Raw genomic sequence first — 230686 nt, forward strand, 5'->3', positions numbered from 1 at the left:
AAACTTTCTCTTAAACCATCTCTAATCAAATAATGTCTGTGAATGGTATTGTTAAATCCTTCTTTTTTAATAAGTGCAGCATAAGCGTTAACCGCTCTAAATAATCCAACATTTGGTGTGAATGGAGTAGAATTTTGTTCAATAGAATCAAAGTACTTATTTAAATTTAAATAAAAACGTGGTGTTTTAACTACTTTAAATCGCTCTTGTGCACGATGATTATAAGCAACAAAAGATAGACCAGGCGGTAACATTAAAGCTTTCTGGCTACCTGACACGAGTACATCAATATTGTCTCTTTCTAAATCGACATCAACGGCACCAATACAACTTACGCCATCGACAACGAAGTAAATGTCTTGATTGAATGCTTTAATTACTTTTCCTAATTCGTGTATAGGGTGAAGTACAGCAGTAGAAGTTTCGCAAAATTGAGTGAATACAGCAGTAATATCATGATTAAGTGAATGTAAATATGTTTCAAATGCTTCAATGTCGACAGCTTTTCCCCATTCAACATCATAAACATGTACATTCTTATAATATGTTTCCGCGATTTGTTTAAAACGATTACCAAATGCACCTGATACAATGACTACAAAATGGTCCTCAGGATTGACTATATTTAACATACTAGCTTCTAAAACACTAGTACCGCTTGAAGTAAGGATCATTACTTTGTTTTTAGTTCCAAACATAGGTTTTAAATGATTAAATGCTTCTTCTGCGACAGCTTCAAAATCTGAAGAACGATGACCTATCATTGATAAATTAAGTGCATGTGTGATTTCATCAGGTACAGGGGTTGGTCCAGGTGTTAATAATAAAGGTTCGTAATAATACATCGTAAATCTTCCTCCTGATATAAGATTTTTTAATTTTACCAAATATTCTGAAATTTTAAAAGTCTAAAATAAAAAGCGGCAGTTTAATTGACCGCTTTTAGTTCTCATCTTGAATGGTTGCTTGAATTTCTATTTTAACGTTGTTTCGAATTGAGTTAGATATCATACAATGATGATCAGCAATATCTAATAGTTTAGGAAGTCGTTTATTAAGACGCGTTTTTTCTTCTTCTGTAAGAGATATTGTTGGATAATGAGTGATTTTTTCCATTTTAAATTTTCCATTTTCAAAAACTGCACTCCCAATTGACTTAATTTCTAAATGAATATGAGTAAATTTAGCTCGTTCAAGTGTAGCAGCTAAAGAGATAATATAACATGAGGAGGCTGCTGCAACTAACATTTCATCGGGATTTGTCCCAGTTCCATTACCCCCAAGTGAAGAGGGAATAGAAATTTGCTCAGAAATTACATCGCCTTTAACTTTACCGATTTCTTCACGACCCCCACGCCATGACGTATGAACTACAAAATCGTGTTTAACCATTATTATTGACCTCCTATATCATTATGGTAATTTAAGTGTAGTTGAACATATAACTAATTTAAAGGATGGTGTTTAAAAATGAAAATACAAAAGCCTAATACATCATTTCAAATCGTTGCACACCGTGGATTATCGCAGAAATATCCTGAAAATACGTTGGAAGGTTTTAAAGCAGCCCTTATGCAACATATTGATATGTTAGAAATTGATGTACATTTTACAAAAGATAAACAATTAGTAGTCATTCATGACGACTCCATTGATCGCACATCGAATCAAAAGGGTAAAGTAAAAGATTTTACTTTAGAAGAATTAAAACAATTTGATTTTGGAATCAAACATGGTGAATCTTTTAAAAATACCTGTATTTCTACTTTTAGCGAAGTACTTTCTTTATTTAAAAAGTATTCTAAAACATTACTTATTGAAATAAAAAAACCAGAACAGTATCCTGGCATTGAAAAAGCGTTACTTGAGGAACTAGATAAATTTCAAATTCCCTCTCATAGAGTCGTTATTCAGTCATTTGATGTGGAAAGTGTTAAAAAAATGTCTGAATACACAAAGAAATATGCACTAGGTGTTTTAATAAGTAAAAAGCAATACTGGTACAAACAACCTGATTATGAAAATATAGCTTCTTTTGCACAATTTATAAATCCTAATTATAAATTAATAAATAAAAAATTTATCAAGCGTGCTCATGAACATCATCTTAAAGTAATACCTTATACAGTAAATAACGTGAAAGATGTGAAGAAATTGATTCATTTAGGAGTAGATGGGATTATTTCAGATATACCAGATGATATATTTAAACTATAAATAAAAAACCACCCTGACCAAAATGGAAAGGGTGGTAAAATATTAATCAACTTATCTTGAGTAGTACTCAACGATTAATTGTTCATTAATTTCAGCTGGTAATTCACTACGTTCTGGTAAGCGAACGAAAGTACCTTTTAAGCTGTCAGCATCGAAATCTAAATATTCTGGTACGAAATTGTTAATTTCAACAGATTCTTTAATGATATCAAAGTTTTGTGATTTTTCACGAACTGAGATAACTTGACCAGGTTTTAAAGCGTATGATGGGATGTCAACACGTTTACCATCAACTTCAATATGACCATGACCAACTAATTGACGAGCTTGACGACGTGTACGTGCTAAACCTAATGAGTAAACTACTGCATCTAAACGGCTAGCTAATAAAATCATGAAGTTTTCACCGTGTACACCGTGTTGTTTACCAGCAATATCAAATGTGTTACGGAATTGTCTTTCAGTTATTCCATATAAATAACGTAATTTTTGTTTTTCACGTAATTGTAAACCATATTCTGATAATTTTTTACGTTGGTTTGGACCATGTTGTCCTGGTGCGTAAGGACGTTTTTCTAATTCTTTACCAGTACCACTTAATGAGATACCTAAACGACGAGATTTTTTCCAGTTAGAACCTCTGAATCGAGCCATAATAAGACTCCTCCTTTTTCTTTTTTGTTGGAATGAATAAACAAAAAAGAGTGTTATATGCTCATTAAGATATATTGTTTTATGTGTCTTCACCTTATAGCTACAGTTACGCGACACGTCCACATCGGGAACAACATAGAGCTTAATAATATACAACTGCTATTTTCGTTAATTCACACAAAATTCATTGTACCATTATTTTTTAAAGTGTCAAGGAATCATTTAAATTTATTATTTTGATAATTGGTGTTCTAAGATAGAAACGATTTCTTCAAGTCCTTGTTGATCGTCTTTACTAAATCGTTGCGTAATAGGTGCATCTATATCTAACACGCCGATGATTTCATTATTAACATGAATTGGAACGACAATTTCAGATTTACTATTAGCATCGCAAGCGATGTGACCAGGAAATGTATTTACATCATCTACAAGTTGTGTTTGGTTATTTGCAACAGCAGTTCCACATACACCTTTTCCTATAGAGATATGTATACAAGCAGGATGGCCTTGGAAAGGACCTAAAATAAGTTCATTATTTTCAATTAAATAAAATCCTAACCAATTGATTTGATCTAAATTGTCATTGAGTAAAGCTGAAGTATTACTTAAAATTGCGATTAGATTTGTTTCATCTTCAATAAGACTTGCAAGTTGTTTACCTAATAAGTTGTAATTTGTTTCTTTAATTGTCGGCATATAAAAACCTCTCTATCAATATTTTGATTATTAGTATAAATGTAAAAAATTTTTCAATCAATTCTTTGAATTTTATTTTAATGACGAGATAAGATACGTTATAATAATGATAATATAGGAGGAGAATGAGATGGTTTTATACATTATATTAGCAATTATTATTATTATATTGATTGCTGTCGGTATTATGTTTTATTTACGTTCTAACAAACGTAAAATAGTTGAGCAAGCAGAAGAACGTAAATTAAAAGTTCAACAGTTACCTTTTGAAGATAATTTAGAAAAGTTATCAGCTTTAAATCTTAAAGGTGAAACGAGAACAAAATATGACGCGTTAAAACAAAACACATTAGATCACACTAATAACTATTTAGCACCAGTAGAAGAAAAAATTCATGACGCTGAGCTTCAACTTGATAAATTCCAATTTGCAGGAGCTCAAACTGAAATTGATGATGCTCATGAATTAATGGATAGATATGAAGCTGGTTATCAGTCACAAGTAGATGAAGTAAATGAAATTCTTTCTCTACATAAAGATAACGAAGCAATCTATGAAAAATGTAAAACAGATTATCGTGAAATGAAAAGAGATGTTTTAGCAAATAGACATCAATTTGGAGAAGCGGCAGCTCCTCTTGAAAAACGTATTGAGGCTTTTGAACCAGAACTTGATCAGTATGACATGCTGAAAGAAGAAGGTAACTATGTACAAGCTCATAATCATATTAATGGATTAAATGAATCTATTAATGAAACAAAAGAATACATGGATGAAATTCCAGATTTAATTAGAGAAACTCAAAAAGAGTTACCCGGACAATTCCAAGATTTAAAATATGGTTGTAGAGATTTAAAAGTAAATGGTTATGACTTGGATCATGTAAAAATTGATGGTACATTACAAAGCTTAAAAACTGAATTAAATTTTGTAGAACCTATGATTAGTCGTCTTGAATTACAGGAAGCTAATGATAAATTGCAACAAATTAATGATAAGCTTGATGAAATGTATGATTTAATTGAGCATGAAGTAAAAGCTAAAAATGAAGTTGAAGAAACAAAAGAAGATATTACAAATGAATTATTCAAAGCGAGAGAAATGAATTATACGCTTAGAACAGAAATCGACTATATTCGAGAAAACTATTTCATTAATGAAAGTGATGTTCATAGTATTAGACAACATGAAAATGAAATTCAAAATCTAGTTGTAGTATATGATGATATTCTAAAAGAAATGTCTAAATCTGCTGTGAGATATAGTGAAGTAAAAGATAATTTAGAATACTTAGATGAACATGTAAAAGTGATTAATGAAGAACAAGAAAAATTACAAAATCATCTGATTCAACTTAGAGAAGATGAAGCTGAGGCTGAAGATAATCTATTAAAAATTCAATCGAAAAAAGAAGAGATTTATCGTCGACTTCTTGCTTCAAACTTAACAAGTGTTCCAGAGCGATTTGTTATTATGAAAAATGAAATCGACCATGAAGTAAGAGCGGTCAGCGAACAATTTAACGAACGTCCGCTTCATGTTAAACAACTTAAAGATAAAGTTTCAAAAATCGTAATTCAAATGAATACGTTTGAAGATGAAGCGAATGATATATTAGTCAATGCAGTCTATGCAGAACGATTAATTCAATATGGAAATAGATATCGTAAAGATCATCATACTGTAGATAAAAGCTTAAACGAAGCAGAACGTTTATTTAAAAATAACCGTTATAAACGCTCAATTGAAGTATCAGAGCAAGCACTTGAAAGTGTAGAACCTGGTATAACAAAACATATTGAAAATGAAGTAATTAAAGGATAATACATTTTTATAGTTAGAGAATGACCTAGACATCCACATATTTCTAGGTTATTCTCTTTTATTTTTAAAAAAAAATAGTATAATGCTTGAGTGTCTATTTTTAAGTCGAGAAAGTTAAAATATGTTTTAGATATGTTATTGATGAAAGTGAGTGTTCTATATATATGATTTATTTAGACAATGCTGCCACAACAAAACCGAACCAAGCGGTTTTAGATTCATTTCTAAAAGTAAGTGAGAAAGCTTATTATAATGTTAATAGTCCTCATCAAATGGGTTTACAATCAGAAAAAATATTATTACAGGCTAAGTCGCGTGTAAAAGAGATGTTAAACCTCAATAAAAATGCTGATATCATTTTCACAAGTGGTGCTACTGAGTCTAATAATATTGCACTCAAAGGTATTGCATTAAGAAAAAAACAGTTTGCGAATGTAATCATTACCTCAGTCTTAGAACATCCATCAGTATTAGAAGTGATGCGTTATTTAGAAACACAAGGATTTATATTGAAATATGTGAATGTGACTCCAAATGGTCAAATAGATATTAATCATTTAGAACAATTAATGACGGATAATGTGGGCTTAGTTACATGTATGTATGTCAATAATGTTATGGGACAAATACAACCGATAAAAGAAATAGGATCATTATTAAAACAATATCCTAAGGCACATTTTCACGTAGATGGCGTACAGGCTTTAGGGAAAATTCCAATGCAATTAGAGGATGTAAATAGTATTAGTTTTAGTGGTCATAAATTTAATGGTTTAAAAGGTCAAGGCATATTAATTATCGATAATAAGGAAAAAATTGAACCGACAATATTTGGCGGTGGCCAAGAATATGGAATTAGAAGTGGCACTGTAAATTTAGCAATGAATGTTTCACTTGTGAAAGCAATGGAAATTGCAATTCAAAATTTAAATGAGCTTAATCATCGTCTATCACGCTATAATAAAGTAATTAGAGAATGTTTAGGTCAATATAAGGGAATGTATATTAATTCTCCAGAAAATAGTGCTCCGCATATTTTAAATATCGCTTTTCCAGGAGTAAAAGGAGAAGTGCTTGTTAATGCATTCTCAAAATTGGATATTATGGTATCGACTACAAGTGCATGTTCGTCTAAAAGAGAAAAATTAAATGAAGTTTTGTTAGCAATGGGTATTAAGGATAACAGAATAGAGGGAAGTGTTCGCTTATCCATGGGTGAAACGACAACAGAAAAAGATATCGAACAATTTAAAGATAAACTTGAATTAATCTATGCTCAAATAAAGGAGTTGTTGAAATAAATGAAATATGATCATATTTTGGTTAGATATGGAGAACTTACGTTAAAAGGAACAAATAGAAGAAGATTCACAAATGTATTAAAAGAAAATGTTATTCAATCATTACGTTCATTAGAAGGTACACAGGTTAAATGTGAGAGAGATCGCATGTTTATCTCGCTTTTTGAGGACGTAAATGTTAATGAAGTCATAAATCGTTTAACAAAGATATTTGGCATAAAATCTATTAGTCCAGTATTTAAAACAACACAAAATCTTGAAGATATGAAACAACTTTGTATTTCGTTAGCTAAAGACTTTGCAAATGGAGATACTTTTAAAGTTGATGTAAAACGTGTAGATAAATCATTTTCATTAGATACGTATCAACTACAAAGAGAACTAGGTGGCGCCATTTTAAAAGCAGTTGATCATTTAAAAGTAGATGTTAAACGTCCGACACATAATATTAAAGTAGAAGTACGTAAAAAAGGCGTGTATATCTATACTAAAGTTATCAATGGTGCTGGCGGATTACCTACCGGTACAGGTGGTAAAACACTTCTTCAGTTGTCAGGTGGAATTGATTCACCAGTAGCTGGTATGGAAATTATGAAACGTGGAGTAAAAATAGAAGCTATTCATTTTCACAGTCCACCATTTACAAGTGAAAAAGCGAAAGACAAAGTGATTGAATTGACACGCATACTATCTGAACGTGTAGGACCAATTAAATTACACATTGTTCCTTTCACAGCACTTCAAAAACAAATCAATAAGTCTGTGCATCCACGATATACCATGACATCTACTAGACGCATGATGTTACGAGTGACAGATATTATCTTAGAACGTATTGGAGCGAATGCTATCGTAAATGGTGAAAATTTAGGTCAAGTAGCTAGTCAAACATTAAAGAGTATGTACGCAATCAATGATGTTACATCTACTCCTATTTTAAGACCACTTATTTCTTTAGATAAAGAAGATATTATTAAAAAAGCAAAAGAAATAGGAACATTTGAAGTTTCAATACAACCTTATGAGGATTGCTGTACGATTTTCACGCCTGAAAACCCTGTAACTGAACCAGATTTTGATAAAGTTGTTAAATATGAAAGTGTGTTTAATTTTGATGATCTTGTCCAAGAAGCAGCAGACAATGTAGAAACAATAGAGATTAATAAAGATTATAAAACTGAAAAAGATAAACATACTGATGCACTCATTGATGAATTATTTTAATATGAAAGTAGTAAAGTCATTTAATAAGAGGTGGGCGTTATTGAACTAAGTTTTCATATTATTTTCATTATTATTAGTTTTGGTTTCTTGGCAGCATTTATAGATGCTGTTGTGGGTGGCGGTGGCTTAATATCAATTCCTGCACTCTTAGCTATAGGAATGCCGCCATCATTAGCATTAGGTACAAATAAATTAGCGAGTGCGTTTGGCTCATTAACGAGTGCAATCAAATTTTTAAAATCTGGAAATGTGGATAAAAAAATAGCATTTAGACTATTTCCGTTTGTATTTATATTTGCAGTTGGTGGAGCAAGTTTAGCAACTTTCTTACCATCAGAAGTTTTGAAACCACTCGTTATAGTCATATTGACACTTGTTTTAATTTACACCATTTTTAAGAAAGAATGGGGTAATGTCAGAACGTTTTCTAAACTTACTATTAGTAAAGCGATTGCCTTTATATCACTCCTGCTTTTAATTGGATTTTATGACGGATTCTTAGGCGGTGGTACTGGATCATTTATGTTATTTGTATTATTAATGTTTGGATTTGATTTTTTAAGTGCAGCTGGAAATGCAAAAGTATTAAACTTTGCTTCAAACGTTGGTGCATTAACATTATTTATTATTCTTGGCCAAGTAAATATAACATATGGATTAATTATGGCAGTTAGTATGGTGATTGGGTCGTATACTGGTGCACATTTTGCAATCAAAAAAGGTGTAGGATATGTCAAAATTGTATTTATAATAGTCACCATTTTACTCATTTTAAAAAATACCTTTGATTATATTATGCAAATCATTTCAAATTAAAATAATAGTTAGCGTTTTAAATGATTGAAATAAGTTTAAATACTATCGTATCATTAAACTATAATTTAAATAACTAATGGGAGGTCATATAATATGACAGAAATTACTTTTAAAAATAACCCTATACATTTAGAAGGAACTGAGGTTTCAAAAGGAGATGTGGCTCCTAATTTTAAAGTTTTGGATAATAGTTTAAATGAAGTTACTTTAGATAATTTTAAAGGGCAAAAGAAATTGATTAGTGTCGTTCCTTCTATTGATACTGGTGTATGTGATCAACAAACTCGCAAATTTAATGAAGAGGCTTCTCAAGAAAATGGTGTAGTACTTACAATTTCAGCGGATTTACCTTTCGCTCAAAAAAGATGGTGTGCATCAAATGGTCTAGAAAATGTAATTACGTTAAGTGACCATAAAGATTTATCATTTGGTGAACATTATGGTGTTGTTATGAAAGAAATGAGATTATTAGCTCGTTCTGTTTTCGTATTAGATGAAAACAATCATGTAGTTTATAAAGAGTTAGTTCAAGAAGGTACTGATTTTCCAAATTTTGAGGCTGCTTTAGAAGCATATCGTAATATTTAAGTCACTACTAAACGATTAAATTAAAGATATAATACTAATATTGTCCATATGTATTTTAAAATGAATGATTTCGTTTTAAGACATTTGCATTATGGACATTTTTTTATTGGAAAGGAATTGAATATGGCAGAAGAACAAACTATTATGGAAAGATTATTCCGAACTTTAGATGATAAAGCTAAGTCGTTAAATGAAGAAAATGGTCAAAGCTTTATAGAAAATTTAGGTTTAGCAATGGAAGATGTATATCGTAATCAACGTACACTGTTAGAACAAGCAACGTTCCAAGATCGTCGAAAAGCATTTCAATTTGCTTACTTGAGCTTATTACAAGAAGAAAATATTCAAGCAAATCATCAAATTACACCAGATTCTATTGGTTTGATTTTAGGTTTTTTAGTACAAAAATTTACAGAAAATAATAAAGAATTACAGATTGTTGATATTGCAAGTGGAGCAGGTCATTTAAGCGCTACAGTGAATGAAGTATTAAAAGATAGCGAAGTTATGCATCACTTAATTGAAGTAGATCCTGTTTTATCGAGAGTTAGTGTGCATCTAGCGAATTTTTTAGAAATACCATTCGATGTGTATCCTCAAGATGCAATTATGCCATTACCATTGGAAGAAGCTGATGTTGTTATTGGAGATTTTCCTATTGGATATTATCCTTTAGATGGGCGTAGTAAAGAAATGAAACTTGGATTTGAAGAAGGTCATAGTTATTCACACTTTTTACTTATCGAACAAGCTGTCTATGCTTTAAAACAAAGTGGCTATGCTTTTTTAGTAGTACCTAGTAATATTTTTGAAGATGAACATGTGAAACAGCTACAAAATTTTATTACTACAGAAACTGAAATGCAAGCATTTTTAAACCTTCCTAAAACATTGTTTAAAAATGAAAATGCACGTAAATCAATTTTAATACTACAAAAGAAAAAAGCAAATGAAACTAAGCCTGTAGAAGTGTTATTAGCTAATATTCCGGATTTTAAAAATCCTAATCAATTCCATGGTTTTATTAACGAATTAAATGAATGGATGGACGCAAATCATTCACAAAAATAAACTGTGATATTCTTGAATTACTTCTGTATTAGTGGTTAAATAGATATGGATATTTAATATATAAATTGGAGGACAATGAATCATGTCTAAATTAGTTTTAGCGATTAATGCGGGAAGTTCTTCTTTAAAGTTCCAACTTATCAGAATGCCTGAAGAAGAATTAGTTACAAAGGGCTTAATTGAGCGTATTGGTATTAAAGATTCAATATTTACTATTGAAGTAAATGGTGAAAAAATAAAAAGAGTTAAAGATATTAAAGATCATGAAGAAGCAATTAATATCATGTTAGATAGCTTCAAAAAACATGGTATTATTAATGATATTAATGATATTGCTGGTACAGGGCATCGCGTTGTTCATGGTGGAGAATTATTCCCTAAATCTGCTTTAGTCACTGATGAAGTAGAAGAAAAAATTGAGTCATTAAGTGAATTAGCGCCATTACATAATCCTGCAAACTTAATGGGAGTTCGTGCCTTTAGAAAGTTATTACCTAATATTCCACATGTTGTAGTTTTTGATACTTCATTCCATCAAACTATGCCAGAAAGTTCTTATTTGTATAGTTTACCATATAACTATTACGAAGATTTTGGTATTCGTAAATATGGTTTCCATGGTACAAGCCATAAATATGTATCACGACGTGCGGCTGATATTTTAGAAAAACCTATTGAAGAATTACGTATTATTTCTTGTCATATTGGTAATGGTGCGTCAATTGCTGCAATTGATGGTGGGAAATCTATCGATACATCAATGGGCTTCACTCCATTAGCAGGTGTAACAATGGGTACACGCTCAGGAGATATTGATCCAGCTTTAATTCCATTTATTATGGAAAAAACAGGTAAAACTGCTGATGAAGTTTTAACAGTTTTAAACAAAGAATCTGGATTATTAGGTATCTCTGGTACTTCAAGTGATTTACGTGATTTATTAGGTGAAGCTGCAAATGGCGATGAACGAGCTGAACTTGCTTTAGATATTTTTGCTTCTAGAATTCACAAATATATTGGTTCTTATGCTGCTAGAATGCATGGCGTTGATGTTATTGTCTTCACAGCAGGTGTCGGTGAAAATTCATCACCAATACGTGCTAAAATTTTAGAAGGCTTAGAGTTTATGGGTGTTTATTGGGATCCTAAGAAAAATGAATCTACTCACGGTGAAGAAGCTTTCATAAATTATCCCCACTCTCCAGTTAAAGTAATTGTTGTTCCAACTAATGAAGAAGTCATGATTGCAAGAGACACAGTAAAATTCGGTGAATTATAAGATATATTAAAAAACGATGAGATTAAACTTATCTCATCGTTTTTTTAGAACATAGCAGGGAAATAGGACAAAAGTCATGTTGAATTTGTTGTCCTACCCTGATGATGTATCTCTAACATATTAAAGAGACCTGAGACAATTCCTTATGTCTTAGGCCTCTTTATTTAAATACATTACTTTATTAAGAAAATTGTTTTCTAAATTCAGGAGTTGCAACTTCAGGTTGGAAATCATCTGGAATTTCTTCAGTACGCACGACAAGTACGTCACACGGTGCATGACGAACGATTGCTTCTGAAACAGAACCAACGATAAATCGTTCTACTGCATTTAATCCTGAAGTACCACACATTATTAAGTCGACACCTAATTCATTTGCTAATTTTTTAGGTATAATTGCTTTAGGTGAGCCAAATTCTAGACGAGTTTCTACATTTGTAACACCAGCACGTGAAGCAACTTCTTTATAGCCTTTTAAAAGTTCATCAGAAAAACCTTTAGATTTTTCTGTGAATTGAGCATCGTACACTTCATAAGAAGAGTAAGTTCTTGAATCGATAATATTAACAATAGTTAATTGAGCATCATTACGTTTAGCAACGTCTAAAGCTTTGTTGAAAGCCCATTCTGCTTCATGTGAACCATCAACTGCGATTAAAATATTTTTATAAGTTAACATCTTAAGTCCCCCTTAACTTTTCTTAATTCAATTTTAACATAAATTTCTGAATATTTAATATTTATAATTCAACAATTATGTGGACGTTGTGCACCTTTGATGATTGCGCTTTCATTAATTTAGCGTTACTATAAGGAGTGGAGGTGAATGGAATGAAAATCGGTATTCCAAAAGAAATAAAAAATAATGAGAACAGAGTAGGTTTATCACCAAGTGGTATACATGCATTAGTTGAACAAGGACATACAGTACTTGTAGAAACAAACGCAGGTTCTGGTTCATATTTTGAAGACGAAGATTATAAACAAGCTGGTGCAGAAATAGTTAACGATGCAAAAACAACTTGGGATGTAGACATAGTGATTAAAGTAAAAGAACCATTAGAGGAAGAATATAAATATTTCAGAGAAGGTCTTATCTTATTCACATACTTGCATCTTGCTAATGAGGAAAAACTTACTCAAGCATTAGTTGATAATAAAGTAGTAAGTATTGCCTACGAAACAGTTCAATTACCAGATCGTTCTTTACCTTTATTAACACCAATGAGTGAAGTTGCAGGACGTATGTCAGCTCAAATTGGTGCAGAATTCTTACAAAAAATTAACGGTGGAATGGGTATTCTACTTGGTGGCGTGCCAGGTGTACCAAAAGGCAAAGTTACCATTATTGGTGGCGGACAAGCAGGTACAAATGCTGCTAAAATTGCTTTAGGATTAGGTGCAGATGTAACTATTTTAGATGTAAATCCTAAACGTTTAGCGGAATTAGAAGATTTGTTTGACGGTCGTGTTAATACAATAATGTCTAACCCACTTAATATTGAAAATGCAGTTAAAGAAAGTGACTTAGTTATTGGTGCAGTATTAATTCCTGGAGCGAAAGCACCAAGTTTAGTTACTGAAGATATGATTAAACAAATGAAAGACGGTTCAGTAGTAGTCGACATTGCTATTGACCAAGGTGGTATCTTTGAAACTACTGATAAAATCACGACACATGATGATCCAACTTATGTTAAACATGGTGTTGTACATTATGCAGTAGCGAATATGCCTGGCGCAGTTCCACGTACTTCTACTATTGCTCTTAATAATGCTACTTTACCTTATGCACAGTTACTTGCTAATAAAGGTTATAAAGAGGCATTTAAAGCAAATGAGCCTCTTTCATTAGGTTTAAATACGTATAAAGGTTATGTAACTAATAAAGGTGTTGCAGAATCCTTTGATTTAACTTATACATCTATTGAAGATGCATTAAAAGAATAATCTAAATTAATTCAATAAAAAGCGGAATAGCATTCTTTATGAGTGTCTATTCCGCTTTTTTGATATAAAAGAGAGATTTAACTTTTAAATTACTTATTATAATGTGTAAGTACTTCAAACCCAGTATCAGTGACTAAAATATCATCTTCAATTCGGACGCCAGCGACATTAGGCACATAAATGCCAGGTTCAATTGTAATCACCATACCTGCTTCAAGTAAATTTGTATTTGTACTTGATACATCTTGATATTCATGTTCTTCTAAGCCGAGTCCATGTCCCAATCGATGAGGGAAGAAATCACCGTAACCCGCTTCTGAAATAATGTCTCTAGCAATTTTATCAATATTTTGTAAAGGGATACCTGGTTTAATTGCTTCAATAGCACTTTGTTCAGCTTTTAATACAATATCATAAATTGTTCTTGCTTCTTTACTTGGTTCACCAAATTTTACAGTTCTTGTCATGTCACTACAATAATGATTATAGACTACACCTAAATCAAATAGTACATATTCATTCTTAACTAATGCTCGATCTCCAGGTGTACCATGTGGAGATGCAGCATGGTCACCAAATAGTACCATTGTATCGAAACTCATTTCACTGACACCATATTTTTTAATTTCATTTTCAATATGATTTACAACTTCTCTTTCAGTTACGCCTTCAGATAAAAATGAAACACCAATATCTATACATTTATCTGCAAGTTCAGCTGCTTTTTTTATATTTTTAACTTCATTTTCATCTTTAATATTTCTTAGCTTTGTAATAGTTAAATCGATATCTTCATACGCTTTAACGTTAAAGTTATTCGTAAGTTCTCTTTGACGTTTAACAGTGAGGTGTTCACTTTCAATTAATAAAGTATTAAATGTATGGGGTGCTAAATCGAAAGGACTCTCAGTATCTAAATAGCCAACAATATTTCCATTAAAAGGTGAATGCTTAACTTCTTCAACTTCCATTTTAGGACAATATAATGTGCATTCACCATTTGAAGTTATAAGTAACGCAAACAATCTTTCATGAGGTTCACTTCTATAACCTGTAAAGTAGAATATATTAAGTGGAGTAGTAATCCATGCTGCATCAGCATTTTTTTCTTTTAATGTTGCAATAATTTCATCTGTTTTAATCATAATACGTATCCTCCTATAGTTTAATCAATTTAATTTTACGTCTAAATAGAAATGAATTCAAAGTGTTTCAAGTTATAAATATAATTATCAGGGTATAATAATAATATTAAAATATAGGAGGTTCTATATATGAAACTTTCATTTCATGGACAGTCAACGATTTATTTTGAAAGTAATGGTAAAAAAGTAATTGTTGATCCATTTATTTCTGGTAATGATAAAAGTGATTTAGATGAGCAGACATTAGATGTGGATTATATTATTTTAACGCATGGACATGGTGATCATTTTGGTGATGTAGTTGAATTAGCTAATCGTAATCATGCTACAGTGATTGGTTCTGCAGAAGTCCAAGGCTATTTAACAACGTATCATGGAATTGAACACGCACATGGTATGAATATTGGAGGTAAATACAAATTTGATTTCGGTACAGTAAAATTTGTTCAAGCCTTCCACAGTTCAAGTTATACTAATGAAGATGGAATACCTATTTATTTGGGTATGCCAATGGGTGTTATCATTGAAGCAGAAGGTAAAACGATTTACCATGCAGGAGATACTGGTTTATTTAGCGATATGAAATTAATTGCTGAACGTCATCCGGTAGATGTATGTTTTATTCCTATTGGTGATAATTTTACTATGGGTATTGAAGATGCAAGTTATGCAATAAATGAATTCATTAAACCTAAAATTTCAGTGCCTATTCATTACAATACATTCCCATTAATTGAACAAGATCCAGAGAAATTTAAAGAAGCAGTATCTCAAGGAGAAGTACAAATTTTACAACCTGGTGATGAAGTGACATTTTAATGATATATAGAAAAGACGGCAAATATAGCATTTACCGTCTTTTTTTATAAGATTAAAATTATTTAACTATTAAAACAGGGATAGTAGCACGTTTAGCAACTTTATGACTAACACTACCTAAAACAAATTTCTTTTGTTGTTCAGCTTTACGGTTACTTAATACGACAATGTCATATTTACCACTATTTGCATGTTTCACTAATTCCTCTTTTGGATTTCCACGAACGATAATTTGATCATAATTAATACCATAATCATCTAAAGTATGACGTGTGTGTTCAAGACCTTGATCACGACGATGTGTCAATTGTTCGATGTGAGTACCTCCTTTAATAGAGGCTTGGATGTCTTGTTCACCAATCGCATTCATGATTGTAACAACGGTATCTGGGCCAGCTAATTTTGAAATTTCTTTCAATGCTTTGTCATTTTTTAATTGAGTATCTACACCTAGTAATATGTTTTTATACATAGGTCATCCCTCCTTATATTTAATTATATAATTAGTGATTTAATATTTCCATCAAATTTATATTTTTATTATTTAAATTAACTTCATTTATATATATTAAAAACAAAATGATACCGATATATCAGTTTTTGATACTTTTGTCACATTCAAATCGATTTTTATAAATAAAAAAGTTATAATATATTAGACATTGTCTAAAAATGAAGAGGGTTGAAAATGACTAAACATGAACAAATTGTATCCTATATAGAATCATTAAATATAGGACAAAAAATTTCAGTTAGAAAAATAGCCAAAGTAATGAATGTTTCTGAAGGGACTGCTTATAGAGCAATTAAAGATGCTAGTCAACTTGGCTTTGTAACTACCATCGATAGAGTAGGTACGGTTCGGATAGATAAAAAGAGTCGTGAACAAATTGAACATCTTACTTTTCAAGAAATTGTGAATATTATTGAAGGTGACATCATAAGTGGCAAAAGTGGTTTAAATAAAACTGTTAGTAAATTTGCAATAGGAGCTATGGAACTAAAAGATGTAGTAAAGTATATTGGAAATCAAACGTTATTAATTGTAGGTAACCGTCCTGAAGTTCAGATGGAAGCATTAAAAAGAGGAAGCGGTATACTTATTACCGGTGGATTTAGTACAGCTCAAAATATTATTGATTATACAAATAAACAAGAACTACCTATTATTTCTTCAAATTATGATACATTTTTAGTAGCTAATATCATTAATAGAGCCATGTATAATCAAATGATAAGAAAAGAAATACTTATTGTTGAAGATATCGTAAAACCTATCAATGATATGACGGTAGTGTTCGATGAAATGGGTTTAGACGACTATATTTCTCGTGCAAAAGTCACAGGACATTCTCGTTTTCCAGTAGTAAATAAAGATTGGAAACTTGTGGGAATTGTAACGAGTAAAGAAGTTATTCACATGAACGAAGATGATAGGATGAATAAAGTCATGACAAGACGACCTATCAATGTTGAATTAACAACTACAGTAGCGAGTTGTGCTCATATAATGATTTGGGAAGGAATTGAAATTTTACCTGTCACAACAAGAAATAAAAAAGCAATAGGTGTTATTACACGAAATGATGTGTTAAAAGCAATGCAATTAATTGGAAGACAACCTCAAATTGGAGAAACCATTATCGATCAAATTGCCAAACACATCTCAATAAATCATAATGAGACGTCTGTTAAAATTTCACCAGTTTTAACCAACCAATATGGTACGTTGAGTAAAGCAATATGTGTCGCAATTATTGAAGAAACAATTAAACATGAATTGCGTAAGTATAAAAAAGTAGATGTTATGATTGAAAGCTTGAATATTATTTATATTAAAAATGTCGCAATTGAAAGTACGCTTGATGTAAAGTATAACATGTTAGATGTAGGAAGAAATTTTGCTAAATTAGAGGTCACTATGACTTGCAAAAATGAGAAAGTTGCAAATGCAATGATCATATGTCAAATGTTTGAAGATATTTAAAATAGTTTTTGAAATTAAAGGAGAAAAGAAATGGTAGAAATTTTTAATAAAATAATGAATGAAATTGATAAATATGAAACTGTTATTATTCATAGACACGTTCGACCTGATCCAGATGCATATGGTTCACAGTTAGGCTTAAAATATTATTTGCAACGTAAATTTCCAGAAAAGTCTATTTATGCAGTTGGACAACCAGAATCTTCTTTAGCATTTATAGGGGACTTAGACAGAGTTAGAGATGATATATATCAAAACGCTCTAGTGATTGTTTGTGACACAGCAAATGCACCTCGTATTGATGATCAGAGATTTAATCAAGGCAAAGATTTAATTAAAATTGATCACCATCCTGCTACTGATCAATATGGCAGAATAAATTATGTCGATACCAATGCAAGTTCAACCAGTGAAATTATTTTGGATTTTATTACACATTTTAATGATATTAATATTATCGATGAATCTGTCGCACGTGTTCTATATTTAGGAATTGTCGGAGACACAGGTCGTTTTTTATTTAGTAATACCACACCACATACTATGAATGTTGCTAGTCGTTTGCTAGAATTTCCATTTAATCATAATGATGTATTAAATCAATTGGGTGAGAAAGATCCAAAACTTATGCCATTTCAAGGATATATTTTGCAAAATTTCCAATTAAGTGAAAATCATCAATATTGTCAAATAAAGATTACTAAAGATGTCCTAAACAGATTTCAAATTGCACCTAACGAAGCATCTCAGTTTGTTAACACTGTAGCGGATATCAAAGGTCTAAAAATATGGATGTTTGGTGTTGATGAAGGTGATCAAATTAGATGTCGATTACGTTCTAAAGGAATTACTATCAATGATATAGCTAATCAATTTGGCGGTGGAGGACATCCAAATGCATCTGGAGTCTCTGTTGAAAATTGGGAACAATTTGAGATTTTAGGTGAAGCCTTGCGCCAAAAACTATAAATTACGAAAGGAAGTCATACATGTTTGTACATTTGAATATTCATTCAACATATGATTTATTATATTCAAGTTTAAAAATTAACGATGTCGTATCAAAGGCAAAAGCAAATGGATATCAAGCACTTGCAATTACGGATACGAACGTATTATATGGCTTCCCTAAGTTTTATGACGCATGTGTTAATGAGGGAATTAAGCCAATATTTGGAATGACTGTAATGGTTTCTGATGAAATTAGCACAATTGAAACCATATTATTCGCAAAGAATAATGAAGGTCTCCATGCTCTGTATCAACTTTCTTCTGCAATTAATATGAAACAAAAGACTACGATACCCCTAAAATGGCTACAAAAATATAGTTACCATCTTGCTATTGTTTTTAAAGATGCTAATGCGTCTCATCAATCGTTAATTCAAACACTAAAGAATAATGAGTCAGTATTTATAAATCATACAAGTCAATTAGATTTTTCAGACGATAAAATTGTCTTTCTTAATAATGCAAGATATTTAAATCCTGAAGATGCAGATACAATACTTGCATTAAAAGCAATAAAAAACAATACAAAATTGGATTTAGTAAATGATATCAAGGATGCTCATGAATATTTTCCAACTAGTGAAAATATTAAAGAACTTCAGTTGTCTGAAAAAATAATAGCTAATACAAAGGCTTTAGCTGATGAGTGTAACGCAGAAATTCAATACCATCAAAATCTATTGCCTAACTTTAAAACGCCCAATCAACAAAGTGCTAAATCCTATCTTTTAGAAAAGTTAAAATATAATCTTAAAGAATTTAAATTAGATAAAGATCAGCGATATATTGACCGATTACATCATGAATATTCAATAATAACGAATATGGGATTCGAAGATTATTTTTTGATAGTGAGCGACTTAATACATTTTGCTAAAACGCATGATGTGATGGTTGGACCTGGACGTGGTTCATCTGCAGGATCTTTAGTTAGTTACTTATTAGGTATCACGACTATTGATCCAATTAAATTTGATTTATTATTCGAGCGCTTTTTAAATCCAGAACGTGTCACTATGCCAGATATTGATATTGATTTTGAGGATACGAGAAGAGAAAAAGTGATTCAGTACGTACAAGAAAAGTATGGTCAATATCACGTATCGGGCATCGTCACTTTTGGTCACTTATTAGCAAGGGCTGTAGCGAGAGATGTAGGCCGTATTATTGGTTTTGACGAAAAAACGTTAAATGAAATATCGAATTTAATCCCACATCAATTAGGTATTACACTAGAAGAAGCCTATCAAAATGAAAAATTTAAAGCATTTGTTCATAAAAGTTATCGTCATGAAAAATGGTTTGAAATTAGTAAAAAACTAGAGGGCTTACCACGTCATACATCTACCCATGCTGCAGGAATAATTATTAATGATAAACCATTGTATCATTTTGCTCCTTTAACAATGGGGGATACAGGTATATTGACTCAATGGACAATGACTGAAGCAGAACGATTAGGTTTATTAAAAATTGATTTTCTTGGTCTTAGAAATTTATCAATTATTCATCAAATTATCACTCAAGTAAAAAAAGATTTAAATATTGATATCGATATAGAACGACTCCCTTTTAATGATCAAAAAGTATTTAAATTATTGTCTCTAGGAAACACTACAGGTATATTTCAATTAGAATCAGAAGGTGTTAGAAAAGTATTGATGGAATTACAGCCTGAACACTTTGAAGATATTGTTGCTGTAACATCATTGTATAGACCCGGTCCAATGCAAGAAATACCTACATACATATCAAGAAGACATCGTCAAAGTGACATTAAATACTTACATCCTGATTTGGAGCCTATTTTAAAGAAGACATATGGCGTCATTATTTATCAAGAACAAATCATGCAAATTGCTAGTCAATTCGCTAATTTTAGTTATGGTCAAGCAGATATATTAAGACGTGCAATGAGTAAAAAAAATAGAGCTATCCTAGAAAGTGAACGTCAACACTTTATTGAAGGGGCTGTAAGTAATAATTATGATGCATCAATTAGTGAACGTATTTTCGAACTAATATTAAAATTTGCGGATTATGGTTTTCCTAGAGCTCATGCGGTGAGTTATTCTAAAATTGCATATATCATGGCTTATTTAAAAGTGCATTATCCTAATTATTTCTACGCGAATATTCTTAGTAATGTTATAGGTAATGAAACAAAAACGGCAATAATAATAGAAGAAGCTAAAACTCAAAGTTTAAATATTTTACCTCCAGATATTAATAAAAGTCATTGGTTTTACAAAGCGACAGAAAAAAATATTTATTTATCGTTGGGCGCAATAAAAGGTGTCGGATATCAAAGCGTCAAATCTATAGTAGACGAACGAATTGAAAATGGATTGTATAAAGACTTTTTTGATTTCACCAGAAGAATTCCTAAAAGAATTAAAACTAGAAAATTGTTAGAAGCATTAATATGTGTGGGCGCATTTGATTCATTTGGTAAAACTAGATCAACACTATTATCTACAATTGACGAAGTTATCGATCAAGTTTCGAATGTTGAACAAGATGAATTTTTATTTAATATGTTAACACCAAAGCAATCCTATGAAGATAAAGAAGAATTCAGTGATCAAATCATTAGTGCTTATGAAAAAGAATACTTAGGATTTTATATTTCTAACCATCCAGTTGAAAAACTATTTTATATCAAACAATATTTAGGTATTTTTACGATTAAGAATAGTTTAGATTATCAACCTATACTTGTTCAGGTTAATCAATTTAAGCAAATAAGAACAAAAACTGGACAACATATGGCGTTCTTAGTTCTAGATGATGGTAGAACCACTATTGATGGTGTTTTGTTTCCAGATAAGTACAAACAATATGAGACAATGATTCAACAACAAAATGATATTCTAGTCGTTCATGGCAAATTTGAAGAACGAAATCAAAAGAGACAAATTATCATTCAAAATATGGATACAATTAACGACTTTGAAAATAACAAATTATCTCAAGCCAAACAAATAGTGATTAGAAACGTCAATCAATTAGAAGATATTAAATCATTTTTAATAGATCAGACTACACATAACGATTTAGAAGTAGTTTTATTTAATGAAATGCAACAACAAACTCAATCTTTAGGATTTTTACAAAAAGAAATGGAACAAGTCGAAAGGTTTATAAAGATGTTCAAGCCAAGTGACATCAGAATTATATAACTTTTATATGCAAAAAAATTATGATATAGTTAGTTGATGGTTATAAAGAAGAATTAATAATTTTATTGATTTTTTTATCTCTTGATTTAATAACATGTAGCATATAAAAAGATTTTTAAAATTGAACTTAATTGTTACAAAAATCCCTCTTTTCAAAAGTAATTTAATTATAAATCAATTAGAAGTTGATTGAATGTCTTTAAGAGACGATGCATTATAAATGCATAAAGAGAATCAAGGTAAATTAGAAATCAAACCTGATGATGCGAAAGAAGTAGTGCTAAAGTAGTAGGAACGAGACGACCTTATTTTTCAAATCAAGTTAATAAGATATTAGCTTTTCTAGGTATTTTTAAAGATATCTTAGATATTGAAACTACTCCTTTCGATTAAAGAGTGGCACCATCAGTGACACGAGATTTAACACGATCTGTTATAGAATTAGGTGTTGCATGTATTGAAGTAGATTTCCAATAAGTATATGATAAAACAATGAAGTTAATAGATTTAAAATAAAGTAAGCGAATTTAAAAGTAACTATTTAAAATAACGAAATTATTGAGTGAGTTATGCGGAGGTTTACGCATGTTTAAAGATTTTTTTAATAGAAGTAGTAAAAAAAAGAAATATTTAACGGTACCGGATTCTAAACAAAATGACGTACCAGCAGGCATCATGACTAAATGTCCTAATTGTAAAAAAATAATGTATACAAAAGAACTAACTGAAAATTTAAATGTATGCTTTAATTGTGATCATCATATTGCACTTCCTGCGTACAAAAGAATAGAAGCTATTTCAGATGAAAATTCGTTCAAAGAATTCGATAAAGAAATGGTTTCTTCTAATCCTTTGGATTTTCCTGGCTATCAAGAAAAAGTCGAAAAAGATCAAAAGAAAACGGGTTTAAATGAAGCCATCGTAACTGGTACAGCAGAATTAGATGGCGTGAAATATGGTATTGCAGTCATGGACTCACGATTTAGAATGGGAAGTATGGGTTCAGTCGTAGGGGAAAAAATCTGTAGAATCGTTGATTATTGTACTGAACATCGGTTACCATTTGTATTATTTTCTGCAAGTGGTGGTGCCAGAATGCAAGAAGGTATTATTTCATTAATGCAAATGGGAAAAACAAGTGTATCATTAAAACGACATTCTGATGCTGGATTATTATATGTTTCATATTTAACACATCCTACTACTGGTGGTGTATCAGCTAGTTTTGCTTCTGTGGGTGATATTAACCTAAGCGAACCTAAAGCTTTAATCGGTTTTGCTGGACGTAGAGTGATAGAACAAACAATTAACGAAAAATTGCCGGAAGATTTTCAAACTGCTGAGTTTTTATTAGAACATGGTCAATTAGATAAAGTTGTGCATAGAAAAGACATGAAAGCAACACTTTCTGAAATTTTAAAACTACATCAAGAGGTGAAGACGAATGCTTGATTTCGAGAAATCTTTATATGAGATTAAAGAAAAGATTAATTCATTGAAGGAATCTCAAGAAAAAAATGACGTCGACTTACAAGATGAAATTGACTTGTTAGAAGCCTCTTTGGAAAGAGAAAGAAAAAAAATATATACCAATTTAAAACCTTGGGATCGAGTACAAATTGCAAGACTTCAAGAAAGACCTACAACACTTGATTATATTCCATATATCTTCGACTCATTCATTGAATTACATGGAGATCGTAATTTTAGAGATGATCCTGCGATGATTGGTGGAATAGGATATCTCAACAATCAACCGGTAACTATCATAGGTCAGCAACGAGGGAAAGATACTAAAGATAATATTTATCGTAATTTTGGAATGGCTCATCCTGAAGGTTACCGTAAAGCTTTACGCTTAATGAAACAAGCTGAAAAATTTAAGCGTCCTATTTTTACGTTTATTGATACGAAAGGTGCATATCCGGGAAAAGCCGCTGAAGAACGAGGGCAAAGTGAATCAATTGCGAAAAATTTAATTGAGATGGCTTCGCTTAAAGTACCTGTGATTGGTGTTGTCATCGGTGAAGGTGGAAGTGGTGGTGCGCTTGGTATTGGTATAACTAATAAATTATTAATGCTTGAAAATAGTACTTATTCTGTTATTTCTCCAGAAGGGGCGGCAGCATTACTTTGGAAAGATAGCTCTTTAGCAAAAATGGCTGCTGAAACGATGAAAATTACTGCAAAAGATTTACTGGAATTAAACGTGATAGATGAAGTTATTACTGAACCACAAGGTGGCGCTCATAAAGACATCGTTTTTCAAGCAAAACAAATTAAACAATCTTTTATTCATCAGCTTAATGAATTAAATAAATTAGATGGACAAGCTTTAGCGAATCATCGATTTAATAAGTTTAGAAATATTGGTACTTTTATTAATTAACACAGAATGACTAGAAATTTTAATTAAATTTCTAGTCATTTTTTTATATAAATTAAATTAAAAATTTAAAACGTTTACATATATATAATCTATTAATATTAATGGAATAGATAATAAAATTATGGTAATTTATACATGAAGATTATTATAGTTAGGAAAGGGTATGTCGCTATGAAGAGAATTGCGGTATTAACAAGTGGTGGAGATTCACCAGGCATGAATGCTGCTGTTAGAGCAGTCGTACGAAAAGCAATTTATAATAATATCGAAGTTTTTGGTGTTTATCAGGGTTATCAAGGTTTACTTGATGATAATATCCACAAACTTGAATTAGGAAGTGTTGGAGATACGATTCAACGAGGAGGAACTTTTCTATATTCTGCTAGATGTCCTCAGTTTAAAGATGAGAGTGTAAGACAAAAAGGGATTGAGAACTTACACAAGCATGGTATTGAAGGACTTGTAGTAGTCGGTGGAGATGGCAGTTATAGAGGTGCTCAACGTATTAGCGAAGAAACAACCGATATAAAAACAATTGGTATCCCTGGAACAATTGATAATGATATTAATGGTACTGATTTCACGATTGGTTTCGATACAGCATTAAATACGATTATTGACTGTGTCGATAAAATCAGAGATACTGCTTCAAGTCATGCGAGAACTTTTGTTGTAGAAGTAATGGGACGTGATTGTGGTGATTTAGCACTGTGGGCTGGATTGTCAGTAGGTGCTGAAACAATCTTAGTTCCAGAAGTGCACACAGATATTAAAGATGTTGCTGAAAAAATTGAAAGTGGTATTAAACGTGGAAAAAAACATTCTATCGTTATGGTAGCAGAAGGTTGTATGAGTGGCCATGAATGTGCAGAACAATTAACTAAATATATCAATGTTGATGCACGTGTATCTGTTCTTGGTCACATCCAACGTGGTGGTAGTCCATCTGGTGTAGATCGAGTGCTTGCTTCAAGATTAGGCGGTTATGCTGTTGAATTGTTAATGCAAGGTCAAACAGGATTCGGTGTAGGTATACAAAATAACCAACTTACAGCAACACCATTTGATGAAATTTTCAATAATGAAAGCCATAAATTCAACACTCGTATTTATGACTTAGCAAAAGAATTATCTATTTAATTTAGGAGGCTTTTATAATGAGAAAGACTAAAATTGTATGTACTATAGGACCTGCTTCAGAGTCTGAGGAAATGTTAGAAAAATTAATGAATGCTGGAATGAACGTTGCGCGTTTAAATTTCTCTCATGGTAGTCATGAAGAACATAAAGCACGTATTGATTCAATTCGTAAAGTATCTAAAAAATTAGGTAAAACTATTGGTATTTTATTAGATACTAAAGGACCTGAAATTCGTACACATGATATGAAAGACGGCTTAATTGTACTTGAAAAAGGTAAAGAAGTTATTGTGAGTATGTCTCAAGTTGAAGGTACACCTGAGAAATTCTCAGTCACATATGAAGATTTAATTAATGATGTTCAAATTGGATCATACATTTTATTAGATGATGGTTTAGTAGAATTACAAGTTAAAGATATTGATAAAGATAAAGGCGAAGTTAAATGTGATATCTTAAACACTGGTGAATTAAAAAATAAAAAAGGTGTAAACTTACCTGGTGTTAAAGTAAACTTACCTGGTATCACTGATAAAGATGCTGCAGATATTAAATTTGGTATTAAAGAAGATATTGATTACATTGCAGCAAGCTTTGTACGTCGTCCTAGTGATGTATTAGATATTCACGAAATTTTAGAACAAGAAAATAATGATAATATTACTATCTTCCCTAAAATTGAAAACCAAGAAGGTATTGATAATATCGAAGAAATTTTAGAAGTATCTGATGGTTTAATGGTTGCTCGTGGTGACATGGGTGTTGAAATTCCACCTGAATCTGTGCCAATCGTTCAAAAAGATTTAATTAGAAAATGTAATAAATTAGGAAAACCTGTTATTACTGCAACTCAAATGCTTGATTCAATGCAACGTAATCCACGTGCAACAAGAGCTGAAGCAAGTGACGTTGCTAATGCAATCTATGATGGTACAGATGCAGTTATGTTATCTGGTGAAACAGCTGCAGGACAATATCCTGAAGAAGCAGTTAAAACAATGAGAAATATTGCAATTTCAGCTGAAGCTGCTCAAGATTACAAAAAATTATTATCTGATCGTACTAAATTAGTAGAAACATCATTAGTAAATGCGATTGGTGTGTCTGTAGCACATACTGCTCTAAATTTAAATGTTAAAGCAATTGTAGCTGCAACTGAAAGTGGTTCAACAGCGATTACAATTTCTAAATATCGTCCACATTCAGATATTATTGCAGTAACACCTAGTGAACATACTGCAAGACAATTAGCACTAGTATGGGGTGCATATCCAGTTGTTAAAAAAGGACGTAAAACAACAGATGATTTATTAAATAATGCAGTAGCAACAGCTGTTGCTACTGAAAAAGTTGGTAATGGTGATTTAATTATCATTACTGCTGGCGTTCCAACTGGTGAAAAAGGTACGACTAATATGATGAAATTACATTTAGTAGGTGATGAAATTGCTAAAGGTCAAGGTGTTGGTCGTGGATCAACAACTGGGAAAACAGTAATTTCTAAAACTGCTAGTGATTTAGAAGGAAAAGACCTAAGTCAATCAATTATTGTGACTAATTCAATAGACGAAAGCTATGTTCCATATGTTGAAAAAGCTGCAGGTTTAATTACTGAAGAAAACGGTATAACATCACCAAGTGCAATCGTTGGGCTTGAACAAGGTATCCCAACTATTATTGGTGTTGAAAATGCAACGAAAGAATTGAAAAATGACTTATTAGTTACTGTTGATGCAAATCAAGGTAGAATTTTTGAAGGGTATGCAAATGTCCTTTAATTAAACAATTGTATAAGTATGTTTAAATAGAAAGCTAGAAGAGCGGGAATAACCACGTTACATGTTAATGGATAAAATTCTCGCTCTTTTTTATGTTATTTAAACATATTAGAAAAAAGTGGGAGAGAGCCGTATTCGTCGTCCCAACTTGCATTGAACGTAGATTTTCATTAAGAAAATCTCTATGTTGGGGATAGTAGTGTTGAAAAAGCTTGTTACAAGAGTATTTCAATTCAGACATCGACTGCATTAACATAAAAATGACTGGGACATTATTAATTGTTCCAGTCATTTTTCATATTGATATTTTAATGTTATTTTGCTACTTTTTTATATCTTAAATACATAATACCTAAAATAATAAACCAAATAGGTGTTAAGAAAATAGCGTTTCTTGTTGTTGCATTTACAAATAGTAAACAAAACACAAATAAGAAGAATGCTAAAATAATATAGGCCATATATTTTCCACCAGGAAGTTTGAATTTTGCTTTTTTATGTAATTCAGGATTTTTTCTATGATAATTAATATAAGCCCAAATAATTAAAGCCCACACGATAATAAATAATACTGTTGAAATTGTTGTAACATATGTAAATACTAGCGTTGCATTTGGAAAAATATAGTTTAATAATGCTGTCACCAATAATAACGCAGATGATACAATAATTGCGATATGTGGTACACCTTGCTTGTTAGTACTTTTAAATATAGAAGGCGCTTGTTTTTGTTCAGATAATCCAAATAACATACGACTATTTGAGAAGATACCACTATTACAAGATGAAGCAGCAGCAGTTAAAACTACAAAGTTAATTAATCCAGCTGCAAATGGAATACCAATTAATGAGAACAATCTAACAAATGGGCTCTCATTTGGATCCACTTTGTCCCAAGGAATAATAGACATAATGACTGCTAAAGCACCTACATAGAAAATTAAAATTCTAATCGGTACTGCATCTATAGCTTTAGGTATTGTTTTTTCTGGATTTTTAGTTTCACCAGCAGTTACCCCAATCATTTCAATACCAACAAATGAGAATAAAGCCATTTGGAATGACATAAAGAAACCAGAAGTTCCATTGGTAAAAATACCATGTTTATAAAGATTAGTTAAACTTGCATGTCCAAATTGAGTTTTATAAGCAAATAAAATCATTATTGCACCAATGACGATTAAAGCTATAATAGTTATAATTTTAATAATAGCAAACCAGAATTCTAATTCTCCAAATAATTTTGCACTTAATAAGTTAAAAACCATTAATATTAATACGCAAAATAAAGCAGTAATCCAGTTTGGTATAGTTGGAAACCAGAAACTAACATATTTGGCAACTGCAGTTACTTCTGCCATTCCCGTTATAATCCAGCATAACCAATATGTCCATCCAGTAACGAATCCTGCAAATGGTCCAATATACTCGTTTGTTACATCAGCAAATGATTTAAAACGAGTATTTTGAATAATGATTTCTCCAAGGCCTCTCATAAACATAAATAGCATGAATCCAATAATGATATAGGTTAATAGAATAGAAGGTCCAGTCATAGCTATAGTTTGACCTGCACCTAAGAATAATCCAGTTCCGATAGCGCCACCAAGAGCAATCAATTGTACATGACGATTACTTAATCCTCTTTGTAATTTTTCTTCTGCCATAAGACAACTCCCTTACATTTAATTAATATTAATTATGCACTTATATATTAAATTCGACAATTATTTTTCTAAATTTTTTCTAAAAATTTTATTAACATTGAGTTAATAAAAGATAATCATTATTGATAAATAATTAAAATATTCATTATTTTCACATAAGTCAACCTTGTCTTAATTCTTATAAATAGCTTTATAACAATTTTTATAATCATTATAATTAAAATTAATATATAAATAATTTACCAATGAAAATTTAAACCACATATATCATGATTCACAAAACTTATAATTTTAGATATACTATTTATGAAAGCCATTACATTATGTAAAAGAAAAGGGGAATTACTTATGGAAGAATTACAAAAAGGTTTAGAAGGGGTTATCGCAGCAGAAACTAAAATCAGTTCAATTATTGATAGTCAATTAACTTATTCAGGATATGATATTGATGATTTAGCTGAAAATGCTCAATTTGAAGAAATCATGTTCTTATTATGGAATTATAGATTACCAACACAAGAAGAACTTGAAGAATTAAAAGAGAAACTAAAACAATATATGACATTAAATCCAAGGGTATATAAGCATTTTGAAGAATATGCTACAGATGATGTACATCCAATGACTGCATTACGTACCTCTGTTTCTTATATTGCACACTTTGATCCAGATGCTGAAGAGGAAACAGATGAAAGTCGAAAAGATCGAGCTATTCGTATCCAAGCAAAGATTGCATCATTAGTTACAGCGTTTTCACGCGTACGAGAAGGAAAGGAACCTGTTAAGCCTAACTCTGATTTAAGCTATGCAGCAAACTTCTTGTATATGTTAAAAGGGGAATTGCCATCTGATACTGAAGTTGAAGCTTTTAATAAAGCTTTAATATTACATGCCGATCATGAACTCAATGCTTCAGCATTTACAGCAAGATGTGCAGTATCATCTCTATCTGATATGTATTCAGGTATTGTAGCAGCAATTGGTTCATTAAAAGGGCCTTTACATGGTGGAGCAAATGAACAAGTAATGAAAATGTTATCAGAAGTTAAATCACTTGATGAAGTAGATAATTATTTAGATAAGAAACTTGCTAACAAAGAAAAAATCATGGGATTCGGTCATCGAGTATATAAAGAGGGAGATCCACGTGCTAAGTACTTAAAAGAAATGAGTCGAAAAATAACTTCTGAAACCGGACATAACGAATTATATGAAATTTCTCTTGCAATTGAAAAGCGTATGCACGATGAAAAAGGCTTAATTCCAAATGTAGACTTCTTTAGTGCAACTGTTTATCATAGTATGGAAATTCCACACGATATTTTTACACCTATCTTTGCTGTGAGTCGTACTGCAGGATGGACCGCGCATATTTTAGAACAATATCGTGATAATCGAATTATTCGTCCGCGTGCAAAATATGTTGGAGAAACAAATCGTAAATATGTACCAGTTGAAGAAAGATAAAATATTTTAAAATTTAATTTATGGAGGCTTTTATAATGGCAGCTGAAAAAATTACTAGAGCAAATGATGAATTATTAAATGTACCTAATGAACCAATTATTCCATTTATTATTGGGGATGGTATCGGTCCTGATATTTGGAAAGCAGCTAGTCGTGTTGTTGATGCGGCGGTTGAAAAAGCATATAACGGTGAAAAGCGTATTGAGTGGAAAGAGGTATTAGCTGGTCAAAAAGCGTACGATGAAACTGGTGAATGGTTACCACAAGAAACTTTAGATACTATCAAAGAATACTTAATCGCAATTAAAGGACCATTAACTACACCAATTGGCGGAGGCATTCGTTCTTTAAATGTAGCATTAAGACAAGAACTAGATTTATTTACTTGTCTTCGTCCAGTACGTTGGTTTAAAGGTGTACCTTCACCAGTTAAACGTCCTCAAGATGTTGATATGGTTATCTTCCGTGAAAATACTGAGGATATTTATGCAGGAATTGAATTTAAAGAAGGAACAGAAGAAGTTAAAAAAGTTATTGACTTCTTACAAAATGAAATGGGTGCTACAAATATTCGTTTTCCCGAAACTTCTGGTATTGGTATTAAACCAGTTTCTAAAGAAGGGACTGAACGTTTAGTAAGATCTGCTATTCAATATGCAATTGATAATAATCGTAAATCAGTAACATTAGTTCACAAAGGTAATATTATGAAGTTTACAGAAGGATCATTTAAACAATGGGGTTATGATTTAGCTCATAATGAATTTTCTGATAAAGTATTTACTTGGCAACAATATGATGAAATTGCTGAAAAAGATGGTAAAGATGCTGCAAATGACGCACAACAAAAAGCTGAAAAAGATGGTAAAATTATTATTAAAGATTCAATAGCAGATATTTTCTTACAACAAATTTTAACACGTCCAGCAGAACATGATGTAGTAGCTACAATGAACTTAAATGGCGACTATATCTCAGATGCACTTGCTGCACAAGTAGGAGGAATCGGTATTGCTCCTGGTGCTAATATTAACTATGAGACAGGGCATGCTATTTTTGAAGCAACACATGGTACAGCACCAAAGTATGCTAACTTAAATAAAGTGAATCCATCATCTGAATTATTAAGTTCTGTATTAATGTTAGAACATTTAGGATGGCAAGAAGCGGCTGATAAAATTACTGATGCTATTGAAGCTACAATTGCTTCTAAAATTGTAACATATGATTTTGCTCGTTTAATGGACGGGGCTACTGAAGTATCAACTTCAGAATTTGCCGATGAACTTATTAAAAACTTAAAATAAATATAATATTTATTTTGATAAAACAGTCTAAGATGGATTTTGATGTCTTAGACTGTTTTTTTGTTCATTATTAATAAATATCATAGCAAGATTAACAAAAATATCCTTAACAAATAGAAAATATTAAGTAAATGTTAAGTTTATGTAAATTCAATATGTTGTATGTTATTTTTATTTAAATTTCAGTTATAATAAAATTGAAATTGTTAATTCTATTTAGGGAGGCAAATCATGTCACAAAAAGTATTAGTGGTTGATGACGAGCAATCAATAGTAACGTTACTAAAATATAACTTAGAAACAGCAGGTTATATTGTAGATGTAGCGTATGATGGTGAAGAAGCACTCAAAAAAGTTAAAGAGGTTAAACCTGAACTGATTGTATTAGATGTCATGTTACCCAAAAAAGATGGAATAGAAGTATGTAAAACGATTCGATCTGATAAAAATCTTGTACCTATTTTAATGTTAACAGCTAAAGATGATGAGTTTGATCGTGTGTTAGGCTTAGAATTAGGTGCTGATGATTACATGACTAAACCATTCTCTCCAAGAGAAGTTGTAGCGAGAGTAAAAGCTATTTTAAGACGCTCTCAAATTGCTAATGAAGTCGTAAAAGATGACGTGGATGATGAAGATATTGTAATTGATAATATTAGAATTCGTCCTGAATTCTTTGAAGTCTATAGAGATGATACCTTGCTTGAACTTACACCTAAAGAATTTGAGTTACTACTTTATCTTATTGAACGTCAAGGACGCGTAATTACTAGAGAACATATGTTAAATTCAGTGTGGAATTACGAGTTTGCAGGAGATTCAAGAATTGTAGATGTTCATATTAGTCATTTAAGAGATAAATTAGAAGAAAATCCTAAACAACCTAAGTTGATAAAAACAGTGCGTGGATTGGGTTATAAATTAGAAAGACCTAAAGCTTAATGATTAAATTTCATCATAGATTATTACTTCTACTATGTACAATAACAATTATTAGTTTTATAGGTTTAGGTGCAATTCTTCATCATACGATTTATCAAATATTATCAGATACTCAAACTAGAGAATTAAATCATCTATCAGAAAATATCGTAAATTTAAATAATCGAAATAAACAAGCAGACATTCAGCGTATAGCACAAAATCAAAACTTGGTTGTTGAAATTTCTGAAAATGGACATGTGTTATATCAAACTGGTAATCAACATCAAATTAATCATACTATTGATAATGCAGCTAATCCTTCGAATATTATATATCATAAAAATAAGGATAAAGTGGATTACACATTTAAAAATACTGTAAGTAATAAAACAATATACATAAGTGGTATTAATACTGAAATTTTAGATTTACAAAAAAATATGTGGAAGTACTTATCATTAATTGGAATCATCGTGTTAATTGCTATTTATTTAGCTGTAAGAAGCATTAATCGCACCTATATAAGACCAATCAACGAAGTTACTTATGCGACATCTTTAATTGCAGATGGATATTATCATGTTAGAGTACCTGAAAGTAATGTGAAAGAAACAAAAGCATTATTTGTCACTACCAATGATTTAGCAAGACGATTGCAAAAATTAAATAATAAACAAAAAATGCAATCTAATCGTCTTAAAACAACATTAGAAAATATTCCTAGCTCGGTATTAATGATAGATAAGCAAGGTGAAATTGTTATTGCAAACCATGCTTATTACGAGGTATTCAAACCAGATAGTAAAGTCGAAAATAAAGATTATACTGTACATTTAGATAAAGAAATTCAACATCTTGTTATTGAAAGCTTTAAAACTGAAAAACCGTTGCATGAACAAATTGAGTTATACATTAATGATGTTCATCAAAAATATTTTGATGTTTCTTGTATTCCCATCTTAAGTAAAGCAAAAAAGAAACTTCAAGGTATGGTTGTAGTATTACATGATATCACTAATTTAAAAAAATTAGAAAATTTGAGACGTGAGTTTGTTGCAAATGTTTCACATGAACTTAAAACTCCAATTACTTCAATTAAAGGATTTGCAGAAACCTTAATTGAAGGTGCAAAGAATGATGAACAATCTCTTGAGGTGTTTTTAAATATTATTTTAAAAGAATCAAATCGTATAGAATCACTTGTCATGGATTTATTAGATTTATCTCATATTGAACAACAAACTGAGATTGAGACTACTTATGTTAATCTTTCAGATTTAGCACATAATACAATCCATAATCTACAAACTCAAGCTAAGTATAAAAACATCGCTATTAAATCTGAAATAGAAAATGATGTTATTATTGAAGCGCATGAAGGAAAGTTGTCTCAAGTTATCACAAATTTACTTTCAAATGCCATTAACTATTCGTACGAAAATAATAAAGTTATTGTTAGAGTTTACAGAGAAGATATAAAAGTTAATCTAGAAATCCAAGATTATGGCATTGGGATAGACAAAAAAGATCAAAAGCATATTTTTGAGAGATTTTATAGAGTAGATAAAGCAAGAAGTCGTGACTCTGGTGGAACAGGTTTAGGATTATCGATTACAAAACATATTGTAGAAGCACTTCACGGTACAATTATGGTCGAAAGTGAACTGAATAAAGGATCGCTATTTAGAGTCTCATTTATAGATAAAATCGAATAACTATTTTGTCCTACAATTTTAGGTCATCCACACTTTAAAATACTTTTTTATGTTTTTAGAATTTTAAAAGGACCTAAACTTGTAGGACTTTATTTTTTGAAATTCGTAAAATATCGTTCAGTCGTTATGACCAAAGGTTTATGCTAAAATATAATTAAACTCATTCTGGAGGTTTAAAATTTGAATAAATTAGTATTGATAGATGGCAATAGTTTAAGTTTTAGAGCTTTTTACGCATTGCCACTTTTATCTAATAAAGCAGGGATTCATACAAATGCGATTCTTGGGTTCGCCAAATTACTCGAAAAAATTATCAGAGAAGAACAACCTACACATTTCTTAGTAGCCTTTGACGCAGGTAAGACTACTTTTAGACATTCTAAATATAGTGAATACAAAGGTGGACGTCAAAAAACACCACCCGAATTAAGCGAACAATTTCCCTATATTCGACAATTGTTAGATGCTTATCATATTAAACATTATGAATTAGAAAACTACGAAGCAGATGACATTATTGGTACGCTAAGTAAAGAAGCAGATCAAAATGATTTTGAAACTATTATTGTAACTGGAGATAGAGACTTAACACAGTTAGCAACTCAAAATGTGACTATTTATTATACTAAAAAAGGGGTCACAGACGTTGATCACTATACTCCAGAATTTATAGCAGAAAAATATAATGGTTTAAAACCAATACAAATTATTGATATGAAAGGTTTAATGGGAGATAGTTCAGACAATATACCCGGTGTAGCTGGAGTAGGAGAAAAAACAGCAATTAAACTTTTAAATCAATTTGATTCTGTAGAAGGTGTCTATGAGAATATTGATAAAGTATCTGGTAAAAAATTAAAAGAAAAGCTCGAACTTAGTCATGAAGATGCATTAATGAGTAAAGAGCTTGCTACAATTAATCGCTATAGTCCAATAGAAGTCACTTTAAATGATACTAAATTAAGTGATATCAACGATAATCATGAAAAAATTGAACTTTTTAAGAAATTAGAATTTAAACAATTATTAGCAGATATAGATAATAAAGCATCTGAGTTTGAGCAAGAACAAAAACAAGTTTCTTTTGATATTTTGCCTACTTTTGAATATGTTGATTTTAATCATCTTGATGAAGCAGTGATTCATTTCGAAATAGATGGTTCTAATTATTTAAAAGATGATATTTTAAAGTTTGGATTTTATGATAAAGAACGTTATATCGTAGTTGATGCAGATAATATTAAAGATTATCCAGAACTTATTAAATGGTTAGAAAATGAAAATTCTAAAAAGGTAGTTTATGATGCAAAGAAAACATTTGTTATAGCACACAGATTAAATATCAACATTCAAAATATCGTTTTTGATGCGATGTTAGCAAGCTACATTATTGATCCATCACGAACGATTGATGATGTCTATTCGGTTGTAACAAATTATCATCAAACGTATGTTAAAGAAGATGTCTCTATTTATGGGAAAGGTAAAAAGCGACATGTTCCTGATACTGAAATTTTAAATACGCATATTGCATCTATTACTAAATCTATTGATGCTGTTAAACCGTTAATGGAAAAAGAACTAGAATCACATCAACAAATGAATTTACTAAAAGATTTAGAACTTCCGCTAGCACGTATTTTAAGTAAAATGGAAGAAATTGGTATTTATACAGATGTAAATGATTTACAACACATGCAACAAGAATTACAAGAGAAGTTAGAATTGTTAGTTCAACGTATTCATGACGCAGCAGGTGAAGAATTTAACATTAATTCACCTAAACAACTCGGTGTGGTTTTATTTGAAACATTAAAACTACCTGTCATTAAAAAAACAAAAACTGGTTATTCTACAGCAGTCGATGTTTTAGAACAGTTACAGAATGAACATCCTATCATTAATGATATTTTGGAATATCGTCAATTAGCTAAATTACAATCTACTTATGTGGAAGGTTTACAAAAAGTTATTAGTAATGATAAGCGTATACACACTCGTTTTAATCAAACATTAGCACAAACTGGACGATTATCTTCAGTTGATCCTAATTTACAAAATATACCTATTCGACTTGAAGAAGGGCGTAAAATACGTAAAGCATTTAAACCTTCATCTGAAGACAGTGTTATTTTATCTGCAGATTATTCTCAAATTGAATTACGTGTCTTAGCGCATATTACACAAGATGACAGTTTAAAAGAAGCATTCATTCATGGACAGGACATTCATACTGCTACAGCACGAAAAGTATTTGGTGTTGAAGCGGAGGAAGTCACTGATTTAATGCGTAGACAAGCCAAAGCTGTAAATTTTGGAATCGTTTATGGTATTAGTGATTATGGCTTAAGTCAAAGCTTAAATATAACACGTAAAGAGGCAAAAATATTTATTGATGATTATTTAGCAAGTTTCCCTGGAGTTAAGCAATATATGAGTGACATTGTAAAGGATGCTAAAGCAAATGGCTATGTTGAAACATTATTGCATCGTAGACGTTATATTCCTGACATCACTAGTCGTAATTTTAATTTAAGAGGTTTTGCGGAACGTACAGCAATGAACACTCCAATTCAAGGAAGTGCAGCCGATATTATTAAACTTGCTATGGTGGAATTTGATAAGCAAGTTCAACATACGTCTTACAAAGCTAAATTACTTTTACAAGTACACGATGAATTAATATTTGAAGTGCCTAAGTCTGAAGTTGAAGAATTTAGTTTATTTGTTGAAGATATAATGGAGCATGCATTAGACTTAGATGTTCCATTAAAAGTAGACTCTAATTATGGTCCTACTTGGTATGATGCGAAATAGAAAGAGGAATGAATAATGCCAGAATTACCAGAAGTTGAACATGTTAAAAGGGGAATAGAACCTTTTATTGTAAATGCTACAATTAAAAGTATTTCATTTTCTAAAAAAGTAATTGAAGGTAAAAGTCAGAATAAAGAAACGATTATCAAAGGAATGAATTTAGATGGTTTTCGTTTGAATTGCGAAGGCTATAAGATAATTAAAGTCGAACGAAGAAGTAAATATATTGTTTTTCATATTGAAAAACATAATCGTAAACGTGTGTTACTTAGTCATTTAGGTATGGCTGGTGGATTTTTCATTGTCAATCACCTATCTGAGATAGCAATTCCCAACTATCGTAAACATTGGCACGTGATTTTCCATTTAAATAATGGAAAAAAATTAGTGTTTTCAGATATACGTCGATTTGGTGAGATTAGAAACCTAAATTCATTTGAAGATTATCCTTCATTTTTAGAAATAGCGCCTGAGCCTTTTGACGAAGAAGCGTTACAACATTTTAATCACTATTTATCTCAAAAAAAAGTAGCCAATAAACCTATTAAACAGATGTTACTGGATCATAAAATCATAGCAGGATGTGGAAATATCTATGCTTGTGAAGCATTGTTTAGAGCAGGTATCCATCCTGCGAGAAAAGTAAAAGATACGTCTCATCAAGAAAGACAATTGCTCTTTTATTATGTACAAGAAGTTTTAAAAGAGGGTATTGATAATGGTGGAACAAGTATTTCAGATTATCGTCATGCTGACGGAAAAACTGGAAAAATGCAATTACATTTAAATGTATACAAACAAAAGACATGTAAAGTATGTGGCCATGATATTGAACAAAAAGTTATAGCATCTAGAAACAGTCATTTTTGTCCATATTGTCAGAAATAAATAAAGTGAGCGGTGATACAAATGCCTAAAGTAATTGGATTAACAGGTGGAATAGCTACCGGAAAGTCAACAGTTTCTAAATTATTATCAGAATATGGATTTAAAATTGTCGATGCAGATATAGCTTCAAGAAAAGCAGTAGAGAAAGGATCAACTGCTTTGGAACAAATAAAAGAAACGTTTGGTGACGAAGCAATCACAAGTGACGGAGAAATGAATCGACAATACATTGGAGAATTAGTATTTAATCATCCAGAAAAACGATTAGAACTTAATGAAATTATTCATCCTATTGTAAGAACGATTATGGAACAAGAAAAGCAACAGTATTTACAACAAGGGTATGATGTGATTATGGATATTCCGCTTCTGTTTGAGAATGATTTACAAGATACTGTGGATGAAGTCTGGCTGGTCTACACATCTGAAAGTGTACAAATTGAACGTTTAATGAAACGTAACAATTTAGACTTGGATCAAGCAAAAGCGAGAGTTCATAGTCAAATATCAATTGATAAAAAAAGCAGAATGGCTGATCATGTTATAGATAATTTAGGAAGTAAATCTGAATTAGAAACCCTTCTTAAACAACTATTGATTGAAAAAGGATACATTCATGAATAATATGAGAAAAAGAGTTTAGGACTTTATTTTTAGTCTTAAACTCTTTTTATTTATATAATAAATATATTAGTTATATAAACTTAAAATGTAAAAAATATTACATTATTTTTGGTAAACGCTTTCAATCGGAATCTATTATGTTATACTAATTTTATAAAGTATAACATATAAAACAAGGGGTGCTTTAAATGTCAACAAATATTGCAATTAATGGAATGGGTAGAATAGGAAGAATGGTTTTAAGAATTGCATTACATAATGAAAATTTTAATGTGGTTGCGATTAATGCAAGCTATCCACCTGAAACAATTGCACATCTAATTAACTATGATACAACGCATGGACGTTATGATAAAAAGGTAGAACCAATTGAGGATGGTATACGTGTTGATAACCATAACATTAAGTTAGTGTCAGATAGAAATCCTGAAAATTTACCATGGAAAGATTTAAATATAGATATCGTAATTGAAGCAACTGGAAAATTTAATCATGGTGATAAAGCAGTTGGACATATTCATGCTGGAGCTAAAAAAGTATTACTAACTGGCCCATCTAAAGGTGGAGAAGTCCAAATGATTGTTAAAGGGGTAAATGATGACAAATTAGATGTTGAAAGGTATGACATTTTCAGTAATGCTTCATGTACGACAAATTGTATAGGACCAGTTGCTAAAGTTTTAAATGATCAATTTGGTATTGTAAATGGATTAATGACTACTGTTCATGCAATTACTAATGATCAAAAAAATATTGATAATCCCCATAAAGATTTACGTAGAGCACGTTCATGTAATGAAAGTATTATTCCAACTTCTACTGGAGCAGCAAAAGCATTGAAAGAAGTTTTACCAGAACTAGAAGGTAAACTTCATGGGTTAGCTTTACGTGTGCCTACAAAAAATGTTTCTTTAGTTGATTTAGTTGTAGATTTAGAAAAACCGGTAACTGTTGACGAAATTAATAATGCATTTCGTCATTCAGATTTAGATGGTGTTTTAGAAGTAGAAAATGCACCTTTAGTATCTGTCGATTTCAATACAAATCCACATTCAGCTATTATCGATGCTGAGAATACAATTGTAATGGATGATCATAAGGTGAAAGTGATTGCTTGGTATGATAATGAATGGGGTTATTCTAATAGAGTAGTAGAAGTAGCTGAAATGATTGGTGAACAACTAGTAGAAAAGTCTACCGTGACTGCAGTTTAAGCTTTTAATAAGTAAAAGATTGTTAATTTTAGAGTTGATATTCTAATATAATGTCATTGATTTTATAGATTAAAAAATTATAAAACATTAAATAATTTTTTTAATGAGTCATATGTAGGAAAGTGAAAAAAGAATTTATATTGAATTCTATTTCACTTTCCTTTTTATATTTTATTATAGGTTTAGACAGCTAAGTTGTATCAATTTATTATCAATACATATGAGTTCTTTTGTCATAAATCGTTTTTATAGTATAATGAAGCATAATCTATTCAAGAGGGTGACAGATATGAAATGCCCAAAATGTAGTGCCACACATTCACGCGTGGTAGATTCAAGACATGCTGATGAAGCTAACGCAATACGTAGAAGACGTGAATGTGAGAATTGTGGGACAAGATTTACAACATTTGAACATATTGAAGTGAGTCCACTTATTGTGGTCAAAAAAGATGGCACACGTGAACAATTTTTAAGAGAAAAAATATTAAATGGTCTTGTAAGATCTTGTGAAAAAAGACCAGTTAGATATCAACAATTGGAAGACATTACTAATAAAGTAGAATGGCAATTACGCGATAAAGGTCATACAGAAATTTCATCTAGAGATATAGGTGAATATGTAATGAATTTGCTCATGCATGTAGATCAAGTCTCTTATGTACGATTTGCGTCAGTATATAAAGAGTTTAAAGATGTGGATCAATTACTAGCATCGATGCAAGGTATTTTGGATGATAACAAACGGAGTGATTCATAAATGAGTTTTAAATCTTATGAGTATGGTTTAAGTCCACACGATGGATTTAAAGTATATCGACATTTTTTCTTTAATCATCAACAATTAGAGATATTAAATCGATTGTACATACCGTTAATTGGCTTTAAAGCTATTGGTGTATATCATTTCATGAACCAATTTATCGATGAAGTTGAAGATACTATTCTCACACATTACACTATCATGAATGAGCTTAAAATAAATTTATTAGAATTCCGTGAATATATGGATTTACTTGAAGGCATTGGGTTAATTAAAACATTTGTAAAACATGATAGTAATCAGTCATTGTTTATATATGAATTGATTCAACCTCCAACGGCATACCAATTTTTTAATGATCCAATGTTATCTATATACCTATACAATGAAGTTGATAATCGAAGATATAAAGATTTAAAAGCGTATTTTGAAAAAGATGAACCAGATTTAAAAGAATTTCAGCAAGTAACGCGCAAATTTACTGATGTATTCAAAGTTCCACATAAAAATATATCTATTGATGCTTCAACAATTCAAAAGGAAAATCATTCAGCTACTATAGATTTAGATAATGAATCATTTGACTTTGATATGTTGAGAGATATGTTACAACATCATTTTATAAGTGGAGAAATTATTACTAAAGAGGCAAAACAATTAATTTTACAATTGGCTACTTTATATGGGTTAACGCCTACTTCTATGAAACGAATCATTCTTAACTCTATCACACAAAATCAAACGTTATCATTTGAAGAGATGAGAAAACAAGCAAGGTCTCATTACTTAATTGAGCATCAACAACAGCTTCCTAAGTTACAAACTAAAGCTAATCCTTCTAATCATTTAGAACAATCACAGCGTCCAAATGAGACTACTGATGATATAAAGGAAAGTGATAGTTGGTTTAAGTTATTAGAAAACACAAGTCCTATTGATATGTTAGCGTCTTGGTCTGAATCAGAACCAACTTTACAACAAAAAAGAATGGTAGAAGAGTTAATAGAGCGTGAAAAATTGTCATTTGGTGTAATTAATATTTTATTACAATTTGTAATGCTTAAGAATGAAATGAAACTTCCTAAATCCTATATATTTGAAATCGCTTCAAATTGGAAAAAGTTAGGTATTAAAACTGTACAACAAGCATATGATTATGCGCTGAAAACAAATCAACAAATCAATGATAGTATAACTAAAAAAACAAAACGTCAATATAAACAACGTGACGTTGCATCAATAGAAAAAACACCAAAATGGTTAAAAGATAAAAACCAACAAGATGAAAAACCAAACAATAATGATGCGCAATTTGAAAAAGATAGAGAAGCGTTTCGTGCTCAATTAGAACAAGATTGGGAGGATTAGATGAAATCATTTAGTAAACTTATAAAAAATCAAGATAATTTAAACAAAAGAATTGCTAAAATAAAACATCAAGTCATTAATGATTCTGATGTTAAACAATTTTTAAATCAACACCAGTCAGAACTTACTAATGAAATGATTGATAAAGATTTAAATGTACTTCAAGAATATAAAGATCAACAAAAACACTACGATGGTCACGATTATGCACACTGTCCAAACTTTGTTAAAGGTCATATTCCAGAATTATATATAGAAAATGAGCGTATTAAAGTTCGTTATCGATTATGTCCTTGCAAAATTAAATACGATGAAGAACGTTTAAGTTCACAACTCATTACTGCTCATCACATGCAACGAGATACGTTAAATGCAAAAGTTAAAGATATCTATACTAACGATAGAAGTCGACTTGAAATAGCTATGGAAGTTAACGATATTTGTAAAAAGTTAGTTAACGGTGAACGCGTTAAGGGTCTTTATATACATGGCCCTTTTGGAACAGGCAAATCTTTTATTTTAGGAGCTATCGCAAACCAGCTTAAGTCAAAACATGTGCCATCTACAATAGTATATTTACCTGAATACATTCGTATACTAAAAGGTGGTTTTAAAGATGGGAGTTATAATGAAAAGTTAGAGCGTATACGAGAAGCAAATATATTAATGTTAGATGATATCGGAGCTGAGGATGTCACAACATGGGTAAGGGATGAGGTGATAGGTCCCTTATTACATTATCGTATGGTTCATGAATTACCAACATTCTTTAGTTCAAATCTAAATTTGGAAGAATTAGAACATCATTTATCTATATCAAACAAAGGGGCAGAAATAACGAAAGCTGCTCGAATTATCGAACGTATCAAAAGTTTAGCAAATGAATTTTATTTAGATGGAAAAAATTTACGAAATAATTGAAATTTACAATGTGTGATGTATAATAAAGATAAATCTAAATCGTTGAAATAAATGAAGATATGATAATTTAATCTCTATCATACAGCAAGCCAACAATTGATGAGAATTTGGTTGATATATTAAATTATTACTCCTTCATATTTAGATGCTGGTAATCAGTATCCGGCTCAAGACCGTTATCTTATGAAGAGATATCTAGAATACATCTAGATAACTAGGGTGGTACCGCGACGAACTCGTCCCTTTTATAGGGAGGAGTTTTTTTATTTTCTTCAGCGATCATAGAATAAAATTTATGGAGGGTTTCGATATGGAACAAATTAATATTAAGTTTCCAGATGGCAATTCAAAATCATTTGATAAAGGAACTACTACAGAAGACATTGCACAATCAATTAGTCCTGGACTTCGAAAAAAAGCAGTAGCAGGAAAATTTAATAATCAACTCGTTGATTTAACTCGTCCACTTGAAGAAGATGGGGCAATTGAAATTGTTACACCTGGTAGTGATGAAGCTCTAGAGGTATTACGTCATTCAACTGCTCATTTAATGGCTCAAGCATTAAAACGAATTTATGGAGATGTTAAATTCGGTGTTGGTCCAGTGATTGAAGGCGGTTTTTACTACGACTTTGACATGGATGAAAAAGTATCATCAGATGACTTTGAAAAAATCGAAAAAACAATGAAACAAATTGTTAACGAAAATTATAAAATTGAACGTAAAGTGGTTTCTCGTGAAGAAGCAAAAGATTTCTTTAAAGATGATCCATATAAATTAGAATTAATAGATGCAATTCCTGAAGATGAGAATGTAACATTATATACTCAAGGTGAATTTACAGATTTATGCCGTGGTGTTCATGTGCCATCAACTTCAAAAATTAAAGAATTTAAACTTCTTTCTACTGCAGGTGCATATTGGCGTGGGGATAGCGACAATAAAATGTTACAACGTATATATGGTACTGCTTTCTTTGATAAAAAAGATTTAAAAGCACATTTAGACATGTTAGAGGAACGTCGTGAACGTGATCATCGTCGTATTGGTAAAGATTTAGAATTATTTACAAATAATCAACTTGTTGGTGCTGGTCTTCCACTATGGTTACCAAATGGTGCAACAATTCGCCGTGAAATTGAACGTTATATTGTAGATAAGGAAGTAAGCATGGGATATGATCATGTATATACCCCAGTTCTAGCTAACGTTGAACTTTATAAAACTTCAGGTCATTGGGATCACTATAGAGATGATATGTTCCCACCAATGAAATTAGATGAAACTGAAGAAATGGTATTACGTCCAATGAACTGTCCACATCATATGATGGTTTATAATAATAAACCACATTCTTATCGTGAATTACCAATTCGTATTGCTGAATTAGGTACTATGCATAGATATGAAGCAAGTGGTGCAGTATCAGGCTTACAACGTGTAAGAGGTATGACTTTAAATGATTCTCATATCTTTGTACGTCCTGACCAAATTAAAGATGAATTCAAACGCGTTGTTCATATGATACAAGATGTTTATGAAGACTTTGGTTTTGAAGATTACACATTCAGATTAAGTTACAGAGATCCTGAAGATAAAGAAAAATATATGGACGATGATGACATGTGGAATAAAGCTGAGTCTATGCTTAAAGAAGCAGTAGATGAAATGGGCTTACCATATGTTGAAGCTATTGGAGAAGCAGCATTCTATGGTCCTAAATTAGATGTTCAAGTTAAAACTGCAATGGGTAAAGAAGAAACCCTTTCAACTGCACAACTTGATTTCTTACTACCTGAACGATTTGATCTTTCTTATATTGGTAGTGATGGTGAAAATCACCGACCTGTTGTTATTCATCGTGGCGTAGTTTCAACTATGGAACGTTTTGTAGCTTTCTTAACTGAAGAAACTAAAGGTGCTTTCCCAACATGGTTAGCTCCAAAACAAGTTGAGATTATTCCAGTAAATGTAGATTTACATTACGACTATGCGAGAAATTTACAAGATGAATTAAAATCTCAAGGTGTTCGTGTAGAAATTGATGATCGTAACGAAAAAATGGGCTATAAAATTCGAGAGGCACAAATGCAAAAAATTCCTTATCAAATTGTAGTAGGAGATAAAGAAGTTGAAAACAACGAAGTAAATGTTCGTAAGTATGGCTCACAAGATCAAGAAACAATAGAAAGAGATGAATTTATCTGGAACTTAGTAGATGAAATTCGTCTAAAAAGACGTAGATAGTCTTGATAAAATAATATCCTTAATGTATATTACAAAGTAGTTAAATAAAAATGAGTTAGAGGTTGCATCTTTAAAAAGTAATACTTCAGAAGTTGATATGGAACGTATGTTGAAAGTATGAAAGGTAAAGGTGCCGAAACAAATGATAACCATACTTATGATTTGTTGGGACAGTTATCGAATAGAAACTGTACTGTCACAGTTTGTGATGTGCTACCGACATAGATTAAGTAATGGGTGCATATCTTAACGGTATGTACCTATTTTTTAATTTGTAATTTGATTAACATATCATTTATAAAAATTAAATATGTTAATTATCTTCACATAACAAATAAATACTTAGCTAACCTCTACATTAAGAAAGGGAGCTTATATGAGTAAAGTTGAAAATCAAGATAGCGGTATGAAGAGAGGGTTAAAAGATCGTCATATCTCTATGATTGCAATGGGAGGCTGTATTGGTACAGGCCTATTTATGACATCAGGTGGTGCTATTCACGATGCTGGTGCATTAGGTGCGCTTATTGCATATGCAATTATTGGAGCTATGGTATTCTTTTTAATGACTTCTTTAGGAGAAATGGCTACGTATTTACCTGTTTCAGGTTCATTTAGTACCTATGCAACACGATTTGTAGATCCATCATTAGGATTCGCATTAGGTTGGAACTATTGGTTTAACTGGGTAATTACTGTAGCGGCAGATGTAACTATTGCAGCGCAAGTCATTCAGTATTGGACACCTATGGCAGGGATACCAGCATGGGTATGGAGTTGTATCTTTATAGTTATTATTTTCGCATTAAACTCTTTATCTGTAAGAGTATATGGTGAAAGTGAATATTGGTTTGCACTTATAAAAGTGATTACAGTAATTATTTTTATAATTATTGGTATTTTAACTATATTAGGAATTATGGGTGGACATTTTGTAGGATTTGAAACATTTACTAAAGGTGATGGGCCAATCCTAGGTGGAAATCTTGGCGGTAGTTTACTTTCAATCCTAGGTGTATTCTTAGTTGCTGGTTTCTCATTCCAAGGTACTGAATTAATAGGTATTACTGCTGGAGAATCTGAGAATCCAGAACGTGCTGTCCCAAAAGCAATTAAACAAGTTTTTTGGAGAATATTATTATTTTACATCTTAGCCATCTTTGTTATTGGTATGTTAATTCCTTATAATAGTAATGCTTTAATGGGTGGAGATAACGATGTTGCAACATCTCCATTTACGCTTGTCTTTAAAAATGCAGGCTTAGCATTTGCTGCTTCATTTATGAATGCAGTTATTTTAACTTCAGTATTATCAGCTGGTAATTCAGGGATGTATGCATCAACACGTATGTTATATTCAATGAGTAAAGATAAATTAGCATTCGCTTCGTTTGGTAAAACGAATAAACACGGCGTGCCATATTTATCATTGATTGCTACTGGTGTACTTGTAGTCGTTATTTTCTTAGTACAAAAATTAAGCGGAAATGCTTATGAATACATTGTAGCTGCCAGTGGTATGACAGGCTTTATTGCTTGGGTAGGTATTGCAGTAAGTCACTATCGCTTTAGACGAGCATTTAATGTTCAACATCATCGTAAATCAGAATTGAAATATAAAGCGAAATGGTTCCCATTCGGTCCAATATTTGCAGGTATATTGTGTGTGATTGTGATTGTTGGACAAGATGTGGATTTCATTAAAACAGGGCACTTTGATCTTAATCGATTTATTATTACGTATATGGGTATTCCAGTATTTTTAGTATTCTTTATTTATCATAAATTAAGATATAAAACTAAAAAAATACCTCTTGAAGAAGTTGATTTAAGCCAAGATGTCTCAATGAATGAAGTAAAACATCACTAATTTCAAAAAACAATTGACATGCTTAATAAAACTTGATATGATTAGTATCGTTGATTACGAAACGAACCAAGTAGAAACACCCGTTTCTCACCTGTAGCGACGCAAAAAGCTGTTGGCAGGTTAATCATGTCACACAATTATTGTGTATGAGTGAAGAGCGGGCAAATATTGTCCGCTCTTTTTGCTTGGGAAAATTTCGTAAAATTTTGGGAGGTGTCAACCATAGCAAAAAATCAAACGCAAGTTAACGAAAAAATTCGCGCAAAAGAATTACGTTTAATTGGCCAAAATGGTGACCAAATTGGTGTTAAATCTAAAAGAGAAGCTCTTGAGATGGCTGAAAGAGTTGAATTAGATTTAGTAGTTGTTGCACCAAATGCTAAACCACCTGTTGCAAGAATTATGGATTATGGTAAATATAAATTCGAACAACAGAAAAAAGAAAAAGAAATGAAGAAAAAACAAAAAGTTATCAATGTTAAAGAAATTCGTTTAAGTCCAACTATTGAGGAACACGATTTCCAAACTAAGTTAAAAAATGGACGTAAATTCTTAACTAAAGGTGACAAATGTAAAGTTTCTATTCGTTTCAGAGGTCGTGCAATTACACACAAAGAAATTGGTCAACGTGTTTTAGAAAAATTTGCAGACGAATGTAAAGATATTGCCACTGTTGAACAAAAACCTAAAATGGAAGGGCGCCAAATGTTTATTATGTTAGCGCCTGTAAACGAAAAATAATTTACTTTTATTAGGAGGAAATGAATCATGCCAAAAATGAAAACTCACCGTGGAGCAGCTAAACGTGTTAAAAGAACTGGTTCAGGTCAATTAAAACGTTCTAGAGCTTTCACATCTCACTTATTTGCAAATAAAAATACTAAACAAAAACGTAAATTACGTAAAGCTAAACTAGTATCTAAAAGCGATATGAAACGCGTAAAACAATTATTAGCTTACAAAAAATAATTAATATTACTTTCGAACGATGATAAAGCGATATATTTAAGGAGGAATTTAACATGCCACGAGTTAAAGGTGGAACAGTAACAAGAGCACGTCGTAAAAAAACGATTAAATTAGCTAAAGGTTACTTCGGTTCAAAACATACATTATATAAAGTAGCAAAACAACAAGTGATGAAATCAGGTCAATACGCATTCCGTGACCGTCGTCAACGTAAACGTGATTTCCGTAAATTATGGATTACACGTATTAATGCAGCTGCACGTCAACATGACATCAGCTATTCTCGTTTAATGAACGGCTTGAAAAAGGCTGACATTAACATTAACCGTAAAATGCTTTCTGAAATTGCTATTTCAGACGATAAAGCTTTCGGTGAATTAGTATCAAAAGCTAAAGATGCTTTAAAATAATTCATATTTAAAAGCCAATAAGGTAACTATAAAACCTTATTGGCTTTTTTTATTTACTTTTATTCATCAAATATTCTTTAATAGAATTATGATAAGTAAACGAACCAGTTAAATATCATTGTGATTTAAATCATTGGTTTGTTAAACTATTAAAAAAGAATATTAATTTCAAGGAGTTAACTATGTCTAAATTTGATGAACAAATCATCGTCGTATCAAGAGAATTATTATTTAATAATGAAAAAAATGCATTTAATGGATTCTTATCGAAAAACGATGGTCAAGGTGAAGAAATATTTAATACGTTTAAAAATTATGAAGTAAAAAGACGTGGAGATATGGAAGAAGATCCATCTTATAAACAACTTATTTCATATTGTCTTTTAGAAAATGAAAATGATGAAATCTTAGTATATCAACGTTTAAGTGGTGGCGGAGAAGAACGCTTACACGGACAGTCTTCAGTGGGTGTTGGTGGACATATGAATAATGTTGTTGGCGCCGATTCAATTAATGAAGTTTTAAGAGTGAATGCACAAAGAGAACTTAATGAAGAAGTAGGATTATCTGAAGATAGATCTCAAAATATAGAATATATTGGTTTTATTAATGATGATACTAATGCGGTAGGTAAAGTTCATATAGGTGTTGTTTTCAAAATTAAGGTGAAATCTAGTGATGTAGAAGTTAGAGAAACCGACACTTTAAAAATTAATTGGGTATCACAAGATGAAATAAATGATTTAAATCATTTTGAATCATGGAGTGCGTTAATTTTAAAAGATTTAAAATAAAGGGGGCTCAATATGTCTGATATTATCCCTTTTCCTCAATCAAAGCAAAAATTATATCATAATATTTTAAATGCACAACAACAAAATAAATATAAAGAAATGTATCAATTGTTTGATATATATGAAGCCTCATTCGAATTAGATAATCAATTATCTTTGATTAAATGTGACATGTTAAATGAATTAGGGTTATATTTAGAATTAAGAGAAGAAGCAATTATTTTCTTAAAAAAAGGTATACCTCATTACGACGAACTGATTATTTTCTATATTAAAGCATTAATAGGTTTAAATCAGAATTATGAAGCAATTGAAGTCATTAATCAAATCATTAACGAAGTGAAAGAACATAAAACTAGAATGGCACTCTTTCCATTAAAAGAATATGCACAATCTAAATTAGATGAAGACAAGAAACTTTCTAGTCAATTATTATCAGAATTTACTAGTTTAGATTTAAATCGTCAAACTAAATTAATGATTAAACTCATTGATAACGGACATTATGAATTCAGAAAGACGGTTGCTTTTTTATTATCTAATCAAGTAGAATCTTATAATTTGAAAAGTCTCATGCTTGAGTATTTACGTTTTTCAAATTATGATAGTGAAATAAAAATTGAGAAGTATGGTTATGAAGTCAACATCTTACCTACAACATTAAAAGGTTTAGAACACACAGATATGAAAACTACTGTTATTCCCAAAGTTCTCGATAGATTAGAAAATGGAGCTTTGAATATACAAAATGAAGCTCAGTATGTGATGAATAATCATTCAATAAAACTATATCCACTTGATATATTTTCACTTTTTAATGAAGAAGATTGGATAATAGCTTATGATGTTTATTTTAAGTCAATGATTGGTATAGAAGTAAGTGAAGCAAATCAAGAATTATTAGCATTAATTTATCAGTTAGATAATTAAATGTGAGCAAATCATTTTAGTTTACTTAAATGATTCTGTAAAGTTGAATTATTATTTAAAATCGCCTATAAAACATTGTTTGTGTCCATATTGGACCTATGATATAATAGGGAAGTTGAAAAAATTAAAAATGTAAGCATGGAGGTATTTATACATGACAGCAACTTGGGAAAAAAAAGAAGGTAACGAAGGTTTATTAAAAGTTACTGTTCCAGCAGAAAAGGTAAATAAAGCATTAGATCAAGCATTTAAAAAAGTGGTTAAACAAATTAACGTGCCTGGTTTCCGTAAAGGTAAAGTGCCTCGTCCAATTTTCGAACAACGTTTTGGCGTTGAAGCATTATATCAAGATGCAGTAGATATTCTTTTACCTGAAGCTTATGGTGAAGCTATTGAAGAAACTAAAATCAATCCAGTCGCTCAACCTGAAATTAATGTAACTCAAATTGAAAAAGGTAAAGATTTCGAATTTGAAGCAACAGTGACTGTTGAACCTGAAGTTAAATTAGGAGATTATAAAGGTCTTGAAATTGAAAAACAAGATTCTGAATTAACTGATAAGGATTTACAAGATGCAATTGATCATAGTTTAGGTCATTTAGCTGATATGGTAGTTAAAGAAGATGGTGCAGTTGAAGAAGGAGACACTGTAAATATTGACTTTGATGGTTATGTAGATGGCGAACAATTTGAAGGTGGCCAAGCTGATGGTTATGATTTAGAAATTGGTTCAGGTTCATTTATTCCAGGATTTGAAGATCAATTAGTAGGCGTTAAAACTGGAGAAGAAAAAGATGTTGTTGTAACATTCCCAGAAGAATATCACGCTGAAGAATTAGCTGGTAAAGAAGCTACATTCAAAACTAAAGTAAATGAAATTAAATACAAAGAAGTACCCGAATTAACTGATGAAATTGCAAATGAATTAGATTCAGATGCTAATTCAGTAGATGAGTATAAAGAAAACTTACGCAAACGTTTATCAGAAGAAAAAGCACAAGATGCTGAAAATGTGGAAAAAGAAGAAGCAATTAATAAAGCAACTGAAAATACAACAATTGATATTCCACAAGCTATGATTGACACTGAATTAGATCGTATGGTTCAAGAATTTGGTCAAAGAATCCAACAACAAGGTTTAGACTTACAAACTTACTTCCAAATTTCTGGTCAAGATGAATCTCAATTAAGAGAACAAATGAAAGACGATGCAGAGCAACGTGTTAAAACAAACTTAACATTATCAGCAATTGCAGATGAAGAAAATATCGAAGTCACAGATGAAGATATTGATAAAGAATTAGAAAAAATGAGCAGTCAATTTAATATCTCAGTAGAAGATATTAAACAAACTCTTGGTAATACTGATATCATTAAAAATGATGTACGTATTCAAAAAGTAATTGATTTATTAAGAGACAATGCTAAATATGTTGATTCAGCTAAAGACGATAAAAAAGAAGACAAATAATAAACTTTTAAATTGATATAAAGTTTAAAAAATAAGTAGCAGGTGCATCATTATATGTATCTGCTACTATATGTTTTAAGCATTTTAGTTGTTAACTATCAATTTGCATTGTAGAATGCTATCTAGTATAGTCGTTTAAGGATAGAGGTGTAAATGAATGTTTAAATTTAATGAAGATGAAGAAAATTTAAAATGTTCTTTCTGTGGTAAGGACCAAGATCAAGTTAAAAAATTAGTAGCAGGCAGTGGTGTATATATTTGTAATGAATGTATCGAACTATGTTCTGAAATTGTTGAAGAAGAATTAGCTCAAGCTACTTCAGAAGAATTTACTGAATTACCGACGCCTAAAGAAATTATGGACCATTTAAATGAATATGTTATTGGCCAAGAAAAAGCTAAAAAATCTTTAGCAGTGGCAGTTTACAATCATTACAAACGTATTCAACAATTGGGTCCAAATGAAGATGATGTTGAGTTACAAAAAAGTAATATCGCCTTAATTGGACCAACGGGTAGCGGTAAAACTTTACTTGCACAAACACTTGCTAAAACATTGAATGTACCATTTGCTATTGCAGATGCGACAAGTTTAACTGAAGCAGGTTATGTTGGTGATGATGTTGAAAATATTTTATTACGTTTGATTCAAGCTGCTGATTTTGACATTGATAAAGCAGAAAAAGGAATTATTTATGTAGACGAAATTGATAAAATTGCTAGAAAATCTGAAAATACATCAATTACGCGTGATGTTTCTGGTGAAGGTGTACAACAAGCATTACTTAAAATCTTAGAAGGTACAACAGCAAGTGTACCACCTCAAGGTGGCCGTAAACATCCTAACCAAGAATTGATTCAAATTGACACAACTAATATTCTATTTATATTAGGTGGTGCGTTTGATGGTATTGATGAAGTCATTAAACGCCGTTTAGGTGAAAAAGTTATCGGTTTTGCTAGCAATGAAGCAGATAAGTATGATGAAGAAGCTTTATTAGCACAAATTCGTCCTGAAGATTTACAAGCATATGGTTTAATTCCAGAATTTATTGGACGTGTACCAATAGTTGCTAATTTAGAAACATTAGATGTTGAAGCGCTTAAAAATATTTTAACGCAACCTAAAAACGCGTTAGTTAAGCAATATACAAAAATGTTAGCTCTTGATAACGTTGAATTAGAATTTACTGAAGAAGCTTTGGCAGCAGTCAGTGAAAAAGCAATTGAACGAAAAACTGGAGCACGTGGATTACGATCAATTATAGAAGAATCTTTAATTGATATTATGTATGATGTACCTTCAACAAGTGATGTTGCTAAAGTTGTAGTAACTGCTCAAACAATTAATGAGGAAATCGAGCCTGAAATGTATGATTCAGAAGGTAATTTATTGAACGGTACTAAAACTTCAGCTTAATTATCAACCATATAATAAGGAAGTGGTGATAGAATTCATTTGAGTTCGAAACTGCTTCCTTATTTTTATACATATCATTTTTTTAAAATTTTAGATTTTTAAACATTTATATTATAATAAAGCAGCTATAATAATGAAGAGGTGTTTGAATATGAATATTAACCCAAATAATATAGAATTAATGATTAGTGCAGTGAAAGAAGAACAATATCCTGAAACCAATTTAACTGAAATCGCTTTAAGTGGACGTTCTAATGTGGGTAAGTCCTCTTTTATTAATAGTATGATTGGTAGAAAAAATATGGCTCGTACTTCACAACAGCCTGGAAAAACGCAAACTCTAAACTTCTATAATATTGATGAACAACTTATTTTTGTTGATGTTCCTGGATATGGATATGCAAAAGTAAGTAAATCACAGCGTGAAAAATTTGGGAAAATGATAGAAGAGTATTTAACTAAACGAGAAAATCTAGGTTTAGTCATTCAACTTGTAGATTTACGACATAATCCTACCGAAGATGATGTATTAATGTATAATTATTTAAAACATTTCGATCTGCCAACACTAGTCATTTGTACTAAGGAAGATAAAATTGCGAAAGGTAAAGTTCAAAAACATATAAAAAATATAAAACAAAAATTAGATTTAGATCCAAACGATACAATTATAAGTTACTCTTCTATTCAAAATTCTAAACAGCAATACATTTGGGATATTATTGCTAATTATATAAATTAAAAGACATATCTTGTAATTAAGTGACGAAATTTTGACTTCACATTAGAATGTTTCTAATTTATTTGAGCATCAAACTTAAATTCATTCTAAAATGTGTTATACTAACGATATTGTTAGTATATGGAGGGCGTTATAAATGCATTTTATTGCTATTAGCATAAATCATCGTACTGCTGATGTAGCTTTAAGAGAGCAAGTTGCTTTTAGAGATGATGCCTTACGATTAGCCAATGAAGATTTATTCGAAACTAAAGCAATTTTAGAAAATGTAATATTATCGACATGTAATCGTACAGAAGTATATGCTGTAGTGGATCAAATTCATACAGGACGATATTATATTCAACGATTTTTAGCTCGTTCATTTGGATTTGAAGTAGATGATATTAAAGCAATGTCTGAAGTTAAAGTGGGGGACGAAGCAGTAGAACATCTATTGCGTGTAACTTCAGGTTTAGATTCAATTGTGTTAGGAGAAACACAAATTTTAGGCCAAATGCGTGATGCATTTTTCTTAGCGCAAGATTTAAAAACAACTGGAACTATCTTTAATCATCTATTTAAACAAGCAATTACTTTTGCTAAAAAAGCACATAATGAAACAGATATCGCAGATAATGCTGTAAGTGTTTCATATGCTGCTGTGGAATTATCAAAAAAAGTATTAGGTAAATTAAAAAATAAACATGCTGTTATTATTGGTGCAGGTGAAATGAGTGAATTGTCGTTATTAAATTTACTCGGCTCAGGCATTAATCATATTACAATTGTAAATCGAACAGAAAGTAAAGCTAGAATTTTAGCTGAAAAACATCAAGTTAGTTATGATAAGCTAGAATCTTTACCTAGTTTATTAACTTCAACTGATATTGTTATTAGTTCTACTAGTTCACCAGATTATATTATTACTAAAAGTATGATTAATCAGGCACTATCATATAGAAAATCTAAATTATTATTATTAGACATTGCAGTACCACGAGATATTGAACCATGTCATAATTTAAGTGATGACGTATTTAATTATGATGTAGATGATTTAAAAGGTTTAGTTGATGCTAATTTAAAAGAACGACAAATGGCGGCTGAAGCTATTTCTAATGAAATTCCTGCTGAAATTAAAGCACATAATGATTGGGTAAATATGTTGGGTGTAGTTCCTGTAATAAGAGCTTTACGTGAAAAAGCAATGACTATTCAAGCTGAAACAATGGATAGTATCGATAGAAAATTACCGAATCTATCTGAACGAGAACGAACAGTCATTTCTAAACATACTAAAAGTATTATTAATCAAATGTTGAAAGATCCAATTAAACAGGCTAAGGAATTGAGTAACGATAAAAAAAGTAATGAAAAATTAGAGCTATTTCAAAATATATTTGATATTGAAGCCGAAGATCCTTATAAAGCAGTGAAAGAACGTAAAAAAGAAAAGGAACTTTCAGTACGACATATCTTTAGTTTTGAATAAGCATATTAAAATGGTGATAATATGCAAGAAACGCTATTTATTAGATTTCATGAAATTATATTAATTGTATATTTAATTAGCATTCTTTGTTATTTTATAGACTTTGTTCGGAAGAGTCATAAGATTAGAGTACTTGGAATTTATGCCTTAGGGATTGTTTGGTTTTTACAAACAATCTCTTTGTCTATGTATATTACTTCGCATAGTGATGTATTGTTTAATTCCATATTTGATGTTTTTTTCTTCTTGTCATGGATGATTATTTCTATTTCTTTAGTTTTAAATATTATTAAAGTTCTAAGTTTTTCTGTGTTTTTTTTGAATGTAATTGGATTTATCTTATTAACGATGAATACATTTAGACCTGAACACTATACAAACAGTATACAAAAAGTACAAGTTATAAATGAATTATTACTTGTACATGTAGGGCTTGCAGTATTGAGTTATGCTTTTTTTGCACTTGCATTTGTAAATGCATTGCTATATATCATTCAATATAAAAACCTTAAAGAAAAAAACTTTAATCAGAAATATTTTAGAATTGGCAGTGTAGCAACTCTTGAAAAAATTATATTTTTTTCAACTTTGGGCGGTTTAGTAATATTAATATTGAGTGTAATTTTAATTGCTCAATGGGGAATCTATGCGGTTGGTATAGCAATATTTAAGGATCCGAAGGTTATGTTGTCTGTCATTATTACGCTTCTTTATACAGTATATATCGTTATGTATTTAAAAAAGAAAATCATCTCAATTAATTTAATTTATTTTAATATTATGATATTTTGCCTATGTATGGTGAATTTATTCTTCACTACTCATTTTAATTAAAAGAAAACTTATGTAGGAGGCCTTGTTTATGCGTAAATTAGTTGTGGGTTCACGTAGAAGTAAACTTGCTTTAACACAAAGTAAACAATTCATTGATAAATTAAAAGCCATTGATCCATCTTTAGAAATCGAAATTAAAGAGATTGTCACAAAGGGAGATCGAATTGTGAATCAACAACTATCTAAGGTTGGAGGAAAAGGCCTATTTGTTAAAGAGATTCAAAATGAACTATTTAACAACGATATCGATATGGCAATACACTCATTAAAAGATGTTCCTAGTATTATTCCAGAAGGTTTAACATTAGGTTGTATTCCTGATAGAGAAATACCATTTGATGCCTATATTGCCAAAAATCACGTACCATTAGAAGAACTTCCTAAGAATAGTATAGTTGGTACAAGTTCATTAAGAAGAGGTGCACAAATATTATCTAAATATCCTCATCTAAAAATTAAATGGATTCGTGGTAATATTGATACACGTTTAAATAAATTAGAAACAGAAGATTATGATGCGATTATTTTAGCAGCAGCAGGACTCAAACGTATGGGTTGGTCTGATGACGTAGTAACAACTTATTTAGATAAAGACACATTACTACCTGCAATCGGTCAAGGTGCTCTTGGCATTGAGTGCCGTAGTAACGATATTGAACTTCTCGAGTTACTTCAAAAAGTTCACAATAATGAAGTTGCAAATTGTGTAACGGCCGAACGAACATTTTTAGCTTCAATGGATGGAAGTTGTCAAGTTCCAATTGGTGGATATGCGAATTATAACAATAACAATGAAATTGAGTTTACAGGCTTAATCATGACACCAGATGGTAAGGAACGTTATGAACATACTGAAGTAGGAACTGACCCTGTAAAATTAGGGAACAGAGTAAGTGAGATACTTAAAGAACAAGGTGCGTATGAAATTATAAGAAAATTAAACGAAGAAGCATCACATTAATACTAAATCTTAGTAGAGGTGTTACAGTTAGATGAAACCAGTGATAGTTATGACGCAAACGAGTAAAGTACAGAGTGATATGGTAGAAGTCATTCATAAGCCATTTATTAAAATTCAATCACTTGAATTTGATACTCAACTCTTGCATGATAATTATGACTGGCTTATTTTTTCTTCAAAAAATGCCGTACATTTATTTTATAAATATTTAGAGTACGTGAATGTAAAACATATTGCAGTAGTAGGCGCTAAAACTGCGCAGTTATGTAAACAATTAGGTATAAATATAGATTTTATACCTAACGATTATTCTCAAGAAGGTTTATTAGAAGGATTAAATCTAGAAAAATCTTCTATTTTAATTCCGAGCAGTGCACAGGCAAGACCAAAATTGCAACAAACTCTCGCTGAACATAATAATGTTGTGAAAATTGACTTGTATACACCTATAGCGGATAGAGAGAATATTATTGAAGTTATCAATCTAATTCAACATAATCAAGTTGAAGCATTAACATTTTCAAGTTCATCTGCAGTGCGTTATTATTTTAGTGAGGCATTTCCTAAGCATTTTAAAAATTACTATGCTATAGGTCAACAAACTGCAAATAGCATTAGAGCCTATGGTTATGAACCTTATATTGCAGATAAACAAACTTCTGAAGCATTAATAAACACATTTTTAGAAAGTAGGAATAAATAATGAAATTCGATAGACATAGAAGATTACGCTCTTCAGCTACAATGAGAAGTTTAGTAAGAGAAAATCATGTTAGAAAAGAAGATTTAATTTATCCAATTTTTGTAGTAGAAAAAGATAATGTTAGAAGCGAAATTAAATCGTTACCTGGTGTATATCAAATAAGTTTAAATCTATTAGATGATGAAATTAATGAAGCATATGATTTAGGTATTAGAGCGATTATGTTCTTTGGCGTACCTAATGAAAAAGATGATGTGGGTTCTGGTGCATACGATCATAATGGCATTGTTCAAGAGGCAACACGTAGAGCAAAAAAACTTCATAAAGATTTATTAATCGTTGCTGATACTTGTTTATGTGAATATACGGATCATGGTCATTGCGGTATCATTGATGATCATACGCATGATGTTGATAATGACAAATCTTTACCATTATTAGTTAAAACAGCAATTTCTCAAGTCGAAGCTGGCGCTGACATTATTGCTCCAAGTAATATGATGGATGGTTTTGTTACCGAAATTCGACAAGGTTTAGATGAAGCTGGTTATTATAATATTCCAATTATGAGCTATGGCATTAAATATGCTTCTAGTTTCTTTGGACCATTTAGAGATGCTGCAGATTCAGCTCCTTCATTTGGAGATAGAAAAACGTATCAAATGGATCCAGCTAATCGTTTAGAAGCACTAAGAGAATTAGAAAGTGACTTAAAAGAAGGCGCAGACATGATGATTGTCAAACCAGCTTTAAGTTATTTAGATATTGTTAGAGATGTAAAAAATAACACTAATATTCCTGTTATTGCTTATAATGTTAGTGGTGAATATGCTATGACTAAAGCAGCATCTCAAAATGGTTGGATAGATGAAGAACGTGTGGTTATGGAACAAATGGTATCAATGAAACGTGCGGGCGCAGATATGATTATTACTTATTTCGCGAAAGATATTTGTCGTTACTTAGATAAATAATGGTTAAGGAGGAACAAGTTAATGACTTATGAAAAATCACAAGAAGCAATGCGCATTGCTGAAACACTTATGCCTGGTGGTGTCAATAGCCCTGTAAGAGCATTTAAATCAGTAGATACACCAGCAATTTTTATGGATCATGGTGAAGGTTCGAAGATTTATGATATAGATGGCAATGAATACATTGATTATGTATTAAGTTGGGGACCATTAATTTTAGGTCATAAAAATAAACAAGTCATTAGTAAATTACATGATGCTGTAGATAAAGGCACTAGTTTTGGTGCTTCAACACTAGAAGAAAATAAATTAGCTGAACTTGTTATTGAAAGAGTGCCTTCAATTGAAAAAGTAAGAATGGTTTCTTCAGGTACTGAAGCTACTTTAGCGGCATTAAGACTGGCTAGAGGTTACACTGGTAGAAATAAAATTGTTAAGTTTGAAGGATGCTATCACGGACATAGCGATTCATTGCTTATCAAAGCAGGTTCAGGTGTAGCAACTTTAGGTCTTCCAGATTCACCAGGAGTACCTGAAGGCACAGCTAAAAACACAATTACAGTACCTTATAATGATTTAGATGCGATTAAAGTAGCATTTGAAAATTATGGAGATGATATTGCTGGTGTGATAGTAGAACCAGTTGCAGGAAATATGGGTGTTGTACCCCCTAAAAAAGGTTTCTTAGAAGGATTAAGGGAAGTCACTAAAGAATATGGTTCTTTACTTATCTTTGATGAAGTCATGACAGGTTTCCGTGTAGGGTATAACTGTGCTCAAGGTTATTTTGGTGTGACACCAGATATCACATGCCTAGGAAAAGTGATTGGCGGTGGCTTACCTGTAGGTGCTTTTGGAGGCAAAAAAGAAATTATGGATAAAATTGCTCCAGTAGGTAATATTTATCAAGCGGGAACTCTATCTGGTAATCCTTTAGCAATGACAAGTGGTTATGAAACACTAAGTCAATTAACGCCTGAATCATATGAGTATTTCCAAGAATTAGGCGATATATTAGAAAAAGGACTTAAAGAGGTATTTGCTAAACACAATGTTCCTATTACAGTAAATAGAGCTGGTTCTATGATTGGTTATTTCTTAAATAAAGGACCTGTAACCAACTTTGAAGAAGCGAATCAAAGTGATTTAGAGTTATTTAGTCATATGTATAGAGAAATGGCTAAAGAAGGCATATTTTTACCACCTTCTCAGTTTGAAGGAACATTCTTATCTACCGCACATACCAAAGAAGATATTGAAAAAACGATTCATGCTTTTGATAATGCATTAAGTAGAATTGTTTAATATTTAAAAGTTAATATAATAAAAGTGGAACAAAGATGAGATAATATCATCGTTCCACTTTTTTTAATTTAAATGCTTTTAATCTAGAAAGAAGTGATGATTTTTGAGGCGAATTTGGCTAAATAATATTATATTATTAATAATAGCGATAATCATGAGTTTAATATTAAAATTATCTCATATGCTTTTACCCTTTATGTTTGGGCCCATTATAGCCTCAATTATTGTGGTTAAAGTACTAAAACTAAATATTAAATGGCCTTTTTGGATTAGTCAGATTGGCTTAATATTACTTGGAGTACAAATAGGATCTACGTTTACGTCACAAGTCATTAACGATATCAAAAATGAGTGGTTAACCATTGTGACGGTGACTGTTTTACTCATCACGTTATCATTATTGATTGCTTATTTTTTCAAAAAAATTGCAAGAGTTAATACTGAAACTGCTATCTTGAGTGTAATACCTGGCGCTTTAAGTCAAATGTTAATTATGGCTGAAGAAGATAAAAAAGCGAATATCTTAGTAGTAAGTTTAACCCAAACTTCTAGGGTTATTTTTGTAGTCGTACTTGTACCACTTATTTCTTTTTTATTTAGCAATTCATCATCAAGTGAAGAGATGATTCATAAAGCTACACCATTAACAAGAGCTTTAAATGTGCCCCAAATTGCTTTAATTATGATTGCTATAGCTTTTGTTTATTTCTTAATGTCAAAAATAAATTTTCCAACAAAACAATTACTCGCTCCAATTGTCGTTTTAATTGTTTGGAATTTATCAACTCATCTGACTTTTACTTTAGATAATTATATTCTTGCTTTTGCACAAGTGATTTATATGATTAGAATTGGTTTACAAATTGCACATTTATTAGGTGATTTAAAAGGTCGCATTGCTATAGCAATTATGTATCAAAATATAAGTTTAATTTTAGGATCATTTTTGATGGTCTTTATTGTTCATTTGTTTACTCATAATTCACTAAACGAATTATTTTTAGGTGGAGCTCCTGGAGGTATGAGTCAAATTGTGCTAGTTGCCATAGCTACTGGTGCAGATGTTGCTAAGATATCAAGTTTTCATATCTTTAGGATATTTTTTATATTATTTTTAGTAGCACCAATAATTAATTACTTTTTAAAACGAAAAAAAAGTGATAATCAATCATAAGGAGTAGAACTACGAATTCAAAATAATCTGTTCTACTCCTTTTAATATTTAATGATTAGGTTTTGAAGGACATCCTTCTAAGTGAGCATCATATAGACCAGCCGCTTCCATAAACGAGAATACAGTCACAGGTCCTAAAAATTTAAAACCATAAGCTTTTAAATCTTTTGAAAGTTGTTTTGCTCTTTCATCAACTGTAATACGTTCTGAGGGAGTTTTATAGTGCAAGTCAATAGGATGTCCATCAACATATGACCATAAAAACTTACTGAAGCTACCATATTCTTTTTCAATTTGTAAATAACCCTTAGCTTGAGATACTATGGCTTCTAATTTCTTTCTATTATGTACGATATTTGGAAAGGTCATTAAAGCATTAATATCTTTCTCTGTCATTTTAGAAATTTTTATAGGATCAAATTGATGAAATGCTTTTTCATAAGCCTCTTTCTTTTTTAATATAGTTAACCAAGATAAACCAGCATGTTGAGATTCAAGTGCAAGTAATTTGAAAAGTGAAAGACTATTAAAATCTGGTTGTCCCCATACTTTATTATGATAATCTAAATAAATAGGGTCTGTAGTTCCAAAGGCACATGCGTTCATAAATATTCCTCCAAAAGATTGACTTATCATTGTTTTCTATTATACTATTAATTAGTAATTAAATATATTTTTTGGGAAGAGTATGTTTGATACTTATCAAAGAGAGCATATGGACGGTGTAAATATGTATAATGATCAAACTGAAGGTAGCCCACAAGTTCTTTTATTGAATACACATATAATAGTAGATAGAAGCGTGTATGAGCGTTAATCATAAATAAGTGCAAGAAGATATGGAGGTATCGTCTTGAATTTAGGTGGTACCACGGAGCATCCGTCCTATATATTAGGAAGGATGCTTTTTTATTTTAGGAGGTTATTTCAATGAAAATGGAATCAAAGTATAATCCTCGTGAAGTTGAAGCGGGACGTTATGAAGAATGGGTAAAAAATGAATACTTTAAACCTCTAGAAGATGAATCTAGAGAAGCATATACAATTGTTATTCCGCCGCCGAATGTGACTGGTAAATTACATTTAGGACATGCTTGGGATACAACATTACAAGATATTATTACTCGAATGAAACGTATGCAAGGATACGATACGCTTTATTTACCTGGTATGGATCATGCGGGTATTGCAACACAAGCTAAAGTAGATGCTAAATTAAAAGAACAAGGTATTTCTCGTCATGATATAGGACGTGAAAAATTTTTAGAACATGCTTGGTCTTGGAAAGAAGAATATGCATCTTTTATTCGTAAACAATGGGCTAAATTAGGCTTAGGTCTTGATTATAGTAGAGAACGTTTTACTCTTGATGACGGCTTAAGTAAAGCGGTTAGAAAAGTATTTGTTGATTTATATAATAAAGGAATTATTTATCGTGGAGAGCGAATTATAAATTGGGATCCAGTCGCACGTACAGCATTGTCAGATATAGAAGTGATTCATGAAGATGTGCAAGGTCATTTTTATCATTTTAAATATCCTTATGCTGATGGTAATGGATATATTGAAATTGCCACAACTCGTCCTGAAACAATGCTAGGGGATACTGCTATAGTCGTTAATCCAAATGATGAACGTTATAAAGATGTTATAGGAAAAAAAGTGATTTTACCAATTATAGGTAGAGAATTACCAATTTTAGCAGATGAGTATGTTGATATTGAATTTGGTAGTGGAGCTATGAAAGTTACACCTGCACATGATCCTAATGACTTTGAAATTGGTCAGAGACATCATTTAGAAAACATTATCGTAATGGATGAAAATGGAAAAATGAATGACAATGCATCTCAGTATGCTGGTTTAGACCGTTTCGAATGTCGTAAAAAATTAGTAGAAGATTTAAAAGCTCAAGATTTAGTGATTAAAATTGAAGAACATATGCATTCTGTAGGTCATTCAGAACGTTCTGGTGCAGTAGTAGAACCTTATTTATCTACACAATGGTTTGTAAAAATGAAACCACTTGCGCAACAAGCACTAGATAATCAAAAAACAGATAATCGAATTGATTTTTATCCACCACGTTTTGAAAATACATTTAATCGTTGGATGGAAGAAATTAGAGATTGGACTATTTCTAGACAATTATGGTGGGGTCACCAAATTCCAGCTTGGTATCATAATGAAACAGGTGAAGTATATGTTGGAGAAGAAGCACCTGCTGATATCGAAAATTGGACTCAAGATGAAGATGTGTTAGATACATGGTTCTCAAGTGCGTTATGGCCATTCTCAACTTTAGGTTGGCCTAATGAAGAAGCAAAAGATTATCAACGTTACTATCCAACGAATGTTCTTGTAACCGGTTATGATATTATCTTCTTCTGGGTAGCAAGAATGATTTTCCAAGGATTAGAATTTACTGGTAAACGACCATTTAATGATGTACTTCTTCATGGTTTAGTAAGAGCTGAAGATGGTCGTAAAATGAGTAAATCACTTGGTAATGGTGTAGATCCAATGGATGTCATCGAAAAATACGGAGCAGATAGTTTACGCTACTTCTTAGCAACTGGTTCTTCTCCAGGTAATGACTTACGTTATTCTACCGAAAAAGTTGAATCTGTATGGAACTTTATTAATAAAATTTGGAATGGTGCTCGCTTTAGCTTGATGAATATTGGAGAAGACTTTAAAGTGGAAGACATTGATTTATCTGGTAATTTATCTTTAGCGGATAAATGGATTTTAACACGACTAAATGAAACAATAGAGACCGTTACTAATCTGAGTGAAAAATATGAATTTGGTGAAGTTGGACGTGCTTTATATAACTTTATTTGGGATGAATTCTGTGATTGGTATATTGAAATGAGTAAAATACCAATGAATGGTGAAGATGAAGCTCAAAAACAAACAACACGTTCTGTTCTAAGTTATACACTTGATCAAATAATGAGAATGCTACATCCATTTATGCCATTTGTAACTGAAAAAATTTGGCAAAGTTTACCGCATGAAGGAGAAACAATTGTAAAAGCAGCATGGCCGACAGTTAAAGAAGAGTTTGTGTTTGATGAAAGTAAACAGACAATGGAACAATTAGTTGAAATTATTAAATCTGTGAGACAATCACGCGTAGAAGTAAACACACCACTTTCTAAATCAATCCCTATTCTCATTCAAGCTAAAAATGAAGAAATTAAAACAATCTTAGAAAAAAATGCGGATTATATTCATAGATTTTGTAATCCAAGTGAATTAACCATTGATACAAATGTAGATATTCCTGAAAAAGCGATGACAGCGGTAGTAGTTGCTGGTAAAGTCATTTTACCGTTAGAAGGACTTATTGATATGGATAAAGAAATTGAACGTTTAGAGAAAGAGTTAGACAAACTTCAAAAAGAATTAGACCGTGTTGATAAAAAATTATCAAATGAGAATTTTGTTAATAAAGCACCTGAAAAAATTATAAATGAAGAGCGCGAAAAACAACAAAAATATCAAGAAAAATATAATGGTGTTAAAAACAGAATTGAACAATTAAAAGCATAGGAGAATTGTCAATGAATTACCTAGATAGCTTATATTGGATACATGAGCGCACTAAGTTTGGTATTAAACCTGGTGTTAAAAGAATGGAATGGATGCTTAACCACTTAAATAATCCTCAATTAAATATTCGCGGTATTCATGTGGGTGGAACAAATGGTAAAGGTTCTACAGTAGCTTATTTAAGAGCTGCATTAGTTGAGAATGGATATGAAGTTGGAACATTTACTTCTCCTTTTATTGAAACGTTTAATGAACGAATTAGTTTAAATGGTTATCCGATCTCAAATGACGAAATAGTTGAATTAGTAAAGCGAGTTAAACCAGTAAGTGAAGCGTTAGAACAAGAAACCGAACTCGGTTCTGCAACAGAATTTGAAATTATAACAACAATGATGTTTTTATATTTTGGAGAGATACATCCTGTAGATTTTGTTATTGTAGAAGCGGGACTAGGAATTAAAAATGATTCAACTAATGTGTTTACTCCTATTCTTTCAATTTTGACAAGTATAGGATTAGATCATACTGATATTTTAGGAAGTACGTATTTAGATATCGCAAAAGATAAAGGTGCTATCATAAAACCTAATGTACCCGTCATCTATGCAGTCAAAAATGAGGAAGCTTTAAAATACATTAGAGATTTAGCGGTAAATCAGAATGCAAAGCCAATTGAACTAGATAGAGAAATCATTATTGTATCTGAAGATGATGAATTTACTTATAGATATAAAGATTATGAGTTAGAAACAATCATCTTAGATATGATAGGTGATCATCAAAAAGAAAATGCTTCATTAGCTATTACAGCTTTAATAGAGTTGAACGAAGAAAATATTATTGAATTAGATTTTAATAAAATGATTGATGCTATTGAAAGTGTTTGTTGGACAGGACGTATTGAGCAAGTTAAAGAAAAACCTCTTATTATTATTGACGGAGCACATAATAATGAAAGTGTTGAAGCATTAGTTTCAACAATCAAAAATTATTATGATCTTGAGAAAATGGATGTTTTATTTTCAGCCATTAAAGGTAAACCTGTAAACGAAATGTTAAGTAAATTACAAAATTTAGCTGGTACATTTTATTTTACTGAATTTGATTTTCATAAAGCCTTATCTAAACAAGAATTACTTGAGAGTATAGATGCTGATAACATCGAATATATTGATGATTATGTAGATTTTATAAATCATTATGATGGTGAGGGCTTATTGATTACAGGCAGTTTATATTTTATAAGTGAAGTAAAATCGAAAGTTGAATTTAATTCATAATATATAGTATGTTAAATATCTAAATATAGCTATGAAGAAAGTTACAAATTAAACTTCTTCATAGCTTTTTTATTAGTTATATAATTGATAGATTAAGAGTGGACTGATTATTTTTAATAAAGGTTTTATTCATTTTATTGAATTTAAAATGCTTTAAAGAAGATATATTTATTTATTGAAATGAATTTAATCTAATCCTCGTTATTCCATTTACTTAGACCATATTTTAGTTATAATGAATGATATGAGGTGATCAGTATAATAGTATTATTAGCATTTACGTGTAGTGTAATATTTAGTTTTTTATATCAATTTTCAAGTATAGAGAAAGTGAATCTTCAATATTTCAAGCGACGATCACAATGTGATTATTGTCATACATCATTAAAGTGGTTTGATACTATACCATTATTAAGTTTCATATTCTTAAAAGGACGCTCGAGATGCTGTTCAAATCCTTTAAAACGTTCCTATATTATAGGTGAAATATTATCGTTTCTTATTGTCCCATATTTAATATTTATCGATATACATATAAATTATTCTCTCTTTATATTAACTTGTTTAATGTTGATAACGATGTCTCTAACCGATATTCAAACATTAACAATCAACAGTAACTTAATCCTCGTTTTTTTCTTTGTCGGTATCTATATTTCTTCATTACATTTGATTTCATTTATATTTATTTTCTTTCTATTACATACATTTTTTCTGTTAAATTCTAAAAGTATAGGGTACGGTGATATTTTATTACTTAGTATACTTTCTATATTTTATACTTATGAATTTATACTTCATCTAATATTATTAACTTGTGCAATTGGTCTTATGTTTTATATCATCTTGTTTCGTTTTAAGATACGTAAAATCCCACTTATTCCTTTTATTTCAATCTCATATATTTTATTAATTAATTTTTCCAACAATATTATGTAACTAATAAAGAAAAGGTGATGTTTTTGAAAATTAAAGATATGGCCAAAAGTGAGCTTCCTAAAGAGAGACTCATTCAATATGGTGAAAAAAGTTTGTCTAACAGTGAATTATTAGCAATTTTAATTAACACTGGACGACGAGGGGTTTCAAGTATTGATATTGCGAATGAAATGATTAATAAAGTAAATAATTTAAAAGAATTAAAATTACTTTCAATACATGATTTGTTAAAAATAAAAGGTATAGGATTGCATAAAGCAGTGACATTAAAAGCCGCTTTCGAATTGGGAGAAAGAATAAATAAACGTAATTCGATTGAAAAAGTAAAGATTAAATCTCCTAAAGATGTCGCAGATATGATGATGTCTAAAATGAAAGATTTAACTCAAGAGCATTTAGTTGCTTTATTTTTAAATACTAAAAATATAGTGATTAAAGAAGAAACTATATTTATAGGAACATTAAACTCTTCAGTGATACACCCGAGAGAAGTCTTTAATGCTGCCATTAGAGCTTCATGTAATGCAATAATTGTGATTCATAATCATCCATCTGGAGATGTGACGCCTTCAAAAGAAGATATTGCTACCACCATTAGACTTAAAGAATGTGGACAAATTCTTGGCATTGAATTACTTGACCATATTATTATCGGTGATCAAAAATTTACTAGTTTAGTAGAGGAGGGATATTTCGTATAAAAGGTTAAAAAGTATTTATAGTCTCATTGTTAAAATTTTAGTATAATAAACCTTAATTATATATTTAGAGGTGTACGATGACTTTATTTTTAATCATAGGGGTATTAATACCTATTATTTACATAATGAGATTGAATATTAAACAAGAAACAATTCGTTTAAAAGAAACACTTAATACTGTATTATTATCGATTGTTGGTATTACAACTTTTTCTTTTATTGGAGTATTCGTTAACCAAACGCATACTCAATTATATATTGTACTTATTAGTGATATAGTAACTGGAACGATATTTGGGTTACTATTAGCAACAATATATAAAATTTATGAATACTTGTCTCAAAGCAATCGTAAATAAAGCTAGTTAACTTTTCATACAATACAATCATAAACGAATTAATAAAGGGATAGATTGTATCAATTACATTGAAAAGTAACTAGCTTTTTCATTATCTTATATAAGCTGAAAGCACATTAAAATTTTCTAAAATCCAAAGAACACCTTGATAGGCTAAATACAGTCCGAGAATAATAAAAGTAGCAGAGATTAAAAATCTTAAAAGTGCAAATCCTACTTTAAAAAGTATAACTGCAAGCAAGATAAGTAAAATAATTGTAAGAATGTTCATTTCTCACACTCCTCTAAATTTATTTTACGAGTGATATTAATTATTATAATATATTTTAAGAAAATGTTAATCAGTCTAAAGAATTTACTTAATTTACTTCTTTAGACCGATGGATGAAATCTATTTTATATTTATAATAATTTAGGTTTAAAATTGGAGGGATTTAATTGCGAATGGTATTTAGTATTTTTAAAAATATAGTAGCAGTTATTGCAATCCTTAGTATTGTTTATTTTGCATTAAAATATGCCCCATTTTTAAGAGAACAGGACTGGAATCCTATGAATCAACCTCTTAGTAACCAATTCGAGCTTCTACCAAGTAATCAAACATCAACACCAGTGCCCACTAATGGAAAAAGTTATACTATAGAAGAAAACAATTTACTTCAGAATATTCCTGCTAGTCAAACGAAAAATGTATTTAAATTTATAGATAAAAAAGAATTTATGGAAGTTTCAGGTATAGTTAGGATGGGATATAATGAAAATTACATTGTAGGGCAAAGAGATAATGAATTTATCATCTATAAATTCGGAAGTGATACGATTAAAGTCTTTAGTACGGAAATTGAAATGGAACAGGAATTAAATCGTCTAGGACAATCAATTACTTTAAAACCTCAGAATGAGTATTAAAAAATATAATTTGAAAAAAATAAATAAATGCGTTAATGTCTAGAATAGATACAATAATCTTTTGAAGGTTGGTGTAATGTATGTCTGAACAATCTAAAGAAAAACAAGCAAATGAACAAGCAAAAGCACAAAATTTATTTTCGAAATGGAGAAAAGATGAAACGCTCTATGAAGAAGATAAAAAAGATAATTCGAATAAAAAATCGTAAAATTAAATAAGATGACATTTGATAGGAGCAAGTACTAGAATTCAATGAAGATTCTAACTTGTTCCTTTTTTCTTCTTTGAAGATAATATTTAATATTATTCTTTATTTCAATCCTAGAGTAATATAAAATAGAATATAATAGTTTAAAATAAATAGTAGAGGTGTTATGAGTGTTAAATTTTTTTAAAAATAACAAGTTAATTGTTGTTTTTTGTGCAATAATTATTTTTATTGCATTGATTGGTTTGTCCATTCGTTCACAAACTCAATCACCTCCTGAGCAATATGTGGGGGACTCAGTGTCATTTGGTCAGAGAGTAATTAGTTACCCGGTAAACTTTGTGACTGGAGCTATAGGTAACTTCTTAAAATCTAACAAATCAAATCATAATGAAGTTAATCAATTAAAAGCAAAAAACGAAGCATTAGAAGCTGAAAATAAAAACTTAAAAAAAGAACTTGATATGACTGATGCTTCAAAATACGATGCAATTTCAGGTGCCATCATAGCACGTAATCCAGATCAATGGATGAATACAGTGATTATTGATAAAGGTAAAAAAGCTGGTGTAAGCAATAATATGGCAGTGTTTACTAGTGATGGTTTAATTGGAAGAGTAACTAGAGTGAATCAATTTTCTTCTCAAGTTGATTTACTTTCTACGAGTACAAGAGCTGGAAAACTATCAGTCAATATTCAACATCATTCTAAAAATGTTTTTGGATTAATTGATCACTATGATAATAAAACTCAGGAATTAATTATTAGTAATATCAATAATAAGGATAAAATTTCAAAAGGTGACAAAGTAGTAACAAGTGGATTAGCCGACCAATTGCCAAGTGATTTATACATAGGAGAAGTGACGAAGGTAGAAAATGATGAATATGGTTTAGCAAAAGAAGTGAGAGTGAAAACTGGAGCTAATTTATCAGATATTCAACATGTATACATAGCGAAAAAAAGTAATAATACGGATTTCAATGAAAGAGAGACCCGATAATGAAAGCGTTCGTTTATATAATGATTGGTATCATCGTTTTTTATCTTGATACACTTATTAGTTTAGTTATTCCTTTTCATATAGGAAACCTAACATTTATCTTAGTTCCTCATTTAACTTTAATGTATTTATTACTTTTATCAATTTATAGACCATTTATGGTCACATTATTACTAAGCATTTTTTTAGGTATTATAACTGATATCTACTTTGGCAGTGTATATGGTTTATATTTGTTTGGTTATATATTCTTAATAACAATATTTAATAAATTCTTGAAGATTTTTTACCGAGACTATATTATGGTATATTGGTTCAGTATCATTGGTGTAATGATTCTTGAAATATTTGTAGCAATTATATATTCTGTCATTAGCTATGTAGAATTTGATTTACTAAATTTTATATTACTACGTATTATCCCAACACTTATATTAAATATTATTTTATTAATTATTTTTATGCCTATATTCTTTAAATTTTTTAAAAAGCCAATATAATAGATTGACATTGAATATAAGTAATGGTAAGATGCAGTAGTTGAGTAGTTTTATAGCTACATACAACCGCTCAAATACAGGTTTAAGCGTTAAAATGTTTTTATTTTATCACCTGTATATGGCGTGACTTATAATTATAGGAGGTGCAAAGTATGTTTGCTATTATCGAAACAGGCGGTAAACAAATTAAAGTAGAAGAAGGTCAAGAGATCTTCGTTGAAAAATTAGATGTTAATGAAGGTGATTCATTCACATTTGATAAAGTATTATTTGTAGGTGGAGATTCAGTTAAAGTTGGTGCTCCAACTGTTGAAGGAGCTACAGTAACTGCTACTGTGAACAAACAAGGTCGCGGTAAAAAAATTACTGTTTTCACTTATAAACGTCGTAAAGATTCAAAACGTAAAAAAGGTCATCGTCAACCTTATACTAAATTAACAATTGATAAAATCAACGCTTAATTATGATTACTGTTGATATTTCAATTAATGATGAAGGTAAAGTAACAGACGTCATTATGGATGGCCATGCTAATCATGGTGATTATGGCTATGATATTGTTTGTGCAGGGGCTTCAGCTGTTCTTTTTGGCAGTGTAAATGCTATTTTAAGTTTAACTTCTGAAAAGCCGGATATCGATTATGATGATGACGGTGGTCATTTTCACATTAGATCAGTAGACACTAACAATGAGCAAGCACAATTAATTCTTCAAGCAATGCTTGTGTCTTTACAAACGATTGAAGATGAATATAATGAAAATATCAGATTAAATTATAAGTGAGGTGTATCCCGATGTTAAAATTAAACTTACAATTCTTCGCATCTAAAAAAGGGGTAAGTTCTACAAAAAACGGTCGTGACTCAGAATCAAAACGTTTAGGTGCTAAACGTGCAGACGGTCAATTCGTAACAGGTGGCTCAATTTTATATCGTCAACGCGGTACTAAAATTTATGCTGGTGAAAATGTAGGTCGTGGTGGCGATGATACATTATTCGCTAAAATCGACGGCGTTGTTCGTTTCGAACGTAAAGGTCGCGACAAAAAACAAGTTTCTGTATATGCAGTAGCTGAATAATTTTTGTCTAATTAACACCAGAAGTGAAGACTTCTGGTGTTTTATTTTTGTTTAAAAATGATTATAATAGAATCTAACGTTTTAGAGTTAATGATATAATATTAGCGATGAATTAATAAAATATATAAAAAGAGGTGAGATATATGTTTGTCGATCAAGTAAAAATATCTCTAAAAGCAGGCGATGGAGGTAATGGTATTACTGCTTATCGTAGAGAAAAATATGTACCATTTGGTGGCCCTGCCGGTGGTGATGGCGGTAAAGGTGCTTCAGTTATTTTTGAAGTTGATGAAGGTTTAAGAACACTTTTAGACTTTAGATTTCAACGTCATTTTAAGGCTAAAAAAGGTGAAAATGGTCAAAGTAGTAATATGCATGGTAAAAATGCGGAAGACCTAGTTTTAAAAGTGCCTCCTGGTACCATTATTAAAAGTGTAGAAACAGAAGAAGTTTTAGCAGATTTAGTTGAAGAAGGTCAACGTGCAGTCATTGCTCGAGGAGGTCGAGGAGGTCGAGGAAATTCACGTTTTGCAACCCCTCGAAATCCAGCTCCAGACTTTAGTGAAAATGGAGAACCTGGAGAAGAGCTAGATGTTACCTTAGAATTAAAGCTACTTGCTGATGTGGGACTCGTTGGATTCCCAAGTGTAGGGAAATCAACATTGTTGTCTATTGTATCTAAGGCAAAACCTAAAATTGGTGCTTATCATTTTACAACAATTAAACCAAATTTAGGTGTGGTTTCAACACCTGATCATAGAAGTTTTGTAATGGCAGATTTACCAGGTTTAATTGAAGGAGCTTCAGAAGGAGTTGGTTTAGGTCATCAATTTTTACGTCATGTTGAGAGAACAAAAGTTATTGTTCATATGATAGATATGAGTGGTTCTGAAGGAAGAGATCCACTTGAAGATTATCAAATCATCAATAATGAACTGATAAATTATAAACAAAGATTAGAAGATAGACCTCAAATTATAGTGGCAAATAAAATGGATATACCGGAAGCAAAAGATAACCTAGAATTATTTAAAAAAGAAATTGATGAAGAGGTAACTATTGTTCCAGTTTCTACAATTACAAGAGATAATATTGATCAATTACTATATACAATTGCTGATAAATTAGAAGAAGTAAAAGATATTGATTTTAGTGTAGAAGAAGATGAAGATGCAGGTGTTAATCGCGTATTATATAAACATACGCCATCTCAAGATAAATTTACAATTACAAGAGATGATGATGGTGCCTATGTAGTAAGCGGTAATGCAATCGAACGCATGTTTAAAATGACAGACTTTAATAGTGATCCAGCAGTAAGACGCTTTGCACGTCAAATGCGCTCTATGGGTATTGATGATGCATTAAGAGAACGTGGATGTAGTAATGGTGATATTGTTAGAATACTTGGGGGAGAATTTGAATTCGTCGAATAGGAGGGCTTTTTAGTGGACAGCAAAGATTATAAAAAGTTTTATTTAATACGTGAAGACGTTTTACCAGAATCAGTGGTTAAAACGCTTAAAATTAAAGACGCTTTAAAAAATGATTCCACACTGTCCATTTATGAAGCAGTTAAGCAGTTTAATCTATCAAGAAGTGCTTTTTATAAATATAGAGATACTATTTTTCCTGTAGATGACAAGATTTTTGAACACCGTGAATTCACCTTGATTCTCTATGTTAATGATATAGTAGGAATGCTTGCTCAAGTACTACAAATTATTTCAAAACTAGCGTTATCCGTTTTAACTATTCATCAAAGTGTTCCAATGGAAGAAAAAGCAACGATTACACTCTCTTTGAGTGCAAAAGATCAATCATTATCAATAGAAAAGGTCATGGGCACTTTGAGAAATATTCAACATGTTTATAAAGTTGAATTAATTAGTATGAGTATGTAAGGAAGGTATTTATGTACGCTTATATAAAAGGACATTTATCTCAATTGTTTCCAACACATATTGTTGTAGAAACGTCTAGTGGTATCGGTTATGAAATTCAAACTCCAAATTCATATCGATTTCAAAAATATTTAAATCAAGAATGTAAAGTCTTTACTTCACTTATTGTAAGAGAAGACGCACAATTATTATATGGTTTTATTAGCGAAGAAGAAAAAGAGATGTTCTTAAGCTTAATAAAAGTTACAGGTATAGGCCCTAAATCAGCTTTAGCTATTCTAGCCACAAGTACACCTAACGAAGTTAAACGTGCAATTGAAAATGAAAATGATACTTATCTAACTAAATTTCCTGGTATAGGTAAAAAGACTGCACGACAAATTGTATTAGATTTAAAAGGTAAAGTTAAGATTACAGAAGAGACTAGTGAGACCTTGTTACAAGTTGAGGGACAAGTTGAAGAAAATGACAATATAATTAAGGAAGCGTTATTAGCGCTTGCAGCTTTAGGATACTCTAAGAGAGAGCTTTCTAAAGTTGAAAAAGTACTTAATAAAACATCCATTCACTCTGTTGATGAAGCAGTTAAGATTGGTTTAAAAACGCTTGTATCTTAATATTATGAACGATAACTGGGGGGATAAATATGGATGATAGAATGGTAGATCAATCATTACACAATGAAGAATCTTCTTTTGAATTCTCACTCAGACCAACTAAATTAAAACAATATATTGGGCAATCATCAATAAAGAACAATTTAGAAATTTTTATAAAAGCGGCTAAACTAAGGGATGAGCCATTAGATCATGTATTACTTTTTGGCCCTCCAGGATTAGGTAAAACGACACTTTCAAATATTATTGCTAATGAAATGGAAGTCAATATAAGAACTGTATCTGGTCCATCATTAGAGCGACCTGGAGATTTAGCGGCAATTTTATCTGGGTTACAACCTGGCGATGTTTTATTTATTGATGAAATTCATCGCTTAAGTAGTGTAGTAGAAGAAGTTTTATACTCTGCTATGGAGGATTTTTTCTTAGATATTATTATCGGTAAAGGTGATGAAGCACGTAGTATACGTATTGATTTACCACCTTTTACTCTAGTAGGTGCGACAACACGTGCTGGAAGTTTAACAGGCCCTTTAAGAGATCGATTTGGTGTCCATTTAAGATTAGAGTACTATTCGGAATCAGATTTAAAAGAAATCATTATTCGAACTGCTGAAGTATTAGGTACAAAAATTGATGATGAAAGTGCAGTTGAGCTTGCTAAGCGTTCAAGAGGAACACCTCGTGTTGCAAATCGACTACTAAAAAGAGTAAGAGATTTTCAACAAGTAAATGAAGATGAACAAATTTATATCGAAACAACAAAGCAAGCTTTAAACTTATTACAAGTGGATGATGAAGGCTTAGATTACATTGATCATAAAATGATGAATTGTATTATTAATCAATATAATGGAGGCCCTGTGGGACTGGATACGATAGCAGTGTCAATTGGAGAAGAACGTATTACAATCGAAGATGTCTATGAACCCTTTTTAATACAAAAAGGATTTATAGAACGAACACCAAGAGGTAGAAAAGCAACACCATTTGCCTATGAACATTTCAAAAAAACTAAAGAATGAGGGAATAATATGAACGTTGAGGAGTTTGATTATCATTTACCTGAATCATTGATTGCTCAGACACCTTTAAAAAATAGAGATCAAAGTAGATTACTTGTGCTAGGTAGAAAGACTGGAAATATTGCACATAAACACTTTACAGATATTATGGATTATTTTGAAACTGGAGATACATTAGTGTTAAATGACACACGTGTTATGCCAGCGCGTTTATTCGGTTTGAAAGAAGAAACAGGTGCAAAGGTAGAAATGTTAATGCTTACTAGGATAGAGGACAATGACTGGGAAGTGTTATTAAAACCAGCAAAACGTATTAAAGTAGGTAATACTTTATCATTTGGTAACGGCAAAATCATTGCTGAATGTATAAAAGAATTAGAACAAGGTGGGCGTATTATGCGTCTACATTTTGAAGGTATTTTAGAAGAACGCTTAGATGAGTTAGGTGAAATGCCTTTACCACCTTATATTAAAGAACGTTTAGACGATCCGGATAGATATCAAACTGTATATGCTAAAGAAAATGGTTCCGCTGCAGCGCCTACTGCAGGGTTACATTTTACAGATGAGCTTTTACAGAAAATAAAAGATAAAGGTGTCAATATTGCATTTATTACACTACACGTTGGCCTAGGTACCTTTAGACCAGTAAGCGTGGAGGATATTAATGATCATGAAATGCATAGTGAATACTATCAAATGACTAAAGAAACGGCAGATATTCTGAATAAAACTAAAGAAAATGGGCATAGAATTATTTCTGTAGGTACAACGTCTACTAGAACGTTAGAAACCATTCGTCGTGATCATGAACAATTTGTTGCCACAAGTGGTTGGACAGATATATTTATTTATCCAGGTTTTGAATATAAAGCAATTGATGGGTTAATTACTAATTTTCATTTGCCCAAATCAACATTAGTGATGTTAGTCTCTGCTTTTAGTAGTCGAGAATATATTTTGAATGCTTATAAAGAAGCGGTAAAACTTAAATATAGATTCTTTAGTTTTGGAGATGCAATGTTAATAATTTAATGAATGAGAGGTACAGATTATGCCAGCAGTAACTTATGAGCACATTAAAACTTGTAAGCAATCAGGTGCACGTTTAGGGATTATTCATACACCCCACGGCTCATTTGAGACACCCATGTTTATGCCAGTAGGTACGAAAGCAACAGTTAAAACAATGAGTCCAGAAGAGTTAAGACAAATTGAAGCTAAAATTATATTAGGAAATACATATCATTTGTGGTTACAACCTGGAAATGATATTATCAAACAAGCTGGGGGCTTACATAAGTTCATGAATTGGGATGGCCCTATTCTTACAGATTCTGGTGGTTTCCAAGTATTTAGCTTGAGTAATCTTAGAAAAATATCAGAAGAGGGTGTCGAATTTAGACATCATACAAATGGCTCTAAGTTGTTTTTAAGTCCAGAAAAATCAATGCAAATTCAAAATGACTTAGGTTCAGATATTATGATGGCATTTGATGAGTGTCCACCTATGCCTGCCGAATATAAATATGTAAAAGATTCAATTGAACGTACAACGAGATGGGCTAAACGATGTCTTGAAGCACATCAACGTCCAGAAGACCAAGCATTATTTGGTATTATACAAGGTGGAGAGTACAAAGACTTAAGAGAACAAAGTGCTAAAGAACTTGTATCATTGGATTTTCCTGGATATGCTATTGGTGGTTTATCTGTAGGTGAACCAAAACCAGTGATGTACGATATGGTTGACCATACGGTTCAATTTATGCCAGAAGATAAACCAAGATACTTAATGGGAGTAGGATCACCTGATGCGTTAATAGAATGTAGCATTCGCGGCATGGATATGTTTGATTGTGTGTTGCCAACACGCATAGCTAGAAATGGAACATGTATGACATCTCAAGGACGATTGGTTATAAAAAATGCTAAATATGCAGATGATTTTAGTCCTATAGATGAGAATTGTGATTGCTATACTTGTAAGAATTATACACGTGCATATATTAGACACCTAATTAAAGCAGAGGAAACGTTTGGTATCCGTCTTACTACTATTCATAATTTACATTTTCTGCTAAAATTAATGGAAGATATTAGACAGGCCATTCGAGAAGATCGTTTATTAGATTTTAAAGAAGAATTTTTCGAACAATATGGGCTAAATGTAGAGAACCCTAAAAACTTTTAATAAGGAGAACAACATAATGAATGTTTCAGCATTAATCTTGCCTATAATTTTAATTATAGTATTTTATTTCTTTTTAATTAGACCGCAACAAAAACGTGCGAAAGAACATCGTGAAATGATTAGTCGTATCGAAGCAGGTCAAAAAATTACAACTATTGGTGGAATCAAAGGAACAGTTAAAGCTGTGGATGAAACAGCAGTTGTAATCACAGTAAATGGTCATGGTACTGAAATGACATTTGAAAAACCTGCGATTAAACAAGTTGATCCATCATAAATTATAATAAAAAGACATTCCACGACAGTTTGTTGTCATGGAATGTCTTTTTATTAACTATTTATCTTGATTACACTAATAAAGAGGTTATGTTAAGATAGATAAGTCTTGTCACATAGATGTAATCTTTAATTCACTTGCACATGGTTTATTAAAAGATTATTCTAATTACATAAGTAAATAATGAGGTGTTCATGTGAAAAAAACAAGTAGAATAATTGCATTCATACTCATTGTAGCGCTACTGATTGTAGGTATGGGCTTTACATATAAGAATGTAGTTAAGAATGTAAATCTAGGTTTGGATTTACAAGGTGGTTTCGAAGTATTATATCAAGTTAAACCACTTAGCGGTGATGGTAAAATCGATGATAAGGCTTTACAATCTACTGCTCAAACTTTAGAAAATCGTGTTAATGTATTAGGTGTATCTGAGCCTCATATTCAAGTTGAAGACCCTGATAGAATTAGGGTACAACTCGCAGGGGTAAAAAATCCTGATGAAGCTCGAAAAATTTTGTCCTCACAAGCAAATCTGACTATACGTGATGCTGATGACCACGTTAAATTAACAGGTAAAGATATTGTACAAGGTTCTGCAAAACAAGAATTTAAACAAGGTACAAACGAACCTGCAGTCACTTTTAAATTAAAAGACCGTGCGAAATTCAAAAAAGTTACAGAAGAAATTTCTAAAAAACAAGAAAATATGATGGTAGTGTGGTTAGACTATAAAAAAGGTGATAGCTATCATAAAGAGTTGGAAAAACCTGAAGATAAACGGAAATACGTTTCAGCCGCTTCAGTAGATCAACCCATTAATTCAGACAGTGTAGAAATTTCAGGTGGCTTCCAGGGTCAACAAGGCGTAGAACGTGCTAAGCAAATTGCAGAATTATTAAATGCAGGTTCATTACCAGTTGATTTAAAAGAAATTTATTCTAATTCTGTAGGTGCACAATTTGGTCAAGATGCATTAGATAAAACAATCTTTGCATCAATGGTTGGTGTTGCAATTATCTATTTATTTATGGTAGGTTTTTACAGATTACCAGGTATTGTAGCAGTGATAGCTTTAACAGTATATGTTTATTTAACATTAGTAGCATTTAACTTTATTTCAGGTGTACTTACATTACCAGGTTTAGCTGCATTAGTATTAGGTGTTGGTATGGCTGTAGATGCAAACATCATCATGTATGAACGGATTAAAGATGAACTTAGAGTAGGACGAACGCTTAAACAGGCTTATTCTAAAGCAAATAAAAGTTCTTTCTTAACGATTTTTGATTCAAACTTAACAACGGTTATAGCAGCAGCAGTATTATTCTTCTTTGGTCAAAGTTCAGTTAAAGGATTTGCTACGATGTTATTATTAGGTATTTTAATGATATTCATCACAGCTGTCTTCTTATCAAGAGGACTATTATCACTTTTAGTTTCTTCTAATTACTTTAAGAAGAAATATTGGATGTTTGGTGTAAATAAAAATAATCGCCATGATATCAATGAAGGTGTAGATGTTCATGACTTAAAAACAGCTTTTGAAAAATGGAATTTTGTTAAATTAGCAAAACCATTAATTGGAGTAAGTATTTTAATTTTAGTAATTGGTATAATTATTCTAAGTATATTTAAACTTAACTTAGGTATTGATTTCTCATCTGGTACAAGAGTAGATCTTGATTCTGATACGAAGTTATCTCAAACGAAAGTTGAACGTACGATTAAAGATGTTGGTTTGACACCTGATCAAATTCAAATTAATGGTAATGACAATAAACAAGCAACAGTTCAATTTAAAAATGATTTATCTAAAGATGAAACTTTGAAACTTAATAAAGTTATTAATGATCAATATGGTCATAAACCGACAGTGAACACAGTCTCTCCAATGATTGGTCAAGAGTTAGCTAAAAATGCAATGAAAGCATTAATTTATGCAGCTATTGGTATTATTATCTATGTTTCATTAAGATTCGAATGGAGAATGGGGCTTTCTGCTGTCTTAGCATTACTTCATGACGTATTTATTATCGTTGCTTTATTCAGTTTATTAAGACTTGAAGTAGATATTACATTTATCGCTGCAATCTTAACGATTGTAGGTTACTCAATAAATGATACAATTGTTACTTTCGACCGTGTAAGAGAAAATCTTCATAAAATTAAAGTTATAACAGAACCTCATCAAATCGATGATATTGTTAACCAATCTATTAGACAAACGATGACTCGTTCTGTTAATACAGTTCTTACAGTCGTTGTAGTAGTTATCGCTATACTAATCTTTGGTGCATCAAGTCTGTTTAACTTCTCATTAGCATTACTTATTGGATTATTATCTGGTGTATTCTCTTCTATCTTTATTGCAGTTCCACTATGGGGCATCATGAAGAAACATCAGTTGAAAAAATCTGAAAACGGTAAGCTTGTAGTTTATAAAGAGAAAAAATCAAATGATGAAAAAATCTTAGTATAATTAAATATATGATATAAAATTAGTGGAAGAAACAAAAGAATTCTAATTGAATTCAGTGTTTCTTCCTCTTTTTATTTATTCTTTTTTTAGGTATAATTGCTTGTGGAAAAAGGAAGGATAACTTTATGATTCAATCTAAATATAAATGGCTTTATGAAGCACCTAAACAAAATATATCGTCTGAGATTATTAAGGAATTTAATTTATCTCCTATTGTAAGAAAGATTTTAGAAAGTAAATCGATTACACAGTACGATGAGATAAATACATTAATTAATGGTACAAATAAAAAGCATGATTCATGGCTAATGAGTGATATGCAAAAAGCTGTTGATCGAATTAATTTAGCGATTGATAAAAATGAAAGAATATTAGTATATGGAGACTATGATGCCGATGGCGTAACATCTACAACGATATTAGTTCAAACACTGCAGAAATTGGGCGCTGAAGTCGGTTGGTATATTCCTAATCGATTTAGCGAAGGTTATGGTCCAAATAAATACGCCTTTCAAAATGCTTACGATGAAGGCGTATCACTTATTATTACAGTTGACAATGGAATACAAGGTCATGAAGAAATTGAAATGGTACAAGCATTAGGAGTCGATGTAATTGTTACAGACCATCATGAAATAGGCCGTACATTACCAAAAGCATATGCCATTATTCATCCTATGCATCCAGAATTTGAGTATCCATTTAAATATTTATGTGGAGCCGGTGTCGCATACAAATTATCGCAATGTTTAATAGATCATCCTCCAGAATATTTCATAGTTCTTGCAACTATTGGGACGATTGCAGATTTAGTGTCACTGACTGATGAAAACAGAACGATTGTTCAAGAAGGTCTTAAATATTTAAATCAATCCTGTCCATTTCAAATTCAATCATTATTAAATCAAGCAGGATTTAATGATGAGATAGATGAAGGAACAATTGGTTTCATTATTGGACCTCGTTTAAATGCGGTAGGTAGATTAGAAGATGCGTCATTAGCAGCGGAATTACTGATGGCAGAAGATTCTGAAGAGGCGAATTTTTTAGCTGAACAAGTAGAGGCATTTAACATTGAACGTAAAGATATTGTAGCTCAAATAACAGAAGAAGCCCTATTGATGGCTAATGAAAAAGTTGAAAATGGCGACAAATTTTTACTTTTAGCTAAAGAAGGATGGCATGAGGGAGTATTAGGTATTGTGGCTTCAAAAATTGTAGAAACTTATGCTTTACCCACTCTTATTTTAAATATAGATTTAGAACAACATCATGCAAAAGGTTCAGCTAGAAGTATTGAACAAGTGTCCATGTTCGAAATTTTAAGTGCACATCAAGATTTGATATCTAAATTTGGTGGTCATCATATGGCAGCTGGAATGACGATGGAGATTGATAATATTGATGCATTATCAAAAGGACTAAATGAGTGGATGGTTCAGCTTTCTAAACATACTTCTTTAGAACCAACAAAACATATTACGACTAAACTTTCAGAAGATGACATTACTGTATCAAATATTCATGATATTAAAATACTGAAACCGTTTGGTACTGATTTTGAAAAACCTTTATTTGAATTGGATGATACAGAAGTTAATGATGTTAAAGCGATTGGAAAAGATAAAAATCATTTAAAATTAGTAACTGGTCAAGCTAAGTTACAACATTTATTTTGGAAAAATGGTGGTTTAATTACACAAATAGAATTAGGCCAACCCGTCAATATCATAGGACATTTACAAATAAATGAGTGGAATGGCAATCAGACACCTCAAATGATGATACAAGATTTAGCGACTCAAAATGAGCAAATATTAGATTATAGAAGTAAACGTAAACAACTTAACATTGATACGTCATCTAAAAATGTTGCTTTTGTCATTCATTCTAAAAAAGAGAAGCTAGGGGAGAATTATTTCCACTACGGTGAAACAATTGATTCATCATATAATACGATTGTATTTCGTGATTTACCAACTGATTTAGATAGTGTTAAACAATCTCTAAAACATTTAGAATACTCACAACTCTATTTAGTATTACACCATCAACATTCAATTTATTTCGAGGGGTTACCGAGTAGTCATCTATTTAAACAAAGTTATAAGGCACTATTCATTAGGAAAGAAATGAATTTAGAAAAAGAAGGTTTACAATTATGTCAATACTTAAATATTAAGCCAAATATTTTAAAGTTTATTTTAAAAGTATTTCTTGACCTAAGTTTTATTTACGAAGAAAATGGTATAATTAAAATAAATGATAATCCAAGTAAACAATCTATTGAGTCGAGTCAAGTTTATAAATCGAGACAGTCAAGAATTGAAGTTGAAAAATTAATGCTTTATGATGACTTTTCACATCTTAAGAATTGGATTAAAGCTCAAAAAGCGTAACGCATAGGAGGAAATTTTTAAATGGATTTAAAGCAATACGTATCTGAAGTACAAGGCTGGCCTAAACCAGGTGTTAGTTTCAAAGATATTACAACTATTATGGATAATGGTGAAGCATACGGTTATGCAACTGATCAAATTGTAAAGTATGCAAAAGATCGTAACGTTGATATTGTTGTAGGCCCTGAAGCAAGAGGATTTATTATTGGCTGTCCAGTTGCGTACTCAATGGGAATTGGATTTGCACCTGTAAGAAAAGAAGGAAAATTACCACGTGAAGTTATTCGCTATGAATACGACTTAGAATATGGGACAAATGTTTTAACAATGCATAAAGATGCAATTAAACCAGGACAACGTGTTTTAATCACTGATGATTTATTAGCGACAGGTGGAACAATTGAAGCGGCTATTAAATTAGTAGAAAAATTAGGTGGTATTGTTGTTGGAATAGCTTTTATTATTGAATTAAAATATTTAAATGGTATGGAAAAAATTAAAGACTATGATGTCATGAGTTTAATTTCTTACGATGAATAGTCATTAATTTAGTAATTAGATTAATATATACTTTAAAGCGAGTGTAGGAATTCAGATTGAATACTATCTCGCTTTTTTATTTATCGTTGTATCATCATTAATCTAATCACATTTATTTATTTAAAAACTTGTAGTATTATATAACTATTATTTAAACCAAAGTTAATCTTTTAGAGATTTTAATACTTTTGTTAAAATTACATTAATACTCACGCATCTTTAATTAATAGGAGTGGTACTCGGATTAATTAAGTAATGAAAAGAAATTTCTTGATTTTCAATGATTCGGTTATCGGTAGAGTATTTGAAATATTAAAAAGTCGGGGTGTCATATATTGAATAACGAGTATCCATATAGTGCTGATGAAGTACTAAATAAAGCTAAATCCTATTTATCAGCAGATGATTATCAATATGTTTTAAAAAGTTATCATATTGCTTATGAAGCACATCAAGGACAGTTTCGAAAAAATGGGCTACCTTATATCATGCATCCAATTCAAGTAGCAGGTATATTAACAGAAATGCGCTTAGATGGACCAACAATTGTAGCTGGCTTTTTACACGATGTGATAGAGGATACACCATATACATTTGAAGACGTAAAGAATATGTTTAATGAAGAAATTGCACGAATTGTAGATGGTGTAACGAAGTTAAAAAAAGTTAAATACCGTTCTAAAGAGGAACAACAAGCTGAAAACCATAGAAAGTTATTTATTGCGATAGCTAAGGATGTTCGTGTCATATTAGTTAAATTAGCTGACCGCTTACATAATATGAGAACGTTAAAAGCAATGGCTAGAGAAAAACAAATTCGTATTTCTAAAGAAACATTAGAAATCTATGCACCTTTAGCGCATCGTCTAGGTATTAATACCATTAAATGGGAATTGGAAGATATTGCGTTACGTTATATCGATAGTGTTCAGTATTTTAGAATTGTTAATTTAATGAAGAAAAAACGTAGTGAACGTGAAGCATATATTCAAAATGCTATGGATAAAATTCAAACTGAAATGAATAAAATGAATATCCAAGGTGAAATAAGCGGTCGCCCTAAACATATTTACAGTATTTATCGTAAGATGGTAAAACAAAAAAAACAATTTGATCAAATATTTGATTTATTAGCTATACGAGTGATTGTGAATTCAATTAATGATTGTTATGCTATTTTAGGCCTAGTTCATACATTATGGAAACCGATGCCAGGTCGTTTTAAAGATTATATCGCTATGCCAAAGCAAAATATGTATCAATCATTACACACTACTGTTGTTGGACCTAATGGTGATCCTTTAGAAATTCAAATTCGAACATTTGAAATGCACGAAATTGCTGAGCATGGGGTGGCAGCGCATTGGGCATATAAAGAAGGTAAAACAATAAATTCTAAAACACAAGATTTCCAAAATAAACTTAACTGGTTAAAAGAGCTTGCAGAAACTGACCATACATCTTCAGATGCACAAGAATTTATGGAATCACTTAAATATGATTTACAAAGTGATAAAGTATATGCATTTACGCCAGCAAGTGATGTGATTGAATTACCTTATGGCGCAGTCCCTATTGATTTTGCTTATGCCATTCATAGCGAAGTTGGTAATAAAATGATTGGTGCAAAAGTTAATGGTAAAATTGTGCCTATAGATTATATACTTAAGACAGGCGATATTATAGAAATTCGCACAAGTAAACATTCATATGGTCCAAGTAGAGATTGGTTGAAAATTGTTAAATCATCTGGAGCAAAAAGTAAAATAAAAAGTTTCTTTAAAAAGCAAGATCGTTCTTCTAATATAGAAAAAGGTAAATTTATGGTAGAAGCGGAAATTAAAGAACAAGGTTATCGAGTTGATGAGATTCTAACAGAAAAAAATATTGAAGTCGTTAACGAAAAATATCATTTTGCCAATGATGATGATTTATATGCTGCAGTAGGTTTTGGTGGAGTTACTGCATTACAAGTAGTGAATAAATTAACAGAAAGACAGCGTATACAAGATAAACAAAAAGCATTAAATGAAGCACAAGAAGTCATTAAAACATCACCAATTAAAGAAGATATCATTACTGATAGCGGGGTTTATGTCGAAGGATTAGAAAATGTTTTAATCAAACTATCTAAATGTTGTAATCCAATTCCTGGTGATGATATTGTTGGATACATCACTAAAGGACATGGTATTAAAGTTCATAGATCAGATTGCCCAAATATTAAAAATGAAAACGAGAGATTAATTAATGTCGAATGGGTTAAATCAAAAGATTCAACACAACGTTATCAAGTAGATTTAGAAGTCAATGCATATGATCGAAATGGGTTACTCAATGAAGTGATTCAAGCCGTAAATTCAACCGTAGGAAGTATTATTAAAATGAATGCACGATCTGATATTGACAAGAATGCAATCATTACAATTAGCGTTATGGTTAAAAATGTAAATGATGTATTTCGTGTAGTTGAAAAACTTAAACAATTGAGTGATATTTATACAGTTTCTAGAGTATGGAATTAAAAGAGGTGCTAAGATATGAAAATAGTTGTACAAAGAGTAAAACGAGCATCTGTCACTAATAAATCTATTCATAACCAAATTGAAAAAGGTTATTGTTTATTAGTAGGTGTTGGGAAAAATTCGACGGAAGCTGATATAGAAGTATTAGCGAAGAAAATTGTTAACGCACGTTTGTTTGAAGATGATAACGGGAAATTAAATTTAAATATTCAACAAATTAATGGTGCGATTTTATCTATTTCTCAATTTACACTTTATGCAGAAGTTAAAAAAGGTAATAGACCAGGTTTCTCACAATCCATGCGACCTGAAGATGCCAAAATATTATACGATAAGTTTAACTCTGAACTTCAAAAGTATGATATTGATATTCAAACTGGTGAATTTGGGACAGATATGGAAGTAGAAATTATTAATGATGGTCCCGTAACGATTATATATGAAAGTCAGGATGGCAAAGTAATATGAATAAATTAGATACATGGTTAACTAAACATGATCTAAAAAATATGTTGACGTTAGTAGTAGTGTTATTATTTATTCTTTTTATAATATTATTATTTATGTTTATGAATCATAATGATCAAGATAGTAATAGACTAACAATAACGGAAGATGCAGAAATAAGAACAGGTCCTAATGCAGGCTATCCGGTGATATATAAAGTTGAAAAAGGAGATAGTTTTAAAAAATTAAAGACTACAGGAAAATGGATTGAAGTCCAAAATGCTAAAGGAGATAAAAAAGGGTGGGTTGCTGGTTGGCATACGAGTTTGAATATTAAAGCTGATGTCAATAAACAGGAAAATCCTTTTAAGAATAAAACTGTGGTACTTGATCCTGGTCATGGAGGTAGTGATCAGGGAGCCTCAAGCTCCACGGCTCTTAAATCTCTCGAAAAAAACTATACTTTGAAAACAGCACTTGAATTAAAACGGGCATTAGAAAAAGCAGGAGCGCATGTTAAATTGACGAGAACAGATGATAGTTATGTAAGCTTAGATAATAGAAAAGCGACAGGCGATGTATTTATAAGTATTCATAATGACTCATTAGATAGTCATAATGCTAATGGCGCTACTGTATATTGGTATCAAAATAGTCAAGAAACATTAGCAGAAATATTAAATGCGAATATTCAAAAAAAGTCATTACTTTCTAATCGTGGTGTTCGTCAACAAAATTATCAAGTTTTAAGACAAACGAATAAACCAGCTGTGTTACTTGAATTAGGCTATATAAGTAATCCTACTGATGAAAAAATGATTAGAAATCAATTACATAGACAGGTTGTAGAAGAAGCAGTCGTAGATGGATTAAAACAATATTTTGCTTCATAATACTTGCAAACTTTTCCTAAAATCGGTATCATAATCTGTGAACTTTATAAATAATACCGTTTGTATTCTTGAAAAGACTAATGAAATAGTGGACAATCATAATGATTGTGAAGAGAAGTAATCCTAGGCTGAAAGATTATACTAGTACATTGGTATCTTTGAACACAAGAAAAGGTGCTTTGATAAAATAAAGCCGGTTTGCGTACGTTACACGTGATGAGTGGAGAATATTTTTATTCTCAATTAGGGTGGCAACACGGCATATCGTCCCTTATATAGCATGAAGCTATATAAGGGACTTTTTTATTAAAGAATTTTAATAGTTAACAACAATTTAGAAGGAGTGATTGTATGATTAAGATTCCTAGAGGAACGCAAGATATTTTACCTCAAGAGTCTGCAAAATGGCGATATATTGAAAATAAATTAGATGAATTAATGAAATTATACAATTATAAAGAGATACGTACCCCAATATTTGAAAGTACTGACTTATTTGCAAGAGGTGTAGGAGATTCTACTGATGTCGTTCAAAAAGAGATGTATACGTTTAAAGACAAAGGCGATAGAAGTATCACATTAAGACCTGAAGGAACTGCAGCAGTAGTGCGATCATATATTGAAAATAAAATGCAGGGTGAACCTAATCAACCTATTAAGCTTTACTATAATGGACCAATGTTTAGATACGAACGAAAACAAAAAGGACGTTATCGACAATTTAATCAATTTGGTGTAGAAGCAATAGGAGCAGAAAATCCAAGTATTGATGCAGAAGTATTAGCAATGGTAATGCATATATATGAATCATTTGGTTTAAAACATCTAAAACTAGTGATTAATAGTATAGGAGACCAAGCATCTCGTAAAGAATATAATGAAGCATTAATGAAGCATTTTGAACCTGTCATTGATACATTTTGTAATGATTGTCAATCACGTTTGCATACAAACCCAATGAGAATCTTAGATTGTAAGATTGATAGAGACAAAGAAGCAGTTAAACATGCTCCAAGAATTACAGATTACTTAAATGATGAATCAAAGGCTTATTATGAAGCGGTTAAACATCATTTAGATCAACTAGATATCAATTATGTTGAAGATCCTAATTTAGTGCGTGGACTTGATTATTATACTCATACAGCATTTGAACTCATGATGGATAATCCAAATTATGACGGTGCTATTACTACGCTATGTGGGGGAGGTCGTTATAATGGACTTCTTGAGTTATTAGATGGTCCTAAGCAAACAGGAATAGGTTTTGCCCTTAGTATTGAACGATTACTTCTTGCACTTGAAGAAGAAGACATAGAATTGAATGTGGATGAAGATTTCGATTTATTTGTCGTAACGATGGGTAAAAAAGCTGAACAATATAGTGTGAAACTTTTAAATGATTTAAGAAAACATGGCGTGAAAGCTGATAAAGATTACTTAAATCGAAAAATTAAGGGACAAATGAAGCAAGCTGATCGTTTAAATGCTAAATATACGATTGTAATAGGTGACCAAGAGCTAGACAATAATAAAATTGATGTTAAAGAAATGTCTACAGGTGAAACAAAAACAATTCAATTAGATGAAGTAGTTAGTTTCTTTAATAAAGAAAAGGAGAATAAATAATGGGTAAAAGAACAACATACTGTGGTTTAGTAACTGAAGAATTATTAGGTCAAAAAGTAACACTAAAAGGTTGGGTTCATAATCGACGTGATTTAGGAGGCCTTATTTTTGTTGATTTACGTGATAGAGAAGGAATTGTACAAATTGTATTCAATCCAGATTTTTCAAAAGAAGCTCTATCTATTGCTGAAACTGTAAGATCAGAATATGTGGTCGAAGTCGAAGGTTCAGTCACTAAAAGAGACCCAGAAACAGTTAATCCAAAAATAAAAACGGGTCAAGTAGAAGTTCAAGTATCTCATATTCATATAATTAATAAATCAGCGACACCTCCATTTTCAATTAATGAAGAAAATCAAAGTGTTGATGAAAATATACGTCTTAAATATCGCTATTTAGATTTAAGACGACCAGAATTAGCTCAAACATTTAAAATGAGACATCAAACAACTCGATCAATTCGTCAATATCTTGATAATAATGGTTTCTTTGATATTGAAACACCCGTATTAACAAAATCTACACCAGAAGGTGCGAGAGACTATTTAGTGCCATCTCGTGTACATGAAGGCGAATTTTACGCTTTACCACAATCACCACAATTATTTAAACAATTATTAATGATTAGTGGTTTTGATAAATACTATCAAATTGTAAAATGCTTCCGTGATGAGGATTTACGTGCTGATCGTCAACCTGAATTTACACAAGTAGATATCGAAATGAGTTTTGTTGATCAAGAAGATATTATTCAAATGGGCGAGGAAATGCTTTCTAAAGTTGTAAAAGATGTAAAAGGTATTGATATCCAAACACCATTCCCTCGTATGACATATGATGAAGCAATGAAACGATATGGTTCTGATAAACCAGATACACGTTTTGGTATGGAATTGCAAGATGTGTCTCAATTAGGAAAAGAAATGGATTTCAAAGTATTTAAAGATACTGTAGAACACGACGGAGAAGTTAAAGCAATCGTTGCTGAAGGTGCTGCAGATAACTATACACGTAAAGATATGGATGGATTAACAGAATTTGTAAATATCTATGGTGCTAAGGGTCTAGCTTGGGTGAAAGTTGTAGATGAAGGCTTAAGTGGTCCGATAGCAAGATTCTTTGAAGAAGAGAATGTTAACACATTAAAAGAATTAACAGGTGCTAAACCTGGAGATTTAGTAATGTTTGTTGCAGATAAGCCAAATGTTGTGGCACAAAGTTTAGGTGCACTTCGAATTAAAATTGCAAAAGAGTTAAAATTAATTGATGAATCAAAATTAAACTTCTTATGGGTAACAGATTGGCCTTTATTAGAATATGATGAAGATGCTAAACGTTATGTTGCTGCGCATCATCCGTTTACATCACCTAAAGATGAAGATATTGCTAAACTAGACTCTGAACCAGAAAAAGTTCAAGCAAATGCTTATGACGTAGTATTAAATGGATACGAATTAGGCGGTGGATCAATCAGAATATCTGACGGAGAATTACAAGAAAAAATGTTTGAAGTTTTAGGATTTACTAAAGAACAAGCTAGAGATCAATTTGGTTTCTTATTAGATGCCTTTAAATACGGTGCACCACCACATGGAGGCATTGCTTTAGGTCTAGATAGATTAGTTATGTTACTTACAAATAGAACTAATTTACGTGATACCATCGCTTTCCCTAAAACTGCTTCTGCAACTTGCTTATTAACGGATGCACCAAGTGAAGTATCAGATAAACAATTAGAAGAATTATCGTTAAGAATTCGTCATTAATCTTCATTTTTAAAATAGAATAATTTAGTGCTAAATTGGGACGGAAATTGAATTTCTGTTCCAATTTTTGTATAAACTAACTTAAATTTTAAATAACAATAATTATATTATGTAAACCTACATATTTAAAGATATTTTATATTTTAAAATATCTTCATACAGTATTTAAGGATTTATTTAATAATATCTTTATGATAAAATATGTCTATAAGATAGTCATCTGTGTTGTTCGTATGTTTGCTTTTTATTTGGGCCTAACACTTTTTGATCAGGGAGCCCAATAGGTTTTCTTGCAGCGCACATGCCTCATTTGGAGGACTTGCAAAACAAGAAACAGGGCACCCACCTGTATATAGCAGGCCGAATGATCAAGCTTTTTATAACTACGGCAACTACGGACTCTATCGGTACGTAAGGCTTTTGGCCTTACGTATTTTTTTTTGCTTTTTTCTGTTAATATAGTATTAACATTTGCTAAGTAAAGGAGTTAATTATGAAACATCAATTTTCTAGAAATGAATTAGCCTATGGACAAGAAGGACTAGATTTACTAAAAGATAAGACTGTAGCGGTCTTAGGGGTAGGTGGAGTTGGTTCATTTGCTGCTGAAGCTTTAGCAAGAACTAACATTGGTCACATTATTCTTATTGATAAAGATGACGTTGATATCACTAATGTAAACCGTCAAATTCATGCATTAACTACTACCATAGGTCAAAGTAAAGTAACATTAATGGAAGAACGAATTAAACTCATCAATCCAGATTGTAAAGTTACTCCTCTTCATATGTTTTATACTGAAGAGACATATAAAGACATTTTTAATAATTACAATATTGATTATTTTATCGATGCAAGTGATACGATTATATACAAAGTTCATTTAATGAAAGAGTGTTTAAATAGAGGAATCAAGTTGATTTCAAGTATGGGCGCTGCGAATAAAATTGATCCGACACGTTTCAAAATTGCTGATATTTCAAAAACATATATGGATCCAATGGCAAAAATTATTCGCAATAAATTGAAAAAATTTGGAATAAAAAAAGGCGTTCCTGTCGTTTTTTCAGATGAGAGTCCAATAGTTATTCGTGAAGATGTTAAGAAAACAGTTGGAGATGCAAATGCAATAAATCGAAAAGGTCAAATGCCTCCATCATCGAATGCATTTGTACCAAGTACAGTAGGTTTAATTTGTGCTAGTTATGTCGTAAATGATATTTTAAAAGATATTCCTGTACGTAGAATTAAAGATAAAGGTAATAATTAATAAAAACCTATGGAAGAGATGAAAGAAGTATTGTCATCTTTTCCATAGGTTTTATTAGTTTTTATGATTTAAATTATCATACACTATTTTAAACTGTTGTTCACTTTTAGACGTTGTTTTGGGTTCATAATATATTTTATTTTTTAAAGCATCAGGTAAATATTGCTGTTTAATATAACCATTCTCATAATCGTGGGGATATTTATAACCGATAGATCGGCCTAAGTCTCTTGCTCCTTGATAGTGACCATCACGTAGATGATTAGGTATTTGACCAATTTTACCTTTTCTGATATCACTTAATGCACTATCAATTGCTTTTATAGCTGAATTAGACTTAGGGGATAGTGATAATTCAATTACTGCCTGACTTAGAGGAATCCGTGCTTCAGGCAATCCGAGTCGTTCAGCTGATTGAATAGCTGCTAGTGTTCTTTGACCAGCACTTGGAGAAGCTAAACCAATATCTTCATAACTAATGACGAGTAAACGTCGTATGATGGTTGGAAGATCACCTGCTTCGATTAATCTTGCTAAATAATGTAAAGCAGCATTAACGTCACTTCCACGAATAGATTTTTGAAATGCACTCATGACATCATAATGCATGTCGCCATCTTTATCACTGATAAAAGCCCCTTTTTGTAAACAATCTTTCGCATCCTCTAAAGTAACATGACGTTGATTATTGGATACTTTAGCACTTAATACTGCTAATTCCAAAGCATTTAAAGCGCTTCTTACATCACCATGACTTTGAGTTGAGAAATATTTTAGTGCATCTTCATCAATTTTTGGTTGATACAATTTTAAACCATTTTGATCATCGTTTAATGCTCTAGTTAATGCTTGATATACATCTTTTTCATCAAGTGGATATAATTCAAAAATTTGTACACGTGAGCGAATCGCTGGATTAATTGCATGATAAGGGTTAGAAGTTGTAGCACCAATTAAAATGATTTTACCATTTTCTAAATGTGGTAATAAAAAATCCTGTTTTGCTTTATCTAAGCGGTGAATCTCATCTAATAATAAAATGACTTGTCCTGACATTTTAGCTTCTTCAACTATCATTTGCATATCTTTTTTTGTATTCGTTACTGCATTTAATTGTCTAAATTTATATTCAGTACTGCCAGCAATGGCTTTAGCAATACTGGTTTTGCCAATTCCAGGAGGTCCATAAAAAATCATAGAAGATAATTTTTTAGTTTCTACCATACGTCTTATAATGCCTCTTGGACCAACTAGATGTTGTTGTGAAATAATTTCATTTATATTTGTAGGCCTCATTCTTGAAGCTAAAGGTTCTGTATTCAATTTTTTCACACCTTTCTATTACTATATTAACTGAAAAAATGATAGAATGGGACTATATTATTCGAATTAAGTGAGGTAAAACTATGAAAATATCAACGAAAGGAAGATATGGGTTAACTTTAATGATTTCCCTAGCAAAAAGAGAGGGGCAGGGGTGTGTATCATTAAAAACAATTGCTGAAGAAAATCATTTAAGTGATTTATATTTAGAACAACTCGTGGGTCCTTTAAGAAATGCTGGATTAATTCGAAGTATTCGTGGCGCTAAGGGTGGATATCAATTAAGAGTCCCATCTGAAGAAATTTCAGCTGGCGATATTATTCGCTTATTAGAAGGACCTATTACTATTGTAGAAAGTATAGATTCTGAACCACCAGCACAAAAAGAATTATGGTTGCGAATGAGAGATGCTGTTAGAGAAGTTTTAGATAATACAACATTAAAATATTTAGCTGATTTTGTAGAATCAGATAACGATTTAGATGGTTATATGTTTTACATTTAAAAATTTAAATTAATTATGTTTAAAACTTTTTTACTGTGGTATTGGATTAAAGTAAGTAAAATTTACTTATTAAAAATTAAATGCTTAAATTCGAAAGGAGAATTTCAATATGGCATTCATGGATAAAGCAAAAGATGCAGCAGAGAAATTTAAAAATAGCGATAACGAACAAGTAAATAAAGTAAAAGATAAAATTAATGAATATACTGGTGGAAATAACGACAGTAAAGATGACAAAAAAGACAACAAATAATTAAAATTGTGAGTGATGATTTTAGTCATCACTCTTTTTTTATGAAAAATTTAAAACCTGTTGACAATTTATTTATGTTCAACAGGTTTTAATCAATATTATTTATTTAATTTTTGAATTACTCGTTTAAAACGCTCATATGATTCAAATTGTCTATCTTGGTCATAAATATAGCTTACGGCCATTATTTCATCAATATCACCATATTCCTCTAAAAATGCTTCTAATTTAGCTTTTACAGTTTCTTCAGAACCAATAAGAGAATCATCAAATCTTTGTTTTGCCATTTCATACTCTCTCGGTGTTAAAAGACCATTTAAATCATCAGTTGGTGGTTGAACTGGTTGCATTCTTCCTCGAGCAATACTAATGAATACTTGTGCTAAAGAACTAGCTAAATATTCTGCTTCTTTATCAGTTTCTGTCACGATAGTATTTAAACATACAATCATATATGGTTTATCTAATGCTTCAGATGGTTCAAATAAGTCGTGATAAATTTCAATTGCTTCTTTCATTTGCTGTGGTGCAAAATGACCTGCAAAAACATAGGGTAGACCTTTTCTAGCTGCTAAATGTGCAGAGTCAGTTGACGATCCGAGTATATATAACGGTACATTTTTATCTACCGCAGGATAAGCTCTTACATAAGCTTGTTTATTTCCTGGACCAAAATAAGTTTGTAATTGTTCTACTTCTTCAGGGAAAGCATACACACCATTATGTTGATCTCGTCTCAATGCACTTGCTGTCATCATATCAGTACCAGGTGCTCTACCTAATCCTAAATCTACACGATTGGGATAAATGGTTTCTAAGGTACCAAATTGCTCAGCAACAACTAAAGGTGCATGGTTTGGAAGCATGATGCCACCTGAACCAACTTTAATATTATGAGTATGTTCAAGCGTATGTTGTATTAACAATGATGTAGCTGAACTTACTAAATTAGGTGCATTGTGATGTTCTGCAATCCAATAACGCTCATAATCTAATTCATCTAATTTTTGAGCTAAAGCCACCATATCATTTATTGCATCTTTATCAGTTTGACCTTCTCGTATAGGAACTAAATTTAATGCAGAAAATTTTATATCAGACATAGACTATTTCTCCTTTTTATCTTTATTACCTAATAGTTTAACAATTTAAAACAATTACAGTTATTAAATTGCTCATACTTAAAATGATTATTGAAAGAAAAATAGTTAATATATTAATTCATAAACAAGAAGGTAGAAAATTTTAGAATGAGGTGCTATTATAGGAACATTGATAATATTGTGGGGAGTGTACTTAATAATGGAAGTATATGCAGATTATGCTGCAACTACACCAGTCAAACCAGAAGTTATAGAAGCAATGATGGATATATATCAATCACACTACGGCAATCCATCTTCTATTCACTCAGTAGGTAGAGATGCTAGACGCTATTTAGATGAATCTAGAAGAAATGTTGCTCAATTACTAGGTGCTAAACCAAGCGAAGTTATTTTTACTAGTGGTGCTACAGAATCAAATAATACTGCTATTAAAGGTTTAGTCTATGCTAATGAGCATTTAGGTAATCATATTATTACTACAAAAATTGAACATCATTCTGTATTACACGTATTCGAGCAACTAGAGAAAGAAGGATATGAAGTCACATATTTAGACGTAGATGATACAGGTAAAGTTGATTTGGGTCAATTGGAAGAAGCTTTAACAGATGATACTATCTTAGTATCTATTATGTTTGTCAATAATGAAGTGGGCACAGTAGAACCTATTTACGATATCGAAAACATTGTTTCTAATTCAAATGCTCTATTACATGTGGATGCAGTCCAAGCAATTAGCCATTTAGATATTAAATTTAGTGAGTTTAAAATTGATACCATGAGTATTACTGCTCATAAATTTGGTGGACCTAAAGGTGTAGGTATTTTATTAGTAAAAAACAATACACCAATCGAGTATTCTCAATTAGGCGGCGAACAAGAAACTAAACGTCGTGCTGGAACGGAAAGTGTTCCACAAATAGTTGGAATGACAAAAGCTCTAGAAATAGCTACTAAAAATCGAGATCAAAATAATATTCATTTAATGCAATTAAAAGAACTTTTTTTAGTAAGTTTGCAAGAACGTGCAATTCCATTTGAAGTCAATGGTTCAATGGTAGAAACGACTGGCCATATACTTAATTTATATTTTCCATTTATAGATGTAGAAACAATGTTAACTTTATTAGATTTAGCAAATATTTATATTTCGTCTGGTTCTGCATGTACAGCTGGCTCAACAACTCCGTCACATGTACTTGCTGCGATGTATGAAGATGACGATCGTGCAAAACATTCAGTCAGATTTAGTTTTAATGAAATCACAACTGAACAAGATATAAAATATATTGTTGCTGAAATTCATAAAATATATCATAAATTTAAGGAGGAATAGAATTTGTCAAATAAAGATATACGTGTTGTAGTTGGTATGTCTGGAGGTGTAGATAGTTCAGTCACAGCATACCTTTTAAAGGAACAAGGATATGATGTTATTGGCATCTTCATGAAAAACTGGGACGACACAGATGAAAATGGGGTATGTACAGCTACAGAAGATTATAATGATGTCATAGCAGTATGTAATCAAATTGGTATACCATATTATGCTGTGAATTTTGAAAAAGAATATTGGGATAAAGTATTCACATATTTCTTAGATGAATATAAAAAAGGTCGTACTCCTAATCCAGACGTCATGTGTAATAAAGAAATTAAATTCAAAGCATTTTTAGAACATGCATTAAAATTAGGAGCGGATTATGTGGCTACTGGTCATTATGCACGAATCCATAGACATGAAGATAGTCACGTAGAAATGTTACGTGGGATAGATAATAATAAGGATCAAACGTACTTTTTAAATCAATTATCTCAAAAACAATTATCTAAAGTTATGTTTCCTATTGGAGATTTAGAAAAAAAAGAAGTTCGTAAAATCGCTGAAGAACAAGACTTAGCAACAGCTAAGAAAAAAGATTCTACGGGTATTTGTTTTATTGGGGAACGTAATTTTAAATCATTCCTTTCTCAATATTTACCGGCACAATCTGGTGAGATGAGAACACTCAATGGTAAAAAAATGGGCATACACAGTGGTTTAATGTACTATACTATTGGCCAACGTCATGGACTAGGTATTGGTGGAGATGGAGATCCATGGTTTGTTGTTGGTAAAAATCTTGAAGATAATATTTTATATGTCGAGCAAGGCTTCCATCATGATGCATTATATAGTGATTATTTAATTGCTTCTGACGCATCATTTGTTAATCCAGTTGATTTAGAAAATGGATTTGAATGTACTGCTAAATTTAGATATCGTCAAAAAGACACTAAAGTATTTGTTCAAAAAGAAGATGAACAATCTATTCGAGTTACTTTCGATGAACCTGTTCGAGCTATTACACCAGGCCAAGCAGTGGTATTCTATAACGGAGAAGTTTGTTTAGGTGGCGCTACTATAGATGATGTATATAAAACAACAGGTCAACTTAGCTATGTTGTTTAATGTTTAGTAAACCGTTAACTCATTGTAAATGAGAATTAGCGGTTTCTTTTTAATTGTAAATTTATGTTAGAAATGGAGACATGGAAATGATTGAACAAGAAACAATATATCAGTGGATGAATAATGGTAATTATGAAGAAGCCATTAAAGCATTATTTAATAATATTGAAGAGAATCCTAATATTATTGAAAATTATATTAATGCTGGTATCGTTTTAGCTGATGTTGGTGAGATTGAGAAAGCAGAAAGATTTTTTCAAAAAGCAATAACATTAGATGACAAAAATGGCGCTGTTTACTATAATTTAGCTAATCTATATTATGAACAATCGCGTTTTCAAGAAGCGATAAAACTTTATCAACGAGCTTTAAAATATAATATGAATCCCGTTGATGCTAATTATATGATTGGTATGTCTTTTAGCCAACTAGATGCGCAAAGAGAAGCATTACCCTTTTTTATGACTGCTGCTGAATTAGATCAAACTTTGGACACAGAAGTTCAATTTCAATATGGTTTAACATTATGTCATTTAGAAATGTTTCAAGAAGCCATTAAGCAATTAAATTATGTTTTATCTATTAATTCTAATCACGTAGATGCATTATATAATTTAGGTCTTGCAACATATATGGAAACTGAGGATGCTGATAAAGCAATTCAGTATTTTGATAAAGCAATTCAAATTGATCCTAAACATTTATTAAGTCAGCATGCTAAACAAACATTTAAATCTCTAAAAAATGAGGAGGAATAATATGTCAAACCCTACACTATTTGATTACTCAATGGTTAAAGGAACAGTTGATACCATTCTATTTCAAAATAAAGATAACTTTTATACTGTTTTAAAAGTAGATTCCATTGAAACTAATGAATCATTTGATAATCTGCCTACAGTTGTAGGGTTTTTTCCTAATATTGTTGAAGGAGATGTCTATACGTTTAAAGGACAAATTGTTCAACATCCTCGTTATGGTAAACAACTTAAAGCTGAAACATTTGAAAAAGAATTGCCTCAAACTAAAGATGCCATTATAAGTTATTTATCTAGTGACTTATTTAAAGGTATTGGTAAAAAGACTGCTCAGAATATTGTAAATACATTAGGAGAAAATGCAATAAATGATATTTTAACTGATCCTTCTGTTCTTGAAAATGTTCCTAGTTTAGCAAAAACGAAACAAAAACAGATTGTAGAACAGATTAGTGCAAATCAAGAGTCAGAAAAAATAATGATTCGCTTACATGACTTAGGTTTTGGTCCAAAATTATCTATGGCGATTTATCAATTCTATCAATCAGAGACTTTAAAAGTTTTAGAAAACAATCCATACCAATTAGTTTATGATGTAAAAGGTATTGGTTTTCAAAAAGCTGATACATTAGCTAGAAATAATGGTATTGCTTATAACGATTCAGAACGTTTAAAAGCTGGATTATTATATACTCTTGAAGAAGAATGTATAAAACAGGGGCATACTTATTTAGATGAAAATGCTGTATTAGAAATTACAGAAGATATGCTTTCAGATAAGCATTTAGATGAAACAATTGAACAACAACAATTAAAACATGTACTACAAACACTTTTTGAAGAAAAGAAAATTATTTTAGAGAATAGTCATGTTGCGATTCCAAGCTTATACTATTCAGAACTTAAAAGTGTTCAAAATTTGTATCGTATCAAAACATACAAAAATCACTTTAAAATAATAGAGCAATCAGATTTACAGATACATATTGGTGAACTAGAAGATCAAAATAATGTTAATTATGCTAAATCACAACAAGAAGCACTTGAAACGGCGATGAATTCGAAAATAATGTTACTGACTGGAGGGCCAGGAACAGGTAAGACAACTGTTATTAAAGGGATTGTAGAATTATATGCTGAAATTCATGGTCTATCTCTTAAGTATTCTGATTATCAAGAAGATGATTATCCAATCGTATTAGCCGCCCCAACTGGAAGAGCATCAAAGCGTTTACAAGAATCAACTGGCTTAGAGGCAATGACGATTCATCGATTAATAGGATGGAATCAAGATACTCAACCAGAAGATATTCTTGAGAATGAAATTAAAGCTAAGCTCATTATAATTGATGAAATGTCAATGGTTGATTCTTGGTTGTTCCACCAATTTTTAAGTGCCGTTCCACTAGATGCACAAATCATTCTAGTAGGGGATGAAGATCAATTGCCATCTGTCGGTCCTGGCCAAGTATTTAAGGATTTAATTGAGTCTAAAGCATTTCCAAGAGTTAATTTAACTGAAGTTTATCGCCAACAAGATGGTTCTAGCATTATTGACTTAGCGCATCGCATGAAACATCATGAGCCAATAGATATTACAAAACGTTATCATGATAGAAGTTTTATTCATTGCAATGTAGAACAAATTCCAACTGTAGTGGAGAAAGTAGTATCTAGCGCTGTAAATAAAGGATATGATATGAGTGATATTCAAGTTTTAGCACCTATGTACAAAGGAAGTGCAGGGATAAAAAGACTTAATCAAGTATTACAAAATATTTTAAATCCTAAAGAAAAAGATACAAGAGAAATAGAGTTTGGCGATATAACGTTTAGAAAAGGAGACAAAGTTTTACAACTAGTCAATCGACCAAATGATAATATTTTTAATGGTGATATTGGAGTCATAGTAGGTATATTCTGGGCTAAAGAAAATGCACTTAACAAAGATGTACTGATTATCGATTTTGAAGGAAATGAAATTACATTTACTAGACAAGATTTATTAGAACTCACACATGCTTATTGTACCTCAATCCATAAATCACAAGGGTCAGAATTTCCTATTGTCATTATGCCTACTGTCAAACAATATTTTAGAATGTTGCAAAGACCTATTTTATATACAGGTCTGACACGTGCAAAACAATCTTTAGTACTATTAGGAGACCCAAAGGCATTTGACATTGCCTTAAATACGCAAGGTCAAGAAAGACATACACAATTAAAAACACTAATTATAAATTATTTTGGTATGAGTCAGGTTAATATAGACGTAGAAAAGAATGATGAACAGATAAATATAGATGATAATAATGCAGTTGAACACATTACTTTAAGTGAAGAAACAATTTATCAAATTAATCCAATGATTAATATGGGAAATGTTTCACCTTACGACTTTGTTGAACATTGACAATTTAAACAAAAATACTTAAAATAAATTTGAATTCGCATAAAGATGAGTAAACTTTTTAACTTAAGCAGAGATGTACTGGTTGGTGAAAAGTACAAGTTAATTTGTTGAACGCTACTTTGTGTTATCGTTAATATGATAATTAAGTGATGAGAAATTAAATATATTTCAAAAGTATTTATTTCTTGTAACTAGGGTGGTACCGCGAAAACGTTCGTCCCTTTGTTGGATGAACGTTTTTTTATTTATAAATGTATTAATTATATTAGGAGTGAAAAAATGAAAAAACTTAAAGCAAGTGATATACGTCAAAAATATATTGATTTCTTTGTTGAAAAAGGTCATATGGTAGAACCATCTGCACCACTTGTGCCTATTGACGATGATTCGTTACTTTGGATAAACTCTGGTGTTGCAACTTTAAAAAAATACTTTGATGGACGAGAAACACCTAAAAAGCCTAGAATAGTTAATTCTCAAAAAGCAATTAGAACAAATGATATTGAAAACGTAGGTTTTACTGCGCGTCATCATACTTTCTTTGAAATGCTTGGAAACTTCTCAATTGGTGACTATTTTAAAAAAGAAGCAATTGAATTTGCTTGGGAATTTTTAACTAGTGACAAATGGATGGGAATGGAACCAGAAAAGCTATATGTAACAATTCATCCAGAAGATGTTGAAGCCTATCGTTTATGGCATGAAGATATTGGCTTAGAAGAAAGTCGTATTATTAGAATTGAGGGGAATTTCTGGGATATTGGAGAAGGACCATCAGGACCTAACACCGAAATTTTCTATGATCGTGGTGAAGCATATGGTCAAAATGATCCAGCAGAAGAAATGTATCCTGGCGGTGAAAATGAGAGATATTTAGAAGTATGGAACTTAGTGTTTAGTGAATATAACCATAATAAGGATCATACTTATACACCACTTCCAAACAAAAATATTGATACCGGCATGGGATTAGAACGCATGACGTCTATTTCCCAAAATGTTCGTACCAATTATGAAACAGATTTATTTATGCCAATTATTGAAGAAGTAGAGCATATATCAGGAAAAAAATATCTTGAAAATAACGAACAAGATGTAGCATTTAAAGTCATCGCCGACCATATCAGAACAATCTCATTCGCAATCTCTGACGGCGCTTTACCTGCAAATGAAGGGCGTGGTTATGTTTTACGTCGTCTCTTACGTCGTGCCGTACGTTTTAGTCAAACGCTTGGCATTAATGAGCCATTTATGTATAAATTGGTTGATATCGTTGCTGACATTATGGAGCCATATTATCCAAATGTAAAAGAAAAATCAGATTTTATTAAACGTGTTATTAAATCTGAAGAAGAACGTTTCCATGAAACACTTCAAGAAGGCGTATCTATATTAAATCAACTCATTACGCAAGCAAAAGAATCTACACATCAGATTAATGGTTCTGATGCGTTTAAATTATATGATACGTATGGATTCCCAATTGAGTTAACTGAAGAACTAGCAAGTCAAGAAGGTATTACAGTCGACATGGCAACATTTGAAGCTGAAATGGAACAGCAACGTACTAGAGCGAGAGAAGCTAGACAAAGTTCACAATCTATGCAAGTTCAAAGCGATGTTTTAAAAAATATTAATACTAAAAGCCAATTTGTTGGTTATGAAACAACAGATTATCAAACAATTTTAACAGATTTAATTTATAACGGTAAAACTGTTACATCTGCTGAAGCTGGAGAAACAGTTTACTTTATCTTAAAAGAAACACCATTTTATGCAGTAAGTGGTGGACAAGTTGCAGACAAAGGAACAGTAGGAAATGATCAGTTCGCAATAGCCGTTCAAGAAGTTACAAAGGCACCAAACGGACAAAATTTACACCAAGGTATAGTTCAATTTGGACAAGTAAGTGTAAATAGTCATGTAGATGCAGCTGTAAATAAAGAAGAACGTAAAGATATACAAAAAAATCATAGTGCCACTCACTTACTACATGCTGCATTAAAAGAGATTTTAGGTGAACATGTTAATCAGGCGGGTTCACTCGTTGAAAGTGAACGATTAAGATTTGACTTTTCTCACTTTGGTCCAATGACAGAAGAAGAGATTGATCAAGTTGAAAGAAGAGTAAATGAAGAAATTTGGAGAGGAATTTCAGTTCATATTCAAGAAATGCCTATTCAAGAAGCTAAAGAAATGGGTGCTATGGCTCTGTTTGGTGAAAAATACGGTGATATTGTAAGAGTAGTCAATATGGCTCCATTTTCAATTGAATTATGTGGTGGTATTCATGTAGATAATACGGCTGAAATAGGGTTGTTTAAAATTGTAAGCGAATCAGGTACAGGTGCAGGTGTTAGACGTATTGAGGCACTTACCGGTAAAGCCGCATTTTTATATTTTGAAGATATTCAAAATAAATTTAATTCTGTCAAAGAACAACTTAAAGTAAAATCAGATAAACAAGTTTATGATAAAGTTGTTCAAATTCAAGAAAATGAAAAACAATTGAATAAGCAATTAGAGCAACGTAATAAGGAAATTACTTCACTTAAAATGGGTAATATAGAGGATCAAGTAGAAATGATTAATGGATTTAAAGTATTAGCTACAGAGGTAGAAGTATCTAATCCAAAAGAAATCCGTCAAACAATGGATGATTTTAAATCAAAAAAACAAGATACAATTATTATTTTAGCAGGTCATGTTGGTGAAAAAGTTTCGTTAATTGCCGCTGTACCTAAAGAGCTTACAAGTCAGGTTAAAGCCGGAGATATCATTAAAAACATGGCTCCAATTGTAGGAGGAAAAGGTGGCGGTCGTCCAGATATGGCACAAGGTGGCGGCACACAACCTGAAAACATCTCAGAATCATTACGCTTTATTAAAGATTATATTAAAAACCTATAACTTTTTAATCAACTGGTGTAAAATTAATATGTAAGTTAATACATGTCAGAGGAGTGTCGCATCTATGGAAAATATTGATAAAACTATGAAATTCGATTATGATGAAATTCCAAAAGAAAATGTCCAAACAGTTTTAAAAAATGTACATCAGACTCTAGAAGAACGAGGCTACAATGCTGTAAATCAAATTGTCGGCTATTTACTTTCAGGAGATCCTGCATACATTCCTCGTCAAAATGATGCACGTAATCAAATACGACACATTGATAGAGATGTAATTATGGAAGAACTCGTTTCAAACTACTTAAAAGAGAATAATAAATAAATGTTACGTCATAAAATTTTAGGATTAGATGTAGGTAGTAGAACTGTAGGTATCGCAATTAGTGATTTGATGGGCTGGACTGCTCAAGGACTAGACACTCTAAGAATAAATGAAGAAGATGAAGAATTTGGTATTGATAGATTGGTTTCAATCATAAAAGACAATAATGTTGGTTCAGTAGTCATAGGATTACCGAAAAACATGAATAATTCTATTGGTTTTCGTGGAGAAGCTTCCCTTAAATACAAAGAATTGCTTCAAGAGGCTTTACCAAATATTGAAATTATTATGTGGGATGAACGTTTAAGTACCATGGCTGCTGAGCGCTCATTATTAGAAGCTGATGTCTCAAGACAAAAAAGAAAAAAAGTAATTGATAAAATGGCAGCAGTTTTTATACTGCAAGGCTATTTAGATTCAATTCAATAAAGGAGAATTTCATTATGACTGAACATAATCATAATACAGAATTAAATATTAGTAATGAAGAAGAATTATTAACGTTATTCGATGAAAATGGAAATGAAGTTTTATATCGAAAAATGCTTGAATTTTATCATCCAGAATTTAAAAAAGAGTATGTTATTTTAGCTGAAGAAGGTGCTCAATCTGATGATGATGACATGATTGAGCTCATTCCAATGATTAATGAACCAGATGAATCTGGTGATGGTGGTAAACTTGTTCCTATTGAAACAGATGAAGAATGGGATATGATTGAAGAAGTTGTAAATACAAATATGGAAGAATAAACAGTCTTTTGTTAATAATAAATCTCTAATCAATTCACTTTGGTTAGAGGTTTTTAATATTTCAGGCTTAAATTTAATTTAGAATTATGATAAAATATTTAAAGTTAAATTACTGTAGCATAAATTTTTAAATATACAGTCAGTTACTATATTTATACATTAAAACATAAAGTAGGTTTATTATTTTATTTTAAATAATGTAATATTAGTTGACTGATTTATTTTTATGCCTATTGATATTAAAAGGGAAGTTATAGAAGTGGAATCAAATCAATCCTATTTATTAAATCTTCATGAACAGTTAAATAATAATATTGAAGAACTAAGATTTTATGCAGAAGAACACGCTGTTCCTATAGTGGATAAATTAACTTTAGACATGATAAAACAATTAATTAGAATTCATCATTCGAAAAATATTTTGGAAATTGGAACTGCTATTGGATATAGTTCGATGCAATTTGCTTCTGTTTCACCAGATATTTCTATTACTACTATTGAACGTAATGAGAATATGATAAAACAAGCAAAATTTAATTTTAAAAAATTTGAATACGAAAATCAAATTCGTCTTATAGAGGGCGATGCGCTATCACAGTACGATAAAGTGAGCAATCATTTATATGATATGATATTTATCGATGCAGCTAAAGCGCAATCTCAAAAATTTTTTGAATATTATACACCGTTATTGAAAAATGGTGGCTTAGTTATTACTGATAACGTTTTGTATCATGGATTTGTATCTGATATAGATATCGTACGATCAAGAAATGTTAAGCAAATGGTAAAAAAGGTACAAAAATATAATACTTGGCTTATGAAACAAAAGAACTATAAAACAAATTTTTTAAATATGGATGATGGTTTAGCCATATCTATTAAAGGAGAATGAATATGACTGAATTACTTGTCACTCCAAAATCTTTAAATCATATGAAAACATTGATAGAACTCGGTGCTGATGCATTTGTGATTGGAGAGCAAAAATTTGGATTGCGATTACCCGGAGAATTTAATCGTGAAGATGTTCGAAAAGCAGTTAATTTAGCACACGAACATGATAAAAAAGTATATGTGGCAGTTAATGGTATTTTTCATAATTATCATTTAAATGCCTTAGAAAACTATATTGAATTTTTACATGAAATAAGAGTAGATAGAATTATTTTTGGTGATCCTGCTGTCGTGATGTATGTTAAAAAACAAAATAATCCGATACCATTAAATTGGGATGCAGAAACAATTGTTACGAATTATTTCCAATGTAATTACTGGGGTGAAAAAGGCGCTAAAAGAGCTGTATTAGCACGTGAATTAAACCTAGATGAAATTTTAAATATTAAAAAACATGCAAAGGTTGAAATTGAAGTTCAGGTTCACGGTATGACTTGTATGTTCCAATCTAAACGTATGTTATTGGGTAATTATTACACTTTTCAAGATAGACAAATGAAAATCCAACGTAGTGAGAATGAGCAAGATTTATTATTATACGATGAAGAAAGAGAAAATAAATATCCTGTGTTTGAAGATTACAATGGTACTCATATTATGTCTCCTAATGATATCTGTTTAATTGAAGAATTAGAGCCATTCTTTGAAGCAAATATTGATTCATTTAAAATTGATGGTATCTTACATAGTGAATCATACATTAATACTGTTACAGCACAATATAGAGAAGCCATTGACTTATATCATGAAGATCCAGAAGCTTATGAAGATGAAAAATTTATGTTAATTGATCCAATAGAAGAAATTCAACCTGAACATCGTCCATTTGATGAAGGGTTCTTATATAAACAAACAGTATATTAAGGGAGGCGCCAGTATGAAGACGTTAAATGAAATTGAAGTAAATGCTAAAAGAAAAATAAAAAAACCTGAATTATTAGCGCCTGCTGGAAACCTAGAGAAGTTAAAGATTGCGGTTCACTATGGTGCTGATGCTGTATTTTTAGGTGGACAAGAATACGGGTTACGTTCTAACGCTGATAACTTTACTATGGAAGAAATTAAAGAAGGCGTTGAATTTGCAAACCGTTATGGTGCAAAAATTTATGTTACGACTAATATAATCGCTCATGATGAAAATATAGACGGTTTAGAAGATTATTTACGTCAATTAGAAGCTACAGGTGCAACAGGAATTATTGTAGCAGATCCACTTATTATTGAAACATGTAAGAAAGTAGCTCCTAAATTAGAAATTCATCTCTCAACACAACAATCTCTTTCTAATTACAAAGCTGTGGAATATTGGAAAGAAGAAGGACTTGATCGAGTAGTATTAGCTCGTGAAACAGGCGCTATGGAAATGAAAGAAATGAAAGACAATGTTGATATCGAAATAGAAGCCTTTATTCACGGTGCGATGTGCATTGCTTATTCAGGTAGATGTACTTTAAGTAATCACATGACAGCACGAGACTCTAACAGAGGCGGTTGTTGTCAAAGTTGTCGTTGGGATTATGATTTACTAGCTGTTGATGAAGAGGGAGAATTAGATTTATTTTATCAAGATGGCGAAGTTGTACCTTTTGCTATGAGCCCAAAAGATTTAAAATTAATTGAATCCATTCCTCAAATGATGGATATTGGTATAGATTCTTTAAAAATTGAAGGGCGAATGAAATCTATTCATTATATTGCTACAGTAGTATCAGTTTATCGTAAGGTTATTGATGCATATGCAGAAGATCCGGATAATTTTAAAATTAAACCAGAGTGGTTAATTGAATTAGACAAATGTGCTAATCGAGATACAGCACCTGCTTTCTTTGAAGGAACGCCTGGATATGAAGAGCAAATGTTTGGTGTTCAACAAAATAAAAAGTCACCATATGATTTTTGTGGATTAGTTTTAGATTATGACGAAGCAACTCATATTGCTACAATACAACAAAGAAATCACTTTAAACCTGGTCAAGAGATTGAATTTTTTGGACCTGAAATTGAATCATTTAAACAGGTTATTGATGTCATTTATGATGAAGAAGGAAATCACCTTGATGCAGCACGTCATCCTCTTCAAATTGTTCAAATTAAAGTGAATCATCCTATTTACCCTAATAATATGATGAGAAAGGAAATCGGCTAATGACACAGACAACAATCATCGGAATCGCTGGCGGTTCAGGATCAGGAAAAACAACTGTCACAAATGAAATAATGAAAAACTTAGAAGGCCATAGTGTTGCTTTACTTGCTCAAGATTATTATTATAAAGATCAATCACACTTAACATTTGAAGAACGACTTGAAACTAATTATGACCACCCTTTTGCATTTGATAATGATTTACTTATTAGTAATTTAAAAGATTTGCGTAACGGTCAATCGATTGAAGTTCCAACATATGATTATAAAAATCATACTAGAAGTGATGAAACAATTGCATTTGAACCTAAAGATGTTATTATCGTAGAGGGTATATTTGCTTTGGAAAATAAAACATTACGTGATATGATGGATGTTAAAATATACGTTGATACTGATGCAGATTTACGTATTTTAAGAAGACTTGTACGTGACACAAAAGAGCGAGGACGCTCAATGGAATCAGTTATTAACCAATATTTAAATGTTGTCAGACCTATGCATAATCAATTTATAGAACCAACAAAAAAATATGCTGATATTATTATTCCAGAAGGTGGAAGTAATAAGGTGGCAATTGATATAATGACAACAAAAATACAAACGCTTGTTGGGAAGCATTAACGAATAATATGTATTTTTCAAAATTAAATTAACTTGTTGAAAAGGAAGATGAACTTATGGAAAATCAAAAACAATATCCAATGACACAGGAAGGTTATGAAAAGTTAGAACAAGAATTAGAAGAACTTAAAACAGTTAAACGTCCTGAAGTAGTAGAAAAAATCAAAGTTGCTAGATCTTTTGGTGACTTATCTGAGAACTCAGAATACGATGCTGCTAAAGATGAACAAGGTTTTATTGAGCAAGATATTCAACGTATTGAACACATGCTTAGATATGCTTTGATTATTGAAGACAACGGTGATAATAATGTTATTCAAATTGGTAAAACTGTTACGTTTGTCGAATTACCTGGTGATGAAGAAGAAAGCTATCAAATTGTTGGATCTGCAGAAGCAGATGCGTTTAAAGGAAAAATTTCAAATGAATCTCCAATAGCAAAAGCACTTATTGGTAAAAATTTAAATGATGAAGTTCGTGTTCCACTTCCAAATGGTGGAGAAATGAAAGTTAAAATCGTTGATATTAAGTAACAAAAAATCCAAAAATCATTTTGATTTTTGGATTTTTTTATAGTTAAATATTTATAATTATTTAACTATAAATTAGATATAAGCAAGTACATTCATTTAATTTTTAGAACTTTCACATGACAAAAATATAAATATATGCTTAAATAACAATGTAGACAAATTATATAAATATCTTGTACTGAAAGGGGGTAAGCGATTACATTAATGCATTACTTACCTTCTTTTATTATTGTCTATTTGAAAGACATATTAAACTACTATGAATACGTGGATATTTTATATTACTAATATATAAAATGAAATACGTTATTTATAATCGAAGGAGGACCATCATCTTTGGAAATAAAGATTATTAATGAACAATCAATTGCGCTTTATTTTAAAGAAGAAATATCTGAAAGTAATTACAGAGATGTTGAATCCGTTACTAAACATATACACGCTAAAAGAATAGATGGTATCAAAGATGTGATACCGTCATATAGAGCAATTATGATAAATTTTGATAATATAAAGCTTAATTTTAAGCAATTAATAGATATATTAGATTTAAAACAGTTAAATGGTGAACATGCTAAAGATATTTCAGATAAAACGATCATACATATTCCAGTATTATATAATTCAGAAGTCGGACCTGATTTACCATATGTAGCTAAACATAACAAACTAACTACTGATGAAGTCATTCGAATCCATACTCAAAATGAATATCTCGTTTACATGTTAGGTTTTATGCCTGGTTTTCCATTTTTAGGTGGATTGGATTCTCGTTTACATACTCCACGTCGAGATGAACCTAGAGTCAAAATTGACGCAGGTTCAGTAGGAATAGCAAATAATCAAACTGGTTTATATCCTTCTGATTCACCAGGTGGTTGGCAAATTATTGGAAGAACACCATTAAAAGTATTTGATATCAACGACGATGAAATGTCTTTATATCAAGCGGGGGATTATATTAAGTTTTATTCTATTGATGAAAATACATTTAACGACATCCAAAGTGAAATAGCAGAAAATCGATTTAATAAAGAAAAGTGGGTGTTAAATCATGTCGATTAGTATTATTCAACCTGGTATGTTTACAACTGTTCAAGATGAAGGAAGATTTGGTTTTCAACACCTAGGTTTTTCAAGTGCTGGTGCTATGGATTTATATAGTTATTTAATTGGTAAGACTTTAATTGGTAATAATGGACCCAGCCTTGAATATACTATTATCGGTCCAACACTTCAATTTAATAAAGATAATACATTTATTTTGACAGGAGCACATGTAAACGCAAAATTAAATGAAGAGACAGTTGATATTAATACTGTAATTTATGCATGCAAAGGCGATATTTTGAAAGTTGGAGCAGTGACTGCAGGCGCCCGTGGTTATATTTTCTTTGGCCATCCTTTAGATATTCAACCAATAGCAGAAAGTTATTCGACACATACTAGAAGTAAAATTGGTGGTTACAAAGGGAGACCATTATCAAAAGGAGATTTGATATACTTAAAAGAAAATCCATCTTTCAAACAAAATTTGGGTAAAACAACAGTTTATAATGCTATTCCCGAAGATAATATAATACATATTATTACCGGTCCACAAATTGAAGCATTTTCAAAGGAAAGTATAAATAAGCTCGTTAATATGGAATATAAAGTTTCTGAAAAATCTGATAGAATGGGGTATCGTCTTAATGGTGAGCATATCCCTCCTAAAACTGGAGCAGATATTATTTCAGAACCTGTTGCTTTAGGAAGTATTCAAGTCCCAAATGATGGTAATCCTATTATCTTATTAAATGATAAACAAACTATAGGTGGCTATACGAAAATCGCTACAGTCACTCAACTGGATTTAAATAAAATTGCTCAATTTAAGCCAGGAGATTTAATTCGATTTAAGTGGTCAACGATTGAAGAGTCTGCAAAGGTTCAGGAACAATATCTAAATCACTTTAATCATTTAAATGCTGAAATTAACACGTCACCAACCTTTAATATGGGTGAAATGAGACCGACAGCAAAGAAATTGACTAAAATCATTACAAAGGAGAGATAGTTATGGATATTAAAAAAATAGAAGAAGTCATTAAACTTGTAAAATCAAATGATGTAAAAAAATTTAAATATAAAGATAACAAAAACGAAATCGAATTAGATTTTACTGAACAAAGTAACAATCAAAATAATAGTACTCCAGTAATACAATCTGAAGGGAATTCTCAAGACAAAAGTATTTCAGAAAATAACCCTTCAAATGATTCATCAAAAACAATTACTTCTCCTATGGTAGGAACATTCTTCTTACAAGATAGCAAGGAATTAACGGATCCTATAATTCAAGTAGGTGACAACATTAAATCTGGTGATATTATCGGATATGTTGAAGCAATGAAAGTAATGAATGAAGTGACTAGTGATATAGATGGTGAGATTACCGACATTGTTGTTGAACATGGTACAAACGTTGAATACGATCAAGTTCTAGTTAAAGTAAAATAAAGGGGGCAAAAATATGTATCGTTGTTTAGTAGCAAATAGAGGAGAAATTGCGGTACGTATCATTCGAGCGTGTCGAGAAATGGGAATAGAAACTGTTGCAGTATACGCTAAAGGTGATGAAAAAAGTCTTCATGTAAGTTTGGCTGATCAAGCAGTTTGCATTGGAGAAGCAAATCCTTTAGATAGTTATTTAAATATAGAACGTATTATTGGTGCAGCTGAAATCACAGGTTCTAATGCTATCCATCCTGGATACGGATTTCTATCGGAGAGTACAACATTTGCCCAAAAAGTTGAAGAAAATGGTATTCATTTTATTGGCCCTAACAAAAAAACAATGGAAATGATGGGTGATAAAATAACTGCTCGTCAAACCGTTCATTCAGCAGGAGTACCAGTTATTCCTGGCTCAACAGATGCAGTAAACTCTGTAGAAGAAATTAAAGAATTAGCAAAAGACATAGGATATCCTTTAGTATTAAAAGCCGCAAGTGGTGGTGGCGGTAAAGGTATTCGAATTGTTAAGGAAGAAAATCAACTTGAGAAGTCATTAAAAGAAGCTAAAAGTGAAGGTCAAAAATATTTTAATGATGATCGAGTGTATGTAGAAGCATTTATTCCTGTTGCAAAACACGTAGAGGTTCAAGTGATTGGTGACGGCAAAGAAAATTATGTTCATTTAGGTGAACGAGATTGTTCAGTCCAAAGAAAAAATCAAAAATTAATAGAAGAAGCACCATGTGCAGCATTATCTGAAGAACGACGTGAAAAAATATGTAATGATGCTGTCAAAGTTGCAAAAGCCTCTAATTATCGTAGTGCTGGTACTATTGAATTTTTAGTTACTGAAGAGGCACATTACTTTATTGAAATGAACGCAAGAATACAAGTAGAACATACTGTTACTGAAATGCGTGCAGATAGAGATTTATTACAAGCACAATTATATTTGTTATTACATAATAAATTACCTTTTAGTCAAGAAGATATTGTATTCAATGGTCATGTAATAGAGGCACGTATCAACGCTGAAAATCCAGAAAAGAAATTCCAACCTACTCCAGGTAAAGTTAAACGTCTACACTTACCTCAAGGTTTTAATATTAGAGTAGATTCGTTATTATATGCTGGTTATCAAGTATCTCCTTACTATGATTCACTAGTTGCAAAAGTTATCGTAAAAGACTCTAATAGAACTTCTGCGATTAACAAATTAAAAGTGGCACTTGACGAAATGGTAATTGATGGTTTCACTACTACGGCTGATTTTCTATATGCAGTATTAAGTTACCCACCATACGCAAAAGGAAATGCAGAAGAAGTTGATATTAAATTCCTTGAAAAACATCACATAGTTAAAGGAGTGAAATTATGATGAAAGTTGATTTAAACTGTGATCTAGGTGAAGCATTTGGTAACTATTCATTTGGAGGTGATAAAGATATCATTCCTTTAGTTACATCTGCTAATATAGCCTGTGGTTTTCATGCGGGCGATGAAAATGTAATGAATCAAACAGTAAAATTAGCTAAAAAAAATCATGTGAGTATTGGCGCTCATCCCGGACTTCCAGATTTAAAAGGGTTTGGTCGTCGAAAGATGGATATTAGTCCAACCGAAGTATATAACCTCATAGTTTATCAGTTAGGTGCTTTAGAAGGATTTTGTAAAGTACATCAAACACGAATAAATCATGTTAAACCACACGGTGCACTGTATAATATGGGTGCTAAAAATAAAGACATTGCAAAAGCAATTGCAAAAGCAGTATACGATTTTGATTCTGCTATAGTGCTTGTAGGTTTATCTAATTCATTATTAATATCTGAAGCTAAAGCAATTGGATTGAAAACAGCTTCTGAAGTGTTTGCTGATAGACGTTACGAAGATAATGGACAATTAGTTAGTCGTAAAGAACCAGACGCAGTCATTACTGATACTGATGAAGCACTAAAACAAGTTTTGAAAATGGTAACTGAAAACAAAGTGATAAGTCGCAATGGGAAAGAAATTGATTTGGAAACAGATACAATATGTGTTCACGGTGATGGTAAACATGCACTAGAATTTGTTGAACAAATAAGAAAAAAATTAACGAAAGAAGGCATTGATATTCAATCCTTATAAGGGGGTTTTCTAATGAAAGAAAGTTTAAATCAAAAACAAGATAAAGACAATTTTAAATTTACAAAAAGTCATAGACGCTTACTTTATGGATCTGTATTTTTAATGGCTACATCAGCGATTGGTCCTGCATTTTTAACTCAAACTGCTGTGTTTACGGCAGAATTTTATGCAAGTTTCGCTTTTGCAATCTTAATCTCTATATTAATTGATATTGGAGCTCAAATTAATATTTGGCGTGTATTAGTTGTAACAGGTTTACGTGGTCAAGAAGCATCAAATAAAGTGTTACCTGGATTAGGAACTTTAATTTCAATATTGATTGCTTTTGGAGGACTTGCTTTTAATATCGGAAACATAGCTGGTGCTGGTTTAGGATTGAATGCAATGTTTGGACTTGATGTTAAATGGGGAGCAGCGATTACAGCCATTTTTGCAATTTTAATATTTGTAAGTAAAAGTGGTCAAAAAATTATGGATATTGTTTCAATGATTTTAGGAGTAATAATGATATTAGTAGTAGCTTATGTCATGGTTGTATCTAACCCTCCCTATGGTGATGCACTTATCCATTCAGTTGCACCAGAACACCCCATTAAATTAATTTTACCAATTATTACTTTAGTTGGAGGAACAGTAGGTGGATACATCACATTTGCTGGCGCACATAGAATACTTGATTCTGGAATGAAAGGTAAAGAGTTTTTACCATTTGTGAATCGTTCAGCTATTGCAGGTATCTTAACTACAGGTATTATGAGAACATTATTATTCTTAGCAGTACTTGGAGTTGTAGTGACAGGTGTCACTTTAAATGCAGATAATCCGCCAGCATCAGTATTTGAACATGCTATTGGACCAATAGGAAAAAATATTTTTGGAGTTGTTATTTTCGCAGCCGCAATGTCATCAGTGATCGGTTCAGCATATACAAGTGCAACTTTCTTAAAAACATTACACAAATCATTATTTAATAAAAATAATTTGATTGTCATTGTCTTCATCGTGATTTCAACAATAATTTTCTTATTAATTGGAAAACCAATTAGTTTATTGATTATTGCTGGAGCAATAAATGGATGGATTTTACCGATTACTTTGGGTGCAATATTGATAGCGAGTAGAAAAAAATCAATTGTTGGAGATTATAAACATCCAACATGGATGCTAGTATTTGGCATTGTAGCAGTTATTGTTACAATTATAACAGGTATATTGTCTCTACAAGATTTAGCTACTTTATGGAAAGGTTAATCATAAATAAATATCTAATTTAGGATTTTAAAATTTAACTGTCGACAGTGTTTAACTGTATCGACAGTTTTTTTATTAAATCATTTACAAGATTATTTTAATAGAAAAAGTTAGTCGTGATGAACTAGAAATTATGTTAGAATAACATGTGCTAAGATTAAAGTTGAGGTGTAAATATGATTGGAATTATTGGAGCTATGGAAGAAGAAGTAGCGATTTTAAAACATAAATTAGTGAATTTAAATGAGGTTGAAGTAGCACATGTAAAATTTTATCGTGGTCAACTAAATGATAAAGATGTTGTTTTAACACAAAGTGGAATTGGAAAAGTAAATGCTGCAATATCCACAACATTGTTAATTGAAAAATTTAAACCAACATTAATTATAAATACAGGTTCTGCTGGTGCTTTAGATGACAGTTTATCAGTTGGAGACATTTTAATTAGTAATCATGTGATGTACCATGATGCAGATGCAACTGCTTTTGGATACGACATCGGTCAAATACCTCAAATGCCAGCTCAATTTGAAGCTAACCAACAATTACTCCAATTAACTGAAAAAGTTGTAAAACAGCAAAATTTAACCGCTAAAATTGGTCAAATTGTAAGTGGCGATAGCTTTATTGGTAGTAGCGAACAGCGATTAAAAATTAAACGTCAGTTTTCAGAAGCTATGGCAGTTGAAATGGAAGCAACGGCTATTGCTCAAACTTGTTATCAATTTAATTTACCTTTTATCGTCACTCGTGCTGTTTCTGATTTAGCAAATGGGAAAGCAGAAATGTCGTTTGAAGAGTTTCTTGGTAAAGCAGCTCAATCATCAAGTAACATTGTTGAACAGTTGGTTAAAGAAATATAAACAATAAATAATTTAAAGGTGAAATGAATGGGATTAATTAAAAAATATTTTATGCCTAGTGATTATGTACAATCTGTATTTCAAATTGATATTGAAAAGTTAGCAAATTCTGGTTTTAAAGGTATTATTACAGATTTAGATAATACATTAGTAGGTTGGGACGTTAAAACACCAACGAAAGAAATACAAGAATGGTTTAAAAAAGCAAATGATTTAGGATTAACGATTACAATTGTATCAAATAATAGTGAAAAACGTGTTTCCGGTTTTTCGAAAGACTTAGACGTTGATTTTATCTTTAAAGCTAGAAAACCTATGGGAAGAGCTTTTAAAAAAGCTATACAACACATGAATATTAAACCAGAAGAAACAGTCGTTATAGGTGACCAAATGCTTACAGACGTACTTGGTGGCAATAATAACGGTCTATATACTATCATGGTAGTTCCTGTCAAAAAGACAGATGGATTTTTAACTAGACTAAATAGAATAATCGAACGTCGATTATTAAACTATTTTAAAAGAAAAGGCTATATTACATGGGAGGAAAATTGATTGGATGAAACTTTAAAATGTATCGGTTGTGGCGCTCCTTTACAATCTGAAGATAAAAACGCACCTGGGTATGTGCCAGAACATAATTTATTTAGAGATGATGTTATATGCCAACGTTGTTTTAGATTAAAAAATTATAATGAAATACAAGATGTAGGAATGGATAGTGAAGATTTTTTAAATTTATTAAATGGATTATCCGATAGACAAGGGATTATCGTTAACGTAATTGATGTTTTTGACTTTGAAGGATCGTTTATTAATGCTTTAAAACGAATTGTAGGAAATAAGAAAATCATTTTGGCGGCGAATAAATTAGATCTTTTACCAAGACAAATTAACCAACGTCGTGTAAAAGAATGGTTAAAAAGAACAGCTAGAAAGTATGGATTAGAAGCTGAAGAGGTGGTATTAATATCAGCTCATAAAGGATGGGGTATTGATGCACTTTTAGAATCAATCAACCGTTTTAGAAATCATCAAGATGTTTATATCGTTGGTACTACAAATGTTGGTAAATCAACTTTAATCAATAAATTAATTGAGCAAAGTGTAGGTGAAAAAGATGTCGTTACAACATCAAGATTTCCAGGTACAACATTAGATATGATAGATATTCCTTTAGATGAGAACACATTTATGTATGACACACCTGGCATTATACAAGCGCATCAAATGACCCATTATGTTACTGAAAAAGAATTGAAAGTGATTATTCCTAGGAATGAAATTAAACAACGTGTATTTCAGTTAAATGAGGGACAAACTTTATTCTTCGGTGGATTAGCTAGGATAGATTATGTTTCTGGTGGGAAACGACCACTTGTATGTTATTTTTCTAATGATTTAAATATTCATAGAACTAAAACTGAAAAGGCAAATGATTTATGGCGAAATCAAATAGGGCATTTATTAAGTCCACCTAGTAACCCCGAAAAATTTAATATAAGTGATATGAAAGCTGTACGTCTAGAAACAGGGAAAGAAAAACGTGACATTATGATTTCTGGATTGGGCTTTATTACACTCGAAGCAGGTGCAAAAGTGATTGTTCGTGTTCCTAAAAGTGTTGATGTTGTTTTAAGACAATCTATTATGTAGGGAGGATTCATAATGAAATTTGCAGTGATAGGAGATCCGATTTCACATTCATTATCTCCAGTGATGCATAATACTAATTTTAAAGTTTTAGGTTTAAATGATACTTATGAAGCATTGCATATACCGGTTCAAGATTTCGATAATATTAAAGAAATAATAACTGAAAAAAATTTAAGTGGATTTAATATTACTATTCCTCATAAAGAACGCATTATTCCATTCTTAGATGATATTGATGAACAAGCTAAAGCTGTAGGTGCAGTGAATACTGTGAAAATAGAAGGGAATAAATGGATTGGTTATAATACTGATGGTCTTGGATACGTAAAAGGATTAAAACAAGTATATCCTGACTTATCAAATGCATATATTTTAATTCTTGGAGCTGGGGGTGCAAGCAAAGGTATTGCAACTGCACTTTCACAATGTGTACAACCTAAATTAACTATAGCGAATAGAACAATGAGTCGCTTTGATAATTGGAAATTAGATATTAATGCGATTACCCTACAACAAGCTGAACAATATCTTGATGAGTTTGATATTATTATTAATACAACATCAGCAGGATTAGATAATAATAAAGAGAGTGTAATTCGTCTCGATCAATTATCACCGAATACATTGGTAAGTGATATCATTTATATTCCCTATAAAACATCATTTTTACAACAAGCTGAAGAGAAGGGTAACCCTATTTATAATGGTCTAGATATGTTTGTATATCAAGGTGCTGAGAGCTTTAAAATATGGACTGGCAAAGATGCTGAAATTAAAGAAATGAAATTAGCAGTTTTAAATCAATTAAAAGGAGAATAATATGCTATGCTAACAGGTAAACAAAAAAGATATTTAAGAAGTTTGGCGCATAACATTGATCCAATTTTTCAAATAGGTAAAGCTGGAATTAATGATAATATGATTAGTCAAATAGATGAAACACTTGAAAATAGAGAATTAATTAAAATTCATATACTTCAAAATAATTTTGATGATAAAAACGATTTAGCCCAAACGCTAAGTCAAGCTACTAATAGTGAAGTGGTCCAAGTCATTGGATCAATGATAGTCATTTATAGAGAATCTCAAGAAAATAAGGAAATTTCATTACCATAATTCTATGAAAAAAATTGTTTTATACGGCGGACAATTTAATCCTATTCATACTGCACATATGTTAGTAGCTAATGAAGTATTTCATAAAATTAAACCGGATGTTTTCTATTTTTTACCAAGTTATATGGCTCCACTTAAAGAACATAACGATTACTTAGATGCTCATTATCGCATCAAAATGATTAATATGGTAATTGAGCAGTTAGGTTTCGGAAATATTTGTTATGCAGAATTAGAAAGAAAAGGTCAAAGTTATACGTATGATACATTAAAAGCTTTAATTGACCAAAATCCTTACGATAAGTTTTATTTTGTAATAGGATCAGACCAATATGATCAACTTGATAAATGGTATAAAATAGATGAATTAAAGCAAATGATTATCTTTATAGTAGTAAATAGAGAAAAAAATATTCAAAAGGTTGATGAAAATATGATTTCCATATCTATTCCAAGAATGGATATTAGTTCATCAATGATTAGACAACGTGTAAAAGATAAAAAAACAATTGATATTTTAGTCCCTCGAAATGTTAGTAAATATATTAGAGAGGAAGGATTCTATGAACACTAAAGAAGCAAAAAAACTTATCGAAAATAAATTGCCCGAAAAGCGTTTTAAACATTCTCTTAGAGTAGCTGACACAGCAGTTAAGCTTGCTGAAATCTATGATGGAGATAAAAGTAAAGCAGAGTTAGCAGGCATTTTACATGATTATTGTAAATATGATGATTTAGGAAAAATGTATCAAGTCGTTCGCCAACATGATTTAGATAGCAATTTGTTAAGTTATGGAAGTGAAATTCTTCATGGACCTGTATGTGCAGCATTAATGAAGGCTGATTATGGCATCGAAGATGAAGAAATATTATTAGCCATTAAATATCACACTACTGGTCGTAAAGAAATGACAAAAACTGAAAAATTGGTATTTATTGCTGACTATATAGAACCTGGTAGAAAAACTCCAGGAGTTGAAGAAATTAGAGATATGGCATACAATCAAGGTAGCTTAGATAAAACAATTTATGAAATATCAAAACGAACAGTCTTATTTTTAATTAGTAAAGATATTACTGTTTATGGTTCTACGATTGAATGTTTAAATTATTATAATTATAGTGATCAAAAGATAAAGGATGATTAAATGAATTCAGAAGAATTATTAAATATTGCTGTCACAGCGACAGAAGATAAAAAAGCAGAAGATATTGTTTCTCTTAATATGCAAGGTATTAGTGATATGACTGATTATTTTGTAGTGTGTCATGGTAATAATGAACGTCAAGTTCAATCAATTGCTAGAGCAGTAAAAGAAAAAGTGCATGAAAATAATATTGAAGTAAAGCGTATGGAAGGTTATCAAAGTGCAAGATGGGTCTTAATTGATTTAGCAGACGTAGTAGTTCATATTTTCCATAAAGATGAACGCAATTACTATAATATAGAGAAACTTTATCAAGATGCTCCAATAGAATCATATAATCAGGTAGCATATTAAAATGATGCAATACACTGAAATGAGTAAAGTTTATGATCAGCTTACTCAAGATCAACCTTATGAAGAATGGTTTAATATTGTAAAATATTATACAAGAACAATGTCTTCTAATGATTCAATAAATATTCTTGATATTGGTTGTGGCACTGGAAGTTTAACGCAATTACTTCCTTCTATTGGAACGGTTACAGGCATGGATTTAAGTACAGACATGTTATCTATTGCTGCAAATAAATCTAATCAAGTTACTTGGTTAGAAGGTGACATGACCGATTTTTCATTAAATACAACATATGATGTTGTAACAATATTTTGTGATTCCCTGAATTATTTACCTGATATTGATGATATCGTAAATACGTTTAATTGTGTATTTAATCATTTATCTCATTTAGGAATGTTTATATTCGATATTCATACGATATATAAAATGAACACAGCATTTAATAATCAATGTTATATTGATGATAATGATAATATATTTTTAGCGTGGGAAGCTATAAAGGGTGGAGAACCTTATAGTGTTTATCATGATATGAGTTTCTTTTTAAAACAGCATAATGGTAATTATCACCGTTTTAATGAATCACACTATCAAAGAACATTTGAAAAAGATTTCTATATTCGATTGTTAAAACAAACTGGATTTAATCGTATTGAAACTTTTGTAGACTTTGACATCAATAATCATAATGAAAAAGGTGACAGATTGTTTTTTGTTGCTTATAAATAAAATAAAGTAAACTCATCTCCTTATACGTTTATACATATAAGGAGATGAGTTTTTGTTTAAGTATAGAAATGAAATAATTCAATTATTAACTAAGTGGAAGACTCATATCATCATTTTAATTGCAGTAGTGTTACTTTTTATAGTGATTCTCATGCTTATGAAAAATAATGAGACTTCAGAACATATGACAACATCTAATGCTAATAATAGCCAATTTAATAATAATGAAAAATATAATAAAAATAAAAATGATAATAATTTATCCACTTCTTCTAAAGAAAATTCAACTATTTATGTAGATGTCAAAGGGGCTGTTAAATTACCAGATGTTTATGAAATGAAAAAGAACGATAGAGTTAAAGATGTATTAAAAAAAGCTAAAGTTTCTGAAAACGCTGATATTACAAAAATCAATTTATCTGAAAAACTTACTGATCAAAAAATGATTTATATACCTAATAAAAATGAAACGAAAATAAATGCTACACCCACTAATCAAAGTAATTTAAATACTTCTGAAAGTATTAAAGTCAATCTTAACACAGCAAATGAAAGAGAATTGCTTAATGTTCCAGGTATAGGGCCAACTAAAGTGAAAGAGATTATTAAATACAGAGAGGAAAAGGGACAGTTTAATAATGTTGAAGACTTAAAACAAGTAAGAGGAATTGGAGGGAAAACTTTTGAGAAACTTAAAGATTACTTTACTACATAAATTAAATTGGAAGAAATTTTAATATAAATTATAATAGATATATATTTTTTTAAGGAGTTGAACTTTATGGATAGAATAAAATGGGATGAATATTTTATGGCACAAAGTCATTTGCTTGCATTACGTTCTACATGTCAACGATTATCAGTAGGCGCAACAATTGTAAAGGACAATAGAATAATTGCAGGAGGTTATAATGGCTCAGTAGCAGGAGAAGTTCACTGTATTGATGTAGGATGTTTAATAGAAGATGATCATTGTATTAGAACCATCCACGCAGAAATGAATGCATTATTACAATGCGCAAAACAAGGTGTATCGTCAGATAATGCAACGATATATGTCACACATTTTCCTTGTTTAAACTGTACTAAGTCTATTATTCAAGCAGGTATTAAAAAAATATACTATGCAAAAGATTATCATAATCATAAATATGCTATTAAATTATTAAATCAAGCAGGTATTGAGTATGAAAAAATACCATTTTCTGCTAATAAAATAGCTGAATTTTTAACTAAAGAATGTTAGTTGTTTTATATGCACTTTCTTTTTTAAGTGGTATATTATGGGTTCATCTTAAATTATTTTCAATTTTAATATTTACTATTATATTAATTATTGTGTATCGAAAGAGTATTCCTTTATACCACTATTTATTAATTCTATCCTTTTTCTTTCTAGCTTTATTTCAAGTACACCATACTTTGAAAACAAATCATTTAATACTCCAAAATTTAAAAGTCCACAGTAATATACATTCAAAAGTAACGTTTCAAAATGATATAAAACAATTCAATCAAATTATTAAAGGACAATTTCGATATAAACATAATCTTTATCACTTTACTTTTAAAAGTCCACAATTGAGAGCTAAAGATTTAAAAAATCGAGAATGTAAAATTAATGGAAATATCACAAATAGTATTCAAAATGAAGTCTATGTTTATATCAATCAAATAGATAATAAATATTGTACTAAGGTTAATCATATAAGTTTTATAGATAAACACCTAAATTATATTCAAAACAAGTTATATCATTCTTCGTTAAAATATCCAGAGAGAGTATTAGCTTTAATTACTGGGGATACTGGTGCAATTGATACAGATTACTTAGATAAAGTTAAAGCTATAGGTATTTATCATTTACTTGCTGTCAGTGGATCACATGTTGCTACCATTATTTTTATCATTCAATATAGTCTGGTCAGGTTTAATATTCCAAAATTATTTATACGAGTTTTTATTATTATAATACTAATACTATTTATTTTTTATACAAATTTTGCACCGAGTGCTTTAAGAGCAGTTTTAACCGCTATTACTTTTTTTATTATCCCTAAGGCTTTTAAAATTTCGTCTATAAGTGTATTATCTTTAGTCTTTTTATTGATGACAATTTGGAATATGAATTTTGCTTATGATATTGGATTTCAATTTTCTTTCATCATTTCTTTTTTTATACTACTTTCTAAGCCACTATTTAATAATCAATCAATTTTAAAGAATTATATTTATATAACAATTATCGCTCAATTTTCATCCATGATTATTAGTATTTACCATTTTAATCAGTTTCAATGGATTGGTTTTATTTCTAATGTAATATTTGTCCCATTATATTCTTTCATTATTTTTCCACTTTCTATTGTTTTATTTATTTTCTATCATTTCTTTAGTGACTTGCGATATATAAATATGGTTGCAAATCAATTATTTGAACTGCACGATAGAATAATGCAACCGTTCATTTTATTTAGAAATTACCAAATAAATATCGCTGATCAATCAAATTTAAGTCTACTATACTGTTTCATTTTATTAACTCTACTAACTACATTTATATGTTATAAAAATTATAGAGTATTCTTAATTATAATTATCTTATTTATAATATTTTTAAGATTCACTAATCAACCATTAGCGACGACGTTTACTGCTTTAAACGTTGGCCAAGGTGATAGTTTTCTTTTTCAAACAAAAAATAATGAAACTGTGATGGTAGATACTGGTGGTAAAGTAGTTCAAACGAAGATTAAAGATAATCATAATATTGCGAAATATCATATTATTCCTACTTTAAAATCTAGAGGAATATCAAAAATTGATCACTTAATTCTTACCCATCCACATAATGATCATATCGGCGAATTTCCTTATTTAGCACAAAATATAAGAATCAAAAATTTATATTTATATATAAAAAGTTATTCTATAGAACAAATTAAAACTATACATACAACTTGTAGTATATATCATATAAAAGTTATTGATGTTTCAGAGACTAATAAAATTCAGTTGAAAGAAGCTAAAATATCATTTTTAAATGCTTTTATTGATTCCAATGAAGACAAAAATGCACAAAGTATAATCTCATTAATAGAGTACAAAAATTACAAATTATTATTGATGGGCGACGCAATTGAAGAAAATGAAAATTTATTATTAAAGAAATATCATTTACCGTTAATTGATGTTCTAAAAGTTGGACACCATGGCAGTAAAACAAGTAGTTCAAAACATTTGTTAGAAATCATACAACCTAAAATAAGTATTATTTCAAGTGGAAAAAATAATACTTTTCATTTGCCTAATAATGAAACGATAGATAAATTAGAGAAAATTAATTCTCATATCTACAATACTCAGACTGATGGAGATATTACTTTAAATCTCGATAATCAACTTATATCATCCTTTAATAAAAGTTAATGATAGAGAATAATAATTACACAATGCTATAATAACTTAATGGTAGAATTTTGAAAGGGTGCAAGTTTACATGGCTAATAATATAATGGCTATATACGGAGAAGTGCCAGAACTAGTGGAGAAAAAAAGTAATGAAATCGTAGAAAGTTACTTAAATGAAAAAAAAGACGATTTTAACTATGTTAAATATAATCTTTATGATACAAGTTTTAATCAGATTATGGAAGAAGCATTAACGATGCCTTTTATTTCAGAGAAAAAAGCTATCGTTGTTAAAAATGCTTTTATCTTTACAGGTGAGAAAGTTTCAAAAGATATCCAACCAAACAACGAACAAGTGAACGAATTTTTAGAAAAATATGATGGAGAAAATTTTATCATTTTTGAAGTGTATCAAAATAAATTAGATGAAAGAAAGAAAATTACTAAAACTTTAAAAAAGACAAGCAAGCTAACTAAAGTTGAACAGATGTCTGAACAAGAGATTAAAAAATGGATAAAAAATAAACTTCATGAAAATTTTAAAGATATTAAACAGGATGCATTAGATTTATTTATAGAATTAACTGGTATTAACTTTAATATAGTTTCGCAAGAATTAGAAAAAATCATTTTATTCTTAGGAGAGCGACCAACTATAAATAAAAAAGATGTTGAAGAGATTATTAATAGAAGTTTAGAACAAAATGTTTTTCTTTTAACTGAATATATACAAAAAGGAGAAAAATATAAAGCCATTCAACTTATTAAAGATTTAATAGTAATGAAGGAAGAACCTATTAAACTATTAGCATTAATAACAAGTAATTATCGATTATATTATCAATGTAAAATTTTAAGTCGAAAAGGATATAGCGGACAACAAATTGCTAAAACAATTAATGTGCACCCATATCGAGTTAAATTGGCTTTAAATCAAGTAAAACATTATCAATTAACTCATTTGCTAAATATTATTGATCAATGTGCAGAAACTGATTATAAGTTAAAATCCTCATATATGGATAAACAACTGATTTTAGAATTATTTATTCTTTCTTTATAAATAAAAAAAGTTCAAGCTAATCGCTTGAACTTTTTAAATGATTATTTGCTTGAAGACATTAATTGAGATTTAATGCGGTCAGCTTTATTTGAATGAATTAAGTTACTGTGTGCAGCTTTATCAACTGATTTAATTGCGAAGTTAACTAATTCAGCTTTATTATCAGCATTATTTTCAATTGCTGATTTAGCATTTTTCACTGCAGTACGCATAGCGTTTTTTTGTGAAATATTACGTTCTTCAGCAGTTTCAGTTGTTCTTACACGTTTAATAGCAGATTTAATATTTGGCATTACTGTCACCTCCTAAAAGTGATCTAAGCATATCAAATTTTATTTTGATTACAACAAGAAATATTTTATCAAAACATGAATATTTGTGCAATCATTTATTAACATTAAACCTATTTATTTACAAAAAGAACGATATTAACTATTGGAAACCTTTATACAACACTTTATAATTGTTATGTAGTTTAAGAAAAATCTTAAAATTAAAAGTAAATAAAGAATCTTCACATGATGATTCTTTTCTCTTAAATTTGCAAATAATGATTAAAAACGATATTATGTCAAAGATGTATACACATACGGGTAAATTTACGAAAGCGAGAATGATAAGTTATGGATATGCAAGAACGCTATAACCGAAGAGACAATATAAGAAACTTTTCTATAATTGCTCATATTGATCATGGTAAATCAACGTTAGCAGATAGAATATTAGAAAATACTAAATCTGTAGAAACTAGAGAAATGCAAAATCAATTGCTTGATTCAATGGATCTTGAAAGAGAGCGCGGTATTACAATTAAATTAAATGCTGTTAGATTAAAATATGAATCTAAAGATGGACAGACTTATACGTTTCATTTGATCGATACTCCAGGGCACGTCGATTTCTCATATGAAGTTTCTCGTTCATTAGCTGCATGTGAAGGCGCTATTTTAGTAGTTGATGCTGCACAAGGCATTGAGGCTCAAACTCTTGCTAATGTTTACTTAGCACTAGATAATGATTTAGAACTCTTACCGGTAGTAAATAAAATAGATCTACCCGCAGCTGAACCAGAAAGAGTAAAACAAGAATTAGAAGACGTTATTGGTTTAGATAAAGATGAAGTTGTGTTAGCAAGTGCTAAATCAAATATTGGTATTGATGAAATCTTAGAAAAAATTGTTGAAGTTGTTCCTCCACCAGAAGGAGATCCTAGTGCACCGCTTAAAGCTCTTATTTTTGATTCAGAGTACGATCCTTATCGAGGTGTTATTTCTTCTATTCGTGTAATGGAAGGCGTTGTAAAAGCTGGAGATCGTATCAAAATGATGGCAACAGGAAAAGAGTTTGAAGTTACTGAAGTTGGGATTAATACTCCTAAACAACTACCAATTGAAGAACTTACAGTAGGCGATGTTGGATATATTATTGCAAGTATTAAAAATGTCGACGATTCACGTGTTGGGGATACTATCACTCATGTAGATAGACCAGCAGATGCTCCGTTAAAAGGGTATAAAAAGATGAATCCAATGGTTTATTGTGGATTGTTCCCAATTGATAATAAAGATTATAACGATTTAAGAGAAGCTCTTGAAAAACTTCAATTAAATGATGCATCATTAGAATTTGAACCAGAATCATCACAAGCGTTGGGATTTGGATTTAGAACAGGATTCTTAGGTATGCTACATATGGAAATTATTCAAGAGAGAATTGAACGAGAGTTTGGAATAGAATTAATTGCCACTGCACCTTCAGTTATATATAAATGCGAAATGAATGATGGTTCAGAAGTTATAGTTGATAATCCATCTCAAATGCCTGAACGTGATAGAATTAAAGCGATTTATGAACCATATGTAAAAGCAACAATGATGGTTCCAAATGACTATGTAGGAGCAGTTATGGAACTGTGTCAACGTAAACGTGGCCAATTTATAAACATGGATTACTTAGATGATATCCGTGTAAATATCGTTTATGAAATTCCATTGTCAGAAGTTGTATTTGATTTCTTTGACCAATTAAAATCTAATACGAAAGGCTATGCTTCATTTGATTATGAATTTATCGAAAATAAAGAAAGTAATTTAGTTAAAATGGATATTTTATTAAATGGTGACAAAGTAGATGCACTTAGTTTTATCGTTCACAGAGATTTTGCGTATGAACGAGGTAAAGCTCTTGTTGAAAAGTTAAAAACACTTATTCCTAGACAACAATTCGAAGTTCCGGTTCAAGCTGCAATAGGTCAAAAAATCGTAGCCCGAACTAATATTAAATCTATGGGTAAAAATGTGTTATCTAAGTGTTATGGTGGAGATATCAGCCGTAAACGTAAATTACTTGAAAAACAAAAAGCTGGTAAAGCAAAAATGAAAGCTGTTGGTAACGTAGAAATACCACAAGATGCTTTCTTAGCTGTTCTTAAAATGGATGATGAATAAATTATTAATGCGAGGCTGGAACCTACAATCATGTGTTCCAACCTCGTTTGTGTTTTAAAAACTTAAAATTGAGGGTGTAACTATGTCAATAAAAAGTGCGTATATTCATATACCTTTTTGCGTTAGGATTTGTACATATTGTGATTTTAATAAGTACTTTATTAACAAACAACCAGTAGATGAATATATTTCTGCATTAATTAAAGAAATGAAAACAAGTGAAATTAGAAATCTTGAAACAATGTACGTTGGAGGAGGTACTCCTACAGCTTTAAATCTCAAGCAACTTGAAACACTTTTAAAAGCAATACAGTCAACTTTTTCAATTAAAGGTGAATATACATTTGAAGCAAACCCCGATGAATTAACTTTAGATAAAGTGAAATTACTGCACTCATATGGTGTAAATAGAATTTCTATGGGTGTACAAACATTTAAACCAGAATTACTAAAAATTCTAGGTAGAACACATAAAACTCAAGATATATATAATGCTGTAGATTATGCCAGAAAAGCAAATATTGAATCGATTAGTTTAGACCTAATGTATCATTTACCAACTCAAACATTAGACGATTTTTCAGATAGTCTTAATAGAGCAATACAAATGGATATAGATCATATTTCAAGTTATGGATTAATTTTAGAACCTAAAACTCAATTTTATAATATGTATCGAAAAGGCAAATTAAAATTGCCAAACGAAGATCTAGGAGCTGAAATGTACCAATATTTAATGAATGTTTTAGGAGAAACCTCATTTAAACAGTATGAAATCTCAAATTTCGCCAAGTCTCATCATGAATCAAGACATAATAAGACTTACTGGCTAAATGAAGAATATTATGGTTTTGGAGCAGGCGCAAGTGGATATGTAAATGGAGAACGCTATTCGAATCTCAATCCTGTTAATCATTACATCAATGCTATTAATAATCATCAACGTCCTATTTTAACTTCCAATTTCCCTACTCAATCAGAAAGAATGGAAGAAGAAATGTTTTTAGGATTAAGAATGAATAAAGGTGTCGATAAAGTTAAATTTCTTTCAAAATTTGGTACCTCAATGGATAAAGTGTTTGGTGAGACAATAAATAATCTGAAAAAGAAAAATTTACTTTATGAAAGAGATAACCATATTTCATTGACAAACAGGGGAAAAATCATTGGAAATGAAGTTTTTGAAGCATTTCTATTAAATTAATAAATTTTTTTGAAAAATAAGAGCTTTAACGTTGACTTACTTTGACCAATTTGTTAAATTATAATTAGCACTTGAGACAAAGGAGTGCTAATGAGGTGAAGACATGATTACAAATAGACAATTAAGCATTTTAAATGCAATTGTTGAAGATTATGTTGATTTAGGACAACCGATAGGTTCTAAAACCTTAATTGATAGACATAACTTAAATGTAAGCCCAGCTACTATTAGAAACGAAATGAAGTATTTGGAAGAGTTGAATTTTTTAGAAAAAATTCATTCATCTTCAGGGCGTGCACCTTCTGAACAAGGTTTTAGATTATACGTCAATCAATTGTTAAAACAAACATCTCATCAAAAACAAAATAAAGTTCAACGTTTAAATCAACTTTTGATTGAGAATCATTATGATATTTCTTCAGCCCTTAGTTATTTTGCTGATGAATTATCAATAAAATCTCAATATGCAACGTTGGTTGTTCGACCTAATCACAAAACAGATATTATAAATAATGTTCATTTGATTCGTGCAAATTCGTCTATAATTATAATGGTCATCATCTATAATTCTGGACATGTAGAACATTTACATTTAAGTGAATCAATGGAGTTTGACGATGATAGGTTAACAAGGATTTCAAATTTTTTGACTGATAATTATTATAAAAGTCAATTTGATTTTAATAAGAAGTTAAAACAATTTACAAATTCTATTGCGGAACAATCCTTTATAAATGAATTAACTATCATGCTAACTTCTCATCTCCATAAACAAAGTAATAGCATTTTTATGGGTGGAAAGGTTAAACTTATTGATGCACTGAACGAAACCAATGTTTCTTCTATTCAGCCAATCTTACAATATCTAGAATCAGAAAAAATTATCGAGTTACTAGAAAATATTTCTACTTCTGAAATTAATGTTAAAATTGGCCACGAAATAGATAAAGGGTTAAGTGATATTTCAATTATAACGAGCCAGTACCATTTTGATGATGCACTAAAAGGACAAATTGCGGTTATCGGACCAACTGCGATGCATTATCAAAATGTGATTCAATTACTTAATCAAATATGGTGAATCTAATTGTAATTATATTGGAGGGCATAAAATGACAGAAAAAGACGAATCAGTGAAAAATAACACTGAACATACTGAAGAAAATGAAACCGTTAAAAACGAAGCGTCGTCTTTAAATGATGTAGAAAATAATCCTTCTGAAGAAGAATTAAATAATGAATCTACATCTGAACATGATAATGAAGATAAAAATGATCAATCTAAAGACGAAGAGATTCAACAATTACAATTAAAAGCAAATGAAAATGAAGAAAAATATTTAAGATTATATGCTGAATTCGAAAATTATAAGCGTCGAATTCGAAATGAAAATGAAACGAATAAAAAATATCAAGCTCAACACGTGCTTACTGATATTTTACCTACTATCGATAACATTGAACGTGCACTGCAAATTGAGGGTGATGATGAATCATTTAAATCTCTCAAAAAAGGCGTTCAAATGATTCATGAAAGCTTATTAAGAGCATTAAAAGACAATGGCTTAGAAGAAATTGAATCTGAAGGTCAAGAATTCGATCCAAACTTCCATCAAGCTGTTGTTCAAGATGACAATCCTGATTTTAATTCTGGTGAAATCACTCAAGAATTACAAAAAGGGTATAAATTAAAAGATAGAGTTTTAAGACCATCTATGGTCAAAGTTAATCAATAAGATTTAAATTTGAAAAATTTTTAAAATTGGAGGAATTTTATTATGAGTAAAGTAATAGGTATTGACTTAGGTACTACAAATTCTTGCGTATCTGTATTAGAAGGAGACGAACCTAAAGTAATTCAAAATCCTGAAGGTGCTAGAACAACTCCATCAGTTGTGGCATTTAAAAATGGTGAAACTCAAGTAGGTGAAGTTGCTAAACGTCAAGCAATTACAAACCCAAATACTGTACAATCAATTAAACGTCATATGGGTACAGATTATAAAGTAGATATTGATGGCAAATCATATACACCACAAGAACTTTCAGCAATGATTTTACAAAATTTAAAAAACACTGCTGAAAGTTATTTAGGAGATAAAGTGGATAAAGCAGTAATCACTGTGCCTGCTTATTTCAATGATGCTGAACGTCAAGCTACTAAAGATGCTGGTAAAATTGCTGGTTTAGAAGTAGAACGTATCATTAACGAACCAACAGCTGCAGCATTAGCTTATGGTTTAGATAAAACTGAACAAGATCAAAAAGTCTTAGTATTTGACTTAGGTGGCGGTACTTTCGACGTTTCTATTCTTGAATTAGGCGATGGCGTATTCGAAGTATTATCAACTGCAGGGGATAACAAACTTGGAGGGGACGACTTTGACCAAGTAATCATCGACTATTTAGTATCAGAATTCAAAAAAGAAAATGGTGTTGACTTATCACAAGATAAAATGGCGTTACAACGTCTTAAAGACGCTGCAGAAAAAGCTAAAAAAGATTTATCTGGTGTATCTCAAACACAAATCTCATTACCATTCATTTCAGCTGGAGAAAATGGTCCATTACACTTAGAAATCAACTTAACTCGTTCTAAATTTGAAGAATTAGCTGATTCATTAATCAGAAGAACAATGGAACCAACTCGTCAAGCACTTAAAGATGCTGGCTTATCTACTTCTGAAATTGATGAAGTTATCCTAGTTGGTGGTTCAACTCGTATTCCTGCAGTACAAGAAGCAGTTAAAAAAGAAATTGGTAAAGAACCTCATAAAGGTGTAAACCCAGATGAAGTTGTTGCAATGGGTGCTGCTATCCAAGGTGGCGTAATTACTGGTGATGTTAAAGACGTTGTATTATTAGACGTAACTCCATTATCATTAGGTATCGAAATTATGGGTGGTCGTATGAATACGTTAATTGAACGTAATACAACAATTCCAACATCAAAATCTCAAGTATATTCAACAGCAGCTGACAATCAACCAGCAGTAGACATTCACGTATTACAAGGTGAACGTCCAATGGCTTCAGATAATAAAACATTAGGTAGATTCCAATTAACTGATATTCCACCAGCTCCACGTGGTGTACCTCAAATTGAAGTAACATTTGATATTGATAAAAATGGTATCGTAAACGTTACTGCAAAAGACTTAGGTACAAATAAAGAACAAAATATTACTATTCAATCAAGTTCTGCATTATCTGATGAAGAAATTGATCGTATGGTTAAAGATGCTGAAGAAAATGCTGAAGCAGATAAACAACGTCGTGAAGAAGTAGACTTAAGAAACGAAGCAGATAGCTTAGTATTCCAAGTTGAAAAAACAATTAAAGACTTAGGTGAAAATATCAGTGAAGAAGACAAATCAAATGCTGAAAGCAAAAAAGATGCACTTAAATCAGCATTAGAAGGTCAAGATTTAGATGATATTAAAGCTAAAAAAGAAGAATTAGAACAAGTAATTCAAGAATTATCTGCTAAAGTATATCAACAAGCTCAACAAGCTCAACAACAAGCACAAGACAATTCACAACAATCAAATGATAGCAATGTTGAAGACGCTGAGTTCAAAGAAGTTAAAGACGACGAAGATAAAAAATAAAGCTAATCGTTTATAACGTTTACTATGTAAACATTTATAAATGTAAGCCAAAAAGTCAAAGTCAATTGAACATTGGCTTTGACTTTTTCTTTTATAATTAAGATACTTGAGTATGTGTTTAAATTATAAAAATTTAGAAAAGGAGAGATACTTGTGGCTAAAAGAGATTATTATGAAGTTCTTGGCGTAAGTAAAGATGCTTCAAAAGATGAAATTAAAAAAGCATACCGTAAATTATCAAAAAAATATCATCCGGACATCAATAAAGAAGAAGGCGCTGATGAAAAGTTCAAAGAAATTTCTGAAGCATACGAAGTTCTAAGTGATGACAATAAACGTGCAAATTATGACCAATTTGGACATAGCGGTGCCCAAGGTGGATTTGGCAGTCAAGGATTTGGTGGACAAGACTTCAGTGGCTTCGGTGGAGGCTTTGAAGACATATTTAGCTCATTCTTTGGTGGTTCACGTCAAAGAGATCCAAATGCACCTAGAAAAGGTGACGACTTACAATACACTATGACTTTAGAATTCGATGAAGCTGTTTTTGGTACTAAAAAAGAAATTTCTATTCGAAAAGATGTTACGTGTCATACATGTCATGGTGATGGCGCTAAACCAGGTACAAGTAAAAAAACATGTAGCTATTGTCATGGTTCAGGACATGTATCTGTTGAACAAAATACAATTTTAGGACGCGTAAGAACTGAACAAACTTGTCCTAAGTGTGAGGGTAGTGGTCAAGAATTTGAAGAACCATGTCCAACTTGTCATGGTAAAGGGACTGAAAATAAAACAGTAAAATTAGAAGTAACTGTACCTGAAGGTGTAGACAATGAACAACAAATCCGTCTTGCTGGTGAAGGTGCACCTGGTGAAAATGGCGGTCCACATGGTGATCTTTATGTAGTATTCCGCGTTAAACCTTCTGATAAATTTAGAAGAGATGGCGATGATTTATTCTATGAACTTAATATTAGCTTCCCACAAGCATCACTTGGCGATGAAATCAAAGTACCAACTCTAAACAGTAACGTTATGCTTACAATTCCTGCTGGTACTCAAAATGGTAAACAATTCCGTCTTAAAGAGAAAGGCGTTAAAAATGTTCATGGATATGGCCATGGTGATTTATTTGTTAATATAAAAGTTGTTACACCAAATAAACTAACTGATAGACAAAAAGAATTAATGAGAGAATTTGCGGAAATTAGTGGTGAAAATCCGGAAGAACAACCTGCTAATTTTAAAGACAAAGCTCGTAAATTCTTTAGAGGTGAATAGTCATGAACTGGACAGAATTTGCAGTCACTGTAAATCATGAAGTTGAATCTTTAGTCACTAACATATTAGAAAACTATGGTTCAAATGGAGTAGTTATAGAAGATTCCAATGATTTAATTAATCAACCTACTGATAAATTTGGTGAAATCTACGAATTAAAAAAAGAAGATTACCCTGAGCAAGGTGTGAGATTAAAAGCATACTTTAATGAGTTGAAATATAACACTCAATTTAAAAATAAATTAGAAAATGAAATATTAAATTTGGATCTTATAGATGATTCAGTAGTTGAGTTTTCAGCAAAGACTATTGCTGAAGTAGATTGGGCTAATGAATGGAAAAATTATTTTCATCCTTTCAGAGCTTCTAAGAGATTTACGATTGTTCCAAGTTGGGAAGACTATTCAAAAGAATCAGAAGATGAATTATGTATAGAATTAGATCCTGGAATGGCTTTTGGTACTGGAGATCATCCAACAACAAGTATGTGTCTAAAAGCGATTGAAACTTATGTAACACCCGATTCCTCAGTCATTGATGTAGGTACAGGTTCTGGTATATTAAGTATCGCTAGTCACTTAATAGGTGTTAAACGAATTAAAGCCTTAGATATAGACGAAATGGCTGTTGGTGTGGCTAAGGAGAATTTTAGAAAAAATCATTGTGAAAATGATATTGAAGCCATTCCCGGTAATCTATTAAAAGAAGAAAATGAAAAATTTGATGTAGTTATCGCAAATATTTTAGCTCATATTATTGATGAAATGATTGAAGATGCTTATAATACACTAAATGAAGATGGTTATTTTATAACTTCAGGTATTATAGAAGAAAAGCATGAAGATATACTGTCGCATATGAAGCGTGTTGGATTTAATATTGTATCAATCAATCATGACAATGGATGGGTTTGCATTGTTGGTCAGAAAGTGAGTGAATAATTTGCAACGATACTTTATCAATCAAAACGCTGATTCTCATCAGCGTTTTTTTATTACCAATGAAGAAGATATACATCATATCAAAAATGTAATGAGAAATACCGTTGGTAACAAAATTATAATTAATTTTAATGATAAAAAAGTATTTATTAGTGAAATCACAAATATAAATTCTAATCAAATTGAAGTTTTACCAATAAACCAATTAGATATTGACACTGAATTACCAGTTGATGTAACGATTTGTAGTGGTTTAATAAAAGCTGATAAATATGAATGGTTGCTTCAAAAAAGTACAGAATTAGGTGCCAATCATTTTATTTCAGTGGGTATGGATCGATCTGTAGTTAAATTACAAGAGAACAAGGTACAAAAGAAAATAGATAGATGGCAAAAGATTGTAAAAGAAGCTGCTGAACAAAGTTATAGACTTGTTATTCCAGATGTTAAATTTCAGTCGAATTTAAAAGTAATTTATGATACCATAAATAATTATGACTATGTGTTAATAGCATATGAAGACGAAGCCAAGCATGGCGAAAAAAGTCGATTTAAAAATATTTTAAACAACTTTCAAACGAATGATCGTGTGTTAATCATATTTGGACCTGAAGGTGGTTTTTCTGATAAGGAAATCGATCTCTTTAGGGAGGTAAGCTTAAACGTTGGTTTAGGTCCTAGAATATTAAGAGCAGAAACTGCGCCACTATATGCACTTAGTGCTATAAGTTTTGAGAAAGAATTGATGGGGTGAATTAAATGGCAACAGTAGCGTTTCATACTTTAGGTTGTAAAGTAAACCATTATGAAACTGAAGCAATATGGCAATTATTTAAAGATGCTAATTATGAAAGAGTAGATTTTGAAACTAATGCAGATGTATATGTCATTAATACTTGCACCGTGACTAATACAGGTGATAAAAAAAGTAGACAAGTCATTAGAAGAGCAATACGTCGTAATCCGGATGCAGTAGTATGTGTTACAGGTTGTTATGCACAAACATCTTCTGCTGAAATTATGGAGATTCCAGGTGTAGATGTCGTTGTTGGTACTCAAGACAGACATAAATTACTTAGTTATATTGATCAATTTAGAGAAGAACGTCAACCAATTAATGGTGTTGGAAATATTATGAAAAATCGTACATATGAAGAACTTGATGTGCCTTATTTTACGGATAGAACTCGTGCATCTCTAAAAATCCAAGAAGGTTGTAATAATTTTTGTACGTTCTGTATTATTCCATGGGCACGTGGTTTAATGCGCTCTAGAGATCCTGAAAAAGTAGTTGAACAAGCAACACAATTAGTTCAATCTGGATATAAAGAAATTGTATTAACTGGTATTCATACCGGTGGATACGGTCAAGATTTAAAAAATTATAATTTAGCTCAATTACTCAGAGATCTTGAGGAAATTGATGGTTTAGAAAGAATTCGAATTTCTTCAATTGAAGCCAGTCAACTTACTGATGAAGTCATTGACGTTCTAAAAAATTCTAATAAAGTAGTTAGACATTTACATGTACCATTACAATCAGGTTCAGATACAGTATTAAAACGTATGCGTCGCAAATATACTATGGAACATTTTTCTGAAAGACTAACAAAATTACATGATGCATTACCTGATTTAGCAGTTACAAGTGATGTTATAGTAGGTTTCCCAGGAGAAACTGAAGAAGAATTCCAAGAAACATATGATTTTATAGTTAAACATAAATTCTCAGAGTTACATGTTTTCCCGTATTCACAACGTATTGGTACACCTGCTGCACGTATGGGTAATCAAATTGATGAGTCAATTAAAAATGAACGTGTGCATAAACTTATTGCTTTAAGTGATCAACTTGCTAAAGAATACGCATCAAAATTTGAAAATGAAGTTTTAGAAGTGATTCCAGAAGAAGTAGGGGAAACAAAAAATACATTAGTAGGTTACGCAGATAATTATATGAAAGTTGAATTTGAGGGTAGTGAGGATTTAATCGGTGAGATTGTTAAAGTTAAAATTAATAAAGCTGATTATCCAATTAACATTGGTAGTGCAGTTAGAATCGTTAATCATGCTACTAATAAAACTGAAGAAGGCATATTATTATAAATTTTTGAAATTATAAAGATTTATAATTGACCATAATTATTTCATATATTATACTAAATAAAGCATAGTTAATTATTTCTATGCAATTATTGACTTTAAGTTTCGTTGATATTTGGAGGGAGGGAAATACAGATGTCTAAAACAGTAGTACGTAAAAATGAATCACTAGAAGATGCATTACGTAGATTTAAACGTTCAGTATCTAAAAGTGGTACAATCCAAGAAGTACGTAAACGTGAATTTTACGAAAAACCAAGTGTAAGACGTAAGAAAAAATCAGAAGCTGCACGTAAACGTAAATTCAAATAATTAATAGCTCTGTTGACTCCCTCAACATGAATGTTAATTATATATATCCTCTCAATTAGTTAAACTAATTGAGAGTTTTTTTATATAATTGTAATACTATAATATAGTATTTATTTCATGTATAATTTAATTGAGAGCGAGGTGAGATAATGATAAGTATAAGTTTGATACATATCGAGAATACTTTTGCTTCACTGAATCATTCATGGTTGAATCATATGTCAAATATCATTGTTAATCCTATTGTTTTATTAATTCTTACATGTATTATCTTTTTAGGTTTTTTATATCAACTTTATTCTAAAAGGATAAATATTTTAGGTATTTTAGCTTCTCTAGCGTTACTTATTCTATTTCTAGGATTTTTAATTAGTGGCGATGTCAATTTGATTTCGATTTTATTGTTTTTCATAGGTATCATCTTACTAATAATAGAACTATTCGTTGTTGGAGCAGTCATTGGAATTATAGGAATAGTGCTTATTATTGTTAGTATGATTATGTTAGGAGATAATATTTTAGTTATGCTCTTTAATGTTATTGTCGCTTTAATATTTTCTATTATAGAATGGGTGATTTTGGTGAAAGTATTTAATCGCAAAATACCATTTTTTGATAAAGTGGTATTGAATGATTCAACGAGTACAGAAGCTGGTTATAGATCTCATGATGATCGTTCTTACTTAGTGGGAAAAACTGCGTATACTACTACTGATTTAAGACCTGCTGGAATCATAACTTTAGATGACAAAAGAATTGATGCTGTTTCTGACGGTACATTTATCCTGAGAAATAAAAAAGTAAAAATTTTAGAGGTAGAAGGTAGTAGAGTAGTTGTAAGAGAAATAAAAATATAAAAGGAGTAAAATCAATGTTAAATATTGGAATTATAATTATTGCGATTATTATAATAGTTGCGTTATTGTTATTATTTTCATTTGTACCAGTCGGATTATGGATTTCCGCTATTGCTGCAGGTGTAAAAGTTAGTATTGCTACACTTGTAGGAATGCGACTTCGTAGAGTATCTCCTCGTAAAGTGATAGGTCCTCTTATTAAAGCTCATAAAGCAGGATTAAATTTAACAACAAATCAATTGGAATCTCATTATCTAGCTGGTGGTAATGTAGATAGAGTAGTGGATGCCAACATAGCAGCTCAACGTGCAGATATCAATTTACCTTTTGAAAGAGGTGCCGCAATAGACTTAGCGGGACGAGATGTCTTAGAAGCTGTTCAAATGTCTGTTAATCCCAAAGTAATCGAAACTCCCTTTATTACCGGTGTTGCGATGAACGGTATCGAAGTTAAAGCTAAAGCTAGAATTACAGTAAGAGCTAATATTTCTAGACTTGTAGGTGGTTCTGGAGAAGAAACAATTATTGCACGAGTTGGTGAAGGTATTGTTTCCACAATTGGTTCTAGTGAACATCATACACAAGTACTTGAAAATCCTGATAATATTTCTAAAACAGTATTAAGTAAAGGATTGGATTCAGGAACAGCATTTGAAATTTTATCGATTGATATTGCAGATGTAGACATCGGTAAAAATATCGGCGCTGATTTACAAACGGAACAAGCACTCGCAGATAAAAATATTGCTCAAGCTAAAGCTGAGGAACGACGTGCTATGGCTGTTGCCTCTGAACAAGAAATGAAAGCACGTGTTCAAGAAATGCGTGCTAAGGTAGTAGAAGCTGAATCAGAAGTACCACTAGCAATGGCTGAAGCTTTACGTAAAGGTAATATCGGAGTAAAAGATTACTATAATTTAAAAAATGTAGAAGCAGATACAGGTATGAGAAACGCTATTAATAAACGTACCGAACAAAATGACGATGAATCACCAAATTAAATAGAGGGGTGATTAAATGAATATTGGAATTCTTATATTCGTTATTTCTGTGATTGTTACTGGTATTAGTGCAATGAGAGATAAAAGTCATGAACAACGAAAAAATCAAATGCCTCCACACCAAAATACACAAAGTCCTACGCAAAACACACCAAGAAAAAAAGGTATTTTTGAACAGATAGAAGAAGCTTTTAATGAGATGGCATCAGAATTTGATGAAGAAGAACAAACTAAAAAAACATCATCACCAAAACCATCTTCTAAAAAAGAAACGGTTCACAGTGATAAAAATCTTAAAAAAAATGTTACGCCTGAACATCATCGTGGAGAATCAAAACGGTTTGAAACTAAACAATCTCACACCGGAAAAGTGCCTTCTAAAGATAGATATTCAACTTCACGAGAGAGATTTCAAAGTGAAAAAAATATTAAAAAACAGTTAGAAGACTCGCTATCAAAAGAATTATTTAATGTGAGATCTGAAATTGACAAGGAAAAAGAAAAACAACTTTCTTTAATTGAAAAGAAAGCTAAAGAAATTATTAATGATAAGTATTTATCTGAAAAAACGAAACGTTATAAACTGAATCAACTACTCAATAGTAAATCTATTGAGAAAAATATGACACATCAAACGTTTCAATTTGATAATGATCCAATAGTTGATGGAATTATTTGGCAAGAAATATTAAATAAACCTAAAAAATTATAAGAGGTTATAAATAAAAAAATAAGACAACATTCATTGTTTCATTCTGACCTTTATAAGAGACTTTCTACGTGAAAGTCTCTTTATTTATGTTCCTAATAAGTTAAGACGCCCCTAAAACTCATAGTGTTCTTGGTACTTTTTTGTTATGCTATATTATCTTAGGTTAATTATTCATTCAAAACATTTAAATTTGTATACTTTATCATTGTTTAGTAAAATTTATATGAAAGATTAATTATTAATGAATATGTTTTATGTGAAAAGGAGCGCTTTTATGCCAGGAATAATTCAAATAGATAACATCAATCATTCTCAAGCTTTAATTGGTAATAATGATGAACACTTAAAATCGATTGAAGAAGCATTTGATGTTATCATACATGCTCGTGGGCAAGAAATTGCAGTAAAAGGTCAAGTATTAGAGCATGTTGAAAAAGCAGAATTAGTTCTTAAAAATTTATTAAAGGTAATTGAGTTAGGACATTCAATTACATTAAAGGATGTTGAGGCTGCCATAAAGATGGCTAAAAATGATACTATTCAATATCTATTGGATTTATATGATGAAGAGATTACTAAAGATGCCTTTGGTAAAACAATTCGTGCAAAAACAATGGGGCAACGTCTTTATATTAATGCTATGAAACGTAATGATTTGGTATTTGGTATAGGTCCTGCTGGAACAGGTAAAACTTTCCTTGCAGTTGTTTATGCTGCAAAACAATTAAGAAAAGGAACTGTAAAAAGAATTGTTTTAACAAGACCAGCTGTAGAAGCTGGTGAATCATTAGGTTTCTTACCAGGAGACTTAAAAGAAAAAGTTGATCCATATTTAAGACCTCTTTATGATGGTTTAAATACTGTCCTAGGTAGAGAACAAACAGCACGATTTATTGAACGAGGTACAATTGAAATTGCTCCTTTAGCGTATATGAGGGGTAGAACTCTAGATGATGCATTTGTCATTTTAGATGAAGCTCAAAATACAACACATGCACAAATGAAAATGTTTTTAACTCGTCTAGGATTTGGTTCAAAAATGGTTGTAACTGGAGACCAAACTCAAATTGACTTACCAAAAGGTGTTAAAAGTGGATTAAAAGAAGCTATTAAGAACCTTCGTGGTGTTAAAGGAATAAATATTATGGAACTAGATCAAAGCGATGTAGTACGACACCCATTAGTAAGTAAAATTATCGAACGTTATGAAGGAGACAATTAAATGTTTACGATTGATTTCAATGATCATACAAACTTAGTTAAAGGTGAATGGTATCATCAAATTGAAGACTTAATTAACTTTGCTAAAGAAAAAGAAAACATTCATGAAGATGCTGAATTGTCAGTTACTTTTGTAGATAAAGATGAAATTCAAGAAATAAATAAAAATTATCGAGATAAAGATAAAGTGACTGATGTTATTTCTTTTGCACTTGAAGAAGATGAACCAGATATTATTGGTTTAGATATTCCTAGAGTATTAGGAGATATTATTATTTGTACTGATGTAGCTAAGGAACAAGCTGAATCTTATAATCATTCATTTGAAAGAGAACTTGGTTTTTTAGCTTTACATGGTTTTTTACACTTATTAGGTTATGATCATATGAATGAAGAAGATGAAAAAGAAATGTTTGGACGTCAAAAAGAAATTTTAAATGCATACGGATTGACTAGAGATTAAATTTTTAAAACGATTTAAATACACCTTTGATGGTTTAAAAACACTTCTTCAAAAAGATCACAATTATCTAATACACTTAATCTTCGCATTCATAGCTATCATTTTAGGAATTATCGTAAGACTTTCAACTGTAGAATGGTTGTTTGTTTTATTAAGCATCACTTTGGTACTTACGCTTGAAGCTGTGAATACGGCTATAGAATGCGTCGTAGATTTAGTTACTTCTGACTATCATGAATTAGCTAAACAAGCTAAAGATATTGCCGCCTTTAGTGTTATGGTTGTTTCAATCTTTGCACTAATTATAGGTTTAATTATTTTTATACCTCACATCTTTTTTTAAGGGGACAATAAAATGAGTTATCAATCACATTATTTTCAAGAAGTTAGAAAAGCTCAACAACGTGCTTATGTACCGTATAGTCATTTTAAAGTAGGTGCATATTTAAAAACAAAAGACGGTCGTCATTTTTATGGAGCAAATGTTGAAAATGCAGCTTATCCAGCAACGATTTGCGCAGAACGATCTAGTTTAGTAGCTGCAATTTCAGAAGGCTATCGACCAGGAGATTTTGAATCAATAACAGTTACCGTTGACGCTGAACATCCGTCATCACCTTGTGGAACATGTCGTCAAGTATTAAAAGAACTCTGTGATGACGACATGCCTGTGTATATGACAAATCATAAAGGTGAGATGATTAAATCAACTGTAGTAGAACTATTACCTCACGGCTTTTCAGGAAAGGATTTAGAATAAATGACAGAACACAAATCAGGATTTGTATCTATTATAGGGAGACCGAATGTGGGAAAATCCACATTTATGAATAGAGTCATTGGACATAAAATTGCAATTATGTCAGATAAAGCTCAAACAACAAGAAATAAAATTCAGGGAGTAATGACAAGAGAAGATGCTCAAATCATTTTCTTAGATACACCAGGCATTCATAAACCTAAGCATAAATTAGGAGATTATATGATGCGTGTAGCTAAAAATACGCTATCAGAAATCGATGCTATTATGTTTATGGTAAATGTAAATGAAGATATTGGTCGTGGTGATGAATATATAATGGAAATGCTGAAAAATGTTAAAACACCGGTATTTCTAGTGTTAAATAAAATTGATTTAGTTCATCCAGATGCACTTATGCCTAAGATTGAAAAATATAAAACCTATATGGATTTTACTGAAATCGTGCCAATTTCGGCACTTGAGGGATTGAATGTGGATCATTTTATCGATGTACTTAAAGATTATTTACCTGAAGGTCCAAAATATTACCCTGATGATCAAATATCGGATCATCCAGAACAATTTGTAGTAGGCGAGATTATTAGAGAAAAAATCTTACATTTAACAAGTGAAGAAATCCCACATGCAATAGGGGTAAATGTAGACAGAATGATTAAGGAAAGTGAAGAAAGAGTAAGAATTGAAGCAACTATTTTTGTTGAACGTGATTCTCAAAAAGGAATTGTTATAGGTAAGGGTGGGAAAAAACTTAAAGAAGTTGGTAAAAGAGCTCGACGCGATATTGAAATGCTTCTCGGATCAAAAGTTTACCTTGAATTATGGGTAAAAGTTCAGAAAGATTGGAGAAATAAAGTAAACTTTATTCGTCAAATGGGATATGTTGAAGATCAAGATTAACGTTTAAATTAATAGGAAAGCCGGTGAGATGCATTGTTAGAAAAACAAAAAGGAATTATCATAAAATCAGTAGATTATGGTGAATCCGATAAAATTATTACAATATTAAACGAGCATGGTGCTAAAATTCCTATTATGGTAAGACGTGCTAAGAAATCTAAAACCGGCTTGCAAGCTCATACACAACTCTTTGTGTATGGCTTATTTATTTATAATAAATGGAAAGGTATGGGGACGCTCAGTTCTATTGATGTCATAAACCAATATTATCAATTACGATTAGATATTTTTGATAGTAGTTATGCGACTTTATGTGTCGAAGCAATAGATCGATCATTAGAACCAGATGAAGTTTCTCTATATCATTATAAGTTATTAGAATTTGTACTCAATAAAATTTCAGAAGGTAATTCTGCTCAATTAATGTCGATTATCGTATTATTGAAATGTATGAATAAATTTGGTTTTGGCGCATTTTTCAATTATTGTGCAATTACTGGTGATACTGATCAATCTAAGCTTATTGCTTACAGTTTTAAATATGACGGGACAATCTCAGAAACTGTATTAAATAATGATCCTTATGCATTAAAGCTATCCAATAAAACATTTTATTTATTGGATATTTTACAAAAGTTGCCAATTGATAAAATGAATCATTTTAATATTAACCAAACTTTATTAGATGAAATGTCAGAATTAATGATAATGCTGTATAAAGAATATGCTGGCATGTACTTTAAAGGTCAAAAATTAATTAATCAACTTAAGCGATTAGAATAATATACAATGTTTAAATTAATTAAAGAACCCACTTATTACTCATAGCAAGTAATAAGTGGGTTCTTGTTATATTAAAACTTAACTTTTTCAGCTAAGAATGTTTCTAATTCTGAGATTGGCATACGAACTTGTTCCATAGAATCTCTATCACGTACTGTAACTTGATTATCTTCTAATGAATCGAAATCAAATGTAATACAGTAAGGAGTACCGATCTCATCTTGACGACGATAACGCTTACCAATTGATTGTGATTCATCAAAATCAACAGAAAACTTAGAACTTAATTGTTCAAAGATTTTAATTGCTTCTTCAGATAATTTTTTACTTAATGGTAAAATAGCAGCTTTATATGGTGCTAAAGCAGGGTGGAAATGCATTACTGTACGAGCATCTTTACTACCTTCAACGCCTTCTTCATCATAAGCATCACATAAGAAAGCTAATGTAACACGATCTGCCCCTAAAGAAGGTTCAATACAATATGGAATATATTTCTCATTTGTTTCTGGATCATGATATCTGAAATCCTCGCCAGAATGTTCACTGTGCTTTTTCAAGTCAAAATCAGTACGGCTTGCAATACCCCATAATTCGCCCCAACCAAATGGGAATTTATATTCAATATCTGTAGTCGCATTAGAATAGTGAGATAATTCTTCTTCATCATGGTCACGTAATCTCATATTTTCTTCATTGATGTTTAAATCTTTTAACCATTGACTTGCAAATGTTTTCCAGTAATTTTGCCATTCAATTTCTTCACCAGGTTTACAGAAGAATTCTAATTCCATTTGTTCAAATTCTCTTGTTCTAAAAATAAAGTTACCAGGCGTGATTTCATTACGGAATGATTTACCGATTTGACCAATACCGAATGGTAATTTTTTACGCATTGAACGTTGAACGTTTTTATAGTTTACGAAAATACCTTGAGCAGTTTCTGGACGTAAAAATAGTTCATTAGTAGAGCCCTCAGTAACACCTTGGAATGTTTTAAACATTAAGTTAAATTGACGAATATCTGTCCAATTAGCAGTACCACTTACTGGACATACAATACCTTCATCATCGATGATGCGTTTCATTTCTTCAAAACTTAAGCCATCAGCAATGAAATTTTCATCACCTTTTTCATTTTGCATATAGTCTTCGATTAATTTATCTGCACGATAGCGAATTTTACTATCTTTATTATCAATCATTGGGTCATTAAAATTACCTAAATGACCAGATGCTTCCCAAGTTTTTGGATTCATTAAAATTGCAGCATCAATCCCAACATTGTATGGTGATTGAGTAATGAATTTTTGCCACCATGCTTTTTTAATATTATTTTTTAATTCAACACCTAATGGACCATAATCCCATGTATTAGATAAACCACCGTAAATATCACTACCTGGGAATACAAATCCTCTATGTTTAGCTAGTGATACAATAGTATCCATATCTTTAACCATATTATCTCTCCTTTTAAAATAAAAACGTCCCAAGACAATAAATAAATATAAAACAATACTTATTATTATCTTGGGACGAGTTAATAATTCATCTATATAAATATATAGTGTTAACAAAATAACCCGCGGTTCCACCCAAATTAGTGTAGACACTCGCTTTTATGTAATGATATTGATAAGCCAATTTTTAAAATGTTAAGCTTCCACCAACCTTAACTCGCTTAATCATATTTTAATTCATAGAAAATTTAATAGCAAGGATTTATATGTATTTGTAGGTATATATATAAATAGGTATAATAAAACATGAAATTAAAAGGGGTGAAGACCTATAGAATTAAGTAAAAGACAAGAACAAATAATTGAAATAGTTAAGGATGGTGGCCCGATAACAGGTGAACATATAGCAGATAAGCTTAATTTAACTCGTGCTACTTTACGTCCTGATTTAGCTATTTTAACTATGTCTGGTTTTATTGAAGCTAGACCACGTGTGGGTTATTATTATTCAGGTAAATCCAAGAATAAATTAATCAGTGATCATTTACGTCAATATATAATAAAAGATCATATGTCTCTACCTGTTATCGTTAAAGAAGATACGACAATTTATGATGCTATATGTACTATATTTTTAGAAGATACAGGAACATTATTTATTACTAATCAAAAAGATGAATTGATTGGTGTGAGCTCGCGAAAAGATTTGTTACGTGCCTCTATGATTGGTCAAGATATTCATACTATGCCTATAAGTATCATCATGTCACGTATGCCTAATATTGTTTATTTAAAAGAAGAAGACCTCGTCATCTATGCTGCAAGTCAAATGATAGATAAGGAAATTGATTCAATTCCCGTCGTTAGAAAAAAAGAAAATAGTAAATATAAAGTTGTAGGTAGAATATCTAAAACAACAATAACAAAATTATTTGTTTCATTATTTAAAGAATAGGTGATAAACAATGGAAAATATAAAGATAATCATTGCATCTGATTCAATAGGAGATACAGCTGAGTTGGTTGCTAGTGCTTGCGTCGCTCAATTTAATCCTAAAGCTTGTAAACATGGTTTTTTGAGATATCCTTATATAGAAACCTTTAAGGATATAGATGAAGTTATACAGGTCGCTATAGATAAAAATGCAATTATTGTATATACGTTAGTAGAACCAGAAATTAAAGCATATATGAAGAAAAAAGTAGACGATTTCTCTTTAAAAGCTGTTGATATAATGGGTCCTCTAATGACACTACTTAATCAAACGCATGATGAGGAGCCGTATAATCAGCCAGGCAGAGTTCATAAATTAGACGATGCCTATTTCAAAAAAATAGATGCAATCGAATTTGCGGTAAAATACGATGATGGTAAAGATGCGAAAGGATTACCTAAGGCAGATATTGTTTTAATTGGCATTTCAAGAACTTCTAAGACGCCTCTATCTCAGTATTTAGCGCACAAAAGCTATAAAGTAATGAACATTCCTCTAGTTCCAGAGGTAACGCCACCAGACGAATTATTTAAAATTAATCCAACTAAATGTATAGCATTAAAGATTAGTGAAGATAAACTTAATTTAATAAGAAAACAACGACTTAAACAATTAGGATTAGGTGAACATGCTAGATATGCGACTGAAGATAGAATTAAAGAAGAAATTCAATATTTTGAAAAAATTGTCGAAAAAATAGGATGCCCTGTTATTGATGTATCTGATAAGGCTATTGAAGAAACAGCAAATGATGTTATACAAATTATTGAAAGTAAAGCATAAATATTTAAAAACCTTTTATAAAAGTGTATAATATTATGACTACTATTTAATAGGTGATATATATTGCGTATAGAACAGTCTGTAATTAACGAAATAAAGGAAAAAACAGATATTTTAGATTTAGTAAGTGAATATGTGAAATTAGAAAAAAGAGGACGCAATTACATTGGTTTGTGTCCTTTTCATGATGAAAAAACACCTTCTTTTACAGTTTCTGAAGATAAACAAATATGCCATTGCTTTGGTTGTAAAAAAGGTGGAAATGTTTTTCAATTTATTCAAGACATTAAGGACATTTCATTCGTAGAAGCAGTACAAGAACTTGGAGAACGCGTTAATATAAAAGTAGATATTGGTCATTCTAATCCCTCTACAACTCAAATAGCATCTGAAGACTTAAAAATGATTGAAATGCATGAATTAATTAATGAATATTATATGTATGCATTAATGAAATCAGTAGAAGGTGAAGAAGCTTTAAATTATCTCGTAAATCGTGGTTTCACTGAAGAATTAATAAAATCTCGTGGAATAGGGTATGCCCCTAATAACGCTCACTTTTGTCATGACTTTTTAAAACAAAAAGGATATGACATAGAACTAGCTTATGAAGCTGGTTTGTTATCACGTAACGAAGAAAATTTTAGTTACTACGATCGTTTTAGAGATCGCATCATGTTTCCTTTAAAAAATGCTCAAGGAAGAATTGTCGGTTTTTCTGGTAGAACTTATAACAATCAAGAACCTAAGTATTTAAATAGTCCTGAGACACCGATTTTTCAAAAAAGACGATTACTTTATAATCTTGATAACGCAAGAAAATCAATTAGAAAAAATGATGAAGTAATGTTGTTAGAAGGATTTATGGATGTAATTAAAGCTGATTACGCTGGATTAAAAACAGTGGTAGCAAGTATGGGTACAGCATTATCAGAAGATCACATGACAGTTTTAAAAAAATTAACCTCTAATATAACTTTAATGTTTGATGGAGACTTTGCTGGTCAAGAGGCCACTTTAAAAACTGGAGAACATTTACTGAAACATGGATTAAATGTATTTGTAGTACAATTACCAAAAAACATGGATCCCGATGAATATATAGTTAAATTCGGTAAAGAAAAATTTATAGAATTTTTAAATAATGAGAAGAAATCGTTTATTATTTACAAAGTTCAATTCTATCGAGAAGAAATTGAAAATAATGATCTAGCTTATGAGCGTCACTTTAAAGAGATTACTGAAGATATTTCATTTGTCAGATCTTCAATATTAAAAAATAAAATTGTGAATGACGTAGCTGACATTTTCAATATTGATGCCAATACTATTATGTCCAATGTACATCAACAACCTGAATTTATCTCATATGAAGAAGACTATATTGGAAATACCAATGATAACTCGAATTCAAATACTCAAAATTTAAACATTGTTTTTACACATTTAAACAAAAGTGAAAAAGCACAAAGAGCTTTATTAAAACATTTTATGATGGATAAAGATGTATTTCTAAATTATAACCGACAACTTGAAGCAAATGATTTTACGAATAAATATTTTCAAAGTATTTTTAAAGCGCTAACCGATTATTATTCTGAAAATGATTACTATTCGATAAGTGATTTAATATTATACATTGAAGATAAAGATATTAGAGAAGCAATTATACAGCTTGATGATTATGAATTAAATCGAGAACCTTATGATTTAGAAATTGAAGAATATATCTCAACCTTAAATGAAAACAAATATGAAGATTCTATTGAAGAACTTAATCATAAATTAAAAGAAGCACTTAGAATTGGTGACGTAGAATCTCAAAAATATTATTTACAAATGATAGTTGATAAAAATAAGCAACGCATGTAGATGAACATTTAAATTTAAAAAATATAAACAAATATTAAACTTTTAATATAGTATTTATATTTAATAACCATTACTGTATAATGGTTATTATGCTTTTTTAAAGGGTAGACAAATAGTAAGTTAAATATTTATGAAATAAGGATATCATTTTTATTACCTATAGAATGATAATATTTCATGTTTATTATAAAATATACTTTTCTTATTATAATAATTTATTATATAATTAAATATCTTAATTGAAAGCTTAAAATACGATTGGGAGGCCTTTTCATGTCTGATAACCAAGTTAAAATCAAAAAACAAACAATTGATCCGACTTTAACATTAGAAGATGTTAAAAAACAATTAATTGAAAAAGGTAAAAAGGAAGGTCATCTAAGTCATGAAGAAATTGCTGAAAAGCTGCAAAATTTTGACATGGATTCCGACCAAATGGATGATTTCTTTGACCAACTAAATGATAACGATATTAGTTTAGTAAATGAAAAAGATAGTTCAGATACAGATGAAAAATTAAATCCAAATGACTTAAGTGCGCCTCCAGGTGTTAAAATTAATGATCCTGTAAGAATGTACTTAAAAGAAATTGGACGTGTAAATCTTCTTAGTGCACAAGAAGAAATTGAATTAGCTAAACGTATTGAACAAGGTGATGAAGTAGCAAAATCTCGCCTTGCAGAAGCCAACTTGCGATTAGTTGTAAGTATTGCAAAACGGTATGTTGGTCGTGGTATGCTTTTCTTAGACTTAATTCAAGAGGGGAATATGGGTCTTATCAAAGCAGTAGAAAAGTTCGATTTTAGTAAAGGATTTAAATTTTCTACTTATGCTACGTGGTGGATTAGACAAGCCATTACACGTGCTATTGCTGACCAAGCTCGTACCATCCGTATTCCTGTGCATATGGTTGAAACTATTAATAAGCTTATTCGCGTACAAAGACAATTATTACAAGACTTAGGTCGTGATCCTGCTCCTGAAGAAATTGGTGAAGAAATGGATTTACCACCTGAAAAAGTTCGCGAAATACTTAAAATAGCTCAAGAGCCAGTATCCCTAGAAACGCCAATAGGTGAAGAAGATGACAGTCACTTAGGAGACTTTATTGAAGATCAAGAAGCACAAAGCCCTTCTGACCATGCTGCTTATGAGTTATTGAAAGAACAATTAGAAGACGTTTTAGATACACTTACTGATAGAGAAGAAAATGTTTTACGTTTAAGATTTGGCCTTGATGACGGACGAACTAGAACATTAGAAGAAGTGGGTAAAGTGTTCGGTGTTACAAGAGAACGTATTCGTCAAATCGAAGCTAAAGCGCTTAGAAAATTAAGACATCCAAGTCGTAGCAAGCGTCTTAAAGATTTTATGGACTAAGATTAATGGTGAATCTGAGTTAACGATAGATGTTATGTATAAAGAAACTTGAGGCTAAGACAATACTATGTCCTAGCCTCTTTTTATAATAAAGGAGATAACAATGATATCATTAAATCATCGATTAAAAGTTGTAAGCCAATACTTATTAAGTAATTCATTAGCTGATATCGGTTCTGATCACGCTTATTTACCTATTTATGCATTACAACATCATCTATGCGATGATGCTATTGCTGGCGAAGTAATCAAAGGACCTTATACAGCTGCTAAAAAGAATGTAGCACAGCATCAACTTACTCAACATATCGATGTTCGATTAGGTGATGGTCTTAGTATACTAACTGAGAAAGATAAAGTAGATAATATCACAATTTGTGGAATGGGTGGACCTTTAATAGCGAAAATATTAGATGAAGGTAAAGATAAACTTGCACATCATCCACGTCTAATTTTGCAAAGTAATATTCAAACTGAAACCTTACGCAAGACACTTCAACATCTTAATTATGATATTATCGCTGAAGAAATTTTAGAAGAAAAAGGACATATCTATGAAATTGTAGTTAGTGAATGGAAAGAAAATCTTAATCTTCTTAATAAAAAATCGCTTAAATTTGGTCCTATTCTTTTAAATAATAAAAACGGTATTTTTATAAAAAAGTGGGAAAGAGAGTTAGCAGCTTTAGAGCATATTCGTAATCAATTGAATCCAATACAACATCGTGAGAGACTAGAAGAGATTGAAGAAGAGATATCAATGATAAGAGAGGTACTCTATAATGAAAATTAAAGAACTAATGTCAATTATTGACCAACACGTTCCCCTTAAAACTGCTGAAAGCTGGGATAATGTGGGTTTATTAATTGGAGATGACACTAAAGAGATAACAGGTATTTTGACAGCATTAGATTGCACAATGGAAGTAATAGAAGAGGCAATTAGCAAAGGATACAATACAATTATTGCCCATCACCCTTTAATTTTTAAAGGTATTAAATCATTAGTTAATGATGGATATGGTAAATTAATACACATGCTTATTCAAAATGATATTCAACTTATTGCTTTGCACACCAATTTAGATAATCACATTGATGGTGTCAATGAGATGCTAGCAAAAAAATTAAATTTAACTAATATTAGATTTTTAAATGAAGAAGAATCATTTTACTATAAAGTACAAACTTACATTCCCGAAGAAAATCTAGAATCATTTAAATATCATATTAATAATATTGGTTTAGCAAAAGAAGGGAATTATGAATATTGTTTCTTTGAGTCCAAAGGTAAAAGTCAATTCAAACCAGTTGGAGAGGCTCGCCCTCATATTGGAGAACTAAATCGAATTGAATATGTAAATGAAGTGAAGCTAGAATTTATGATTCGTAAAGATCAATTAAATATTGCTAAAAATGCAATTATTAATTACCATCCTTATGAAACACCTGTATATGATTTTATTAAGATGACGACATCTGCTAATTATGGTCTTGGAAAAATAGGCGAACTAAATGAGCCGTTAAATTTAGAACATTTTGCTAAATATGCTAAAGCACATTTAAATATTCCTAGCGTTCGTTATACAGGTCCTTCAGAAGCGTTAATTAAAACAGTTGCTATTATCGGAGGTGCTGGTATCGGTTTTGAAACTAGTGCTTTTAAAAAGGGAGCAGATGTTTTCGTTACTGGAGACATAAAACATCATGATGCACTTGATGCTAAAACTAATGGCATTCATTTATTAGATATCAATCATTATAGTGAGTACGTTATGAAAGAAGGACTTAAAGGCTTACTAGGACAATGGTTATTTAGTAATGAGAGTAAGCAGTTTAATATAGAAGCTTCAGAAATAAATACAGATCCATTTAATTATATTTAAAACTATACAAAGGAGGTCAGATGAATGGCTAATCATCCATTTGAAATATTTAATTTAAATACAAATCTTATTGATGCAGTTAAAGATTTAAATTTTAATAAACCTACTGAAATTCAAAATAGAATTATTCCACGTATAAAAAAAGGAACCAATTTAATTGGTCAATCACAAACCGGTACTGGCAAATCACACGCCTTTTTATTACCTTTAATAGATTTAATTAATACTGACATTAAAGAACCTCAAAGTATTGTTGTTGCACCAACTCGTGAATTAGCACAACAATTGTATAAAGTGGCTAGTCATCTAGCTAGTTTTCAATCAGATATTAAAGTAAGTTTATTTATTGGTGGTACTGACATAGAGAAAGATAAACAACGAACAAATCAACAACCTCAATTAGTGATTGGTACACCAACACGAATCAATGATTTAGCTCAGAGTGGACATTTGCATATTCATAAGGCATCATATTTAATTATCGATGAAGCAGATTTACTCATTGATTTAGGCTTAATAGAAGATGTTGATTATATTGCTGCTCGTTTAGATGAAAATGCTAATATTGCAGTCTTTAGTGCAACAATTCCAAAATCATTAGAACCGTTTTTAAATAAGTATCTTAGTCACCCTGAATATGTTGTAGTTGATAACAAATCCCAAAATAAAAAAAATATTGAATTTTATTTGATTCCTACTAAAGGAACTGAAAAAGTTGATAAAACTTTGCAATTAATTGATATACTAAATCCATATCTATGTATTATTTTTTGTAACAGTAGAGAAAATGCAAATGAACTTGCTCAATCTCTTAATGAGTCTGGCATTAAAGTTGGTATGATTCATGGCGGTTTAACACCAAGAGAACGTAAACAACAAATGAAACGTATTCGGAATTTAGATTTCCAATATGTTATTGCAAGTGATTTAGCTTCAAGAGGAATTGATATTGAAGGCGTTAGTCATGTAGTGAATTTTGATGTTCCTAATGATATTGATTTCTTTACTCATAGAGTGGGTAGAACAGGACGTGGAAATTATAAAGGCGTGGCTCTAACATTATATAGCCCAGATGAAGAACATAATATTTCTCTTATTGAAGATAAAGGCTACCACTTTGATAATGTTGATATTAAAAATGGAGAACTTAAGCCAATCAAAGCGCACAATACACGTCATAAACGCGAACGTAAAGATGATCATTTAACAAATCAAGTAAAACATAAAGTAAGAAGTAAATCTAAAAATAAAGTTAAACCAGGTTATAAAAAGAAATTTAAACAAGAAGTAGAAAGAATGAAACGACAAGAAAGAAAGCAATACAGTAAACAACGTAGTAGACAACAACGAAAAAACAATAAAAAAGGTTAGGTGAAACAAATGTTAATTGGCTCACATGTATCAATGAGTGGTAAAAAAATGTTAGAAGGATCGGCCGAAGAAGCACATCAATTTGGTGAATCAACATTTATGATTTATACAGGTGCACCTCAAAATACAAGAAGAAAAAGTATAAACGATTTAAATATTGAAAAAGGGCATAAAGTTATGGAACAATATGGTTTATCAAATATTGTTGTACACGCTCCTTACATAATAAACATAGGAAATACAACGAAACCTGAAGTTTATGAATTAGGTGTTAATTTCCTTCAAAATGAGATTGAACGTACGCAAGCTTTAGGAGCGAAAGATATTGTCTTACATCCAGGTGCACATGTAGGTGCTGGTGCAGATAAAGGAATTAATCAGATTATTAAAGGATTAAATGAAGTGTTAACACATGATCATGATGTACGAATTGCACTTGAAACAATGGCTGGAAAAGGAACAGAAATTGGACGTAGTTTTGAAGAACTTGCTCGCATTATTGATGGTGTGACACATAACGATCGGTTATCTATTTGCTTCGATACCTGTCATACACATGATGCTGGTTATAATATCAAAAATGATTTTGATGGCGTTTTGAATGAGTTTGATAAAATTATTGGAATAGACCGTATTAAAGTTGTTCATGTAAATGATAGTAAAAATGAACAAGGTGCACATAAAGACCGACATGAAAATATTGGATTTGGATATATTGGTTTTGATGCCTTGAATAATGTGGTACATCATGAAGCTTTTAAAGACATTCCTAAAATCCTTGAAACTCCTTATGTAGGAGAAGATAAGAAAAATAAAAAGCCGCCTTATCGCTTTGAAATTGAAATGTTAAAATCTCAAATTTTTGATCCTAAATTAAAAGAAAAAATATTGAATCAATAATTAAAATAAGAGTAAGATAGCATAATCTACAAAGAGACTATCTTACTCTTATTTTAATTCGTAAACATTACTATTTACAAAAAACATATATAATTGTATAGTATTTAGCGAGGTGAAAAGATGAATCAACCTGTTTTTGAATTAAAAAATATTGATTATTATTTTGATAATAAACAAGTATTAGAAAACATTAATATCCGAATTAATAGAGGTGACTTTCTTGCAATTGTTGGTCCTAATGGAGCAGGAAAATCTACTCTTTTAAAGGTTATTCTTGGCTTATTACCATTACAACGCGGTGAAATATACATTGACGGGAAATCTTATAAAAAAAATACTCAATCTGCATTAAAAATTAGTTATGTGTCTCAAAAAGCCAATGCTTTTACTGCAGGATTTCCTGCTAGTGTGAAAGAAGTTGTTTTAAGTGGTTTAACTAAAACGAAAAGAATTTTTCAGTGGTTTAATAAAAATGATGAACAACAAGTAGATAATGTCTTACATCGTTTAAATATTCATCATCTAAAGAATAAAAATATTGCAGAATTATCAGGTGGACAACAACAACGTGTACTAATTGCACGCGCTTTAATTTCAAATCCATCTGTCTTAGTATTAGACGAACCGACAAATGGGATTGATGCAAAACATGTGAATGAATTTTATGCCACCTTGCAACATTTAAAAGAAGAAGGTATAACGATTATTTTAGTTACTCATGATATAGGCGTTGTGGTAGACACAGCTACAAAAGTCGCTTGCTTAAATAAACATCTTCATTTCCACGGTTCTACTGAAGAATTTAAGTCTCTTGATGAAGTTGAAATTTCAAAAATATATGGTCATCCAATTAAATTTGTTGATCATCAACATAATCGTTCATGCTGTGAAGCATAATTTTAAATAGGAGTTAATTATGATAAGTATATGGATTAAATTAAGAGGTGAATATCATGATTGAAGCATTGTTAAACTTTGATTTTATGAGATATTCACTTTTAAGTGGGATATTGATTGGTTTTATTGCACCTTTAATTGGTGCATTTATAGTGGTAAGGCGATTATCATTAATTGCTGATGCTTTAAGTCACGTCACACTAGGCGGTATTTCGTTTGGAATGTTTATTATTACCTTATCACCAGTATTAGTATTTATAAACCCTATGTGGTTTGGTATAATCTTTGCAATAGTTGGAGCTTTACTTATAGAAAAATTAAGAACTTCGTATTCAAACTATCAAGAAATTGCAATTCCAATTATAATGAGTGCTGGAATTGCATTAAGCGCAATTTTTATTTCTCTAGCTGATGGGTTCAATCAAGAAATTGTTGGATTATTATTCGGATCAATTAGTGCTGTAAATTTAAGTGACTTAGTCACAATTACGATCATTTCAATCGTCGTATTATTATTCATTCTTTTATTATACAAAGAATTATTTATTTTATCTTTTGATGAGGAATATAGTAAGGTTATTAATATTCCAAAATGGATTCAGTTTTTATTTATAACGATTGTTGCTATGGTTATTTCTGCATCAATGAGAGTAGTAGGAATTTTACTTGTGAGTGCATTAATTACATTACCTGTGGCTATAGCAATGCGATTAACTAAAGGATTTAAACAGTTGATTATCTTAAGTATTATTATAGGTGAATGTTCTGTCATTCTAGGACTTACCTTAGCATTTTATATTAATATATCTCCTGGTGGTGTCATCGTGGTATTATTAGTTCTAATTTTAGGAATAACGATGTTACTACAGAAAACTAAACGAACTGCCAAAAAGGAGCATTAAATTATGAATACAAACGACGCTATTAAAATTTTAAAAGACAATGGGTTAAAATATACTAAGAAAAGAGAAGATATGATTAATATCTTTGTTAATGAAGATAAATATATTAATGCTAAATATATACAACAACAATTAGACAATGATTATCCAGGTATATCTTTTGATACTATTTATCGTAATCTTCATCTTTTTAAAGATTTAAATATTGTTGAAAGTACAGAATTAGATGGAGAAATGAAATTTAGAATCGCTTGTACTAATCACCATCATCATCATTTTATATGTGAAAATTGTGGAGATACAAAAGTAATAGATTTTTGTCCAATTGAGCAAGTTAAGCAATTTCTACCTAATGTAGATATTCATACTCATAAATTAGAAGTATATGGTATATGTGAAACTTGCCATAATAAAGGTATAAATTAAAATGAGATATGTTCTGAGACGTAAATAAGCGTCTCAGTTTTTTTATAGGTCAAAAGTCTGAATTTTTACTAATATTGAAATATAATGTTTAAAAACTACTAAAATGAGATATAAAAAGAGTATAATAAGAAATATGACAACTATGTGAATAATATTTAAAGCAAATGATTTGTTGTACATCATATAGCTTGTTATGATTTATGTGAAGATAATTTAGGAGGATGATTATTTATGGCTTTTGAATTACCAAATTTACCATATGCAGCAGATGCATTAGAACCACATATCGACAAAGAAACAATGGAAATTCATCATGACAAACATCATAACACTTATGTTACAAAATTAAACTCTGCAGTTGAAGGTACTGATTTAGAATCTAAATCAATTGAAGAAATTGTTGCAAATTTAGATAGTGTACCTGAAAATATTCAAACAGCAGTACGTAATAATGGTGGAGGTCATTTAAATCACTCATTATTCTGGGAATTATTAACTCCTAATTCTGAAGAAAAAGGTACTGTAGTTGATAAAATTAAAGAACAATGGGGTTCTTTAGATGAGTTTAAAAAAGAATTCGCTGATAAAGCTGCAGCACGTTTTGGTTCAGGTTGGGCTTGGTTAGTAGTAAATAATGAAAAATTAGAAATTGTTACTACTCCAAATCAAGATAACCCTATTACTGAAGGAAAAACTCCAATTTTAGGCTTAGATGTTTGGGAACATGCTTATTATCTTAAATATCAAAATAAACGTCCAGATTATATCAGTGCTTTCTGGAATGTTGTAAATTGGGAAAAAGTAGACGAGTTATACAATGCTGCTACAAAATAATAAATAAAAAAAGTATTTATTAGTGATCTCTTTTTAGGAGATCACTTTTTTTATGAAAAATATAGAAAAATTATACAATTTCATATATCATTTATAAGTATACATGATTAATAATTGAGGTCGGTTGTCTTGCTTAAAAGATTAAAAGAAAAATCAAATGATGAAAAAATAAAACATACGATGAATAAACGAATTCGTTTTATATTTGGTGCAATTGTTTTGATTTTCGTATTAATTGTCCTAAGACTAGGATATTTACAAATTGCACAAGGTGCACATTATAGTCAATTAGTGAAAAATGATGAGAATATTACTGTCAATGAGTCCGTACCACGAGGAAGAATACTAGATAGAAATGGCAAGATTTTAGTTGATAATGCTTCGAAATTAGCAATTACCTACACGCGTTCTAGAAAAACAAGTCAACAAGACATGTTAAATACCGCTAAAAAATTAGCTAAACTCATTACAATGAATACTGATAAGATTACAAAGCAAGATAAACAAGACTTTTGGATACAAAATCATCCAAAAGAAGTTAATAAATTAATGAAAAAAGAAACAACTATGCTTAACAATGGTAGCATAAGTCAAGAACAGTATGATAAACAATTACATAGTAAAATTAAAAATACTCAATTAAATAGTTTATCTAAGCATGATTTACAAGTGTTAGCTATATATAGAGAAATGTCATCTGGATCTACACTTGATCCGCAAATGATAAAAAATGAAGATGTTAGTGAAAAGGAATATGCTGCTGTTTCTCAACAATTGGATAATTTACCTGGTGTCAATACTTCAATGGACTGGGATCGAAAATATCCATATGGTGAAACTTTAAGAAGTATATTTGGTAGTGTTTCTACACCTTCTGAGGGTATTCCTAAAGAATTAACTGAACAGTATTTAGCAAAAGGATATTCTAGAAATGACAGGGTAGGGAAAGCTTATCTAGAGTATCAATATGAAGACATTCTACGTGGTAAAAAGAAACAGCTGAAATACACTACTGATAAATCTGGTAAAGTTATTAGTTCTAAAGTGATTAACCCTGGGTCACGTGGAAATGATTTACAACTAACAATTGACATTGATTTACAGAAAAAAGTTGAGTCTCTGTTAGAAAACGAAATAAAAACACTGCGTAGTCAAGGAGCAACTAACATGGACAATGCGCTTGTAGTTGTTCAAAATCCTAAAAATGGTGATATTCTTGCAATGGCTGGAAGACAAATTGATAAAAATGGTGAACTGCTAGATTATGATTTAGGTAACTTTACTGGCCAATTTGCAGTCGGTTCTTCTGTTAAAGGAGCAACCTTATTAACTGGTTATCAAAATCATACTATCAAAGTCGGTGAAGAAATGATTGATGAACCTTTACACTTTAGAGGCGGACTAACTAAACGTTCTTACTTTAACCAAAATGGCAAAGTCCTAATTAACGACAAAGAAGCATTAATGCATTCTTCAAACGTATATATGTTTAAAACTGCTTTAAGACTAGCTGGTGATCCTTACTCAAGTGGTATGAGTTTACCTAATAATATTGAAGAAGCTGGTCAAAAACTAAGAAAAGGTCTAAATCAAGTAGGATTAGGTGTTAAAACAGGTATCGATTTACCTAATGAAACAATTGGTCAAATTGAACCATTAACTAATAATCCAGGCAATTATTTAGATTTATCAATAGGTCAGTATGATACTTATACACCTATTCAACTTTCACAATATATATCTACAATTGCAAATAATGGTTACAGAGTACAACCGCACATTGGTTTAGCTATACATGACGCAACAAATAGTGATCAAGTAGGACCGGTAAAAGATAAAATTAAAGGTAATATACTAAATAAAGTTAATAATTCTCAAGATGAGATAGATGAAGTAAAACAAGGATTCAAGATGGCTTTCAATGAAAAAGATGGTACAGGCTATGCAAGCTTCCATAAAACTGTTGTTCCATCAGCTGGTAAAACTGGTACTGCTGAAGTTTATCAAAATGGACAATCTAGAGTTAACTCAACATATATAGGTTATGCGCCTATTAAAGATCCTAAATTAGCTTTTTCTATCGTATATACTAATCAACCTGTTCCACCACCATGGTTAAATGGGGGAGATTTAGGAAGAGATATCATTAATTACTACTTTAAAAATGAAAAATAATTTTAATAACCGTTGATAAGATGCTTTTCTACTTAATACTAGTAAAAATTAATACTTTTCAATTAATCGTCTAAGTGGTATGATAATAAAGTCGTATTTAGAAAAGGTAAGGAGGTATAATCATGCGCGTAAACGTAACATTAGCTTGTACTGAATGTGGTGACAGAAACTACATTACTACTAAAAATAAAAGAAACAATCCTGAACGTATTGAAATGAAAAAATATTGTTCACGTGATAACAAACAAACTCTACATCGTGAAACTAAATAATATTAAAAGTAAAAAAGGTTGGAACAAAATTGTTCCAACCTTTTTTACTTTAGTAGATCATTCAACCATTAATCATCTTAAATATATAATTAGCAATTATATTTATTTTATATAGATTAATATATTTTTTAACTTAAAATAATTTGAATTATCATAAATGACATCACTATATAATAACGTTATAATATATTAAAGGATGGGAGAAAGAATGGGTAAAAAGCAAATTAGAAAAAATATTTTATCACAAATGAAAGACTTTGATAAAAAAAATAAGCGTAAAGCTGATATTTGGTTAATGAAACAATTAATTGAAAATGAAAAATTTAAAAAAGCACATCGTATCGGTATATTTTTGTCTATGCCACACGAGATTAATACATACAATATTATTACTTTCGCTTTAGATAATGGAAAACAAATTTTTGTGCCCGATACAGATTACAGAAGTCGTAATATGAATTTTAAACAACTATTAGATTTGTCATCAATAGCTACCGATGATAAAGGTATTAATTATGTTAATGAAGATACATCTATTAGTAATGACATGGACTTACTTATTGTACCTGGAATAGCTTTTCAAACAAATGGTTTTCGTATAGGATACGGAGGAGGTTACTATGATAAATTTCTAAATCAACACGATATTAACTCGATTAGTCTTATATATGACTTCCAAATATCAGATTTCGATGTGGAAAAACATGATCAACCTGTAGATAATTTAATTATATGTAATACTAAATTTGGGAGGAATTAATGAATATTGATAAACTATATTGGAAATCAATTTATTATTGGATCAAATATTTTAACTATAAATTAGAACACACAGATAAAAATACAAATGAAATTTGGTTATCCAATAAGAAAAAAGAAGAACTTATTGTATTTAGAAAAGAAGTGAGTTCAACTCAAGAGATACGCTTCGACAAATCTAAAATAAATGATCATAAAGAGAATTTACAAAAAAAGTTAGGATTTAAAATTAAAAAAGTCGAGTTCTTCTACTTTTTAGAAACATCGATGAATATTGATCATCTCGATGAAATGCATCCTACTAAGTTGATTTATCATAGTATCACTAATGAAAAAGACTTAGAAAATACAATGCCTAATTTTATTTTAAAAAAGCGCATTAATAAAAAAGAAAAAAAATCATCGTTGGATTATAAAAAACGTGTACTTAATACGAATCTTGTTGATAAGTATATGATGATGTTTTCACCAATGACTTATACACTTATAGCTATAAACGTTCTAATATGGTTATATATGAAGATTTATCTAAATCATTTTTCAGATATTAAGTTACTAGATGTTGGGGGATTAGTACACTTCAATGTAGTGCACGGAGAGTGGTACCGTCTTATTACCTCGATGTTTTTACATTTTAATTTTGAACATATTTTAATGAATATGCTATCTTTATTCATTTTTGGTAAAATTGTAGAGACTATCGTTGGTCCATATAAAATGTTAGGTATCTATTTAATTTCTGGTTTATTTGGAAACTTTGCTTCGTTATCCTTTAATATAAGTACCATATCTGTTGGTGCAAGTGGAGCTATTTTTGGTCTTATAGGAGCTATTTTAACGATGATGTACTTAAGTAAGACTTTTAATAAGAAAATGATAATACAATTGTTAGTTGTTGTATTAATATTGATTTTTGTCTCGCTATTTATGTCGAACATTAATTTAATGGCTCATTTAGGTGGTTTCATAGGTGGTTTCCTTATTACATTAATAGGCTATTATTTTCATGAGAACCGTAATTTATTTTGGTTATTTTTAATTTTATTATTAGTACTTTTTGTTTTATTACAAATTAGATTATTTTCAATTAAAGAGGAAAATATTTACGATAAACTTATTAAAGACGAAATGATATCTTATAATTATGATGATGCTTTATCAATTGTTGAACATACAATCAATAAAGGATACGATGATGATGAAACATATTACTTAAAGGGTTTAATAACTGCTACTAAAAGTTCTAAAGCAGAAGCAATGGCTGATTGGGAAAGAGGCCTAAGAAGTCATCCTAACTCTGCATTACTAAACTACGAATTATCCATAGCTAATAGAGCATTAAATGATAACGATAAATCTTTAAAATATATAAAAAAAGCTTTAAAAATTGATGGCAACAACCAAAGCTATAAAAATTTAGAAAAAGAATTGAAAGATAGTAATGAATCTAAAAATTAACAATTTTTATGATGTCTTGCAACTTTTGAAACGTTATGGTTTTATTATATATTTTAAAGATAAAGAAGATATGTATGAAATGATGCAACAAGAAATACGTTCTCTTTACAATTATGATCTTTTATCAAAAGAAGAATATCTAAAATGTATTTTAATAATTAATCAAAGAAGGAATGAGCATAAATGAAAAATATTATTTTAGCAGCTGATATAGGTGGAACAACATGTAAACTAGGTATCTTTGATACGAAATTAGAACGATTACATAAATGGTCTATTGAAACCGATACTTCAGACCATACAGGTCGAACATTATTAAGGCAAGTCTTTGATTCTTTTAAAGAAGCAACTGAATCTTATCACTTTGATCTTCAAAATGTTATCGGAGTTGGTATAGGAGTTCCCGGTCCTGTTGATTTTGAAACGGGAATCGTACATGGGGCTGTTAATTTACATTGGCCTGGAAATGTAAATGTGAGAGAGATTTTTAGTGAATTTATAGATTGTCCTGTATATGTTGATAATGATGCAAATGTAGCTGCACTAGGTGAAAAGCATAAAGGTGCGGGTCAAGGTGCAAATGATGTAGTTGCTATTACACTTGGTACTGGTCTTGGTGGAGGTATCATTTCAAATGGTGAAATTGTACATGGTCATAATGGTTCAGGTGCGGAAATAGGTCATATTAGAACTGATTTTGATCAACGTTTTAATTGTAACTGCGGCAAATCAGGATGTATTGAAACTGTTGCTTCAGCTACTGGAGTTGTTAATTTAGTCAATTTTTATTATCCTAAACTTACTTTTAAATCATCTATTTTATCACTTATAAAAGAAAATAAAGTAACTGCTAAAGCTGTATTTGATGCAGCAAAAGCAGGAGATCAATTCTGCATATTTATAACAGAAAAGGTCGCAAATCATATCGCTTATTTATGTAGTATAATTAGTGCTACAAGCAATCCTAAATATATTGTTTTAGGTGGAGGAATGTCTACAGCAGGATTAATATTAATTGAAAATATTAAAACAGAATATCATAATTTAACATTTACTCCTGCTCAAAAAGATACTGAAATTGTCCAAGCAAAACTTGGAAATGATGCTGGTATCACTGGTGCTGCTGGACTAATAAAAACATATATAATTGAAAAGGATGGTGTTAAATAATGGCTATTGTTGATGTAGTTGTTATACCAGTTGGAACGGAAGGTCCAAGTGTTAGTAAATATATTGCAGAAATCCAAATGAAACTAGAAGAATTTAAAAAACAAGGTAAAATCGACTATCAATTAACACCTATGAATACGCTTATCGAAGGTGATCTTAAAGATTTATTTGAAGTAGTTCAAGCAATTCACGAATTACCATTTGATAAAAGATTAAATAGAGTATGTACAAATATCCGTATTGATGATAGAAGAGATAAGTCTCGTAAAATGAATGATAAGTTAAAATCTGTTCAAAAACATTTAGATAAACAAGGTGAGTAATATGAGAATTTCTACTTTATCTTTAGGATTAGTTGATACAAACGCATATTTTATAGAAAGCGATAACAGTGTATTATTAGTTGACCCTGCCGGAGAATCTGATAAAATATTTAAGCAATTAAATCAAATCAATAAACTTTTGAAAGCAATATTACTTACACATGCTCATTTTGATCATATTGGTGCTTTAGATGATGTGTTATCCAAATATGATGTACCTGTTTATATGCATAAAGAAGAATTTTCTTTCTTAACTGATCCTGAAAAAAATGGTTCTTCAAAGTTTAAACAATATGGTATGCCACTCACTACTAGTAAAGCTCAACCAATTGCTTTAGATGAAGGTAATTTTACAATTGATGAATTTAAATTCAATGTTATTCATACACCAGGTCATTCACCAGGAAGTTTAACTTACGTTTTTGACGATTTTGCAGTAGTCGGAGATACATTATTTAATAACGGTATTGGAAGAACAGACTTATATAGAGGAGACTATGAAACATTAGTAAACTCAATTAAAGACAAATTATTTGAATTAGACGGAGATTTGCCTTTATTCCCAGGTCACGGTCAATACACTACGGTAGATGATGAACAACTCAATCCATATTTAGATGGACAATAAAAAAAGTAATTTAAACACCTCTTACGTTTATATATGTAGGAGGTGTTTTTTTGAAATTATTATTTCAAGAAATAATTAATAAAGCAATTTCAAAAAATGCAAGTGACGTACACTTTATTCCTTCAGAGGATAAAGTACATATTAAATTCAGAGTGAATGATAGGTTAGAGACGTATGAAATATTTAGTAATGACATTTATGAAAAATTATTAATTTATATGAAATTTAAAGCAAATTTAGATGTATCAACACATCAAGTAGCTCAAAGTGGTAGATATACTTATCATGCTAAATCAATATTTTATTTAAGAATTTCTACTTTACCTTTGTCATTAGGAATAGAAAGTTGTGTTATCAGACTTATCCCTCAATATTTCACTTCTAAAAGAGAGTATAAAGACTTTAATGACTTTAAACCTCTAATGAATAAAAAGCAAGGTCTCATTTTACTTACTGGTCCAACAGGTTCAGGTAAAAGTACTTTGATGTATCAATTAGTACTCTATGCTTTTCAAGAATTAAATTTAAATGTTATTACAATAGAAAATCCTGTTGAACAATTATTAAAAGGCATAACACAAGTGTCAGTAAATCATAAAGCTGGTATAGATTATGTTAATTCATTTAAAGCAATATTAAGATGTGATCCAGATGTTATTTTAATTGGTGAAATTAGAGATGCTGAAGTGGCAAAATGTGTTATTCAAGCAAGTTTAAGTGGTCATTTAGTACTAACCACTATGCATTCAAGCAATTGTAAGGGCGCAATACTCAGATTGTTAGAGATGGGGATTAGTGTTCAAGAAATTTCACAAGCAATAAATGTCATTTCAAATCAAAGATTAGTTACAACTACTTTAAATCAAAGAAAGCTTGTTTGTGAGTCTATTACAAATAATCAAATTCAATATTTTTTTGAACATAACCATACGCTTCCTGAGACATTTAATAATTTAAAAGAAAAATTGTTATCGCTATCGAAAGAAGGTCTTATATGTGAAGATGTGGTTGAAAAATATATTTAACAAACATTCTAAAGTTCTTAGCGAAAACCAACAAATTATACTTCTAAATAATTTGAATAACTTACTTAAAAGTGGATTTACATTATTAGAATGTTTTAATTTTATAAATTTGTATTTTAATTATAAAAATAAAAATATAGCAAATAAGATAGTTAAAATAATAAAAACGGGAGGAGAATGCGATCAAATATTAGAATTAATAGGCTATCCTAAATCTATTATCACTCAAATTCAATTTGCGCAGAAATATGGGAATATAAATGAAGCACTAGAGGAAGCAATGAATTATTTAAAAACAAATCTTCAAGCTAAACAACGAATATTAAAAGCTATTCAATATCCCATTATTTTAATTGCAATATTTATAACTATGTTAAGTATATTAAATTATACAGTTTTACCTCAATTTAAACATCTGTATTCAATGATGGATGTTAAACTCAATTTATCACAAACTATTATTACATATTTAATTAGTCATTTACCACAAATTTTTCTTTTTGTTTTTTCTACTTTACTAACTTTATCCATCATTATATTTATCTTTCTTAATAAATTAGATATATCCAAAAAACTTACATTCATTTCTTACATACCAATTGTACGTTTTTATTATTCGACTATAAAAACATATCAACTTGCTAATGATTTAGCTTTATTTTATAAAAATGGTATTAGTATTCAACAAGTCGTAGATATGTACATTCATCTACAAAACAACTCATTTTTGAATTATATTGGTATCGTTATTCAAAATGAACTAAATAGAGGCATTAATTTACCCAATATTTTGATTAAAATACCATGTTATCAATATGATTTAATACAGTTTATTAAGCAAGGTGAGAAAAACAATAAATTAGATATTGAGTTGAAAATGTATTGTCAAATATTAATTCAAAGGCTCCAACAAACAGCTTTAAAACAATCAAAAATGATCCAACCTATCGTATTTATATTCTTAGGAGCCTTTATAGTCAGCTTGTATCTAGTGATCATGTTACCCATGTTCCAACTTATGCAAAATATTAAATAAAGTAAAATGGAGGTTTTTATGAAAAAATTCAAACATAAATTAAAAGCTTTTACTTTAATCGAGATGTTACTTGTACTATTAATAATTAGTGTTTTACTCATTCTTATTATTCCAAACATAACTAAACAAATGGCACATATTCAATCAACAGGATGTGAAGCACAAGTGAAAATGGTCAATAGTCAAATTGAAGCTTATACTTTAAAACATAATAGAGTTCCTAATTCTATTGAGGACTTAATAACTGAAGGGTTTATAAAACAAGGGCAATCATCTTGTAAGTCTGGAGAAACTATCAGTATTAAAAATGGAGAAGCAGTTGCAGAGTAAGAGTATTAAATCATTCACTTTTATAGAGAGCCTATTAATCATTTTGATTTTAACAATCTTACTTAATGCAACGTTAAGGGTAAATGTATTTAACAATATTTCTTTGTCAGACGATATAAAAGCAACACAATTTGTTAATCAATTAGAATATTTTAAATCTAAAGCGATGCGTAATCATCAATCTATTACATTGTTAATTTCAAAACATTCCTCAATTATAAAAGTAATAGAAGCACATGGTGGTCGGTACAATTACAATATTGAAGATGGAAAAATAGTTGAAGTTAAAAATTTAGGGAAAATTACTTTTAATAAAGAAGGAAGAACAAATCAGTTTGGCTCTTTAATATTGAAAATTAATCAACATCAATATAAATTAATCATTAATATTGAAAAAGGAAGAATTAGATATTTTAAAATTTAAAGCAGTGTTACTCATCGATAGTTTATTTAGCTTATATATATTCACTACTATAGTTTTTACTTTAATTCCACTACTAATCAGTTTAAATCATACATTAAAAAGAGAATACCAAATTGTTGAAATCAAGCAAACCATAATGAGTAGTATCAACCATTATGATAAAAAAACCATTTCAAAAGGTATAAATTTAGGTGATTATCATATTAAACTTTATTCCAATAAAATATGTGGACTTCACAAAGAAACTGAAATCGAATCATGCGTTAAATATTAAATTAAAATCGTTCACTTTAATAGAAATGTTAGTTTCATTATTTTTAACAACAATGATGTTAACATTTTTTCCTCAATTAATTAAATTGACTCATTCCTATTTATACGAGTCATATAATAGTTATCAAACAGAATATGCTTTTTTTCAGACAAATATAACTCAAATTATTTCGAAAAAACATCATGCCCTTATAATTAAGGATAAACATACAATTATCATTGATAATGAATCGTCTAAAGATTATATAGAATTTAAAAACAACAAACTATTTTACAAAATTAATGGAAATGGCAATATCGTTTTACTAAATAACGTCATCAATGCAGAATTTCAAATTTTACCTTCTAACATCATAAAATTAAATCTAAAAATAGGTGATAAAAACGACTACTATGAAAAAAACTTATTTTTATAAAATGAAAGGATATATAAGTAGCTATACATTATTTATTCTTAGTATATATTTGATAATTATATCTACTTATTCTGCTCAATATAGTATAAAATTAAAAACAATACATAATATTCAAATATATTATGATAGTATAATAAGTGATAAACTTAAGAGAGGTGATTAGGATGACTCATTCTTATTTACCACTTATATTAACAGGCTTTATGGGTACTGGTAAAAGTACTATTGGTGAATATTTGGCTTCAAAATTATACTATTCATATATTGATTTAGATACATATATAGAAATGAAAGAATTTAAAACAATACCAGATATTTTTAATGAAATTGGTGAAAAAGGATTTCGTAAGTTAGAATATAACTATTTAAAGGATTGTATTGGTAAATACGATATTATATCAACGGGAGGAGGGATTATAGAAAACGATGATTCTATCTCACTTTTAAAAAATAAAACAGTTATTTGGTTAGATTGTGATATTGATATTATCTATCATAGAATTGCTAATGATCCACATAGACCAAATGCGAAAAACAAAAGTGAAAAACAATTAAAAGACTTGTATTTATCGAGAGTTTCAAGATATAATGAAATCGCATCCACAAAAGTAGATAGTAGTAAAACAATTGAATGTGTATATAAAACAATTTTAAATCATATACCATGCGAATGATCAGTATTAGAGAGAATAACTTGAACTGATTCTATAGTTGTTTTGAAATTATGTCATGTTATCGCCGAAGGTGCAAGTAAACTACGAAACTCTCAGGCAAAAGGATAATACTGTTACGCAGTCCTGGATTTGTTATTTAGACAGGGTAGCTTCTGCTACTCTGCTTTTTTTATAAAATAGGGGGTTTTTAAATGACAAGCGAATTAAAAAAGACACCATTATATGAAACTTATGTAAATAGTGGTGCTAAAATAGTTGAATTCGGTGGGTGGGCTATGCCTGTCCAATTTACTAGTATTAAAGAAGAACATAACGCAGTTAGATACAAAGTGGGTATGTTCGATGTAAGTCATATGGGAGAAATTTTAATTGAAGGTGAAAATGCTAGTAAATTTGTTCAATATTTACTTTCAAATGATACTACTAATTTATCTGAAACTAAAGCTCAATATACAGCTTTATGTAATGATGAGGGTGGTATTATTGATGATTTAGTAACATATAAAATTGCTGATAACAAATACTTATTAATTGTTAATGCAGCCAATACTGATAAGGATTTCGAATGGATTCAAAAACATCAATCTAAATTTAATGCTGCTGTAACAAATGTGTCTGAACAATATGGTCAATTAGCGATTCAAGGTCCTCAAGCAAGAACTTTAGTAAGTGAACTTGTTGATGTTGATGTAAGTGAAATGAAGCCTTTTGAATTCAAACAAAATGTAACTATCTTTGGAAAAAATGTTATCTTATCTCAATCTGGATATACAGGTGAAGATGGTTTTGAAATTTATTGTAATTCAAATGATACAGTTGACATTTGGAATGGTTTTATTGATAAAGGCGTTGTACCTTGTGGTTTAGGTGCAAGAGATACACTTAGATTAGAAGCTGGTTTACCTCTTCATGGACAAGATCTCACTGAATCAATCACGCCTTATGAAGGTGGAATTGGTTTTGCTGCTAAACCTTTAATTGAAGATGAATTTATTGGTAAATCTGTTTTAAAAGATCAAAAAGAGAATGGGTCAAAACGACGTACTGTGGGTTTAGAACTTATAGATAAAGGCATTGCAAGAACGGGTTATACAGTAATGAATCTTGACGGAAAAGAAATAGGTGAAATTACTTCAGGAACTCAATCACCTTCTTCAGGAAAATCAATTGCTATGGCTATTATTGATCGTGATGAATTTGAGTTAGGTAAAGAATTACTAGTTCAAGTTCGTAAAAGACAATTAAAAGCTAAAATTGTTAAGAAAAACCAAATCGAAAAATAACTAAGGGGTGTGCAATGTGAGTCATCGTTATATACCATTAACTGATAAAGATAAAAAAGAAATGTTAGAAACAATTGGAGCAAATTCAATTACCGAGCTCTTTGGAGATATTCCAAAAGATATTTTACTTAATAGAGATTTAAATATAGATAGTGCAGAAGCTGAAACTTCACTTTTAAGAAGATTGAATACTATTGCAAATAAAAATATTACTAAAGAAACACATGTGAGTTTTTTAGGTGCAGGAGTATATGATCATTACACACCTGCAGTAGTAGACGCTATGATTTCTCGTTCTGAATTTTATACTGCTTATACACCTTACCAACCTGAAATTTCTCAAGGTGAACTACAAGCAATTTTTGAATTCCAAACATTAATTTGTGAACTTACTCAAATGGATGTCGCAAATTCATCTATGTATGATGGCATAACTAGCTTTGCCGAAGCTTGTATATTAGCTTTTAATCATACTAAAAAGAACAAAATTGTAGTATCTAAAGGTCTCCATTATCAGGCTCTACAAGTATTAAAAACATATATTAAAGTAAGAAAAGAATTTGAAATTGTTGAAGTTGATTTAAATGGAACGATTACTGACTTAGAAAAATTAGAACAAGCAATTGATGATGATACTGCAGCAGTTGCTGTACAATACCCTAACTTCTATGGAACAATTGAAGATTTAGAAAAAATTCATTCTTATATTGAAAATAAAAAAGCGTTATTCATTGTTTATTCTAACCCATTAGCATTAGGCGTTTTAACACCTCCAGGACAATTTGGAGCAGATATTGTTGTTGGTGATACACAACCATTTGGTATTCCTACTCAATTTGGCGGTCCTCATTGTGGTTACTTTGCTACTACTAAAAAGTTAATGCGTAAAGTTCCTGGCAGATTAGTAGGACAAACGCAAGATGATGAAGGTAATAGAGGATTTGTTCTTACTTTACAAGCTCGTGAACAACATATTCGTCGTGATAAAGCCACATCAAATATTTGTTCAAACCAAGCATTGAATGCTTTAGCATCCTCAATTGCTATGTCAGCTCTTGGTAAACAAGGTATTTATGATATTGCGGTTCAAAACTTAGAACATGCTAATTATGCTAAAAATCAATTTAAAAATAACAGTTTTGAAGTCCTAGATGGTACATCTTTTAATGAATTTGTTGTTAAGTTCGATCAACCTATCAAAAATGTAAATAAAAAATTAGCAGAACATGGTTTCATCGGAGGCTTTGACTTAGGTGAAGTTTCATCAGACTTTGACAATCATATGTTAATTGCTGTTACTGAATTAAGAACTAAAGAAGAGATTGATACATTTGTTGAGAAAGCTGGTGAGCTAAATGACAGTAAGTAAATCTAGTCCATTAATTTTTGAAAGATCTAGAGAAGGTAGATATGCATATTCTTTACCGCAAAGTGATATTAAAACTGACTCTGTTGAACGTATTTTAGATGATAAATTTATTCGTAAAAATAAAGCAGAGTTTCCTGAAGTGGCAGAATTAGATTTAGTACGTCATTACACGGAACTTTCGAATAAAAACTTTGGGGTAGATTCTGGATTTTATCCTTTAGGTTCTTGTACTATGAAATATAATCCAAAAATCAACGAAAAAGTTGCTCGTATTTCTGGATTTGCAGAATCTCATCCACTACAAGAGGAAGAACAAATTCAAGGTTCATTAGAAATTATTTATAGTTTACAAGAAGAACTAAAAGAAATTACAGGTATGGATGAAGTAACTCTACAACCAGCAGCAGGTGCTCATGGTGAGTGGACAGCTTTAATGATTTTTAAAGCATATCATATAAAAAATGGTGAAGGCCATCGTAATGAAGTTATTGTTCCAGACTCTGCACATGGTACAAACCCTGCATCAGCTTCATTTGCTGGATTTAAATCAGTAACTGTTAAATCTAATGAACGCGGTGAAGTTGATATCGAAGACTTAAAGCGTGTCGTTAATGAAAATACCGCTGCTATTATGTTAACTAACCCAAATACTTTAGGTATCTTTGAAAAAAATATTATGGAGATTCGTGAAATTGTTCATGAAGCAGGCGGGTTACTCTATTATGATGGAGCAAACTTAAATGCTATTATGGATAAAGTTCGCCCTGGAGATATGGGATTTGATGCTGTGCACCTAAACTTGCATAAAACTTTCACAGGTCCTCATGGCGGTGGTGGTCCTGGTTCAGGTCCAGTCGGCGTAAAAAAAGAATTAGCAAGTTATTTACCAAAACCAATGGTGATTAAAGACGGTGATACATTTAAATATGATAATGATATTGAAAATTCAATCGGTCGGGTAAAACCATTTTATGGTAACTTTGGTATTTATTTAAGAGCTTATACGTATATTAGAACTATGGGTGCAAAAGGATTAAAAGAAGTGTCTGAAGCAGCTGTCTTAAATGCGAACTACATTAAAGCACGATTAAAAGATCGTTATGAAATCCCTTATGAACAATATTGTAAACATGAATTTGTCTTAAGTGGATCTAAACAAAAAGAATATGGTGTCCGTACTCTGGATATGGCAAAACGTTTACTAGACTTTGGTGTACATCCACCAACAATTTACTTCCCGCTAAATGTGGAAGAGGGTATGATGATTGAACCAACCGAAACTGAATCTAAAGAAACTTTAGACTACTTCATTGATGCAATGCTTCAAATTGCAGACGAAGTTGAAAGTAATCCTGATAACGTATTAGAAGCACCTCATACAACTATCATTGATAGATTGGATGAAACAACTGCAGCTCGTAAACCTATTCTTAAATTTGAAGATTTACATCAAGAAAAACTTTAATATTGTAAATAGTTTAATGGATGATTTAATTTCAGAAATAATAAAACTCTCAAGAAATTTCTTGAGAGTTTTATTTCTGATAATTATTTTTTAGTTTTAATTTTACCAGTCCATTTTTTATAGCCGCCTTTAAGCATGTATAAATCTTTATATCCATTTTTTTTCAAAATGCGAGCAGCACGATAACTGGCAATACCATTTGCATCACAAAGATATACAGGTTGATCTTTACGTAAACCTTGAAATCTTTGTCTAAACATAGATATTGGAATATTGCGAGCACCATTAATATGACCATAATCATAATCAACTTTTTCACGTACATCAATGACTTGGGCTTTTCTTAAACCTTTATGAAATTCGTTTTGATCTAGTTCAGTTACAGCTCGTCGATTAAGAAAGAAATTTCCAACCATGTAAAGGATTATTAAAACTATAATTATTAATGCTATAATCAAAGATACATTCATATTGCATCCTCCCTAATTAACCGATATTATTAATTATAAAGGTGTTAGCTCAATTTATCAAAATTTTTTTATTGTTTCATATTATTGATACATTCTAACGTAATATTAACGTTGAATTTATATAAATTAAGTTGTGATTGGAGTTTTTATATGACTGAAACATGGAATTTTATCAATACTGGAAGCCATGACCCCTATTATAATATGGCGATGGATGAAGCCTTATTAAATTTTGTTTCAAGAGGGGAAATTGATCCTGTAGTTAGATTTTATACTTGGGATCCTGCTACCTTATCTGTAGGTTATTTTCAAAGATTAAAAAAAGAAATTGATATCGATAAAGTGAAAGAAAAAGGATTTGGTTTAGTTCGCCGTCAAACTGGTGGTAGAGGCGTTTTACACGACAAAGAATTAACATATAGTGTTATCGTACCTGAATCTCATCCAAATATGCCTTCTACAATTACTGAAGCTTACCGTGTCATTTCAGAAGGACTTTTAGAAGGCTTTAAATTATTAGGATTTGATGCTTATTTTGCTATTCCACGTTCTAAAGAAGAAAGAGAAAAATTAAAACAACCAAGAAGTGCCGTTTGCTTTGATGCTCCAAGTTGGTATGAACTGGTCGTTGAAGGACGTAAAATTGCAGGTAGTGCACAAACACGTCAAAAGGGCGTTATTCTTCAACACGGATCACTACTTCAAGATGTAGATGTAGACGAATTATTTGATATGTTTATTTTTAAGAATGATCGCTTGAAAGAAAAAATGAAAAAAGCTTTCGTAGATAAAGCTGTAGCAATAAATGATATATCAGATAGACACATCTCTATTGAAGAAATGGAAAAAGCATTTGAAGAAGGATTTAAAAAAGGATTAAATATTGAATTTAAACCACTATCTCTAACTGAAAATCAATTAGCCGAAGTAAAAGTGCTTGAAGAAAAATATCGTTCAGAAGAGTGGTTATATAAAAAATAGAAATAAAACAAGGAGGCTTAAGAGTACTAATACTCTTGAACCTCCTTGTTTTTATTTTCGTTGTCTTTTTTTATATTTTCGAACTGCTCTTCGGTATTTTCTCTGATCTTCTGTAAGGAAGAAAAAATAATAGATAAAGTAAATAATAAGAACAATCATTATAAGTGTGAAAATTGATTTCATGAACGTCATTACAAAAATATTTAGATTTAGCAGTAAACCTATAGCTGCTATAATTAAAACGAAATAAAATATAATATTTTTCAACTAAACAACTCCTATTTTATGAACTACTAGAAACATTAATCTGTGATAACTTCATCTTACCTTGATTTATTTTCTTTTTATTATTAGATTCATAGCCATTTTTAATATCTTTAAAACCAGATTGAAGATTTTTGTTTATTTGTTTAATATTTTTGTCTTCGTTAGTATTATCATTTGATATATTACCTTTATCTGTATCACTTTTATATTTACTGTAGGCATCATCTATATCATTTGATAATGAATTTAGCTTTTCAAGATTTTGATTTTTATCATCTTTTTTTGTTTTATTTAAATCAAGTTGATTAAATTTATCGATAATCTTAGCAATATCTTTATAATAATTTGAAGAAGCTTGTAAAAAATTAGCTTCATTATTATTATCAACAGTTTTAGATACATTCTTTTTATCTTTATTTAATGCTTCTAACTGAGATTTTTGATTATTTATATCTTGATTTAGTTGTTGAATTTTTAATTTTAAATTATGATTCTCATCTCTTAAATTGGTTGTTTTATCTTCTAAAGGTCCTAAATTTTGAGAGCCACAGCCAACCAAAAACAAAGAAGCTCCTAAAATCGTTAATAATCTTTTCATGTAAATCTCCCTAAATCAAAATATCTTTAATATTTTAAGTATGTTATTATTTTAATGTATATAATAAAAATGTACAAACGTTATACAAGGAGTGGGTTAAATGGATAAATTAGCTAAAGTTCGTCATATATTAGAAAGTGAAAATCTTGATGCTCTTGTTATATTATCTGACTATAATAGACGTTATATTTCTGATTTTACCGGAACAAGTGGCGCTTTAATTATTTCTAATAATGAAAATAAGTTGATTACAGATTTTCGTTACATTGAACAAGCCACAAACCAAGCCACTCATTTTGAAATTGTAAATCGACGTAGTGGGATTATTGATGAGATAAAAGAAATTATAGAAAACAAGCAGTATAAAACAGTAGGTTTTGAAGGTCATTTAGTTAGCTATGATACGTTTCGAGAATTAAGCCAAATTGATACGAATTACGTAAGTATAGGCAATGCCATTGAAAAAATTAGAGAAGTTAAATCATCTGAAGAAATCGATAAAATAAAATATGCGGCTAAGATCGTGGATGATACTTATAACTACATTTTAAACATTGCAAAAGTTGGAATGACTGAAAGAGAGTTAAAAGCATTGCTTGAAAGCAAAATGTTAGAACTAGGCGCTGATGGTCCATCATTTGATACAATCGTTGCTTCTGGTTATAGAGGGGCTTTGCCTCATGGAGTTGCTAGCGATAAAGTAATCGAAAAAGGTGACATGATTACTCTTGATTTTGGTGCATATTATAGAGGATACTGTTCAGATATTACTAGAACATTTGCGATTGGTGAACCTGATAAAAAATTGAAAGAAATCTATAATATCGTGCTTCAGTCTCAAATAAAGGCAATTGAAGAAATCAAGCCAGGTATGACAACTAAGGAAGCTGATGCATTATCTAGAGATTATATTAAAGCACATGGTTATGGTAATGAATTTGGTCATTCTTTAGGTCATGGTATTGGTTTAGATATTCATGAAGGTCCAGTATTATCTAAAAACACTAATGATACAGTTCAAGTTAATAATTGTGTTACTATTGAACCAGGTATTTATGTAGATGGTCTTGGTGGAGTGCGTATAGAAGATGACATTTTAATTACTGAAAATGGGTGTGAAGTCTTTACTAAATGCACAAAAGACCTTATTATTTTATAGTAAGCGTATAATTGAGGAGGAAACTGAATGATTTCGGTTAATGATTTTAAAACAGGTTTAACTATTTCAGTAGATAATGGAATTTGGAAAGTAATTGATTTCCAACACGTAAAACCAGGTAAAGGTTCTGCTTTTGTTCGTTCTAAATTACGTAATTTAAGAACAGGCGCTATTCAAGAAAAAACTTTCCGAGCTGGTGAAAAAGTAGAACAAGCGATGATTGAAAATCGTCGTATGCAATATTTATATGCTGATGGAGATACTCATGTCTTCATGGATAATGAAACATTTGATCAAACAGAATTATCTGGCGATTATTTAAAAGATGAATTAAAATATTTAAAAGCGAATATGGAAGTTCAAATTCAGTCATATGAAGGCGAAACGATTGGTATTGAATTACCAAAAACTGTTGAACTTGAAGTTACTGAAACAGAGCCAGGTATTAAAGGTGATACTGCAACTGGTGCTACAAAATCTGCTACAGTTGAAACTGGTTATACTTTAAATGTGCCATTATTTGTTAACGAAGGCGATGTGTTAGTTATTAATACAAGCGATGGCAGTTACATTTCAAGAGCATAATTAATAATTTTAAAAATTTAAATTAAAACAGGTTAATGCATATTTAATTATGGATTAACCTGTTTTTATATAAATGATTAAAAAGAATAATCAATGTTTTAGTATCTAAGTTTTAATATAAATTTACTATATTATAATTACTTATATACTTTTTTAATCATAAGTTAGATCTCAGTTAAATGAACACGCTTGAATTGAATTTCACACTCAAGTAAAATAGATGGGTAGATGAAAACTAAGTCGAGGAGTCATTAAATTATGAACTTTAAAGAAATTAAAGAATTAATTCAAATTCTTGATGAATCAAGTTTAACTGAAATTAATATAGAAGATAATAAAGGTAGCGTAGTTAATTTAAAAAAACAAAAAGAAACTGAAATTATTACGCCTCAATATTCACAACAACCAACAGTGATGGCATCTCAACCATCAGTACAAACACCAATGGCAAATGAAATGTCTCAAACTAGTGAAGTAAACCAAGAAAATGAAACGTCAAACTACGAAACAATTAATGCTCCGATGGTCGGGACTTTTTATAAATCCCCATCACCTGAAGAGGAAGCTTATGTACAAGTTGGGGATAAAGTCACTAATGATTCAACTGTATGTATCTTAGAAGCCATGAAATTATTTAATGAAATTCAAGCAGAAGTTACAGGAGAAATCGTTGAAATTTTAGTTGAAGACGGACAAATGGTAGAGTATGGCCAGCCGTTATTTAAGGTGAAATAATGAAAAAAGTATTAATTGCAAATCGTGGTGAGATTGCAGTTAGAATTATTAGAGCTTGCCATGATTTAGGTATTCAAACTGTTGCTATATATTCTGAGGGAGATAAAGATGCATTACATACTCAAATCGCTGATGAAGCATATTGTGTCGGTCCAACTCAGTCTAAAGATTCATATTTAAATATTCCAAACATCCTATCTATAGCAACTTCAACAGGATGTGAAGCAATTCATCCAGGTTATGGATTTTTAGCCGAAAATGGGGATTTCGCTGAACTTTGTGAAGCTTGCCAATTAAAATTTATTGGACCAAGTTATCAATCCATTCAAAAAATGGGTATTAAAGATGTAGCTAAAGCTGAAATGATAGCCGCTAACGTGCCTGTAGTACCAGGAAGTGATGGATTAATTGATTCGATTGAAGATGCTAAAAAAGTGGCTAAACAGATAGGATATCCAGTTATTATTAAAGCTACTGCTGGTGGCGGAGGTAAAGGAATTCGCGTTGCACGAAATGAGAACGATTTAGAAAATGGTTACCGTATGACACAACAAGAAGCTCAAACAGCTTTCGGTAATGGTGGATTATACTTAGAAAAATTCATTGAAAATTTCCGTCATATTGAAATTCAAGTGATTGGTGATCAATTCGGTAATGTCATTCATTTAGGCGAACGTGACTGTACAATTCAAAGACGTATGCAAAAATTAGTAGAAGAGTCACCTTCGCCAATACTTACAGATGAAAAACGTAAAGAGATGGGTAAAGCCGCTATTCGAGCAGCTAAAGCAGTGAATTATGAAAATGCTGGTACTATAGAATTCATATATGATTTAAATGAAAATAAATTCTATTTTATGGAAATGAATACACGAATTCAAGTAGAACATCCAGTTACTGAAATGGTAACAGGTGTAGACTTAGTGAAATTGCAATTAAAAGTTGCTATGGGAGAACCGCTACCTTATACGCAAGATGATATTACAATAAATGGCCATGCCATTGAATATAGAATTAATGCTGAAAATCCTTATAAAAATTTTATGCCTTCACCAGGTAAAATCACACAATACCTTGCGCCAGGAGGATACGGAGTAAGAATCGAATCAGCATGTTATACAAACTATACGATTCCTCCTTATTATGACTCAATGGTAGCAAAATTGATTGTGCATGAACCTACCAGAGATGAAGCAATAATGACTGGGATTCGAGCACTAAGTGAATATTTAATTCTAGGAATAGATACAACCATTCCATTCCATCTTAAATTAATGAATAATGATATTTTTAAATCTGGAGATTATAATACAAACTTTTTAGAAAAGTATAATATTATGGCTGAGAGTGAATAGGAGGATAAAACAATGGTAAATGTAGCAGATTATTCACATGCTAATTTAGGTAAAGTAGAAATTGTACCAGAAGTTATTTCAGTAATAGCAAGTATTGCTGTTTCTGAAGTTGAAGGAGTGACTGGGCATTTTTATGAACTAAAAAAGAGTAATATTGAAAAAATAAGTCGTAAAAATTTAAATAAAAATTTAAAAGTTAATACTAAAGATGATGGTATTCATATTGATGTTTATTGCTCTATTAAACATGGAATAAAAATAGCTAAAGTTGCAAGTAAAATTCAAACTTCTATTTTTAATTCCATTAAAACAATGACTGCTATCGAACCCAAAGAAATTAACATTCATATCATGCACATCACAATTGAATAAATTAAAGTTACCATAATACAAAGGAGTTTCTTATGAGTCGCAAAGAATCAAGAAAACAAGCATTTCAGACATTGTTTCAACTAGAAATGAAAAATACAGATTTAACAATCAATGAAGCTATAAATTTTATAAAAGACGATTATCCAGACTTAGATTTTGAGTTCATTCATTGGCTTGTTACAGGAGTGAAAGATCATGAACAAGTTTTAGATCAATCAATTGAACCAAAATTAAAAGACTGGTCTATACAACGATTATTAAAAACGGATCGTATTATTTTAAGAATGGCTACCTTTGAATTGCTTCATAGTGATACGCCTCCTAAAGTCATCATTAATGAAGCAGTAGAGCTAACAAAACAATTTAGTGATGAAGGTCATTATAAATTTATAAACGGTGTCTTAAGTAATATAAAATAAACATATTTGAGTGATGAATCATGTCAGAATATTTAAGTGTCTCTACTTTAACTAAATATATTAAATATAAATTTGATCAAGATCCACACTTGCAATCTATCCTATTAAAAGGTGAACTCTCAAACTTTAAAAAACATTCTAGTGGTCATCTTTATTTTAATGTGAAAGATAAAAATAGTGTGATAAGTGCTATGATGTTTAAGGGAAATGCTTCTAAACTAACATTTGATCCTAAAGAAGGAGACGAAGTTTTATTAGAAGCTCGAGTTTCGGTTTATGAACGTAGAGGAAATTATCAAATTTATGTTAATAAAATGGAAATTGACGGTATAGGAAATTTATACCAAAAGTTAGAGCAATTAAAAGAAAAACTAAATAAACAGGGGATTTTTAATCAAAATCATAAAAAAGCAATCCCTAGATTCCCTAAAAAGATTGCTATTCTTACAGCTGATACTGGAGCAGCAATCAGAGATATTCACACTACTATAGATAGTAGATACCCTCTAGTAGAAAAAATATCAATTAGTACATTAGTACAAGGTATTAATGCTAAAAATGATATTATTGAAAAAATTAAGTATGCAGATACTTTAGGAGTAGATACCATCATTCTAGGCCGTGGAGGCGGCTCTATTGAAGATTTATGGAATTTCAATGAAGAAGAAGTTGTTCGAGCTATATATGAGTGTCATACACCAATTATCTCAGCTGTAGGACATGAAACTGATTTTACTTTAAGTGATTTTGTAGCAGATATGAGAGCAGCAACTCCTACTCAAGCTGCTGTTATCGCTACACCAGATCAGTACGAACTCATTCAGCAAATACATCAGTATCGATTTTCTCTTACTAAAAGTATTAAACAACTAATAGAAAAACAACATAAACAATTAGATTATTTATCATCTTATTATAAATTTAAGCAACCTACGTTGTTATATGAACAACAGATTCAACGAAGAGATGATTTAGAAAAAAAACTAACACAACGTTTAACGTTAAATATTGAAAAAAAAAGAAACAATATCACTGTATTGCGTCAACATTTTAATATAAGAAGATTAAATGATTCAATTGTACAATATCAAAAAATGATCCGTAATAATGAAAATAGATTAATAAATTTAACATATAACTTAATTAATCATAATAAAGCTAATTTAAAGAATAAAATTGAGCAATTAAATCAACTTAGTCCAACTAATACAATGTTAAGAGGATATTCAATTATTAATAAGGACAATAAAGTCATTACAAGCACACACGATTTAAATGAACAAGATGAAATCACATTATCAATGAAAGACGGTAATATAGACGCTATAGTTAAGAAAGTAAGGTGTGAAGATGAGTAAAGAACAACAAAGTTTTGAAGAAATGATGAAAGAATTAGAAAGTATAGTTCAAAAGTTAGATAATGAAACTGTTTCATTAGAAGAATCTCTTGATTTATATCAACGTGGTATGAAATTATCATCTGCTTGTGACAAAACTTTGAAAGATGCTGAAAATAAAGTAAATCAATTAATCAAAGAAGAAGCAAAGGATGAAGATGATGTTGAAGAAATCAATGAATGAATTGATTGAAATTATAAATAATAATCTTGACGGTATTATAAAATCGTCTCCTTTAAATACTAAACTAGAGGAGAGTATGCAATATTCACTTGATGCTGGTGGTAAAAGAATTCGTCCAGTGCTTGTATTACTCACTTTAGAAGTGTTAAATGAAAATTATAAAAAAGGTTTACAAACCGCACTGGCATTAGAAATGATTCATACTTACTCACTTATACATGATGATTTACCTGCAATGGACAATGATGATTTTAGAAGAGGAAAATTAACAAATCATAAAGTGTATGGAGAATGGAAAGCGATTTTAGCGGGAGACGCCTTACTAACAAAATCATTTGAACTAATTGCAAATGATAAAAACTTAGATGCTGAAACAAAAGTAAAAGTTATTTCAAGACTAGCACATGATAGTGGCAATCTCGGCATGGTCGGTGGCCAAACCTTAGATATGGATAGTGAGAATACTCCAATAGAATTACATACTCTAGAGCAAATTCATAAGGCAAAAACTGGGGCTCTTTTAAAATTTTCTATTTTAAGTGCTGCGGATATTGCCAATGTAAACAAAGAAATTTTAAATACATTAGATTGTTTCAGTGAACACTTAGGCCTAATGTTTCAAATAAAAGATGATTTATTAGATGTTTATGGTGATGAGAAAAAATTGGGTAAAAAAGTAGGAAGCGATGTAGAAAACCATAAAAGTACTTATGTTTCTTTACTTGGTAAATCAGGCGCTGAAGAAAAACTAAAATATCATAAAGATGCTGCAATAGATACAATTAATCAATTGAAACCACAATATGATGTTGAACCGCTTCTAGAAATTGTAGATTTATTTTATTCACGTGACCATTAATAGTTAGAGTTTTTCTCTTTAAAGATTACTAAGACAATAATCTTTAAAGAGTTTTTTGTTTTAGTAATCTACTTTTAATGATTTAAAATGCATAAATGTATATAAATTTAAATTTAATTTAAATAGAAAATATGATAATACGTATCATAAATAATAATATCATTCTTCAAATCAACCTTTCTAAAGGATAACTTTAGTAGTAGTTAAAATAACGTTGTGTTAAAATCATTGTATAAATATTCGAAACTAGGAGTGTTCATAATGGCAAAAAAATCTGTAAGACATATAAAAATAAGAGAAATTATTTCAAGTGAACAAATTGAAACACAAGATGAACTTGTAAAACGTCTAAATGAATACGACCTAAATGTTACTCAAGCGACTGTCTCTCGTGACATTAAAGAATTACAATTAATTAAAGTACCTGCTTCATCAGGACAGTATGTATACAGCCTTCCCAACGATAGAAAGTACCATCCTTTAGAAAAATTAGGTAGATACTTAATGGATTCATTTGTAAATATTGAAGGAACAGGAAACTTACTCGTACTAAAAACGCTTCCTGGTAATGCTCAATCTATCGGAGCAATCTTAGATCAAATTGATTGGGATGAAGTATTGGGAACTATTTGTGGTGATGATACCTGTCTATTAATATGCAGAGATGAAGAAGCAAGTCATACAATTAAAACAAGAATTTTCAATTTATTATAAGGATGCGATTAATCTATGTTACAAACCTTATCAATAAAGCAATTTGCAATTATAGATGAACTCGAAATTCATTTTTCTGATGGTTTAACTGTGCTTAGCGGTGAAACTGGAGCTGGTAAATCAATTATTATAGATGCAATAGGCCAACTTATTGGTATGCGTGCCTCTTCTGATTTTGTAAGACATGGAGAGAAAAAAGCAATTATCGAAGGGATTTTTGATATTGATAATAGTAAAGAGGCCATTTCAGTTTTAAATGAGTTAGATATTGATATTGATGAAGACTTTCTATTAGTAAAAAGAGAAATTTTTAGTTCGGGAAAAAGTATTTGTCGTATTAATAATCAAATTGTTACGCTTCAAGATTTAAGAAAAGTGATGCAAGAACTTTTAGACATACATGGCCAACATGAAACGCAAACGTTATTAAAACAAAAATATCATTTAAAATTATTAGATGATTATGCTGAAAATCAATATAGCAGTGTTAAAGAACAATATGAAACTACATTTAATGAATATAAAGAAAAGAAAAAAGAACTTGAAGAGTTACAGTCTGCTGATCAAGCATTATTGCAACGTCTTGATTTAATGAAGTTTCAATTTGAGGAATTGCAAGAAGCCTCTCTAAAAGAAGGTGAAATTACTCAATTAGAATCTGATATAAAACGAATCCAGAATTCTGAAAAATTAAGTTTAGCATTAAACAATGCACATGTCACACTTACAGATGAACATGCTATCACTGACCGTTTATATGAATTAAGTAATCATTTACAAACTATTGATGACATTATTCCAGGTAGATTTAAAAAACTTAAAGAAGATATTGATCAGTTCTACTATACCTTAGAGGATGCTAAACATGAACTATACGATGAAATGTCAAATACTGAATTCGATGAACAATTACTTAATGAATTAGAATCTAGAATGAACTTACTGAATAATCTCAAACGTAAATACGGTAAAAACATTGATGAACTTATTACTTATCAATCTAAATTAGAAAATGAAATTGCTAAGATTGAAAATTATGAAGAAAGTACTTCTCAATTAAAAGAAGAAATTGACCTACTTTATGAAAAAGTAATAAAATATGGACAGTCATTATCGAAGGAAAGACGAATTGTAGCTCGAACGTTACGGGAGCATATCGTGGCTGAAATTCAAAATTTACAAATGAAAGAGGCTAACCTCGAAATTTCATTTCAGCCATTAGAAACTCCTACAATAGAAGGAATTGAATTTGTAGAGTTTCTCATTAGTCCTAACAAGGGCGAACCACTTAAAAGTTTAAATAAAATAGCTTCTGGAGGAGAACTTTCTCGTATTATGCTAGCGTTAAAAAGTATATTCGTTGAATCAAGAGGTCAAACTGCTATTTTGTTTGATGAAGTTGACTCGGGTGTTTCTGGTCAAGCAGCTCAAAAAACGGCTGAAAAAATGAGAGATATTGCAAAATATATTCAAGTTATTTGTATATCTCACTTACCGCAAGTAGCTTCTATGAGTGATCATCACTTATTAATTAGTAAAATGTCTAAGAATGATCGTACAACAACTCAAGTGAAAGAGTTAAAAAAAGAAGATAAAATTGACGAAATTGCCCGTATGATTTCTGGAGCAAGTGTAACTGAATTAACAAGAGAAAATGCTAGAGAAATGATTGCTCAAAATCATAAATAGTTTATAATTAAATAATTTAAATTAAGGTTGGATGTCGAAAAGAAATAGAACATATTGAGTATAATGTTATTTTTTATATTCAAATTGTTTATTCACACTTTTCAATTCTAACCTTTAAATCTGATTAATAAGGAGTAGCAAAATGTCTGAAAAACAATATGACTTAGTTGTTTTAGGTGGTGGGACAGCAGGATACGTAGCAGCGATTCGTGCTTCTCAATTAGGAAAAAAGGTAGCAATTGTAGAGAAATCTTTATTAGGTGGCACATGTTTACATAAAGGGTGTATCCCTACTAAAGCGCTACTTAAATCTGCTGAAGTGACTCGTACTGTTAGACAATCTTCAGAATTTGGTATAGACACAAACGGTTTACATATTAATTTTGAAAAAATGATGAATCGAAAAACGGATATTGTTAATCAAATGCATAATGGCGTTCAAAGTTTAATGCAAAAAAATCATATTGATATTTATAATGGTATTGGACGTATTATGGGAACTTCTATATTTTCTCCACAAAGCGGAACAATCTCTGTTGAATACGAAGATGGCAGCTCAGAGTTACTTCCAAATCAATTTGTACTTATCGCTACAGGGTCACGACCTCAAACATTACCATTTTTAAAAATTAATCATCGAAATATTTTATCGAGCGATGATATATTACAAATTGATACACTTCCAGACAGTATTGCTATTGTTGGGGGCGGCGTGATTGGCCTTGAATTTGCTTCCTTACTAACTGATTTAAATGTAAATGTTAAAGTGATTGAAGCAGGTAAACGTATATTACCTTCTGACAGTAAATCCATTTCTACATTTTTAAAAGATAGTTTAATTGAACGAGGTGTAGAATTTTTTGAAGATTGCCAACTAAGTGAAGAGAATATCATACATAAAAATGATGTCATCCAAATACATATAAATGAAAAAACTACTATTACAGTTGATAAAATATTAGTTGCAGTAGGTCGCGTACCTAATACAAGTGATATTGGTATTCAAAATACTAAAATTCAATTAGATACTCATGGTTATATCAAAGTAAATGAATTTCAACAAACGAGTGATAAGCATCTTTATGCAGCAGGTGATTGTATCGGAACATTACAATTAGCTCACGTAGCTTCTAAAGAAGGAATCACTGCAGTTGAACATATGTTTAATGATCATCCGCTTCCAGTGAATTATCATTTAATGCCCAAATGTGTTTATACTTATCCAGAAGTCGCATCTATCGGTTTAAATATAGAAACTGCTAAATCTCAAAATATTAAGGCAACAAGTTATAAAGTTCCTTTTAATGCTATTGGAAAAGCAGTTATTGAAGAAACTAAAAATAAACGTGGTTTTTGTGAAATTATATTAAATAAGGACAATGGAGATATTATTGGTCTAAGTATGGTAGGCCCACATGTCACGGAGTTAATAAATGAAGTTGCTTTATTACAATTTATGAATGGATCAACATTAGAATTAGGATTAACGACTCATGCACATCCGTCATTGTCTGAAATATTGATGGAACTTGGACTAAAGGCTGAAAATAGAGCAATACACGTTTAAAGGAGGAAATAAAAATGATTGACTACAAATCTGTGGGACTTACAGATGAAGATTTGAGAGAAATATATAAATGGATGGACTTAGGACGAAAACTAGATGAACGCTTATGGTTACTTAACCGTGCTGGAAAAATACCATTTGTAGTAAGTGGTCAAGGACAAGAAGCCACTCAAATTGGTATGGCGTATGCAATGAAAGAAGGAGATATTTCATCTCCGTATTATAGAGATTTAGCTTTCGTTACATATATGGGGATTTCACCTTATGATACAATGTTAGCTTCTTTCGGTAAAAAGGATGACATTAATTCTGGAGGAAAACAAATGCCTTCTCATTTTAGTCATAGAGAAAAAGGTATTTTATCTCAAAGTTCTCCGGTAGCAACACAAATCCCTCACTCAGTAGGAGCAGCATTAGCATTAAAAATGAATCAACAATCTAATATAGCAACTGCTACTGTAGGAGAAGGTAGTTCTAATCAAGGAGATTTTCATGAGGGATTGAATTTTGCTGGAGTCCATAACTTACCGTTTGTATGTGTAATTATCAATAATAAATACGCAATTTCAGTACCAGATTCATTACAATATGCAGCAACGCATCTATCTGATAGAGCAATAGGTTATGGTATTCATGGAGAAACCGTAGATGGAAATGATCCAATTGCGATGTACAAAGCAATGAAAGAAGCAAGAGAAAGGGCACTTAATGGCGAAGGGACAACATTGATTGAAGCTATTACCACTCGAATGACTCCTCATTCTTCTGATGATGATGATACATATCGTTCTAAAGAAGAAAGAGATGCTTTTAAGACATCTGACTGTAATCTTAAATTCAAAAATGAATTACTCGATTTAGGCATTATTGATGAAGATTGGTTAAACGAATTAGATAACGCACATAAATCTATTATAGATAAAGCTACAAAAGATGCTGAAAATGCTCAATATCCAGATGTAGAAGAAACATATCAATATGTGTATGATCCAGAAGGAGATATTTTCAATGACTAAAATGAGTTATATAGAAGCCATTCAAAATGCACAAGACTTGGCTATGGAAAAAGATAATAATATTTTTATATTAGGAGAAGATGTAGGACGAAAAGGTGGTGTATTCGGTGCGACACGTGGTTTACAAGAAAAATATGGAGAACTGCGCGTAATTGATACGCCTTTAGCAGAATCAAATATTATCGGTACTGCAATTGGTGCAGCAATGCTTGGCAAACGTCCTATAGCTGAAATTCAATTCGCAGATTTTATTTTACCAGCAGTTAATCAAATTATTAGTGAAGCCGCTAAAATGCGATATCGTTCTAATAACGATTGGCAATGTCCTTTAACTGTTCGTGCACCATTCGGTGGTGGCGTACATGGTGGTTTATATCATTCTCAAAGTATTGAGAGTATCTTTGCATCTACACCTGGATTAACAATTGTAATTCCTTCAACTCCATATGATGCGAAAGGTTTATTATTATCTTCAATTGAATCAAATGATCCAGTATTATTTTTTGAACATAAAAAAGCATACCGATTTTTAAAAGAAGAAGTACCCGATTCTTACTATACTATTCCTTTGGGTAAAGCTGATGTTAAACGTGAAGGTGATGATATTACAGTTTTCACTTATGGTTTATGTGTTAACTATTGTATTCAAGCAGCCGATATTTTAGAGGCAGATGGCATTAATGTTGAAGTAGTTGACTTAAGAACAGTTTATCCATTAGATAAAACAACGATTATTGAACGCGCTAAACGAAATGGTAAGATTTTGCTTGTAACTGAAGATAACCTTGAAGGTAGTGTCATGTCTGAAGTTTCAGCAATCATAGCTGAACATTGTTTATTCGAATTAGATGCACCAATTATGCGGTTAGCTGGTCCTGATGTTCCATCAATGCCATTTTCTCCTAACTTAGAAAATGAAGTAATGATGAATCCTGATAAGATATTAAAAAAAATGCGTGAGTTAGCACAATTTTAGGGAGGTAACATAATGGATGTTAAAATGCCAAAATTAGGAGAAAGTGTCCATGAAGGTACAATCGAACAATGGTTAGTTTCTGAAGGGGATCATGTAGATGAATATGAACCACTATGTGAAGTAGTTACAGATAAAGTAACAGCAGAAGTTCCTTCAACTATTTCTGGTACAATTACAGAGTTAATTGCTACTGAAGGTGAAACGATTGAAATCAATCAAATCATTTGTAAAATTCAACCCGATGATACATCTTTAAATTCTAATCAAGACGATACTAATGAAACACCTAGTCAAACACAAAGTAATTCTGTAAAGAGTCAGTCTAAGCCTTCTAACACAAATCAATCATCTACGAATTCGATCAATAATGGAAGATTTTCTCCAGTCGTATTTAAGATAGCTTCAGAAAACGATATTGATTTATCACAAGTACCTGGCACAGGATTTGAGGGTAGAGTAACTAAAAAAGATATTGAAACTTATATTCAAGAAAATAACCAGCAAGACTTAAACGAAACACCTACCACTCAGATAACCAATCATTCCGAAACGAGTTCAAGAAATAATAACGCTTCATCAAATGAACCATTAGACGATTATACAGTACCAGTTAAAGGCGTGCGAAAAGCAATTGCCCAAAATATGGTTACCAGTGCCACTGAAATTCCACATGGCTGGATGATGATAGAAGTCGATGCTACAAACCTTGTGAAAACTAGAAATCATTATAAGACTGTGTTTAAAAAACAAGAAGGATATAATTTAACATTCTTTGCTTTCTTTGTAAAAGCTGTAGCAGAAGCTTTGAAATCTAATCCATTACTTAACAGCAGTTGGGATGGTAATGAAATTATAATTCATAAAGACATCAATATTTCGATAGCTGTAGCTGATGAAGACAAATTATATGTTCCTGTAATTAAAAATGCAGATGAAAAATCAATTAAAGGTATTGCTAGAGAAATCAATCAACTAGCACAAAAAGCTCGAAATCAACAACTGACTCAAGAAGACATGACTGGTGGTACTTTTACAGTTAATAATACTGGGACATTTGGTTCTGTATCTTCAATGGGTATTATTAATCATCCTCAAGCAGCAATCTTACAAGTAGAATCAATTGTTAAAAAACCTGTTGTCATCGACGATATGATAGCTATAAGAAATATGGTTAATTTATGTATTTCAATTGATCATCGTATTTTAGATGGTGTTCAAACTGGACGATTTATGTCGCAAGTAAAAAATCGAATTGAAAGCTATTCAATTGAAACAACAAATATTTATTAAAAGTTTGTTATATTACAACCAACCTATTTGAACTATATGTTGGAAATTAGTAAAATGACAATAAATAATAATTGACTGAAAGGTGATTCTAAATGGATTTAAATTTTGATTTATATATGAATGGTGTTGTAGAACAAGCTAGAAATGAAATTGAATCTGCTGGTTATGAACAATTAACTACTTCAGATGAAGTTGATAAAGTATTTAAACAAGATGGTACTACACTAGTAATGATAAATTCAGTTTGTGGATGTGCAGGAGGTATAGCGCGTCCAGCCGCAAGTCACGCACTTCACTATGATAAGTTACCTAATAGATTAGTTACTGTATTTGCTGGTCAAGATAAAGAAGCAACTCAGCAAGCAAGAGAATATTTTGAAGGATACGCACCTTCAAGTCCTTCATTTGCACTTATGAAAGATGGTAAGATTACTGAAATGATAGAACGCCATCAAATAGAAGGTCATGACGTAATGGATGTTATCAATCAACTTCAAAAGTTATTTGATAAGTATTGTGAAGAAAGATAAGAGGAACAATACATGCTAACTTTAAATCCTTATAGAATTGGATTTAGAACACTTAAAACAGCTGTAGGAATTACTTTAGGCGTTATTTTAGCTAAATGGATAGGACTTGATAACTATGCTTCAAGTGCTATCCTCATTGTTCTATGTATTAAACATACTAAAGTTCACTCACTACAAGCAATTGGTTCTCGATTCGTTTCGTGTTTATTAATGTTATTTTTTGGTTCATTTATTTTTAATTTACTTGGTCAAAATGCAGTCGTTTTAGGATTAATTGTTTTATTATTTATTCCACTTACAGTGATGTTGAATGTTCAAGAAGGTGTAGTGACAAGTTGTGTCATTTTACTTCACGTATTTAATGCCAAAGTGATTGGTCTTCATTTAATTATTAATGAAATTTTACTTCTTATAATTGGTTTAGGAATAGCATTTTTAATGAATTTAATTATGCCTAGTCTAGATAATACATTAGGTAATTTTAAGAAAAAAATTGAAAATGAAATTAAAACGATATTTAAACAATATAGTGAAGCGTGTTTAAATATTAATAAACAATTGTCAATTTCTTTTGATACATTAGAAAACAATATTCGTAAGGCTAAATCTATTGCTTTTAGAGACGTTAAAAATCACTTTGTGCGAAATGAAAACTCATATTATCACTATTTCGATATGAGAGAAGAACAACTAGAAATACTACGCAGAATACAAACATTAATTCATAATACTTCATCTAATGATCCTTTGATAGAGACTGTTGCCCATTTAATGGCTGAAATTGGAGATAATGTTAATAGTAATGATTACACTGTGTTAAGACTACATTCATTATATGAGATACGTTTAAAATTAGACGAATTGCCATTGCCAGAATCACATCAATCTTTAAAATCAAGAGCAAGTATGATGCAAATTTTAAATGAATTAGAAGAATATTTAAATATTAAATCTCACTTCGGCTCTTTAAAATTACATAGTGAAATATAACATCTAAAAATAATTTCTAATCAAAGTAAAAAGACAAACTTCCTTTAAATACAAAAAGTTTGTCTTTTTTATTTGCATAAATTTAAGAAATAATAATAAAAACTATCGTCAAATTTGGTTTTTTGTCGATAGTTTCTATTCTAAGTAATTTTTAATGCATGAGAGGAACAAGACTTGTAAGTAACAGTGCAGCTACAACTGCAATTAACATGATAATGATAATAATTTTTAGCACTTTATTATTCAATGTAAACGCTCCTTGAAACCTTTAAATAATTTAATTATTCGTTATATTAATAACTTATAATATATAAAATAACCTTAAATGATTTCGATAAAAATGGCAATCAATTTATTTACTCTAATTCTCAAAGTCAGTTAAAATATTAACTATATAAGAAAGGGGTTTTCATAATGATTAATAGTCGCCGTTTACTTAATACTTTTTTAGAGTTAGTGCAAATTAATTCTGAAACTGGGAATGAAGAAACGATACAACCCATTCTAAAAAAGAAATTTATAGATTTAGGATTAAATGTTGTAGAAGATAATGCGTCTAAAAGAGAATGGTTAGGTGCAAATAATTTAATTTGTACCTTACCAAGTAGTGAAGGAAAAGAACATGTTTCTAAAATCTATTTTACTAGCCATATGGATACAGTTGTTCCAGGTATTAACGTTAAACCAATCCTTAAAGAAGATGGCTATGTATATTCAGACGGCACAACTGTATTAGGGGCAGATGATAAAGCAGGTATAGCTGCTTTGTTAGAAATGATTCAAACTATAAATGAACAAGAATTACCTCATGGACAAATTCAATTTATTATCACTGTAGGAGAAGAAGCAGGTTTAAAAGGTGCTAAAGAATTAGATCAAAACTTAATAGATGCAGAGTTCGGCTATGCTGTCGATGCCAGCCAAGCGGTTGGAACAACAGTGGTGGGTGCCCCAACTCAAATGATTATTAATACAACTATTTATGGGAAAACAGCACATGCTAGTAAACCCAACCAAGGTATAAGTGCAATTCATATTGCAGCTAAGGCGATCAATAAAATGCATTTAGGTCAGATTGATCAAGATACCACAGCTAATATTGGTAAATTTTATGGCGGTTCTGCTACAAATATTGTTGCAGATAAAGTCATTTTAGAGGGAGAAGCTCGTTCGCATAATGATAAAAGTTTAGAGTATCAAGTCAACCATATGAAAGAAACTTTCGAAACTACAGCAAAAGAATTAGGCGGTAAAGCAAATGTTGAAATTTCTAAGAGTTATCCTGGTTTTAGAAGAAACGATTCTGAGACTGTAACTCAGTATGCTATAAAGAGTGCGAAAACTTTAGGTCTTTCAGGTAAAACTGTTATTGCTGGTGGCGGTTCAGATGGCAGTATTATTAACACGTATCATATTCCAACTGTCATATTAGGTGTAGGATATGAACATATTCATACTACTTCTGAACGTATTCCTGTAGCTGCTTTAAATCAACTTACGAGTCAATTGATTAAAATTGTTGAATTAGTAGCGAAATAATATTTTACTTTAGTGAAGTCATTTATATTTTTGTGATACAATACTAATGAAATTATTGAATAAGAGAGGTAAGTAATATGACTCAACAAATAGGTGTTGTAGGTTTAGCTGTTATGGGTAAAAACCTTGCATGGAATATCGAATCACGTGGTTATAGCGTATCTGTTTATAACCGTTCTAGTGATAAAACAGATTTAATGATTAAGGAATCAGAAGGTAAACAAATTCATCCAACGTATTCTTTAGAAGATTTTGTGAACTCTTTAGAAAAACCACGCAAAATATTATTAATGGTTAAAGCTGGTCCTGCTACAGACGCAACAATAGATAGCTTATTACCTTTATTAGATGACGATGACATTTTAATTGATGGGGGTAATACAAACTATCAAGATACAATTCGTCGTAACAAAGCTCTTGCTGAAAGTGGTATCAACTTTATTGGAATGGGGGTTTCTGGTGGTGAAATCGGTGCGTTAACTGGTCCATCTTTAATGCCTGGTGGTCAACAAGAAGCTTACAACAAAGTAAGTGATATTTTAGATGCCATTGCTGCTAAAGCAAAAGATGGTGCTGCATGTGTAGAATATATTGGACCAAATGGTGCAGGACATTATGTAAAAATGGTTCATAATGGTATTGAATATGCTGATATGCAATTAATTGCTGAAAGTTATGCAATGATGAAAGAATTATTAGGTATGTCTCATGAAGAAATTTCTAAAACTTTTAAAGAATGGAATGCTGGAGAATTAGAAAGTTATTTAATTGAAATAACAGGCGATATTTTCACTAAATTAGATGAAAATAATGAGCCTCTTGTAGAAAAAATTCTTGATACTGCTGGTCAAAAAGGAACTGGTAAATGGACATCAATTAATGCATTAGAATTAGGTATACCATTAACAATCATTACTGAATCTGTATTTGCACGTTTCATTTCTTCAATTAAAGAAGAACGTGTGAAGGCATCGAAAGTATTAAGTGGTCCTAAATCAAACTTTGATGGAAATAGAGAAGAATTCTTAGAAAAAATCCGTCAAGCGTTATATATGAGTAAAATTTGTTCATACGCCCAAGGTTTCGCCCAAATGCGTAAAGCGAGCAATGAAAACGAATGGAACCTTAAATTAGGTGATTTAGCAATGATTTGGCGTGAAGGTTGTATTATTCGTGCCCAATTCTTACAAAAAATTAAAGACGCATATGACAATAATTCAGGTCTTCAAAACTTATTATTAGACCCTTATTTCAAAGGTATTGTTACTGAATATCAAGATGCACTTAGAGAAGTAGTTGCTACTGGTGTTAAAAATGGTGTACCAACACCTGGTTTCTCAGCAAGTATCAACTATTATGATAGCTACCGTTCAGAAGATCTACCTGCTAATTTAATTCAAGCACAACGTGATTATTTTGGGGCACATACTTATGAACGTAAAGATAAAGATGGTATTTTCCATACTCAATGGACTGAAGAATAATTATTGCATGATTAAAAATCTGGGACATCATTAAGTGTCTCAGATTTTTTTATTATGATAGGTTTGTATAGATGTCTTAATAAATATAGTCTTGTTATTTTAATTTATATTTAATCGATATATCCCAAGTTGACATTTAGAGACTCGATTAGTACGATAAATATAGGTGTAAACGTTTTCTAAAAAACTGGATTATCCATATATAATGTTATTACATATTATTTTATATTTCTATAAATCCAGAAAAAATTAGATTATATATTAAAGACTAACATTGACTATTAAAATAACTAACTCGAATACTATGATTTATTATTTCAAAGTTCATTTATTTACATAATATTTTCAAAGGAGCGATATAAATGGAAAAAAATTGGTGGAAAGAAGCCGTAGCATATCAAGTGTATCCAAGAAGTTTTAATGATAGCAATAATGATGGTATTGGTGATTTACCAGGGATGGTAGAAAAGTTGGACTATCTGAAAGATTTAGGTATTGATGTCATTTGGCTTAGCCCTATGTATAAATCTCCAAACGACGATAATGGTTATGATATTAGTGATTATCAAGATATTATGGAAGAATTTGGAACAATGGAAGACTTTAATCATTTGTTATCTGAGGTTCATAAGCGTGGAATGAAATTAATTTTAGACCTTGTTGTTAACCATACATCTGATGAACACCCATGGTTTATAGAATCTCGTTCTAGTAAAGATAATCCTAAACGAGATTGGTACATTTGGGCAGATCCTAAACCTGACGGTTCTGAACCTAATAATTGGGAGAGTATTTTCAATGGTTCAACATGGGAATATGATGACACAACAAAACAGTATTATTTCCATTTATTTAGTAAAAAGCAACCTGATTTAAATTGGAGTAATCCTGATGTTAGAGAAGCTGTTTTTAAAATGATGAATTGGTGGTTCGAAAAAGGAATTGATGGTTTTAGAGTCGATGCGATCACTCATATCAAAAAAACATTTGAAGCTGGTGATTTACCTGTTCCAAAAGGAAAACAATACGCTCCAGCATTTGATGTTGATATGAATCAACCAGGCATTCAAGATTGGCTTCAAGAAATGAAGGACAAATCACTTAGTCATTATGACATTATGACTGTTGGAGAAGCAAATGGCGTGAATCCAGATAATGCAAAAGAGTGGGTTGGAGAAAAAGAAGGTAAATTTAATATGATTTTCCAATTTGAACATTTAGGTTTATGGAGTACTGGAGACTCTAAATTTGATGTTTTATCTTATAAAAATGTATTAAACCGTTGGCAAAAACAACTAGAGGGTATAGGATGGAATGCACTATTTATCGAAAATCATGATCAACCTAGACGTGTTTCTACTTGGGGAGATGATAAAAAGTATTGGTTTGAATCTGCTACTAGCCATGCAGTGGTATATTTCTTACAACAAGGCACACCTTTTATTTATCAAGGTCAAGAAATTGGTATGACAAACTATCCATTTGAAAGTATTGAAACATTTAACGATGTTGCTGTAAAAACAGAATATCAAATTGTTAAATCTCAAGGTGGAGATGTTAATCAGTTATTAGATAAATATAAAATGGAGAATCGTGATAATTCTAGAACACCTATGCAGTGGACTAATGAAGTAAATGGAGGTTTTACTGAAGGTACGCCATGGTTCCCAGTCAATCCTAACTATAAAACAATAAATGTAGCACAACAATCCGAGGATTCAGATTCCGTTCTTAATTTTTATAAACGTCTAATTAAAATAAAAAAATCTGATGATATATATACTTATGGTGAATTTAATTTAATCGATGATGCGAACGAGAATATTTTTGCTTACACACGTAAACTCAATAATAAGACAGTTCTAGTTGCAGGAAATTTAACAGATCATGTTGCATCATTAAATTTACCATTCGAAGTTGAACCATCTCAAATTAAGCTACACAATTATAAAAATGATTTAGATATCACTAATATGAGACCTTTTGAAGCGTTCGTAGCCGAACTTTAATAGTAAAGCGTTAGATGACATAAGTTTAATAACTTAGTCATCTAACGCTTCTTTTATTCTATATCATAAGTTTCTTGTTTAATAGGTAGCCATAACTGTATTTTAGTGAACGGGTCCTCGAATGAGAGATCAAAAGGATAAATTTCAACATATAAGCTATTTTTTTCATAAGGTAGAGTAAGTTGTAAGCTGGATTCAATATAATACCAAGCTTCATTAACAGTATAATCCACTTGACCTTGCAAATTAAATTTTGCATAGTGTCGCCCTGGCAACAATCGACTTTCTAAGTGAGCTGGATAACGTTCACTAGGTACGCCCACAAATAATTCTACACCTTCATCTAAAGGACATGTAATAACAAATAACTCATATGGACTTATATTATTATATCGTTTTAATTCTTTTATTTTACCATCTAAATATAAATCTTCTAAAAAATCAGGAACTTTGTAAGGGTTAGATAGTTGATTAGCCTCAATATATTTTACATATCCAACTAAAGGTGTGTCTTTAGTTGTTTCTAGTCTGTAAGGGTATGGTGCTCTTTCTGTAGTTGTTAATTTAATATACAAACGTTCATTCATTTTTAGTTCTTCTTTTTTAGTAGAAGCTTGAATAGGAGATATTCCATGAAAATCACTAAAATCATTTGCAAAGTCATTGGAACTTAAATAATTATAGCGTTTTGCTACATCAACCAATCTCGAAGAACTTTGTATCATTTCTTTAGCAGCTTCAGTCATTTTTCGAGAGTGAGCATAACTTTCAGGAGGTTGTCCAACAATCATTTTAAACGATTGATCAAGATGGTAAGGGGAAAGACCAACGTAATCACTTAAATCTTGCAAATTAAAAGGCTCTAATAAATGATCTTCTATATATACAATTGCCTGTTGTATCTGCTTGATAACGTCCAAAACCTTCACTCCAATAAATTTACAATCAATACTAATATTTTACATTATTTTATAAAAATATACATCAATAATATAAAATTAAATTAAATTTTTAAATGACTCTTTCAATATTCAATTTAAAAAGGACAAGACCTTATTTTCAATGAGTGAAAATAATATAATATGTCTTATCCTTTATACATCTATCACATGAAGCTTCTAGTATATCTGTTTATTGAATATCGTCCCACCAATGATTTCCATCTCTGCTTAATAATAAATCACTTTCGATAGGGCCATTTGTCCCTGATTTATAATTAGGGAAGTTTGGATCAATCATGGTCCAATGTTCTTGAATAGCGTCTACAAATTTCCATGTAGATTTAAGTTCTTCCCAATGTGTAAAGTTGGTTGCATCACCTTTAAGACAATCGAATAACAAGTTTTCATATGCATCTACTGTGTTCATTTTATCTTGTGCACTCATAGCATAAGACAGTTGAACAGGCTTTGTTTCGATACCTTGAATACTTTTCTTAGCATTTAAGTGTAATGAAATCCCTTCATTAGGTTGAATATTAATAACTAATAAATTAGAATCTAGTAGTCGATCCGTTTGATAATATAAATTCATAGGAACTTCTTTAAATTCTACAACAACTTGTATACATTTAGACTTCATACGCTTACCAGTACGAATGTAGAATGGTACACCAGCCCAACGGAAGTTATCGATAGTTAATCTTCCAGAAACAAAGGTTGGTGTATTGGAATCAGACGCAACACGATCTTCATCTCTATAAGCGATAACACGTTGGTCATTAATAGTCCCTTCTCCATATTGTCCACGCACAAAGTTTTGATTGACTTCTTCAGGTTTTAATTGTCTTAAAGATTTTAATACTTTCACCTTTTCAGCTCGAATATCTTCACTTTTAAGACTAATAGGTGCTTCCATTGCTAGTAATGCAACCATTTGTAACATATGGTTTTGTACCATATCTTTTAATGCACCGCTCGATTCATAATAACCTCCACGATCCTCAACACCTAGTATTTCTGAAGAAGTGATTTGGATATTAGAGATATACTTATTATTCCAAAGAGGTTCAAACATCGCATTAGCAAATCGTAGAACTTCGATATTTTGCACCATATCTTTACCAAGATAGTGATCAATTCTGTATATTTCTTCTTCTTTAAATGATTGTCGTAATTGATTATTTAATTTTTCAGCAGATTTAAAATCACTACCAAATGGTTTTTCAATTACAAGGCGTTTAAATCCTTTAGTTTCAGTTAAGCCAGAAGCTTTTAAATAATCAGAAATTGGTCCAAAGAATTGAGGTGCCATTGCTAAATAGAATAGGCGATTACCTTCTAATTTAAATGTATCATCAAGTTCATTAGAGAATGTTAATAATTCATGATAACTTTCTTCTTCATTGACATCATTTTTAAAATAGAAAACATGTTCTATGAATTCATCGAGTCGATCAGTATCTTTGACGTGCGTTTGAATAGATTGTTTAACTTGTTCACGGAAAAAGTCGTTAGTATAATCTCTTCGACCAACGCCAATAATGGCAATATGGTCATCTAAATTATCTTGTTGATATAAATGGAATAAAGAAGGGAATAATTTTCTATGACTCAAATCTCCAGTTGCGCCAAATATAGTAATTAAACAAGGGATATGTTTAGTGTGTGTGTTCAAATTCAAAACCTCAATTCTTTAATTGCTATGATTAATTCATTATAAATTAAAACTGTTTTTCTTGATATGTTTTTGCCTAAAATTGTTGATAATATTTACAACATTAAACTAAATAACATACAATTTATTTTTTATAAGTTACATTATACCCTAAATTCTGATAAATTCATTTATTTTATTTCATATGATAACAAACTTATAGACGTATGATAAAATATATTATTGAAGAAAGAGGAGGCAAATGCATGGAAGTTACATTTTTTGGAACGAGTGCGGGTTTACCTACTAAAGATCGTAATACTCAAGCGATTGCTTTAAATTTAGAACCTTATTCAAATTCAGTATGGTTATTCGATGTAGGAGAGGGGACTCAACATCAAATTTTGCATCACTCAATAAAATTAGGCAAAGTTGATCATATTTTTATTACGCATATGCATGGCGACCACATTTTTGGATTACCTGGATTATTAACAAGTCGTTCATTCCAAGGTGGAGAAGATAAGCCATTGACGTTAATAGGGCCAACAGGTTTACAACAATTTATTGAAACTGCTTTGAAATTATCTGAATCTCATTTAAACTATCCTATTACATATATTGAAATTGATAATAATTTTACATATCATCATCATGGCTTTACAGTTTCATCAAGGTTATTAAATCATGGTATACCTTCATATGGTTATCGAATTGAGGCTCCTACAACACCAGGTACAATTGATGTAACTGCATTAAAGGCAATTGGACTAGAACCGGGTCCTAAATATCAAGAAGTAAAAATGTTTGATACTTTTGAATATAATAATCAAATTTATCTTTCTAAAGACTTTAAAGGTCCAGCCAAACCAGGACCTATTGTTACTATTTTTGGAGATACGAAACCGTGTGACAACGAATATATACTTGCAGAAAATGCGGATATTATGATTCATGAAGCAACATATATTGAAGGTGACAAAATTTTAGCAAATAACTATCATCATAGTCACATTGATGATGTATTTAGGTTAATTCATCAGTCTAATGTGAAGAAAAGTTTTATTACCCACCTAAGTAATCGATATAATTTAGAAGATATAGAAGAGATAAACCGTGCATTAAAAGAAATGAAAGATACACCAAACTTTGAGTTTGTTAAAGACTTCGATACATTCAAATTTTAAATAATATTAGCGTTTTATAATGATACGTAAAAACTCATAAAAAGCTATAACGATATGTATGACTTAATTTTCGTTATAGCTTTTTTTATTACTCATCTTCACTTTTAGAAAGGGCAATACTTCTATGAACTGCCGCGTCTAGACAGGCTTTAAAAATACTCTCAATATCATGTCGATCAAGTTCATTTAATCCAGCTTGTGTTGTACCACCTTTAGAGGTAATATTTTTTCTAAGTTGTTCCATACTTAAATCCGATCGTTCAATCATCTTACTTGTTCCAATAATGAGATTCTTAATGGATTCTTCAACTTGTTTCTTTTCAAGACCTAATGATGTTCCTGCTTTAACATATTGTTCAAATACGTGATATAAAAAAGCTGGTCCGCTTCCTGTAATAGCCGTCACTTGATGTAAATATTCTTCGTCAACTTCAATAACTGAGCCAAAAGCACTAATTAATTCTGTTACTTCATCTTTAGAATGAGGATCGAAATTACCAGAAAAACTAATACCTGTCACTGAATGACCTACCTGTGCATTTGTATTAGGCATAATTCTAGCAACAGGATTATTCGTTTCTAACTTTTCTCGGATATAATTTATCGATAAACCAGCCATAATAGATATAAAACGATGGTCTGATTGTATATGTGATTTAATACGTGATGCGACCGTTTCAAAATCATGAGGTTTAGTACCTAAAAAAACATAATCTGCATCTTTTAATAAAAATGCATCATCGTAACTGTATTTTACTCCTAATTCTTTCGCAAATAATTTTAAAGTATTCTCATTTGATTTATTTGTTAAATAAATATCGTTATGATTTAATATTTTAGAATCAATAATTCCTTTAAAAATGGCTTGTGCCATGTTACCAGCGCCATAAAATACTAACTTCATAAAATAGCACCATCCTTACCCTTAATTGATAAAACTATAGTAACATATTCATTATAATTATTATCAAAAATTAACTATACTTGTTAGATAGGAGAGACTCATCAGTGATTGTAGGTAAACATTTCATCGTAACTGGAGGAACTAGTGGCTTAGGTTTAGAAATAACGAAAAAATTATTAAAAAAAGGTGCATATATTACCCTCATTGTTCGTAGTACGGAGAAATTCGAAAATATTAATTTTAATCCGTACAAACATCGTGTTTCAATGATTAAATGTAATTTACAAGATACTTCACAAATAGATACTATTTCTAAATCCCTTTGTTATCCGATTGACGGAATTATTTATAGTGCAGGTTTAGGCTTTTTTAAATCAATACAATCTCATTCGTTAGAAGAAACCTTGGAGACTTATGATGTGAATGTGCTTGGTTTTATTACATTATTTAAAACTGTTAAACCATATTTAACAATGAATGCTTCTATAGTGGCTATTTCAAGTCAGGCAGCATTTGTAACGCAAGCGAACGCTGCATTTTATGGCTCATCTAAAGCTGCTTTAAATGGCGTATTAAATGCTCTAAGAATTGAGGAGCAAGGCTTTCATGTTATGACTGTTAATCCAGGTCCCATTAATACACCATTTCACAAAAAAGCAGATCCATCATTGAAGTACGCTAATAAATATGCATCACTAATGATAGATCCTAAAATACTCGCAGAAGATATCGTTAAAGGTATCATCACTCGTAAAGTAGAAATTAACAAGCCGCTATGGATGAATCCACTATTAAAACTTTACCAATTAGCTCCTAGAAAAATTGAAAAATATTTTACTTCATTGTTTAAAAATAAAATATAATTTAACCTAAAAAAATGATGAAGCATTCATCATAGATACTTCATCACTTGTACTTTACATCAACGATTGTTTATAAGAATTTATTAATTAATTACTCAAGATGCTGAGTATATTCTAAATCTTTCACGCGGTGACGTGCAGATTTAATTTGATCCAAACTTACTGTTTTATTAAAATTAGTAATATTATCTTTTAATTGTGAAACAGAACTTGCACCAACAATAATAGATCCTAATGCATCATGGGATTTTAAATATTCGAATGATAAAGCACTTAAATTACTTTCAACTTCCTTAACAGAAGCAATCGTTTCTCCTAATTCATGATAATTATAGTCAAAAATACCATCTGAGAATTTCTGATCAAGTACATTAACACTATTTGAAGTAAGTAACCCTTTAAACACGGGACCACGTGCTAAAACTTTTACACCATGAGAATGAATGTGATTCAAAAGACGTTCTGGACGATTATCAATAAGATTAAATTGAGACATAATCGTTTCTATTTGACTATGTTTTAAATAATACTCAATCACGTTAGGTCTAATAGAAGAAATTCCATAAGCTTTGATTACACCTTCTTTTTTCAGTTCATCGAATGCACTAATCGTCTCATCTAGGGGATCATCAATTGTACCACCGTGAAGTTGATAAAGATCTAACTGTTCTAAACCTAAACGTTTTAAAGAACTTTTAACACTTTCTTTAATATATTTTTTTGAAGGATCCCAAGTAGTACTACCATCATTAAGCGGTCTATTTCCTACTTTTGTTCCTATAACAATATCATCTCTATTTTGATATTTCTTTAAAGACTTTCCAACAATGTCTTCATTGACACCTCTATCATAAATATCTGCGGTATCAAAATATGTGATACCATTTTCAATTGCACACTCAATGATTTCCTCTGCGTGATGGTATTCTGTGCCTAAACTCATACACCCTAAACCTAGTTCCGAAATTTCAATGCCACTTTTTAATATATTTTTTTGCATGAACAATCTCCTTCCGATACACTTTAGTTAACGCATTTATCTTATCAATTTATTAACTTAATGAAAAGGGACGTGGATATAATGGACTTTAATGAAAAAACTTTTGATAGAACAGTCATTTATAATGGTAAAATTATCGATCTAGAACTACACGATGTGGAGTTACCAGACGGGAAAACTTCCAAGAGAGAAATTATCAAGCATAATGGTGCTGTGGCAATTTGCGCTATTACTCCAGAAAAAGAAGTATTATTGGTTAAACAATATCGTAAACCTATTGAAAAACCCTTGTTAGAAATTCCAGCAGGTAAACTAGAAGAAGATGAAGAAAGAGAAGAAGCAGCTAAACGCGAATTAGAAGAAGAAACTGGCTACAAAGCTAATCATCTAACATTCATCACTCATATGTATGGTTCTCCAGGATTTTCAAATGAGAAACTAACCATTTATTTTACTGATAATTTAAGTGAAGGAGAATTGAATCTGGATGATGACGAATTTGTAGAATTGCATAAAATACACTTAGATGATATCCATGCACTTTTAGAAAATCATGAAATTGAAGATGCGAAAACAATGATTGCTTTACAATATGTATTATTAAATTATAATCATTCTAAATAAGACGTGATAACTACTTGATTTTTACTAAATTTATTGGTAATTTATTAATTGAAATAATTTAATTTAAAATGATTATAATTAATTGAGGAGTGATGCTCCCGTGGAAGAACGTCTAAATAGAGTAAAACAACAATTACAGCAATCTTCTTACAAATTAACGCCTCAACGCGAAGCAACAGTTCGTGTGTTAATTGAAAATGAAAAAGATCATCTAAGTGCTGAAGACGTATATTTAAAGGTAAAAGATAAAGCACCTGAAATAGGTTTAGCTACTGTTTATCGAACTTTAGAACTACTTGCTGAATTAAAAGTAGTAGATAAAATTAATTTTGGTGATGGCGTAGCACGATTTGATTTGAGAAAAGAAGGTGCTAAACATTTTCATCATCACTTAGTTTGTATGGAATGTGGTAAGGTAGAGGAAATTCATGAAGATTTATTACCAAAAGTGGAAGAACGTGTTGAATCAGAATATCAATTTAAAATTTTGGATCATCGCTTAACATTTCACGGTATATGTTCAGAATGTCAAGCTAAAGGTAAATAATAAGTTAAACCTAATAAAGTGTTGTATCAACTTTATATGCAAATGCCTAGAAGAGCTTTTCAAGATAAAAAAAAGTGATATGTAATAATTAATCGATAGAAGGTGTGAAATTAAGAATCAACTTTGAATTCTATTTCATACCTTTTTTATATAAACAGAGGTGTAATATGAATACGATTATTGAAGAATTCTTAAAATTTATTCAAATTGAAAAGGGATTGAGTGACAATACTATCGGCGCATATCGACGCGATTTAGCTAAATATGAAGAGTACATGAAAGAACATAAAATTGCTCATATCGATTTTATTGATCGCCAAGTCATACAAGAATGCTTAGGATATTTAATAGACCAAGGTGCTTCAGCTAAATCAATGGCGCGTTTTATCTCTACAATTCGCAATTTTCATCAATTTGCACTTAGAGAAAAATATGCCGCTAAAGATCCAACAGTCTTAATTGAAACTCCGAAATATGAGAAGAAGTTACCCGATGTTTTAGAAGTTGAGGAAGTACTTCAACTTTTAGAAACACCGGACTTAAATAAGAAAAATGGGTATCGTGATCGTACAATATTAGAATTATTATATGCGACTGGCATGCGTGTTTCGGAACTGATACAAATTAATATTGAGGATATCAATCTTATTATGGGATTTGTTAGAGTATTTGGTAAAGGTAATAAAGAACGAATTATACCATTAGGAGACACTGTGATTGAATTTCTAGATACGTATTTAGAAAAGGTACGTCCTCAACTTTTGAAAAAGACTATTACGAATGTATTATTTTTAAATATGCACGGTAGACCTTTAACTAGACAAGGAATATGGAAAATGATTAAACAATATGGTTTGAAGGCCAATATTAATAAAACTTTAACCCCTCATACGTTGAGACATTCATTTGCTACACATCTTTTAGAAAATGGGGCAGATCTAAGAGCAGTTCAAGAAATGCTTGGTCATTCAGATATTTCAACGACACAACTTTATACACATGTGTCTAAATCCCAAATAAGACAAATGTATAATCAATTTCATCCTAGAGCTTAAAATAAAAGAAAGAAAAGTGAATTATTTAACTTTTCTTTCTTTTATTTTTAAGTGCTTTTTTTCTAGCTGCAATGATATCGCTTCTATCTCTTAGACGATGACAATGAACAATCATGTCATCATTGTTAATTTGTTTCTTATATTCATAATTAGGATATAAATTGATAAGTTCCCTTTCTATTGAAGATGTAATTGGCAACTGTATTGGTTGAAATGTCTGATCATGTTTCACTTTTTCTATTTGATTTTGAATCAATAAAGTAAATTCATTGACCTTTAAACCTAGTGTATCCTTATCCTTTGCATGCTTAAATGTATATAACGCTTTTTTAAAGCTTTTTAATGCACCTAACTTATTACATCGTCTATAGTGATACATGGCAGTTGAAAATAGTATTAAACTCACTATAGCATCTTTCTTAGAAAAATTAGGGTTAGACTTCCATAATTCTTCTAAAATATCATGACATAAAAAATAATGTTGGTGTGTATGAAATTGATAGTAGAATTGACTTAATGCTTTATTCATGAATACTCCCCCTTAATTTAATTCTAATATATATTCATGCTATAATATTTAGGTGAATTATGCACAATTTAGATTTTATAATACAAGGAAGTTAATTTATGTACGAAGTTAAATTAGATGCTTTTAATGGCCCATTAGATTTACTTCTTCATTTAATTCATAAATATGAAATAGATATTTATGATATACCAATGAAAGCTTTAACTGAACAATATATGCAATATGTTCATGCAATGAAAGAAGTTGAAATTAATATTGCAAGTGAATATTTAGTGATGGCTTCAGAATTATTAATGATAAAAAGTAGATTATTATTGCCACAACAAGAAACTGAAAATGACTTAGAAGAAGATCCTCGTGAGGACCTTGTAGGTCGTTTAATCGAATATCAAAATTATAAAGAATATTCTTTACTATTAACAGAATTAAAAAAAGAACGAGAATTATATTATACTAAATCACCAGCTGATTTATCTCACTTGGAAAAAGAAACGCATTGGGACAAAAATCAAACGATTGATTTGACTCAACTGATTGTTGCATACCAAAGAGTAAAAAATAGAGTAGCATTAAATACGCCAAAAGTAGTTGAAATTTCAAAAGATACTTTTACAATTCAACAAGCTACTGAAGTGGTTGCTAAACATTTAGAGAAACAAACAGCATTTAACTTCTTTAGTTTATTTAACTTTAATGAACCTGTGAGTAAAGTCGTTACACATTTCTTAGCAATATTAGAAATGGCTAAAGCAGGTCTTATTAATATAGAACAGTCAAATAACTTTGAAGACATCAATATCATTAGAGGAGTGAACTATGCGATTGGATAACCTTGGAATTATAGAGTCCTTATTATTTACTGTAGGCGATGAAGGACTGGAAGCACGTCAGCTTGCAGATATTTTAAAAATGGATTTAGATGAACTTGATCAATTAATTTCGACGTATCATTCAAAAGGTCTTGAAATACAAAGATATGGTTCCATTTATATGTTAACCTCCAAAAAAGAGTGTGCACCTTTTATCGAAGTACTAGTGAAGCAAAAAGCAAACATGAAATTATCTCAAGCTGCTATGGAGACACTATCAATTATTGCTTATAATCAACCATTAACTAGAAGTGATATCGAAATAACAAGAGGTATCAATTCTGATGGTGCAGTGAGAACATTAATTGCTAGAGGACTTATTGAAGCAAAAGACATGGAGAATTCGCGGAGTCATTTACTCATGACTACTGATTTATTTTTAAATGTTTTTGGAATGAAATCAATAGAAGAATTACCATCTACTGAAGAAGATAACGAAGAGATTGAGAATTTCTTTAGTACACTTACAAATCAAAAGGAGAAATAAAATGAATAAAGATTTAGAAAGACTTCAAAAACGAATTGCTAACAGTGGATATACCTCTCGAAGAAAGGCAGAAACTTTAATCACTGAAGGTAAAGTGAAAGTAAATGGTCAAGTAGTTACAGAACTTGGAACGAAAGTTAAATCTTCAGACACTGTTGAAGTTGAAGGAATTAAAATTGAGCAAGAAGATAAAATTTATATTCTGTTCTATAAACCAACGCAAGTTATTACTAGTGTTTCAGATGATAGAGGTAGAACGGTTGTAACAGATTATTTTAAAGATTTAGAAGCAAGAATTTATCCAGTTGGACGATTAGACTATGATACTTCAGGGTTATTATTACTTACAAATGATGGTGAATTTACTAACCTAATGACTCATCCCAGATATCATATTCAAAAAAAATATGTTGCAAAATTAAAAGGGTATTTAATGAGAGAAGAAGTTAAATCATTAGAACAAGGAATTGAATTAGAGGATGGTTTTACACAACCTGCTCAAGTTAAAATAAAAAATCAAAATAAAGAAAAAAATACGACACTGGTTGAAATAACTATTAGCGAAGGTAGAAATAGACAAGTTCGACGTATGTTCGAACATTTTAATCACACCGTCGATAAATTAATACGAATCGAATTTGGAAATCTTAATTTAAAAGGATTAAATGCAGGTGAAGGTAGAGTATTAACACCTCATGAGGTGAAAATATTAAGACATATGGCTGAAAATGGTAATTAATTCGAAATAACTTAACAATACAAAGTATATTCTCAATTACAATGTGTATTCTTTTTTTATTTATTCACTGTAATAATAAATCATAGGTTCTACATTAAAAAAGATATTTTGATATTTTTTTCACAAAGTCAATTGAATAGAAAGCTTTAATATAGTGAATATGCTATAATTAAAATGGTATAGAGCATGTGTAGGAGGTATATTGTAATGACGAATGAAATATTAATTGTAGACGATGAAGATAGAATCAGAAGATTATTAAAACTTTACTTAGAAAGAGAATCGTTTACTATCCATGAAGCAAGTGATGGTAAAGAAGCATATGAACTTGCTATGGAAAATGACTATGCGTGCATTCTTTTAGATTTAATGTTGCCTGAAATGGATGGTATTGAAATGTCGTCAAAATTACGTGAGCATAAAGATACGCCTATTATTATGCTTACAGCTAAGGGCGAAGAAACTAATCGTGTGGAAGGGTTCGAATCAGGTGCAGATGATTATATAGTGAAGCCTTTCTCTCCCCGAGAAGTCGTATTAAGAGTGAAAGCATTACTACGTAGAACTCAAACATCTAAACCAGAACAAAGCGAACCACATGCAAGAGATGTCATTGAGTTTAATCATCTTATTATCGATAATGATGCGCATCGTGTATTAGCGGATCAACAACAAGTGAATTTAACTCCAAAAGAATATGAGTTATTAATATACTTAGCAAAAACACCTAATAAAGTATTTGATCGTGAACAACTATTAAAAGAAGTTTGGCATTATGAATTTTATGGTGATTTAAGAACTGTAGACACACATGTTAAACGATTAAGAGAAAAATTAAATCGAGTTTCTGAAGAAGCAGCACATATGATTCAAACCGTTTGGGGTGTCGGTTACAAATTTGAGGTCAATACAAATGATGAATCGTCTAAATAGTGTTGTTATAAAACTGTGGTTAACTATAATATTTATAGTAACGACAGTTTTAATTTTATTAAGTGCAGCATTAATTACATTTATTCAATATTATTACACCCAACAAACAGAAAATGCTATAAGAGAAGATGCTTCAAGAATTAGTCACCTTGTTGAAAAAGCTGATAACAAGTCACTTGCCATACAACATAGTCAGGAATTGATTGATGGCACAGGTGGCGTTATTATTATGTCTAATAAAAATATGTCAGCAGAAAAATCATATAATTTGATTAAAAAAAGAATGTTAAAAGAAATTCAAAACAACGACAACTTTAATAAAGTATTTAATACAGGGAAATCTGCCACACAAAATGTCACAATAAGTGAAAAAGGGACATCCCATTCTTATATTCTTTTAGGATATCCGATGCAATCTCAAGATCGTAAGCATGCTAAGTTTAGCGGAGTATTTATATATCAAGATTTAAAAACAATTGAAGATACTAATAATGCAATTACCATTATTATTTTAATTACTGCTATTGTATTTTTTATTGTTTCAACGATTTTTGCGTTCTTTTTATCTAATCGTATTACTAAACCACTTAGAAAATTAAGTACACAGGCAATTAATGTATCGAATGGAGATTACTCTCAAAAAACAACCGTAAATACGAAAGATGAAATTGGTGAACTTTCTTATACTTTTAATAATATGAGTTATAAAATTCAAGAGCACATTGAAGCTTTATCTACTCAAAAAAATATTCGTGATCGTTTATTTAATTCTATGATTGAAGGTGTAGTGGGTTTAAATGATAAAAGTGAAATTATTTTATCTAACAAAATGGCAGACCAAATACTACCGACAATTGATAAATCTATTTATTCAGAAATTAAAAATCAAATTAATGCCACGTTTCATTCAAAAGGCACAGAGTTTAATGAATATGCAATAAACTCTAAGTATTATGTATTTATAATGAGTTATATTGATCGTATTCAACAAGATGGTCGTAGTGGAATTGTAATCATCATAAGAGATATGACAAATGAACATAATCTTGATCAAATGAAAAAAGATTTTATCGCAAACGTATCCCATGAACTCCGTACACCGATTTCGTTATTACAAGGTTATACTGAATCGATAGTTGATGGCATTGTAACAGAACCTAACGAAATCAAAGAATCACTATCAATTGTATTAGATGAAACAAAACGACTTAATCGCCTTGTCAACGAGCTTTTAAATGTTGCAAGAATGGATGCGGAAGGATTAACCATTAATAAAGAAATACAGCCCATAATGCCATTATTACGCAAAATACAACTTAAATACCGTCAACAAGCACAAGATTTAGAACTAAACATAGACTTGTTACCAAATATTAATGAAGATGATTTATGGAATTACGATGCTGATCGAATTGATCAAGTACTCACAAACTTAATTGATAATGCAACACGCTATACACACCCTGGAGATTCAATTACGATTACTGCTAATAAAGATAGTCAGTATCAAATTTTAAATATAAACGACACAGGTAGCGGTATTGCTCCTGAACATCTTGATCATGTATTTGATCGTTTTTATAAAGTAGAAGCTTCTAGAACTAGGGGTAAACAAGGAACTGGTTTAGGATTATTTATTAGTAAGATGATTATTCAAGAGCATGGCGGAATTATTTCTGTAGAAAGTACAGTGAATAAAGGCACAACCTTTATTATTAAATTACCTAAACCTTCTATAGATTCTAAATAATTAACTTTCAACAAAATAGGATTAAATATCCAAATTTTTTGAGATTATGTTCTTCAAAGTTAAAGATAAAACTTTGAAGAGCATTTTTATATCTATAGTTTTTTAAATATAATATTTCATGTCATATTAATTTAAAATCAGTCGATGAAACTGATGAAACATATCTCTCATTTTTATAAATAAACAGACATATTGCAATGAAAGATTTATTCGTGTAATATAAATTTTAAATGATAAATTCAATAATTCATCTTCGGGGTAGGGTGTAATTCCCAACCGGCAGTAATTTGAGCCTGCGACCTGCTTCAATAGAAGTGGCTGATTCAGTGTAAATCTGAAGCCGACAGTATAGTCTGGATGGGAGAAGGTGGAGGTTTTTTGTTGTGTAAAAGTATCCTCCAATTCTTAGTAAGATGAATGGAAGGAGAAAACTGAATATGCAACAAAATAAACGTTTAATTACCATAAGTATGTTGAGTGCAATTGCATTCATATTAACATTTTTGAAATTTCCGTTACCATTTTTGCCTCCATACTTAACATTAGATTTTAGTGATGTACCGACTTTATTAGCTACTTTTATTTTTGGTCCTTTATCTGGTCTTCTTGTAGCATTAATTAAAAATATATTAAATTTCTTATTTAATATTGGCGATCCTGTTGGGCCTGTGGCAAATTTTTTAGCTGGAGCTAGTTTTTTACTAACAGCTTATTTTGTTAGTCATCGTAAACAATATTCATCTCGTCGTTCACTAATTATAGGATTAGTTGCCGGTACTATTGCAATGACTATCGTTTTAAGTATTTTAAATTATTTTGTCTTACTACCTTTATATGGTATGATATTTAATCTTGGTGATGTGTTTACTAATTTAAAAGTAATCATTTTATCTGGTATTATTCCTTTTAATATTATTAAAGGATGTGTCATATCGATCATTTTTATCTTGCTATATCGCCGTTTAAAAAAAGTGTTGAAATAAAATTAAAACCTCCGATGACTTCTAAGTAGGAATCATCGGAGGTTTTATATTATAATTATGGTAATACAATTTTATTTACAGATTTATTCAAATTTTAAGGCATCTCCATCAAAAGGCTCTTCTTCAATTTTAATTGAATCAGTTGGACAGCCTTCAAGAGCATCTTCCATATCTTCATATAATTCTTCTGGTACTTCTGCAGTACCTTGATTATCGTCAAGGATTACGAAAGCAATACCTTCGTCATCATAATCGTAAATATCTGGTGCAGCAGCGCCACAAGCACCACAAGCAATACATGTATCCATATCAACGATTGTGTACTTTGCCATTTTATTCGCCTCCTTTGATAAAAATGCTACACTAGTCATAATAAATAATTTTATTATATTCTAGATATAAAAGTTCTATAAAAGAGGAGTTCACTCATGCAAGAAATGATTAGTTATGTTAAACATCACTCATTCAATTATAAAACTAATAAAAGTATATATAATATTTTAAGTGGAAAAAAGTCACATCAAACGTTTTTTGATGCGAGCTCTCAACAACTTTTATCATTATATCATAGTTTACCTAAATTAAAATATCAGACATTTGAACGACTTTTGAATAAAAATGATATAAAAGAATTAAATGTCAAGGTGCATCCTCGGTTCACTTATGACAGTCTTAATAATACTTTTAAATGTATTCAATTATTAATTCAGACGATATCTCAATATCTCCATCATCAACTTAAATTCGTACCAATGAACCAACAAGTTATTATTCAAAATAAAGTTAAAAAGATTTATGGAACTATTATTAAAAATGATTTAATAAAAGATTTTGAAAATGAAGTGACTGATTTATTTCAAGCAATCAGTTTAAATAACAATAATAAGTGTTACCTTCATTATTATTTGCATGGTTATGATGAGCCTATGTATACAAGACAACAGGTAAGTTTGATTGAGAATATTTCTATTTCAAAATTATATACATTAGAATTGAATAATTTAGTCACCTTAGGAAGTGAAATTGAAAATAAACAACGTTATCCTATATTGTCTGAATGTATTATTCTTTCATCATTATTAAATAAAACATCTATTACTCAACAATATCTTCATCAAGGTTTGAGTTTAAATGAAATTGCAATTGCACAGAATGTTAAACTCAATACAATAGAAGATCATATTTTAGAATTATTTATTAAAGGCTATGAGAAAAATTACGAAAATTACGTAGAGAAAAAAGATGTTTTTCAATTTACTCAATACTATACAGAGCATAAAGGAGAAAGATTAAAAATATATAAACAAGAGTTTGACCATTTATCATACTTTGAAATTAAACTCATGATTGTTGGGATAGAAAGAGGTGAAATCAATGTTAGAGAACAATCTTAAACAATGGTTTGGACATGAAAGTTTTCACCCAGGTCAGAAAGAAGTTATAGAAAGTGTGTTACAAGGCAATCATACACTTGGTGTTTTGCCAACAGGTAGTGGGAAAAGTCTGTGTTACCAATTTCCAACTTATATGCAACAAAAACCTACTCTTATTATTTCACCGCTAATTTCTTTAATGGACGATCAAGTGATGCAACTTAAATCTCAAGGTGAACGAAAGGTTGTATGTATTCATTCAGGTATGGATGAACAAGAAAAGAAGGAAAATATCAATTTATTAAATCAAAGTCGTTTTATATTTCTAAGTCCTGAATTTATTCTTCAATCTCATCATTTCAATTTAATTAAAAACATCCCATTTGGTTTAGTAGTATTAGATGAAGCGCATTGCTTATCAGAATGGGGATATGATTTCAGACCGCATTACGCACTTATCGGTCAAATCACTCATCATTTTAAATTAGCGACTATTTTAGCATTAACTGCTACTGCACCGCCACATTTAACAAGTGATTTAGAACATATTTTAAAAGTTAAATTAAACACTATACAAACTACTATGAATCGTAAAAATATTTCGTTATCACATTTTAATTTCAAGGATGACGACGAAAAAATAGAATGGTTATTGAAATTTATTGAATCTTCAGGTCCCACAATTATTTATGTATCATCTAAGAAAATATGCTTACAACTCGCAAAACTCATTTATCAACATGGATATTTAACTGGTATTTATCATGGGGATTTAACTTATCAAGAACGTCAAACTGTTCAAAATCAATTTATTAATAATTTTATTCCAGTTATTGTAGCTACTAGTGCTTTTGGAATGGGGGTTAATAAAAAAGACATTCGGACTGTGATTCATTTTCATTTATCATCTAGTCCTTCAAATTATTTACAAGAAATTGGAAGAGCTGGGAGAGATGGAAAACAAAGTCAAGCGATTAGTCTATATCAACCAGACGATGCTTATATTCTAGAGACGTTACTATTTAATGATGCTATCGTAACAGAAGATGTCGAAACTTTTGAGCTAGGCGCATTCCTTCCACCTAATAAAGAAGAAATTTTAACAGTATTACACCAAAATTATACATTTAAAGAATTGAAACACATTTTTAAAACCTCATATATACGTAAACAAGCTGGTTATCAAAGAATTATAGGTTATACTCGTATAGATCAATGTAGAAAAAAATTTTTATTGGAATTTTTTGGAGAATCTCCTAATCAACCTAATGAATGTTGTGACAATGATTCAGATTTAAGTAAAATTGAGTGTTACAACAGAAAAAAAGTTAAAAGACAATTTACTTTCAATGAAAAAATTAAAAACTTATTTAGAGTTTAGTGACTTTACTTTACTAAAATATTTTATACAGGATATAATTAAATTACATAGTGATTTATAAGAAATTTAAAAATGATACATATTTATGCATTACTTGGGTATAAATAATGTGACAATTAAAATAAGAAAAAGAGAGGATGTTGACTATGTCTAGAGATAATTTTAAGGATGATTTTGAAAAAAATCGACAATCGATAGATTCAAACGATCAATTCGATCGTGTAAATAATGAAACTAACGATGAAATAGACAATTTTAACAATGAAACCGATCAACAGTTTCCACCAAGAAATGCACAAAGACGACAAAGAAGAAGAAACCAATCTTCTAGTCGTAACAAAAAATTTAATGATCAGGTTAATGATTATGAAGAAGGTTCATTAGATGACCGTTATGATGAGGAGACATTTGACAAAGTACATAACGATAATAATTCTCATCATAATCACGAGAATGATGAGAATAATCAACGTTCCGATGTAGATGAGCGTTATGATGAACATAATCGTCATTCTAATCATCGTCTTGAGGACGATAGTTATGAAAATGATGATAATAGTGATGATAGAATGAATAGTGATCATCGTCGTCATCGTGATTTTGATCAAGATAACGATAGACATGAAGCTCATCATTCAAAAATCGGAAAAGACGCAACAATTGCTGGAGGAGCTGCTGCTACAGGAGCTGTTGAAGCAAAAGCATCACGTAATAAAAAACGTAAAAATAATCGTCATGATGATGAAAATTATAGAGATAATGAAAATAGAAGCGTTCAACATAACAGCGAAGATAATAATGAACTAGATAATAAACATCACAGAAAAAAAGGTAATAAAGGCAAAAAAGCTGCTGCAGTTGGTGCTGGCGCAGCTGGAGCAGGTGCTGCTGATGCTGCCGCTTCTAAACATAAACAACATGATGAACATAACAATCTAAATCATCATGATGCTGATAAACATCGTGAATACGAAGATAATGATGGTTTCCAAGCACATAACGGTAATAAAAAACGTGGTTTAATGGGAATTTTACTTCCACTCATAGCTTTATTACTTATTTTAGCTGCTCTAGCTATTTTTATTGGCATGTATCTTAACAATGACCATAAAGAAAAAAACAATAACACTGCAGATAATAAAACAGAACAAACTGAGAACAAAGATAACGCTAAAGACAAAGCTACAAATGAAAAAGACCAATCAAATGAAAAAGTAGCAACAAAAGAAGATAAATCAAGCGAATCAGATAATAGCACTAAAAAAGATAGTAATGAGTCAAATGAAGTAGCTACAACAGAAAACAGTACATCAAACAATAATAATGATAAAAATTCTACTGAAAGTGCAACATCTGAAAATGATAACAATAAATCAAATGTATATAACAATTCATCAAGTTCAGACAATAACTCAAATTCTCAATCAACTCAAAATAGCACACAATCAAGTAATAGTGCTGGCCAACAAACTCACGTAGTATCTGGTAATGATAATTTATATCGTATTGCAATTCAATACTATGGTGAAGGTACAGTTGAAAATGTAAATAAATTAAAACGAGCTAACGGCTTAACTAGTAATAATATTGTAAATGGTCAAAAATTAGTTATTCCTCAATAATATCTGAATGTATTAAAAAAGGTACACCTAAAATGGTGTATCTTTTTTATGTTCATTTGAAGATAAGTAAATAATAATGTAAATATTTTTATTTAGAAATATATCTGTAAACTGATATAATATGTTAGTGATTAAAGGAGGCCATTAAACATGCAAACAATTGAAAGTATTATTATTGGTGGAGGCCCATGTGGTTTAAGTGCAGCAATTGAGCAAAAGAAAAAAGGCATAGAAACACTAGTAATTGAAAAAGGTAACATTGTAGATGCTATTTATCATTATCCTACGCATCAAACTTTTTTCTCTTCTAGCGATAAATTAAGTATTGGAGATGTGCCATTTATTGTAGAGGAAAGTAAACCTCGTCGTAACCAAGCACTTGTCTATTATAGAGAAGTAGTAAGATTTCATCAGTTGAATGTACATCCTTTTGAGGAAGTATTAACAGTTAAAAAAATTGGAAATAAATTTACAATTACAACAACTAAAGACGTGTATGAATGTAAATTTTTAACAGTTGCGACTGGTTATTATGGTCAACATAATACTTTAGATGTTAAAGGTGCGGATTTATCTAAAGTTAAACATTACTTTAAAGAAGCACATCCATACTTCAATCAAGATGTCGTGGTTATTGGAGGTAAGAATTCTGCAGTAGATGCAGCTTTGGAATTGGAAAAGGCTGGGGCAAATGTGACTGTATTGTATCGTGGAGATCGATATTCAGCAGCAATTAAACCTTGGATTTTGCCAAACTTTGAATCTTTAGTTAACCATGAAAAAATCGATATGGAATTTGATGCAAATGTTACTGAAATCACTCAACATTCAGTAACTTATGAAAAGAATGGGGAAACAGTAACAATACCAAATGACTTTGTTTTTGCAATGATTGGTTATCATCCAGACTATAAGTTTTTACAATCTATTGGTATAGATATTCATACTAATGAATTTGGAACAGCTCCAATTTATAATAAAGAAACGTATGAAACAAATGTGGAAAACTGTTATATTGCTGGTGTTATAGCAGCTGGTAATGATAATAATTCAATTTTCATTGAAAACGGTAAATATCATGGTGGCATTATCGCTCAAAGTATTTTAAGAAAAAAACAAACTCCACTAGAAAGTTAAATTTCATTTATTTTAATTAAAAGAGAGAAACAATGAGTGCATCATCATTGTTTCTCTCTTTTTTAAGTTTCAAAGTATTCTTTCAATTCCTTATGATTCATATGGTTACTTAAACCAATTAAAAGTTTTAATCTTGCTTTAGGGCCATTTAATCCGTTAGAAAAAATAAGACCCTCTTCAGCTAATCGAAAACCTCCACCTTCATAATCATATACTGGACTTACAATGCCATTAAATGAGCGAGACACGAGTACGATAGGAATATCTTTTTTGACACATGATTCAATACCTTTCAAACAACTTGGAGGTAAGTTACCTTGGCCTAACGCTTCAATAATTATACCTTGAACGTTTTGTTGAGCATAAAATTCTAAAACATCCTTAGTCATTCCCATATACGCTTTAATTAATGGCACATTTAAACTTTCATCTATTCTTGGAAATACTTTTTGTCGATATGGACGATTATAAAATTGAACACGATCTTTAGTTAAGATACCTAAAGGGCCTTGATTAGGACTCTGAAAGGTATTGATATTCGAGGTATGTGTTTTAGTAACATTTCTCGCAGTATGTATTTCGTCATTAAATACGACCATCACGCCTTTATCAGAAGCTTCTAATGAAGTTGCAACTCTAATTGCTGAGATAAAGTTATATAGCCCATCTGAACCAATCTCGTTTGATGAACGCATTGCACCTGTTATAACAATAGGTTGACTTATATCGATTGTTAAATCGAGCAAATAAGCTGTTTCTTCTAACGTATCTGTGCCATGTGTAATCACACATCCATCATAATGATTCTTAGAAAATTCCTTCATAATGATATCTTTTAACTTTATGACATGAGAAAGTGTGATATGTGGTGATGGCACATTAAAGGGACTTATTTCATATACATTTGCATATTGATCTATGATGTTTTTATGCAATGAAATAGGATTGATATCATTTGTAACGACCTGATTGAGTTGATTTTGAGACATACTAATTGTTCCACCTGTATGAATAACAAGTATCTTTTTCATTAAACTCCTCCTATTTTTAAAATATATATTTATGATAAAATAATACAGATAAAACAACAAGAAAGGAAAAATGTTATGAATCCAATTAATATTGCATTAGATGGTCCTGCTGCTGCTGGGAAAAGTACAATTGCAAGACAAGTAGCTAGTAAATTATCAATGATTTATGTCGATACTGGTGCAATGTATCGTGCAATAACGTATAAATATTTAAAGCAAGATGCTCCTGAAGATTTTCAAAATTTAATTAATCATACTTCTTTAGAATTAACTTACAATCCATCAAAAGGCCAACGAATTATTTTAGATAACGAGGATGTGACAGACTATTTAAGAGAAAATGATGTCACACAACATGTTTCATATGTTGCATCAAAAGAACCTGTACGCACCTACGCCGTACAAAAACAAAAAGAATTAGCAATAAAAAAAGGAATTGTTATGGACGGTAGAGATATTGGTACCGTCGTTCTTCCAGATGCTGAGTTAAAAGTATATATGATTGCCTCTGTAGATGAAAGAGCGGAAAGAAGACAAAAAGAGAATGAATTACGTGGCATTCCTTCCACTTTAAATCAATTAAAAAAAGAGATTGAAGAAAGAGATCATTACGATATGAATCGTGATATTTCACCTTTAAGAAAAGCGGAAGATGCTATAACAGTGGATACAACGAGTAAAACTATAGAAGACGTAACTGAAGAAATATTAAAGTTAGTAGAGAATCTGTAATTTTCATACATAGCTATTTAATTTAATTCGTCAAATGACTAAAGTATAAGCGAATTATTTTAAATAGCTATTTTAGTTATATATAATTAATTATGAAAATATAAACAATAAATTTTCTTAGTCTTATATTCAATCATAAGTTTCGATTTTCATCGATATTAATAAATATATTTTTCTATTGCTTAATATTAAATAATTTTAAAAAATGATATATTTTTTAAAAACTTATGAAACTAAAGGGGTATTTCTTGACAATTCCTCGTGTTTATAAGATGTTATAGTTATGTAGTGTATAAGGAGGCAAACATGATGACTGAAGAATTCAATGAATCAATGATTAATGATATTAAAGAAGGTGACAAAGTCACTGGAAAAGTTCAACAAGTTGAAGATAAACAAGTAGTAGTTCATATTGATGGGGCTAAATATAACGGAATTATTCCAATTAGCCAACTTTCAACTCATCACATTGAAAATCCAAGTGAGATTATTTCAGAGGGTGATGAAATTGAAGCATATGTAACCAAAATTGAAATTGACGAAGCAAATGAATCAGGCGCTTACATTTTATCAAAACGTCAACTTGAAACCGAAAAATCATATGAATATTTACAAGAAAAGCTTGATAATGACGAAGTAATCGAAGCTAAAGTTACTGAAGTAGTTAAAGGTGGCTTAGTTGTGGATGTGGGCCAAAGAGGATTCGTTCCTGCGTCACTCATTTCAACTGATTTCATTGAAGATTTCTCTGTATTTGAAGGACAAACCATTCGTCTTAAAGTAGAAGAATTAGATCCTGAAAATAATAGAGTCATTTTAAGCCGTAAAGCAGTTGAACAAGCTGAAAATGACGTTAAAAAAGCATCGTTATTAGATTCACTTAATGAAGGAGACGTTATCAAAGGAAAAGTTGCGCGTCTTACTAACTTTGGTGCTTTTGTAGATATTGGTGGCGTTGATGGATTAGTTCACGTATCAGAATTATCACATGAGCATGTTCAATCTCCTGAAGACGTGGTAAGCGTTGGACAAGAAGTGGACGTTAAAGTTAAATCTGTTGAAAAAGATACTGAACGTATTTCTTTATCTATTAAAGATACTTTACCAACTCCATTCGAAAATATTAAAGGTAAATTCCACGAAAACGACGTTATCGAAGGTAAAGTAATTCGCTTGGCTAACTTTGGCGCTTTTGTGGAAATTGCTCCTGGTGTTCAAGGACTTGTACACATTTCAGAAATTGCTCATAAACATATTGGTACACCAAGTGAAGTGTTAGAACCAGGACAACAAGTGAGCGTTAAAATTTTAGGTATTGATGAAGAAAATGAGCGTATTTCTTTATCTATTAAAGCTACATTACCAAATGAAGATGTGATTGAAAGTGACGAAGCTACAACTCAATCATATTTATCTAATGAAACAGATGAAGACAATCCAACTTTAGGTGACGTTTTTGGTGATAAATTTAAAAACTTAAAATTCTAATATTAAATATTTTATTATTTAATTTAATGATGAGAGCAAGAAAAGATATTCAAATAGAATTCTTTCTTGCTCTTTTTTTATTTATCTTTACTCACTATCTATCGTATGACAATATATACTTGTTTTTAAATCATCATTGCGTATGATAAAATTATAGAGATTTTAGAAAGAGAGGAAGTTAGCTTATGACTAAACCTATTGTAGCAATTGTAGGTAGACCTAATGTGGGGAAGTCTACAATTTTTAATAGAGTAGTAGGTGAACGTGTATCAATTGTTGAAGATACTCCAGGTGTTACGCGTGATCGTATTTATTCTTCAGGCGAATGGTTAACACATGAATTTAATATCATTGATACTGGAGGCATCGAAATCGGAGATGCACCTTTCCAAACACAAATAAGAGCTCAAGCAGAAATCGCTATTGATGAAGCAGACGTTATTATCTTTATGGTAAATGTGAGGGAAGGTCTCACTCAAAGTGATGAAATGGTGGCTCAATTACTTTATAAATCAAAAAAACCTGTTGTTTTAGCAGTAAATAAAGTAGATAATCCTGAAATGAGAAGTGATATTTTTGATTTTTACTCTTTAGGTTTTGGCGATCCTTATCCAATTTCTGGTTCACATGGTTTAGGTCTAGGTGATTTATTAGATGAAGTCGTTAAACATTTTAAAGAAGAAGATAGTGATCCATATGATGATGACATTATTCGTTTATCTATTATTGGCCGTCCAAATGTGGGTAAATCTAGTTTAGTAAATGCCATTTTAGGTGAAGAACGTGTTATTGTATCAAATGTAGCAGGTACAACTCGAGATGCTGTAGATACTGAGTATAGCTATGATGGACAAGATTACGTGTTAATAGATACAGCAGGTATGAGAAAAAAAGGTAAAGTATATGAGTCAACTGAGAAATACTCTGTATTAAGAGCCTTAAAAGCAATTGAGCGTTCAAATGTGGTGTTATTAGTTATTGATGCCGAAGAAGGAATTATTGAACAAGATAAGCGCGTTGCTGGATATGCTCATGAAGAAGGAAAAGCAATGGTGATTGTTGTAAATAAATGGGATGCTGTAGAAAAAGATACTAATACCATGAAAAAATTTGCTGATGATGTACGTAATCAATTTCAATTTTTAGATTATGCACCTATCGCTTTCGTATCGGCAAAAGAGCGACTACGATTAAAAACACTTTTCCCTTATATAAGAGAAGCAAGTGAAAATCACAAAAAACGTGTTCAAAGCTCAACACTTAACGAGGTGGTGACGGATGCAATTTCAATGAATCCTACACCTACAGATAAAGGTAGACGTTTAAATGTCTTCTATACTACTCAAGTGGCTATTGAACCACCAACATTTGTGGTTTTTGTAAATGATGTTGAGTTAATGCATTTTTCTTATAAACGCTATCTTGAAAATCAAATTAGAGATGCATTTGGTTTTGAAGGAACGCCTATTCATATCATCCCTAGAAGAAGAAACTAAGAGGAGAGATTAAGATGACTAAGATTACAGTTTTTGGTACAGGAAGTTTTGGTACTGCATTAGCAAATGTTTTAGCAGAGAATGGCCATTCAGTTTTAATGTGGGGAAAAAATGAAAATACTGTAGATGAAATTAATCAATCTCATCAAAATAAACGGTACCTGAAAGACGTAACATTAATTGAAACAATTAAAGCAACAAATCAATTAGAACAAGCAGTTAATTTTTCAGATATATTTTTAATTGCTTTACCTACAAAAGCAATTAGAGACGTTGTGACTGAAATTAATCAACATATTAAAACTAAAAAAACATTTATTCACGTTGCAAAAGGTATTGAAAATGAAACATTTAAACGTGTATCAGAAATGATTGAAGATTCAGTATCTAAGAACCATAAAAATGGTGTGGGGGTACTATCTGGACCAAGTCATGCTGAAGAAGTTGTAATTAAACAACCTACAACTGTTGCAGCTTCGTCAAAAGATGAACGTATAAGTAAACTTATTCAAGATTTATTCATGAATGATTACTTACGAGTATATACTAATAATGATTTGATAGGTGTAGAACTAGGTGGTGCACTTAAAAACATTATTGCTGTAGCAAGTGGTATTGTTGCTGGAATGGGTTATGGTGATAATGCTAAAGCTGCTTTAATGACAAGAGGTTTAGCTGAGATTAGTCGACTAGGTGAAAAGCTAGGGGCTGATCCTATGACTTTTCTAGGTCTTGGTGGCATTGGTGATTTAATTGTAACGTGTACGTCTACTCATTCAAGAAATTATACTTTAGGATATAAATTAGGAAAAGGTAAAACGACTGAAGAAGCACTTAACGAAATGAATATGGTTGTTGAAGGAATTTATACAACAAATTCAGTATATCATTTAGCAAAAGCTCAAAATGTTGATATGCCAATAACCAATGCTTTATACAAAGTATTATTTGAAGATAAACCAGTGAAAGATAGTGTGAAGGATTTAATGGGACGAGATAAAAAAGCTGAATAAAGTGTAATTTTGCTATTTAACGCAAATATTTTATAAAATTATTCACGAAATACTGATAATTCAACGTTTTAAGTATATAAATCGTTGCGGTAAAGGGAATTATTGTGTTAAAGTCATACCATAATGATATAAATTTATCATTATCATTCATCTGGAGGTGAACTCATAATGAATAAAACTGACTTAATCAATGCGGTTGCAGAACAAGCTGATTTAACTAAAAAAGAAGCTGGTTCAGCAGTAGACGCTGTTTTCGAATCAATTCAAAACTCACTTTCTAAAGGTGAAAAAGTTCAATTAATTGGTTTCGGAAACTTCGAGGTACGTGAACGTGCTGCACGTAAAGGACGTAACCCTCAAACAGGTAAAGAAATCGAAATTCCTGCAAGTAAAGTTCCAGCATTCAAAGCTGGTAAAGCATTAAAAGATGCTGTAAAATAATTTACTTAAAAAGCCCTATAAGGGCTTTTTATTTTATATATTGTTTAATTCTAAATACATATGTTTTATTTATAATTGTACAATTCACTGTGAAGCGTCTGTGAAGTTATTTTCGTCATAAGCACTATATTTTATTTTTATGAATATAATGTTAATATGTATATTGATACTAACGTGAGGTGTGAACATGGAAAGAACATTAAGCAAATTAAATAGACAAATTACTCAAAGGCTTAAAGGAATTAATGAATATGAAGCAATTCACATTAATAAAGGATTAAGTGATGTTTTAGATCATTTTAATATTCCAGAAAATGCTAAACTTGCCTGCCTCACTATTGATACTTCAATGAAGCATCTAGATGATATTTCTAAAAATAAATTATCTAAGAAATCAATTCTAATTGGTGACTTATTAAGTGCTCATTTTTATACTTTAATATCTGAAATTGGTGATGTGTCATATCAAAAGCTAATGAGTGAAGCGATTATAAAATCTAATGAGCTTAAAACTTCATTGCATCATCATTCACTCGAGCGTCATGATATATATAAGGCTGTGTTAGATATAGAAACACTTTTCCCTTTTATAACTATTTCTCATTTTACAGATATTGAGATTTCTCAATATGAAATATTTGAAAAATTATTTAGTGGGGTACATCAATATTATCCCTCTTATTTAAGTGAATATGATGAAGATGAAATAAACCAATTTATTAAACATATAAAGCAAAGCGATAAAGAGAAAAGTAGAGGTAATAATTAATGACTGAAAATAATGCAAAAAAAGAACAAGTTCATACGGTTTTTCAAAATATTTCTAAAAAATATGATCGATTGAACAATATAATAAGCTTCGAACAACATAAAATATGGCGTAAACATGTAATGAAAGATATGAATGTGTTACCTGGAAGTAAAGCACTTGATGTATGTTGTGGTACAGCAGATTGGACTATTGCTTTAAGTAGAGCAGTAGGACCTAATGGAGAAGTTACAGGTTTAGATTTCAGTGAAAATATGCTTGAAGTTGGTAAAGAAAAAACTAAATCAATGCCTAATATTCACTTAGTGCACGGCGATGCTATGAATTTACCATTTGAGGATAAAACATTCGATTATGTAACCATTGGTTTCGGTTTAAGAAATGTGCCTGATTATTTAGCAACATTAAAAGAATTAAATCGCGTATTGAAACCAGGCGGTATGATTGTATGTTTAGAAACAAGTCAACCAACATTACCCGTATTTAAACAAGTTTATAAACTTTACTTTAAATTTGTGATGCCTATTTTCGGGAAATTGTTTGCTAAATCTAGGGAAGAATATGAATGGTTACAACAATCTACATTCAATTTTCCAGATAAAACTAAATTAAAGCGTTTATTTGAGCAGGCTGGTTTCAGTCATGTAAAAGTTCGTAGCTTTACAGGTGGCGTTGCTGCAATGCACCTTGGCTATAAATAGAAACTTCTACTAAATAAAAGGTGATTAATGTGGCAAAGTTAAGTATGAATAGTGAAATTAAAAATGTTGAAAAGCGTTTAAAAAATGCTATTAAAAGTAATGATTCTGTATTACAAGAAGCAGCATTTCATTTATTATCTTCGGGTGGCAAACGAGTGCGTCCAGCATTTGTTCTTCTTAGTAGTCAGTTTGGACCAAAGAAAATTACTGAAGATACGTATCATGTTGCAGTAGCTTTAGAATTAATTCATATGGCAACACTTGTGCACGATGATGTGATTGATAAAAGTGACAAACGTCGTGGTAAATTGACTATTGAAAAAAAATGGGATGTCACTACTGCTATCCTAACTGGCAATTTCTTACTAGCTTTAGGTTTAAAACAACTTTCTAAAATTGAAGATCATCGTGTTCATACTATTATTTCTAACGCAATTGTTGATGTTTGTAGAGGGGAGCTCTTCCAATTCCAAGACCAATTTAATAGTCATCAAAATATTACGAACTATTTGAGACGTATTAATAGAAAAACGGCGTTGCTTATTCAACTTTCAACAGAAGTTGGTGCAATAACATCACAAGCTGATAATGAGACGATTCGAAAATTAAAAATGATTGGTCATTATATTGGAATGAGTTTTCAAATTGTAGATGATATTTTAGATTTTACAAGTACTGAGAAAAAATTAGGTAAACCTGTGGGTAGTGACCTAATGAATGGTCATATTACATTACCAGTTTTATTAGAGATGAAAAAAGACCCGGTTTTCAAAAAACAAATTGTTGAGTTATCACACCTGACAAATAAACATCAATTTGATCCACTTATTGATCAAATCAAGAATTCAAATAGTATCACACAATCTCAAGAAGTGAGCGATCATTATTTAAATAAAGCACTCGACTTAATTGATCAATTAGAGGAACCAAATTCTCAAAATTTATTTAGAAAGCTTATTAAAAGAATGCGTTCTAGAAATACATAAGAATAGAAAAAAGTTGAAAACGCTTTAATAACCTGTTAGTATTTAGTAGTAGTAAGTTGTTTGCTATTAAATGTATTTATACATATTAAATCAATTTTTTAATTAGGGGGATTTGTATAATGGAACGCACTTTTTTAATGATTAAGCCAGATGCAGTACAACGTAATTTAATAGGAGAAATTATTTCTAGAATTGAAAGAAAAGGTTTAAAAATAGTTGGCGGTAAATTTATAATTCCAACTAAAGATACTGTTAACATACATTATGCTGAACATACAGAGAAGCCGTTTTTTCATAAACTTGTTTCTTTTTTAACTTCTGGACCTGTGTTTGCCATGGTTGTTGAAGGAGAAGACGCAGTTGCGGTATCTAGACATATTATCGGAAAAACAAATCCCACTGAAGCCGCTCCCGGTACTATAAGAGGCGATTATGGTTTAACAGTAGGGAGAAATATTATTCACGGATCAGACTCTGTAGAATCTGCTGAAAGAGAAATCAATTTATGGTTTAATGATGATGAAATATATAGCTACGAAGCTAATAGAGAAAATTGGCTTTATGAAGAATAATTTTTAAAAAGTAGAATAAATTGGAATTTATTTTCAATTCAACCATTGACTGCCGACATGTTAGAAACTACCTAAGACAACAGTTGTCTTAGGTACTTTTTTATATAAAATTATTTGAATTTTCAAACACCAATTATTCTACACTAGTTATGTAATTTCATTGAATATGATATGATAACAAATAATACATAATACTATTTAAAGTGGTAAAGGAAAGGAGCTATTAATCATGAGATATTTAACTTCAGGAGAATCACATGGTCCACAACTAACCGTGATTATTGAAGGTGTTCCAGCTAACTTAGAAATGAGAGCTGAGGAAATAAATAAAGAAATGTTTAAGCGTCAAGGTGGATACGGTAGAGGACGTCGAATGCAAATTGAAAAAGATGCGGTAGAAATTGTTTCTGGTGTAAGAAATGGCTTTACTTTAGGTAGTCCAATTACAATTGTAGTTAAAAATGATGATTTTACTCATTGGAGAAATATTATGGGTATTGAACCAATTAGTGACGAGGCACGTGAAAATATGAAACGTACAATTACAAAGCCAAGACCTGGTCATGCAGACTTAATTGGCGGAATGAAATATAATCATCGTGATTTGAGAAATGTACTTGAACGTTCTTCTGCAAGAGAAACAGCTGCACGTGTAGCTGTAGGAGCAGTGTCCAAAATTTTACTTTCTCAACTAGACATTCATATGTATAGTCGTGTTGTAGAAATTGGTGGAATTAAAGATGTAGGGTTATACGATACAGAAACATTTAAACAAAATATCGATAAAAATGATGTACGTGTGATTGATGAATCGATTGCTCAAAAAATGAGAGATAAAATCGATGAAGCTAAAAAGGAAGGCGACTCTATAGGTGGCGTAGTTCAAGTTATGGTTGAAAATATGCCAGTTGCAGTAGGTAGCTACGTGCATTATGATCGTAAACTCGATGGACGCATTGCACAAGGTGTTGTAAGTATTAATGCCTTCAAAGGTGTCAGCTTTGGCGAAGGGTTTAAAGCTGCTGAAAAACCTGGAAGCGAAATTCAAGATGAAATTTTATATCATTCTGAAAGAGGTTATTATAGAGGATCTAATCATTTAGGTGGCTTTGAAGGTGGAATGACTAATGGTATGCCTATCATTGTAAATGGCGTTATGAAACCTATTCCAACTTTATATAAACCTTTAAATTCAGTAGATATTAATACTAAAGAAGATTTTAAAGCAACTATAGAACGTTCAGATAGTTGTGCAGTTCCAGCAGCAAGCGTTGTTTGCGAACATGTCGTTGCATTTGAAGTTGCTAAAGCTCTTTTAGAAGAGTTCCAATCTAATCATATCGATCAACTTAAAGAACAAATTGAAGAACGTAGAAAGTTAAATATAGAATTTTAAACATCTTTAATTAACCTTTAGAAATGAGGTATATCATGCAATTACAAACCACATATCACAGTGATAATTATCCAATTATTGTAGAACATCATGCATTTAAATATTTATCCGATTATATTCAAGATTACGATAAAGTATTCTTAATTATAGATGAATTTGTTGATTTTAATTTTAGAGATAAATTTGAAATATTATGTCACAATTCAAACATTCAAAAAGTTATCGTTCCTGCCGGTGAAAAAATGAAAACGTTTAATCATTATCAATCTATCATGGAACAACTACTAGGAATGAACCTTACTCGTAATACATGTTTAGTGGCTATAGGTGGTGGGGCCACAGGAGATTTTACAGGATTCTTAGCTTCTACATTATTAAGAGGTGTTGATTTTATACAAGTACCTACAACGATATTAGCGCATGACTCAAGTGTAGGAGGCAAAGTTGGAATAAATTCTTCCCATGGTAAAAATCTTATAGGCGCATTTTATAGACCTAAAGCAGTCATATATGATTTAAATTTTTTAAAAACTTTACCTTATCATGAAATTTTAAGTGGATACGCTGAGGTATATAAGCATGCTTTATTGACTGGCGCAGTTGCTACAGAAGATATTGAAAAACACTTTTCAGATAGGAAAACACTTGAATCACTTAAAGATATGGATCAATTTATTTTTAAGGGCATAAAAACAAAACTAAACATTATTATAAAAGATGAAAAAGAAAGTAATGTTAGAAAATATTTAAATTTAGGTCATACCTTTGGACATGCAGTAGAATATAAGTATAAAATACCTCATGGTCATGCCATTATGATTGGGATGATTTATCAGTTTATTGTGGCAAATCATCTTCTTGGCACACAATTTGATATTCAACATTATATTAATTATATGAATCAATTAAATTATCCGCTGGATTTAATTCAGCAGATTGATTTTGAAGAAATGTATCAATATATGTTATCAGATAAAAAAAATAATGGTGAAGGTATTCAAATGGTTCTACTCGAGAAATTAGGTAAACCTAATGTATATCATGTAGAAAAAAATATATTGAAGCAATCATTTAAACAACTACAATTATTAGTAGAGTAGGTGAAATACTGTGACAACAAGTCAAACAATAGATATTCATGGTCCATTAAAGGGTGAGATAGAAGTACCTGGAGATAAATCTATGACGCATAGAGCAATTATGCTATCGTCACTCGCTAAAGGTAAATCAATTATTGAACAACCGCTTCTAGGTGAAGATTGTTTACGTACAATTGAAATTTTTAAACTCTTAGGTGTTGAGATTGAAATTGAAGAACATCGTCTTATTGTTAATTCTCCAGGATATCAACATTTCAATATACCACATCAAACGTTATATACTGGAAATTCTGGTACAACAACGCGCTTACTTGCTGGTCTTTTAAGTGGATTGGGCATAGAGTGTGTCTTATCTGGAGATACATCGATAGGAAAACGACCTATGGATCGTATTTTAAAACCTTTAAAATTAATGAATGCAAATATTAATGGTATTGAAAATAACTATACACCACTTATTATTAAGCCTTCAGCCATTAATGGTATCAATTATCAAATGGAAGTCGCAAGTGCTCAAGTTAAAAGTGCAATTTTGTTTGCAAGTCTATTTTCAAAAGAAGCATCACAAATTACAGAATTAGACATAAGTAGAAATCATACTGAAACGATGTTTAAACATTATCAAATTCCAATACAAGTAAATCAAAAAGTGATTACAACATCTCCTTATGCTATAAGCAATATTCAACCTAAAAACTTTGTAGTACCAGGAGATATTTCTTCAGCTGCTTTCTTTATTGTAGCTGCTTTGATTTCTCCAGGAAGTGATATTACAATTCATAATGTTGGCATCAATCCTACACGTTCAGGTATTATAGATATCGTTGAACAAATGAATGGTAACATTGAATTATTTAATGTTACAGAGTCTTCAGAACCAACTGCGTCGATTAGAGTTCAGTATACGAACAACTTGAAACCAATCACAATTGAAGGAGATTTAATTCCTAAAGCAATTGATGAATTGCCAATTATTGCTTTGTTATGCACTCAAGCTTCTGGTACAAGTATGATTAAGGACGCAGAGGAATTAAAGGTAAAAGAAACTAATCGTATTGATACAACTGCAGATATGCTTAATTTACTAGGTTTTAAATTACAAGCTACAGAGGATGGATTAATTATTCATCCCTCTGAATTAACTAGAAATGCTATAGTAGATAGCTTAACTGACCACAGAATTGGCATGATGCTTGCAGTCGCCTCTATTTTAAGTGATTCGCCATTAACGATACGTCAGTTTGATGCAGTAAATGTATCATTCCCTGGTTTCTTGCCGAAATTAAAGCTTTTAGAAAATGAGGGATAAAATATTATGGAAGATATCTATAAATTAATAGACGATATCAATCTTCAAAAATTAGATCATTTAGATACACGTGTAAATGAAGCATTAACATCCAATAATGATGATGCTTTATTTATTTTAGGAGAAACATTATATAACTTTGGATTAACACCTCAAGGTCTTGAAGTGTTTAGAACGTTATATCATAAGTATCCAGATGAAAGTGAACTATTAATTTATTTTATCGAAGGCCTTATGTCTGAAAATCAAACAGACGAAGCATTAGAATATTTAAATCAAGTTGAATTATCACCTGAAAAGTTAATGTTAGAAGCCGACTTATATCAACAAATCAATATGACTGAAGTTGCTATTGATAAGTTAACTGAAGCGCGTGAATTAGAACCTAATGACCCAATTATTCATTTTGCTTTAGCAGAATTACTTTATTTTGATGGACAATACCTTCGTGCTACACGAGAATATGAAGTTGTTTTAGATACAGGCGAATATGAAATAAATGGAATTAATTTATTTTCAAGAATGGCTGATTGTGCGTTACAAAGTGGAAATTATAGTGATGCTATACAGTTATTTGATGAGATTAGTGAAGATGAAATGATCTCTGATGACTTTTTCAAAAAAGCCATCGCATATGAAAAAAATGATCTAACTCAAGAAGCTATAAAAATTATGACTACACTTCTTTCTAAAGACCCAGACTTTATTCAAGGTTACTTTTATTTACAATCTTTATATGAAAATGAAAAAAATTATCCAGATGCGATTGAAACAGGTAAAGAAGGGTTACGTCTTAATCAATTTTATAAAGAACTCATGGTTTCTACCGGTAGTTTAGAAATTGAACATGGAGATGCGAATGAGGGGGTAGAACTTCTTAAAAAAGCACTTGAAGTAGATAATGGTTACCATAAACCTTTACTTATCTTAAGTGATTTATTCCGTCAAAAAGAAGACTATGAAGCCATCATTTCACTTCTATCTTATGTAGATGAAGAAGATCTTGACCCTGTCTTTATGTGGCATTTAGCACATGCATATGGGGAAGAAGAAAGAGATACTGAAGCCCAACATTTCTATGAATTGGCTTATCCAACATTAAAATCTCAGAGTCTATTCTTAAGCGATTATTATTTCTATTTAATTGAAATTGGCCAAAAAGATAAAGCTAAAGTATTACTTAACGAATTATTAATTATCGATCCAACTAATGAAACTTGGAATGAAGAATTGAGCAGATTGAATGACTAGAGTGGGTGTTAAAATTGAATGACACATTAGTTAAAATGAAACAAAGCTATATTGAATATGCTTTGTTTCATTATCATTTTAAGTCCAGAATTAGTGTGTGGCTATTAAATTATTTAAAAGCCTCACCGCCAAAATTAAATTGTAGTCATTTTGTAAATAAGAAAATTAAAAGTCATATAACCCTTGAAATTGGCCTAAAACACTCCAATTTCTCTGCGATTAAATTAACAAAAGACGATCAAACATTAATTAATACAAATGAAATATTCAATTATATAGCTTCTAAAGATATTTGTATTGATATATTCATTCACTTTGAATACAACGATAAGCAAGATGGGCGATTAAATGAGCTTATAATTCAACAATTAATATATTCTGATCAATATCTTGCATATCTTAATAATATATATCACTTAAGTCTTGA

At 30.6% G+C, this 230686-nt stretch carries 229 protein-coding genes, 1 other RNA gene, 3 riboswitches and 3 other annotated features (1 of these 236 cut by a window edge); of the genes, 205 read left to right on the top strand and 25 right to left on the bottom strand.

Features of this window, described 5'->3' with window-relative positions; all coding sequences use genetic code 11:
- Positions 1–845, bottom strand: an 845-nt coding sequence (locus tag HMPREF2881_RS04675) for a pyridoxal-phosphate-dependent aminotransferase family protein (protein WP_070653668.1), incomplete at its 3' end; no start/stop codon positions are given.
- Positions 846–942: 97 nt separating this feature from the next.
- Positions 943–1392, bottom strand: coding sequence for an OsmC family protein (locus HMPREF2881_RS04680; protein WP_002455206.1), 450 nt, complete (start codon positions 1390–1392; stop codon positions 943–945).
- A gap of 78 nt (positions 1393–1470) precedes the next feature.
- Here HMPREF2881_RS04680 and HMPREF2881_RS04685 point away from each other — a divergent pair, with 78 nt between their 5' ends.
- A complete protein-coding gene (locus HMPREF2881_RS04685; protein WP_002448295.1) occupies positions 1471–2217 on the top strand; it encodes a glycerophosphodiester phosphodiesterase in 747 nt (248 codons plus the stop codon).
- Between the two features lie 51 nt (positions 2218–2268).
- Here HMPREF2881_RS04685 and rpsD read toward each other — a convergent pair whose 3' ends face one another.
- Together rpsD and HMPREF2881_RS04695 are read right to left on the bottom strand one after the other, a co-directional pair.
- Positions 2269–2871 carry a 30S ribosomal protein S4 gene (gene rpsD, locus HMPREF2881_RS04690; protein WP_070653669.1) on the bottom strand — a complete coding sequence of 201 codons (603 nt, stop codon included), beginning with the start codon at positions 2869–2871 and terminating at the stop codon, positions 2269–2271.
- A 231-nt stretch (positions 2872–3102) separates the two neighbouring features.
- Positions 3103–3570 (bottom strand): GAF domain-containing protein, encoded by a 468-nt coding sequence (locus tag HMPREF2881_RS04695; RefSeq protein ID WP_002487974.1) that lies wholly within the window; start codon positions 3568–3570, stop codon positions 3103–3105.
- Positions 3571–3700: 130 nt separating this feature from the next.
- Between HMPREF2881_RS04695 and ezrA the strand changes: the two genes are divergently transcribed.
- The 7 genes from ezrA (at position 3701) to HMPREF2881_RS04730 (ending at position 11674) form a co-directional block, all read left to right on the top strand.
- Positions 3701–5395 (top strand): septation ring formation regulator EzrA, encoded by a 1695-nt coding sequence (gene ezrA / locus HMPREF2881_RS04700; RefSeq protein WP_002448287.1) that lies wholly within the window; start codon positions 3701–3703, stop codon positions 5393–5395.
- A gap of 164 nt (positions 5396–5559) precedes the next feature.
- Positions 5560–6696, top strand: a complete 1137-nt coding sequence (locus HMPREF2881_RS04705) for a cysteine desulfurase family protein (protein ID WP_064207102.1) — start codon at positions 5560–5562, stop codon at positions 6694–6696.
- Positions 6697–7920 carry a tRNA uracil 4-sulfurtransferase ThiI gene (gene thiI, locus HMPREF2881_RS04710; RefSeq protein WP_002455209.1) on the top strand — a complete coding sequence of 408 codons (1224 nt, stop codon included), beginning with the start codon at positions 6697–6699 and terminating at the stop codon, positions 7918–7920.
- A gap of 30 nt (positions 7921–7950) precedes the next feature.
- The gene (locus HMPREF2881_RS04715; protein ID WP_002448299.1) at positions 7951–8736 is read left to right on the top strand and encodes a sulfite exporter TauE/SafE family protein; all 786 of its coding nucleotides are present in this window, start codon (positions 7951–7953) and stop codon (positions 8734–8736) included.
- Between the two features lie 93 nt (positions 8737–8829).
- The gene (tpx, locus tag HMPREF2881_RS04720; protein WP_002448307.1) at positions 8830–9324 is read left to right on the top strand and encodes a thiol peroxidase; all 495 of its coding nucleotides are present in this window, start codon (positions 8830–8832) and stop codon (positions 9322–9324) included.
- Between the two features lie 123 nt (positions 9325–9447).
- Entirely contained in the window at positions 9448–10395 is a 948-nt protein-coding gene (locus HMPREF2881_RS04725; protein WP_002487979.1) for a class I SAM-dependent methyltransferase, read from the top strand.
- An 82-nt stretch (positions 10396–10477) separates the two neighbouring features.
- Positions 10478–11674, top strand: a complete 1197-nt coding sequence (locus HMPREF2881_RS04730) for an acetate kinase (protein WP_002448289.1) — start codon at positions 10478–10480, stop codon at positions 11672–11674.
- A 181-nt stretch (positions 11675–11855) separates the two neighbouring features.
- Here the strand turns inward: HMPREF2881_RS04730 and HMPREF2881_RS04735 are convergent, their stop codons facing one another.
- Positions 11856–12353 (bottom strand): universal stress protein, encoded by a 498-nt coding sequence (locus HMPREF2881_RS04735; protein WP_002448964.1) that lies wholly within the window; start codon positions 12351–12353, stop codon positions 11856–11858.
- Between the two features lie 152 nt (positions 12354–12505).
- On the opposite strand from HMPREF2881_RS04735, the gene ald reads away from it, so the two are divergent.
- Complete coding sequence (gene ald / locus HMPREF2881_RS04740; protein ID WP_037555626.1) at positions 12506–13624, top strand: alanine dehydrogenase; 1119 nt, start codon at positions 12506–12508, stop codon at positions 13622–13624.
- Positions 13625–13713: 89 nt separating this feature from the next.
- Here the strand turns inward: ald and HMPREF2881_RS04745 are convergent, their stop codons facing one another.
- Positions 13714–14769, bottom strand: a complete 1056-nt coding sequence (locus tag HMPREF2881_RS04745) for a M24 family metallopeptidase (RefSeq protein WP_002487977.1) — start codon at positions 14767–14769, stop codon at positions 13714–13716.
- Positions 14770–14898: 129 nt separating this feature from the next.
- On the opposite strand from HMPREF2881_RS04745, the gene HMPREF2881_RS04750 reads away from it, so the two are divergent.
- Positions 14899–15588: a metal-dependent hydrolase gene (locus tag HMPREF2881_RS04750; protein WP_002448970.1), complete on the top strand. Its 690-nt coding sequence runs from the start codon at positions 14899–14901 to the stop codon at positions 15586–15588.
- Between the two features lie 58 nt (positions 15589–15646).
- Here the strand turns inward: HMPREF2881_RS04750 and HMPREF2881_RS04755 are convergent, their stop codons facing one another.
- A complete protein-coding gene (locus HMPREF2881_RS04755; protein WP_002448952.1) occupies positions 15647–16060 on the bottom strand; it encodes a universal stress protein in 414 nt (137 codons plus the stop codon).
- 216 nt (positions 16061–16276) lie between these two features.
- On the opposite strand from HMPREF2881_RS04755, the gene HMPREF2881_RS04760 reads away from it, so the two are divergent.
- The 7 genes from HMPREF2881_RS04760 (at position 16277) to pyk (ending at position 27075) form a co-directional block, all read left to right on the top strand.
- Positions 16277–17575, top strand: coding sequence for a DRTGG domain-containing protein (locus HMPREF2881_RS04760; RefSeq protein ID WP_070653670.1), 1299 nt, complete (start codon positions 16277–16279; stop codon positions 17573–17575).
- A gap of 30 nt (positions 17576–17605) precedes the next feature.
- A complete protein-coding gene (locus tag HMPREF2881_RS04765; RefSeq protein ID WP_070653671.1) occupies positions 17606–18544 on the top strand; it encodes a DHH family phosphoesterase in 939 nt (312 codons plus the stop codon).
- A gap of 20 nt (positions 18545–18564) precedes the next feature.
- Positions 18565–21768, top strand: a complete 3204-nt coding sequence (locus HMPREF2881_RS04770; protein ID WP_002487990.1) for a DNA polymerase III subunit alpha — start codon at positions 18565–18567, stop codon at positions 21766–21768.
- A gap of 585 nt (positions 21769–22353) precedes the next feature.
- On the top strand, positions 22354–23220 hold the full coding sequence (gene accD / locus HMPREF2881_RS04775) for an acetyl-CoA carboxylase, carboxyltransferase subunit beta (RefSeq protein ID WP_002448997.1): 867 nt from the start codon (positions 22354–22356) through the stop codon (positions 23218–23220).
- Entirely contained in the window at positions 23213–24157 is a 945-nt protein-coding gene (locus tag HMPREF2881_RS04780; RefSeq protein ID WP_002448930.1) for an acetyl-CoA carboxylase carboxyltransferase subunit alpha, read from the top strand. Before accD ends, HMPREF2881_RS04780 begins: the two co-directional genes overlap by 8 nt.
- Before the next feature lie 171 nt (positions 24158–24328).
- On the top strand, positions 24329–25297 hold the full coding sequence (gene pfkA / locus HMPREF2881_RS04785; RefSeq protein WP_002448931.1) for a 6-phosphofructokinase: 969 nt from the start codon (positions 24329–24331) through the stop codon (positions 25295–25297).
- Between the two features lie 17 nt (positions 25298–25314).
- Positions 25315–27075: a pyruvate kinase gene (gene pyk, locus HMPREF2881_RS04790; protein ID WP_002487994.1), complete on the top strand. Its 1761-nt coding sequence runs from the start codon at positions 25315–25317 to the stop codon at positions 27073–27075.
- Positions 27076–27389: 314 nt separating this feature from the next.
- Here pyk and HMPREF2881_RS04795 read toward each other — a convergent pair whose 3' ends face one another.
- Entirely contained in the window at positions 27390–28742 is a 1353-nt protein-coding gene (locus HMPREF2881_RS04795) for an amino acid permease (RefSeq protein ID WP_002449012.1), read from the bottom strand.
- A gap of 348 nt (positions 28743–29090) precedes the next feature.
- On the opposite strand from HMPREF2881_RS04795, the gene HMPREF2881_RS04800 reads away from it, so the two are divergent.
- The 28 genes from HMPREF2881_RS04800 (at position 29091) to HMPREF2881_RS04935 (ending at position 61029) form a co-directional block, all read left to right on the top strand.
- On the top strand, positions 29091–30209 hold the full coding sequence (locus HMPREF2881_RS04800; protein WP_002487975.1) for a citrate synthase: 1119 nt from the start codon (positions 29091–29093) through the stop codon (positions 30207–30209).
- Positions 30210–30244: 35 nt separating this feature from the next.
- The gene (gene icd, locus HMPREF2881_RS04805) at positions 30245–31516 is read left to right on the top strand and encodes an NADP-dependent isocitrate dehydrogenase (protein WP_002448978.1); all 1272 of its coding nucleotides are present in this window, start codon (positions 30245–30247) and stop codon (positions 31514–31516) included.
- 231 nt (positions 31517–31747) lie between these two features.
- Positions 31748–32458 carry a response regulator transcription factor gene (locus HMPREF2881_RS04810; RefSeq protein WP_002448933.1) on the top strand — a complete coding sequence of 237 codons (711 nt, stop codon included), beginning with the start codon at positions 31748–31750 and terminating at the stop codon, positions 32456–32458.
- The gene (gene pnpS / locus HMPREF2881_RS04815) at positions 32458–34155 is read left to right on the top strand and encodes a two-component system histidine kinase PnpS (protein WP_002448928.1); all 1698 of its coding nucleotides are present in this window, start codon (positions 32458–32460) and stop codon (positions 34153–34155) included. The genes HMPREF2881_RS04810 and pnpS overlap by 1 nt, the downstream gene beginning before the upstream one ends.
- Positions 34156–34335: 180 nt before the next feature.
- Positions 34336–36972 (top strand): DNA polymerase I, encoded by a 2637-nt coding sequence (gene polA, locus HMPREF2881_RS04820; RefSeq protein WP_002455220.1) that lies wholly within the window; start codon positions 34336–34338, stop codon positions 36970–36972.
- Positions 36973–36987: 15 nt separating this feature from the next.
- On the top strand, positions 36988–37860 hold the full coding sequence (gene mutM / locus HMPREF2881_RS04825; protein WP_002455221.1) for a bifunctional DNA-formamidopyrimidine glycosylase/DNA-(apurinic or apyrimidinic site) lyase: 873 nt from the start codon (positions 36988–36990) through the stop codon (positions 37858–37860).
- 21 nt (positions 37861–37881) lie between these two features.
- Positions 37882–38484, top strand: coding sequence for a dephospho-CoA kinase (gene coaE, locus HMPREF2881_RS04830; RefSeq protein ID WP_002487989.1), 603 nt, complete (start codon positions 37882–37884; stop codon positions 38482–38484).
- Positions 38485–38672: 188 nt separating this feature from the next.
- Entirely contained in the window at positions 38673–39698 is a 1026-nt protein-coding gene (gap, locus tag HMPREF2881_RS04835) for a type I glyceraldehyde-3-phosphate dehydrogenase (protein WP_002487983.1), read from the top strand.
- A gap of 289 nt (positions 39699–39987) precedes the next feature.
- Positions 39988–40458 carry a transcriptional regulator NrdR gene (gene nrdR / locus HMPREF2881_RS04840; protein ID WP_002448939.1) on the top strand — a complete coding sequence of 157 codons (471 nt, stop codon included), beginning with the start codon at positions 39988–39990 and terminating at the stop codon, positions 40456–40458.
- Positions 40459–41829, top strand: coding sequence for a replication initiation and membrane attachment family protein (locus HMPREF2881_RS04845; RefSeq protein ID WP_070653672.1), 1371 nt, complete (start codon positions 40459–40461; stop codon positions 41827–41829).
- Positions 41830–42750 carry a primosomal protein DnaI gene (gene dnaI / locus HMPREF2881_RS04850; RefSeq protein ID WP_002487984.1) on the top strand — a complete coding sequence of 307 codons (921 nt, stop codon included), beginning with the start codon at positions 41830–41832 and terminating at the stop codon, positions 42748–42750.
- 310 nt (positions 42751–43060) lie between these two features.
- Entirely contained in the window at positions 43061–44998 is a 1938-nt protein-coding gene (gene thrS, locus HMPREF2881_RS04855; protein WP_002455226.1) for a threonine--tRNA ligase, read from the top strand.
- A gap of 48 nt (positions 44999–45046) precedes the next feature.
- A riboswitch (Lysine riboswitch) is annotated at positions 45047–45222 on the top strand.
- Positions 45223–45374: 152 nt separating this feature from the next.
- On the top strand, positions 45375–46868 hold the full coding sequence (locus HMPREF2881_RS04860; protein WP_002448996.1) for an amino acid permease: 1494 nt from the start codon (positions 45375–45377) through the stop codon (positions 46866–46868).
- A 62-nt stretch (positions 46869–46930) separates the two neighbouring features.
- Positions 46931–47058 (top strand) — a sequence feature (ribosomal protein L20 leader region).
- 23 nt (positions 47059–47081) lie between these two features.
- On the top strand, positions 47082–47609 hold the full coding sequence (gene infC / locus HMPREF2881_RS04865) for a translation initiation factor IF-3 (RefSeq protein ID WP_002448994.1): 528 nt from the start codon (positions 47082–47084) through the stop codon (positions 47607–47609).
- A 27-nt stretch (positions 47610–47636) separates the two neighbouring features.
- Complete coding sequence (gene rpmI, locus HMPREF2881_RS04870) at positions 47637–47837, top strand: 50S ribosomal protein L35 (protein WP_002448990.1); 201 nt, start codon at positions 47637–47639, stop codon at positions 47835–47837.
- Between the two features lie 53 nt (positions 47838–47890).
- Entirely contained in the window at positions 47891–48247 is a 357-nt protein-coding gene (rplT, locus tag HMPREF2881_RS04875; protein WP_002448983.1) for a 50S ribosomal protein L20, read from the top strand.
- 182 nt (positions 48248–48429) lie between these two features.
- Positions 48430–49041 (top strand): NUDIX domain-containing protein, encoded by a 612-nt coding sequence (locus tag HMPREF2881_RS04880; RefSeq protein ID WP_002448986.1) that lies wholly within the window; start codon positions 48430–48432, stop codon positions 49039–49041.
- A 12-nt stretch (positions 49042–49053) separates the two neighbouring features.
- Entirely contained in the window at positions 49054–49971 is a 918-nt protein-coding gene (locus tag HMPREF2881_RS04885) for a hypothetical protein (RefSeq protein ID WP_002448991.1), read from the top strand.
- 154 nt (positions 49972–50125) lie between these two features.
- Positions 50126–51442, top strand: a complete 1317-nt coding sequence (gene tig, locus HMPREF2881_RS04890) for a trigger factor (RefSeq protein ID WP_002455227.1) — start codon at positions 50126–50128, stop codon at positions 51440–51442.
- A 157-nt stretch (positions 51443–51599) separates the two neighbouring features.
- Complete coding sequence (gene clpX, locus HMPREF2881_RS04895; protein WP_002448985.1) at positions 51600–52862, top strand: ATP-dependent Clp protease ATP-binding subunit ClpX; 1263 nt, start codon at positions 51600–51602, stop codon at positions 52860–52862.
- A 151-nt stretch (positions 52863–53013) separates the two neighbouring features.
- Positions 53014–53604, top strand: coding sequence for a ribosome biogenesis GTP-binding protein YihA/YsxC (gene yihA / locus HMPREF2881_RS04900; RefSeq protein ID WP_002448982.1), 591 nt, complete (start codon positions 53014–53016; stop codon positions 53602–53604).
- Positions 53605–53740: 136 nt separating this feature from the next.
- Complete coding sequence (hemA, locus tag HMPREF2881_RS04905) at positions 53741–55078, top strand: glutamyl-tRNA reductase (protein ID WP_002488006.1); 1338 nt, start codon at positions 53741–53743, stop codon at positions 55076–55078.
- Positions 55079–55099: 21 nt separating this feature from the next.
- Positions 55100–55912 (top strand): cytochrome c biogenesis protein CcsA, encoded by an 813-nt coding sequence (ccsA, locus tag HMPREF2881_RS04910; RefSeq protein WP_002448932.1) that lies wholly within the window; start codon positions 55100–55102, stop codon positions 55910–55912.
- A gap of 28 nt (positions 55913–55940) precedes the next feature.
- Positions 55941–56873, top strand: a complete 933-nt coding sequence (gene hemC / locus HMPREF2881_RS04915; RefSeq protein WP_002448971.1) for a hydroxymethylbilane synthase — start codon at positions 55941–55943, stop codon at positions 56871–56873.
- Positions 56874–56904: 31 nt separating this feature from the next.
- A complete protein-coding gene (locus tag HMPREF2881_RS04920; RefSeq protein ID WP_002448958.1) occupies positions 56905–57576 on the top strand; it encodes a uroporphyrinogen-III synthase in 672 nt (223 codons plus the stop codon).
- Entirely contained in the window at positions 57576–58550 is a 975-nt protein-coding gene (gene hemB, locus HMPREF2881_RS04925; RefSeq protein ID WP_002448944.1) for a porphobilinogen synthase, read from the top strand. Before HMPREF2881_RS04920 ends, hemB begins: the two co-directional genes overlap by 1 nt.
- Before the next feature lie 21 nt (positions 58551–58571).
- Positions 58572–59855: a glutamate-1-semialdehyde 2,1-aminomutase gene (gene hemL, locus HMPREF2881_RS04930; RefSeq protein WP_002449004.1), complete on the top strand. Its 1284-nt coding sequence runs from the start codon at positions 58572–58574 to the stop codon at positions 59853–59855.
- Between the two features lie 103 nt (positions 59856–59958).
- Positions 59959–61029: an AbrB family transcriptional regulator gene (locus tag HMPREF2881_RS04935; RefSeq protein WP_002449008.1), complete on the top strand. Its 1071-nt coding sequence runs from the start codon at positions 59959–59961 to the stop codon at positions 61027–61029.
- A gap of 48 nt (positions 61030–61077) precedes the next feature.
- Here the strand turns inward: HMPREF2881_RS04935 and HMPREF2881_RS04940 are convergent, their stop codons facing one another.
- Positions 61078–61635 (bottom strand): DNA-3-methyladenine glycosylase I, encoded by a 558-nt coding sequence (locus tag HMPREF2881_RS04940; protein ID WP_002448956.1) that lies wholly within the window; start codon positions 61633–61635, stop codon positions 61078–61080.
- Positions 61636–61693: 58 nt separating this feature from the next.
- Positions 61694–61920, top strand: a binding site (T-box leader).
- Positions 61921–61959: 39 nt separating this feature from the next.
- On the opposite strand from HMPREF2881_RS04940, the gene HMPREF2881_RS04945 reads away from it, so the two are divergent.
- The 5 genes from HMPREF2881_RS04945 to HMPREF2881_RS04960 all read left to right on the top strand — a co-directional run bounded on the left by HMPREF2881_RS04945 (position 61960) and on the right by HMPREF2881_RS04960 (position 67869).
- Entirely contained in the window at positions 61960–64590 is a 2631-nt protein-coding gene (locus tag HMPREF2881_RS04945) for a valine--tRNA ligase (protein WP_002449015.1), read from the top strand.
- An 11-nt stretch (positions 64591–64601) separates the two neighbouring features.
- On the top strand, positions 64602–65870 hold the full coding sequence (locus tag HMPREF2881_RS04950; RefSeq protein ID WP_002449007.1) for a bifunctional folylpolyglutamate synthase/dihydrofolate synthase: 1269 nt from the start codon (positions 64602–64604) through the stop codon (positions 65868–65870).
- 249 nt (positions 65871–66119) lie between these two features.
- The gene (locus HMPREF2881_RS11470) at positions 66120–66809 is read left to right on the top strand and encodes a prepilin peptidase (protein WP_002487997.1); all 690 of its coding nucleotides are present in this window, start codon (positions 66120–66122) and stop codon (positions 66807–66809) included.
- 23 nt (positions 66810–66832) lie between these two features.
- Complete coding sequence (radC, locus tag HMPREF2881_RS04955; RefSeq protein WP_002448999.1) at positions 66833–67510, top strand: RadC family protein; 678 nt, start codon at positions 66833–66835, stop codon at positions 67508–67510.
- 77 nt (positions 67511–67587) lie between these two features.
- Entirely contained in the window at positions 67588–67869 is a 282-nt protein-coding gene (locus HMPREF2881_RS04960; protein WP_002448966.1) for a hypothetical protein, read from the top strand.
- A 91-nt stretch (positions 67870–67960) separates the two neighbouring features.
- Here the strand turns inward: HMPREF2881_RS04960 and HMPREF2881_RS04965 are convergent, their stop codons facing one another.
- Complete coding sequence (locus HMPREF2881_RS04965; RefSeq protein ID WP_002448979.1) at positions 67961–68140, bottom strand: hypothetical protein; 180 nt, start codon at positions 68138–68140, stop codon at positions 67961–67963.
- 167 nt (positions 68141–68307) lie between these two features.
- Here HMPREF2881_RS04965 and HMPREF2881_RS04970 point away from each other — a divergent pair, with 167 nt between their 5' ends.
- The 24 genes from HMPREF2881_RS04970 (at position 68308) to HMPREF2881_RS05080 (ending at position 91539) form a co-directional block, all read left to right on the top strand.
- Positions 68308–68778: a DUF4930 family protein gene (locus tag HMPREF2881_RS04970; protein ID WP_002448941.1), complete on the top strand. Its 471-nt coding sequence runs from the start codon at positions 68308–68310 to the stop codon at positions 68776–68778.
- A gap of 80 nt (positions 68779–68858) precedes the next feature.
- Positions 68859–68987: a hypothetical protein gene (locus tag HMPREF2881_RS12040; protein ID WP_002448962.1), complete on the top strand. Its 129-nt coding sequence runs from the start codon at positions 68859–68861 to the stop codon at positions 68985–68987.
- Positions 68988–69157: 170 nt separating this feature from the next.
- On the top strand, positions 69158–69991 hold the full coding sequence (gene mreC, locus HMPREF2881_RS04975) for a rod shape-determining protein MreC (RefSeq protein ID WP_002448929.1): 834 nt from the start codon (positions 69158–69160) through the stop codon (positions 69989–69991).
- Positions 69991–70491: a rod shape-determining protein MreD gene (gene mreD, locus HMPREF2881_RS04980; RefSeq protein ID WP_002448950.1), complete on the top strand. Its 501-nt coding sequence runs from the start codon at positions 69991–69993 to the stop codon at positions 70489–70491. Before mreC ends, mreD begins: the two co-directional genes overlap by 1 nt.
- 54 nt (positions 70492–70545) lie before the next feature.
- Positions 70546–70630 (top strand) — a sequence feature (ribosomal protein L21 leader region).
- Between the two features lie 13 nt (positions 70631–70643).
- Positions 70644–70952, top strand: coding sequence for a 50S ribosomal protein L21 (gene rplU / locus HMPREF2881_RS04985; RefSeq protein WP_002448968.1), 309 nt, complete (start codon positions 70644–70646; stop codon positions 70950–70952).
- A 2-nt stretch (positions 70953–70954) separates the two neighbouring features.
- Positions 70955–71275: a ribosomal-processing cysteine protease Prp gene (locus HMPREF2881_RS04990; protein ID WP_002448953.1), complete on the top strand. Its 321-nt coding sequence runs from the start codon at positions 70955–70957 to the stop codon at positions 71273–71275.
- A gap of 11 nt (positions 71276–71286) precedes the next feature.
- Entirely contained in the window at positions 71287–71571 is a 285-nt protein-coding gene (gene rpmA, locus HMPREF2881_RS04995) for a 50S ribosomal protein L27 (protein ID WP_002449010.1), read from the top strand.
- 143 nt (positions 71572–71714) lie between these two features.
- Positions 71715–73007 carry a GTPase ObgE gene (obgE, locus tag HMPREF2881_RS05000; RefSeq protein WP_002448940.1) on the top strand — a complete coding sequence of 431 codons (1293 nt, stop codon included), beginning with the start codon at positions 71715–71717 and terminating at the stop codon, positions 73005–73007.
- A 12-nt stretch (positions 73008–73019) separates the two neighbouring features.
- Positions 73020–73475 (top strand): ACT domain-containing protein, encoded by a 456-nt coding sequence (locus HMPREF2881_RS05005; RefSeq protein WP_002448936.1) that lies wholly within the window; start codon positions 73020–73022, stop codon positions 73473–73475.
- An 11-nt stretch (positions 73476–73486) separates the two neighbouring features.
- Positions 73487–74092, top strand: a complete 606-nt coding sequence (gene ruvA, locus HMPREF2881_RS05010; RefSeq protein WP_002448949.1) for a Holliday junction branch migration protein RuvA — start codon at positions 73487–73489, stop codon at positions 74090–74092.
- Between the two features lie 29 nt (positions 74093–74121).
- Positions 74122–75117 (top strand): Holliday junction branch migration DNA helicase RuvB, encoded by a 996-nt coding sequence (gene ruvB / locus HMPREF2881_RS05015; protein WP_002448957.1) that lies wholly within the window; start codon positions 74122–74124, stop codon positions 75115–75117.
- A 9-nt stretch (positions 75118–75126) separates the two neighbouring features.
- Complete coding sequence (gene queA, locus HMPREF2881_RS05020) at positions 75127–76152, top strand: tRNA preQ1(34) S-adenosylmethionine ribosyltransferase-isomerase QueA (RefSeq protein WP_002448945.1); 1026 nt, start codon at positions 75127–75129, stop codon at positions 76150–76152.
- A 19-nt stretch (positions 76153–76171) separates the two neighbouring features.
- The gene (tgt, locus tag HMPREF2881_RS05025) at positions 76172–77311 is read left to right on the top strand and encodes a tRNA guanosine(34) transglycosylase Tgt (RefSeq protein WP_002449000.1); all 1140 of its coding nucleotides are present in this window, start codon (positions 76172–76174) and stop codon (positions 77309–77311) included.
- A 16-nt stretch (positions 77312–77327) separates the two neighbouring features.
- Positions 77328–77588: a preprotein translocase subunit YajC gene (yajC, locus tag HMPREF2881_RS05030; protein WP_002448938.1), complete on the top strand. Its 261-nt coding sequence runs from the start codon at positions 77328–77330 to the stop codon at positions 77586–77588.
- Between the two features lie 196 nt (positions 77589–77784).
- Positions 77785–80070, top strand: a complete 2286-nt coding sequence (secDF, locus tag HMPREF2881_RS05035) for a protein translocase subunit SecDF (protein WP_002449003.1) — start codon at positions 77785–77787, stop codon at positions 80068–80070.
- 125 nt (positions 80071–80195) lie between these two features.
- Positions 80196–82469, top strand: coding sequence for a single-stranded-DNA-specific exonuclease RecJ (gene recJ, locus HMPREF2881_RS05040; RefSeq protein ID WP_002448974.1), 2274 nt, complete (start codon positions 80196–80198; stop codon positions 82467–82469).
- A 21-nt stretch (positions 82470–82490) separates the two neighbouring features.
- A complete protein-coding gene (locus HMPREF2881_RS05045) occupies positions 82491–83009 on the top strand; it encodes an adenine phosphoribosyltransferase (RefSeq protein WP_002448963.1) in 519 nt (172 codons plus the stop codon).
- A 335-nt stretch (positions 83010–83344) separates the two neighbouring features.
- A complete protein-coding gene (locus HMPREF2881_RS05050) occupies positions 83345–85534 on the top strand; it encodes a RelA/SpoT family protein (protein ID WP_002449001.1) in 2190 nt (729 codons plus the stop codon).
- Between the two features lie 15 nt (positions 85535–85549).
- Positions 85550–86002, top strand: a complete 453-nt coding sequence (gene dtd, locus HMPREF2881_RS05055; protein ID WP_002448984.1) for a D-aminoacyl-tRNA deacylase — start codon at positions 85550–85552, stop codon at positions 86000–86002.
- The gene (locus HMPREF2881_RS05060; RefSeq protein WP_002448967.1) at positions 85999–86874 is read left to right on the top strand and encodes an N-acetylmuramoyl-L-alanine amidase family protein; all 876 of its coding nucleotides are present in this window, start codon (positions 85999–86001) and stop codon (positions 86872–86874) included. Before dtd ends, HMPREF2881_RS05060 begins: the two co-directional genes overlap by 4 nt.
- A gap of 351 nt (positions 86875–87225) precedes the next feature.
- Positions 87226–88503: a histidine--tRNA ligase gene (hisS, locus tag HMPREF2881_RS05065; RefSeq protein ID WP_002449002.1), complete on the top strand. Its 1278-nt coding sequence runs from the start codon at positions 87226–87228 to the stop codon at positions 88501–88503.
- On the top strand, positions 88503–90269 hold the full coding sequence (gene aspS, locus HMPREF2881_RS05070; protein WP_002448935.1) for an aspartate--tRNA ligase: 1767 nt from the start codon (positions 88503–88505) through the stop codon (positions 90267–90269). The genes hisS and aspS overlap by 1 nt, the downstream gene beginning before the upstream one ends.
- Before the next feature lie 214 nt (positions 90270–90483).
- Positions 90484–90674, top strand: a non-coding RNA gene (gene ssrS, locus HMPREF2881_RS05075) — 6S RNA.
- A gap of 88 nt (positions 90675–90762) precedes the next feature.
- Positions 90763–91539, top strand: a complete 777-nt coding sequence (locus HMPREF2881_RS05080; RefSeq protein WP_002487991.1) for a tRNA threonylcarbamoyladenosine dehydratase — start codon at positions 90763–90765, stop codon at positions 91537–91539.
- A gap of 54 nt (positions 91540–91593) precedes the next feature.
- Here HMPREF2881_RS05080 and HMPREF2881_RS05085 read toward each other — a convergent pair whose 3' ends face one another.
- Complete coding sequence (locus tag HMPREF2881_RS05085; RefSeq protein WP_002448955.1) at positions 91594–92862, bottom strand: replication-associated recombination protein A; 1269 nt, start codon at positions 92860–92862, stop codon at positions 91594–91596.
- Positions 92863–92945: 83 nt separating this feature from the next.
- Here HMPREF2881_RS05085 and cymR point away from each other — a divergent pair, with 83 nt between their 5' ends.
- Both cymR and HMPREF2881_RS11665 read left to right on the top strand, forming a co-directional pair.
- Positions 92946–93368: a cysteine metabolism transcriptional regulator CymR gene (cymR, locus tag HMPREF2881_RS05090; RefSeq protein WP_002448977.1), complete on the top strand. Its 423-nt coding sequence runs from the start codon at positions 92946–92948 to the stop codon at positions 93366–93368.
- Between the two features lie 109 nt (positions 93369–93477).
- Positions 93478–93621, top strand: coding sequence for an SAS049 family protein (locus HMPREF2881_RS11665; protein WP_002448973.1), 144 nt, complete (start codon positions 93478–93480; stop codon positions 93619–93621).
- Positions 93622–93719: 98 nt separating this feature from the next.
- On the opposite strand, the gene HMPREF2881_RS05095 is transcribed toward HMPREF2881_RS11665, so the two are convergent.
- A complete protein-coding gene (locus HMPREF2881_RS05095; RefSeq protein ID WP_002448980.1) occupies positions 93720–94724 on the bottom strand; it encodes an LLM class flavin-dependent oxidoreductase in 1005 nt (334 codons plus the stop codon).
- Between the two features lie 199 nt (positions 94725–94923).
- Here HMPREF2881_RS05095 and HMPREF2881_RS05100 point away from each other — a divergent pair, with 199 nt between their 5' ends.
- From HMPREF2881_RS05100 to holA, 32 genes are all read left to right on the top strand, one after another.
- Positions 94924–96063 (top strand): cysteine desulfurase family protein, encoded by a 1140-nt coding sequence (locus HMPREF2881_RS05100; RefSeq protein ID WP_002488002.1) that lies wholly within the window; start codon positions 94924–94926, stop codon positions 96061–96063.
- A 3-nt stretch (positions 96064–96066) separates the two neighbouring features.
- Positions 96067–97179: a tRNA 2-thiouridine(34) synthase MnmA gene (mnmA, locus tag HMPREF2881_RS05105; RefSeq protein WP_002448998.1), complete on the top strand. Its 1113-nt coding sequence runs from the start codon at positions 96067–96069 to the stop codon at positions 97177–97179.
- 86 nt (positions 97180–97265) lie between these two features.
- Positions 97266–97937 carry a tetratricopeptide repeat protein gene (locus HMPREF2881_RS05110; protein WP_002488003.1) on the top strand — a complete coding sequence of 224 codons (672 nt, stop codon included), beginning with the start codon at positions 97266–97268 and terminating at the stop codon, positions 97935–97937.
- A gap of 1 nt (position 97938) precedes the next feature.
- Positions 97939–100353, top strand: a complete 2415-nt coding sequence (locus HMPREF2881_RS05115) for an SF1B family DNA helicase RecD2 (RefSeq protein WP_002448987.1) — start codon at positions 97939–97941, stop codon at positions 100351–100353.
- Between the two features lie 279 nt (positions 100354–100632).
- Complete coding sequence (gene alaS / locus HMPREF2881_RS05120; protein ID WP_002448976.1) at positions 100633–103263, top strand: alanine--tRNA ligase; 2631 nt, start codon at positions 100633–100635, stop codon at positions 103261–103263.
- 64 nt (positions 103264–103327) lie between these two features.
- Positions 103328–103588 carry an IreB family regulatory phosphoprotein gene (locus tag HMPREF2881_RS05125; protein ID WP_002448947.1) on the top strand — a complete coding sequence of 87 codons (261 nt, stop codon included), beginning with the start codon at positions 103328–103330 and terminating at the stop codon, positions 103586–103588.
- Positions 103589–104017: a Holliday junction resolvase RuvX gene (gene ruvX, locus HMPREF2881_RS05130; protein WP_002448946.1), complete on the top strand. Its 429-nt coding sequence runs from the start codon at positions 103589–103591 to the stop codon at positions 104015–104017.
- A 14-nt stretch (positions 104018–104031) separates the two neighbouring features.
- Positions 104032–104340, top strand: a complete 309-nt coding sequence (locus HMPREF2881_RS05135; RefSeq protein ID WP_002448965.1) for a DUF1292 domain-containing protein — start codon at positions 104032–104034, stop codon at positions 104338–104340.
- A 259-nt stretch (positions 104341–104599) separates the two neighbouring features.
- Positions 104600–105235, top strand: coding sequence for an O-methyltransferase (locus tag HMPREF2881_RS05140; protein ID WP_002448992.1), 636 nt, complete (start codon positions 104600–104602; stop codon positions 105233–105235).
- Between the two features lie 2 nt (positions 105236–105237).
- Positions 105238–106161, top strand: a complete 924-nt coding sequence (locus tag HMPREF2881_RS05145; protein WP_037555620.1) for a peptidase U32 family protein — start codon at positions 105238–105240, stop codon at positions 106159–106161.
- 13 nt (positions 106162–106174) lie between these two features.
- Positions 106175–107443, top strand: coding sequence for a peptidase U32 family protein (locus tag HMPREF2881_RS05150; protein WP_002449013.1), 1269 nt, complete (start codon positions 106175–106177; stop codon positions 107441–107443).
- Positions 107443–108066, top strand: coding sequence for a uridine kinase (gene udk, locus HMPREF2881_RS05155; RefSeq protein WP_002488001.1), 624 nt, complete (start codon positions 107443–107445; stop codon positions 108064–108066). The genes HMPREF2881_RS05150 and udk overlap by 1 nt, the downstream gene beginning before the upstream one ends.
- Positions 108067–108122: 56 nt before the next feature.
- On the top strand, positions 108123–108599 hold the full coding sequence (greA, locus tag HMPREF2881_RS05160; RefSeq protein WP_002487999.1) for a transcription elongation factor GreA: 477 nt from the start codon (positions 108123–108125) through the stop codon (positions 108597–108599).
- Positions 108600–108935: 336 nt separating this feature from the next.
- Positions 108936–109664, top strand: coding sequence for a 5-oxoprolinase subunit PxpB (gene pxpB / locus HMPREF2881_RS05165; RefSeq protein ID WP_002455261.1), 729 nt, complete (start codon positions 108936–108938; stop codon positions 109662–109664).
- Positions 109654–110658 carry a 5-oxoprolinase subunit C family protein gene (locus tag HMPREF2881_RS05170; protein WP_002449914.1) on the top strand — a complete coding sequence of 335 codons (1005 nt, stop codon included), beginning with the start codon at positions 109654–109656 and terminating at the stop codon, positions 110656–110658. The genes pxpB and HMPREF2881_RS05170 overlap by 11 nt, the downstream gene beginning before the upstream one ends.
- A gap of 2 nt (positions 110659–110660) precedes the next feature.
- A complete protein-coding gene (locus HMPREF2881_RS05175; RefSeq protein ID WP_002449821.1) occupies positions 110661–111101 on the top strand; it encodes an acetyl-CoA carboxylase biotin carboxyl carrier protein in 441 nt (146 codons plus the stop codon).
- A gap of 13 nt (positions 111102–111114) precedes the next feature.
- Positions 111115–112476: an acetyl-CoA carboxylase biotin carboxylase subunit gene (locus HMPREF2881_RS05180; protein ID WP_002488528.1), complete on the top strand. Its 1362-nt coding sequence runs from the start codon at positions 111115–111117 to the stop codon at positions 112474–112476.
- On the top strand, positions 112476–113228 hold the full coding sequence (pxpA, locus tag HMPREF2881_RS05185) for a 5-oxoprolinase subunit PxpA (protein WP_037555992.1): 753 nt from the start codon (positions 112476–112478) through the stop codon (positions 113226–113228). Before HMPREF2881_RS05180 ends, pxpA begins: the two co-directional genes overlap by 1 nt.
- A gap of 12 nt (positions 113229–113240) precedes the next feature.
- On the top strand, positions 113241–114479 hold the full coding sequence (locus HMPREF2881_RS05190; RefSeq protein WP_002449885.1) for an NRAMP family divalent metal transporter: 1239 nt from the start codon (positions 113241–113243) through the stop codon (positions 114477–114479).
- Between the two features lie 176 nt (positions 114480–114655).
- Positions 114656–115342 (top strand): 5'-methylthioadenosine/adenosylhomocysteine nucleosidase, encoded by a 687-nt coding sequence (locus HMPREF2881_RS05195; RefSeq protein WP_002449724.1) that lies wholly within the window; start codon positions 114656–114658, stop codon positions 115340–115342.
- 27 nt (positions 115343–115369) lie between these two features.
- On the top strand, positions 115370–115897 hold the full coding sequence (locus HMPREF2881_RS05200) for a YqeG family HAD IIIA-type phosphatase (RefSeq protein ID WP_002449847.1): 528 nt from the start codon (positions 115370–115372) through the stop codon (positions 115895–115897).
- Complete coding sequence (yqeH, locus tag HMPREF2881_RS05205) at positions 115898–116998, top strand: ribosome biogenesis GTPase YqeH (protein WP_002449730.1); 1101 nt, start codon at positions 115898–115900, stop codon at positions 116996–116998.
- A 12-nt stretch (positions 116999–117010) separates the two neighbouring features.
- Entirely contained in the window at positions 117011–117817 is an 807-nt protein-coding gene (gene aroE, locus HMPREF2881_RS05210) for a shikimate dehydrogenase (protein ID WP_002488542.1), read from the top strand.
- Between the two features lie 6 nt (positions 117818–117823).
- Positions 117824–118114, top strand: a complete 291-nt coding sequence (gene yhbY / locus HMPREF2881_RS05215; protein WP_002449800.1) for a ribosome assembly RNA-binding protein YhbY — start codon at positions 117824–117826, stop codon at positions 118112–118114.
- A gap of 4 nt (positions 118115–118118) precedes the next feature.
- Positions 118119–118688: a nicotinate-nucleotide adenylyltransferase gene (locus HMPREF2881_RS05220; RefSeq protein WP_002449696.1), complete on the top strand. Its 570-nt coding sequence runs from the start codon at positions 118119–118121 to the stop codon at positions 118686–118688.
- On the top strand, positions 118678–119262 hold the full coding sequence (gene yqeK, locus HMPREF2881_RS05225; protein WP_002449864.1) for a bis(5'-nucleosyl)-tetraphosphatase (symmetrical) YqeK: 585 nt from the start codon (positions 118678–118680) through the stop codon (positions 119260–119262). Before HMPREF2881_RS05220 ends, yqeK begins: the two co-directional genes overlap by 11 nt.
- Entirely contained in the window at positions 119263–119616 is a 354-nt protein-coding gene (gene rsfS / locus HMPREF2881_RS05230; protein ID WP_002449779.1) for a ribosome silencing factor, read from the top strand.
- Between the two features lies 1 nt (position 119617).
- Positions 119618–120349: a class I SAM-dependent DNA methyltransferase gene (locus HMPREF2881_RS05235; RefSeq protein WP_002449715.1), complete on the top strand. Its 732-nt coding sequence runs from the start codon at positions 119618–119620 to the stop codon at positions 120347–120349.
- A 52-nt stretch (positions 120350–120401) separates the two neighbouring features.
- Positions 120402–121064, top strand: coding sequence for a helix-hairpin-helix domain-containing protein (locus HMPREF2881_RS05240; protein ID WP_002449803.1), 663 nt, complete (start codon positions 120402–120404; stop codon positions 121062–121064).
- A gap of 66 nt (positions 121065–121130) precedes the next feature.
- Positions 121131–121595, top strand: coding sequence for a ComE operon protein 2 (locus tag HMPREF2881_RS05245; RefSeq protein ID WP_002449872.1), 465 nt, complete (start codon positions 121131–121133; stop codon positions 121593–121595).
- A gap of 176 nt (positions 121596–121771) precedes the next feature.
- On the top strand, positions 121772–123778 hold the full coding sequence (locus HMPREF2881_RS05250; RefSeq protein ID WP_227967713.1) for a DNA internalization-related competence protein ComEC/Rec2: 2007 nt from the start codon (positions 121772–121774) through the stop codon (positions 123776–123778).
- Positions 123779–123848: 70 nt separating this feature from the next.
- Positions 123849–124823 (top strand): DNA polymerase III subunit delta, encoded by a 975-nt coding sequence (gene holA, locus HMPREF2881_RS05255; RefSeq protein WP_002449817.1) that lies wholly within the window; start codon positions 123849–123851, stop codon positions 124821–124823.
- Positions 124824–124864: 41 nt separating this feature from the next.
- Here holA and rpsT read toward each other — a convergent pair whose 3' ends face one another.
- Positions 124865–125116: a 30S ribosomal protein S20 gene (rpsT, locus tag HMPREF2881_RS05260; RefSeq protein WP_002449701.1), complete on the bottom strand. Its 252-nt coding sequence runs from the start codon at positions 125114–125116 to the stop codon at positions 124865–124867.
- A 330-nt stretch (positions 125117–125446) separates the two neighbouring features.
- Here rpsT and lepA point away from each other — a divergent pair, with 330 nt between their 5' ends.
- The 19 genes from lepA (at position 125447) to recO (ending at position 143422) form a co-directional block, all read left to right on the top strand.
- Positions 125447–127270: a translation elongation factor 4 gene (gene lepA, locus HMPREF2881_RS05265; RefSeq protein ID WP_002455271.1), complete on the top strand. Its 1824-nt coding sequence runs from the start codon at positions 125447–125449 to the stop codon at positions 127268–127270.
- An 82-nt stretch (positions 127271–127352) separates the two neighbouring features.
- The gene (gene hemW, locus HMPREF2881_RS05270) at positions 127353–128474 is read left to right on the top strand and encodes a radical SAM family heme chaperone HemW (RefSeq protein WP_002449698.1); all 1122 of its coding nucleotides are present in this window, start codon (positions 127353–127355) and stop codon (positions 128472–128474) included.
- Positions 128475–128577: 103 nt separating this feature from the next.
- Positions 128578–129555 (top strand): heat-inducible transcriptional repressor HrcA, encoded by a 978-nt coding sequence (gene hrcA, locus HMPREF2881_RS05275; protein ID WP_002455272.1) that lies wholly within the window; start codon positions 128578–128580, stop codon positions 129553–129555.
- A gap of 31 nt (positions 129556–129586) precedes the next feature.
- Positions 129587–130210: a nucleotide exchange factor GrpE gene (grpE, locus tag HMPREF2881_RS05280; protein WP_002449765.1), complete on the top strand. Its 624-nt coding sequence runs from the start codon at positions 129587–129589 to the stop codon at positions 130208–130210.
- 42 nt (positions 130211–130252) lie between these two features.
- The gene (gene dnaK / locus HMPREF2881_RS05285) at positions 130253–132085 is read left to right on the top strand and encodes a molecular chaperone DnaK (protein ID WP_002488544.1); all 1833 of its coding nucleotides are present in this window, start codon (positions 130253–130255) and stop codon (positions 132083–132085) included.
- A 153-nt stretch (positions 132086–132238) separates the two neighbouring features.
- A complete protein-coding gene (gene dnaJ / locus HMPREF2881_RS05290; protein ID WP_002455274.1) occupies positions 132239–133369 on the top strand; it encodes a molecular chaperone DnaJ in 1131 nt (376 codons plus the stop codon).
- A gap of 2 nt (positions 133370–133371) precedes the next feature.
- A complete protein-coding gene (gene prmA / locus HMPREF2881_RS05295; RefSeq protein ID WP_002449831.1) occupies positions 133372–134310 on the top strand; it encodes a 50S ribosomal protein L11 methyltransferase in 939 nt (312 codons plus the stop codon).
- A gap of 1 nt (position 134311) precedes the next feature.
- A complete protein-coding gene (locus HMPREF2881_RS05300; RefSeq protein WP_002449761.1) occupies positions 134312–135064 on the top strand; it encodes a 16S rRNA (uracil(1498)-N(3))-methyltransferase in 753 nt (250 codons plus the stop codon).
- Between the two features lie 5 nt (positions 135065–135069).
- The gene (gene mtaB / locus HMPREF2881_RS05305) at positions 135070–136416 is read left to right on the top strand and encodes a tRNA (N(6)-L-threonylcarbamoyladenosine(37)-C(2))-methylthiotransferase MtaB (RefSeq protein ID WP_002488537.1); all 1347 of its coding nucleotides are present in this window, start codon (positions 135070–135072) and stop codon (positions 136414–136416) included.
- A gap of 132 nt (positions 136417–136548) precedes the next feature.
- Positions 136549–136725, top strand: a complete 177-nt coding sequence (gene rpsU / locus HMPREF2881_RS05310; protein ID WP_002449867.1) for a 30S ribosomal protein S21 — start codon at positions 136549–136551, stop codon at positions 136723–136725.
- Between the two features lie 149 nt (positions 136726–136874).
- Positions 136875–137582 carry an NfeD family protein gene (locus HMPREF2881_RS05315; protein WP_002449826.1) on the top strand — a complete coding sequence of 236 codons (708 nt, stop codon included), beginning with the start codon at positions 136875–136877 and terminating at the stop codon, positions 137580–137582.
- A gap of 14 nt (positions 137583–137596) precedes the next feature.
- Positions 137597–138583, top strand: coding sequence for a flotillin-like protein FloA (floA, locus tag HMPREF2881_RS05320; protein WP_002449729.1), 987 nt, complete (start codon positions 137597–137599; stop codon positions 138581–138583).
- A 16-nt stretch (positions 138584–138599) separates the two neighbouring features.
- On the top strand, positions 138600–139295 hold the full coding sequence (locus tag HMPREF2881_RS05325; RefSeq protein ID WP_002488533.1) for a hypothetical protein: 696 nt from the start codon (positions 138600–138602) through the stop codon (positions 139293–139295).
- 274 nt (positions 139296–139569) lie between these two features.
- On the top strand, positions 139570–140517 hold the full coding sequence (locus tag HMPREF2881_RS05330) for a PhoH family protein (protein WP_002449734.1): 948 nt from the start codon (positions 139570–139572) through the stop codon (positions 140515–140517).
- Positions 140518–140979 (top strand): rRNA maturation RNase YbeY, encoded by a 462-nt coding sequence (gene ybeY, locus HMPREF2881_RS05335; protein ID WP_002449868.1) that lies wholly within the window; start codon positions 140518–140520, stop codon positions 140977–140979.
- Complete coding sequence (locus tag HMPREF2881_RS05340; RefSeq protein ID WP_037554417.1) at positions 140975–141322, top strand: diacylglycerol kinase family protein; 348 nt, start codon at positions 140975–140977, stop codon at positions 141320–141322. Before ybeY ends, HMPREF2881_RS05340 begins: the two co-directional genes overlap by 5 nt.
- Before the next feature lie 12 nt (positions 141323–141334).
- Complete coding sequence (gene cdd, locus HMPREF2881_RS05345) at positions 141335–141739, top strand: cytidine deaminase (RefSeq protein WP_002449907.1); 405 nt, start codon at positions 141335–141337, stop codon at positions 141737–141739.
- A complete protein-coding gene (era, locus tag HMPREF2881_RS05350) occupies positions 141740–142639 on the top strand; it encodes a GTPase Era (protein WP_002449851.1) in 900 nt (299 codons plus the stop codon).
- A 33-nt stretch (positions 142640–142672) separates the two neighbouring features.
- Positions 142673–143422 carry a DNA repair protein RecO gene (gene recO, locus HMPREF2881_RS05355; RefSeq protein ID WP_002449731.1) on the top strand — a complete coding sequence of 250 codons (750 nt, stop codon included), beginning with the start codon at positions 142673–142675 and terminating at the stop codon, positions 143420–143422.
- Positions 143423–143493: 71 nt separating this feature from the next.
- On the opposite strand, the gene HMPREF2881_RS05360 is transcribed toward recO, so the two are convergent.
- Positions 143494–144885 (bottom strand): glycine--tRNA ligase, encoded by a 1392-nt coding sequence (locus tag HMPREF2881_RS05360; protein ID WP_002449775.1) that lies wholly within the window; start codon positions 144883–144885, stop codon positions 143494–143496.
- A 331-nt stretch (positions 144886–145216) separates the two neighbouring features.
- Here HMPREF2881_RS05360 and HMPREF2881_RS05365 point away from each other — a divergent pair, with 331 nt between their 5' ends.
- The 28 genes from HMPREF2881_RS05365 to gcvPB all read left to right on the top strand — a co-directional run bounded on the left by HMPREF2881_RS05365 (position 145217) and on the right by gcvPB (position 172211).
- Positions 145217–145840: a transcriptional regulator CcpN gene (locus HMPREF2881_RS05365; protein ID WP_071860142.1), complete on the top strand. Its 624-nt coding sequence runs from the start codon at positions 145217–145219 to the stop codon at positions 145838–145840.
- 10 nt (positions 145841–145850) lie between these two features.
- Positions 145851–146663, top strand: a complete 813-nt coding sequence (locus tag HMPREF2881_RS05370; RefSeq protein ID WP_002449751.1) for a pyruvate, water dikinase regulatory protein — start codon at positions 145851–145853, stop codon at positions 146661–146663.
- Positions 146664–146726: 63 nt separating this feature from the next.
- Complete coding sequence (gene dnaG, locus HMPREF2881_RS05375) at positions 146727–148535, top strand: DNA primase (RefSeq protein WP_002488515.1); 1809 nt, start codon at positions 146727–146729, stop codon at positions 148533–148535.
- A gap of 273 nt (positions 148536–148808) precedes the next feature.
- A complete protein-coding gene (rpoD, locus tag HMPREF2881_RS05380; protein ID WP_002449793.1) occupies positions 148809–149915 on the top strand; it encodes an RNA polymerase sigma factor RpoD in 1107 nt (368 codons plus the stop codon).
- Positions 149916–150018: 103 nt separating this feature from the next.
- On the top strand, positions 150019–150708 hold the full coding sequence (locus HMPREF2881_RS05385) for a tRNA (adenine(22)-N(1))-methyltransferase (RefSeq protein WP_002449878.1): 690 nt from the start codon (positions 150019–150021) through the stop codon (positions 150706–150708).
- Positions 150698–151801: a Nif3-like dinuclear metal center hexameric protein gene (locus HMPREF2881_RS05390; protein WP_070653673.1), complete on the top strand. Its 1104-nt coding sequence runs from the start codon at positions 150698–150700 to the stop codon at positions 151799–151801. Before HMPREF2881_RS05385 ends, HMPREF2881_RS05390 begins: the two co-directional genes overlap by 11 nt.
- Before the next feature lie 24 nt (positions 151802–151825).
- Positions 151826–153172, top strand: coding sequence for a DEAD/DEAH box helicase (locus HMPREF2881_RS05395; RefSeq protein ID WP_002449896.1), 1347 nt, complete (start codon positions 151826–151828; stop codon positions 153170–153172).
- 9 nt (positions 153173–153181) lie between these two features.
- Positions 153182–154072 (top strand): deoxyribonuclease IV, encoded by an 891-nt coding sequence (locus HMPREF2881_RS05400; RefSeq protein ID WP_002449740.1) that lies wholly within the window; start codon positions 153182–153184, stop codon positions 154070–154072.
- Between the two features lie 120 nt (positions 154073–154192).
- Positions 154193–154969, top strand: a complete 777-nt coding sequence (locus tag HMPREF2881_RS05405) for a metal ABC transporter ATP-binding protein (protein ID WP_002455284.1) — start codon at positions 154193–154195, stop codon at positions 154967–154969.
- A gap of 56 nt (positions 154970–155025) precedes the next feature.
- The gene (locus HMPREF2881_RS05410) at positions 155026–155871 is read left to right on the top strand and encodes a metal ABC transporter permease (protein WP_002449745.1); all 846 of its coding nucleotides are present in this window, start codon (positions 155026–155028) and stop codon (positions 155869–155871) included.
- A gap of 3 nt (positions 155872–155874) precedes the next feature.
- Positions 155875–156297, top strand: coding sequence for a Fur family transcriptional regulator (locus HMPREF2881_RS05415; RefSeq protein WP_002455286.1), 423 nt, complete (start codon positions 155875–155877; stop codon positions 156295–156297).
- 231 nt (positions 156298–156528) lie between these two features.
- Positions 156529–157131, top strand: coding sequence for a superoxide dismutase (locus HMPREF2881_RS05420; RefSeq protein ID WP_002488511.1), 603 nt, complete (start codon positions 156529–156531; stop codon positions 157129–157131).
- 129 nt (positions 157132–157260) lie between these two features.
- Complete coding sequence (locus HMPREF2881_RS05425; protein ID WP_002449757.1) at positions 157261–159306, top strand: peptidoglycan D,D-transpeptidase FtsI family protein; 2046 nt, start codon at positions 157261–157263, stop codon at positions 159304–159306.
- Positions 159307–159428: 122 nt separating this feature from the next.
- Positions 159429–159578 carry a 50S ribosomal protein L33 gene (rpmG, locus tag HMPREF2881_RS05430; protein ID WP_002449881.1) on the top strand — a complete coding sequence of 50 codons (150 nt, stop codon included), beginning with the start codon at positions 159429–159431 and terminating at the stop codon, positions 159576–159578.
- Between the two features lie 208 nt (positions 159579–159786).
- The gene (locus HMPREF2881_RS05435; RefSeq protein WP_002449726.1) at positions 159787–160338 is read left to right on the top strand and encodes a 5-formyltetrahydrofolate cyclo-ligase; all 552 of its coding nucleotides are present in this window, start codon (positions 159787–159789) and stop codon (positions 160336–160338) included.
- Entirely contained in the window at positions 160338–161795 is a 1458-nt protein-coding gene (locus tag HMPREF2881_RS05440) for a rhomboid family protein (protein WP_002488530.1), read from the top strand. Before HMPREF2881_RS05435 ends, HMPREF2881_RS05440 begins: the two co-directional genes overlap by 1 nt.
- On the top strand, positions 161779–161982 hold the full coding sequence (locus HMPREF2881_RS05445) for a YqgQ family protein (protein ID WP_037555982.1): 204 nt from the start codon (positions 161779–161781) through the stop codon (positions 161980–161982). Before HMPREF2881_RS05440 ends, HMPREF2881_RS05445 begins: the two co-directional genes overlap by 17 nt.
- Complete coding sequence (locus HMPREF2881_RS05450; protein ID WP_002449785.1) at positions 161979–162965, top strand: ROK family glucokinase; 987 nt, start codon at positions 161979–161981, stop codon at positions 162963–162965. Before HMPREF2881_RS05445 ends, HMPREF2881_RS05450 begins: the two co-directional genes overlap by 4 nt.
- A complete protein-coding gene (locus HMPREF2881_RS05455; RefSeq protein WP_002488539.1) occupies positions 162965–163288 on the top strand; it encodes an MTH1187 family thiamine-binding protein in 324 nt (107 codons plus the stop codon). The genes HMPREF2881_RS05450 and HMPREF2881_RS05455 overlap by 1 nt, the downstream gene beginning before the upstream one ends.
- Position 163289: 1 nt before the next feature.
- Positions 163290–163916, top strand: coding sequence for an MBL fold metallo-hydrolase (locus HMPREF2881_RS05460; protein WP_002488554.1), 627 nt, complete (start codon positions 163290–163292; stop codon positions 163914–163916).
- A gap of 50 nt (positions 163917–163966) precedes the next feature.
- Complete coding sequence (gene comGA, locus HMPREF2881_RS05465) at positions 163967–164941, top strand: competence type IV pilus ATPase ComGA (RefSeq protein WP_002449861.1); 975 nt, start codon at positions 163967–163969, stop codon at positions 164939–164941.
- Positions 164913–165977, top strand: a complete 1065-nt coding sequence (gene comGB / locus HMPREF2881_RS05470) for a competence type IV pilus assembly protein ComGB (RefSeq protein WP_002455292.1) — start codon at positions 164913–164915, stop codon at positions 165975–165977. Before comGA ends, comGB begins: the two co-directional genes overlap by 29 nt.
- Before the next feature lie 18 nt (positions 165978–165995).
- Complete coding sequence (comGC, locus tag HMPREF2881_RS05475; RefSeq protein ID WP_002488514.1) at positions 165996–166307, top strand: competence type IV pilus major pilin ComGC; 312 nt, start codon at positions 165996–165998, stop codon at positions 166305–166307.
- Positions 166297–166731: a competence type IV pilus minor pilin ComGD gene (gene comGD, locus HMPREF2881_RS05480; protein ID WP_002449773.1), complete on the top strand. Its 435-nt coding sequence runs from the start codon at positions 166297–166299 to the stop codon at positions 166729–166731. Before comGC ends, comGD begins: the two co-directional genes overlap by 11 nt.
- A gap of 853 nt (positions 166732–167584) precedes the next feature.
- Entirely contained in the window at positions 167585–168094 is a 510-nt protein-coding gene (locus HMPREF2881_RS05495; protein ID WP_002449809.1) for a shikimate kinase, read from the top strand.
- Positions 168091–168212, top strand: a riboswitch (glycine riboswitch). Its footprint overlaps the gene before it by 4 nt.
- Before the next feature lie 73 nt (positions 168213–168285).
- Positions 168286–169377, top strand: coding sequence for a glycine cleavage system aminomethyltransferase GcvT (gene gcvT, locus HMPREF2881_RS05500; RefSeq protein ID WP_002488553.1), 1092 nt, complete (start codon positions 168286–168288; stop codon positions 169375–169377).
- A gap of 16 nt (positions 169378–169393) precedes the next feature.
- Positions 169394–170746 carry an aminomethyl-transferring glycine dehydrogenase subunit GcvPA gene (gene gcvPA / locus HMPREF2881_RS05505; RefSeq protein ID WP_002455298.1) on the top strand — a complete coding sequence of 451 codons (1353 nt, stop codon included), beginning with the start codon at positions 169394–169396 and terminating at the stop codon, positions 170744–170746.
- Positions 170733–172211 carry an aminomethyl-transferring glycine dehydrogenase subunit GcvPB gene (gene gcvPB, locus HMPREF2881_RS05510; RefSeq protein ID WP_002449754.1) on the top strand — a complete coding sequence of 493 codons (1479 nt, stop codon included), beginning with the start codon at positions 170733–170735 and terminating at the stop codon, positions 172209–172211. Before gcvPA ends, gcvPB begins: the two co-directional genes overlap by 14 nt.
- 83 nt (positions 172212–172294) lie before the next feature.
- Here gcvPB and HMPREF2881_RS05515 read toward each other — a convergent pair whose 3' ends face one another.
- Complete coding sequence (locus HMPREF2881_RS05515) at positions 172295–172681, bottom strand: rhodanese-like domain-containing protein (protein ID WP_002449897.1); 387 nt, start codon at positions 172679–172681, stop codon at positions 172295–172297.
- 150 nt (positions 172682–172831) lie between these two features.
- Here HMPREF2881_RS05515 and HMPREF2881_RS05520 point away from each other — a divergent pair, with 150 nt between their 5' ends.
- Positions 172832–173662: a lipoate--protein ligase family protein gene (locus HMPREF2881_RS05520; protein WP_002449762.1), complete on the top strand. Its 831-nt coding sequence runs from the start codon at positions 172832–172834 to the stop codon at positions 173660–173662.
- Positions 173663–173713: 51 nt separating this feature from the next.
- Here HMPREF2881_RS05520 and HMPREF2881_RS12045 read toward each other — a convergent pair whose 3' ends face one another.
- Together HMPREF2881_RS12045 and HMPREF2881_RS05530 are read right to left on the bottom strand one after the other, a co-directional pair.
- Positions 173714–173929 carry an SA1362 family protein gene (locus tag HMPREF2881_RS12045; RefSeq protein WP_037555980.1) on the bottom strand — a complete coding sequence of 72 codons (216 nt, stop codon included), beginning with the start codon at positions 173927–173929 and terminating at the stop codon, positions 173714–173716.
- Between the two features lie 16 nt (positions 173930–173945).
- The gene (locus tag HMPREF2881_RS05530; RefSeq protein ID WP_002488557.1) at positions 173946–174527 is read right to left on the bottom strand and encodes a putative periplasmic lipoprotein; all 582 of its coding nucleotides are present in this window, start codon (positions 174525–174527) and stop codon (positions 173946–173948) included.
- A gap of 100 nt (positions 174528–174627) precedes the next feature.
- Between HMPREF2881_RS05530 and HMPREF2881_RS05535 the strand changes: the two genes are divergently transcribed.
- From HMPREF2881_RS05535 to HMPREF2881_RS05615, 17 genes are all read left to right on the top strand, one after another.
- Positions 174628–175686, top strand: coding sequence for a M24 family metallopeptidase (locus tag HMPREF2881_RS05535; RefSeq protein ID WP_002449772.1), 1059 nt, complete (start codon positions 174628–174630; stop codon positions 175684–175686).
- Positions 175687–175713: 27 nt separating this feature from the next.
- Positions 175714–176271, top strand: a complete 558-nt coding sequence (gene efp / locus HMPREF2881_RS05540; protein WP_002449752.1) for an elongation factor P — start codon at positions 175714–175716, stop codon at positions 176269–176271.
- A gap of 258 nt (positions 176272–176529) precedes the next feature.
- Positions 176530–177006: an acetyl-CoA carboxylase biotin carboxyl carrier protein gene (accB, locus tag HMPREF2881_RS05545; protein WP_002449862.1), complete on the top strand. Its 477-nt coding sequence runs from the start codon at positions 176530–176532 to the stop codon at positions 177004–177006.
- Entirely contained in the window at positions 177006–178361 is a 1356-nt protein-coding gene (gene accC / locus HMPREF2881_RS05550; protein ID WP_002449758.1) for an acetyl-CoA carboxylase biotin carboxylase subunit, read from the top strand. Before accB ends, accC begins: the two co-directional genes overlap by 1 nt.
- Positions 178362–178373: 12 nt before the next feature.
- Positions 178374–178733, top strand: a complete 360-nt coding sequence (locus HMPREF2881_RS05555; protein ID WP_002449889.1) for an Asp23/Gls24 family envelope stress response protein — start codon at positions 178374–178376, stop codon at positions 178731–178733.
- Positions 178734–178765: 32 nt separating this feature from the next.
- Positions 178766–179152, top strand: a complete 387-nt coding sequence (gene nusB, locus HMPREF2881_RS05560) for a transcription antitermination factor NusB (protein WP_002449711.1) — start codon at positions 178766–178768, stop codon at positions 179150–179152.
- Between the two features lie 20 nt (positions 179153–179172).
- Positions 179173–180510, top strand: coding sequence for an exodeoxyribonuclease VII large subunit (xseA, locus tag HMPREF2881_RS05565; protein WP_002449838.1), 1338 nt, complete (start codon positions 179173–179175; stop codon positions 180508–180510).
- Complete coding sequence (locus HMPREF2881_RS05570) at positions 180503–180733, top strand: exodeoxyribonuclease VII small subunit (protein ID WP_002449791.1); 231 nt, start codon at positions 180503–180505, stop codon at positions 180731–180733. Before xseA ends, HMPREF2881_RS05570 begins: the two co-directional genes overlap by 8 nt.
- Complete coding sequence (locus tag HMPREF2881_RS05575) at positions 180711–181592, top strand: polyprenyl synthetase family protein (protein ID WP_002455304.1); 882 nt, start codon at positions 180711–180713, stop codon at positions 181590–181592. The genes HMPREF2881_RS05570 and HMPREF2881_RS05575 overlap by 23 nt, the downstream gene beginning before the upstream one ends.
- 261 nt (positions 181593–181853) lie before the next feature.
- Positions 181854–182306 (top strand): transcriptional regulator AhrC/ArgR, encoded by a 453-nt coding sequence (gene ahrC, locus HMPREF2881_RS05580; protein WP_002449839.1) that lies wholly within the window; start codon positions 181854–181856, stop codon positions 182304–182306.
- A gap of 15 nt (positions 182307–182321) precedes the next feature.
- Positions 182322–183995, top strand: coding sequence for a DNA repair protein RecN (recN, locus tag HMPREF2881_RS05585; RefSeq protein ID WP_002488543.1), 1674 nt, complete (start codon positions 182322–182324; stop codon positions 183993–183995).
- Between the two features lie 142 nt (positions 183996–184137).
- Entirely contained in the window at positions 184138–185562 is a 1425-nt protein-coding gene (gene lpdA / locus HMPREF2881_RS05590; protein ID WP_002449759.1) for a dihydrolipoyl dehydrogenase, read from the top strand.
- A 14-nt stretch (positions 185563–185576) separates the two neighbouring features.
- Positions 185577–186578, top strand: a complete 1002-nt coding sequence (locus HMPREF2881_RS05595) for a thiamine pyrophosphate-dependent dehydrogenase E1 component subunit alpha (RefSeq protein WP_002488545.1) — start codon at positions 185577–185579, stop codon at positions 186576–186578.
- Positions 186571–187554 carry an alpha-ketoacid dehydrogenase subunit beta gene (locus HMPREF2881_RS05600; protein WP_002449713.1) on the top strand — a complete coding sequence of 328 codons (984 nt, stop codon included), beginning with the start codon at positions 186571–186573 and terminating at the stop codon, positions 187552–187554. The genes HMPREF2881_RS05595 and HMPREF2881_RS05600 overlap by 8 nt, the downstream gene beginning before the upstream one ends.
- 12 nt (positions 187555–187566) lie before the next feature.
- The gene (locus HMPREF2881_RS05605) at positions 187567–188844 is read left to right on the top strand and encodes a dihydrolipoamide acetyltransferase family protein (protein WP_002449770.1); all 1278 of its coding nucleotides are present in this window, start codon (positions 187567–187569) and stop codon (positions 188842–188844) included.
- Positions 188845–188936: 92 nt separating this feature from the next.
- Positions 188937–189374, top strand: a complete 438-nt coding sequence (gene brxB, locus HMPREF2881_RS05610; RefSeq protein ID WP_002449748.1) for a bacilliredoxin BrxB — start codon at positions 188937–188939, stop codon at positions 189372–189374.
- A 12-nt stretch (positions 189375–189386) separates the two neighbouring features.
- Positions 189387–190364, top strand: coding sequence for an aromatic acid exporter family protein (locus HMPREF2881_RS05615; protein ID WP_002449707.1), 978 nt, complete (start codon positions 189387–189389; stop codon positions 190362–190364).
- Between the two features lie 151 nt (positions 190365–190515).
- Here the strand turns inward: HMPREF2881_RS05615 and prli42 are convergent, their stop codons facing one another.
- Positions 190516–190611, bottom strand: coding sequence for a stressosome-associated protein Prli42 (gene prli42 / locus HMPREF2881_RS11810; RefSeq protein WP_017176262.1), 96 nt, complete (start codon positions 190609–190611; stop codon positions 190516–190518).
- Between the two features lie 167 nt (positions 190612–190778).
- Here prli42 and HMPREF2881_RS05620 point away from each other — a divergent pair, with 167 nt between their 5' ends.
- The 3 genes from HMPREF2881_RS05620 (at position 190779) to HMPREF2881_RS05630 (ending at position 195396) form a co-directional block, all read left to right on the top strand.
- Complete coding sequence (locus HMPREF2881_RS05620; RefSeq protein ID WP_002449815.1) at positions 190779–191903, top strand: M20/M25/M40 family metallo-hydrolase; 1125 nt, start codon at positions 190779–190781, stop codon at positions 191901–191903.
- A gap of 77 nt (positions 191904–191980) precedes the next feature.
- Positions 191981–193387, top strand: coding sequence for an NADP-dependent phosphogluconate dehydrogenase (gene gndA / locus HMPREF2881_RS05625; RefSeq protein WP_002449697.1), 1407 nt, complete (start codon positions 191981–191983; stop codon positions 193385–193387).
- 362 nt (positions 193388–193749) lie between these two features.
- Positions 193750–195396 carry a glycoside hydrolase family 13 protein gene (locus HMPREF2881_RS05630; RefSeq protein WP_002449830.1) on the top strand — a complete coding sequence of 549 codons (1647 nt, stop codon included), beginning with the start codon at positions 193750–193752 and terminating at the stop codon, positions 195394–195396.
- 53 nt (positions 195397–195449) lie between these two features.
- On the opposite strand, the gene HMPREF2881_RS05635 is transcribed toward HMPREF2881_RS05630, so the two are convergent.
- Together HMPREF2881_RS05635 and zwf are read right to left on the bottom strand one after the other, a co-directional pair.
- Positions 195450–196316 carry an AraC family transcriptional regulator gene (locus HMPREF2881_RS05635; RefSeq protein ID WP_002449782.1) on the bottom strand — a complete coding sequence of 289 codons (867 nt, stop codon included), beginning with the start codon at positions 196314–196316 and terminating at the stop codon, positions 195450–195452.
- A 211-nt stretch (positions 196317–196527) separates the two neighbouring features.
- On the bottom strand, positions 196528–198012 hold the full coding sequence (zwf, locus tag HMPREF2881_RS05640) for a glucose-6-phosphate dehydrogenase (RefSeq protein ID WP_002449753.1): 1485 nt from the start codon (positions 198010–198012) through the stop codon (positions 196528–196530).
- 245 nt (positions 198013–198257) lie between these two features.
- Here zwf and rnz point away from each other — a divergent pair, with 245 nt between their 5' ends.
- The gene (rnz, locus tag HMPREF2881_RS05645; protein WP_002449876.1) at positions 198258–199178 is read left to right on the top strand and encodes a ribonuclease Z; all 921 of its coding nucleotides are present in this window, start codon (positions 198258–198260) and stop codon (positions 199176–199178) included.
- Positions 199179–199266: 88 nt separating this feature from the next.
- On the opposite strand, the gene proC is transcribed toward rnz, so the two are convergent.
- The gene (proC, locus tag HMPREF2881_RS05650) at positions 199267–200082 is read right to left on the bottom strand and encodes a pyrroline-5-carboxylate reductase (protein WP_002449763.1); all 816 of its coding nucleotides are present in this window, start codon (positions 200080–200082) and stop codon (positions 199267–199269) included.
- Positions 200083–200186: 104 nt separating this feature from the next.
- On the opposite strand from proC, the gene HMPREF2881_RS05655 reads away from it, so the two are divergent.
- Positions 200187–200945: an SDR family NAD(P)-dependent oxidoreductase gene (locus HMPREF2881_RS05655; RefSeq protein WP_002449837.1), complete on the top strand. Its 759-nt coding sequence runs from the start codon at positions 200187–200189 to the stop codon at positions 200943–200945.
- A gap of 91 nt (positions 200946–201036) precedes the next feature.
- Here HMPREF2881_RS05655 and HMPREF2881_RS05660 read toward each other — a convergent pair whose 3' ends face one another.
- Positions 201037–201945, bottom strand: coding sequence for an aldo/keto reductase (locus HMPREF2881_RS05660; protein WP_002449875.1), 909 nt, complete (start codon positions 201943–201945; stop codon positions 201037–201039).
- Between the two features lie 81 nt (positions 201946–202026).
- Between HMPREF2881_RS05660 and HMPREF2881_RS05665 the strand changes: the two genes are divergently transcribed.
- From HMPREF2881_RS05665 to xerD, 3 genes are all read left to right on the top strand, one after another.
- Positions 202027–202569 carry an NUDIX domain-containing protein gene (locus HMPREF2881_RS05665; protein ID WP_002449742.1) on the top strand — a complete coding sequence of 181 codons (543 nt, stop codon included), beginning with the start codon at positions 202027–202029 and terminating at the stop codon, positions 202567–202569.
- Between the two features lie 100 nt (positions 202570–202669).
- Positions 202670–203116: a ferric iron uptake transcriptional regulator gene (locus tag HMPREF2881_RS05670; protein WP_002449777.1), complete on the top strand. Its 447-nt coding sequence runs from the start codon at positions 202670–202672 to the stop codon at positions 203114–203116.
- 167 nt (positions 203117–203283) lie between these two features.
- Complete coding sequence (gene xerD, locus HMPREF2881_RS05675) at positions 203284–204171, top strand: site-specific tyrosine recombinase XerD (protein WP_002449900.1); 888 nt, start codon at positions 203284–203286, stop codon at positions 204169–204171.
- Between the two features lie 25 nt (positions 204172–204196).
- On the opposite strand, the gene HMPREF2881_RS05680 is transcribed toward xerD, so the two are convergent.
- Complete coding sequence (locus HMPREF2881_RS05680) at positions 204197–204700, bottom strand: DUF309 domain-containing protein (RefSeq protein WP_002449814.1); 504 nt, start codon at positions 204698–204700, stop codon at positions 204197–204199.
- A gap of 98 nt (positions 204701–204798) precedes the next feature.
- Between HMPREF2881_RS05680 and HMPREF2881_RS05685 the strand changes: the two genes are divergently transcribed.
- The 6 genes from HMPREF2881_RS05685 (at position 204799) to HMPREF2881_RS05710 (ending at position 210461) form a co-directional block, all read left to right on the top strand.
- Complete coding sequence (locus tag HMPREF2881_RS05685) at positions 204799–205530, top strand: segregation and condensation protein A (protein ID WP_002449902.1); 732 nt, start codon at positions 204799–204801, stop codon at positions 205528–205530.
- Positions 205523–206056, top strand: coding sequence for an SMC-Scp complex subunit ScpB (gene scpB / locus HMPREF2881_RS05690; protein WP_002449749.1), 534 nt, complete (start codon positions 205523–205525; stop codon positions 206054–206056). Before HMPREF2881_RS05685 ends, scpB begins: the two co-directional genes overlap by 8 nt.
- Before the next feature lies 1 nt (position 206057).
- A complete protein-coding gene (locus HMPREF2881_RS05695) occupies positions 206058–206795 on the top strand; it encodes a pseudouridine synthase (protein ID WP_002449899.1) in 738 nt (245 codons plus the stop codon).
- Between the two features lie 207 nt (positions 206796–207002).
- Complete coding sequence (locus HMPREF2881_RS05700) at positions 207003–207728, top strand: response regulator (RefSeq protein ID WP_002449874.1); 726 nt, start codon at positions 207003–207005, stop codon at positions 207726–207728.
- Positions 207712–209478, top strand: a complete 1767-nt coding sequence (locus tag HMPREF2881_RS05705; protein WP_002455316.1) for an ATP-binding protein — start codon at positions 207712–207714, stop codon at positions 209476–209478. Before HMPREF2881_RS05700 ends, HMPREF2881_RS05705 begins: the two co-directional genes overlap by 17 nt.
- 245 nt (positions 209479–209723) lie before the next feature.
- A riboswitch (FMN riboswitch) is annotated at positions 209724–209851 on the top strand.
- A gap of 64 nt (positions 209852–209915) precedes the next feature.
- A complete protein-coding gene (locus HMPREF2881_RS05710) occupies positions 209916–210461 on the top strand; it encodes an ECF transporter S component (protein WP_002449844.1) in 546 nt (181 codons plus the stop codon).
- 83 nt (positions 210462–210544) lie between these two features.
- Here the strand turns inward: HMPREF2881_RS05710 and HMPREF2881_RS05715 are convergent, their stop codons facing one another.
- Complete coding sequence (locus HMPREF2881_RS05715) at positions 210545–210793, bottom strand: ferredoxin (RefSeq protein ID WP_002449743.1); 249 nt, start codon at positions 210791–210793, stop codon at positions 210545–210547.
- Positions 210794–210889: 96 nt separating this feature from the next.
- Here HMPREF2881_RS05715 and HMPREF2881_RS05720 point away from each other — a divergent pair, with 96 nt between their 5' ends.
- From HMPREF2881_RS05720 to ypdA, 4 genes are all read left to right on the top strand, one after another.
- A complete protein-coding gene (locus HMPREF2881_RS05720; RefSeq protein WP_002449747.1) occupies positions 210890–211855 on the top strand; it encodes a helix-turn-helix domain-containing protein in 966 nt (321 codons plus the stop codon).
- Positions 211836–213215, top strand: coding sequence for a RecQ family ATP-dependent DNA helicase (locus HMPREF2881_RS05725; RefSeq protein ID WP_002488521.1), 1380 nt, complete (start codon positions 211836–211838; stop codon positions 213213–213215). The genes HMPREF2881_RS05720 and HMPREF2881_RS05725 overlap by 20 nt, the downstream gene beginning before the upstream one ends.
- 146 nt (positions 213216–213361) lie before the next feature.
- Complete coding sequence (gene ebpS, locus HMPREF2881_RS05730; protein ID WP_070653674.1) at positions 213362–214837, top strand: elastin-binding protein EbpS; 1476 nt, start codon at positions 213362–213364, stop codon at positions 214835–214837.
- A gap of 150 nt (positions 214838–214987) precedes the next feature.
- Positions 214988–215974 (top strand): bacillithiol disulfide reductase YpdA, encoded by a 987-nt coding sequence (gene ypdA / locus HMPREF2881_RS05735; RefSeq protein ID WP_002449760.1) that lies wholly within the window; start codon positions 214988–214990, stop codon positions 215972–215974.
- 62 nt (positions 215975–216036) lie between these two features.
- Here the strand turns inward: ypdA and HMPREF2881_RS05740 are convergent, their stop codons facing one another.
- Positions 216037–217005 (bottom strand): asparaginase, encoded by a 969-nt coding sequence (locus tag HMPREF2881_RS05740; protein ID WP_002449857.1) that lies wholly within the window; start codon positions 217003–217005, stop codon positions 216037–216039.
- Positions 217006–217080: 75 nt separating this feature from the next.
- Here HMPREF2881_RS05740 and cmk point away from each other — a divergent pair, with 75 nt between their 5' ends.
- The 14 genes from cmk to HMPREF2881_RS05810 form a co-directional block, all read left to right on the top strand.
- Entirely contained in the window at positions 217081–217737 is a 657-nt protein-coding gene (cmk, locus tag HMPREF2881_RS05745) for a (d)CMP kinase (protein WP_002449771.1), read from the top strand.
- Positions 217738–218046: 309 nt separating this feature from the next.
- Positions 218047–219225, top strand: coding sequence for a 30S ribosomal protein S1 (gene rpsA / locus HMPREF2881_RS05750; protein WP_037555976.1), 1179 nt, complete (start codon positions 218047–218049; stop codon positions 219223–219225).
- Positions 219226–219410: 185 nt separating this feature from the next.
- The gene (gene der, locus HMPREF2881_RS05755) at positions 219411–220721 is read left to right on the top strand and encodes a ribosome biogenesis GTPase Der (RefSeq protein WP_002449709.1); all 1311 of its coding nucleotides are present in this window, start codon (positions 219411–219413) and stop codon (positions 220719–220721) included.
- Between the two features lie 14 nt (positions 220722–220735).
- Positions 220736–221734: an NAD(P)H-dependent glycerol-3-phosphate dehydrogenase gene (locus HMPREF2881_RS05760; RefSeq protein ID WP_002455320.1), complete on the top strand. Its 999-nt coding sequence runs from the start codon at positions 220736–220738 to the stop codon at positions 221732–221734.
- A 168-nt stretch (positions 221735–221902) separates the two neighbouring features.
- A complete protein-coding gene (locus HMPREF2881_RS05765; RefSeq protein WP_002449794.1) occupies positions 221903–222175 on the top strand; it encodes an HU family DNA-binding protein in 273 nt (90 codons plus the stop codon).
- A gap of 187 nt (positions 222176–222362) precedes the next feature.
- Positions 222363–222944: a hypothetical protein gene (locus HMPREF2881_RS05770; protein WP_002449710.1), complete on the top strand. Its 582-nt coding sequence runs from the start codon at positions 222363–222365 to the stop codon at positions 222942–222944.
- Positions 222944–223645: a demethylmenaquinone methyltransferase gene (locus HMPREF2881_RS05775; protein WP_002449836.1), complete on the top strand. Its 702-nt coding sequence runs from the start codon at positions 222944–222946 to the stop codon at positions 223643–223645. The genes HMPREF2881_RS05770 and HMPREF2881_RS05775 overlap by 1 nt, the downstream gene beginning before the upstream one ends.
- Before the next feature lie 29 nt (positions 223646–223674).
- Entirely contained in the window at positions 223675–224631 is a 957-nt protein-coding gene (locus HMPREF2881_RS05780; protein ID WP_002449820.1) for a polyprenyl synthetase family protein, read from the top strand.
- Between the two features lie 119 nt (positions 224632–224750).
- A complete protein-coding gene (gene ndk, locus HMPREF2881_RS05785) occupies positions 224751–225203 on the top strand; it encodes a nucleoside-diphosphate kinase (RefSeq protein WP_002449736.1) in 453 nt (150 codons plus the stop codon).
- Between the two features lie 229 nt (positions 225204–225432).
- Positions 225433–226599, top strand: coding sequence for a chorismate synthase (gene aroC / locus HMPREF2881_RS05790; RefSeq protein WP_002449816.1), 1167 nt, complete (start codon positions 225433–225435; stop codon positions 226597–226599).
- A gap of 35 nt (positions 226600–226634) precedes the next feature.
- Positions 226635–227699 (top strand): 3-dehydroquinate synthase, encoded by a 1065-nt coding sequence (gene aroB, locus HMPREF2881_RS05795; protein ID WP_002449806.1) that lies wholly within the window; start codon positions 226635–226637, stop codon positions 227697–227699.
- 10 nt (positions 227700–227709) lie between these two features.
- Positions 227710–229008 (top strand): 3-phosphoshikimate 1-carboxyvinyltransferase, encoded by a 1299-nt coding sequence (gene aroA / locus HMPREF2881_RS05800; RefSeq protein ID WP_002449768.1) that lies wholly within the window; start codon positions 227710–227712, stop codon positions 229006–229008.
- Between the two features lie 6 nt (positions 229009–229014).
- Positions 229015–230259: a tetratricopeptide repeat protein gene (locus tag HMPREF2881_RS05805; RefSeq protein WP_002449879.1), complete on the top strand. Its 1245-nt coding sequence runs from the start codon at positions 229015–229017 to the stop codon at positions 230257–230259.
- A gap of 14 nt (positions 230260–230273) precedes the next feature.
- Positions 230274–230686: the 5' portion of a YpiB family protein gene (locus HMPREF2881_RS05810; protein WP_002449704.1), read on the top strand. 127 nt of this gene lie beyond the right edge of the window; 413 of the gene's 540 nt are visible here — the first part of the coding sequence; its start codon is at positions 230274–230276; the stop codon falls past the right edge of the window.

The sequence above is a fragment of the Staphylococcus sp. HMSC057A08 genome (assembly GCF_001812925.1).
Classification (GTDB): domain Bacteria; phylum Bacillota; class Bacilli; order Staphylococcales; family Staphylococcaceae; genus Staphylococcus; species Staphylococcus hominis.

Bases quoted from the DNA above. Each gene is read 5' to 3' on its own strand.
- HMPREF2881_RS05720 (WP_002449747.1), top strand. From the start codon at position 210,890: ATGCAAGAAATGATTAGTTATGTTAAACATCACTCATTCAATTATAAA.
- gcvT (WP_002488553.1), top strand. From the start codon at position 168,286: ATGACAAGCGAATTAAAAAAGACACCATTATATGAAACTTATGTAAAT.
- HMPREF2881_RS04860 (WP_002448996.1), top strand. From the start codon at position 45,375: ATGAGTAAAGTTGAAAATCAAGATAGCGGTATGAAGAGAGGGTTAAAA.
- udk (WP_002488001.1), top strand. From the start codon at position 107,443: ATGACACAGACAACAATCATCGGAATCGCTGGCGGTTCAGGATCAGGA.
- accB (WP_002449862.1), top strand. From the start codon at position 176,530: ATGAACTTTAAAGAAATTAAAGAATTAATTCAAATTCTTGATGAATCA.
- ybeY (WP_002449868.1), top strand. From the start codon at position 140,518: ATGTTTACGATTGATTTCAATGATCATACAAACTTAGTTAAAGGTGAA.
- HMPREF2881_RS05455 (WP_002488539.1), top strand. From the start codon at position 162,965: ATGGCTATTGTTGATGTAGTTGTTATACCAGTTGGAACGGAAGGTCCA.
- HMPREF2881_RS05630 (WP_002449830.1), top strand. From the start codon at position 193,750: ATGGAAAAAAATTGGTGGAAAGAAGCCGTAGCATATCAAGTGTATCCA.
- HMPREF2881_RS05060 (WP_002448967.1), top strand. From the start codon at position 85,999: ATGAATAAATTAGATACATGGTTAACTAAACATGATCTAAAAAATATG.
- hemC (WP_002448971.1), top strand. From the start codon at position 55,941: ATGCGTAAATTAGTTGTGGGTTCACGTAGAAGTAAACTTGCTTTAACA.
- dtd (WP_002448984.1), top strand. From the start codon at position 85,550: ATGAAAATAGTTGTACAAAGAGTAAAACGAGCATCTGTCACTAATAAA.
- ebpS (WP_070653674.1), top strand. From the start codon at position 213,362: ATGTCTAGAGATAATTTTAAGGATGATTTTGAAAAAAATCGACAATCG.
- hrcA (WP_002455272.1), top strand. From the start codon at position 128,578: ATGATTACAAATAGACAATTAAGCATTTTAAATGCAATTGTTGAAGAT.
- HMPREF2881_RS05045 (WP_002448963.1), top strand. From the start codon at position 82,491: ATGGATTTAAAGCAATACGTATCTGAAGTACAAGGCTGGCCTAAACCA.
- floA (WP_002449729.1), top strand. From the start codon at position 137,597: ATGTTAAATATTGGAATTATAATTATTGCGATTATTATAATAGTTGCG.
- HMPREF2881_RS04760 (WP_070653670.1), top strand. From the start codon at position 16,277: ATGACTAAACATGAACAAATTGTATCCTATATAGAATCATTAAATATA.
- HMPREF2881_RS04960 (WP_002448966.1), top strand. From the start codon at position 67,588: ATGACTTTATTTTTAATCATAGGGGTATTAATACCTATTATTTACATA.
- hemB (WP_002448944.1), top strand. From the start codon at position 57,576: ATGAAATTCGATAGACATAGAAGATTACGCTCTTCAGCTACAATGAGA.
- HMPREF2881_RS05460 (WP_002488554.1), top strand. From the start codon at position 163,290: ATGAGAATTTCTACTTTATCTTTAGGATTAGTTGATACAAACGCATAT.
- greA (WP_002487999.1), top strand. From the start codon at position 108,123: ATGGAAAATCAAAAACAATATCCAATGACACAGGAAGGTTATGAAAAG.
- HMPREF2881_RS04780 (WP_002448930.1), top strand. From the start codon at position 23,213: ATGCTTGATTTCGAGAAATCTTTATATGAGATTAAAGAAAAGATTAAT.
- HMPREF2881_RS05710 (WP_002449844.1), top strand. From the start codon at position 209,916: ATGCAACAAAATAAACGTTTAATTACCATAAGTATGTTGAGTGCAATT.
- mutM (WP_002455221.1), top strand. From the start codon at position 36,988: ATGCCAGAATTACCAGAAGTTGAACATGTTAAAAGGGGAATAGAACCT.
- recJ (WP_002448974.1), top strand. From the start codon at position 80,196: ATGATTCAATCTAAATATAAATGGCTTTATGAAGCACCTAAACAAAAT.
- HMPREF2881_RS05530 (WP_002488557.1), bottom strand. From the start codon at position 174,527: ATGAAAAGATTATTAACGATTTTAGGAGCTTCTTTGTTTTTGGTTGGC.
- rpsT (WP_002449701.1), bottom strand. From the start codon at position 125,116: ATGCCAAATATTAAATCTGCTATTAAACGTGTAAGAACAACTGAAACT.
- HMPREF2881_RS04770 (WP_002487990.1), top strand. From the start codon at position 18,565: ATGTTTGTACATTTGAATATTCATTCAACATATGATTTATTATATTCA.
- HMPREF2881_RS05440 (WP_002488530.1), top strand. From the start codon at position 160,338: ATGAATATTGATAAACTATATTGGAAATCAATTTATTATTGGATCAAA.
- HMPREF2881_RS04965 (WP_002448979.1), bottom strand. From the start codon at position 68,140: ATGAACATTCTTACAATTATTTTACTTATCTTGCTTGCAGTTATACTT.
- ald (WP_037555626.1), top strand. From the start codon at position 12,506: ATGAAAATCGGTATTCCAAAAGAAATAAAAAATAATGAGAACAGAGTA.
- HMPREF2881_RS05775 (WP_002449836.1), top strand. From the start codon at position 222,944: ATGACTGAAAATAATGCAAAAAAAGAACAAGTTCATACGGTTTTTCAA.
- era (WP_002449851.1), top strand. From the start codon at position 141,740: ATGACAGAACACAAATCAGGATTTGTATCTATTATAGGGAGACCGAAT.
- HMPREF2881_RS05660 (WP_002449875.1), bottom strand. From the start codon at position 201,945: ATGCAAAAAAATATATTAAAAAGTGGCATTGAAATTTCGGAACTAGGT.
- HMPREF2881_RS05110 (WP_002488003.1), top strand. From the start codon at position 97,266: ATGATTGAACAAGAAACAATATATCAGTGGATGAATAATGGTAATTAT.
- der (WP_002449709.1), top strand. From the start codon at position 219,411: ATGACTAAACCTATTGTAGCAATTGTAGGTAGACCTAATGTGGGGAAG.
- proC (WP_002449763.1), bottom strand. From the start codon at position 200,082: ATGAAGTTAGTATTTTATGGCGCTGGTAACATGGCACAAGCCATTTTT.
- HMPREF2881_RS05330 (WP_002449734.1), top strand. From the start codon at position 139,570: ATGCCAGGAATAATTCAAATAGATAACATCAATCATTCTCAAGCTTTA.
- HMPREF2881_RS05600 (WP_002449713.1), top strand. From the start codon at position 186,571: ATGACTAAAATGAGTTATATAGAAGCCATTCAAAATGCACAAGACTTG.
- HMPREF2881_RS04800 (WP_002487975.1), top strand. From the start codon at position 29,091: ATGGAAGAATTACAAAAAGGTTTAGAAGGGGTTATCGCAGCAGAAACT.
- rpmA (WP_002449010.1), top strand. From the start codon at position 71,287: ATGTTAAAATTAAACTTACAATTCTTCGCATCTAAAAAAGGGGTAAGT.
- HMPREF2881_RS04725 (WP_002487979.1), top strand. From the start codon at position 9,448: ATGGCAGAAGAACAAACTATTATGGAAAGATTATTCCGAACTTTAGAT.
- HMPREF2881_RS04845 (WP_070653672.1), top strand. From the start codon at position 40,459: ATGAGTTTTAAATCTTATGAGTATGGTTTAAGTCCACACGATGGATTT.
- HMPREF2881_RS05760 (WP_002455320.1), top strand. From the start codon at position 220,736: ATGACTAAGATTACAGTTTTTGGTACAGGAAGTTTTGGTACTGCATTA.
- HMPREF2881_RS05575 (WP_002455304.1), top strand. From the start codon at position 180,711: ATGTTGAAGAAATCAATGAATGAATTGATTGAAATTATAAATAATAAT.
- HMPREF2881_RS04920 (WP_002448958.1), top strand. From the start codon at position 56,905: ATGAAACCAGTGATAGTTATGACGCAAACGAGTAAAGTACAGAGTGAT.
- HMPREF2881_RS04705 (WP_064207102.1), top strand. From the start codon at position 5,560: ATGATTTATTTAGACAATGCTGCCACAACAAAACCGAACCAAGCGGTT.
- rpsA (WP_037555976.1), top strand. From the start codon at position 218,047: ATGACTGAAGAATTCAATGAATCAATGATTAATGATATTAAAGAAGGT.
- hemW (WP_002449698.1), top strand. From the start codon at position 127,353: ATGTCAATAAAAAGTGCGTATATTCATATACCTTTTTGCGTTAGGATT.
- HMPREF2881_RS04735 (WP_002448964.1), bottom strand. From the start codon at position 12,353: ATGTTAACTTATAAAAATATTTTAATCGCAGTTGATGGTTCACATGAA.
- HMPREF2881_RS05495 (WP_002449809.1), top strand. From the start codon at position 167,585: ATGACTCATTCTTATTTACCACTTATATTAACAGGCTTTATGGGTACT.
- clpX (WP_002448985.1), top strand. From the start codon at position 51,600: ATGTTTAAATTTAATGAAGATGAAGAAAATTTAAAATGTTCTTTCTGT.
- HMPREF2881_RS05405 (WP_002455284.1), top strand. From the start codon at position 154,193: ATGAATCAACCTGTTTTTGAATTAAAAAATATTGATTATTATTTTGAT.
- dnaI (WP_002487984.1), top strand. From the start codon at position 41,830: ATGAAATCATTTAGTAAACTTATAAAAAATCAAGATAATTTAAACAAA.
- HMPREF2881_RS04765 (WP_070653671.1), top strand. From the start codon at position 17,606: ATGGTAGAAATTTTTAATAAAATAATGAATGAAATTGATAAATATGAA.
- gcvPB (WP_002449754.1), top strand. From the start codon at position 170,733: ATGACAGTAAGTAAATCTAGTCCATTAATTTTTGAAAGATCTAGAGAA.
- HMPREF2881_RS05385 (WP_002449878.1), top strand. From the start codon at position 150,019: ATGATATCATTAAATCATCGATTAAAAGTTGTAAGCCAATACTTATTA.
- HMPREF2881_RS05175 (WP_002449821.1), top strand. From the start codon at position 110,661: ATGGATATTAAAAAAATAGAAGAAGTCATTAAACTTGTAAAATCAAAT.
- cymR (WP_002448977.1), top strand. From the start codon at position 92,946: ATGAAAATATCAACGAAAGGAAGATATGGGTTAACTTTAATGATTTCC.
- brxB (WP_002449748.1), top strand. From the start codon at position 188,937: ATGGATTTAAATTTTGATTTATATATGAATGGTGTTGTAGAACAAGCT.
- HMPREF2881_RS04685 (WP_002448295.1), top strand. From the start codon at position 1,471: ATGAAAATACAAAAGCCTAATACATCATTTCAAATCGTTGCACACCGT.
- ruvB (WP_002448957.1), top strand. From the start codon at position 74,122: ATGGATGATAGAATGGTAGATCAATCATTACACAATGAAGAATCTTCT.
- aroC (WP_002449816.1), top strand. From the start codon at position 225,433: ATGAGATATTTAACTTCAGGAGAATCACATGGTCCACAACTAACCGTG.
- yhbY (WP_002449800.1), top strand. From the start codon at position 117,824: ATGCTAACAGGTAAACAAAAAAGATATTTAAGAAGTTTGGCGCATAAC.
- ahrC (WP_002449839.1), top strand. From the start codon at position 181,854: ATGGCAAAAAAATCTGTAAGACATATAAAAATAAGAGAAATTATTTCA.
- mreD (WP_002448950.1), top strand. From the start codon at position 69,991: ATGAAAGCGTTCGTTTATATAATGATTGGTATCATCGTTTTTTATCTT.
- HMPREF2881_RS04750 (WP_002448970.1), top strand. From the start codon at position 14,899: ATGAAACTTTCATTTCATGGACAGTCAACGATTTATTTTGAAAGTAAT.
- HMPREF2881_RS04990 (WP_002448953.1), top strand. From the start codon at position 70,955: ATGATTACTGTTGATATTTCAATTAATGATGAAGGTAAAGTAACAGAC.
- HMPREF2881_RS05220 (WP_002449696.1), top strand. From the start codon at position 118,119: ATGAAAAAAATTGTTTTATACGGCGGACAATTTAATCCTATTCATACT.
- HMPREF2881_RS05435 (WP_002449726.1), top strand. From the start codon at position 159,787: ATGGGTAAAAAGCAAATTAGAAAAAATATTTTATCACAAATGAAAGAC.
- HMPREF2881_RS05695 (WP_002449899.1), top strand. From the start codon at position 206,058: ATGAATAAAGATTTAGAAAGACTTCAAAAACGAATTGCTAACAGTGGA.
- HMPREF2881_RS05765 (WP_002449794.1), top strand. From the start codon at position 221,903: ATGAATAAAACTGACTTAATCAATGCGGTTGCAGAACAAGCTGATTTA.
- HMPREF2881_RS04885 (WP_002448991.1), top strand. From the start codon at position 49,054: ATGTCTGATATTATCCCTTTTCCTCAATCAAAGCAAAAATTATATCAT.
- rpsU (WP_002449867.1), top strand. From the start codon at position 136,549: ATGTCTAAAACAGTAGTACGTAAAAATGAATCACTAGAAGATGCATTA.
- HMPREF2881_RS05315 (WP_002449826.1), top strand. From the start codon at position 136,875: ATGATAAGTATAAGTTTGATACATATCGAGAATACTTTTGCTTCACTG.
- HMPREF2881_RS04745 (WP_002487977.1), bottom strand. From the start codon at position 14,769: ATGATTAAAACAGATGAAATTATTGCAACATTAAAAGAAAAAAATGCT.
- gndA (WP_002449697.1), top strand. From the start codon at position 191,981: ATGACTCAACAAATAGGTGTTGTAGGTTTAGCTGTTATGGGTAAAAAC.
- rplT (WP_002448983.1), top strand. From the start codon at position 47,891: ATGCCACGAGTTAAAGGTGGAACAGTAACAAGAGCACGTCGTAAAAAA.
- cdd (WP_002449907.1), top strand. From the start codon at position 141,335: ATGAGTTATCAATCACATTATTTTCAAGAAGTTAGAAAAGCTCAACAA.
- HMPREF2881_RS05370 (WP_002449751.1), top strand. From the start codon at position 145,851: ATGGAAAATATAAAGATAATCATTGCATCTGATTCAATAGGAGATACA.
- HMPREF2881_RS05125 (WP_002448947.1), top strand. From the start codon at position 103,328: ATGGAAAATATTGATAAAACTATGAAATTCGATTATGATGAAATTCCA.
- HMPREF2881_RS05700 (WP_002449874.1), top strand. From the start codon at position 207,003: ATGACGAATGAAATATTAATTGTAGACGATGAAGATAGAATCAGAAGA.
- HMPREF2881_RS04755 (WP_002448952.1), bottom strand. From the start codon at position 16,060: ATGTATAAAAACATATTACTAGGTGTAGATACTCAATTAAAAAATGAC.
- HMPREF2881_RS05410 (WP_002449745.1), top strand. From the start codon at position 155,026: ATGATTGAAGCATTGTTAAACTTTGATTTTATGAGATATTCACTTTTA.
- rpsD (WP_070653669.1), bottom strand. From the start codon at position 2,871: ATGGCTCGATTCAGAGGTTCTAACTGGAAAAAATCTCGTCGTTTAGGT.
- nusB (WP_002449711.1), top strand. From the start codon at position 178,766: ATGAGTCGCAAAGAATCAAGAAAACAAGCATTTCAGACATTGTTTCAA.
- HMPREF2881_RS05715 (WP_002449743.1), bottom strand. From the start codon at position 210,793: ATGGCAAAGTACACAATCGTTGATATGGATACATGTATTGCTTGTGGT.
- tpx (WP_002448307.1), top strand. From the start codon at position 8,830: ATGACAGAAATTACTTTTAAAAATAACCCTATACATTTAGAAGGAACT.
- HMPREF2881_RS04680 (WP_002455206.1), bottom strand. From the start codon at position 1,392: ATGGTTAAACACGATTTTGTAGTTCATACGTCATGGCGTGGGGGTCGT.
- rpmI (WP_002448990.1), top strand. From the start codon at position 47,637: ATGCCAAAAATGAAAACTCACCGTGGAGCAGCTAAACGTGTTAAAAGA.
- recN (WP_002488543.1), top strand. From the start codon at position 182,322: ATGTTACAAACCTTATCAATAAAGCAATTTGCAATTATAGATGAACTC.
- HMPREF2881_RS05395 (WP_002449896.1), top strand. From the start codon at position 151,826: ATGGCTAATCATCCATTTGAAATATTTAATTTAAATACAAATCTTATT.
- HMPREF2881_RS05180 (WP_002488528.1), top strand. From the start codon at position 111,115: ATGTATCGTTGTTTAGTAGCAAATAGAGGAGAAATTGCGGTACGTATC.
- gap (WP_002487983.1), top strand. From the start codon at position 38,673: ATGTCAACAAATATTGCAATTAATGGAATGGGTAGAATAGGAAGAATG.
- ezrA (WP_002448287.1), top strand. From the start codon at position 3,701: ATGGTTTTATACATTATATTAGCAATTATTATTATTATATTGATTGCT.
- HMPREF2881_RS05400 (WP_002449740.1), top strand. From the start codon at position 153,182: ATGTTAATTGGCTCACATGTATCAATGAGTGGTAAAAAAATGTTAGAA.
- xseA (WP_002449838.1), top strand. From the start codon at position 179,173: ATGTCAGAATATTTAAGTGTCTCTACTTTAACTAAATATATTAAATAT.
- ruvA (WP_002448949.1), top strand. From the start codon at position 73,487: ATGTACGCTTATATAAAAGGACATTTATCTCAATTGTTTCCAACACAT.
- ccsA (WP_002448932.1), top strand. From the start codon at position 55,100: ATGCAAGAAACGCTATTTATTAGATTTCATGAAATTATATTAATTGTA.
- cmk (WP_002449771.1), top strand. From the start codon at position 217,081: ATGAATCCAATTAATATTGCATTAGATGGTCCTGCTGCTGCTGGGAAA.
- queA (WP_002448945.1), top strand. From the start codon at position 75,127: ATGAACGTTGAGGAGTTTGATTATCATTTACCTGAATCATTGATTGCT.
- rplU (WP_002448968.1), top strand. From the start codon at position 70,644: ATGTTTGCTATTATCGAAACAGGCGGTAAACAAATTAAAGTAGAAGAA.
- HMPREF2881_RS05725 (WP_002488521.1), top strand. From the start codon at position 211,836: ATGTTAGAGAACAATCTTAAACAATGGTTTGGACATGAAAGTTTTCAC.
- dnaK (WP_002488544.1), top strand. From the start codon at position 130,253: ATGAGTAAAGTAATAGGTATTGACTTAGGTACTACAAATTCTTGCGTA.
- mtaB (WP_002488537.1), top strand. From the start codon at position 135,070: ATGGCAACAGTAGCGTTTCATACTTTAGGTTGTAAAGTAAACCATTAT.
- HMPREF2881_RS05515 (WP_002449897.1), bottom strand. From the start codon at position 172,681: ATGAATGTATCTTTGATTATAGCATTAATAATTATAGTTTTAATAATC.
- tig (WP_002455227.1), top strand. From the start codon at position 50,126: ATGACAGCAACTTGGGAAAAAAAAGAAGGTAACGAAGGTTTATTAAAA.
- HMPREF2881_RS05080 (WP_002487991.1), top strand. From the start codon at position 90,763: ATGAAACATCAATTTTCTAGAAATGAATTAGCCTATGGACAAGAAGGA.
- HMPREF2881_RS05245 (WP_002449872.1), top strand. From the start codon at position 121,131: ATGGATAGAATAAAATGGGATGAATATTTTATGGCACAAAGTCATTTG.
- HMPREF2881_RS05390 (WP_070653673.1), top strand. From the start codon at position 150,698: ATGAAAATTAAAGAACTAATGTCAATTATTGACCAACACGTTCCCCTT.
- HMPREF2881_RS05100 (WP_002488002.1), top strand. From the start codon at position 94,924: ATGGAAGTATATGCAGATTATGCTGCAACTACACCAGTCAAACCAGAA.
- icd (WP_002448978.1), top strand. From the start codon at position 30,245: ATGGCAGCTGAAAAAATTACTAGAGCAAATGATGAATTATTAAATGTA.
- HMPREF2881_RS04730 (WP_002448289.1), top strand. From the start codon at position 10,478: ATGTCTAAATTAGTTTTAGCGATTAATGCGGGAAGTTCTTCTTTAAAG.
- rpmG (WP_002449881.1), top strand. From the start codon at position 159,429: ATGCGCGTAAACGTAACATTAGCTTGTACTGAATGTGGTGACAGAAAC.
- thiI (WP_002455209.1), top strand. From the start codon at position 6,697: ATGAAATATGATCATATTTTGGTTAGATATGGAGAACTTACGTTAAAA.
- obgE (WP_002448940.1), top strand. From the start codon at position 71,715: ATGTTTGTCGATCAAGTAAAAATATCTCTAAAAGCAGGCGATGGAGGT.
- HMPREF2881_RS05555 (WP_002449889.1), top strand. From the start codon at position 178,374: ATGGTAAATGTAGCAGATTATTCACATGCTAATTTAGGTAAAGTAGAA.
- HMPREF2881_RS05520 (WP_002449762.1), top strand. From the start codon at position 172,832: ATGACTGAAACATGGAATTTTATCAATACTGGAAGCCATGACCCCTAT.
- HMPREF2881_RS05620 (WP_002449815.1), top strand. From the start codon at position 190,779: ATGATTAATAGTCGCCGTTTACTTAATACTTTTTTAGAGTTAGTGCAA.
- HMPREF2881_RS04695 (WP_002487974.1), bottom strand. From the start codon at position 3,570: ATGCCGACAATTAAAGAAACAAATTACAACTTATTAGGTAAACAACTT.
- nrdR (WP_002448939.1), top strand. From the start codon at position 39,988: ATGAAATGCCCAAAATGTAGTGCCACACATTCACGCGTGGTAGATTCA.
- HMPREF2881_RS05195 (WP_002449724.1), top strand. From the start codon at position 114,656: ATGATTGGAATTATTGGAGCTATGGAAGAAGAAGTAGCGATTTTAAAA.
- tgt (WP_002449000.1), top strand. From the start codon at position 76,172: ATGCCAGCAGTAACTTATGAGCACATTAAAACTTGTAAGCAATCAGGT.
- ndk (WP_002449736.1), top strand. From the start codon at position 224,751: ATGGAACGCACTTTTTTAATGATTAAGCCAGATGCAGTACAACGTAAT.
- HMPREF2881_RS05420 (WP_002488511.1), top strand. From the start codon at position 156,529: ATGGCTTTTGAATTACCAAATTTACCATATGCAGCAGATGCATTAGAA.
- pfkA (WP_002448931.1), top strand. From the start codon at position 24,329: ATGAAGAGAATTGCGGTATTAACAAGTGGTGGAGATTCACCAGGCATG.
- holA (WP_002449817.1), top strand. From the start codon at position 123,849: ATGGCTAATAATATAATGGCTATATACGGAGAAGTGCCAGAACTAGTG.
- HMPREF2881_RS04945 (WP_002449015.1), top strand. From the start codon at position 61,960: ATGAAAATGGAATCAAAGTATAATCCTCGTGAAGTTGAAGCGGGACGT.
- HMPREF2881_RS05360 (WP_002449775.1), bottom strand. From the start codon at position 144,885: ATGGTTAAAGATATGGATACTATTGTATCACTAGCTAAACATAGAGGA.
- HMPREF2881_RS05170 (WP_002449914.1), top strand. From the start codon at position 109,654: ATGTCGATTAGTATTATTCAACCTGGTATGTTTACAACTGTTCAAGAT.
- rnz (WP_002449876.1), top strand. From the start codon at position 198,258: ATGGAAGTTACATTTTTTGGAACGAGTGCGGGTTTACCTACTAAAGAT.
- HMPREF2881_RS05705 (WP_002455316.1), top strand. From the start codon at position 207,712: ATGAATCGTCTAAATAGTGTTGTTATAAAACTGTGGTTAACTATAATA.
- rpoD (WP_002449793.1), top strand. From the start codon at position 148,809: ATGTCTGATAACCAAGTTAAAATCAAAAAACAAACAATTGATCCGACT.
- HMPREF2881_RS05615 (WP_002449707.1), top strand. From the start codon at position 189,387: ATGCTAACTTTAAATCCTTATAGAATTGGATTTAGAACACTTAAAACA.
- rsfS (WP_002449779.1), top strand. From the start codon at position 119,263: ATGAATTCAGAAGAATTATTAAATATTGCTGTCACAGCGACAGAAGAT.
- prmA (WP_002449831.1), top strand. From the start codon at position 133,372: ATGAACTGGACAGAATTTGCAGTCACTGTAAATCATGAAGTTGAATCT.
- ypdA (WP_002449760.1), top strand. From the start codon at position 214,988: ATGCAAACAATTGAAAGTATTATTATTGGTGGAGGCCCATGTGGTTTA.
- pyk (WP_002487994.1), top strand. From the start codon at position 25,315: ATGAGAAAGACTAAAATTGTATGTACTATAGGACCTGCTTCAGAGTCT.
- coaE (WP_002487989.1), top strand. From the start codon at position 37,882: ATGCCTAAAGTAATTGGATTAACAGGTGGAATAGCTACCGGAAAGTCA.
- HMPREF2881_RS05680 (WP_002449814.1), bottom strand. From the start codon at position 204,700: ATGAATAAAGCATTAAGTCAATTCTACTATCAATTTCATACACACCAA.
- hemA (WP_002488006.1), top strand. From the start codon at position 53,741: ATGCATTTTATTGCTATTAGCATAAATCATCGTACTGCTGATGTAGCT.
- HMPREF2881_RS05445 (WP_037555982.1), top strand. From the start codon at position 161,779: ATGAATCTAAAAATTAACAATTTTTATGATGTCTTGCAACTTTTGAAA.
- HMPREF2881_RS05115 (WP_002448987.1), top strand. From the start codon at position 97,939: ATGTCAAACCCTACACTATTTGATTACTCAATGGTTAAAGGAACAGTT.
- pnpS (WP_002448928.1), top strand. From the start codon at position 32,458: ATGATTAAATTTCATCATAGATTATTACTTCTACTATGTACAATAACA.
- HMPREF2881_RS11665 (WP_002448973.1), top strand. From the start codon at position 93,478: ATGGCATTCATGGATAAAGCAAAAGATGCAGCAGAGAAATTTAAAAAT.
- yihA (WP_002448982.1), top strand. From the start codon at position 53,014: ATGAATATTAACCCAAATAATATAGAATTAATGATTAGTGCAGTGAAA.
- hisS (WP_002449002.1), top strand. From the start codon at position 87,226: ATGATTAAGATTCCTAGAGGAACGCAAGATATTTTACCTCAAGAGTCT.
- HMPREF2881_RS05450 (WP_002449785.1), top strand. From the start codon at position 161,979: ATGAAAAATATTATTTTAGCAGCTGATATAGGTGGAACAACATGTAAA.
- yqeK (WP_002449864.1), top strand. From the start codon at position 118,678: ATGAACACTAAAGAAGCAAAAAAACTTATCGAAAATAAATTGCCCGAA.
- thrS (WP_002455226.1), top strand. From the start codon at position 43,061: ATGGAACAAATTAATATTAAGTTTCCAGATGGCAATTCAAAATCATTT.
- HMPREF2881_RS05200 (WP_002449847.1), top strand. From the start codon at position 115,370: ATGGGATTAATTAAAAAATATTTTATGCCTAGTGATTATGTACAATCT.
- HMPREF2881_RS05570 (WP_002449791.1), top strand. From the start codon at position 180,503: ATGAGTAAAGAACAACAAAGTTTTGAAGAAATGATGAAAGAATTAGAA.
- yajC (WP_002448938.1), top strand. From the start codon at position 77,328: ATGAATGTTTCAGCATTAATCTTGCCTATAATTTTAATTATAGTATTT.
- HMPREF2881_RS04950 (WP_002449007.1), top strand. From the start codon at position 64,602: ATGAATTACCTAGATAGCTTATATTGGATACATGAGCGCACTAAGTTT.
- HMPREF2881_RS05595 (WP_002488545.1), top strand. From the start codon at position 185,577: ATGATTGACTACAAATCTGTGGGACTTACAGATGAAGATTTGAGAGAA.
- HMPREF2881_RS05740 (WP_002449857.1), bottom strand. From the start codon at position 217,005: ATGAAAAAGATACTTGTTATTCATACAGGTGGAACAATTAGTATGTCT.
- HMPREF2881_RS05605 (WP_002449770.1), top strand. From the start codon at position 187,567: ATGGATGTTAAAATGCCAAAATTAGGAGAAAGTGTCCATGAAGGTACA.
- lepA (WP_002455271.1), top strand. From the start codon at position 125,447: ATGGATATGCAAGAACGCTATAACCGAAGAGACAATATAAGAAACTTT.
- efp (WP_002449752.1), top strand. From the start codon at position 175,714: ATGATTTCGGTTAATGATTTTAAAACAGGTTTAACTATTTCAGTAGAT.
- HMPREF2881_RS05415 (WP_002455286.1), top strand. From the start codon at position 155,875: ATGAATACAAACGACGCTATTAAAATTTTAAAAGACAATGGGTTAAAA.
- accD (WP_002448997.1), top strand. From the start codon at position 22,354: ATGTTTAAAGATTTTTTTAATAGAAGTAGTAAAAAAAAGAAATATTTA.
- lpdA (WP_002449759.1), top strand. From the start codon at position 184,138: ATGTCTGAAAAACAATATGACTTAGTTGTTTTAGGTGGTGGGACAGCA.
- HMPREF2881_RS12040 (WP_002448962.1), top strand. From the start codon at position 68,859: ATGTCTGAACAATCTAAAGAAAAACAAGCAAATGAACAAGCAAAAGCA.
- pxpA (WP_037555992.1), top strand. From the start codon at position 112,476: ATGAAAGTTGATTTAAACTGTGATCTAGGTGAAGCATTTGGTAACTAT.
- HMPREF2881_RS05535 (WP_002449772.1), top strand. From the start codon at position 174,628: ATGGATAAATTAGCTAAAGTTCGTCATATATTAGAAAGTGAAAATCTT.
- HMPREF2881_RS04940 (WP_002448956.1), bottom strand. From the start codon at position 61,635: ATGAACGCATGTGCCTTTGGAACTACAGACCCTATTTATTTAGATTAT.
- HMPREF2881_RS05685 (WP_002449902.1), top strand. From the start codon at position 204,799: ATGTACGAAGTTAAATTAGATGCTTTTAATGGCCCATTAGATTTACTT.
- HMPREF2881_RS05805 (WP_002449879.1), top strand. From the start codon at position 229,015: ATGGAAGATATCTATAAATTAATAGACGATATCAATCTTCAAAAATTA.
- aroB (WP_002449806.1), top strand. From the start codon at position 226,635: ATGCAATTACAAACCACATATCACAGTGATAATTATCCAATTATTGTA.
- aspS (WP_002448935.1), top strand. From the start codon at position 88,503: ATGGGTAAAAGAACAACATACTGTGGTTTAGTAACTGAAGAATTATTA.
- ruvX (WP_002448946.1), top strand. From the start codon at position 103,589: ATGTTACGTCATAAAATTTTAGGATTAGATGTAGGTAGTAGAACTGTA.
- HMPREF2881_RS05190 (WP_002449885.1), top strand. From the start codon at position 113,241: ATGAAAGAAAGTTTAAATCAAAAACAAGATAAAGACAATTTTAAATTT.
- HMPREF2881_RS05095 (WP_002448980.1), bottom strand. From the start codon at position 94,724: ATGTCTGATATAAAATTTTCTGCATTAAATTTAGTTCCTATACGAGAA.
- comGC (WP_002488514.1), top strand. From the start codon at position 165,996: ATGAAAAAATTCAAACATAAATTAAAAGCTTTTACTTTAATCGAGATG.
- HMPREF2881_RS05665 (WP_002449742.1), top strand. From the start codon at position 202,027: ATGGACTTTAATGAAAAAACTTTTGATAGAACAGTCATTTATAATGGT.
- HMPREF2881_RS05770 (WP_002449710.1), top strand. From the start codon at position 222,363: ATGGAAAGAACATTAAGCAAATTAAATAGACAAATTACTCAAAGGCTT.
- alaS (WP_002448976.1), top strand. From the start codon at position 100,633: ATGAAAAAACTTAAAGCAAGTGATATACGTCAAAAATATATTGATTTC.
- grpE (WP_002449765.1), top strand. From the start codon at position 129,587: ATGACAGAAAAAGACGAATCAGTGAAAAATAACACTGAACATACTGAA.
- HMPREF2881_RS04810 (WP_002448933.1), top strand. From the start codon at position 31,748: ATGTCACAAAAAGTATTAGTGGTTGATGACGAGCAATCAATAGTAACG.
- HMPREF2881_RS05145 (WP_037555620.1), top strand. From the start codon at position 105,238: ATGACTGAATTACTTGTCACTCCAAAATCTTTAAATCATATGAAAACA.
- xerD (WP_002449900.1), top strand. From the start codon at position 203,284: ATGAATACGATTATTGAAGAATTCTTAAAATTTATTCAAATTGAAAAG.
- HMPREF2881_RS04795 (WP_002449012.1), bottom strand. From the start codon at position 28,742: ATGGCAGAAGAAAAATTACAAAGAGGATTAAGTAATCGTCATGTACAA.
- accC (WP_002449758.1), top strand. From the start codon at position 177,006: ATGAAAAAAGTATTAATTGCAAATCGTGGTGAGATTGCAGTTAGAATT.
- HMPREF2881_RS05235 (WP_002449715.1), top strand. From the start codon at position 119,618: ATGATGCAATACACTGAAATGAGTAAAGTTTATGATCAGCTTACTCAA.
- HMPREF2881_RS05150 (WP_002449013.1), top strand. From the start codon at position 106,175: ATGAAGACGTTAAATGAAATTGAAGTAAATGCTAAAAGAAAAATAAAA.
- hemL (WP_002449004.1), top strand. From the start codon at position 58,572: ATGACTTATGAAAAATCACAAGAAGCAATGCGCATTGCTGAAACACTT.
- HMPREF2881_RS05325 (WP_002488533.1), top strand. From the start codon at position 138,600: ATGAATATTGGAATTCTTATATTCGTTATTTCTGTGATTGTTACTGGT.
- HMPREF2881_RS05135 (WP_002448965.1), top strand. From the start codon at position 104,032: ATGACTGAACATAATCATAATACAGAATTAAATATTAGTAATGAAGAA.
- HMPREF2881_RS04880 (WP_002448986.1), top strand. From the start codon at position 48,430: ATGTCTAAATTTGATGAACAAATCATCGTCGTATCAAGAGAATTATTA.
- aroE (WP_002488542.1), top strand. From the start codon at position 117,011: ATGAAATTTGCAGTGATAGGAGATCCGATTTCACATTCATTATCTCCA.